Annotated in this window: 156 protein-coding genes and 4 tRNA genes (2 of these 160 cut by a window edge); 57 read left to right on the top strand and 103 right to left on the bottom strand. The window is 42.3% G+C overall.

Annotated elements, in window-relative coordinates:
* Positions 1 to 319 carry the end of a glycoside hydrolase family 71/99-like protein gene (locus tag BLU33_RS03525; protein ID WP_091369348.1) on the top strand. The gene continues 980 nt to the left of window position 1, outside the view, so only the last 319 of its 1,299 coding nucleotides appear in the window; its start codon lies beyond the left edge, outside the window; the stop codon is at positions 317 to 319.
* A 1,416-nt stretch (positions 320 to 1,735) separates the two neighbouring features.
* On the opposite strand, the gene BLU33_RS03510 is transcribed toward BLU33_RS03525, so the two are convergent.
* The 10 genes from BLU33_RS03510 to BLU33_RS03460 form a co-directional block, all read right to left on the bottom strand.
* A complete protein-coding gene (locus tag BLU33_RS03510) occupies positions 1,736 to 3,703 on the bottom strand; it encodes a sialate O-acetylesterase (RefSeq protein ID WP_091369341.1) in 1,968 nt (655 codons plus the stop codon).
* 193 nt (positions 3,704 to 3,896) lie between these two features.
* Positions 3,897 to 6,059: a glycoside hydrolase family 3 C-terminal domain-containing protein gene (locus tag BLU33_RS03505; protein ID WP_091369338.1), complete on the bottom strand. Its 2,163-nt coding sequence runs from the start codon at positions 6,057 to 6,059 to the stop codon at positions 3,897 to 3,899.
* 62 nt (positions 6,060 to 6,121) lie between these two features.
* Entirely contained in the window at positions 6,122 to 6,604 is a 483-nt protein-coding gene (locus BLU33_RS03500; protein WP_157682041.1) for a helix-turn-helix domain-containing protein, read from the bottom strand.
* A gap of 276 nt (positions 6,605 to 6,880) precedes the next feature.
* Positions 6,881 to 7,111 carry a hypothetical protein gene (locus tag BLU33_RS03490; RefSeq protein ID WP_091369327.1) on the bottom strand — a complete coding sequence of 77 codons (231 nt, stop codon included), beginning with the start codon at positions 7,109 to 7,111 and terminating at the stop codon, positions 6,881 to 6,883.
* A gap of 265 nt (positions 7,112 to 7,376) precedes the next feature.
* The gene (locus BLU33_RS03485) at positions 7,377 to 9,170 is read right to left on the bottom strand and encodes a family 43 glycosylhydrolase (protein WP_172829208.1); all 1,794 of its coding nucleotides are present in this window, start codon (positions 9,168 to 9,170) and stop codon (positions 7,377 to 7,379) included.
* Positions 9,171 to 9,302: 132 nt separating this feature from the next.
* Complete coding sequence (locus tag BLU33_RS03480; RefSeq protein ID WP_091369320.1) at positions 9,303 to 10,781, bottom strand: cellulase family glycosylhydrolase; 1,479 nt, start codon at positions 10,779 to 10,781, stop codon at positions 9,303 to 9,305.
* A gap of 220 nt (positions 10,782 to 11,001) precedes the next feature.
* Positions 11,002 to 12,495, bottom strand: a complete 1,494-nt coding sequence (locus BLU33_RS03475) for a glycan-binding surface protein (protein ID WP_091369316.1) — start codon at positions 12,493 to 12,495, stop codon at positions 11,002 to 11,004.
* 22 nt (positions 12,496 to 12,517) lie between these two features.
* Positions 12,518 to 14,131, bottom strand: coding sequence for a RagB/SusD family nutrient uptake outer membrane protein (locus BLU33_RS03470; RefSeq protein ID WP_091380139.1), 1,614 nt, complete (start codon positions 14,129 to 14,131; stop codon positions 12,518 to 12,520).
* 37 nt (positions 14,132 to 14,168) lie between these two features.
* A complete protein-coding gene (locus BLU33_RS03465; protein ID WP_091369313.1) occupies positions 14,169 to 17,366 on the bottom strand; it encodes a SusC/RagA family TonB-linked outer membrane protein in 3,198 nt (1,065 codons plus the stop codon).
* 578 nt (positions 17,367 to 17,944) lie between these two features.
* A complete protein-coding gene (locus BLU33_RS03460; protein WP_091369310.1) occupies positions 17,945 to 22,060 on the bottom strand; it encodes a two-component regulator propeller domain-containing protein in 4,116 nt (1,371 codons plus the stop codon).
* Positions 22,061 to 23,115: 1,055 nt separating this feature from the next.
* On the opposite strand from BLU33_RS03460, the gene BLU33_RS03450 reads away from it, so the two are divergent.
* The 4 genes from BLU33_RS03450 (at position 23,116) to BLU33_RS03435 (ending at position 29,823) form a co-directional block, all read left to right on the top strand.
* Complete coding sequence (locus BLU33_RS03450) at positions 23,116 to 24,381, top strand: glycoside hydrolase family 27 protein (RefSeq protein WP_157682040.1); 1,266 nt, start codon at positions 23,116 to 23,118, stop codon at positions 24,379 to 24,381.
* Positions 24,382 to 24,584: 203 nt separating this feature from the next.
* Complete coding sequence (locus BLU33_RS03445; protein WP_091369300.1) at positions 24,585 to 25,940, top strand: glycoside hydrolase family 43 protein; 1,356 nt, start codon at positions 24,585 to 24,587, stop codon at positions 25,938 to 25,940.
* A 131-nt stretch (positions 25,941 to 26,071) separates the two neighbouring features.
* Positions 26,072 to 28,189 (top strand): alpha-L-arabinofuranosidase C-terminal domain-containing protein, encoded by a 2,118-nt coding sequence (locus tag BLU33_RS03440; RefSeq protein WP_232009387.1) that lies wholly within the window; start codon positions 26,072 to 26,074, stop codon positions 28,187 to 28,189.
* Between the two features lie 44 nt (positions 28,190 to 28,233).
* Positions 28,234 to 29,823 (top strand): glycoside hydrolase family 43 protein, encoded by a 1,590-nt coding sequence (locus tag BLU33_RS03435; RefSeq protein ID WP_091369297.1) that lies wholly within the window; start codon positions 28,234 to 28,236, stop codon positions 29,821 to 29,823.
* 109 nt (positions 29,824 to 29,932) lie between these two features.
* Here BLU33_RS03435 and BLU33_RS03430 read toward each other — a convergent pair whose 3' ends face one another.
* A complete protein-coding gene (locus BLU33_RS03430; protein WP_232009386.1) occupies positions 29,933 to 30,697 on the bottom strand; it encodes a phage integrase SAM-like domain-containing protein in 765 nt (254 codons plus the stop codon).
* Positions 30,698 to 30,889: 192 nt separating this feature from the next.
* Positions 30,890 to 30,962, bottom strand: a tRNA-Phe gene (locus BLU33_RS03425).
* A gap of 173 nt (positions 30,963 to 31,135) precedes the next feature.
* Between BLU33_RS03425 and BLU33_RS03420 the strand changes: the two genes are divergently transcribed.
* Entirely contained in the window at positions 31,136 to 32,437 is a 1,302-nt protein-coding gene (locus tag BLU33_RS03420; protein WP_091369295.1) for a (Fe-S)-binding protein, read from the top strand.
* Between the two features lie 142 nt (positions 32,438 to 32,579).
* The gene (locus BLU33_RS03415; RefSeq protein ID WP_232009445.1) at positions 32,580 to 33,347 is read left to right on the top strand and encodes a (Fe-S)-binding protein; all 768 of its coding nucleotides are present in this window, start codon (positions 32,580 to 32,582) and stop codon (positions 33,345 to 33,347) included.
* A gap of 130 nt (positions 33,348 to 33,477) precedes the next feature.
* Here the strand turns inward: BLU33_RS03415 and BLU33_RS03410 are convergent, their stop codons facing one another.
* Positions 33,478 to 33,936: a hypothetical protein gene (locus BLU33_RS03410; RefSeq protein ID WP_091369291.1), complete on the bottom strand. Its 459-nt coding sequence runs from the start codon at positions 33,934 to 33,936 to the stop codon at positions 33,478 to 33,480.
* A 69-nt stretch (positions 33,937 to 34,005) separates the two neighbouring features.
* On the opposite strand from BLU33_RS03410, the gene BLU33_RS03405 reads away from it, so the two are divergent.
* Positions 34,006 to 34,491, top strand: coding sequence for an ABC transporter ATPase (locus tag BLU33_RS03405; protein ID WP_091369289.1), 486 nt, complete (start codon positions 34,006 to 34,008; stop codon positions 34,489 to 34,491).
* Between the two features lie 233 nt (positions 34,492 to 34,724).
* On the top strand, positions 34,725 to 36,029 hold the full coding sequence (locus BLU33_RS03400) for a bifunctional folylpolyglutamate synthase/dihydrofolate synthase (RefSeq protein WP_091369285.1): 1,305 nt from the start codon (positions 34,725 to 34,727) through the stop codon (positions 36,027 to 36,029).
* Positions 36,030 to 36,169: 140 nt separating this feature from the next.
* Here the strand turns inward: BLU33_RS03400 and BLU33_RS03395 are convergent, their stop codons facing one another.
* From BLU33_RS03395 to BLU33_RS03385, 3 genes are read right to left on the bottom strand one after another with little or no spacing between them, the layout of a single operon-like run.
* Positions 36,170 to 36,385 carry a hypothetical protein gene (locus BLU33_RS03395; RefSeq protein WP_157682039.1) on the bottom strand — a complete coding sequence of 72 codons (216 nt, stop codon included), beginning with the start codon at positions 36,383 to 36,385 and terminating at the stop codon, positions 36,170 to 36,172.
* 6 nt (positions 36,386 to 36,391) lie between these two features.
* Positions 36,392 to 36,976, bottom strand: coding sequence for a hypothetical protein (locus BLU33_RS03390; protein ID WP_091369277.1), 585 nt, complete (start codon positions 36,974 to 36,976; stop codon positions 36,392 to 36,394).
* Positions 36,960 to 37,442: an RNA polymerase sigma factor gene (locus BLU33_RS03385; RefSeq protein ID WP_091369274.1), complete on the bottom strand. Its 483-nt coding sequence runs from the start codon at positions 37,440 to 37,442 to the stop codon at positions 36,960 to 36,962. The genes BLU33_RS03390 and BLU33_RS03385 overlap by 17 nt, the downstream gene beginning before the upstream one ends.
* A 200-nt stretch (positions 37,443 to 37,642) precedes the next feature.
* On the opposite strand from BLU33_RS03385, the gene mgrA reads away from it, so the two are divergent.
* Positions 37,643 to 38,632, top strand: coding sequence for an L-glyceraldehyde 3-phosphate reductase (gene mgrA / locus BLU33_RS03380; protein WP_091369271.1), 990 nt, complete (start codon positions 37,643 to 37,645; stop codon positions 38,630 to 38,632).
* Positions 38,633 to 38,757: 125 nt separating this feature from the next.
* Complete coding sequence (locus tag BLU33_RS03375; protein WP_091369268.1) at positions 38,758 to 39,732, top strand: Gfo/Idh/MocA family protein; 975 nt, start codon at positions 38,758 to 38,760, stop codon at positions 39,730 to 39,732.
* A 729-nt stretch (positions 39,733 to 40,461) separates the two neighbouring features.
* Here BLU33_RS03375 and BLU33_RS25275 read toward each other — a convergent pair.
* On the bottom strand, positions 40,462 to 40,635 hold the full coding sequence (locus BLU33_RS25275; RefSeq protein WP_172829207.1) for a DUF6496 domain-containing protein: 174 nt from the start codon (positions 40,633 to 40,635) through the stop codon (positions 40,462 to 40,464).
* Positions 40,636 to 40,823: 188 nt separating this feature from the next.
* Here BLU33_RS25275 and BLU33_RS03370 point away from each other — a divergent pair, with 188 nt between their 5' ends.
* Positions 40,824 to 41,924 carry an AI-2E family transporter gene (locus BLU33_RS03370; protein ID WP_091369265.1) on the top strand — a complete coding sequence of 367 codons (1,101 nt, stop codon included), beginning with the start codon at positions 40,824 to 40,826 and terminating at the stop codon, positions 41,922 to 41,924.
* 169 nt (positions 41,925 to 42,093) lie between these two features.
* Here BLU33_RS03370 and BLU33_RS03365 read toward each other — a convergent pair whose 3' ends face one another.
* On the bottom strand, positions 42,094 to 42,399 hold the full coding sequence (locus BLU33_RS03365) for a hypothetical protein (RefSeq protein WP_091369262.1): 306 nt from the start codon (positions 42,397 to 42,399) through the stop codon (positions 42,094 to 42,096).
* Between the two features lie 38 nt (positions 42,400 to 42,437).
* Between BLU33_RS03365 and BLU33_RS03360 the strand changes: the two genes are divergently transcribed.
* The 5 genes from BLU33_RS03360 to BLU33_RS03340 all read left to right on the top strand — a co-directional run bounded on the left by BLU33_RS03360 (position 42,438) and on the right by BLU33_RS03340 (position 48,711).
* Positions 42,438 to 43,394: an MBL fold metallo-hydrolase gene (locus tag BLU33_RS03360; RefSeq protein ID WP_091369259.1), complete on the top strand. Its 957-nt coding sequence runs from the start codon at positions 42,438 to 42,440 to the stop codon at positions 43,392 to 43,394.
* Between the two features lie 99 nt (positions 43,395 to 43,493).
* Positions 43,494 to 43,796 carry a hypothetical protein gene (locus BLU33_RS03355; RefSeq protein ID WP_157682038.1) on the top strand — a complete coding sequence of 101 codons (303 nt, stop codon included), beginning with the start codon at positions 43,494 to 43,496 and terminating at the stop codon, positions 43,794 to 43,796.
* Positions 43,797 to 44,319: 523 nt separating this feature from the next.
* Positions 44,320 to 44,520, top strand: a complete 201-nt coding sequence (locus tag BLU33_RS25670; RefSeq protein ID WP_091369250.1) for a YqaE/Pmp3 family membrane protein — start codon at positions 44,320 to 44,322, stop codon at positions 44,518 to 44,520.
* Positions 44,521 to 44,840: 320 nt separating this feature from the next.
* Complete coding sequence (locus tag BLU33_RS03345) at positions 44,841 to 48,476, top strand: T9SS type A sorting domain-containing protein (RefSeq protein ID WP_091369247.1); 3,636 nt, start codon at positions 44,841 to 44,843, stop codon at positions 48,474 to 48,476.
* 13 nt (positions 48,477 to 48,489) lie between these two features.
* Positions 48,490 to 48,711, top strand: a complete 222-nt coding sequence (locus tag BLU33_RS03340) for a hypothetical protein (RefSeq protein WP_091369245.1) — start codon at positions 48,490 to 48,492, stop codon at positions 48,709 to 48,711.
* A 431-nt stretch (positions 48,712 to 49,142) separates the two neighbouring features.
* Here BLU33_RS03340 and BLU33_RS03330 read toward each other — a convergent pair whose 3' ends face one another.
* The 3 genes from BLU33_RS03330 to BLU33_RS03320 form a co-directional block, all read right to left on the bottom strand.
* Positions 49,143 to 49,505 (bottom strand): helix-turn-helix domain-containing protein, encoded by a 363-nt coding sequence (locus tag BLU33_RS03330; RefSeq protein WP_091369238.1) that lies wholly within the window; start codon positions 49,503 to 49,505, stop codon positions 49,143 to 49,145.
* An 83-nt stretch (positions 49,506 to 49,588) separates the two neighbouring features.
* The gene (locus BLU33_RS03325; RefSeq protein WP_157682037.1) at positions 49,589 to 49,984 is read right to left on the bottom strand and encodes a thioredoxin domain-containing protein; all 396 of its coding nucleotides are present in this window, start codon (positions 49,982 to 49,984) and stop codon (positions 49,589 to 49,591) included.
* 201 nt (positions 49,985 to 50,185) lie between these two features.
* Complete coding sequence (locus BLU33_RS03320) at positions 50,186 to 50,482, bottom strand: hypothetical protein (RefSeq protein ID WP_091369232.1); 297 nt, start codon at positions 50,480 to 50,482, stop codon at positions 50,186 to 50,188.
* Positions 50,483 to 50,847: 365 nt separating this feature from the next.
* On the opposite strand from BLU33_RS03320, the gene BLU33_RS03315 reads away from it, so the two are divergent.
* Positions 50,848 to 51,345 carry a hypothetical protein gene (locus BLU33_RS03315; RefSeq protein ID WP_091369229.1) on the top strand — a complete coding sequence of 166 codons (498 nt, stop codon included), beginning with the start codon at positions 50,848 to 50,850 and terminating at the stop codon, positions 51,343 to 51,345.
* Positions 51,346 to 51,357: 12 nt separating this feature from the next.
* Here BLU33_RS03315 and BLU33_RS03310 read toward each other — a convergent pair whose 3' ends face one another.
* From BLU33_RS03310 to BLU33_RS03295, 3 genes are all read right to left on the bottom strand, one after another.
* Positions 51,358 to 51,864, bottom strand: a complete 507-nt coding sequence (locus BLU33_RS03310; RefSeq protein WP_091369225.1) for a GNAT family N-acetyltransferase — start codon at positions 51,862 to 51,864, stop codon at positions 51,358 to 51,360.
* Between the two features lie 85 nt (positions 51,865 to 51,949).
* Complete coding sequence (locus BLU33_RS03305) at positions 51,950 to 52,435, bottom strand: hypothetical protein (protein WP_091369221.1); 486 nt, start codon at positions 52,433 to 52,435, stop codon at positions 51,950 to 51,952.
* Between the two features lie 915 nt (positions 52,436 to 53,350).
* Positions 53,351 to 54,043: a S24 family peptidase gene (locus BLU33_RS03295; RefSeq protein WP_091369215.1), complete on the bottom strand. Its 693-nt coding sequence runs from the start codon at positions 54,041 to 54,043 to the stop codon at positions 53,351 to 53,353.
* Between the two features lie 249 nt (positions 54,044 to 54,292).
* Between BLU33_RS03295 and BLU33_RS03290 the strand changes: the two genes are divergently transcribed.
* The 3 genes from BLU33_RS03290 (at position 54,293) to BLU33_RS03280 (ending at position 56,859) form a co-directional block, all read left to right on the top strand.
* Positions 54,293 to 54,478, top strand: coding sequence for a hypothetical protein (locus BLU33_RS03290; protein WP_091369212.1), 186 nt, complete (start codon positions 54,293 to 54,295; stop codon positions 54,476 to 54,478).
* A 146-nt stretch (positions 54,479 to 54,624) separates the two neighbouring features.
* A complete protein-coding gene (locus BLU33_RS03285; RefSeq protein WP_091369209.1) occupies positions 54,625 to 55,056 on the top strand; it encodes a hypothetical protein in 432 nt (143 codons plus the stop codon).
* A gap of 651 nt (positions 55,057 to 55,707) precedes the next feature.
* Complete coding sequence (locus BLU33_RS03280) at positions 55,708 to 56,859, top strand: MFS transporter (protein ID WP_091369206.1); 1,152 nt, start codon at positions 55,708 to 55,710, stop codon at positions 56,857 to 56,859.
* A gap of 95 nt (positions 56,860 to 56,954) precedes the next feature.
* Here the strand turns inward: BLU33_RS03280 and BLU33_RS03275 are convergent, their stop codons facing one another.
* Positions 56,955 to 57,239, bottom strand: coding sequence for an RNA recognition motif domain-containing protein (locus tag BLU33_RS03275; RefSeq protein WP_091369203.1), 285 nt, complete (start codon positions 57,237 to 57,239; stop codon positions 56,955 to 56,957).
* 199 nt (positions 57,240 to 57,438) lie between these two features.
* A complete protein-coding gene (locus BLU33_RS03270; protein WP_091369200.1) occupies positions 57,439 to 58,020 on the bottom strand; it encodes a hypothetical protein in 582 nt (193 codons plus the stop codon).
* Between the two features lie 289 nt (positions 58,021 to 58,309).
* On the opposite strand from BLU33_RS03270, the gene BLU33_RS03265 reads away from it, so the two are divergent.
* The 3 genes from BLU33_RS03265 (at position 58,310) to BLU33_RS03250 (ending at position 61,233) form a co-directional block, all read left to right on the top strand.
* Complete coding sequence (locus tag BLU33_RS03265) at positions 58,310 to 58,777, top strand: terminase small subunit (RefSeq protein WP_157682036.1); 468 nt, start codon at positions 58,310 to 58,312, stop codon at positions 58,775 to 58,777.
* Positions 58,778 to 59,314: 537 nt separating this feature from the next.
* Complete coding sequence (locus BLU33_RS03255; protein WP_091369193.1) at positions 59,315 to 60,535, top strand: PBSX family phage terminase large subunit; 1,221 nt, start codon at positions 59,315 to 59,317, stop codon at positions 60,533 to 60,535.
* Positions 60,532 to 61,233: a hypothetical protein gene (locus BLU33_RS03250; protein ID WP_091369189.1), complete on the top strand. Its 702-nt coding sequence runs from the start codon at positions 60,532 to 60,534 to the stop codon at positions 61,231 to 61,233. The genes BLU33_RS03255 and BLU33_RS03250 overlap by 4 nt, the downstream gene beginning before the upstream one ends.
* 1,399 nt (positions 61,234 to 62,632) lie before the next feature.
* Here BLU33_RS03250 and BLU33_RS03240 read toward each other — a convergent pair.
* From BLU33_RS03240 to BLU33_RS03230, 3 genes are all read right to left on the bottom strand, one after another.
* Positions 62,633 to 63,679 carry an acyltransferase family protein gene (locus BLU33_RS03240; protein ID WP_157682035.1) on the bottom strand — a complete coding sequence of 349 codons (1,047 nt, stop codon included), beginning with the start codon at positions 63,677 to 63,679 and terminating at the stop codon, positions 62,633 to 62,635.
* A gap of 184 nt (positions 63,680 to 63,863) precedes the next feature.
* Positions 63,864 to 63,947 (bottom strand) — tRNA-Leu (locus BLU33_RS03235).
* A gap of 90 nt (positions 63,948 to 64,037) precedes the next feature.
* A tRNA-Leu gene (locus tag BLU33_RS03230) sits at positions 64,038 to 64,121 on the bottom strand.
* A gap of 157 nt (positions 64,122 to 64,278) precedes the next feature.
* On the opposite strand from BLU33_RS03230, the gene BLU33_RS03225 reads away from it, so the two are divergent.
* From BLU33_RS03225 to BLU33_RS25465, 4 genes are all read left to right on the top strand, one after another.
* Positions 64,279 to 65,292: a WD40/YVTN/BNR-like repeat-containing protein gene (locus tag BLU33_RS03225; RefSeq protein ID WP_091369180.1), complete on the top strand. Its 1,014-nt coding sequence runs from the start codon at positions 64,279 to 64,281 to the stop codon at positions 65,290 to 65,292.
* Positions 65,293 to 65,402: 110 nt separating this feature from the next.
* Positions 65,403 to 65,475 (top strand) — tRNA-Lys (locus BLU33_RS03220).
* A gap of 235 nt (positions 65,476 to 65,710) precedes the next feature.
* Complete coding sequence (locus BLU33_RS03215; RefSeq protein WP_172829206.1) at positions 65,711 to 66,958, top strand: site-specific integrase; 1,248 nt, start codon at positions 65,711 to 65,713, stop codon at positions 66,956 to 66,958.
* Between the two features lie 163 nt (positions 66,959 to 67,121).
* The gene (locus BLU33_RS25465) at positions 67,122 to 67,319 is read left to right on the top strand and encodes an ORF6N domain-containing protein (protein ID WP_232009385.1); all 198 of its coding nucleotides are present in this window, start codon (positions 67,122 to 67,124) and stop codon (positions 67,317 to 67,319) included.
* Between the two features lie 469 nt (positions 67,320 to 67,788).
* On the opposite strand, the gene BLU33_RS03205 is transcribed toward BLU33_RS25465, so the two are convergent.
* Positions 67,789 to 68,679: a hypothetical protein gene (locus tag BLU33_RS03205; RefSeq protein WP_091369175.1), complete on the bottom strand. Its 891-nt coding sequence runs from the start codon at positions 68,677 to 68,679 to the stop codon at positions 67,789 to 67,791.
* A gap of 337 nt (positions 68,680 to 69,016) precedes the next feature.
* Between BLU33_RS03205 and BLU33_RS25000 the strand changes: the two genes are divergently transcribed.
* From BLU33_RS25000 to BLU33_RS03160, 10 genes are all read left to right on the top strand, one after another.
* Entirely contained in the window at positions 69,017 to 69,172 is a 156-nt protein-coding gene (locus BLU33_RS25000; RefSeq protein ID WP_157682034.1) for a hypothetical protein, read from the top strand.
* Between the two features lie 91 nt (positions 69,173 to 69,263).
* A complete protein-coding gene (locus BLU33_RS03200) occupies positions 69,264 to 70,931 on the top strand; it encodes a tetratricopeptide repeat-containing sensor histidine kinase (RefSeq protein WP_091369172.1) in 1,668 nt (555 codons plus the stop codon).
* 5 nt (positions 70,932 to 70,936) lie between these two features.
* Complete coding sequence (locus tag BLU33_RS03195) at positions 70,937 to 71,605, top strand: response regulator (protein WP_317040553.1); 669 nt, start codon at positions 70,937 to 70,939, stop codon at positions 71,603 to 71,605.
* 78 nt (positions 71,606 to 71,683) lie between these two features.
* Entirely contained in the window at positions 71,684 to 71,887 is a 204-nt protein-coding gene (locus tag BLU33_RS03190; RefSeq protein WP_232009384.1) for a hypothetical protein, read from the top strand.
* 83 nt (positions 71,888 to 71,970) lie between these two features.
* The gene (locus tag BLU33_RS03185; protein ID WP_091369169.1) at positions 71,971 to 72,192 is read left to right on the top strand and encodes a hypothetical protein; all 222 of its coding nucleotides are present in this window, start codon (positions 71,971 to 71,973) and stop codon (positions 72,190 to 72,192) included.
* A gap of 97 nt (positions 72,193 to 72,289) precedes the next feature.
* Positions 72,290 to 72,601, top strand: coding sequence for a DUF3892 domain-containing protein (locus BLU33_RS03180; RefSeq protein ID WP_091369167.1), 312 nt, complete (start codon positions 72,290 to 72,292; stop codon positions 72,599 to 72,601).
* 12 nt (positions 72,602 to 72,613) lie between these two features.
* Entirely contained in the window at positions 72,614 to 72,841 is a 228-nt protein-coding gene (locus BLU33_RS03175; RefSeq protein WP_091369164.1) for a hypothetical protein, read from the top strand.
* Between the two features lie 29 nt (positions 72,842 to 72,870).
* Entirely contained in the window at positions 72,871 to 73,149 is a 279-nt protein-coding gene (locus tag BLU33_RS03170; RefSeq protein WP_091369161.1) for a hypothetical protein, read from the top strand.
* Positions 73,150 to 73,177: 28 nt separating this feature from the next.
* Positions 73,178 to 74,380 (top strand): hypothetical protein, encoded by a 1,203-nt coding sequence (locus BLU33_RS03165; RefSeq protein WP_091369158.1) that lies wholly within the window; start codon positions 73,178 to 73,180, stop codon positions 74,378 to 74,380.
* 3 nt (positions 74,381 to 74,383) lie between these two features.
* Positions 74,384 to 74,800, top strand: a complete 417-nt coding sequence (locus tag BLU33_RS03160) for a hypothetical protein (protein ID WP_091369155.1) — start codon at positions 74,384 to 74,386, stop codon at positions 74,798 to 74,800.
* Positions 74,801 to 74,864: 64 nt separating this feature from the next.
* Here BLU33_RS03160 and istB read toward each other — a convergent pair whose 3' ends face one another.
* The 4 genes from istB to BLU33_RS03140 all read right to left on the bottom strand — a co-directional run bounded on the left by istB (position 74,865) and on the right by BLU33_RS03140 (position 79,155).
* Positions 74,865 to 75,611, bottom strand: a complete 747-nt coding sequence (istB, locus tag BLU33_RS03155; RefSeq protein WP_091369152.1) for an IS21-like element helper ATPase IstB — start codon at positions 75,609 to 75,611, stop codon at positions 74,865 to 74,867.
* 20 nt (positions 75,612 to 75,631) lie between these two features.
* A complete protein-coding gene (istA, locus tag BLU33_RS03150) occupies positions 75,632 to 77,164 on the bottom strand; it encodes an IS21 family transposase (protein ID WP_232009318.1) in 1,533 nt (510 codons plus the stop codon).
* Between the two features lie 112 nt (positions 77,165 to 77,276).
* Entirely contained in the window at positions 77,277 to 77,789 is a 513-nt protein-coding gene (locus tag BLU33_RS03145) for an RloB family protein (RefSeq protein WP_232009383.1), read from the bottom strand.
* A 61-nt stretch (positions 77,790 to 77,850) separates the two neighbouring features.
* Positions 77,851 to 79,155 carry an AAA family ATPase gene (locus BLU33_RS03140; protein WP_157682032.1) on the bottom strand — a complete coding sequence of 435 codons (1,305 nt, stop codon included), beginning with the start codon at positions 79,153 to 79,155 and terminating at the stop codon, positions 77,851 to 77,853.
* A gap of 513 nt (positions 79,156 to 79,668) precedes the next feature.
* Between BLU33_RS03140 and BLU33_RS24995 the strand changes: the two genes are divergently transcribed.
* From BLU33_RS24995 to BLU33_RS03120, 5 genes are all read left to right on the top strand, one after another.
* Complete coding sequence (locus BLU33_RS24995) at positions 79,669 to 79,809, top strand: hypothetical protein (protein WP_232009382.1); 141 nt, start codon at positions 79,669 to 79,671, stop codon at positions 79,807 to 79,809.
* A 443-nt stretch (positions 79,810 to 80,252) separates the two neighbouring features.
* On the top strand, positions 80,253 to 81,275 hold the full coding sequence (locus BLU33_RS03135; RefSeq protein WP_091369141.1) for a hypothetical protein: 1,023 nt from the start codon (positions 80,253 to 80,255) through the stop codon (positions 81,273 to 81,275).
* An 85-nt stretch (positions 81,276 to 81,360) separates the two neighbouring features.
* Positions 81,361 to 81,933 (top strand): porin family protein, encoded by a 573-nt coding sequence (locus BLU33_RS03130; protein WP_091369138.1) that lies wholly within the window; start codon positions 81,361 to 81,363, stop codon positions 81,931 to 81,933.
* A gap of 80 nt (positions 81,934 to 82,013) precedes the next feature.
* A complete protein-coding gene (locus BLU33_RS03125; RefSeq protein ID WP_091369135.1) occupies positions 82,014 to 82,589 on the top strand; it encodes an RNA polymerase sigma-70 factor in 576 nt (191 codons plus the stop codon).
* Entirely contained in the window at positions 82,586 to 83,572 is a 987-nt protein-coding gene (locus BLU33_RS03120; protein WP_091369132.1) for a FecR domain-containing protein, read from the top strand. Before BLU33_RS03125 ends, BLU33_RS03120 begins: the two co-directional genes overlap by 4 nt.
* A 20-nt stretch (positions 83,573 to 83,592) precedes the next feature.
* Here the strand turns inward: BLU33_RS03120 and BLU33_RS03115 are convergent, their stop codons facing one another.
* From BLU33_RS03115 to BLU33_RS03040, 16 genes are all read right to left on the bottom strand, one after another.
* On the bottom strand, positions 83,593 to 85,368 hold the full coding sequence (locus BLU33_RS03115; protein ID WP_172829205.1) for a peptidase associated/transthyretin-like domain-containing protein: 1,776 nt from the start codon (positions 85,366 to 85,368) through the stop codon (positions 83,593 to 83,595).
* A 233-nt stretch (positions 85,369 to 85,601) separates the two neighbouring features.
* Complete coding sequence (locus tag BLU33_RS03110) at positions 85,602 to 86,618, bottom strand: LacI family DNA-binding transcriptional regulator (RefSeq protein WP_091369127.1); 1,017 nt, start codon at positions 86,616 to 86,618, stop codon at positions 85,602 to 85,604.
* 45 nt (positions 86,619 to 86,663) lie between these two features.
* Positions 86,664 to 87,896, bottom strand: a complete 1,233-nt coding sequence (gene fucP, locus BLU33_RS03105; RefSeq protein WP_091369124.1) for an L-fucose:H+ symporter permease — start codon at positions 87,894 to 87,896, stop codon at positions 86,664 to 86,666.
* Between the two features lie 250 nt (positions 87,897 to 88,146).
* Complete coding sequence (locus BLU33_RS03100; protein ID WP_091369121.1) at positions 88,147 to 90,432, bottom strand: GH92 family glycosyl hydrolase; 2,286 nt, start codon at positions 90,430 to 90,432, stop codon at positions 88,147 to 88,149.
* Positions 90,433 to 90,450: 18 nt separating this feature from the next.
* Positions 90,451 to 91,620 carry a prolipoprotein diacylglyceryl transferase gene (locus BLU33_RS03095; protein WP_091369118.1) on the bottom strand — a complete coding sequence of 390 codons (1,170 nt, stop codon included), beginning with the start codon at positions 91,618 to 91,620 and terminating at the stop codon, positions 90,451 to 90,453.
* A 61-nt stretch (positions 91,621 to 91,681) separates the two neighbouring features.
* Positions 91,682 to 94,855, bottom strand: coding sequence for a SusC/RagA family TonB-linked outer membrane protein (locus BLU33_RS03090; protein ID WP_091369115.1), 3,174 nt, complete (start codon positions 94,853 to 94,855; stop codon positions 91,682 to 91,684).
* Positions 94,856 to 94,897: 42 nt separating this feature from the next.
* Positions 94,898 to 96,694, bottom strand: coding sequence for a RagB/SusD family nutrient uptake outer membrane protein (locus BLU33_RS03085; protein WP_232009381.1), 1,797 nt, complete (start codon positions 96,692 to 96,694; stop codon positions 94,898 to 94,900).
* Positions 96,695 to 96,698: 4 nt separating this feature from the next.
* On the bottom strand, positions 96,699 to 99,848 hold the full coding sequence (locus tag BLU33_RS03080; RefSeq protein WP_091369112.1) for a SusC/RagA family TonB-linked outer membrane protein: 3,150 nt from the start codon (positions 99,846 to 99,848) through the stop codon (positions 96,699 to 96,701).
* A 110-nt stretch (positions 99,849 to 99,958) separates the two neighbouring features.
* Positions 99,959 to 100,978: a DUF4961 domain-containing protein gene (locus BLU33_RS03075; protein ID WP_091369109.1), complete on the bottom strand. Its 1,020-nt coding sequence runs from the start codon at positions 100,976 to 100,978 to the stop codon at positions 99,959 to 99,961.
* Between the two features lie 17 nt (positions 100,979 to 100,995).
* On the bottom strand, positions 100,996 to 101,442 hold the full coding sequence (locus BLU33_RS03070; RefSeq protein ID WP_157682031.1) for a DUF5004 domain-containing protein: 447 nt from the start codon (positions 101,440 to 101,442) through the stop codon (positions 100,996 to 100,998).
* Between the two features lie 28 nt (positions 101,443 to 101,470).
* Positions 101,471 to 103,261 (bottom strand): RagB/SusD family nutrient uptake outer membrane protein, encoded by a 1,791-nt coding sequence (locus BLU33_RS03065; RefSeq protein WP_091369102.1) that lies wholly within the window; start codon positions 103,259 to 103,261, stop codon positions 101,471 to 101,473.
* Between the two features lie 355 nt (positions 103,262 to 103,616).
* Positions 103,617 to 104,450, bottom strand: coding sequence for an alpha/beta hydrolase (locus BLU33_RS03060; protein WP_091369100.1), 834 nt, complete (start codon positions 104,448 to 104,450; stop codon positions 103,617 to 103,619).
* Positions 104,451 to 104,463: 13 nt separating this feature from the next.
* Positions 104,464 to 105,870, bottom strand: coding sequence for an SGNH/GDSL hydrolase family protein (locus tag BLU33_RS03055; protein WP_091369097.1), 1,407 nt, complete (start codon positions 105,868 to 105,870; stop codon positions 104,464 to 104,466).
* Between the two features lie 9 nt (positions 105,871 to 105,879).
* Positions 105,880 to 108,204 (bottom strand): GH92 family glycosyl hydrolase, encoded by a 2,325-nt coding sequence (locus BLU33_RS03050; protein ID WP_232009380.1) that lies wholly within the window; start codon positions 108,202 to 108,204, stop codon positions 105,880 to 105,882.
* 109 nt (positions 108,205 to 108,313) lie between these two features.
* Positions 108,314 to 110,932 carry a glycoside hydrolase family 38 C-terminal domain-containing protein gene (locus tag BLU33_RS03045; RefSeq protein WP_091369091.1) on the bottom strand — a complete coding sequence of 873 codons (2,619 nt, stop codon included), beginning with the start codon at positions 110,930 to 110,932 and terminating at the stop codon, positions 108,314 to 108,316.
* 83 nt (positions 110,933 to 111,015) lie between these two features.
* Positions 111,016 to 112,644, bottom strand: coding sequence for an RICIN domain-containing protein (locus BLU33_RS03040; protein WP_091369088.1), 1,629 nt, complete (start codon positions 112,642 to 112,644; stop codon positions 111,016 to 111,018).
* Positions 112,645 to 112,859: 215 nt separating this feature from the next.
* On the opposite strand from BLU33_RS03040, the gene BLU33_RS03035 reads away from it, so the two are divergent.
* Entirely contained in the window at positions 112,860 to 115,511 is a 2,652-nt protein-coding gene (locus tag BLU33_RS03035) for a glycoside hydrolase family 2 protein (protein WP_091369085.1), read from the top strand.
* Positions 115,512 to 115,749: 238 nt separating this feature from the next.
* On the opposite strand, the gene BLU33_RS03030 is transcribed toward BLU33_RS03035, so the two are convergent.
* The 16 genes from BLU33_RS03030 to BLU33_RS02950 form a co-directional block, all read right to left on the bottom strand.
* Entirely contained in the window at positions 115,750 to 117,144 is a 1,395-nt protein-coding gene (locus BLU33_RS03030) for an SGNH/GDSL hydrolase family protein (protein ID WP_091369080.1), read from the bottom strand.
* A 16-nt stretch (positions 117,145 to 117,160) separates the two neighbouring features.
* Positions 117,161 to 119,512, bottom strand: a complete 2,352-nt coding sequence (locus BLU33_RS03025; RefSeq protein WP_091380123.1) for an alpha-L-rhamnosidase-related protein — start codon at positions 119,510 to 119,512, stop codon at positions 117,161 to 117,163.
* 439 nt (positions 119,513 to 119,951) lie between these two features.
* A complete protein-coding gene (porM, locus tag BLU33_RS03015) occupies positions 119,952 to 121,487 on the bottom strand; it encodes a type IX secretion system motor protein PorM/GldM (protein ID WP_091369074.1) in 1,536 nt (511 codons plus the stop codon).
* A gap of 56 nt (positions 121,488 to 121,543) precedes the next feature.
* Entirely contained in the window at positions 121,544 to 122,347 is an 804-nt protein-coding gene (gene porL / locus BLU33_RS03010) for a type IX secretion system motor protein PorL/GldL (RefSeq protein WP_091369071.1), read from the bottom strand.
* 32 nt (positions 122,348 to 122,379) lie between these two features.
* The gene (locus BLU33_RS03005) at positions 122,380 to 123,000 is read right to left on the bottom strand and encodes a hypothetical protein (RefSeq protein WP_157682030.1); all 621 of its coding nucleotides are present in this window, start codon (positions 122,998 to 123,000) and stop codon (positions 122,380 to 122,382) included.
* Between the two features lie 2 nt (positions 123,001 to 123,002).
* Entirely contained in the window at positions 123,003 to 123,908 is a 906-nt protein-coding gene (porN, locus tag BLU33_RS03000) for a type IX secretion system ring subunit PorN/GldN (RefSeq protein WP_091369065.1), read from the bottom strand.
* Between the two features lie 4 nt (positions 123,909 to 123,912).
* Entirely contained in the window at positions 123,913 to 125,205 is a 1,293-nt protein-coding gene (gene porK / locus BLU33_RS02995) for a T9SS ring complex lipoprotein PorK/GldK (RefSeq protein WP_091369062.1), read from the bottom strand.
* 625 nt (positions 125,206 to 125,830) lie between these two features.
* Positions 125,831 to 128,128: a GH92 family glycosyl hydrolase gene (locus tag BLU33_RS02990; protein ID WP_091369058.1), complete on the bottom strand. Its 2,298-nt coding sequence runs from the start codon at positions 128,126 to 128,128 to the stop codon at positions 125,831 to 125,833.
* A 177-nt stretch (positions 128,129 to 128,305) separates the two neighbouring features.
* Positions 128,306 to 128,644 (bottom strand): nuclear transport factor 2 family protein, encoded by a 339-nt coding sequence (locus BLU33_RS02985; RefSeq protein ID WP_091369055.1) that lies wholly within the window; start codon positions 128,642 to 128,644, stop codon positions 128,306 to 128,308.
* A gap of 249 nt (positions 128,645 to 128,893) precedes the next feature.
* Positions 128,894 to 129,766, bottom strand: a complete 873-nt coding sequence (locus BLU33_RS02980) for an inositol oxygenase family protein (protein ID WP_091369051.1) — start codon at positions 129,764 to 129,766, stop codon at positions 128,894 to 128,896.
* A gap of 47 nt (positions 129,767 to 129,813) precedes the next feature.
* Complete coding sequence (locus BLU33_RS02975; protein WP_091369048.1) at positions 129,814 to 131,442, bottom strand: sodium/sugar symporter; 1,629 nt, start codon at positions 131,440 to 131,442, stop codon at positions 129,814 to 129,816.
* A 113-nt stretch (positions 131,443 to 131,555) separates the two neighbouring features.
* The gene (locus tag BLU33_RS02970; protein ID WP_091369044.1) at positions 131,556 to 133,100 is read right to left on the bottom strand and encodes a glycoside hydrolase family 28 protein; all 1,545 of its coding nucleotides are present in this window, start codon (positions 133,098 to 133,100) and stop codon (positions 131,556 to 131,558) included.
* A gap of 18 nt (positions 133,101 to 133,118) precedes the next feature.
* On the bottom strand, positions 133,119 to 134,276 hold the full coding sequence (locus BLU33_RS02965; RefSeq protein ID WP_091369041.1) for an acyltransferase family protein: 1,158 nt from the start codon (positions 134,274 to 134,276) through the stop codon (positions 133,119 to 133,121).
* A gap of 16 nt (positions 134,277 to 134,292) precedes the next feature.
* Positions 134,293 to 136,509 (bottom strand): alpha-N-acetylglucosaminidase, encoded by a 2,217-nt coding sequence (locus BLU33_RS02960; protein WP_091380120.1) that lies wholly within the window; start codon positions 136,507 to 136,509, stop codon positions 134,293 to 134,295.
* Positions 136,510 to 136,631: 122 nt separating this feature from the next.
* Complete coding sequence (locus tag BLU33_RS02955) at positions 136,632 to 138,227, bottom strand: RagB/SusD family nutrient uptake outer membrane protein (RefSeq protein WP_091369037.1); 1,596 nt, start codon at positions 138,225 to 138,227, stop codon at positions 136,632 to 136,634.
* Positions 138,228 to 138,248: 21 nt separating this feature from the next.
* The gene (locus BLU33_RS02950; protein ID WP_157682029.1) at positions 138,249 to 141,224 is read right to left on the bottom strand and encodes a SusC/RagA family TonB-linked outer membrane protein; all 2,976 of its coding nucleotides are present in this window, start codon (positions 141,222 to 141,224) and stop codon (positions 138,249 to 138,251) included.
* Positions 141,225 to 141,576: 352 nt separating this feature from the next.
* Here BLU33_RS02950 and BLU33_RS02945 point away from each other — a divergent pair, with 352 nt between their 5' ends.
* Positions 141,577 to 142,587, top strand: a complete 1,011-nt coding sequence (locus BLU33_RS02945) for a LacI family DNA-binding transcriptional regulator (protein WP_091369030.1) — start codon at positions 141,577 to 141,579, stop codon at positions 142,585 to 142,587.
* A 100-nt stretch (positions 142,588 to 142,687) separates the two neighbouring features.
* On the opposite strand, the gene BLU33_RS02940 is transcribed toward BLU33_RS02945, so the two are convergent.
* The 5 genes from BLU33_RS02940 to BLU33_RS02920 form a co-directional block, all read right to left on the bottom strand.
* Positions 142,688 to 143,671: a hypothetical protein gene (locus BLU33_RS02940; RefSeq protein WP_091369027.1), complete on the bottom strand. Its 984-nt coding sequence runs from the start codon at positions 143,669 to 143,671 to the stop codon at positions 142,688 to 142,690.
* A 29-nt stretch (positions 143,672 to 143,700) separates the two neighbouring features.
* Positions 143,701 to 144,351, bottom strand: coding sequence for a hypothetical protein (locus BLU33_RS02935; protein ID WP_091369024.1), 651 nt, complete (start codon positions 144,349 to 144,351; stop codon positions 143,701 to 143,703).
* 23 nt (positions 144,352 to 144,374) lie between these two features.
* Complete coding sequence (locus BLU33_RS02930) at positions 144,375 to 145,883, bottom strand: RagB/SusD family nutrient uptake outer membrane protein (RefSeq protein ID WP_091369022.1); 1,509 nt, start codon at positions 145,881 to 145,883, stop codon at positions 144,375 to 144,377.
* 72 nt (positions 145,884 to 145,955) lie between these two features.
* A complete protein-coding gene (locus tag BLU33_RS02925) occupies positions 145,956 to 149,168 on the bottom strand; it encodes a SusC/RagA family TonB-linked outer membrane protein (protein WP_091369019.1) in 3,213 nt (1,070 codons plus the stop codon).
* Between the two features lie 401 nt (positions 149,169 to 149,569).
* The gene (locus BLU33_RS02920) at positions 149,570 to 152,311 is read right to left on the bottom strand and encodes a DUF5695 domain-containing protein (RefSeq protein WP_091380116.1); all 2,742 of its coding nucleotides are present in this window, start codon (positions 152,309 to 152,311) and stop codon (positions 149,570 to 149,572) included.
* Between the two features lie 236 nt (positions 152,312 to 152,547).
* Here BLU33_RS02920 and BLU33_RS02915 point away from each other — a divergent pair, with 236 nt between their 5' ends.
* Complete coding sequence (locus tag BLU33_RS02915) at positions 152,548 to 156,045, top strand: family 43 glycosylhydrolase (protein WP_091369016.1); 3,498 nt, start codon at positions 152,548 to 152,550, stop codon at positions 156,043 to 156,045.
* Between the two features lie 271 nt (positions 156,046 to 156,316).
* On the opposite strand, the gene BLU33_RS02910 is transcribed toward BLU33_RS02915, so the two are convergent.
* The 12 genes from BLU33_RS02910 to BLU33_RS02855 all read right to left on the bottom strand — a co-directional run bounded on the left by BLU33_RS02910 (position 156,317) and on the right by BLU33_RS02855 (position 176,034).
* A complete protein-coding gene (locus BLU33_RS02910) occupies positions 156,317 to 156,532 on the bottom strand; it encodes a hypothetical protein (protein WP_091369012.1) in 216 nt (71 codons plus the stop codon).
* Between the two features lie 196 nt (positions 156,533 to 156,728).
* Positions 156,729 to 159,014, bottom strand: coding sequence for a S9 family peptidase (locus BLU33_RS02905; protein ID WP_232009379.1), 2,286 nt, complete (start codon positions 159,012 to 159,014; stop codon positions 156,729 to 156,731).
* Between the two features lie 364 nt (positions 159,015 to 159,378).
* Positions 159,379 to 161,616 carry a putative Ig domain-containing protein gene (locus BLU33_RS02900; RefSeq protein WP_091369007.1) on the bottom strand — a complete coding sequence of 746 codons (2,238 nt, stop codon included), beginning with the start codon at positions 161,614 to 161,616 and terminating at the stop codon, positions 159,379 to 159,381.
* Positions 161,617 to 161,922: 306 nt separating this feature from the next.
* Complete coding sequence (locus BLU33_RS02895) at positions 161,923 to 163,365, bottom strand: APC family permease (protein ID WP_091369003.1); 1,443 nt, start codon at positions 163,363 to 163,365, stop codon at positions 161,923 to 161,925.
* A 50-nt stretch (positions 163,366 to 163,415) separates the two neighbouring features.
* The gene (locus BLU33_RS02890) at positions 163,416 to 165,242 is read right to left on the bottom strand and encodes a DUF885 family protein (protein WP_091369000.1); all 1,827 of its coding nucleotides are present in this window, start codon (positions 165,240 to 165,242) and stop codon (positions 163,416 to 163,418) included.
* Between the two features lie 203 nt (positions 165,243 to 165,445).
* Positions 165,446 to 166,348, bottom strand: a complete 903-nt coding sequence (locus BLU33_RS02885; protein WP_091368997.1) for an AraC family transcriptional regulator — start codon at positions 166,346 to 166,348, stop codon at positions 165,446 to 165,448.
* A 317-nt stretch (positions 166,349 to 166,665) separates the two neighbouring features.
* Positions 166,666 to 167,910: an NAD(P)/FAD-dependent oxidoreductase gene (locus BLU33_RS02880; protein WP_091368994.1), complete on the bottom strand. Its 1,245-nt coding sequence runs from the start codon at positions 167,908 to 167,910 to the stop codon at positions 166,666 to 166,668.
* Between the two features lie 58 nt (positions 167,911 to 167,968).
* Positions 167,969 to 168,970, bottom strand: a complete 1,002-nt coding sequence (locus BLU33_RS02875; protein WP_091368991.1) for a 4-hydroxyproline epimerase — start codon at positions 168,968 to 168,970, stop codon at positions 167,969 to 167,971.
* A gap of 1 nt (position 168,971) precedes the next feature.
* Positions 168,972 to 170,555, bottom strand: coding sequence for an aldehyde dehydrogenase (NADP(+)) (locus tag BLU33_RS02870; protein ID WP_091368988.1), 1,584 nt, complete (start codon positions 170,553 to 170,555; stop codon positions 168,972 to 168,974).
* 6 nt (positions 170,556 to 170,561) lie between these two features.
* Positions 170,562 to 171,500, bottom strand: coding sequence for a dihydrodipicolinate synthase family protein (locus tag BLU33_RS02865; RefSeq protein WP_091368986.1), 939 nt, complete (start codon positions 171,498 to 171,500; stop codon positions 170,562 to 170,564).
* 97 nt (positions 171,501 to 171,597) lie between these two features.
* Positions 171,598 to 172,983, bottom strand: a complete 1,386-nt coding sequence (locus BLU33_RS02860) for a SusD/RagB family nutrient-binding outer membrane lipoprotein (RefSeq protein WP_091368983.1) — start codon at positions 172,981 to 172,983, stop codon at positions 171,598 to 171,600.
* 27 nt (positions 172,984 to 173,010) lie between these two features.
* The gene (locus BLU33_RS02855; protein WP_091368979.1) at positions 173,011 to 176,034 is read right to left on the bottom strand and encodes a SusC/RagA family TonB-linked outer membrane protein; all 3,024 of its coding nucleotides are present in this window, start codon (positions 176,032 to 176,034) and stop codon (positions 173,011 to 173,013) included.
* Between the two features lie 321 nt (positions 176,035 to 176,355).
* Between BLU33_RS02855 and BLU33_RS02850 the strand changes: the two genes are divergently transcribed.
* Positions 176,356 to 178,722, top strand: coding sequence for a glycoside hydrolase family 127 protein (locus tag BLU33_RS02850; RefSeq protein WP_091368976.1), 2,367 nt, complete (start codon positions 176,356 to 176,358; stop codon positions 178,720 to 178,722).
* Between the two features lie 72 nt (positions 178,723 to 178,794).
* Here BLU33_RS02850 and BLU33_RS02845 read toward each other — a convergent pair whose 3' ends face one another.
* The 5 genes from BLU33_RS02845 to BLU33_RS02825 all read right to left on the bottom strand — a co-directional run bounded on the left by BLU33_RS02845 (position 178,795) and on the right by BLU33_RS02825 (position 189,430).
* A complete protein-coding gene (locus BLU33_RS02845; RefSeq protein ID WP_172829204.1) occupies positions 178,795 to 182,367 on the bottom strand; it encodes a VCBS repeat-containing protein in 3,573 nt (1,190 codons plus the stop codon).
* A 78-nt stretch (positions 182,368 to 182,445) separates the two neighbouring features.
* Positions 182,446 to 183,984, bottom strand: a complete 1,539-nt coding sequence (locus BLU33_RS02840) for a RagB/SusD family nutrient uptake outer membrane protein (protein ID WP_091368970.1) — start codon at positions 183,982 to 183,984, stop codon at positions 182,446 to 182,448.
* 28 nt (positions 183,985 to 184,012) lie between these two features.
* A complete protein-coding gene (locus BLU33_RS02835) occupies positions 184,013 to 187,471 on the bottom strand; it encodes a TonB-dependent receptor (RefSeq protein ID WP_157682028.1) in 3,459 nt (1,152 codons plus the stop codon).
* 170 nt (positions 187,472 to 187,641) lie between these two features.
* A complete protein-coding gene (locus tag BLU33_RS02830) occupies positions 187,642 to 188,733 on the bottom strand; it encodes a FecR family protein (RefSeq protein WP_091368967.1) in 1,092 nt (363 codons plus the stop codon).
* Between the two features lie 115 nt (positions 188,734 to 188,848).
* On the bottom strand, positions 188,849 to 189,430 hold the full coding sequence (locus tag BLU33_RS02825; RefSeq protein ID WP_157682027.1) for an RNA polymerase sigma factor: 582 nt from the start codon (positions 189,428 to 189,430) through the stop codon (positions 188,849 to 188,851).
* Positions 189,431 to 189,901: 471 nt separating this feature from the next.
* Here BLU33_RS02825 and BLU33_RS02820 point away from each other — a divergent pair, with 471 nt between their 5' ends.
* Positions 189,902 to 191,401 carry a glucuronyl esterase domain-containing protein gene (locus BLU33_RS02820; RefSeq protein ID WP_091368960.1) on the top strand — a complete coding sequence of 500 codons (1,500 nt, stop codon included), beginning with the start codon at positions 189,902 to 189,904 and terminating at the stop codon, positions 191,399 to 191,401.
* A 259-nt stretch (positions 191,402 to 191,660) separates the two neighbouring features.
* Here BLU33_RS02820 and BLU33_RS02815 read toward each other — a convergent pair whose 3' ends face one another.
* The 8 genes from BLU33_RS02815 to BLU33_RS02775 form a co-directional block, all read right to left on the bottom strand.
* Positions 191,661 to 193,340, bottom strand: coding sequence for an endo-1,4-beta-xylanase (locus tag BLU33_RS02815; RefSeq protein ID WP_091368956.1), 1,680 nt, complete (start codon positions 193,338 to 193,340; stop codon positions 191,661 to 191,663).
* A gap of 114 nt (positions 193,341 to 193,454) precedes the next feature.
* Positions 193,455 to 194,618: an IPT/TIG domain-containing protein gene (locus BLU33_RS02810; protein ID WP_091368953.1), complete on the bottom strand. Its 1,164-nt coding sequence runs from the start codon at positions 194,616 to 194,618 to the stop codon at positions 193,455 to 193,457.
* A 20-nt stretch (positions 194,619 to 194,638) separates the two neighbouring features.
* Positions 194,639 to 196,321 (bottom strand): RagB/SusD family nutrient uptake outer membrane protein, encoded by a 1,683-nt coding sequence (locus BLU33_RS02805; RefSeq protein WP_091368951.1) that lies wholly within the window; start codon positions 196,319 to 196,321, stop codon positions 194,639 to 194,641.
* Positions 196,322 to 196,332: 11 nt separating this feature from the next.
* Positions 196,333 to 199,491: a SusC/RagA family TonB-linked outer membrane protein gene (locus BLU33_RS02800; RefSeq protein ID WP_091368948.1), complete on the bottom strand. Its 3,159-nt coding sequence runs from the start codon at positions 199,489 to 199,491 to the stop codon at positions 196,333 to 196,335.
* A gap of 678 nt (positions 199,492 to 200,169) precedes the next feature.
* Positions 200,170 to 203,058, bottom strand: coding sequence for a glycosyl hydrolase 115 family protein (locus BLU33_RS02790; RefSeq protein ID WP_091368941.1), 2,889 nt, complete (start codon positions 203,056 to 203,058; stop codon positions 200,170 to 200,172).
* A 37-nt stretch (positions 203,059 to 203,095) separates the two neighbouring features.
* On the bottom strand, positions 203,096 to 204,178 hold the full coding sequence (locus BLU33_RS02785) for an endo-1,4-beta-xylanase (protein ID WP_091368939.1): 1,083 nt from the start codon (positions 204,176 to 204,178) through the stop codon (positions 203,096 to 203,098).
* 26 nt (positions 204,179 to 204,204) lie between these two features.
* The gene (gene uxuA, locus BLU33_RS02780) at positions 204,205 to 205,395 is read right to left on the bottom strand and encodes a mannonate dehydratase (RefSeq protein WP_091368936.1); all 1,191 of its coding nucleotides are present in this window, start codon (positions 205,393 to 205,395) and stop codon (positions 204,205 to 204,207) included.
* Positions 205,396 to 205,405: 10 nt separating this feature from the next.
* Positions 205,406 to 207,580 (bottom strand): glycoside hydrolase family 3 N-terminal domain-containing protein, encoded by a 2,175-nt coding sequence (locus BLU33_RS02775; protein WP_091368933.1) that lies wholly within the window; start codon positions 207,578 to 207,580, stop codon positions 205,406 to 205,408.
* Between the two features lie 252 nt (positions 207,581 to 207,832).
* On the opposite strand from BLU33_RS02775, the gene BLU33_RS02770 reads away from it, so the two are divergent.
* On the top strand, positions 207,833 to 208,864 hold the full coding sequence (locus BLU33_RS02770; protein ID WP_091368929.1) for a LacI family DNA-binding transcriptional regulator: 1,032 nt from the start codon (positions 207,833 to 207,835) through the stop codon (positions 208,862 to 208,864).
* 57 nt (positions 208,865 to 208,921) lie between these two features.
* Here the strand turns inward: BLU33_RS02770 and BLU33_RS02765 are convergent, their stop codons facing one another.
* From BLU33_RS02765 to xylA, 4 genes are all read right to left on the bottom strand, one after another.
* Positions 208,922 to 209,455 (bottom strand): hypothetical protein, encoded by a 534-nt coding sequence (locus BLU33_RS02765; RefSeq protein ID WP_091368926.1) that lies wholly within the window; start codon positions 209,453 to 209,455, stop codon positions 208,922 to 208,924.
* Between the two features lie 24 nt (positions 209,456 to 209,479).
* Entirely contained in the window at positions 209,480 to 210,166 is a 687-nt protein-coding gene (locus BLU33_RS02760; RefSeq protein WP_091368923.1) for a hypothetical protein, read from the bottom strand.
* 372 nt (positions 210,167 to 210,538) lie between these two features.
* Positions 210,539 to 212,212 carry a sodium/sugar symporter gene (locus tag BLU33_RS02755; RefSeq protein WP_091368920.1) on the bottom strand — a complete coding sequence of 558 codons (1,674 nt, stop codon included), beginning with the start codon at positions 212,210 to 212,212 and terminating at the stop codon, positions 210,539 to 210,541.
* A 73-nt stretch (positions 212,213 to 212,285) separates the two neighbouring features.
* Positions 212,286 to 213,617 (bottom strand): xylose isomerase, encoded by a 1,332-nt coding sequence (gene xylA / locus BLU33_RS02750; RefSeq protein ID WP_091368917.1) that lies wholly within the window; start codon positions 213,615 to 213,617, stop codon positions 212,286 to 212,288.
* Between the two features lie 343 nt (positions 213,618 to 213,960).
* Here xylA and BLU33_RS02745 point away from each other — a divergent pair, with 343 nt between their 5' ends.
* Positions 213,961 to 215,001: a LacI family DNA-binding transcriptional regulator gene (locus BLU33_RS02745; protein ID WP_091380109.1), complete on the top strand. Its 1,041-nt coding sequence runs from the start codon at positions 213,961 to 213,963 to the stop codon at positions 214,999 to 215,001.
* Between the two features lie 17 nt (positions 215,002 to 215,018).
* Here the strand turns inward: BLU33_RS02745 and BLU33_RS02740 are convergent, their stop codons facing one another.
* Both BLU33_RS02740 and BLU33_RS02735 read right to left on the bottom strand, forming a co-directional pair.
* Entirely contained in the window at positions 215,019 to 215,807 is a 789-nt protein-coding gene (locus BLU33_RS02740; protein ID WP_091368914.1) for a polysaccharide deacetylase family protein, read from the bottom strand.
* Entirely contained in the window at positions 215,804 to 217,780 is a 1,977-nt protein-coding gene (locus tag BLU33_RS02735) for a sialate O-acetylesterase (RefSeq protein WP_091368911.1), read from the bottom strand. The genes BLU33_RS02740 and BLU33_RS02735 overlap by 4 nt, the downstream gene beginning before the upstream one ends.
* Positions 217,781 to 218,009: 229 nt before the next feature.
* Here BLU33_RS02735 and nhaA point away from each other — a divergent pair, with 229 nt between their 5' ends.
* From nhaA to BLU33_RS02705, 6 genes are all read left to right on the top strand, one after another.
* Positions 218,010 to 219,308 carry a Na+/H+ antiporter NhaA gene (gene nhaA, locus BLU33_RS02730; RefSeq protein ID WP_091368908.1) on the top strand — a complete coding sequence of 433 codons (1,299 nt, stop codon included), beginning with the start codon at positions 218,010 to 218,012 and terminating at the stop codon, positions 219,306 to 219,308.
* Positions 219,309 to 220,092: 784 nt separating this feature from the next.
* Positions 220,093 to 220,689, top strand: a complete 597-nt coding sequence (locus BLU33_RS02725; RefSeq protein ID WP_091368905.1) for a TetR/AcrR family transcriptional regulator — start codon at positions 220,093 to 220,095, stop codon at positions 220,687 to 220,689.
* An 11-nt stretch (positions 220,690 to 220,700) separates the two neighbouring features.
* A complete protein-coding gene (locus tag BLU33_RS02720; protein ID WP_091368903.1) occupies positions 220,701 to 221,843 on the top strand; it encodes an FAD-dependent oxidoreductase in 1,143 nt (380 codons plus the stop codon).
* Positions 221,844 to 222,361: 518 nt separating this feature from the next.
* Complete coding sequence (locus BLU33_RS02715; RefSeq protein ID WP_091368900.1) at positions 222,362 to 223,609, top strand: ROK family transcriptional regulator; 1,248 nt, start codon at positions 222,362 to 222,364, stop codon at positions 223,607 to 223,609.
* A 41-nt stretch (positions 223,610 to 223,650) separates the two neighbouring features.
* On the top strand, positions 223,651 to 226,827 hold the full coding sequence (locus tag BLU33_RS02710) for a SusC/RagA family TonB-linked outer membrane protein (RefSeq protein WP_091368897.1): 3,177 nt from the start codon (positions 223,651 to 223,653) through the stop codon (positions 226,825 to 226,827).
* A gap of 21 nt (positions 226,828 to 226,848) precedes the next feature.
* A complete protein-coding gene (locus BLU33_RS02705) occupies positions 226,849 to 228,486 on the top strand; it encodes a SusD/RagB family nutrient-binding outer membrane lipoprotein (RefSeq protein WP_091368893.1) in 1,638 nt (545 codons plus the stop codon).
* A gap of 282 nt (positions 228,487 to 228,768) precedes the next feature.
* Here BLU33_RS02705 and BLU33_RS02700 read toward each other — a convergent pair whose 3' ends face one another.
* Positions 228,769 to 229,896 (bottom strand): glycoside hydrolase family 88/105 protein, encoded by a 1,128-nt coding sequence (locus tag BLU33_RS02700; protein WP_091368889.1) that lies wholly within the window; start codon positions 229,894 to 229,896, stop codon positions 228,769 to 228,771.
* A 140-nt stretch (positions 229,897 to 230,036) separates the two neighbouring features.
* On the opposite strand from BLU33_RS02700, the gene BLU33_RS02695 reads away from it, so the two are divergent.
* Positions 230,037 to 230,686, top strand: the 5' end (the start) of a protein-coding gene (locus BLU33_RS02695) for an ATP-binding cassette domain-containing protein (protein WP_091368886.1). The gene runs 1,000 nt beyond the window's last position; 650 of the gene's 1,650 nt are visible here — the first part of the coding sequence; it begins with the start codon at positions 230,037 to 230,039; its stop codon lies beyond the right edge, outside the window.

The raw sequence follows: 230,686 nt of genomic DNA, 5'->3' as shown, positions 1-230,686 counted from the left end.
CCAAAGGGCACATGGCGATTTTATGTGGAGGCAATTTTACAATATGACAAAGGCCGGGGCCCAGGGTCTTTATATCTCTATGTATGATGAATTCAATGAAGGCAATCAGATAGTTAAAACAGCCGAAAGTCAGGCATTTGTACCAGCAGGACCAGCAGCAATAATAAACGGAGTACCAGGCCCAAATTTCGTCTCACTTGATGAAGATGGGACCGCTTGCTCATCAGATTATTATTTAAGATTGACAGGCGATGGCGCCAAAATGTTTAAAGGCCTAATACCGTTTACGGCAACAAGGCCAACCAAACCTGAATTGTAATAAACATTTCCGCATACATGTAAAAAAGCCGCTGGGTTCAAATTGATCTCAGCGGCTTTTTTATGCAATTAATAGGAGCAGATAATATTTAGACGTTTATATCCCGCTGTCCGAAGTTTCCAACCTTCGGACTAATATGCGCGTAGTCTCCAGACTACCGCAAAAACAAAAAAGCCCTCAGAAATTAATCTGAGAGCTTTCTGTGGTATCAGCTGGAATCGAACCAGCGACACAAGGATTTTCAGTCTTTTTCTTGCGCTGTCAGTAACGGCACAAAAACCGCTCTGATTACTTCTAATAAGCGATTTTACGGATTTTTTTGCTGACATACAAATCTTTTGTGCCCTTTTTGTGCCTTTTTATAGAATTACAGGTTTAAAATATCTTAATGTTGTTTGTACCATTCCATTGCATATGAGGCTGGTTCGAACCAGTGACCCTCTGCTCGTAAGAGCGAGGAATATATCTTGCAACTAATTATCTACCAGAACGTTAATCCACAACCCTAAAAACGGGGGCTTAGTAAATTGTGAAAAATCGTTTATTAAATCACTTATGGGCTACTATTACATATACACACATATGCTATTTTGTGTTGTAATCCTTTTAACGAGCTGGGTCGGCTGGCAAATTTCTCAATCAACCGGTAACACGGAAAAGGTAAATTCTATTTTTAGTTGGCCTTATGTGGTTTTACTGATAGATATCTTCTTAGTAATATCATATTTCATTATTATACGTGGTGGTGAAATAGACGTAAACCATCACATACAACCTCCATCTGCGTATGTTGAAACATTTTGGTCAATGGTGATTTTCATTACCTATCTTTTTTGGGATGTTATAACAAAATTGAGAAAAATCGAATTTGAACCCGCCGAAGGAACGCAGTATTATAGAAAGCTTAAACTTAGCTTTAACATTCCCGATAACCTATTTTAGTGACCGTGATAGAGAATCAGGTATAATTTTTTCATTTAAATAATAGTCAAAATATATTAAACCAAGAAGGTGTTTTTGCATGGAACGCCGAACCTTATGAACCATTAGAAATGGTCGGTAATGAACAATACAGTAAGGATAAATCCGATGAAGAGTTAGGAAACTACAGGTTTTGCCAGTGTTTTAACATCAATAAGAATTTGGAAAACTACATCAATTCCGTATTATTTTCATCGGATTCTTGACTTTGCGAATGTATTAATACCGGAATAGGCCTGTTTACACAAGTGTTAGGTTTCGGTGATCTTCTGCCCCGTTTAAGCCCGGATAATAACGGAGGGGGACAGACGATAAATCAGCTTTCGCTATTTGTCGGCGGCGCGAAACTTATATTTATTTCATATATTTTTTAATGATACGCAATTAATAGGCTGTTTATTTTCATCAAACGCTATTTTGGGCTTTTAAACAAACTCACTTTTGGGTAATTCCCTTCCATTCATCTGTTCTGAAGGGCACGGCCGGCAGTCCTTCTTTATTAACAAGGTTACAAACCGGGTTGTCCGCCCAGGCATAGCGTACAGCCACCGGAACAGCTACCTTATCCGAACTCACAATTACCTTATTACCTTCGATCCGGGCAGATGCCCAATAAAATTTTCTATCATCTCCGGCAATTGCAAACCCTTTTAAAGAATCAATATCGCTAGTTACCAGCCCCGAACCGGTATCAGTAAAACTTATGATGATGTCTTTTCCCTTTATGGCGCAGTTTTTATACATTGGCCCCGAGGCAATAACATTTTTCTCATATACCTTTTTATCTGCTATCAGCGCCAGCCTGCGTCCAACTTCCTGCTTGTTTAGCGGATGAATACTGTTGGCATCCCCGATATCTATTATGCAAGTCATGCCTGTATTGGGTTGCGACAGGGTTAATGTTTGGGCTTCTCTCAGTTCGGCCCATTCGCTTTCAGAAGGAAGCGGATTTACTTTTTTGAAATTAGCCAACTGAACATATAAAAAAGGAAGGTTACCCTGGTGCCAGCGTTGTCGCCAGTCGTTAATTAGCATGGGAAATAATTCTCTATAACGGTAAGCCTCCGTATCATTTGCCTCGCCCTGGTACCAGATAACCCCTTTGATCCCAAAGGGAATTAACGGATGAATCATGCCATTAAACAGCAATGCGGAATAATTTTGATAATTGCGAATTTGAGGCAAGGCTGGTTCAACATCTTTTTTATACAACCATTTTCCTGCCAAAGAAACCTTAGCAACATTATCGGTAATATAAATATTTTCGGCCGGAGGGTTGAGTCCGCCACCGCCCCACAGCATAGCCATTCTGATGCAAATGGTATTTTGCCCGTTCTTAACCAGGCTGGCAGGTATAGTATAAAATTGTTTTGGATTGCTACTCCAAATAGTTTTGCATATTTCAGCACCATTAAAATAAAGTGAGTAACTCATTTCGGGGAGTCCAATATTGAGTACTAACTGTTTTCCCGTAAAAGACGGTGGTAGCACAACTTTCTTGCGCAACCACATCATCCCTTCATATTTTCCAATCCCAAAATCTTTAACCGTACGGGGCATCTCAACCGCCGTCCAACCAGAGTCGTCATATTCTGGTAATGGAACAATTTTATCAGAACTGCCCTGCGGATGATAAACGATGTCCCAAAAACGTACCATATTCAGGCTATCTTTTGCAAAATCATTTTGACTCAGCGTATCATTCGCAAGTATTTTTGCTCTGGTAGCAGTCGATGTAAGCAGCATTTCCCGGCTTGTCCAGGTTTGCACCGGCGTTCCGCCCCAGGTACTTTGAATGATACCAATGGGTACATTTTGTTCTCTATGTATTTTGCGGGCGAAATAATAAGCAACGGCAGAAAACTGCTTTACATTATTTGTGTCACATAGTTTCCACTTACCCGCTAAAAAATCAGATTGAGGAGTAAGTTTAATATCGTGTTCTACAATAAGAAAGCGGATCTGGGGAAAATCTGCTTTGCCAATTTCATTCGGAGCATCCCGCGCCTGCTGTACCTGAAATTCCATATTGGATTGACCCGAAGCCAGCCATACATCCCCGATAAGAATTCCCGTTAATTTGATTGCGGAGTAGGGCTTTCCTGACTCAGAAATTTTGAGATCATAAGGGCCACCTGCATTAAACTTCGAAAAATGCAACATCCATTTGCCGTCTTTATCAGTTTTTGCTTTTGTACTTACCTTACCAAGCGTTGCTACAATCAAAGAACCCGGAGTTGCGTTACCCCAAACAGGAATATTTATACCTCTTTGCAAAACCATATTATCGCCAAACACTTTTGGCAAAGTTACCTGGGCGTATCCTGATTGAGCGTTACAAAATACCGCCGGGCATAAAGAAAAAACGATCGCCAAAAAAAAAATTCTATTTATAAAACTCATATTATTACTTTTTCACTTTATAGCTTGCGTCAATTGATGTTAGTTGCGAAAAATCACTATTTCGGCATCTTTACCGGTAACAACAGTTCTGGCTTCCGCCAGATCCTGAATCAAGCAAGTACCTGTTTTTATTATCTTCTCTTTACCAATTTATTTTACTTTAAAGAAATCACCCCGACAAAACCTCCTCTTGCTACTTAATATTAAACGTTGCTGTTTGCCTGATATCTCTTGATGACGCAGCGGCCAGTATTTTGTATTGACCAGGCTCAATCACCCAATTTTTTAGTTTATCGTTAAAATAGGCGAGATCGTTTATAGCTATGTTTATTAAAACAGGAGCCGTTTGACCCGGTGCTATCATAATCTTTTTAAATGCCTTTAGTTCTTTACCAGGACGCAAAACCGAAGAGTTTAGTTTGCTGATGTAAAGCTGTACAACTTCTTTACCGGCAACACTGCCTGTATTTTTAACCTTTAAGGATACCGTTATTTTATCCCCCTTTTTATACGTTTTCTTGTTGGTGGCCAAATCAGTATAAGTAAAATTGGTATACGACAATCCATAACCAAAACAGTATAAAGGATCAATTTTCTTAGTATCATACCAGCGATATCCAACCAGTATCCCCTCTTTATATTCAGCAGTCAGGTCCTTACCCGGATAAGTATTTAAGGCAGAAGCTGGTGAGTCGTTTAACGAGACAGGGAAAGTAAAAGGCAACCTGCCGGATGGGTTCACTACACCTTTTAAAACATCGGCCAGTGCATTCCCTGCTTCCGATCCGTTAAACCATGACCAAACAATGGTATGATTTGACTTTTTAATTTTATTAAGGTCGTAAGGAGCACCTGCCATTACCACAATAATGGTATTAGGATTAGCAGCGGTAACTGCGTCAACCAATGTCTGCTCTCCAAAAGGCAATTCAAGATTTTTACGGTCATGGCCTTCGCTTTCAAACTCGCGATTGGAACCGATGCACAAAATGGCAATGTCGGTTGTTTTTGCAAGCGCCACGGCCTGGTCGATCAGGGTTTGGTCGGGTTGATCATAACCACTATTTTGCGCGTCAGTATTGTTCGCTAAATACTTAGCCTTGTAACCCTGGGCAAAAGTGACGCTGGCTGTTTTACCGAACCTTGATTTTATGCCCTCTAATGCTGTTATCTCGTGCTGGGCCTTTACCCCTGCACCATAACCGCCCAAAGCAAATGTACGTACCGCGTTGTCGCCGATGACCGCAATGCTTTTAATGTTAGCTGTATTTAAAGGCAATAAATGTGCATCGTTTTTTAATAGTACAACAGACTCTGAGGCAATTTCATAAGCGGCTTTGCCATGCTCCGGGGTGGCTATGCTTCCTTTGGGATGATTCTGGCTCATAGATGTGTGATACATCAGCCATAAAATTCTCCTCACTTTATCATCAATCGTTTTTTCAGAAACCTGGCCTGCTTTTACCGCGGCAAGCAAAGGGTCGGCAAAATACCATTTATCATACGGGCCGCTTGATCCCATTTCAATATCAAGTCCGGCATTTGCCGCCGCTACCGTATGATGTGTGCCGGCCCAGTCGGACATAACCACACCTTTAAAACCCCATTCCTTTTTTAATACTTTATTCAGTAAAAAATCATTCTCCGAACACCAATAGCCATTTAGCTTGTTATAAGCTGACATTACGGTGTAAGCATTTCCCTGTTGCACTGCCGCCTTAAAGGCCGGGAAATAAATCTCGCGTAATGCCCGTTCGTCAACTATGGCATTCATCATGTTACGGTCTGTTTCCTGATTATTTGCCGCGAAATGTTTGATACAGGCTGCCACATGCTGGCTTTGGATGCCCTTAACCGCCTGTACAGCTAATTGTGCGTTCAGATACGGATCTTCTGAATAATACTCGTAGGTACGCCCGCATAGCGGCATTCTGCAAATATTAAATGCCGGTGCAAGCATAATATCCTTTTTACGGGCATTGGCCTCCTCTCCTATAACCACCCCATATTTATTTGCCAATGCGGGGTTCCAGGTAGCTGCTATAGCTGAACCGTTTGGCAGAAAGGTAGCCGAATCGGTTGTCCAGTTTGCCGAGTTCCAGTCAAAGCGCTTTATTTCTTCGCGCACACCTAATGGGCCATCGTCGCACGTTAGTTCGGGGATACCCAAACGTTTTACTCCCCCTGAAGAAAACAAGGCATTACCATGCAGCATGTTGATTTTTTCTTCGAGTGTCATTCTCTTAAGCATGTAATCTATCTTATACTGTAATGACATCTGTTTCGCTTTCTGGGCCGAAACATTTCCGAAGAAGAATAATGTGGCAAGGGGTGCTATCAAAAATTTTATACGCATTGATTATTTAAAATTTGGTTTGTAATTTATTGTTCATATTCTTTTTTTTAACCCCTGCTATTTTAGGCGCAGGCCAGCCCATAGTATTTAATATTACCCTGGGTTTTAGCCTTACGGATAAAAAGAACGTAAGCAGAGGAGAGGATATCGTATTCCTTTTTAAAGAGCTTTGCGAAATATTGAGGTGCTTCAAACCCAACTTCGCTTGCTACCTTGTTAATTTTCATTTCTGTACTTTCGAGTAAATGGGCAGCTTTCTGCATGCGGATTGCCTGTATAAATTCTACAGGCGATTTACCGGTAAGCATTTTAAGTTTCTTATACAGCGATACCCGGCACATTTTCATCTCACGGCTGGTTGTTTCAACAGAAAGCTTGGGGTTTGATATATTCTGCTTGATATACTCAATCAATTCACTCAAGAATTTCTCATTCCCTGTTTGTGCATCTACCTGTTCAAAATGCACCTTTATCTGCCCCTCAAAAGCCCGTTTATATGTTTCCTGAAGCTTGTCAGGTATTCTAAAGGCCCTTCTCTTTTTCATTTCTTTATACAACATTTATTAATTAATGCCTTGTATTATGATTAAAAATCAAATCATCCAATTGATTTTTAAATAGTTCCCAATCATAAGTTTTTCTATCATATATAATTTTCTTGAAGCCCTCTTTCGAAAGATTGCCCGGAATTTGCAAGTACCCTTGAAAAAATATACTTATCTCATAATGCTGGAAGTTCTGCGTGTTGTTGGCCTTGAAATAATTTGCAGGCAATATTTTATTTATCACTTTGAGTATGATGAAACCTATTGTTGAAAATCTCATTTTGAAAGGTAACGCATCCCATAATGTTTTAAACATTTTTGAGTGAAGTTCTTAATAAGTACCAAGCCCTCGTTACACATTTTTTTCGATTCAGGCGTTGAGATAGGGTTACTGAAGAAAGCAGGGTGCTCCTTAAGCAAAATACCAATCGTATCAAAATTCTCTATCAAATCTTTAATTTCACTTTCATCTAATTCCGGCGCTTTTGAAATAATTTGATCTTCCATATTCCTTTTTTTAATACACTTTAGAGCTAATTGAATATATTAGTTTGAACTTGCGGAATTATGCCAGTATCACGAATAAACTCTTATTCATGATACCGGCAGTTTTAAGTGTCATTGTCTCAAATAATTCACGGGTTGCTGAATCAACATTTATTTGCCTCCGGCTCCCAAAAGAAAAGCTTAACGGTTTCACCGAATCGGCAGTACCAGCCCGTTTTGATCGAACATCTACTTATATATAGCATCAATAAACCAGCAACCGGAATTACTCGAATTGCCAATCATCAAACAAAAAACCGTCTCCATAAAATACAAAATAGATATTCCCTGCTCCATTAGGTATCTTCTGTGTTATTTGCTGTGAGAGCGTAGTCCAGTTCTTCACATCACACTTAAGGGAAACAAGAGCTGGGCCGGCAAGACTATTTACATAAACATCAATTTGACCTGTTCCTTTCACCCTGGCTTCGAATTTGGAAGGAATCTGTTTGCTAAAATCGGCTCCCCGGACCATGAGAACTTGTTTATCTATTTGTCCTTTGGCAACCATATTACCAACAATACCAGCAGTATCGAACTTGACATGCCCCGAAGTGCCTGCAGTGGTTTCTGCTTGCTGCAGAACGAACGGATTTAATAGCTGAGTTTGTGACGGACCTTTAAAGGTGGCGTTGATCATGGGGATGTTCACGCCATTAGCTGTATTCACCGATGCTTCCTCGATACCCACATTACGAAAACCACCCGTAGTGTTAAAATAATTCTGTAAATACATGGCATGGTAAGCAAAATACCATTTCCCTTGAAACGTGAACAAGTGAGAGTGATTGTTTGTCAAAGGACCCACGTTATCACCCACGTTTTCGCCAGGATTCCTAAAGTAATTATCGCCATACTGCCAACTATTCGAATCTAAGGGTGCTTTACTCGTCATATAAGATATGCAGGCGGCGCTTGGTTTAGCAATATTGCTATAAGGCCATACATTGCGTGCATCCCAATTCGTACAATAGCTATAAACCCAGGTTCCATTGATAAAGTTAAGGTCGCTGGCCTCATTAAAATAAGGAGCGGGTATCTTAGAAATACTGCCGGCCAAACTGATCATATCTGGTCCTAATTTGAAGATTCTGGCATTGTCCGGCAGATAGGGTGTTTTTTCCGCGCCGGCTCCAAAAACCAGCCAGCCTGTACCTTGGCCGTCAATCAAAACTCCGGGATCGAATGGATTATCGACATCCACACCGGGGGTTTTGGTGTCGACTATGTTCTTTCCTAATGGGTCTTTCCAGGGGCCAACGGGAGAGGTGGAAGTAAGCATGGCTGTGGCAGTACCGCTATTGGAATAATACATATAGAAATGCGTTTTACCATCTGTTTCCATTCTGGATTCAATGGAAGGCGCCCAGGACGCATAAGTATATGGCGCCAGCTTTGCTGTATTTATGACGCCATGATAAGTCCAGTTGACCATATCAGCGGAAGACATCATGACCAGTGTACGGATATACCCGTAATTATTTTTCCCACCCGGTCCTACCGTGTCATACTGTTGTTGATCATTCGTGGTGTACACATAAACTCTTCCATTGTATTCTATAGCTGTTGGGTCGGCCGTAAACATAAAATCTAATAAAGGATTCCCATTATTGGTGAAAAGTTTCGGCGAAACCATTGCGAATTTTGCTAACAGATTTTGATTATCTGGCTGTGAAACTTCAATTTGCGTGGCATCACCATTCGAAGCTTTGATAGTCACTATCGCCTCGCGGCCAGCCCCCGTGTTGTTAGCGCTCGCGGTTAATTTAAGCGTAACATTGCCCGAGCCTCCCGATGCCTGACTTATCGTGAACCATATAGTTGAGCTATTGGATGTCGCTGTCCAATTACCATTGCTGGTGATAGAAACATTAGAACTACTGCCTTCCGACTCAAAAACAACTTGCGCGGAAGAAACAGTGAATTGAGGTTGAGGCGCAACCTGTTTCTTATTACAGGAAAAAGAAAGCAATGGGACCAAAAATAGCAAGCCTAAAAATATCCCATGACCCTTTCTCATATTTATTATATAGTTCATTTTTGTTAGTTTAATTTATATTTTCACAATCAATACCAATCATATACGTCAAGAAAACGGTACTGTGTAATCTGTTCACAGTACCGCTATTCCAGAAAAAGCTTTAATCCAACATTACTGTTTATATCCAGCCACAAGGGCATTATACGTACGCTGGTCTATTACCACATTATTAGCCCTGTCTAACATATTCCCTACCTCCCAATAAAATGGCAGGAGACCATCCGTTTTAGCCGTTTTGGTCATAAAAGTGTTCCAGTAATCCACAGACCTGTTGCTCACCAACGTATCCTTAGGCATAGGCTCGTTGGGATTATTTCTCCTCGGGGCCGCATATTCACCCAGAATCACAGGGATACCTTTGTCAACAAAATTCTGTTTTATCCCTTGTAACTCAGTAGTGATCGCACTCTCGTCTCCTGATCCAGGGGTGGCGTTGCGCGATGGCTCAATAGTAGAAACATTCCCAGCCCCCCAATAGTAAATCATGTTGCCCCAGCTTGCATCTCCATCCGTTAGTATCGTAAATCCAGCAGGTGTGTAGTCATGCACCTCGACCATCAACTTGTTAGGTACCGGGTCGGTAGGAAGACTAGTCATCAAAGTAGCAGTTTTAGTAGGATCAGCGTGGGGCCCCTGCACAACCAGCACCCGGTAACTGTTCCTGCCTCCGGTAGAGCGAACTGCATTGATGAATGTTTCGTGATAACCATTGAGTATGGCCATCTGCTCGGCATTATCAGCCTGAGGTTCATTCGTGCTGGCAAATAAAAGGTGCTCATCAAAATCACGCAAGGTTGTAGCAATCTGCTCCCAAATCGCCTTTTGCATTGCATTAACGGAATCTTTCTTTGTGGCATTGACATTTTGTTCCAGCCAGCCAAGATCCGCGTGAGCATTTATTATCACATACACACCATTAGCCACACAATATCCAACCACTTGTTTCACCCGCGCAAGCCATGCAGGGTCAATTGTTGCCTTTGACCGATCGCTTAAATGAGTCCAAACCCAGTTACAGGGAATCCGTACAGCAGTGAAACCTATTTGTTTTACAAATTTCACCTGCGCGTCGGTAATTTTACCAGACACCCAATCACCTTCGTTCGGGGAGTCCATGGTATTGCCAAAATTCATTCCCATTCCCGTTGCCATTTTTGCAGCCAGTTGCACGGCATTACTGGTCACTCCGGTCATGTCTGGCGCTATGGGCGATGTATTATAACCTGGGTATATGGTGGGGGCCTGGGTAACCGTTACCCTTCTTGCCTGCCCGTTTGACGCACTTATTTCAAAAATTGCCGACTGGGTAGCGCCCGTGCCATTTGGCGATGTCGCTGTCACATGAATAACGGTACTACCGCTGTTACCGGAAGTTGCGCTTAATTGCAGCCATGACGAAGCAGGGTTGCTTACGCTCCAGGCAGCATTGCTGGTAACGGTTATGTCCTGGCTTCCTCCTTCAGGCGCAAAACTCATAGTCGACACGCTAACCGTGAGTTCCGGTGTCATATTTTTCGCCTTTTTGCAGGCGAAAAGTATAATGATCGCAGTAAGAAATACTACGGATCTAAAAAAATAGTTTTTTTTCATTTTTGTTCTATTATTTAATTAAAAAATCGCATAAATATCCACCCGCACTAAAAAATATCGGTATGATATCTTTTTGTCGCCTGCAATGATAGAGGCTCTATTGTACGTTGATCTTTTTACTGTTAATTTCGTGGCTCTAAAATCCTGCTCCGTTTAGCGAATCCAATGCTTTCGATTGGTAAAAAAAGCCCCACAGCAACTGCTGCCGTGGGGCTGTAGGCTATTTAATTTTCACACACCTAATATTGTCAATAGCGGCATAAAAGTCAGTTGCAGTTGACGAAGAATCGAAATTTTCAAGGTACATATTATAACTACTCGCACCAGTAGGCCCTAATAAATCGCTTATTTGAGTAATTGATACACCATCCCCTAATTCGTTAACTTTTGATTTGAAGGCAGATAAAGGAATAGTTACGGTTTCCCAACCTTTCGTTATAAAAGCTTTGGTAACATTTGAACCAGGAATTTTCCATGGCTCATAACGCGCAACATAACTGTCACCTGCAAAAGTAGTTTCAATATAAAGAGTACCTCCATTCCATGGGTGAGCCACACTCATTTCAAATTGAAGAGCCCAGCTTGAAGGAGGATCTGTAATATTTGCCACAGGTACCCAGTGATTACCCGTATTAGAATTACCCAATGGGAAGAACACACTTGCACCGCCGGCTAAAACAGGAATCTTCAATTCCATATACTGAGTAGTATTTGTTCCCATCGAACCATTAAAATCGGCCACGTTAGCAACTAAATTTTCATTTGAGCCCCAGCCAAAACCAAAATTATCACCCCACTCAAAATCCCCTAAAAGACCAGCAGTAACGCCATTTTGAGTATTTACTTTATAAACAGTAGAAACCGTTCCATAACTGGTAACAATGGTCACTGGTCCACTAGCGTAGCTGTACTTACCTGGAGCCAGAAACTTAACATAAATGCCACGTGGACCTTCTGTGAAATTTGTAATAGTAGCACCGCCAAAAGAAATTGACTGGATAGTCTTAAGGTAACTACCATAAACATAAACCGAATCACCAAGGTCGGGATTACAGTCGGAAATGGCCGCAATGATTGGCTTCGCATTTATGGTATCCAGGGCAATACCAGCTTTAGTGGTTACCGTAACTAGTTTGGTAGGAGTTAATGCTGGCATCAAAAAGCCAAGGGAGTCCCCACTAAGGCTCGTCTTAAACTTTGTGATTGGGGTGCCCCCATATACCAGGTGTTGAACCAATACTAAATTTGCACCAAAAAGATAAACCGAATCGCCCGGGTTGGCAAATACGTCTGAAATAGCCCAAATGGCAGGTGCTGGCGGACCCAGTTTGAAAGCAAACGAGGTGGAACCCCCTGTTGTTGTAACCTTTACGGTATAAAGCTTGCTGGTATCAATAGTTGAAAATGTTATCTGGGGAATTTGCACAACAGCGCTATTTTCCGCCAATAATACAGGACTGAAATTTGCGGGCACACCGTCAAATTCTATCCGGGTTGCACTTTTTAAATTCTGCCCGGTTATCACCACCCATTGACCGTTTGGAATGGCACTGGTCAAAACAGTGTCGTTTGGTGAAGCAACATAACTCCTAACGCCTGTAATTACCGGTGGGTTAGAAGAACCCTCATTGTTTTTTTTACAAGCTGGCAGTAAAGCCACCATCGCGAAGAATAGCGGCAACAAATACAAGCGGATGTTTAAATTATTTTTCATAATTATATATTTTAATATTAAATTAATAGTAGGGTACTGGCGGCTGTGTCAATTTGGGGTCACTCGTCAACTCGGATGAAGGAATTGGCAGCGTAAATGAACTTATGGTTGCCGGAAGCGTAATTGGCGGCGCAATTGTATCCCTTGTAGCAATTTTGGTTTTAGGATCATAAGTAAACGAAATACGGCCGTGATGAACATCCTGATCATTAAGGAACTTGACGGCGTTAGCCGGATCATAATAAGAATACCTAACCAGGTCTATCCAGTATTGCCCTTCAAAAGCAAGTTCAACTCTTCTTTCCGTACGCAGTGTTGTAGCGTTCAGCACCATTACAGGATCAACGCCGGCCCTTGTCCGCACCAGGTTAAAATACTTAATAGCATCCCCATCGCTCGTACTGGCATTATTACCCAGTATCGCCTCGGCATACACCAGGTACACGTCGGCCAATCTAAGAATTGTATTGTGTTCAATATCTGACCAGGCATCCATTGATGGCGAATTGTTATCCTTTTCGTTGCCAATAATGTGTTTCTTCAAGCCCGGCTGGGTTGCCGTATAACCACCATCGGCTTGATCTAATTCCGGATAATGATCCCCGGTGAGCATAATGGTAGCTTTGCGGCGTATTGTATCTTTAGCCGAATACATCTGGTATAAATCGTAGGTTGGCTGCAGGGGCTCCCATGCGCCTGCCCGTTGAGGGGTAAGGATTGAATTTGGCGAAAAAAAGAGTTGTATGGCGTTGCCATTTCCATAACCCGTGCCCCCAACCCATTGGAAAGAAAATAATGATTCAGGGTTATCGTTGTTAACCGGCCTGAAATAGTCATAATATCCTTGATGGTTTGGATCATTCTGCTCAAAAAGCTGTAACCCGCTATTTTTACACACGTTGCCAGCATATTTTATGGCACTATCAAGCAATTTCTGGTCGCGCTGCCCGCCACTTTGGCCTAAACCCGCCATTGTTAAATACACCTTGCCCAGCATCCCCTGAGCCGACCAGGTAGTTACCCGGCCTTTGTCATCCGTTTTTGGAAGATTATTTGCTGCATAAGTCAGGTCGTTGGCAACGAATTTATAGACATCCGAAACAATATTGCGGTTAAGCAGCGGATTTTTTATCAGTTTGCTGTTATCTTCGATAATTGGCACCGCACCCCAATAAACCGCCAGGTGATAATAAGCTACGGCACGCATAAACCTTGCCTCGGCTATAGCCGCATTTTTGTCTTTTGCCGAAATGGACGAAGACGCCTGTTGCTGTATAGCATTAATAACGCCATTACATTGCCCTATACAATTGTATAAGCCAACCCAGCCATAGGTCATAAGATTATTTGAGCCGGTAACGGTACGTGTGAAAAACTGCACCAAATCGCCATTATACGGAAAACTGGCGGTGCCGCTCAATATGTCTCCAATTTGTATCCAGGCCTCATTGCTAAATTGCCACCAGGTTTGACCGCCGTACAGGCTTGCCGTAGCCAGCCGTAAATCGGAAGTGCTTTTGTAAAAATTAGCAGAACTGATCTGCGAGTTAGACGGACGGTCCAGGAAACTCTTTTTACATCCGGCAATTGCGGCTGCAAATAACAGGATGGTTATAATTTTGTGAATTGATTTCATAAACATATATTTTAAATCGGTTATTGTTTTATTGTTATTATTGCAAGCCTATGCTTGCACCAATAGTAAATACTTTGGGCTGCGGATAATAACCGCCGTCCCATCCTGCCTGGAGCGGGTTCCACGAGCCTATCTCAGGATCCATGCCTTTATATTTTGTGATTATAAAGACGTTGGATACAGTAGCAAATACCCTAAGCGAATGCACGGATATTTTTGATAAAAGTTTGTCTGAAAACTTGTACCCTAAGGTGATATTTTTGCAACGCAGGAATGAAGCATCCTCAAACATCAAACTATTAGGACGGAAATTACCGTTGGTATTATCATTTCTCAAACCTATAATAGTTGTATTGGGGTTGGTAACATATACATTGTTAACATCGGTTGCAGAGCCGTTGGGATTTACCAAAGCCAATTTCGCATAGTTTAATACCGATGTAAAAAAAGTGCCATTATTTTGCGGATCTTCTTCCGGTATAGCCATTTGATTGAATACCTTGTTGCCATAGCTGCCGCTTAAAAAAATATTCAGATCAAAATTTTTGTAGTAAAATGTATTATTGATACCGTACTGGAATTTTGGAATTGGGGAGCCCAAAGCAGTTTCGTCCCTTGAGTCGATAATACCGTCGCCGTTCAAATCTTTAAACATGCGGTCGCCGTACCAGATACCGCCGCCTGCCGCAGAAACCGGATATGGGTTACCATTTGCGTCAGCAGGCCGGGCATGGGTTAGAAAATCACTTGGCTTTGAATAAATTCCATCAAATACATAGCCATAAAATTCACCAATGGGCTGGCCCACCACTGTTTTTTCAATTATGTCGTTAACCTGTGGAAGATAAGATTTCTCGCTCAAGTTAGCCTGGGCGCCGCCGGCACCTAAACTGGTCACTTTGTTAATGTTCCGCGATAGGGTAAGGCTGGTTTTCCAGGTAAAACTTTTGGAACTAATATTGGTCGTGTTGATCTGGAAGTCGATCCCTTTGTTGCTTAACGAGCCGACATTGGCATAAGGCGCTTGCATGGCCCCCGGACCCCAACCCGCTACAGTACCAGAGTATTCCGGAAGCGGCACCTGTAATAAGAGGCCGTGTACTTCGCGGTCATAAACATCAACTGTAAAACCTAACCGCTCATTAAAAAACGATCCGTCAATTCCTGCATTATAATAATCTGTTTTTTCCCACTGCACGTCCGGATTTGCCAAATTGTTTTGAGACTGTGCTGTACCTGATAAGCTACTTGCAACCGTGTTAAGTTGGGTTACAAAGGTATTGCCCGGTATGCCCTGGTTGTTGGTTAGCCCATAACTAAGCCTTAAATTCAATTCATTTATACTCTTCACACTTTTCAGAAAATCCTCATGATTAATTTTCCAGGCAAATCCACCAGAATAGGTAGTAACCCAACGATGGTTGGGTGGAAAATTTGAAGAACCATCGTTCCGTATATTGCCGGTTAGCGTGTATCTGTCATCCCAGGAAACATTGACACGGCCGAACCAGGATTCCTGTGCAGAGCCGCCGGTAGGGTTCGATTGTGAATTATCGCCGAAGTTTGTGGCCGTGGTATAATCACCGGCATTAATCGCCTGCACATTGTCTGAAGCAAAATTCCTTCGCGCGGCGCCAATATTTTCGAAAGTGCCGTCCTGCGCTTCGTGCCCTGCTGTAGCATCGATATGAAATTTTTTGAAATTATGATAGTAATTTAAAAAGTTGCGCACTACAACATAATTATATTGCCAGAAACCAGTGGAACCAAAGTTTTGGCTGACGTTATTTTTACCAAATTTATAAGTTGGTGAAAACTGATCTTCTGTCCTAAAATCGAAGTTACCGGATACCTCACTCCGCAGCGACAGTTCTTTAGCCAACTGTATTTCGGCATATAAATTGCCGAATACTTGATTCCTCCTATTTTGGTTTTTGATAATTTTTGCTAATGCCACCGGGTTGGGAAAAGCTGCTACCCAACCGTTGGGGTCAGTTTCACCACCATAGGAGCCGTCTTGATTGACTACCGCAACATCAGGGGTAACGCTTAGCGCGGTATTGATTACACTTTCACCGGTCGCAGCTACATTTTCATCAATATGGGCCAACTGAAGGCTCGTCCCTATTTTTAGCCATTTAGTTGTTTTATTGTCCAGATTCAACCGTACCGAGTATCTTGTAAAATCAGAGCCAAGGGCTATCCCTTCCTGGTTAAAATACGAGGCTGACAGTAAATATTGGGTTCTGTCGTCTCCACCGCTTACAGTCATCGTATGATTCATTTCCGGAGCTCTCCGGAATAATGCACTTTGCCAGTCGGTACCAGGGCCTAAATATTGAGGATTGGCAAATTGGGGCCTGAAATCAAAGCCCCAGGCAACAGCCCGGGCGTTAATGATAGTGGCAAACTGCTGCAAATTCACCGCAGGCATCCGCTTCGCTATTTCCTGGAAACCGGAATAGAAATCATAAGTTATCTTCGGCGGCCCGGCTTTACCCCTTTTTGTAGTGATCACAACCACGCCATTGGTTGCCTGCGAACCGTATATGGCAGTTGCCGAAGCATCTTTCAATACATCTATTGATTCAATTTCAGCAGGATTGATAGTATTTAATGGGTTTGAACCATTACCGGGATCGCCGACCGGTGGAATAATGATACCATCTATAACGTACAACGGCGAATTAGAGCCGGTTATTGACGATATACCACGTATTTGAATAGATACGCCACCACCTGGTTGCCCCGAGATCTGTTGAACCACTACACCTGCAACTTTACCCTGCAGGGCCTGGTCAAAAGTGGTTGGTTGTGTTTGGCGAAGATCCGTTCCTTTTATTGAACTTATAGAACCTGTAAGATCCGGTCTTGCTCTTTTACCATATCCAACAACAACCACTTCGTTTAAGTTGCTGGATGTTGAATTTAGCTTAACATCAATTACGTTTGTTTCTTTAACAGTTATTTCCTGAGATGTGTAGCCCAAATAACTAAAGACGAGTATATCGCCCTGCTTTGCTGTTATTACATAACTGCCATCAACAGCCGACTGGGCCCCGGTTGAAATTCCTTTTACATGAATACTAACCCCCATCATCGGATTAGCGTCGTCGGCACTTGTTATCTTTCCTGAGATACGAAGATTTTGCGCATAGCCTGATAGACAGAGCAACATGCCTGCTATGAATAGGGAAATACCGCGTTTCATTCTTCTTTGTAAATTTTTATCCATTTTTTAAAGGATTTTTAAGTTTTTTAATAATTAGGTTAATTGGTTTTGGTTAGTGTTAGGTTTTTAATCTTGCTTTTTCTTCATAATTTAATAGGGTGATCTTTACTGGGTTTAAAATTTATTGTTTAATATTATTTAATGTATCAATCAGGTATCTGCCAAAAAGCTAAGCGGTTCACTTATCTGCTCATATCAAAAGGCTTTATATTGAGGTTACCCTAAAGCAGGGAACTCCCAAGCAAAAACATTCCTGCAGGGTGAAAAAATAAAAAAACGATAAACGTGCAAACGGCGGTTTTTAGGCATAATTCTAAATAGTTGGTTTATAAATCTTGGCTTACATATAATAAGTTGGGACGTATTATATTGGAGTAAATATATCCTGTATGCTCAGGTCGCCGAGTGTGCTAATGTGGGTGATTGGTATAAAAAATGTCAATGTTCTTTAAAATCAAATAATTGATTATCAGATAATTAACATAATTAGCAGAGAAAAAAAAAACATCCTGACCCTTTGGAAAAGGCAGTTTTTTTCGGAACTATAAACTATTTGAATGAGTGGGACTGATGCGAGAAAATCAATCTATACTTTCCAGGTACTCGGAAGGTGTCATCGAAAATTCTTCTTTAAATACTTTAGAAAAATATTTCGCATCATTGAAACCTACCTCATAGGCAGTTTCGGCTATGGTGAATTGTTTTGTGAGTAGGAATTGTACTGCTCTTTTTAACCTTACCGACCTAATAAACTCAACCGGAGTTTTGCCAGAAAGATTAAATACTTTATTATATAATGCTGTGCGGCTCATATTCATCTGACTGCTTAGCAATTCAACTGAAAAGCTGGTATTTGGAATATTCTCTTCAATTACCGCCAATAACTTCTTCATAAATTTCGTATCGGGAGTTTCGATTTCCAAATCGCCCGGTTTCGCTTCAATTTGCCTTTGATATGTTTCTTTTACTACCTGTTGATTTTTAAGCAAATTATGAACCTTAAAGCGTAATATGTCAAAATTAAAAGGCTTGGAAAGGTAGTCATTCGCCCCAGTCTCCAAACCGGCCAGTTGCTTTTCATCGCCGGTAAAGGCGGTAATTAATATAAATGGTATATGTTCGGTGCGTTTATCGCCACGGATCTTTTTACAAAAATCAATACCATCAATTTCGGCCATGTTAATATCACTTATGATCAGATCGGGATGTAAAGCTAGTGCCTTTTGCCAGCCTTCTTTACCATTTACGGCTTCGACAATGGCATATAAATGCTTAAGATCATCTTTTAGACAGGCCCTGAAATCGGAATTATCCTCTACAATTAAAATGGTAATATTTTTATTGCGTTTTTCCTGACTTGGCTTGTCGTGCTTAGGAGCTTCCACTTCTTCGAGGGTATTTTCAATGCCGCTAAAATTATTTTGGGGAGATATCTTTAATGGCACCCGCACAATAAAACAACTCCCTTTCCCATGTTCACTTTCAACAGAAATAGCGCCACCCATCAGATCAACAAACTCTTTAGTAATTGACAAGCCAATACCACTTCCCTGGTTAATTAACGAAGCAGGCATGTCATTCTGAAAAAATCGCTCAAATATTTTATTGTGTTTTTCAGCCGGAATACCGACACCCGAATCTATTACCTTAATTTCAAGCAAGGTCATTTCCACGCTATTGGATTGCAACAACTTTGCTTCAACCGCTACACTGCCAAAGTCAGGGGTAAACTTAAATGCATTTGAAAGCAGGTTAAAGAGTATTCTTTCAATTTTATCCTGATCAAAAAAAGCAAATCCTGAATCAGTATCACAGTTAAATGAAAAACTGATATGTTTTTTATCCGCCAGATCGGTAAATAAATCGCATGCTTCCTTAATAATTTTAATGATATCAGCTTCACGCAGGTCAAGCTGAAGTTTTTTTACCGTCATTTTACTAAAATCCAATAGCTGGTTAATCATATTAAGTAGCCGCTTAGAATTTTCGTGGATCATTTGAAGCTTTCGCCGACTATAATTATCATCAGCCTGTTTTAACAACTTTTCAACTGGCGCCATAATCAGGGCAATAGGCGTTCTGAATTCGTGACTAACGTTGGTGAAAAAATCTATTTTCATTATATCCAGTTCGTGTTTATCCTGTGCTTCCTTTCGCTCACGCTCGATCTCAAACCGGGTTTCTATTTTTTTAATGCCTTGTTTGCGGATGTAATACAATATCGCTATGACGGAGAAAACATATATAAAATAGGCAATTGGCGATTTCCAGAACGGAGGCAATACCTTAATTTTTAATTTTATATAGCTGGGTTTCCATTTTCCCTCCTGGCCAATAGCCCGTACCTCAAAAGTATAATCGCCTCCGTCAAGGTTGGTATAGGTAGCTTTCCGTGTAGCATTGTTTGCAGTAATCCAGCTTTTATCAAAACCCTCCATCATATACTGATACGTTATTTTATTGGGGTTAAAGAAATTTAAGGCGGCAAATTCAATGGTAAACACATTTTCACTGTGGTTCAGCGTTATTTCCTTTGTGGCCGAAATTGCTTTAGATAACACCACATGGCCGTCAACTTCTTCATTGGCTGCTATACTTTTGTTGAATAGCTGAAAATCGGTGAAAACTAATTTAGGCTCATCGATATTCGGATGTATACTCAGTGGGTCGAAAATATTGAAGCCGTGCGAGCCGCCAAATACCAATTCCCCTTTATTGGTTTTTAAGGCTGCATTTATATTGAACTCTCTGCCCTGCAGGCCATCTGTTTCATCAAAGTTTTCAAATTGAAACTTATAGGTGCCATTGCCCGGTGTCAACGTTATCCGGCTCAGCCCGTTTGATGTACTTAGCCACATGGCCCCCCTGTTATCTTCCAATACATTCAAAACCTGGTTTTCGGGCAACCCGTCCTTTTTCGTCAGCGAGATAAAACGATTGGTTTGGGGGTTCAATATGCTTAGTCCCTCCCTTGTCGCTATCCACATCAGGCCGCGGCTGTCCTGCATGATACTGTGGATGTCATCACTGATCAAGCCGTTAGGGTCGTTTTTCTTTTTATTATAATGTATAACGCAACGCCCATTTTTTAATATTTTATCTATCCCAATGTATCCTCCTACCCAGAGATTACCTTTGGTGTCCTCAAAGAGTGCGGATATAAAAGGCGACCTGATATCCGTTTGCTTAAAGGGAGGCGAAAATATTTTTCTTTCTCTGTCAAATATTTGCAATCCCGCCGCAAAAGTGCCTATCCATAATCGGTTCGATGAATCTTCCAGAATATTCCATACCCGATCATCAGCAATGCTCGTGGGCACCTTGTCATTATGTTTGTAGTGAATAAATTTTCTTCCGTCAAAATGATCAAGCCCTCCAAAATACGTACCTATCCATAGTTGCTGATCATGGTCGATACATAGGCTTACAATAATATCATTGCTGAGACTATTGGGGTTTTCCGGATCGTGCTTATACTGTGTAAACTTACCTGTTTTGCGATCAAAATAAATTAAACCGCCTCCGTTGGTCCCAATCCATAAGTTACCGTTTTTATCTTCAACAAATTTATTAACATCTTCAAACCCAACACTCGCGGGATCTGAAGCAAAGTGCCTGTATAACGAGAACCTGATTATATTCTTATGATAATAACTTACCCCCTCTTTAAGCGTACGGGCCCACATAATGCCTGTGTTGTCTTTGTAAAGCGTTACAGTGTTTTGTCCCAATGATTTTGGGTCATCTTCCCTATTTAATAAATAAGTAATTTTCCCGCTTTTTTTATCCAATAAGTTTATGCCGCCATGATCAGTAGAGATCCACATGAGGCCATCGTCGGCCTGAATAATACTAGTGATGATGTTCGATGTAAGCGGTGTTTCTGACGATTCTTTTGTGATGTACCTAAACCGTCCCGTTCGGCGGCTGTAATAATAAACGCCGGAATCCATGTTGGGGGTAAACACCCAGAGATCGCCGTCACTGTCAATAGTTATCGAGTAATCCCTACCCTTATTATTAGCAGCTTTTTTAAAAATATCGGTATGGTATGTAATTGCATTGCGTTTTATATCAAATAGCTCTACTACGCCGTCGTCATAAGCAAGCCATATATTGCCGGTTGTATCCTGCTCAATGTCTGTAACAAAACTTGAATATAAAGATGGATTGGAATTATGGTTATGATAATAACGCGTGGCAGTTTTTTTCAGCTCATTATACCTGCAAAGGCCAGAACCAGGACATAAAAACCAAAAGTCGCCTTTGCCGTTGTGAAGTATCTTGGAAGCGAACGGATACCCGGGAAGTTTGAAAGAATCGATCGCTGACGATACATCATTATTAAACTGCTCTGTTTCCGGGTCATAAAAGGAATATCCACTCGGGGTTGTTATCCATAATTTTTTGTCGGGCCCTTCAAAAATATTATTTATAAAATCATCATTAATGGAGTTTTTGTTATTGACGTCGTGCTTGAATACTTTAAAAGTATAACCGTCATAACGGTTAAGTCCCGAAGGCGTGCCGAACCACATAAAGCCCTCAGAGTCCTTAAAAATACAGGTAACCTGGTTGTGCGACAGCCCGTTACTTATATTGAGCCGTGAAAACTGGTACTGGCTGTTTTGCGCAAAAGCATTTATATCTGCTAAAAAAGATATAACTGCAAGAAGAAAATAAAATTTTGCACGCATCAAGGTATCGTTGAGAGTCCCAAAGTTAATAGTGTAACTTGTATGGCAGTATGATAAAGTAATATATTTGTTACAGAAACTGGCAATTTAGCACAATAAAACACATAAGCTTTAATTTTATTTTTTGCATAAAATTTAAGTAAAATTATTAAATGGGTAATCAAAATAAAAATATATAATATATGTCGTATTTCGATACCTTGACGAATTGATTGAGAAAAAGGTAGAACCGCAGCAACAAGAACGTATCGACCATTCGTCGGATGACCTTTAAGCGGCGGCCCCAATTTCTCAATTTGATCCAGGTAGGAAATTTATTCAACAAAAGAACAATTTTATTATATTATCAAAAATAAATAAAAGCTACTCTTAATAATGAAAAGTGCTATTGGCTAATTCGCTTTTGAATTGCCCTAAAAAAACCATCTTCCTTGTTCATCAATTCTTTGAAGGCAACTATGGCCCCATTTACATCTGGGCATTTTGACATACTGGCTTATCAATACTGTGCATATAACATTAAAAACAATCAAAATCAGTTAGTTATATTGCTTTAGCTGCAGCTTCGGTTAACATTTCACACTCTATTTTTTGACTTTTTTCCCCCATCGCCCATTTTTCTCTTTTATAATTTTACCGCCAGATTAATAAACCCAATACTACGCAAAAATTTTACTAAAGAGATTTGCTGTCAATCCAACCGTTATGGTTGGCTGATTTTAAAGCGCCCTTGTTTTTATTAACTACCTTTTTTTGCCCAGCGAAAAATGAAATTTAACCAATTAAACAAATAATTTTTTTATGAAAAAAACTCTAAATTATTTATTAGGCATCCTGACATTAGCAAGATGCAGTAAGCAAGAAATTGCTGATTTAAGCGTAAAACCAGTTATTGCAAACACTAATAAGTTGTTCGACGCATCCAGTTGCATATTATTTACAATATAAATCTCCGATAGATGACCTCAACTTGGAAAATTTTAACTTTTTTAATAGTATTTAGTTTTTGTACATCTGTAAAGGCGCAAAACACGAATGTTGCGCTAACCCCCCCCATGGGATGGAACAGTTACAATTGTTACGGTATGGCGGTTCATGAGGATGAGGTAAAAGCAAATGCTGATTACATGGCGAAAAACCTGAAGGCGCATGGCTGGCAATATATAGTGGTGGATTTTTTATGGTCCTTAGATAGCCGAAGTAGCAACCCGGATCAAAAAAGACTTGCAAATGGCTCATATAGCCCCTGGCTGGCGATGGACCAATGGGGGCGTTTAACCCCTGATACAACTAAGTTTCCGTCGGCATTTGGAGGTAAGGGGTTTAAGCCATTGGCTGCCTATGTCCATTCGCTGGGGTTGAAATTTGGTATTCATGTAATGCGTGGCATCCCACGCCAGGCAGTATGGGCAAAATCACCCGTAATGGGCACTAATGGCATAACTGCTGATATGATAGCCGATACTAATTCAAAATGCGCCTGGATGAACCACATGTTTGGCCTGAATATGGCTAAACCCGGTGCGCAGGAATACCTGAATTCAATATTGAAGTTATATGCCGCTTGGGACGTTGATTTTATTAAGGTTGATGACTTATCGGCTCCTTATAGCATTGCGGAGATTGAGGGCTACCGGAAGGCAATTGATAATTGCGGCAGGGCCATCGTGTTTAGTACATCACCGGGGGCTACGCCTGTTGATAAAGCTGATAACGTAAAACAAAATGCCAATATGTGGCGGGTGGCCAATGACTTTTGGGACGAGTGGAACGCCGTATTGCAAATGTTTAATTATGGCAAACAATGGGAAGGCCTTGGCGGGCCCGGCCATTGGCCCGATTGTGATATGATACAGATAGGCAAGTTGTCAAAAAGGGGCCCTGTAGGTAACGAGCGTTATAGCCGTTTTACAAAAGACGAGGAGTATTCGCATATGACATTTTGGACCATCTTCCGCTCCCCGCTAATTTTGGGCGGCAACCTGCCCGAAAACAGGGAACAGGAATTGAAACTGTTTACAAACGATGAGGTGATAGCCGTTAACCAACATGGGACCGAACCGCGCCAGTTATACAAAACTAATGATGCAATGGTTTGGTATTCGCACGTGCCCAATAGTAAAGATATTTATGTCGCTTTATTCAACCTGGCGGGGCAGCCGCAAGATGTGGATGTAAACTTTGCCCAACTTGGCCTGGAAGGAAAGATAGCCGTTCGGGACCTTTGGGAAAAAGAAGATGTAGGTACCTTTAAAAAAGGATATAAAAAAACAATCAATACACACGGGGCCGCTTTGTTAAAACTATCGTTGCTTAATTAAAGTTACCTTAACGGCAATATGCGCTCAAATAAAAAGCTATAAATGAGTGTTTTAAGCAGGAGATACGCTGATGCCATTCAAATATTGTCAACTAAATTTTAAAAAAAATCTGCAATGTTTGAGCGCATTCCGAATAAGGGAAATGACGCGTTGGCCTTGTAGAATAAGTGTAAAAAACACAATAAATAAAATTAACTTTCACAATGAAAAAATTATTACACCTTTTAAGTTTGTGCATGTTCCTGTTCACTGCAACAAGCTTGAAAGCGCAAAACCCAATTATCCAAACCAAGTTTACAGCCGATCCGGCACCCATGGTGTACCACGACACCGTGTTTTTGTATACAAGCCACGACGTGACTACATCTTACGATTTCAATATGCAAGATTGGCACTTATTTTCAACCATAGATATGGTGAATTGGACCGACAGGGGCGCGCCGTTATCGTTAAAAACATTCTCATGGGCAAATGCAGATGCCTGGGCCGGGCAGTGTATTTTTCGTAATGGTAAATTTTACTGGTATGTGCCAATGAACCGGGCCGACGGCAAAGGTATGGCTATTGGGGTAGCCGTTGGCCCAACAGCCGAAGGGCCATTTATTGATGCCATTGGCCATCCCTTAGCTTATACTGGCCTTGGCGATATTGATCCTACGGTATTTATTGATACCGATGGCCAGGCTTATCTGTATTGGGGAAACCCACATTTGTTTTATGTGAAATTAAATCAGGATATGATCTCTTATTCAGGAGAGATACAAACAGTCCCGCTTACAGAGCAAGGGTTTGGGAAACGTACCGGAAATCCCAACCGTTTTACCCAATACGAGGAAGGGCCCTGGTTTTATAAACGAAACAATTTATACTATATGGTATATGCTGCCGGTGGTGTGCCGGAGCACATCGCTTATTCTACCAGTGCGGGGCCAACTGGTCCTTGGGTGAACCGGGATACACTTATGCGCTTTATTCAAAAAAACGGCGCATTTACAAACCACTGTGGGATGATAGATTACCATGGTATATCATACTTTTTTTATCATGACCAAGCTTTACCAGGCGGAGGGGGCTTTACAAGGTCTGTTTGTGTTGATCAATATACTTATCAACCTGACGGTACAATTCCTATGATCACCCCGACTACCCAAGGCGTGATCAAAGCAGTAAGAAACCTGGATCCTTTTGTTCGTCAGGAGGCAGAAACAATAGCCTGGGAATCGGGTGTTAGTACCGCAACAGGTAATAATGGAATATACGTAACAGATATAGATAGTGGTGATTATATTAAAGTACGGAACGTCGATTTTAAAAGAGACCCAAAATCATTTTATGCGAATGTGGCAGCAAATACTGATGGAGGTATAATAGAGATACACATTGACAGGCCCGACGGTTTCTTAGTGGGCACTTTATCCGTAAAAAACACAGGCGGTTTGGATATATGGGGGACCCAATCTGTTGCGGTTAACAAAGAAAGGGGTATTCACGATGTGTACTTTGTGTTTAAAGGTAGCCAGGGACATTTGTTTAATTTCAACTGGTGGAAATTCAATTAGAAATAAGGGCTTAAGAATTTACTTAATGTAGTCGTTCGCGTAAGATTTGTACCCGAGGGAAATTTTAATTGAAATGACCCGTTGGCCTTATAAAATAAGTGTTAAAAATACAATAAATAAAATTAACTTTCATGATGAAAAAATTATTACCCATTTCAAGTTTGTGCCTGTTCCTGTTCACTGCAACAAGCTTGAAAGCGCAAAACCCTAAGCTTACGCTTGATTTAACTAAACCCGGCGCAAACGTAAGTCCGCAACTGTACGGGTTGATGACCGAAGAGATCAACCATTCGTATGATGGTGGTTTGTATGCCGAACTGATCAAAAACCGGATATTTAAGGACAACCCAAATACGTCGGAAGCATGGAGTCTGATCAGGGAGGGAGGTGCGAAGGCCACGATTCAATTAGTTGCCGCAAACCCCGGCAATGTACCTACTGATCAGCAGCGCCAGGCAATTAATGGCGCGTTAACTACTTGTTTAAGACTTGTGGTTGATACCGGCGGTGGTAGGGCCGGTATTGCAAATGAAGGTTATTGGGGCATACCTGTTTTGCCTAATACAACTTATAACGCTTCTTTTTATATTAAGGGTACGGACAACAAGCCATTCCCCACCCAACCCTGGGATCCCAAGCCTACAGTTGCTGTTCCGATAATTGCGGATAACACGGCCGGGCCCATAACCGTAAGCATAGAAAGCAATGACGGTAAAACGGTATATGCCTCGGGCACTATTAATTTGGTAAAAAGCACCTTTTGGAAAAAATATGAACTTAAATTAACAACAGGCGCTGATGTTAAACCAACATCTGCCGCCCGTTTTGTTATTTCAACAAAACGCACAGGGGTTTATTATTTTAACCTCGTCTCCTTATTTCCCCCAACTTATCATAACCGTCCGAATGGGAACCGGATAGATATAATGAAGTTATTGGCCGATATGAAACCCCGTTTTTTACGTTTTCCTGGTGGTAATTTCCTTGAAGGCCCCAAGCTAACTGATGCCTTTCCATGGAAGACCACTTTAGGCCCGCTTGAGGGGAGACCCGGACATACCGGCTCGTGGGGTTACCGCCCTAGCGACGGGATGGGGTTACTTGAATTTTTAGAATGGTGCGAAGACCTTAAAATGGAACCGCTGCTTGCCGTTTATGCCGGCTATTCACTCGATGGTGACCATGTAGACGCAGGCCCGCTTTTAAAGCCATATGTAGATGATGCGTTAAATGAAATTGAATATGTTATGGGCGACATACATACGTACTGGGGCGCTAAGCGCGCAGCAGACGGGCACCCGGCACCTTTTAAACTCAGCTATGTGGAGATTGGTAACGAAGACGGGTTTGATGAGTCTGGTAGTTACGATGGACGTTTTGCCCAGTTTTATGATGGTATTAAAGCCAAATACCCTAACCTTCACTGTATTTCAACCATCGGCGGTAAGGATTGGCTTGGAGGAAGAGGTAAATTAACTATTCGCAAGCCCGAAGTTGTAGATGAACATTACTACCGCGATGCCTGGGGGATGGAAGCGGATGCGGCACATTATGATAACTACGACCGCAATGGATATAAAGTGTTTGTAGGTGAATGGGCAACAACAGAAGGCAAACCGACCACCAATTTGAATGCTGCCCTTGGTGATGCTGCCTGGATGACCGGTATGGAACGTAACTCAGACCTCGTTATCCGCTCATGCTACGCGCCTTTATTTGCAAATGTAAATAAGGCTACCTCAACCGCGCCGAAAGCATGGCAATGGGAATCAAACCTGATAGGTTATGATGCATTGACAAGTTTTGGGTCACCATCGTATTATGTGCAGAAGATGTTTAATAGCTATATTGGTAATAAGGTGGTTCCTGTGGCGGGTGTAAATATACCAACCCAAACGCGGCCTGCTAATAAAACAGACAGCGCGGCGAACAAAATGCCCGACCCTATACCAGCCATGTTTTATGTAGCTACCCAGGACACCAACACGGGAAAACTGTTTCTAAAAGTAGTAAATGCAACAGGAAAGCCGCAGCAGGTAGATATCGATTTAAATGGGGCTGGACAGTTATCTCCAGAGGGCACCCTCGTGGTAATAAAAGGCGATAAACCCGAAGATACGAACACGATCAGCGATCCCAAAAAAATAGTTCCGGTTATCAGTAAGGTAAGCGGGATCAGTAAAAAATTTACAAGAACATTCGATGCCTACTCGGTAAGCATGCTTCAAATAAATACGTTAACTAAGTAATTAAAACCAAGTAAGAATACCAGGACAAAAAAACAAATGTGAAGATGAGAAATGCGATTTACAGGTTATGGATGGCGGCCTTAATTATCACGCTTATAGCGCCGTGTTTATACGCGCAAAAAGCCACTAATCCTATTATTTATGCAGATGTACCAGACATATCAATAGTACGCGTAGGCAATAGCTATTACATGAGCAGCACAACGATGCACATGAGTCCCGGTGTACCGATCATGAAGTCGAACGACCTGGTGACCTGGAAGATGGTGGATTATGCATATGATACTTTAGGAAACGTTGATGCATTAAATCTCACAAATGGCAAAAACGCATATGGGCAGGGGTCGTGGGCAAGTTCTATTCGTTTCCATAATGGCACCTATTATGTAAGCACATTTTCTGCAAATACCAATAAAACGCACATTTACAGTACTAAAAATATCGAAAAAGGTCCGTGGAAAGCCAGGTCATTTGCCCCCGACCTGGGTGATCACTCCTTGTTTTTTGATGATGACGGAAAAGTGTATATGATTAGCGGGAGCGGAGATTTAAGGTTAGTTGAATTAAATAAGGACCTTTCCGGTATAAAGCCTGGCGGAACGGACAAAACTATCATTAAAAAGGCAAACGTGCCTTCGGGCGGCATTGGTCTCGGTCCCGAGGGCTCTCAGCTGTTTAAGATAAACAGCAAATATTATCTTTTCAATATTACATGGCCACCGGGCCACGTACGCACTGTTATAATCCACCGGGCAGATAAGATCACCGGTCCGTACGAAGGACGAATTGGCCTCCAGGATTTAGGTGTGGCGCAAGGCGGATTGGTGGAAGCGCCAAATGGGGCCTGGTATTCTTATTTGTTCCGCGATTATGGCGCAGTGGGCCGTATACCCTATTTGGTTCCTGTAAAGTGGGAGGATGGATGGCCCGTTTTGGGCACTAAGGGCAAAGTGCCCGATACTCTCGATTTGCCGGCCGGTAAAGGTTTGATCCCGGGCATTGTTGTATCAGACGAGTTTACCCGTAAAAAAGGCGAACGGGCATTACCGCTGGTTTGGCAATGGAACCACAATCCGGATAATAGCTTGTGGTCTGTTACACAGCGGAAAGGGTATTTACGACTCACCACCGGCAGGATTGACACCGATTTCGTGATGGCGCGAAATTCTTTGACACAACGCACCATCGGCCCGGTATGCTCCGGGACAATTTCGCTCGACGTTTCTAATATGAAAGATGGTGATTTCGCGGGTTTGGGCCTTTTGCAAAAAAATTACGGGTTGGCCGGTGTCAAAATAACCGGGGATAGCAAAGCTGTCATAATGATCAATGCAAGCACCGGGAAACCTGTAGAAGCACAAACAATCCCCCTGGACCAAAAGGTAGTATACTTTAAGGCGGAATGCAATTTTACGAACAGAAAAGACGTGGCAGATTTTTTTTATAGCCTGGACGGGAAAACGTGGATACCATTGGGCACACAATTAAAAATGGCCTATACCTTCCCGCATTTCATGGGCTATCGTTTTGCTTTGTTTAATTATGCTACAAAAAATATAGGGGGATCGGCTGACTTTGACTTTTTTCATATAACAGATTCCATTTCCCCGGAACAGCAAAGCAGGGTAAATTAACAAACGCAACAAATGAAAAATTGAAAAAATATATCTAACTGTTGTTGCAGAATTGGGTAAATAGGACTTTTTTTGCTGCCATGTTGCCGTCAATATACCGGATCAGTGGTTAATTCATTGACGGTATTGCTCCTATATTAGGCACTTTGCAATCACGGATTGCTTTAATCTGCTCAAGCGTTAGGTTTCGTTTCCTCGTTCCCGGGGCATCAACGATTTTGTAATTATCAAAAGGGCAATAGGGTATCCTGATCTCGCCGATTTGCGGTTTGTTATAATATTTCATTGCCGCTTTAAACAATATTCGCAAATCCCTGAAATGATTGTGTACGGAAGCGTCACCCATTCCCTTTACTGTCCGAGTAATCAGTTTGCCTTGATTTAGACGTTCCAGTTTTCTTTCAGCCCGTAAGTGTTTCTCATAGGCGCCGAGCATCCACTCGTTGATTTCTAAAGGCGATACAGTATTATCTTTAAAATAATCACGCAGGCTGAGCAAAACAGTATTCAACGTCCCTGCTGACCCTTTTCGCCCTTGTTTCTTTAGACCCTCTATGTGGTCATGACAGAACTTGAAAAAGTCCATAGATTCGTTCCTGTCCCTTAAATGGTTCTTTAAGGTTTCCGCGTTAAAGAGTTCTAATTTAGGTCCCAGGTTACTGATCGTTACCCGGTAATCATCCAGGGTCTTGTTCAAAATTTGCTTTAAGATCGCATCCTTCAAAGTGCATTTGGAGGTTAGCTGTTTGTCTACAACAAAGTGGGGCGTATCGATATATCTCTTTTCCCCTTTGTGTGACACCCTGATTTTTACATTGTAAGTTCCATCTGCTTTTTTGTGGTGTTTGTGAATTTTAATACCTACAGTAGCCATGACATAATCTGTTTGGCGAAAAAAGTCCAAATAGTTTTGTGCCCTATTTGTGCCCTTTTTTCGTGAAGTTCAACAAAAAATTATGTAAAACTATCGGAACGGGACGTCCCTGACAGTCGGCGTTAGCCTTTGAAAAGTGCCCAAATATACAAAAAAAGGCCTTTTTCAAGCGAAAAAGACCTTTTTTGTTTGTGGTATCAGCTGGAATCGAACCAGCGACACAAGGATTTTCAGTCCTTTGCTCTACCGACTGAGCTATGATACCTCCTTTTGAGGAGTGCAAATGTAGCTTGTTTTTTTATTTATTGAAACTTTTTTTGAAAAAAGGTTTTAATTAAGTGATTGCGAGGTGAATAATTTAATTTTATCTTCAACCACCAATTAGCTATTTGCCAAATCAACCAATTAACTATATTTGATAATTACTATGCACGCATAATGATTGCACAAACCATATTCATCCTCATTTTAACGGCCGCCATCTACCTGTTCAGCAAAAACGTTGGCAAAATACGGCGCAATATCCTGTTAGGTAAAGATACCGACCGCTCCGATCAACCCGCCAAACGCTGGAAGGTGATGGCAAAAGTAGCCCTCGGTCAAAGCAAAATGGTTAAACGCCCCGTAGCTGCCGTTATGCACTTTTTTATCTATGTGGGCTTTGTTATCATCAACCTCGAGGTAATGGAGATCATGATAGATGGTATCTTCGGTTCGCACCGCATATTTTCACGCCCCCTGGGTAGCTTGTACGGTTTACTCATCGGTAGCTTTGAAATACTGGCGGTATTGGTACTGGTGGCTTGCGTGGTGTTCCTTATCCGCAGAAATATCATCCACTTAAAACGCTTCAGCGGCGTTGAAATGACCGAATGGCCAAAATCCGATGCCAATTATATCCTTTGTATCGAGATCCTGCTCATGTCGGCATTCCTCACTATGAACGCTGCTGATTATAAGCTCCAGGCCCTCCATTTCGGCGAATATATTAAAGCGGGCAGTTTCCCGGTAAGCAGTTTAATAGCGCCATTGCTGTCAAACAATGCGCACACGCTGGTAATTACCGAGCGTATATGCTGGTGGTTCCACATTACGGGCATCCTGGCATTTTTAAATTACCTGCCTTATTCAAAGCATTTCCATATCCTGCTGGCTTTCCCCAATACCTATTTTTCAAACCTGAACCCGAAGGGACAGTTCACTAATATGGCATCAGTTACCAATGAGGTAAAGGCTATGCTTGACCCCTCCTTTGTTCCCGAACCGGCTCCCGAGGGCAGTCGCTTTGGCGCCAAGGATGTAACCGACCTCACCTGGAAAAACCTGATGGAAGCCTATACCTGCACCGAGTGCGGGCGTTGTACATCGGTTTGCCCGGCAAATATTACAGGCAAACTGCTATCGCCCCGCAAGATTATGATGGATACGCGCGATCGTATAACCGAAGTAGGCAAAAACATCGATCTGCATGGTAAGGATTACCACGACGATAAATCATTATTAGATAACTACATTACCCGCGAAGAACTTTGGGCCTGCACCAGCTGCAACGCCTGCACAGAAGCCTGCCCGGTAAACATAAACCCGCTGGAGATCATCATCGAGATGCGCCGCTATGCCGTAATGGAAGAAGCCCAGGCCCCGGCCAGCCTTAACAATATGTTCGGTAATATGGAAAATAACGGCGCCCCATGGAAGTATTCACCATCGGATAGGGCTAACTGGATAGAGGGAAAATAATGTGCAAATATGCAGATGTGCGTATGTGCAGATGCAAAGAAATTATACAATGGAAAATACAACTCCTGAAATAAACGGATCTTCTCAAATCGAAACTAAATCCGAAATCGAAAATCCGACATCCGAAATAACAATATTAACCATGGCCGATATGGCTGCACAAGGCAAAGAACCCGAAATACTTTTTTGGGTGGGATGCGCAGGCAGCTTTGATGAGCGTGCACAAAAAATAACACGGGATATCTGCAAGATACTCAACCATGTTGGTATCAGCTTCGCGGTATTAGGTACAGAGGAAAGCTGTACCGGCGACCCTGCCAAACGTGCCGGTAACGAGTTTTTGTTCCAGATGCAGGCCATGACCAATATACAGGTACTTAACGGTTACAACATAAAAAAGATAGTAACCGGTTGCCCGCATTGTTTCAACACCATAAAAAACGAATACCCTGGCTTAGGCGGCACTTATGAAGTGATCCACCACACCCAGCTTATACAGCAACTGATTGATGACGGCAAGCTAAAAGCCGAAGGCGGCGAAAGCTTCAAAGGCAAAAAGATCACCTATCACGATCCTTGTTATTTAGGCAGAGGCAATAATGTTTACGAAGCCCCGCGCCGTGCATTGGAAATACTGGATACCGAACTGGTGGAGATGAAGCGCTGCAAATCAAACGGATTGTGCTGCGGTGCAGGTGGCGCGCAAATGTTTAAGGAAGCGGAACCCGGTAAAAAAGAGATCAACGATGAGCGCATTGACGAGGCCATCACCACCAATGCCACCATAGTAGCCGCAGCCTGCCCCTTCTGCATGACCATGCTCACCGATGGCGTAAAACACCGCGATAAAGAAGATGAAATTAAAGTGCTTGATATTGCTGAGATAACTGTGAGGGCGAACGGATTGTAACTCTCTTAATCATCTCATACCCCTCTTGTCATTTCGAACGAGGTACGAGGAGAAATCTTCTGCGCCTGACTTTTACGCTTTGTATACTCGCTCGAAGAAGATTTCCCCCTCCGGTCGAAATGACAATGGCTTATAACTCCTTCGCCTTAAAATAATTCAGCGCGGTCATCAAACTATCCAACTGATCGGGATCAATATTCTTCACCGGCAGGTTCAATTGTGTAGCCATCGAGTCGATATCACCTTTCGGGTCGTCATAAGTTTGCACAATGATATCGTCGGCTTTGGTTTTTAATTGCAGCGTACCACCGGCAGTTGTGCCCAGGTAGTTCATATCGCTAAAGCGGTGCAATTGGAAAGAGTAATATTCCTGTTTGCCGTTCTGATAAGTTTTTTTCAGGCGGATAAAAGCATCATCCGTTAATATCAGGTCCCATTTTTTTAGTTTGGCTTCGCCGGAAGGGTCGTAGGAGGTGCTGAAGTATTTGTTGCTCCAGGTAAGCATTTGCTGCTCGTCCATGCCGGTTTTAAAGCTCAAATGCAGTAAACCCAGCAGCACGATGGTTATTAAAAGACTGCTTTTTTTCAATTTTTAAATAACTGATCTTAACATGACACCATGCCTCTTTACAAAGTTAATAAAATCATAAATTTGTGCATGATATTTTCAGAAAATTCGAGAGTGTGGATTTACCAGTCGGATAAACAATTAACCGACGCAGAAACTACAGCCTTACAACAACAACTGAACAGCTTTACAACCGGCTGGACGGCCCATAACAGCCAGCTAAAAGCCAAAGCCGAAATACGCTATAACCGTTTCATCATTTTAATAGTGGACGAAAGCCAGGCAGGTGCCAGCGGCTGTTCTATTGATAAATCAGTAAACTACATGAAACAAATTGAACAGCAGTTCGGCATTAATTTGTTTGACAGGTTTAACCTGGCCTACCGCAGCGGTAACGAAGTAGTATCCGTACCACGCCATACTTTTGAAGAACTGATCACAAACAAAACTATCGATACCAATACCATCGTATTCAACAACATGGTACAAACCGTTGCCGACCTGGAAACCAAATGGGAAGTACCATTCAAGGATAGCTGGCATATCCGGCTGTTTGGTTCATTGGTTACACAATAATGAATACGATAAAAGGCATAGGCCAAAAATGTTCTTATAAAGTCCCCCCCCCTCTTTCCGCACAGCGGAGAGAGGGTCGACGATCCGCTGGATAGCGGAGAAGTCGGGGTGAGTCAAACGGAGCGCTGCATAGCAACTCACCCGGTCTTCGTTCAGCCACTCGACCAACCCTCTCTACGGCAAGCCGCAAAGAGGATTAAAAAAGTTTTAAAAGACTTTTAAATAACCTATTAATGGATTACGCCCAAACCCTGCATTACCTATACACCCAGTTGCCTATGTTCACCCGCATAGGTTCATCGGCTTATAAAGAAGATCTAACCAACACTATTGAACTATGTGCCCGCTTAAATAACCCGCAGCATGAGTTTAAAAGCGTTCACATAGGCGGTACAAACGGCAAAGGTTCAACATCGCACATGCTGGCGGCTATACTGCAAACAGCAGGCTATAAAACCGGCTTGTACACCTCGCCGCACCTGCGCGATTTCCGCGAACGGGTACGCATCAACGGCGAAATGATCAGCGAACAGCAGGTGATTGATTTTGTTGCAGATCATCAATCAGATTTTGAAGAAATCCAACCCTCATTTTTTGAGATGACGGTGGGCCTGGCCTTTGATATTTTTGCTAAAGAAAAGGTAGATATCGCCGTGATCGAAGTTGGCTTAGGCGGCAGGCTCGATTCCACCAATATCATCACCCCGCTCCTGTCCGTTATAACCAACATCGGCTGGGACCATATGAATATCCTGGGTGATACCCTGCAACTCATCGCCGGGGAAAAAGCAGGCATCATTAAACACGGTATCCCCGTCATCATCGGTGAACATCAACCCGATATCGCCAATGTCTTCCTTCGCAAAGCAGCACAGGAAGAAGCAGATATTATTTTTGCATCGGACGATTATGAGTCTGAAGTCTTAAGTCCAAAGTCCGAAGTCGAAATAGCTGAGTACCTGGATATATCCATTAATAAAAAAGACTCCGGACTCAAAACTCTAGACTTAAGACTTGATCTCACAGGCAGCTATCAACTTAAAAACATAAAAACTGTACTATCAGCAGTGGAAGAGTTGTGTTCACAAGGTTTTGTGATCACGGATGAGCATGTACAAACCGCCTTACGCCAGGTAAAAACATTAACCGGCTTACATGGCCGCTGGGAGGTTTTAAGCCGTAACCCTTTAACCATTTGCGATACCGGTCACAATCCCGAAGGCATACAGGAAGTATTAAAGAATATCAGCTCGGTTAATTATGCCCACCTGCACTTTGTCATAGGTATGGTGAACGATAAGGATATCAGCAAAGTACTAAGCATGCTGCCAAAGGATGCTACCTACTACTTCTGTAAACCCGATATCCCCCGCGGACTGGACGCCGAAAGCCTAAAGCTTAAAGCAGAAAGCGCAGGGCTGTATGGCGATACTTATCCTTCGGTTAAAGTCGCTTTTGATGCAGCACAAAAAGCTGCACAGGCAAATGATTTGGTTTTTGTAGGCGGCAGTACGTTTGTGGTGGCAGAGGTGGTGTAAATCACCCGGTCAAAAAATTCCCTCCCCATGGGAGGGGTGCGTTGGATTGTGCAGTGGCAGGGAGGGGTTTCTACGCAATGAACAAACCCCACCCTCCCCCGCCCCGAGGCGGGAATCGCACGGGCTCATGCACTCAAACTTCATTGTTCCCTCAATCCACACTCCTTCGTCGCTTTTCTAAACCTGTTCGCCAGTATAATCCCCCTAATCTCCATTACAAAACCTACACCGATCACCACGCCCCGCAAAAAATCGGGTATATGCACCCAATCGTTAATTAAGGGTGGTGTAGTTGTCATTAACAATCCAACAGCAATCATTACACTAATACGCCGTGGCAATTTCTCAGATCTCATACTCTTCTAATTAAGTTGTTTTGATATATTTTCCAGTTTCTTCAGTGTTTCTTCCAGCTTAAGGCTTTGTTTTTTAAACGACCTGGGCCTTATCACCAGCCATAATATCAATGTCCATATTATGGCAATGGAATAAGTGATTATAAATACCACCATGCTTATGCTCGCCATCTCATACAAGTACAACAGCAAACCAATCGAACTTATTCCCATGCCTAAAACCTGTGTTTTTTTGTAATAGTATACCTGGTTGCGCCTGGTCTGCTCCAAAAACTCTATAAATTCCTTATTACTGCAATCCTTCAAATCAATAAATCTTTTAATTGACCGCGTATTTGTAAACACCAGTACACCGCAGGCAATAATGATCAGCACCTCGCCTATCCGGGTAGTAATCATAGTTGATTTATAAACGAACATAGTGGCTACCATCATCGCAGCACAAACCAGCGCCGTAAAAATTACAATCAGTTTGTTTCGCAACCGCTGGTTACGGAATTTCTTAACTATCCGCAGCATCTCATCTGAACTCGGCAGGCCATCCGTTTTCGCGGTCAACCACAATGCTTTTATATCATTCAAATTGTCCATGCGCTTTAAATTTAATGGCCAGTTTCTCCTTAACCCTGTGAATTTTCACCCGTGTATTTACTGCGCTTAATCCAACTATCGCAGCTATCTCCGCCTGCGGCAGATCTTCTAACACCAGCGATATAATAATCCGGTCCGTTTCCTCCAGTTCGGCAATGCAGTTGTATAAAAAGACAAGTTTCTCTTCCTGCGTTTCCTCATGGGGCTGATCGGGTAAATGGAATGGAAGCTCGGTTGTCATCACCCTTTTTGATCGTTCCAATGCCCGCAAGCAATTGTTGGTTGCAATGCGGAAGATCCAGGTACTGATCTTTGATTCGTTCCTGAACGTAGGCAGGTTCTTCCAAACTGAAATGAAGGTTTCCTGTACCAGGTCTTTTGCTTGCTCCCTATCATTAATATAGCCCATACACACCCTGAATATCTGGGGCGAGTACTGCGCGTATATTTCTTCAAAATCAGCCATTATCCTTACAGGATTTTTGTGTTCTTTATATTTTAATGCCGGGTTAGATACGGCACCTTTTGAAATGTTACAGCCAAAATATTTTTCGCCATCAGCCGTAAATTTTCTGCTTTAAGGTAATTTAAAAATTCTATTTTTACCCCGAATGAATTACGTACAGACGCAAAATGTTGCGTCTCTACACAATTAAAATTAAACCTATGACATACGTAGCTTCTCCCGACAGATATAAAAACATGCAATACCGCCGCTGTGGTAAAAGTGGCATCATGCTCCCGGCTGTATCGCTGGGCCTATGGCACAACTTTGGCCATGTTGATGTAACCGAAAATTACCGCAAAATTTTACACCTCGCATTCGATAGCGGCATCACCCATTTCGATCTGGCTAACAATTACGGCCCGCCTCCGGGCTCTGCCGAAGAAAATTTTGGGCGCATATTAAAAGAGGATTTTAGCAGCTATCGCGATGAGATGATCATCAGCAGCAAAGCCGGCTACACCATGTGGGATGGCCCTTATGGCGATTGGGGTTCAAAAAAATACCTGGTAGCCAGCCTTGACCAAAGTCTTAAACGCATGGGGCTGGATTATGTAGATATCTTCTACCACCACCGTCCCGATCCGGAAACACCGCTGGAAGAAACTATGGCAGCACTCGACCTCATCGTTCGCCAGGGCAAGGCATTGTACGTGGGTATATCAAACTACCCTGCCGACCGTGCTAAGGATGCTATTGAAATATTAAGGAAATTAGGTACACCATGCCTTATCCACCAGCCTAAATACTCCATGTTTGAGCGTTGGGTTGAAGGTGGCCTGATGGATGTTCTGGGTGCTGAAGGTGTAGGCTGTATCCCATTTTCGCCATTGGCACAGGGCATGCTCACCAATAAATACCTGCATGGTATCCCTGAAGATTCGCGCGCGGCAAAATCAACCGGTTTCCTGCAAACCAGCCAGATTACCGAAAAACGCCTGAACGAGATCAAAAAACTAAATGACCTGGCCGTAAAACGCGGACAAACACTGGCACAAATGGCCCTGTCGTGGATATTGAAGGACCCTCGGGTAACATCAGTACTCATAGGTGCCAGCAAACCCGAGCAATTAGCCGACTCTATGAAATGTTTGGATAACACCCATTTCTCAAGCGAGGAATTGGCACATATTGAGGATATATTAAAATAACACATAATAACCCACCTTGTCATTTCGACCGGAGGGAGAATCTTCTTCGCCAAGCGTTTACGCATGTACACTCGCTCGCAAAAGATTCTCCCTCCGGTCGAAATGACAATTTGTTTTAAATCACCATGAGTACAATCAACTGGGGTATAATAGGCTGCGGCGATGTAACCGAAGTAAAAAGCGGACCGGCATTCAATAAAGTTGTGGGCAGCAAACTATCAGCCGTTATGCGCCGCGATGCCACCAAGGCCGCCGACTACGCTCTACGACACAACGTTGGCAAATGGTACAGTGATGCCAATGAGCTGCTGAACGATCCGGAGCTAAATGCTATCTACATAGCCACCCCACCGGCATCGCACCTGCCCTATGCACTTGATGCCCTTAAAAAAGGGTTTAATGTTTATGTAGAAAAGCCTGTAACCCGCAATGCTGCCGAAGCACAACAAATGGCTGATGCCGTTAAACAAAGTGGCTTAAAACTAACCGTGGCCCATTACCGCCGTGCAGTACCTATGTTTTTGCATGTTAAAAACCTGTTGGATAGTCAGGCTATTGGAGATATCCGCACCGTGCAGATCCGCATGTGGCAGGCTCGCAAGCCAGCACTTGTTGCCAAAGTGGAAAGTAACTGGCGTGTACAACCTGAGCTCTCAGGCGGTGGTTACTTTCATGACCTTGCCCCCCATCAGCTCGACCTCATGCTCTACTATTTTGGCGAACCGGAGTTTTACAGCGGCTTCTCAATCAACCAATCAGAAAACACCCCGGCTGATGACCATGTTACCGGGCATATCCTGTTCAAAAACAAAGTAGTGGTAAACGGCTCCTGGTGCTTCAACGTAGCCGAGAGCGAAACCACCGATACCTGCGAGATTATCGGCACAAAAGGTAAGATCACCTTCCCTTTCTTCGGTAAATATGTAACCTTGGAAACTGAGTTTGGTGAAGAAACCATCGAGTTTACCCATCCCCAGCACATTCAGCAACCCATGATCGAAAAGATCGTAGCCTATTTCAAAGGCGAAGGCCCAAACCCCTGCAGCATTGAGGAGGCTATAGTTTTAATGAAGATAATGGATAGTTTTACGGGGAAGTAAAAAGAAAACAAAAGTCAATAGTTTCAAATGCGTCATTGCGAGGAACGAAGCAATCCCCGACTGTACAGAGCGGTTTGCATATCGCATGAAGCCGCTCATTGCCGCGGAGGCTACTACTTTTGTCTTGATACAAAAGGTAGCAAAACCCGACCGTAGGGAGCTCATGAATACCTATGAAGAAACAAATATAATAGATGAATAAATCAAGTCAGTAGATTAAGCTTCTTTGCCGCGCAAGGCCATCGCCCTGCAAATCAGGCAAAACCTGGGCTGCTATTTTTTTACCCAGCTACCGCTACGCACTTTGGCCTTTACCCTTCTGTAAAAATCTGCTATGCCCTGCCATTGCGCGCAAAGCCACCATCGTTTTGCCTAATTTCACCCGAAGCTGTTCTACTGACGGGAACTACACATTTTTTTGATAAAGAAATTTAATTGGACCGGAATCAAAAAAGTGCGCAGGCCCTGACAACAAGGGCGGGCCAGCGTAGTGGCGGGAATGCCGGTTTAGCTTTTTGGGTGATGTGAGAATACGAAGTATTCGAACAGCGAAAAAAGCGTGAAGAACCGGCAGGGAGCGGAGAAGCATCCTTGTTGTCTTGACTTTTTTGGTTACTTTTTGTGTCAAGACAAAAAGTGACGTCTTAGCGACAAGCGATACCATGTGATAAGTATACGACATGCAATCCAGCTCTATAAAGTCGGAATTGCTTCGCTTTTACATAACCCCTATTTTTTCTTCGGCACCCTCGCCCCTTCCTTCCTCGCTTCCGATAACCCAATAGCTACAGCTTGTTTCTTACTGGTAACTTTTTTACCATTGCCACTTTTTAGCGTGCCTTCTTTTAATTCATGCATGGTCTTTTCAACTTTTTCCGCTGCTTTCTCTGAGTACTTTGCCATAATTTTTTTATTTAAGTAGATGATGGTACTTAAAGCAAAATATTTGCCAAAAAATCACACGTTACTAAAACAAAGGCAACCAATTATCTATATTAAAAAAAGTATTAGCCCGCTAAATAATAATGCTTAACTTCAAAACATATAAATAATACGTGGTGTTTAGCCATTAAATTTATACCTATCAGCTTATGACAGTAAAAAAACTTACAACACCTTTTTATGAAAAACTTTCTTTAGTACTGGTAGGTCTTATTGCATTAGGCTACCTGGTTATTCAGGCTAAAGATGTGCTCGACCCTATGATGTTCGGGTTTCTATTCGCGATACTTTTATTGCCAGTTGCAAACTTTTTTGAACGCAAGTGCCGTATGCCCCGCAGCATATCCTCGTTCCTGTCCATATTATTGCTGGTCGGTTTTATAGGTGGTATCGTTTACCTTGTGAGTTCACAAATATCCAACCTCGCCAGCGACTGGCCCCAGCTCAAAACCCAGGTAATGCAATCTATCAATGATCTATCAGGGTGGATATCAACAGCATTTCATATCAATACCGATAAACAAATGGTGTATGTACATAGCACCACCAATAAAATACTGGCTGCAGGTACCGATGTTTTGGGCACAACTTTCGGGGCCATATCATCATTAATGCTGTTCTATTCATTCATCCTTATATTCACCTTCTTTATCCTTTTTTACCGCAAGCTTTTACTGAAGTTTATCATATGGGTTTTTAACGAAGAAAATTCAGCCACAGTGTTTGATATCGTAGAGAACGTTCAAACCATTTTAAGGCAATATATAATCGGCCTGCTGCTTGAGATGGTCATAGTAGCCACAATAGCCTGCACCCTCTTCTGGATGATCGGTGTTAAATACGCCGTTTTACTGGGACTATTCGTAGGGCTGTTCAACATTATACCCTATATCGGTATTTTTTCGGCGCTATTGCTCAGCAGTATCATCACTTTCGCTACCAGCACCATTAAACAAGCAGTTGAAGTTGCCGTTGGTGTAATTGCCATACATGCAGTGGATTCAAACCTATTATTACCCACCATAGTAGGTTCAAAAGTAAGGCTTAATGCCCTGATCACCTTTTTAGGAATAGTTTTTGGCGAAATGATCTGGGGATTATCAGGCATGTTCCTTTCCATCCCTACCATAGCCATCCTCAAGATCATATTCGATCGTATTGAAAGCCTTAAACCATGGGGGTTCTTACTTGGCGGCGACAATGAAGCAAAAAAGGCAGCCCGAAAAAAAATGAAAATAACAACTGAATAGCGAAGTTCACCCTCTTTGCGGCCTGCCGCAGAGAGGGTGGTCGAGCGAAGTAAAGACCGGGTGAGTCGGCGGAGCGCGTTCCTCTCGTCATCCATCAGTCTACCAACACCGGCTTCAGTCTGCGACTGAAGCCCACAAATAATGAAAGTTTGCAACTTTCATTTCACAATCACCCTACCGCCTGGTAAACCTTAATAAAAATAGCTAAGCCATAGGCCATCAGCACTAAAGTATTAACTACCAGCAGCCAGTTAAGGTCAATCTCCTTATACTTTTTAATGGTGCACAAAACCAGCAAACCAATAAATCCGCCCAACAAAATTGCAGGGAATACCAATGTCCATTTCTGCCGGATCACGAAATTAAAATTTTGTAACTTGGCATTGTTGCCCGCAATAAATGGCACAGTTGCTATAAGCAACAGGAAAAAGAACAAGCGTACAACTACCTTAGCAACTATCTGACTGGTTTTCATATGATCCGTCAAAATTAAAAAATAATAACTACCGAACTATGCTCCGCAACCACCGTTTTATAACTGTATTATATTTTTTACTTATACCCTTTTCGGTTTTCTCACAATCAAAACCATCTTTCAGGATAGTGCCACTTGGTGTTTTAGGTGGTATTGATGAAAGCAACCTTTCCGCCTATATGGTTGCCGCAGCAGGCACCAACAATTATGTTTGTATGGATGCGGGCACCCTGCATTACGGCATTCAGCAGGCGGTGGATAATAAAGTATTCTCCATCCCCACAGAGCAGGTGCTGAGGCAATACATCAAAGGCTATTGCATCTCACACGCACATCTGGACCATATCGCCGGACTCATCATCAATTCTCCCGACGACACCGCTAAAAATATCTACGCCTTAGCCAGCACTATCCAAACTATTAAAACACATTATTTTACATGGGACAGCTGGGCCAACTTTGGCGATGATGGCGAAGCCCCCACCCTCAAAAAATATCATTATCAGATACTTACACCCGATAGCATTATCCCGATAAAAAATACAGGGATGACCGTTCAGGTATTTCCATTAAGTCACTCCAACCTAACCAGCACCGCTTTTTTGGTGAATAGTAATGATGCCTATATTTTATATTTGGGCGATACCGGTGCCGATGACATTGAAAAAAGCCATAATCTGCACAAGCTATGGCAGGCCGTTGCGCCACTCGTAAAAAGCAAGAAACTAAAGGCCATCATGATCGAGACCTCATTCCCCGATGAGCAGCCCGATAAAACCCTGTTCGGCCACCTTACCCCGCATTGGCTCATGGCAGAGATGGATGATCTTGCTTCCCTAACCGGCACCGACGCACTCAAAGGCTTTAATGTGATCATCACCCACCTTAAACCACCGCAAACCAGTATCTATAAGATCAAACTACAGCTTTTTAACGAAAATAAATTAAACTTAAACCTCATCTACCCACAGCAGGGCGAGGTTATCGATTTGTAATAGATAACAAGCGCCATTTTTCATCACGCGTCATTGCGAAGAGGAACGACGAAGCAATCCCCGACTATTCAGAGCGAATATGCTTGTCTATTGAGTCGCATGAAGCCTCTCATGGGCGCGGAGCCCTATTTCTTTTGTCTTGATACAAAAGAAACAAAAAATCAAGACAGCAGAAATGCTTCTTTGCCGCACGGGGCCTTCCCTGCAAATCAGGCAAAATCTGGGCTGGAATCTTTTTGCGGCCATAGTGTGCTCATAGGCCCATACACTGCAAAAATTTCCTATGCCCTGCTACCACACAAGGCCACCATTATTTTGCCAGATTTCATCCGAAGCTGTTCTACTGACAGGGAAGAAGAAAGCTTAATTGAACCGCGTTCGAAAAAGAGCGTAGGGCACTGACAACAAGGGCGGGCCAGCGTTGGCGGGAATGCCGGTTTAGCTTTTTGTGTGATGTGAGGTACGAATGTACCGAACAGCGAAAAAAGCGTGAAGAACCGGCAGGGAGCGCGGAAGCATCCTTGTTGTCTTGATTTATTCACATGTTGTTTGTTTTTAAAGGTGTTCATGAGCTCCCTCCGGTCGGTTTTTTGGTTACTTTTTGTATCAAGACAAACGGCGGAGCCCTCTTGAGCGCCTTTAAAAAAACAAAAAACGTGCGAAAAAAAGTGACTTCTTAGCGAAAAGCGATACCATGCGATAAGTAACCGTCTTACAAATTCGCGCTGAACAGTCGGGGATTATTAATATTGCGTTTGTTTTTCAATGGTATTAATGAGCTCCCTCCGGTCGGTTGTCTGCGTTCCTCGCAATAACACTCGGAGAAACCATCTCACCAATACCAATTCAATCTTATAAAAATTAATACCTCCCTGTAACATTCGCGCCTAAAAATCATCAAACAAATAAAATTAAAACTTAAAACATGCGCTACTTTCTTTGCTTCATTTGCCCACCAGCTGCGGTTTTAACAACCGGCCGTATTGGGTCGTTTATACTCAGCATAATACTCACTATTTTTTTCTGGATCCCCGGCATAATTTACGCTATATTGGTAACCAGTGATTTTTACTCGGCCCGTAGAAACCGGAGAGTTGTAAGAGCCATCAGGGCAAACAGGTACTAAGTATATTGATAACCAATAAATTACATCAACCCGCTATTGCCAGATCCGTCTGCAACTTATAGAGGTTCTGCTCTTAAACCTTTAGCATTATTAATTAATATATCAACTATTGATTAATGAAAATGGGGATTATTATCCCCAAAACGGGGAAAATACAATTTTCCCTTTCAGGCGTTTTTCCCAATTTATTAACGGGAAAGAAAATCAAATTGCCGAATAATTACACAATCAAATTATTCAAGAACATTTCACCTTATTCGCTTAAAAATCATTGCGGTTGCATCATTTTTGCCCCCTGTGGGTAAGCAAACCCTAAGATTTTGAAAACACAATTACTTAAAATCACATTCATCGCCTTTGCAAGTTTACTATTCGTAAACATTAGTAAGGCGCAGCAGTATATAAACAGCAGCACTACTACCGGTAGCACTACTATTGGCTATACCTGCTACAATTATTTTGACAACAATACCGCAGCTAACATATCGCCCACACCGGTAGGCTCTACAACTAATTCTATCATTTTACCGGCGGCAACGGCTAATAACCTGTCTGTTGTTGGCACAAGTAGTAGCTGTTTGGAATCAAACAACGTAAGCACTCCTATTGATGCAACTGTTAATTACATACCTAACGCCGCTGATAAAACCACGTATGCTGCTAATTTAAATACACAGGATTGGGAATGGTCGTTATTATACAGGGCAACCACACTGCCATCTCAAACCGCGCCAGGTTCAGGTGCAGCGGGTAGTGCAGGCCTTATATATACCCCGCTTGTAGGCACTTCAAACAACTGGCGCTATTGGTTGCATGCTACAACAGCAACCGTAACCACTACAACACAAGGCTTTGTGTTAATGCAAACATCTGATGGCCTTCTGCACGTATATGTTGCCGATGGTAGCACATATGATAAACCCATTGAACTCTTAGTAAGTAAAGCAGCATTATCTGTAAATACCACCTATTGTATAAAAATACAAAGGCTTATCAACGGTACCTGGAACATGTACCTTGATCCTTATACATCAACAGTTACACAAGCACAAACTTTACAACAAACCAGGGTTAGCAGCGATGGTTATAGCATTTCACTCGCTTACAAAAACTCTATACTACAGGCATCACAATCGTCCGCTACAGCAGGTACCTATAAATTTGATGAAACGCATATGTACACCCGTTACCTGTACTTTGCCCCTATGACAACTGCTGCACAAGGTGTAACACAATCGCCTCTTTATGCCGGCGAAACACCTGTAATATTATATGGTATCCAGGTCTTTACCCGTGGCAATTATGATTTTACCCAGATCTATATTAATGAAACCGACAATAGCTATTTCAGAAGTAACTTTATAAATAACGGCAACCCGGCTTATTTGTATGAAACCCAGAATCCTGTTCTTAGTATGACGGGGGCAACATTTATTTCAAATATTCAGTTAAATAATGGTGGCGGGGCCCAGGCACAAATTACGGCATATACCAGCCCCTTCGTAAGTATGGGTAATGTTGATGGCTCTCTCTCTAACCCGGGAAATTATTTCATTGAAACCTCAATGGCTTCAACCATAAACGTGCCTGCCCCGGCAACTATGTCGTTTGGTACAGTAAGTTCAGTGGTTGATGGTACAACAGGCAGCCCAATTTCCACCGGTCAATATTCAAACGGAACTCCACCAGCCGGTACCGGTACTATAGGCACAGGTACTGTTTATGATTGGATAGGCGGCACAGCCGGTAATGCATACACAGCAGCTGCAAACTGGCACCAGGGTGTTGCACCAGGCGCAACTGACATTGTAAACTTTGGTGTAAATTATAGTTTCACTACCGCAAACAGTCCTAATTTTGGTGCAAATACAACAGTAGGGCAAATATATGTAGGTAAAAATGGCGGTAACCAGGTGTCATTCAACATGTATAGCACTGTTGGTAGCGGTACCGCCTATAGCTACACTACTACAAATGGCATTTCACTGGCCGCGGGCGCAAATTTAGCGTTAAGTGGTTATAGCTCAAGTAAATTGGCCACCTTTATTACAAAGGGCACATCTACTGCAGCCTCCACTTCAATCATAGTACCAACAAACACTACCTTTACGCAATCAGGCACATTTACATTACTATCTGATGCAAGCGGTACTGCTAATATTGGTATACTATTAAATTCAACGGTTAGTGGCACATTTACTGTACAACGCTATATGACAGGAGGAACCGCTGCTTACCGCACCTGGAGATTGATGTCATCGCCTATTAATAACGGATCATCAGCTTTTAATTTTGCAAACTTACAGCAAACCTTAATTGTAACAGGCTCCGGAGGTTCAACAAACGGTTTCGATCCGCCTGCATCCTGGAATGCAACCACATATACCGCTAATGGCCCATCCGTTTTATTTTATAACGAACCTGTGGCCCAAAGCGCTAAAAATGATTTTATATCGCTGGCAACAAATCCAACTACAACAACCAAACCTGTAGGCACAGGCTTCTACTTCTATTACCGTGGGGACCGCACACATAACTTATCAAGCAAAGTAGTAAAGGTTAGCGGAAGTTATGCCATACCCGAATCTACACCAACTTTATGGACAGGCACTTTAAACACAGGAAACGTATCTTTTGCCGCAAGTTATACCAATAACGTTGGGGCAACTGATAATGGTTATAATATAACAGGTAACCCTTATCCTTGTACCTTAGATTGGTCTAAAGTAACCTACACTTCCGGTAAATTCTCGCTGAACCCGCTTTATACCGGCGTGCCAAACATTTGGGTATACGACCCCACAAAAAATAGTATCAATCCGCAAAATAACACCACCTACACCAACTATGTAGCTGTTGGCCAGGGTTTCTTTGTACAAGCAACCGGAACCGGCGGAACTATAACATTTACAGAGAATGCTAAAGATGTGGCTTCTGCTGATCAGCCAACAGGAAGCAAACTTATGCTGAGCGTTATTCAACCTAAAACCGATCCGTATATACAACTGGAAATGATACGTGATTCAACAAATGCTGATTTTGCCTATATCCGTTTTAACAATAACGCTAATCCTAAATACAACAAAACAGATGATGTTGATGATTTGAACGGCGATGGCCAGAATGTGTTTTTTGGAAGTTTAACTGCTGATAGTGTTGAAGTTGCAATTAATTCATTACCACTAACCCTGCATACCTCAGTATTTTTAAGCGCTAATGCAACTACACAAGGGGCATTCTCCATTAAAAGAACCGACCTGGTTAATATATCAAGCGCATATGATGTATTCCTGATGGACCATTTCACAAAAGACTCTCTTGACCTGAGACAACATGATACTTATTCCTTTAACATAACAAGTAATCCGGCATCATATGGCAATAGCCGCTTTGAGTTGGTTTTACGCATAAAACCACTTCCTCCATACCAATTGCTTTCTTTCACTGGTCAGCATGTAAGCAGTGGCAACCAATTGAACTGGAAAACAGCTAACGAGAACTATTATACCACTTTCCAGCTACAAAGAAGCCAGGATAATGGTAAAACATTCAGTTCACTTACCACTATGCAATCTGATAGCTCAGGTGCATATGCCTTTACAGATAAAGCTGCTGGAAAAGACACAGCAATGTATCGCCTAATGCAGTCCGACGTTAATAATAACATCACTTACTCATCAATAGTAATATTATCAACTACAGGCAGCCTTGTTCAATTTAAGGTATATCCTAACCCTGCATCATCATACATCCAGTTCCAGGCTAACAATATAGTTAACCCACCGTTGAAATTAAATATTTATAATTCTATTGGTAGTATTGTTAAAACAACTACATTTAGTGCTAATACCGGTACACAAGACCTATCAGGACTCATAAATGGAACTTATATACTGGAATTAATTGATGTAAACACCAAGAAAAGTTTAGGTACTGCTAAATTTTCTAAATTTTAATAGATAAACAGGGATGAAAAAAATAACAAAAAGTATAGCGTTACTATTTATAATAAATATATTAATGGTAACTACAGTATTAGCTCAAGTACCATGCTCTGGTGATCCCGATGATCCGGGATATAACCCTAATGGCTGTCCCCTTGATACCTATGTTTGGATATTAGCCATTGCCGCTCTTATATTTGGCGCTACATACCTGCACCGCCAGCAAAAAGCACAAAGCAGGGCTTAATACACCCTGTATATAGGGCAATTATGTTTTACATAAACGGCCCGCATTGCCTTAGTTTGTTTTTACGATCTCGTAAATGACAAACTAAGGCAATTATCATTTTAATAATAATTAAGAATCCTTATTAAATTCAAAACCATAAAAAACTTTCGCTGTTACATTTATAACATTAAACGTTTTTTATGGAAAATTTAATAATATTTCGCATCTTTTTAGCTTTCCCTCTAATAGGTTTACTCATCCCTGATACTGGCCTGTTTCTATCAGATGCTAAAAATCACCTATCAGCCAATCACACAATTATTGAACTAACACTGCTTACAAGCATAATAACATGCTCAGTAGGCATAAGCTATTTTAAGCGGAAAATAAATAAGGATATAAATAATGATTCTCTTATCAGCGTTTAACAGGGATTCTGTTTATAAAGATTAACCTGCCTTTTGTTGCTGTATACTGAAGCTATCTTTTAATTCTTTCATCTCTATCTCATAAGCGCGCATACGTGCATGTAAAATATCAACCTCAGTGCGCAGCATTTGTATCTCAGTAATAAGCTTTGCCGATTCAGGTTTGTTAATGATCTTTTCGCCGGTACCGAGTATGAGCCACTCAGGCGAATATTTTAATTGGAAACAAAGCTTGCGGATAAGGTAATAGCTCATCTCCTGCTTCTTATTAATAACCTTGCTTATAAATCCCTGGTCAACCCCAATAGCATGTGCAAGGCCGAGCTGTCCGCCATGCTCTTTTACAATTACTTTTAATCGTTTAATTATTGCTTCGTCAGACATTGTGCTTGCAATAATAAACAAACTCAGTATAAAAGCGAAATAGATGATTTAAATGAAATATAATTTACCCGAACGGGCATATATTATTTTATCTGCTCAAAATTAAGCACCTTAACCTTTTTAATGGTAGCGAGTAATTCATTAAGGCCGGTATGGTAATCTTTAATATTGATTCTGCCATACTCATAATTATTAGTTAGCGCATTAAGCTGCGATATTATAATTTGCCTGGCTCCTTCATTGATATTTATACGGCCCTGTGCTATTGTTCTGCCGTCGTCAGTAATAGTTATATTACCATACAACAAAGTATTCAACCGCTGTAATTTTTGTTCGGCTGATTGTACCAGAAACAAAGGCTGTATACTTCTGGCTTTTATCAAAATCTTCTCTAACCTGCTGGTTTGTTGATCATCTATCAACAATAATAAACTCGCCATCACTATCCCTATCACTAAAAAACAAAAAACAAACCCCATATGCCCGTAAATTAATTCCTTAATAAATAATTCCGTCAATAATTGCTACGGCTCTTTTTGATACAACGTAAATTTCTGCATTATTGTTTACAATGCAGCATTTTTTTTAACAACTATCCTTTTTTTTACATTACTCATATATAATAATACAAAAAAAGCGACTACAAAGAGTCGCTTTTCTGTAATATTATTAAACTACAACTAATTTAACGTATTAATCAAATAATCCATCTGCTTCTGAAAGCTCTCCTGCGATATTTCAGCCTTTTCATAACTGTTTATAAGCGCTGTTAGCTCATTAGTAAGCAGCTGATGATCATCGTCATTCGTATTATCCGCATCACCATACTTATAATCAAGCGCAGTTATAGTAAGTAATTGCTTTAAATTATCGCCATGCAAATTAACAGTTATCCTGTCTTTTTGTCGTTTATAAATATCAACCACAATTACCGATATAATAATTGTGACAATAACGGAAAGTGTCACTGAGTCCATAATAAAAAATTCATTTAGGTTTATGCTCCTGGGTGAGGTGCTTTGCTGTAATTAAAAACGAAATTTATGCTTTTAAAGTTTCTCAAACCAAAGCAAACAACGTTTTTATAAATAATTTTTCGTTTTAGCATAAAAATTAAAAAATCAATACTATTTAACTTAATTCTTTGCTAAGCATGTAGTATTTCCCCTTATTAAAAGGGTAATAATCCTTCACCCGGTAAACTTTTATTCTGCATACAACCAAAAAACACATCAATTTCTTCCTGAAAAATGAAAATGTGCTGTTTAGCTTAAAAGCTTACTAAAATTCACAATTTGATGCAATAAATGATTTACTATATATTTATGAAAATAACAGGCATATGAAAAAGGTATTATTAGTTACTCCAACTCTATTACTAATATTATTTGGTTTGATATTAATTTCCTTTCAATCCAATACCCTCCCTAACCTGCATGGCACATTTGCCGTAAACTATGGAAAGAAAACAACCGCATACCAGCAATTAGCTATTCACTATACCCCAGGCGGAAAGATCTTATTTTATCTTGAAGGTAGTACAGGAAAACCCGCATATAATACAGGATCCGAATATGGCCGGTTATCATTCAATAAAAAAACAGGAAATTATGAATATATACCCAAAGACACCACTCAAGACTGCCAACTTGAATTTGTAAAGAAAGGCAATAAGATTATCATAAAAACCCTCCACGGCGATTGTGGTTTTGGGCATGGTGTATACGCCGATGGTGCCTATCAGCAAACCAGTAAAGCCAATCCTCAGTCTTTCATTACCCGAACCGGCAAAAAGGTCTACTTCGACAAAACAGCTCCCGAAAAATTAACCGATTACTAACCCACTCACGATTCACTCCCCCAGCACTTTCTCATAACAGTAAAACCTCAGGTTTGGCCTGAATTTAAAACCAGTTTCGCCGGTAAACTCATACCCTAATTTAGGAAACAGCTTCCTGGTAGCCTTATTATTACTATTGGTGTCGATTCGCAAAATATCAATCCCGCGCTCCCTGGCAACAAGCTCAGCCTGGTTGAGTAGTGACTCTGCAATATACATACCCCTGTAATCAAGGCCTACAGCAAGGCGGTGAGTAACGATAGCAGTCTGACTGGTATCCATGCCCGCATGTCTATATTCATCCGCCTGGTCAGTGGTAATCGCCGTTACACCTGCAACTTTACCATCAACATCAGCAACCCAAAGCTGCTGCTGCGCAATATCATTCTTAAAAACTTCAGCATTAGGATAAGTATTATCCCACTGAAAATTCCCCGAAGCATTCATAACAGGCACAACCTGGGCAATAAGCTGCATTATAGCGTCAATATCATTTAGTGTAGCAAGGCGGATAATCATATACTGGAATTGAGGTTCCAAAAATAGAAATTCAAACGATTGAAATTAAATTTTAGAGACTTTTCTAACCTCTAATTACCAACCTCTAATCACTAATCTCATCCTCCCGCACAATCCCCTCAATCTCGTCAAAGTAAGCCAATACGGTATTATACACCTCATTTTCATTACCCTCAACCCACCGTAATGATACAGCCACAGTTTTACCAAAGTCCGATTCAAACTTCAGCTCAAATATTAACATGGCGCTGCTCCTGCCCGGTTTCAGGCCAATGTCTTCCACATCCTTCCAGTCCAGTATAATATTGCGGATATAATCCTTAACACCATGCTCATCAAGCTCAAGCGCTACCTCACCCTTAAAGGCAGGCATCAGCCGGGTAACAATCATCAGTCCCATCACTGCAATAAATAACAGCGCAAAAACGCCAAATATCACAATACCCAACATGTCATGCGCATTATAATTTCTAATAGTTGTAGTAAGTAATAAGCAAATAAAAATAAGCAGCACTGCCATGCCCGTAAAACCTGCTTTCTTACTGTATCGAAACTGAATGATCTGTGGCATGCTTAAAATTGTTTTTATGATGTAGGTTAAAGATAGTAATTCATCTATAATAATCAGAAATACAAAATATCCCTATGCTTCCTTTTCCCCGTCAGTAGAACAGCTTCTGGCGAAATCAGGCAAAACGATGGTAGCCTTGCGTGGCAGCGCATAGCAGATTTTTACACCTCGCAATTGCGAGGAACGAAGAAAATCGACAGAAGGGAGCTCATTAATACAATAAAGAAACAAACACTGCATTTAATAATCCCCGACTATATAGAGCGAATTTGCATGCCGTTTACTTATCATGTGAAGCCGCTCATGGGCGCGGAGCCCTAGTGTCAAGTCAACAGTCTTTAGTCGTAAGTCTAAAGCCATATTTCGTTCTTTTTGAATTTTGACTCAAGACTTTAGGCTCATGACTAGCGACATTTTATGATTGACACGACACTAGTTACTTTGGCTTGATCCAAAGTAACCAAAGATCAAGACAAAAAGATCCTTCCGCCCACAGGCAAAACACCCAGGCCCGCGCTTTTTGTCGGGCCTTTGCACGCTTTTGATCATGGATCAATTAAAGCCCTCTCCCTTGTAGAGGGTTGGGTGAGGTTCGTCAGTAGAACAGCTTCGGATGAAATCAGGCAAAACGATGGTGGCCTTGTGCATTGGCAGGGCATAGCAGATTTTTACAGAAGGGCAAAGGCCCGGCGCCTAGCGATAGCAGGGTAAAAATATAGCAGCCCAGGTTTTGCCTGATTTGCAGGGTAAGGCCAGGTGCGGCAACGAAGCATTTCTACTGACTTGATCTTTTGTTTCTTTTGTATCAAGACAAAAGAAATAGGCCTTAGCGGCTATGAGCGATACCACGGAAAATTAAACGCCTGACATATTCGCTCTGTACAATCGGGGATTGCTTCGTTCCTCACAAAACCCCTAATGATTATGCTTCTTATGAATATCCTTCACCAAACACAACTTCTTTATATCCGCAATCTTTACCACAAATGGCGCATACTTTAAACGGTTCCCTATCATCTCCGTAACATTATCAGAGTGAGCTATCACCTCATCCGGATTATCCCCGGCCAGTAGTCGCTTATACATACGATAATCACCCCATTCAATATAATAAACCTCGCCCGGCAGTATCTTCATATCATGTATCACCTTTAACGCTACCCAGCAGCCATTCTCCAGGTATGGATACATGGAATGCCCCCACACCGGCAACGCAAAATCACATTCCTCAATACCCGGAAAGTTCATACGCCCCACACTCTGCGTATCATTAATATCATTATAAACCTCCACGCCCGATGCCGTAGCAATAATTTCGTACATAGGTATCCCGTCCTCCATCTTTTTAATTACAGTATTTTCTGTTTGCTTTTTATTTTCTAGATAATCCCTGTATTTTTCTTTAAATATCTGTAGTTTATCCGGATCAATATTCTGCCTGCTCTTAATAATTTCTGTAATTGAGCTGGCCGAATTAAAGCCGAGCACCTCAGCCAATTGCGCGTTCCCGTTAAAAGCCTTTCCTTTAAGCTGATTATACAATATAATAAACTCCAGTGTCTCAGGCCTGACTCTCTTTATTTTAGCAGATTTTGATTCATCTTCCATAGCATGCAAAATAAGTTTTCAACAATTCTTTAATTTAATAAAGATATTTCTGTATATTTGTATTGTCAATGGTGCTAAATTATAACAAATAAATAGAATTTCCAAATGAAAAATACAGAATATAAAGAAATTATAATACAGAAATTACAATTCTGCTATTATGTAATGCACCCTGCATAAAAACACTTATATAACACCAGCAAAAAAAGAGAGAACGAAAAGATGAAGAGATTTAAAACCTGAACCACCATGTATATTGCCTACTCCGCGCTGCAAACCATTGCGCAGCAAACCGAAACCAAAAACACAGAAAACCATTTCACCAACGAATTAATTTTACGCTACCAGGCCTACCAAACCATCTGCAATAAATACACCCGCGAAATAGCCGCCATCCAAAAATACCTGCCCAACTGGCAACCAGCATTTAGATAGCTTTTTAGTATCAAGTAGCTAGTATCAAGTATTTAGACAAAAAACCTGTCCACGTGCTTAGTACTTGATACTTGATACCTGATACTAGCTACTTGATACTAACTAACGCTACTTGATACCAAAAAAATTACTTGATACCTAAAAAAATGATAAAAATCACACAAAAACTCAAAAACCACCTTTGGTGGCTCATCATCAATGTCGACTATGATTACAGCCGCATTGCCATCGCAGACCATGAAATTAACGGCGACATTTTAACCCTTTGGCTCGAAGACAAACACGACTTCAAAAACTCCTTAGACGAATGCCTGCAGGTAGATTTACCACTTAAACAATTCGCCAAAGTAATAAAAGCCGAAAACCTGAACAGTTACGAGGGCGTTAAAATGCACCCCAAAAAGAATTTCACCTACAAGGCCCGCATCGAGATCAACGAGCCCATCAAGTGGTACCTTGAAGATGCCAGCCCCGCCGACCAGCAATGGGCCCGCGAAGCCATGCTCAAAACCCTCCTAACCCAACTCGTAGAAACCGAAGTATATGACGACTGCAATACCAACCAGTTGTTTTTATAATAAAACTATGCCAAATAGAACATTAAACATAATTAATAATTACATTTATCCAGGCCGTTCCCGCTGGTTAGCGGGCGGGCTATCCACTCATACTACACGGGCATTAGTCACGGCCTGCACTTAGGGGCCTCACCTGGCCGGTATCCGTTTCCCTAACGCAAAGCCGGCCCCAGTGCGATTCCCTCCCCACGAGAGGGGCAGGGAGGGGTTCCGCCAACAAAAGCCCCCCCGCCGGTTCAAGCGTCCACGCTTGAACCAACCACCACATAAGCGTCCACGCTTATGAAAACAAATAGCTATCCAATAACTAATAACCCAATAACATCCCCTACCGTCAGTAGAACAGCTTCGGATGAAATCAGGCAAAACGATGGTGGCCTTTTGCGTGGCAGGGCATAGGAAATTTTTGCAGTGTATCGGCCAACGTGCGCATTATGGCCGCAAAAAGATTCCAGTCCAGGTTTTGCCTGATTTGCAGGGTAATGACCTGTGCGGCAAAGAAACATTTCTAGTGACTTGATTTTTTGTTTCTTTTGTATCAAGACAAAAGAAATAGGGCTCCGCGCCCATGAGCGGCTTCGCGCAACATTCCAACTTGCAAGCAAACCATGCCCATCCAACCAAAAATAAAATCCTAATTTAGCCAGCTATATGACTCATGCACCCAAATCCCCAAAATCATCAAGAATAGCCGCAGCCATATTCTTCTTCATATCAGGCTTTGGCTACACCACCTGGGCATCCCGAATCCCCTCCATCCAGCGCGATCTCCATTTAAACGAAGCACAACTAGGTATCGCACTATTTGCCCTACCCGTAGGCCTAATGGCAACCATGCCGTTAACAGGCAAATTACTTAGTCGCTTTAGCAGCAGCGCAATAATGCTTTTCGGTGCAGTATTCTATAATCTTTGTCTAGGCTTATTGGGCTTTGCCACACAATTCTGGCAATTCCTGCTTATATTATTTTTCTTCGGCTCATCACGTAACCTGTTCAACCTATCAACCAATACCGAAGCCGTGGGTGTACAAACACTATACAACAAATCCATCATGACAACCTTCCACGGCATCTGGAGCATGGCAGGCTTTGGCGGGGCAGCCCTTGGTTATCTAATGGTGGCCAATCATATAAAACCCGCATATCACTTATTATCGGTCAGCATAATATTAACGGTAATTGCATTTTGCTGTTCACCATTTTTGCTACATCAAAAACCAGTTCCGCAACCCGATAAGCCTGTTTTTTCATTGCCCGATAAAACACTGCTCAAACTTGCCTTTATCTGCTTTGCCTCCATGGCCTGCGAAAACATTATGTATGACTGGAGCGGTATTTATATGGATAAAGCAGTGCATACCTCGCACGCAATAGCCATAACAGGCTTTATAGCCTTTATGTCAACCCTAACCTTTGCCCGCTTCGCCGGCGATAAGGTAGTTACCCGTTACGGCGTTAAAATGCTTATGCAATATAGTGGCATGCTCATCATATCAGGCTTTATGCTCTCTGTTATATTTCCCTATCTGGTAACGGCTATACTTGGTTTTGCTATGGTAGGTATAGGCACTTCATGCTTAGTTCCGCTTGTTTATCGTGAAGCCGGCAAATCAAAAACCATGAGCAACGGCCTGGGCATTGCAGCGGTATCAACGGTAGGTTATTTAGGCTTTTTAATAGTACCGCCGCTGGTTGGCTTTGTAGCACAAGCCTCAAACTTACGCTGGTCATTCGCCATCATATCCACACTTGGGTTAGTTATTGTGTGGATGGCATCAAAATTAAGATCAGAACCATCCTGATCCTGCATCTGCTATCTGTAAAAAAGATTAGCAGAAAAACAAAAAAGCCGGGATGTGCCCGGCTCAAAGTCTATTCGAATAAAAATTATCGGCTGTTAATTGTGTCTAAAACCACCTTTATTACCACCACCACTAAAGCCTTTGTCCTCTGCCACGTTCACTGTTATCCTTCTGCCATAATAGCTGGCGCCATTCATACACCTAATGGCTTCTTTAGCCTCGTCTTCGTTCACCATCTCAACAAACCCAAAACCCTTACTCTCTTTTGTTTCACGATCTTTAATGATCCTGAGTGATTTTACCGGCCCAAAATCACCAAAAACGGCTGTTAACTCGGCCTCATCCACCTCAAGTGGCAAGCCTGCAATAAATACTTTCATCAATGTCTTTAAAATTTGTTAAAGGTACTAAAAAAAGGCCACATTTGGCTACCCAAACTCCGAAAAGCCCCATCTGTAAACGCTTTTTTACTTAACGGTTACTTACGGCTAAATAATTAAAAGTTAAATAGGAATGATTATAACGATAGTCGATATACTGGCAACTAATGACTCAATGACCAATGACTTAATGACAAAACTATTTCAGCTGTAGGCTAAAAGTGCCCTTAACCTTATAAAAAGGCGCATTAGGCTTGGCATCCTTAGCTAAAAAAGTATAAAATGTACCTTTAGCCAACGTGCTGTCTGTTTTAAATGAGGTAATGTTTATTTTCCCGAAATCCTGGGTGTTTATGTATTTGGTTAATGCGTATTCAATATTAGGCATTTTATCATGGCTCAATAAAAACTGACTCCCTGCTACCGTGCTGGTTAAATTACTAAGCGCCTTCCCTGCCGAGCTGATCCCAAAGCTCATGTCATGCTCCTTATTAATAGCTGTTATCCCAAAGTACTGGTTATTGCCCGAGTTAACATTTATAAAAGCTATTGAATCTTTAGCCGCGTCAAAAGTATAGGTCGAATCCAGTATAGTTACTTTAAGCGTCCCCTTAACAGCAAGGTAATTGCCAGGTGCATTAAGCGTTAATGAACTATCGGTTTTAGCAGAATTTACCGCTGTTTCATCATTAACCACCTGATCTTTTTGGCACGATACGATCATACCCGAAAGCAGCAGTATAAAAACGATGAAAAATTTAGTAAATCTCTTGTTGCCCATTAGTAAAGATCTGCGCTGTTCTTGTAATTGGATACGTAAAAATAGTTAAAAAGGTTGTGCCAATTAGTATTCGTAACAAAAATTTAACAATTATTAACGCGTCCGGTTAAAAACCACAAAAAAACAACCAAAAATCACTGAAGTAGCCCATTTTTTTAAAATTATTTTATCCCGATCCACTTTAAAATTGAAATCCCTATCACCTCCAATTATTAAAAAAATATTTGCTAATGCTAAATAATTTAGTTATCTTTGAATATACTTTATGCCATTCGGCATTTTAATCATAATGAAACTTAAGCATCCAAAATTTACAGTTACAAGGCTAAATCAGCTTATTGATGACTATTTCATACACATTCAGGGTGAATATCATCTCGAAGAAAAATCAACGCAAACCAAAAGCACTAAAAAAGCTACCGATACAAAGATCTGGGACCGCCAACCCGAACCGGCAACCATCACTGGCCTCGCCTTTTTCCTCGGCTTCAGCAGCCGCCAATCATTTGATGATTACGAAACCTCGGGCAAACATGCCTACATCCTCAAACGCGGCCAGTTGCGTATCGAGGCTGAATACGAAAAGAAACTACACCAGCAACCCGCCAGCGGCGCCATATTCGCCCTCCGCAGCATGGGCTGGAACGAAAAACCCGAAGAACGGTCACCAACCGATCCATCCTCAAAAACCCTAAAAGTAAAAATCCTCGAAACCGGCCCCACACCCGCCTCCAACGAAAAAGAAGTATCGCTCTAACCAACAAACCAGTGACCAGTGACCAGTGACCAGTGACCAGTGACCAGTGACCAGTGACCAGTGACCAGTGACCAGTGACCAGTGACCAGTGACCAGTGACCAGTGACCCCACCCACACCGCCGGTTCAAGCGTCCACGCTTGAACCAAAACCACCGCATAAGCGTCCACGCTTATGAACCAAAACAATCAATGACCAATAACATTTTTCCATCCCGTCAGCAAAAAAGCTTCGGCCGAAATCTGGCAAAACAATGGTGGCCTTGTTCGTGGCAGGGCATAGCAGATTTTTGCAGTGCACTGGCCACAGCAGCAATAAGGCCGCAAAAATATAGCAGCCCAGGTTTTGCCAGATTTGCAGCGCAAGCCCGGTGCGGCAAAGAAGCCTCTTTGCTGACTTGATTTTTTGGTCCTTTTGTATCAAGACAAAAGGACTAGGGCTCCGCGCCCATGAGCGGCTTCATGCGATAATGACCATGCGAAAATAGCCAAGCGACAACCAAACACCAATGAACCATTGAACAAATGAACAAAACCTAATGAACCAACAAAATGCATCCATCCTATTCAAACAAAATTATAACGCCGCAGCCAGTATAATAGTAAACCAGGGCGGCACAAGCTCCGGCAAAACCTACGCTATTGAACAAGTACTCTTTTGTCTCGCCTGCGAAAGCCCAAAACAAGTAATAACCGTAGTTGGTCAGGATATACCAAACCTTAAAGCTGGTGCCCTGCGCGATGCATTAAATATCTACAACAGCTCCGATCAAATAAAAGCCATGGTAAAAAGCTATAACAAATCCGATAGGATCTTCGAGTTCCATAATGGTACCATAATCGAATTTAAAAGCTACGACAATGCCCAGGATGCCAAGTCAGGCAAGCGCGATTATTTGTTCATCAACGAAGCCAACGGCATCACCTACGACATTTACACCGAACTGGCCCTCCGCACCCGCGAACGTGTGTTTATTGATTATAATCCCAACTATAACTTTTGGGTACACGATCATGTAATAGGCAAACCCGATGTGCAGCTCATCATCTCCGATCACCGCCACAACCCCTTCATCAAGCAAACCATGCGCGATAAGGTCGAGTCGCTCAAAGCAGTAGATATCGAACTCTGGAAGGTCTATGCCCGCGGCTTAACCGGCAAAGTAAGCGGACTGGTGTTCGATAACTGGCATATCTGCAACGATATCCCTCCGGATGCAAAACGCATCGCTGCCGGCCTTGATTTTGGCTTCACCAACGACGAAACCGGTTGCCTGCAGGTATACGCTCAAAACGGCGAACTTTGGGTCGATGAAATGTTTTACGAAACCGGCCTTACCAATACCGATATCGCTGCCCGGCTCACCAGCGCAGGCATCAGCAAAAGCACTGAGATCATTGCCGACAGCGCCGAACCAAAGTCCATCGAAGAATTGAAGCGACTAGGCTGGAACATCAAAGGCGCAAAAAAGGGCCCCGACAGTATAAAAAACTCTATCGATATCCTGCGACGCCACAAAATAAACATTACCCGCCGCAGTGTAAATCTCCGTCATGAAATAGCCCGTTACAAATGGCGTATCGACCGCTCTGGCAAAACCATCAATGAGCCTGTCGATGCCTACAATCATTTAATCGATCCTTTAAGATACATTGCGCTTAACAAACTAAAAATCAATACATTTACATCAATAAAATCGCACATGCCCTATAAAAATAACACCTGGCAGGATCCTATTGTAAACCTGATAACCATATGATAGAAAAAACACTAAAAACCACCGACGGAAACCTGCTGGTAAAAATACCAACCGCCCTTAACGAAGTTACTTTGGGCCAAATGATGGAGATGCAGGAAAAGCATTATCTTAACGATATTGATGCCATCAGCATACTCTCGGGCATCCCCCTCAAAGAGCTAAATAATGTTACCAATTTTAGCGATTTTCAGGCATTTGGTAATTCCGTACACTCACTCTCAAACCAAATCAAGTATCTTTACAATAGCGATGCCATCCCCCATAAGGTAACTTTTATGCTGGGCAAAAGAAAAGTAACCGTAAACGTTATCCGTAACCTATCAGTCGAGCCCGCCGGAGCCTTTATGGCGGCCCGCGATATTATTGCCGACGAAATAAACGAAACCATCAAACTGCATGGCGAAGAACACTGGCAGGAACATTTCCACCCATCATTAAAAGCCTGCTGCCACCTGCTGGCACATTACTTTTTCTGCCGTGCAACAGGCAAAAAATACGATGAATACGAAGCCGAAGAATTTTGTAACGAAGTAAAAAAACTCAGGGTAACGGAGGCACTGCCCATAGCCAAACATTTTTTTACCTGTTATCCCAACTTATTGAAACAGAAAATAGGCTTCTTTCAGCGCCTGCATCAATATTGGAGAAGAAGGCAGGTATTCAGGCGTTTGAAAAATTTAAATACATCAACACGGTAAATTCTTTAGCCGCAGGTGATATCACAAAATGGGATACCATCCTCAACATGCCCTATGAGCGTGTCCTAACCAAACTCCTGCTCAACAAAACCGAATCCGAATACCAAAAGCGCTATTCAGAACTAATAAATGCACAACGATAAAGTTCCCCTCTTGAGAGGGGCCAGGGGTGTGTTATACGTTGTTAAGTATACATAATCAACAGCCAACTAATCACTAATCAACCAATCTCTACTCACTAAATAATGGCGTTACCTCCGGTCCGGGCTTTACACTCATACTACACAGGCCTTAGCCACGGCCTGCACTGAGGCCCTCGAAGTGCCGGTATCCGTTCCAATCCCTAACGCAAAAGCCCAGGCCCTGTGCGATTCCCTCCCCACGGGAGGGGCAGGGAGGGGTTTAGTCAATAAGGTCAAACTCACACACCCTATCGCCGGTTCAAGCGTCCACGCTTGAACCAAAACCACGCACAAGCGTCCACGCTTATGACAAAAACACAACAATAACTAATGCCCCAATGACCAACAACATTCTCCCCCAAACGTCAGTAGAACAGCTTCGGGCGAAAACAGGCAAAACAATGGTGGCCTAGAGGATGGCAGGGCATAGCAGATTTTTACAGAAGCGCAGAGGCTAAGTGCGTAGCGACAGCAGGGTAAAAATATAGCAGCCCAGGTTTTGCCTGATTTGCAGGGCGATGGCCTTGTGCGGCAAAGAAGCATTTCTAATGACTTGATTTTTTGTTACCTTTTGTATCAAGACAAAATTGCGATAGCAATCATGAACACCTATAAAAAAACAGACAACTGTGAATAACTAGTAGCCTCCGCGGCAATGAGCGGCTGCACATGACAAGTCTACAATATACAAATTAGCTCTGTACGGTCGGGGATTGCTTCGTTCCTCGCAATGACGCATCCAGACAGGTTCGAGCCCCATCCTCTAGCCCAAAACCAACCATACCAACCAACCACCAATGAACTAATAAACCATTGAACCAATAAACAAAAAATATGATCCGCAACCAAATACAATCCATAACCCAAACCCTCAGTAGCTCCCCAACATTCATCTATGGCACCCAAAACGAGCAGAGTGGTATTACCAAAACGAGTACAAAGTGACTACTTGATATTTCAATGTACCTGGAATGGGATTCGAATTTGTGCACGGCTTACACATGCCTTCTCAAGGACATGTGCTAGTTTCGCCATTTGAATCTATTACTAAAAAAGGACTTATATGTTCTATATTATCGAACTTGAGACTTAATTTAAGATAAAAACGTAACTAATCAATATTAGACACACAAGCTAAAATCATCCAATACACAAAATAGCTTTTTTAATATTTACGATAGTTATTGGGGTTGTAATCTGATTATTGACAGAATTATTTATAGCCGAGGAACATATTCATTCAATATATTTTTTAATCTTAAAAAAGGTTTCTCTATTAATATAAAACTTAAAAAAGACATCACAGATGTTATGAGTAGTATAATTACTAAATATCCCCATATATTTAAATAAGTTCTCCATAGCTTATATACCAACTGTTCAATTGGGAAAGCGTAGATATATAGACCATAAGAAATGTCATATTTAAATTTGACTTTAAATTTAGAGAACAAAGAAATACATATTATTGAAATTAATATAGGGGCCATAATATTATACCCTCCATACTTTAAAAGCAGTAATGTAATTATTGTTATCACTACAAGACCTTTAGCTTTAAATTGCAACCTTTCACGGTACATATAAAATAATGAACCCAAAACAAAGCAGGTATATAATTTTAATGCATTTGATAATATAAGAAAGGTAGGTCCATAATTAATATTAAAGACGAATTTTAGGCTATAAACCAAATATAACAAACCAGTTATTATAAAAAATGGCAATTTGTTATCATTGAATATCCCGCCTAATCCTATTAGCATAATAAATATATAGCAATAAAATTCAGGCCTAAGACTCCATAGGCTACCATTAAGCGATAATTTATAAGCACTATTATTTAAGATATCACCAATGCTCCATTGGTTCACTTCTAAAAATAAATTCCTATAAATAAACGAAAAAGAGCTATTATCACCTGTAAACGGGAAGTTAGAAATTGTATGATGATCTGAAAAATAGATAATTGGAGCAATCACGAAGCTGGTTATAATTAGGCAAAACCAAAAACCCGGGAATATTCTTACAATTCTATGCCATAAAAAGATATAGATATTTTTACTACGTTCGTAGCTACCAGCGATTAAATACCCACTTAATGAGAAGAAACCCATAACACCAAATTCAGCAATGTAAGTTTGATTCTTAACTATGCTCGCAAATGGTTCCTGCCCATACCCTCCTATTAAATATGCGTGTGAAAATAAAACCAATACAGCAAGTAGAATTCTCAATAAATCGAATGCATTATTTTTATTCATTAGCAAATTATTATTAGGATAATATATCATCAAGTATAAATGATTTAATTGATTTTATAAACAAATCCTTTTTAAAAGCCATGAATGTATGAAAGGTTTTGGGGCATAACCCTGACTATCACTTAAAGTGTTTATCACATTCTTCACCAGTGGATTGTTGATTTTTTTTTCGTGATAAAATTTGTGCCCGGAACGAGATTCGAACTCGTACATCCTTGCGAATGCCACCCCCTCAAGATGGTGCGTCTACCAATTTCGCCACCCGGGCTTGTTACTGAAAAAAGTCTTTAGTCTGCGGTTCTCGGTTATTTAACGCTGAACTTAAGACCAAAGACTTTTTTACTTTAAGAAAAGGATGTGCCCGAAGAGAGACTCGAACTCTCAAGAGACAATTCTCAACGGCTTCTGAGACCGCAACGTTTACCAATTTCGCCATCCGGGCATTAAAGTACTCCTTGTACACTTGTCAATTTATAGGCTGTAAGTATACGGGGTTGCAAATATACTTTTTTCAGCTAAAATGCACCTAAATAAATATAAAAATTGACCATGGCTTGCAATTCACCTTGGTAAAGAATAAATTCGGATAAAACTCACGAATGAAAAGCCGTCCATTTATTCTTTCTACTCTTTTATTATTCTTTCTTTTCTTTGCAAATAACACGGTCGCTCAGCATATTACTATCTTGCAACAAGGCACACCAACAAGCATCCGCGGTTTATCCGTAGTTAATGATAAAACAGCATGGATAAGCGGCAGTAATGGATATATCGCCATAACCAATGATAGCGGTAAAACATGGCAATGGCAGCAAGTAAAAGGCTTTGAAAAAGCTGACTTTAGAGACATTGAAGCATTTTCCGACAAAGAAGCCGTGATCATGAGTTCCGGCACACCTGCACTAATATTAAAAACCATTGATGGAGGTATAAACTGGCAACTAAAATATCACAATACCGATACTTCCTTTTTCCTGGATGCGATAGACTTTGATGACGCCCGGCATGGTTTCATACTCGGCGATCCCATAAAGAATAAATTTTTATTACTCGAAACCAAAGACAGCGGTAATACCTGGAATAATTACGACAACAGTCCCGTTGCGGCACCTAACGAAGCTGCGTTTGCAGCCAGTGGAACTTGTTTACGCACAATAAATCATAGTATTCTTTTTGTAACGGGTGGCTCAGTCTCTAATCTTTTTGTTCAGGCTCCAAATAAGGATTGGCGTAAGACATCTATCCCCGTTACTCATGGAAAAAGCAGTCAGGGAGCTTTTTCAATAGCAAAAGGTAAAAATCAACTGATTATTGTTGGCGGCGACTATCAGCATGATAAACATACAGACTCTACAGCCTGTTACTCTAATAATAATGAAACTACCTGGCAATTAGCGCATAACTCACTATCAGGTTATCAATCATGTGTAGAATATATTAATGCCGATACTTTCCTTTCAACCGGCACAGCCGGAACCAATATTACAACCGATGGTGGTAAAAATTGGGTGCAAATAGACACCGCCAACTTTAACGTTTGCCGGAAAGCCAAACACGGAAATCTTGTTTTATTAGCTGGCAGCAAGGGCAAAATAGCTATTTTTAGGCCATAGATAATTGACAATGAAGCGCTTATTATTTAGTTTTAAATAAATTAAAATAACACTTGCACACAAGCTCCAATACTCCTATATTTGCACCACTTTAAACGGAAACGATCTATGATTCCGTAGCTCAGCTGGTAGAGCATAACACTTTTAATGTTGGGGTCCTGGGTTCGAGTCCCAGCGGGATCACTGGAAGGTCACCAAACCTTCTCAAAGTAACTAAAGCCACTTGAAAAAGTGGCTTTTTTTCGTTTAAAGGCACTTTTCATAACTCAATACAGATCAATGTAACGCAAAGTAATCGGTAACCTATTCGGTAACCTATTCCTTTTGCCGAAATTAGGTTACCGAATTCATCCCGGTTTTAGTTATACCTCGTTGATTTTCAGCGTGAAGAACCATGGTTTAACTTAAAAAAATGGTTATGAAAGTAAATGAAGATCTTTCAATCTTATTCTGGCTATGGCGCCAAAAAGCCAGCAAGGATGGTATGGCCCCCATCTATGTACGGATCACAGTCAAGGGTGACCGCGACGGTTTTTCATCCGGCAAAAAGATCCATCCTGATTTTTGGGACGAAGAAACGGCTACAGCCATCAGGACTTGCCCGGACAGCAAATTCATTAATAGCTACATTACGAAAACGAAAGCTGAACTGGAACGGCATTACAATCAACTGGCAGCTGTCCATGACAAGATCACGGCAGGCATGGTCAAAGATGCTTACATGCCTAAGGAAGTTCCAAAGAAAACACTGATGCAGGCCTTCCAACTACACAATAATGAATTTGCTGAGCGGGTAAGCAAGAATAAGGGCAGCACCGGTACACTGGCGAGATATGAGCGATTGAAGGACAAGGTGGAAGCTTTCCTTAAGAAGAAATATAAAGTTGCCGATACTCCATTGGATGATATCGAAATGGCGCTCGCCATTAATTTTTTCCACTACCTGACAATGGAAAATATCGGAGATAATACAGCTATGAAATATGTAAAAACATTAAAGCAGATTATCGATCGTGCTATTGGCGAGGGTTGGATAAAACATAATGCGATCAGCGGCTTTAAATGCACTTACGTGGACCCGGACAGGGAAACGTTGGAACAACATGAAATATTGGCCATGTACAACAAAGAGTTGCCCGTAAAACGACTTGCGGAAGTACGCGACGTCTATATATTTTGTTGCTTTACCGGGTATGCTTATGAAACGGTGTATAATCTTGAACCGGAAAATATTTTCAAAGGATTGGATGGTAAACCATGGATCACCAGGGATAGACAAAAAACCGGCGTAGAAGAGACCGTTCCCCTATTGCCTGTAGCATTAGAAATCATTGAAAAATACAAGACCCACCCCTATTGCCTTGCCGAAAACAAGTTATTGCCTGTCAACAGCAACTTTCGGTACAATGCATACCTGAAAGAGCTAGCTACAATCTGCGGTATCAAAAAGAATTTGACAACACATACTGCCAGGCACACATTCGCCACAGCCGTAACGCTCGAAAATGATGTACCCATTGAAACGGTCCGGGAAATATTGGGACATAACGATTTACGCTCGACTCAGAAGTATGCAAAAATTACTAAACGAAAAATCAGCAACAATATGAAATCGTTGGAAGGAAAGTTATTCAACGCTGATGGACTGTTACAAGTCTCCTACTAATCCAACTTAACGTCGCGATTTGCGATATCAAACGGAACAATTAAAACAGAAAATGAAACTACAAATTGGAGGTCACAAATTGTGACCTCCAGTCAAACAACCAATAATAATACCAGATGAGATTGTAATGAGCCGGATCTATTTTATCCGAGATCAAAAAGTTATGCTAGATAAGGATCTCGCAGAATTATACCAGGTGACTACGGGTAACTTAAACAAGGCTGTTAACCGAAATATTAAGCGATTTCCCGACGACTTTATGTTCCGGCTGACTAATGAGGAATTCAAAAACTTGCTCTTCCAAAATGGAACAGCAAGTTGGGGCGGAACACGTTTAACCCCTAATGCCTTTACAGAATAGGGCGTAGCAATGTTATCTGGTATTTTATCAAGTGACAGGGCAATCAATGTAAATATTCAAATTATGAGGATTTTCACTCGTATCCGCCAAATGTTTATAAACAACATGGAGCTACGCCTCGAATTTGAAAAAATTAAAAGCAAACTGGATAACTAGGATAAAAATATGGAGATCGTTTTTCGTTACCTGGATGAATTAATAACAACAAAAAATGCAATCACCCCTCGTAAGCGAATTGGCTATAAGCCTGATGACATCCAGGATAAGTAACGATAATAATTGAGACGATTTTTCCAAAAACATGTTAAAAATTTGAAGTCGCAAATTGCGGCTTCAAATTGGTGGATGCCGAAAGCTGCCTTATCTTTTGCTGGCAGTCAGGCCGCATATACGTTAATGATAGGTTCTCCTTCTTTCACCAACGAATAAAACAACACAAGTGCAGTAAAATAATGTCATACGTTATTGCTTAACCCGGTTTACGCGGGTGTATATTCAAAATATGCGCAGTCAGCGGCAATAATCGCCTCTCAGGATGTATCGGATGTTCGCCGGGCGCGGTATAATACTCGATCGAATCGTTTATTTTAATATACCATACTTTTCCTATAGATGCCGCGGTCAGCGTATCGGCGCGGGTTATCCTTCTGAAATGGATCATCTTGTTGCTATCTAACCCAATTACAGTCACGGTGGTATCGTCCGGCCGCTCATTGCAGGCGATAAGTTCATAATGGTCACCGGTCCAATACATACATTTTTCTCCTCCGGCAGGTGTCCGGTGCTTCAGCAAAACATAACCCATTAATGCGATTACAGCGATCAATACGCCATAAACCAAGACTGGAGGTGTGCGCTTAAGCGTTCCACCTGTTGTTGTTGTTGTGTCCGGCAAACCTTTTTCCGTTTCTCCCACTTCTTCCTGATCTGCCTGCGCAGGTGGATCCTGCTCTTTTGACAATTTCTCCTCCGGCTTGACGGGAGTAGTTTCGGTTTTGCTTTTCTGATCATTCAGCCATAAAGCATAAGGTCTCGGCTTAAAATCAATCAGCCAGGCCAGCAATTCGATATTCTTTTCGTCAGTTTTAAGCGGGCCTTTATTTAAAACAAGGTTCAGCGGCCTGAACTTATCAGTTTCCCATTTTTTAATCGCTAGCCGGAACGTTTCGGTATCCGCGCTCAGCTCAAAGAACGACCGGAGCATCACCTCATCCCCTCTTTGGTAACGCCGGTCGAATACAGCGACGCTCTCTTTTTTCAGTTTCGCCGGCGTTGGGTGCATCATATTATTCAGCAGGTCGCCCTTACTCTTCTTTTCTCTGTAGTCCCGCAGTATCGCTAATTCATAATCCTCAAACATTTTCACAAAAAATAATAGTAAAGCTAAAGATTTTTCGGATACCGAACGACCCTATCGGAAACGTATCGGAATAATCGGAAATATCGGAATCGGCTGCAAATAAGCGCTTTAACCCACCATACATTTACTTTCGAAATCGGCGGACGTCTTGCCGGCTTCACCAAAGAGCACTGAGAGCGGAAGAAGAATTCCGGCCTGGGAAGCAGAATACGGCTACCGCAATCAGTACTCACACTTCCCAAAAATGTAAGAAGCGCTTCTTACGCAGTTGGCAGTCAGGCCCGGAACCAGGTTCCGGGCAACTGCCGGATTTATTCACTATTTAAATTTTAAGAAAATGTTTGAGCTGATGTTAGCGCTCTTTATGGCATTCGCATGCCCTGCGCATAAAAATAATACACAAGGAAATAGTACAACTATCGTCACTACACAGGACGATCCCACAGGCGGCGACGGCGGTCATGTGCCACCGGTGCCACCTCCACACAGTTAGTGAGACATGGTTTATCAGTAAGGCGGGCCTGGAGGCCTGCCTTACTTTTTTATAGCAAATAGTTCTATCTTTATTTCAGCAAAAAGAAAAATTGGAAAAACTATTACCGCTGCTATTCGGCTTGATCATGGCATTGGCAGCCTGCAAACCAAACCCCTCCGGGACAAAGCCGGCACCTTTACCTTACTACACCAAAGCGATCTCATTTCTGGACCGCCATAACGATTCCGCATTTTATTATTTTAACAAAAGCGCAAATCTTTCCAAGGACAGTTTGCAAATAGGTGTAGCCTATAATTATATGGCCATCATACAATCGGATGCCGGCGATTATTTTGGCGCCCAGGAAAGCCTTCTCCAGTCGTTGAAATATCTGGATACCGCAAATATAAAAGATCATAGTTGCCTTGCCTCTGATTATAACGAACTTGGTCTAACAAGTTTCAGACTCAGAAATTATGATACCGCAATACCTTATTTTGATCAGGCCATAAGATTTTCAGCAATACCGTCTTACCGGTTGATCTTTCTGAATAACAAAGCGCTTGCCTACCAGGAAAAAGGTAGTTATACACAGGCACTTCCGTTATACCAGGAAATTATCAAACAAGTGAAAGCCCCCGATACCTATGCCCGGATACTGACCAACTTAGCCACAACCAGGTGGCTTCAAACCCCCTCTTTTAACGCTGCGCCAGATTTGTTAAAGGCACTGAATATTCGTCTTAAAGAGAATGATACCTGGGGTGAAAACTCGAGTTATTCACACATCGCCAACTACTATACCAAATCGCGTCCGGATTCGGCTTACTTTTATGCCAGCAGAATGTACCAGATAGCGCTACGACTGCACAGCCCTGACGACCAGCTCATCGCATTAAAAAAATTGGTTGAAGTGGGTCCTGCTGCCAAATCAAGGACTTATTTTTCGTCCTATATAAAGCTTAACGACAGTATCCAGTCCGAACGCAACGCGGCCAAAAATCAATTTGCCCTGATCCGGTACAATTCGGAAAAGAACAAGTCGGATGCGCTCAGACTGGAAAAAGACAATGTGCTGGCCCGCTATCAAATCATTAAACAGCAGGTCGCGATTGGTTGTATTATCCTGGTTGTCGCCATCCTCGGTGTACTGCTCTTTTTTTGGATAAAAAAAAGAAAAAGGCAGCAGACGCTGGCTACTCAAAATGCAGTTCAGGAAACACAGCGTAAAGCTTCGAAGAAGGTACATGACACGCTTGCAAACGATATTTACCGCGTGATGAAAAAAATCCAGCAAGATAAGACTTTGGGTATTGACTGGCTGTTGGACGACATTGAGGATATCTATCACCGGGCGCGTGACGTTTCCTACGACTTGCAATACGGACAAGAGGAGAATTTCCATCAGAAGATAAATGAATTACTGATCACTTTCGCTACGGATGAAACGAAGATCCTGCTGGTTGGCAACAGCAATGAACTGTGGCGGAAAGTGAACACGGTTAACAGGTACGAACTGAAGTATATTCTGCAGGAGCTAATGGTCAACATGCAAAAACACAGCCAGGCACGGAACGTGGTGGTTAAATTTGAAGAGCTTGAGGGGCACTGCCGGATCACTTATATCGATGATGGCATCGGCATGCCAGACAGCGCTGTGCGCAAAAACGGACTCACCAATACGGGAAACCGTATAAAAGCCATGAAGGGAACTTTTATATTTGGCAGTGGCCCTGTTCAGGGGCTTGAAATTCAAATATCGTTTCCTATCGACTAAACACTATGATGTTCCATACCGTACTTATCGCTGAAGACCACCAGAGCGTAAAGATCTCTGTCGAACAAACCCTGAAAGACTTGGGCATTGGCGAACCACATTACGCCTATTATTGTGATGACGCGCTGTTAAGGCTAAAAAAAGCGATGCAGGATGGCAAGCCCTATGACCTGCTGATTACCGATCTGTCTTTTGATGAAGATGGCCGTGAACAAATGATCGGCAGCGGGACAGCGTTGATCGAAGCGGCGAGGAAGCTTCAGCCCGGTTTAAAAGTGCTGGTATTTTCAGCTGAGCCCAATCCGGCAGTTGTCACGCTGCTTTTCCGGCAGCACGATATCAACGGCTATGTACGAAAAGGCCGCGAGGATGCGCTGGAACTAAAAGAAGCGCTCCAAACCATCAGTAACAATAAAAAGCACATCCCTGCGGAATTTCAGCAAGCCATCAGGGCAAAAAACGCCCATGACTTTACGGGCTATGACATCGTGATCATTTCTCAGTTGGCAAAAGGCACCCTGCAGAAAGATATCCCTCTTTACCTGCAGCAACAAAATATTACCCCTTCCAGCCTGAGCAGCATCGAAAAAAGGTTAAACCAGATCAAAGAGGTCCTGGGGTTTACCAAGAATGAACAGCTTGTGGCTTACTGCAAGGACCACAGGATCATCTGATCGCGAGCCCTACGGTTTCCCGTAAGGATGGGCCGGTAAGTCCCTTTAATTTTGGATTTTAATATAAAATCCAAAATTATGAGGTATTACGTAAACAAACGGGCCCAAAGTAACGGTGACCACGAGGTCCACACCGAAAATTGCATCTACCTGCCGAACGAAACCGACAGGCAGTATCTGGGCGACTATTCATCCTGTAAGCCTGCCGTCGATAAGGCTAAGGAAACTTATCCGTCAGCTGACGGCTGTAAGACCTGTTCACGGCCCTGCCACACCAGGTAAAATCATCGGCAGCAGAAAGTTATCTTTATGAGAAATAATTTTATATTTAATGCGATTTGATCGTGCCACTTCACAGTTATAAAATGAAAACCTTTCTGCTGCTGTTCCTGCTCCTTAGCGACTGCAAAACCGCTATTACCCCTACTGATAACACGATCGTTTACGTCTGCGAGAGCTCCAACGGAAAAAAATACCATCTCAACCCTAATTGCAAGGGGCTGCGTAATTGCAGCCATCGGATCGTTAAGCTGACGCTCGGGGAAGCCAAAAGAAGAGGAAAAACCCTTTGTCACTGGGAAAAATAACTTTATTCCGATTATCCTTCACTTTACGGTTTCCCGTAAAGAAAACCCCTCCTCCTGATCTAATTTTGAGGTATTAATTACAATTAATACGCACAAGATGGCAAATTATAAAATATCCGGCATATGGAAAGATGCCAATGATAATAATGCGATCACGCATTATGCATTTCATGAAATCAGTGAAAAGTCAATTTCAAGAGGTATAAAAACTTCAAAAGCCGATGCGGTCCGGATTCTTAGTCAGCCTGGCAATAGCGCGGTCACCTGGGTCTGGGACTACTCTGCAGCCTTTTGGGAAAATGGTGAAAAGGTAACCGTTGTTAACAGCAGCTACTTACGATCCAATCCTGACAATAAACTAACGGATAACCTCGCGCATTTGATCGACTACGACTGGCTACAGCGATAATATGGAAAGGTCATGGAAAGATACGCAAACAGAAACGGTAATTCAGGTGTAGCGGCTTATCAAATGGGGGCTACATCCATTCTCGTGCAGTTTACCACCTGCGCGGTATACGAATATACTTATGCAAGCGCCGGTGCCGGAAATATCGAATCGATGAAGTCCCTTGCTATATCAGGCAGCGGCCTTTGCAGTTTTATAAAGCGCCACGTCAATAAACGTTATTCCCGGAAAATAAGATAAACCAATTATTATTTAATCAAATAAATATCATGGACGTTATTATCACCTACGACATTAAAAAAAATCACACGGAGATCAAAAAAGAGCTTGAATCCCTGGGATATAAAAACACCATTGCCGGCGTGAGCCGTGGTACAAGCAATCCGGTCACCCAACAATTGCCAAATACGACTTTATTAAAATATGCCGCCGTAAATACGGAAAGCGTATTTGATCAGGTAACTGCCGTAATTAATAAGCACGATGGCGGCATCGACCGGATTTTCTGCGCACAGCTTGCCGTCAGTTTCGACTGGAGCGGCCGGTAACACCTAAACCTTATCATAATATTTCAACATGGACCAACAACCCGAACCACTACCAGACCTCAGTACTGACAATCCGAGCAGCCAGGGCTGGAAAGTTACCTATCAGCACTACGGCAGACTTGCCGCCAAGAACATGAATGCCAACGCCGGCAACCTGGACAGCTCACTGGACAACATTTATGAGCGTTTCCTCAGCGAGCAAAGGCTGGACGGAGAAGGCCTGAAACAACGCATCAAAATGCTCCGTGAAGAATTGCTGCAGAAAAAAAACCAGAAGGAAGGACTTAGTTCCACGCTGATTACTGTCGGGCAGCAGAAGGAGGCTGTCGATAACAAGATCGAACAACTTGAAATCGAAAAGGTCAATTTGAAAGATACCGAAGCGCCGGCGATTGACTATTTGCCTTTTGTGATCGGCATATTCATCACCTTACTATTGACCTGTTATTTATTCGTTTTTTATTCTTCCTCGGGCTATTCCGCTTTTTACGGCGTTAAGCAGGGCAGCCTGGGATTTATCAACTCCAATGTTTTCGCAGATGCAAAAACCAAAGGCGGCGGTGTTATTGCGCTGATTGTGCTTTTTCCGGTCATATTTCTTGGCATGGGGTTCCTGATACACGATGCCTTGTCCAAACGAAAATACCTTTTTATCGCAGCGCTGCTTGTTTTCACCTTTATTGCCGATGGCATCATCGGTTATAAAATCGCGCAGGGCGTTCACGACAATGCTTTCAATGCCGGCCTGGCCAAAGACCAGTGGGACTTTCACATGGTCTTTTCCGATATCAACTTTTACCTGGTACTGGCCCTCGGGTTTGTCGTGTATATCATTTGGGGCGCCCTGCTCCATTATGTGCTGCACAAGAACCATGAAATGCAGCCCGACAAAGCGCTGGAGATCCGGCTGGACAATATGGACCGCAAGATCGCCGATCAGCGGCAGGTACTTTTAGAACACCAGACCAGGATCAATGAATTGAAAGGGCAGCTGGCCATCATCGAAAACGAATTATCCGAAAAGGAAAAAGATATCATCGGCTATGAAAATGGCGTAATCCCGGTTAACCCGTCGCTACTAAAAAGTTATATAGGCGAATTTATGATGGGATGGTATGCCTATACCAATTTGATGTACCCTGCCGACGCCAACAAACGTACGCTCGAAGCCAAGGACAAGCAAAAGGAATGGCTGGAAAAAAAATTGGAAAGCTTAAGTAAGGAACATTAACATATGGACAAATCCGTTAAAATCAAAAAACACAGCTACAGAGTATTGTACATGCTCGCAGGCTTTCTTACTTTCTTCTTACTATTTATCTACATCCTGGTCAAACCGTCGGTTGAAGGTCAGGCCCTGGAAGATTTACAAAATGCAGGGAGCATTGAGGACGTCCACGTATCCTGGGAAAAACATAAACCGGACCTCGCCGGTGATGAAGACTATTTGACAGCGGTACGCGGTAAATTGAGTTCATTCAATCTTTCCGCTAAAGAAACCGGAGACTGCCTTCAATGGTTACCCAAGCCGCCGGAAAGCCTGAATTTAATTGTGGTGCCGGATCTTTCGGGCCGCATTGATGATGAAGTTGTATATTATGGAGATGTTGACCACCCTGTTTCGGGCCAAATTGACCCAGGGGTTAGCTGACTTTTGGGTTGCAGCAAATGCTATAAAAGCATGTACAAAAATAGTTATTTAAAAGGTAATTTCATTAATGGCTGTTTTCTGGTTCAACATTACGTTTTCTTCTCATAGATTCTCCCTTTAACTCGATGCGGTGTGCATCATGAACGATCCGGTCAAGGATCGCATCAGCAACCGTTTTTTCACCGATCACTTCAAACCATTTGCTCACTGGCAACTGCGAAGTGATGATCAGCGAGGTCTTACCGTGCCTGTCCTCAATGATCTCCATTAGCGCAGCCCTGCTTTGTGCATCAAAAGGCTGGATACCAAAGTCGTCGAGTATGAGCAATTGCTGTCTTTCGATCTTAGCCAGCTCTTTCATGTAGGAGCCGTCCGCCTTGGCCATCTTCAGTTTAGCGAACAGTTTGGGTGTACTGGTGTACAATACCCGGTAGCCCAATACACAGGCCTGGTAGCCCACAGCAGAAGCAATATAGCTTTTACCGATACCGGTACTGCCGGTGATCAGCAGGTTCTCGAAGCGGTCAACAAACGTACAATCTGCCAGGCGCATGATCTGGTTGCGGTCGATACTTCGGTCGGCATGATAATGAACATCTTCAATTGAAGCTTTATAGCGGAACCGGGCATATAGGATCGTGCGTTCGATACGCCTGTTCTGCCGGTCGTCCCATTCTGCATCTACCAGGTGGGCCAGTAGTTCATCTGCCGTGTAATCGTTTGTTTTACCGGTTTCCATACTGCTTTTAAAGGCATGGAACATGCCGAAGAACTTCATCTTCCGCAGTTTGTCTAAGGTGCTTGTGTTCATGTTATTGTTGTTTTAAATGGTTATTTGTAATAGTCTTTTCCCCGGATATTACCATGATCAGGCATGGGTAGCTCATCGGCAAATATGCTTTCCTCATAGTTGTCCATCTTGTTTTCCAATATGGTTTGTATCGTTTTATAGCTATAAAGGCCATAACTGAGCCCTCGCTGACAGGCCATTATTAACCGGTCATTCCCTGCTTTTTTTGCAAAGCCAAGTACCCCCAGGCAGGATTTGTAAGCCTGTTCGGGGTGTTGTTTACGCTCCAGTATCTGAAGGATATATAGCCTGACATCCTCATGAATGGAGGCCGCCCAATTGAGGAACATATCTGGTGTCCAGTCACTTTTAAAGCGGTGAGCGCTGGCCATGTGTTCTTTGTCAGTAGTATAACCATAGGGGTTCTTTTCGCGCGGGTGCAAAGCGATACGCTCATAATTGGAGTAGATCTCTACAATAGTGCGGGAGTATAATAGCTTAACCCGCTTGCCGATGAAGCGATAAGGCACACTGTAATAGTGTTTATCAGGGCCGAGATTGACATGGCCATTCTTGATCACCCTGGCATAAAAGTGTTTTTTGAACTGGTAACGCAGGACAGGTAGCGGTGCCAGGGCCCCACGCTCGATCTCTTCAAACTGTAGTATCCTGCTATAATTGCGACCCTTAAGCAACTGGCTGTTATGGACTTCCAGGGCCTGCCAGATCGCTGTATTGAGTTCTGTTAAAGAATGGTAGACATGCTTGTTTAAAGGGGCGTATACCTTGGTATAAATGATCTTAACGGCACCTTCTACTAATGCCTTGTCACGCGGGCGGTACGCCCGCGCTGGTAGAATGGTAGTCCCATAATGGTCGGCGAAGTCTTCAAATGTTTCGTTAAGGGTTGGTTCATAGCGGCTGCTTTTGGTTACAGCCGCCTTCAGGTTATCCGGTACAATGGCGGCAGGAACGCCGCCGATAAAGTGCAGGGTATTCTCGCAGGCTGCGATAAAGTCTTCCTTTTGCTGGCTCATAACAGCCTCTACATAGGTGAGCTGACTGGCCCCAAGGATTGCTACAAAGACTTCTACTTCAATGACTTCACCGGTTTCCTTGTCCGTATAGCTCATCTTTTCACCCGCAAAATCAACGTATAGCTTGTCTCCGGCCTTGTGATCCATGTGCATGGTCGGGTTGACCCTGGTCTTCCATTGGTTGTAATACGTGCAAAACTGGGTGTACTTATAGCCGTCAGGAAACTCTTTGATATAGGCTTCCCACAGGAGTTGCCGGTTCATACCGGTCTTTTTGAGCTCTTTATCGACGTGCGGAAAGCAGCGCAGCATGGATTGCATACGGCTGCTTGGCTGGTTGTTTTCCCTGGTCTTGCCGAAAATATCTTCCAGTTCCTTATCATTCAGGCTATTAACTTCTTCAAAGGTAAAGCCGCTCTTCTTAAGGACGGCCAGGTACTTTCTTACGGTATTCCGGGATGAATCAATCTGGGCAGCTATAAATCGCGTGCTGCGACCCTGGCTGTTCATCCTTAAAATCTTTCTAATCTTACTCATGCTGATTGTCAAATTGGCCATCTTAGAACGGGTCTTTTGCCCTCAAAAGATGGTTGCTTCTACAGCATTTGCTACGAGTTTTGGTGGGTCAGTTTGCCCCGAAATACCATGGTCAGTTTGCCCCGAAACAGTGGGTCAGCTTGCGCCGAAATGGTGTGGTCTCATTCATCATAATCTCCACATGGAGCGCAATACCTGCTTCTTGGTTTTGATTAATAATATTTGCCCGTTCTATCGCCGTTTCCAGTCGGTCTTTTAATGCAGCAAAGGCATTTACTTTAGTTTTATGATATTGTGGCCATAACCTGTTCAAATACCGGAGAGCTTCATCTCCATTAGTAAAAGACCGCCCAGTATTCTCAAAATGTAAAATGAACCAATGTTCGATACAAATTGAAGTGTAGGCGATACGATAGCCGTGTTTATTGATGAGCACAAAAGCTTCACCTAATTGTGACCAGTTATCATTGTCGAAAAAAAGCCAGATTGTATCGTAAGCATTACGCTCTTTAAAAGCATTCCGTTCTCTTCGATGTGCCTCCTGAACCAGGCTTTTAGGATCATTTTGGGTTTGATAAAATATTTCAATAGAAACCGACCGCTGCAAATCGCGGGGCAGTTCCATTTGAAGTGATTTGGCATAAATATACTCCGTTGCTCCTTCACATAATATCAAGATCCTTTTATTAACCCTCAATCTCGCCATTCCCCTGCATTTCAATTAAAAAATCTACATCATTAATGATCGGCGTCGCGCCGAACCTTCCGCTGGCATACCATTTATCTAATGGCGTACCCAAGCGAATACCCTGAATGTCTGAGCAGCGGTATAACGAGGTTGAACCGTATTCGTTTTTTTCGGTGAACCAAACCTGATCACGTCTAAAGTGATCATTTGATAGTTGCGTAATGTCGTGTGTTGCAAAAACCAGTTGTGCATTGTTTGGGTTTACCACCGGATTATGGAACAGTTGTATTAAAAACTGTGTGATACTTGGGTGTAGGTTTTTTTCAAATTCATCTACCACTAACACCCGCCCGTTATCCAGCGCATCCAAAATAATTCCCCCAATTACAAATAAGCTTTTAGTACCCGCTGATTCTTCGCTTACATCGAAAGAAGCAAAACCTGCGGCTTTTCCACCGTCAAAAACCGGGTGCTGGGTTTTAATATCATATTTATAATCTTCCTGGACTTGTTTTTTCAGATCATCCGGAAGATTGCCTGGGAACTTGAAATCATTCCAATCTACTTCCTCAGCGGCAACGGCGCATATCCCTGTATCGAGCGCGCAAATTAAAGCATTAAAACGTTTTGAAAATTTCGATTCCTTATCCTCTGCTAATCGTTTAGCATACAACCTGGCCATGTTATTTTCATGGTAATCTTCCATCATCGGGTAAACGGTTAATCCTTGGGTGAAAAACCGGTACACATCTAATAGTGCGTCTACATTATTTTCCGCAGCCTTTGATAAAAATAGCTGATTAGGCAGGAGCATTTTTTCAACAGTTTTCTTTGCTCCTTTGTAATAGTCGCCAAATTTTATTTCCCTTCCTGCAACACGCGAATAAAGCAATGTCTTAGTGTTTGTAGGATAATAATAAAGTTCTTCTAACTCAATAGTTTTGGATTTGATAGCAACGATATACTCATATCGCAACTTTTGAGCTATAAAACTAATCTCAAAGGTTACCGGCATTCCGCTGCACGATTTCTCCAGCCGGTGGGGTTCAAAAGGAGCAATACTCTCATCGGGTCCAAAACTGGTTGACTTTTTAACCAAATATTCAAGCGCTTTTATTGCTCTTAAAAACCCACTTTTACCTGATGCATTAGGCCCATAGATCACCGCGGATCTTAATAATAGATTTTTATTATTTCCTTTAAAATAGTTCGAGGGTAGTCCTTTTAATCCTGTTTTCAACATACTTAATTCCACGCGGTCACGAACTGATCTGAAATTGGTTGTTGCAAATGATAATAACATGATTTCTTTCTTTACAAGTACAAAATTAATCATTTATCCGACAATTAATAATTTTTTGCAAAAAAGATGCAAATAAATACACTTTGTCGGATATTAAATGAGATTGTTGGTTACTATTATGCGTGGTTAGCGAAAAAGTAAATTGAGGATATACATTCTCGATTTTATACCGATAGGCATTTTTTAAAAAGATTCAAGACATTAAAAGGATTATAATGAAGAAATTCCTGTCGTATAATCGCTCGTAAACCATGAGATAGAACGACATAAAACGGTATTTGTAAATTGGTTAGATACCCTTGGCTAATCGTTACAAAAAGCACTTTTAAATTACAAAACATTCATTATATTTGTATAACAAGTTCATTGACTATTACTTATACGAATAAGCAGACCACAAAAGCAACCAAATAAAAGCATATTAAATGTGCCCTATTCGGTGCCCCATCCTGCTTGATTTTGATATAACTTACTGAATATAAATGATTTAAGCAGTTTGGCAATCATCCTGCCATGACCTGTGCCTACATGCCCGACGGAAATGTTTATAACGGGATACCCAATATTTTACCCCAAAGCTATTTAGAAACGCTGAAGATAGGTGACGAGTTAAATAATGAAGCGCAAAATCCACTCATTTATAAACGGGTTTAATAAAGTTAAAAGATACGGGTTGCTGAAAATGGTAAAGCAATATCTTTTTTCAATGCCAACAATTTCAGCATACAAGACCATAAGTGTTCGGAAGATTTATTTTATTACAAATATTGAGTGCGGGGTCACCCTGGCACTCGAAGGGTAAGCGTAAAGGCCTTTGCCCGCATGCTTCGAGTGCCTCAGCATGACACCCTTTTTTAATCTTCCCAACACTTATGCATACAAGGCCGGAAGTATAACTGGTAAAAGATTACCTTTCGTTTAACCGAAAAAGGTCTTCCATATCCCATCAAATTAACATTCCACCAAAGCACCCGGGAACCATTCATTTTCTCACAAATGATATTCCGGGTAAATCTACTGTTATAATTATTTTTTAAAGACGAGTCAGGGTAAGATATCCATTGTGTGTCATTGCTGTAAATAAACAAAAAACAGACATGGAACTCGAATCGTACAACTACAACATTACATCAGCGATTATAAAAGCAGCGGCGCTGATGCTCATGCTATTTACTGCAAATAGTATTTATGCACAAAAAAATGATAATGACCACCGCAACAACATTGGATTGATCTATCCTTTGAGCAGCAACTACACCAGCGCCCCCAGGGATACCAATAACTTTTCATTAAACCTGTTAGCCGGCGTTTCTGCCGGGGAGCGTGGTTTTTCACTTGCGGGTTTATCAAACGTTATCCACGGGGATGCAACGGGGGTGCAGATAGCTGGTTTCTCGAACCACATTGGTAAAAACGCAAATGGCGTTATGGTCGCGGGCTTTATAAATACTTATACGCAGGGAAAAGGAACAGCAGTAGCGGGTTTCGCCAATATCGCTCGTAATAATACCGGCACACAGGTAGCCGGATTCCTGAATACAGGCGGGGATGTGTCAGGGCTGCAATTGGCAGGTTTTATGAACGTTGCTAAAAAACTGAAAGGCACCCAGGTTAGCTTTATAAACATTGCCGATAGTGCAGGTACACAGATAGGCATTATCAACATCGCAAAAAATAACGATAAGAGCATCGGGGTATCCATTGACGAGAATGAAACTACGATGCTAAGTTTCCGTTCAGGCGGCAAGCTCTTTTATGGCATTATAGGAATTGGCGGCAATCTTAAAAATACAAAGGAAAAATATGCTTATGAGGCAGGCCTTGGTGTTAACATATTAAGGGAAAAAGCTTTCAGCCTAAAAACAGAACTTATTACCAGCGGACTGGAAAGTTTTAAAGGTGATGAATATTTCAAATCGTCGTCATACCTGATGCCGGCTTTTAAAATTACCCGTTCAATCGAAATATTTGGCGGACCATCCTTCAATTATGTTGAAACTGATAATGTGGAGGGGAGAAATTTAGTGAAGAAATATGTAACCAGCTGGACACGAAACAATGGCAGCGATTTGTATGGCTTATATTTTGGCTATACAGCAGGAATTCAGTTTCACTTTTAAGCAGATCATTTAAAGCATTTACAAAACGCGAAAAAACGCGCATCCTTAATAAACATCATATACAATTTAACAAAAACCAAAAAAAATGAAATCATTTAAATTACTTGCTACGGCTATCTTAATTATACTGGGCATCAGCTCGGTAAAAGCGCAATCTACTACAGAGATTGATTTTGGAATAAAAGCGGGTGCTAACTTTTCAACCTTAAAAACCGGCCTGGATGCAGTTACCGATAAATCGGGTAAAGTTGGGTTTAATGCAGGAGTATTCGCCCGGATAGGTAAGGACTTTTACTTTCAGCCGGAAATTAACTATGTTACTTTTAGCGATAAATACAGCTTTAACGCTACTTCATACGATGCTAAATTCAAACAATTAAATGTGCCCTTAATGGCGGGATATAAGATAGTGAACACTTCGGCACTGATCTTCCGGGTATCAGCGGGCCCTGATTTTTATTATAATTTAAAAGATCCGGTTGCCCCAGCTGGCTTTAAGTATAAAGACCTTACTGCCGGAGCAGTTCTAAATGCCGGTGTTGACATCGGGAACCTGACACTGGATGCACGTTACAGCCTGGGTTTAAGTAAATTTAATGAAGGGCTTGGCCAAAAAGCAAATATCTTTAGTGTGGGTGTTGGTTTTAAATTTCAATAAGCAAATAAACCGGGCGGTTACATTTTTTAACTGTTCGGTTTATTTAAATAAGGTTAATTTGCCGATCATAATAGTTACTAATGGATAGTACGGAAATAACGGCCGGTTTAACAAATAAAACCGAGGTCGCTTTTGAACATCTGTTTAAAAAACACTTCAGGGAACTGCATGCCTATGGTTTTTCATTATTGAAAGATTGGGATGCGGCAGAAGAAGTTGTGCAGGCCATATTTCTTAAACTTTGGGAAAAGAATGAGTGGGTGCATATACAGATCTCCATAAAATCATACTTATACAAATCGGTTTATCATGATTGCCTCAATTACATGAGGCGACAGAAGATTCACTTAAAATACCAAACACATACTGTACATGTAATGGAAAACCGTGTTGATAATACTGACGGAAAAATAAAATTGAGCGAAATGGAACAGCACCTGGATAAGGCCCTGGATAAACTCCCTGAAAAATGCCGTGCCATTTTTCACTTAAGCCGTTTTGAACATCTCAAATATCACGAGATAGCCAATCAGCTTGAAATCTCCATAAAAACAGTAGAAACACATATGGGTAAGGCATTGCGGATATTGAGAAAGGAAATGAAAGAATTTTTACCACTAATTGCACTAATGATATTTAATATGTTCAGATCATGAAAGAGGATATGAGTGAAGATATATTGATCAAGTATATACTTGGGGAAACCACTGAAATTGAGGCCCGGGAAGTGGAAGCCTGGACAGCCAGCAGCAGTGCAAATGCTCAAAAATTAGAAGAAATAAATATCATACTTGAAGCCAGTAGCCGCCTGGCACAGGTGAGCCCATTAGAAGAAACTGAGGCATGGGAAAATTTCAAACGAAACAGGGAATTAGCAAATAGCCAACCATCAAAAGTAATACCCATTAAAACCGGTACAAATTGGTTGCGCATTGCGGCGGCTGTATTGCTGTTGATTGGCTGCGGATGGGGGGCTATTTATTTATACAACGGGCAAAAAGGTACAACACAGGACTGGGTGAACCTACAGGCGACAGATAAGGTATTGACGGATACCCTGCCCGACGGATCAATAGTGCATGTGAATAAAAATTCAAGCATCGCTTATAATAGTAATTTTAAAACACGAAGAGTTGTGAAGCTTACAGGAGAGGCATTCTTCAACATTAAGCATAACGCAGCTGTACCTTTTACCGTGCATGTAAATGGCATTAATATAGCTGATGTAGGTACGGCATTTAATGTAAAAAGCAAACTGCATAATACCGAAATTATAGTTGAAAGCGGCATAGTAAGTGTAAGTAATAATAATAACGCGGTGCAGTTACACGCCCGGCAGATGGTTAGCATAAAGCCTGGCGACAAGGCATTTAAAATAGAAAGAAGCGACGACCTGCTATACAACTATTATGTAAGTAATACCTTTATAGCTAACAAAACCCCTCTTTGGCACTTGGTTGATGTATTGAACGAAGCTTATAACGCTGATATTAAAATTGAGAACAATACTTTACGCAATACGCCAATAACTGTTACCATCAGGCTGCAGGATTCCTTAACTAACATATTAGCTTTAATAAAGGATACAACACCCGGGATGCAGGTTGATGAGGCCGGCAAAACAATGATCATTAAATAAAGAAAGCAGGGGATATAATACTACCACATGAACTGTAAACCACTTGTTATGCCAATAGAGGTAGTATTTATGTGATTATTATTTATAGAATTTTCAATAACCCATCCATGAACTTTATCCGCATCGCCTGCTTGCAGTGAAGTTAAATTTATAGACGGGCCGGCAAACAATCCAAGATGTTTACTTATTTTATATCCTGGTAAAACCTTCAATGAATTTGTGTGATACACGTCCTTTTTAGGATTTGTATTTAACGATGAAGAGTTGACGTATTCTGCATCTAAAAAGAACCTCTTATTATTGACGATATGCGCCCCAAGACCAACATCAAGTAAATATTTATCCTTATCTGAGCCAAATCTATAACCTATTCCCAGTAAGCTATATAATACCTTGCCCCCTGAGCGAAAGTCGATATGCGCATACAGGTTTTCATCAGAACTTAGTGCAATGCTTTTACCACCATTTTTAATAAAATTAATGATGCCGATCGGGTAATCACTACTATCGGCAATATTTATAAAACCGATCTGCGGTCCTTTAACCTTTTTTGCTACATTCATAAAGCCGGCCACTTGCAGCCCTCCTACATCCCCGCCCATATTCAGGAATCCGGCTATCTGTGTACCGCTGCTATCACGGGCCATATTGGTCAGGCCGGCAACAGTAGCTCCTTTACCGGTATTATATTTATTCATAACACCGGCCACCTGCAGCCCTTTGGCTGTTTTATCAAAGTTTGCGAAACCAGCCATTTGTATACCACTGCTAAAGTTGCGCGATTGATTCACTCCTCCCCCAATTTGTATCCCCCGGGCATTGTTCAGCACATTATTATAGATACCAGCCATTTGTATACCCCTGGTACTGTCGCCCACAACATTAAATATGCCGGCCACCTGCAAAAAGCGCATGCTTTTACGATTAATATTAAATACCCCGGCTAACTCAACCCCATCTATCCCCGCGGTATATCCCCCTAACAAGTTCAGCGAAAAATGATCAATTACCTGACTGCTATACATACCGTGTGTACTTAAGCCCGGCGTAAGTGAAATTTGGTATGGACTGGCGGCAAAAAAATTACCGAGGTTTAAATCCTGTACTAATTGTTTCGAACTGATAAAAAATCTGGCAAAACGGCTGTGCTCAATCCCCTTATTCGACCCATTGTCGGGATAATAATTATAACTTTTGTTGATCTGCTTATCATTCACAACAACATCAGCCAGCACGAACAGGGAGGTATCGCGATAGTTTTCTTTACTTGCTGTAAGCTTTACTGATCCGTTATAGTTCCTTAATTTAAGCTCAAAATACCCTTTATCGTTAGTGAGTGTTGATACCAGCAGATCCTTTTCATAAACGCTGGCATGTGTTATTGCCTTACTATCGGCAATATCGCGTACATATCCTCTCACCAAAGTTGGTGTTCCCTGGTCTTTACTTATTTCAGCGGTAAGCGTTAATTTGTCTGGTGCAAATGTTAATACAATATATCCCGGGACTTCTTTAAACTCGTAATTTTCTCCCAGTAATTGTTCTAAAAGACTAAAAATTGTTCCACGGAAACCCGAAACTGACACTAAGCTGTCAGCGGGGATAATTCTATTGTTATAGGCAAAATAAAAATCTTGTTTGCTGGAGATTTTATTTAATATGCTTGCTATGGGCTGCTGTTTTATTTCCTTTATGGCTACTTCTTTCATCAAATAGCCTTGGGCCGATAGCTTAATGCTAAAAATTAATAAAAACAATAATAGGAGTTGAGATAGTCGTTTTGGATTTAAAGTCATCAAGCTTATATATTATATTTTATCCCCCGTAAAACTGATTAATATAATCGGGCGAACATAAAGACACCTATCTCCTGCTTTACCCTGACCCTGTTTTCAAAATTAATTTAGTTTAATATAAGAATGCTTCCTTACTATTGGATTGCGGCTATTTATATTCCGGCTAATCTACGGAAGAATTGAATTATAGGTCCTCGGCAGATCAATAGAGGTACTACATAAAGAACTAACGATCAACTCTTTGAAGACCCTCTGATATTTAAGCTTGTGCTAAGCGTTATAAATTGGGGCTGCTGATTTAGCAATGGTGTATTTAATTTATTCAGCAATACATTAATCACACTTTCTGCAATTTTTTCAATGGGTTGAGCAATGGCTGTTACAGGTGGCGAATGAAGTTTGAATACATCATAATCATCAAACGATATAATAGCCAGTTGTGATGGAATTTGTATACCCATTTCTTTTATCACTTTCAGGCCGCATGAACCAATATGGTCCGTTCCAAAAAGTACGGCATCCAGATCCGGATGTTTGGTTAGGAAATCGGTTATCGGTTTAATTATAAGGTCCTCGTTCTGGTTAAATACAATTTCTTTTACCAAAGGTTCAAGTCCGCTTTCTTTCATCGCGTTCTTATAGCCCTTAAGCCTGTCCTGCATTTGAGTTTGCGGCGAAGTAAATGTAATGAACGCGATATTCTTTTTGCCTTCACCTATTAAATGGCTGGTTGCATTATATGTGCTGAACCTGTTGTTAATTTCAACATAGTCGGTAATTACTTTTGGCAAATGCCTGTCGAAAAATACAACAGGCAGGTTATCTTTTAATAGCGATTCAATATCCTCTTCAATACCTTCGGGTGGTGCAATAATGTACCCGTCAACATGCCGTTCACGAAACATGGTGATCAGGTCCTTGGTTTTTTTGGTATCATTATTAGTACTGCAATAAATTATTTTGTAGCCATTTTGATAAGCCCTATCCTCAATAAGCCTGGCTATTTTTGCAAAAAACGGGTTCGAGATATCCTCAACCATTAGCCCGATGGTATTTGATTTACCCGTGCGCAGGCTTTGGGCGATAGAATTTGGCTTGAACCCAACTTCGTTTACATATTTCAGTACGCGGTCAACCAGTTCTTCTCCAATACGCATTTCCTGGGCTTTACCATTAAGGATAAAAGATATGGTAGTTTTAGATACGTTTAGGCTTTTAGCAATGTCGTTTATTGAAAGTTTCTTTTTCACTGAAAATATTTTTCTTATCAAATATAGTTAAAACTTATATAGGTATTAATTCGGTTTAGCTAAACGCGGATAGCAATAACCAAATAAAAATATAACTATATAACATATAATAGGTAAATAATAAGCCGCCGCAATATCATGGTTAGCAATAAGGCCCATTAAAGGAGGAAATAAGCCGCCGCCGATAACACCCATAACAATAAATGAAGAACCCTGCTGTGTTTTTCCTCCCAGATTTTTTAGGCCCAGACTAAATATGGTAGGAAACATTATGCTGAAAAAGAAATTAATGAACAGCAAAGCTATAAATGACAGCCATCCTGCGCCCTGGGCAACTATTAAACACATGACAATGTTTGCCGCTGCAAATATGCTAAGTAGCCTGTATGGCGCTATATATCGCATTAAAAAGGTGCCTGTAAACCGCCCGATCATAAGCATTATCATGCTCAGTGAAAAGAAGTACGCCGCCCTTTCATCACTAAGGTGCACCATTTCGTGCCCATAGTTTATAAAGTAAGCCCATGTACCACCCTGGGCGGCAACATTAAAAAATTGGGCCACAACTGCAAAAACATAATGTTTCTGATGAATAAGTTTCTTTTCAATCTTTTTGTTTCCTTCAGCATTTTCATAATCGATTACCTCATTATGCGCATGAGTTAAGTGTGGCACTTTTAAAAACAAAAAAAGGACACCGATCAACACTATCACCGAACCGATTATAACATACAGGTATTTAACTGCAATAAGATCATTGGAATGAATTTGCTGCCCCTTTAAAATAAAATAGCCGCCTAAAGTTGGCCCTATTACTCCTCCCAAACCATTAAAAGCTTGTGAAAAGTTTATACGCTGATCACTGGTGCGCTGATCGCCCAGGGCTGCTACAAAAGGGTGCGCTACGGTCTCGAGCGTTGCCAAACCGCAGGCTAAAATAAACAACGCTATCCTGAAAAAATCAAATGAAACAGCATCAGCAGCAGGAACAAACAGGAAAGCGCCGAAAGCATACAGGAACAAACCTAACAATATCCCCTTTTTATAGCCAAATCTTTTCATGAACAAACCGGCAGGTATGCCCATTACAGCGTAAGCCCCGAATATTGATAATTGCACCAGCCCCGAGTGGGATTTTGAAATATGTAATACATTTTGAAAATGCCTGTTTAAAACATCGCCCAGGGTAATGGCAATTCCCCAAAGCATAAAAAGAGCGGTAACAAAGAATAAGATCACCCTGTACTTAGGTTCCGTAAAAGCCGGTTTTTGATCCATTCCGTAGTTTAATCAATTTATAATTGGCGCTGTAAATTAATTAAATCTTATTTACATTTTCACACATTGTAAATTAATTAATGGTTTTTGTACGATAAGCGCCTGTCGACTTATCTACCACGCCGCACGTAAGTGTGTTAGGTCATGCTGAGGCACTCGAAGCATGTGCGTAAAGGCCTTTGCCCTCACACTTCGAGTGCATCAGTGTGACACCCTTCCCAAATGACAAGTGGGTTAGGAGGCCTAATAATTACTCCGCAGCCGTTAATGAAAACGGCTTATCCTCCTTACTTAACCCTCTTTGCAGATTAGGCTGGGCTCCCATTTCAAAATGTAAAGTACCGCCATTTACTATATCGCTGTATTTTATCCAGTTGTGGGTGAAAGGTGTGCCATTTAATGTGCCCGACTGGATATACATATTTTGCTTGCTATTATTATTTGCCTCGATAATGAACTTTTTGCCATCCTCCATAGTAATGGTGATCTTGTTAAACTCAGGGCTGCCAATTACATACTGATCCGTACCCGGGCAAACGCTGTAGACGCCCATAGCGCTCAATACATACCATGACGACATCTGGCCTTCATCCTCATCGCCGGGGTAACCGTTTTCGGTGGAGTTATAGAGCTTGTCCATTACCTCACGTATATGCTGCTGTGCTTTCCATGGCTGGCCCGCATAATCGTACAGATAGATCATGTGGTGGACAGGTTCGTTACCCTGCGCGTACTGGCCCATATTGCCAAGTTTCATCTCCGTCATTTCGTGGATCACCTGGCCGTATGCCCCTACCTTAATGGTATTGGGTTCGCTGAATACTGAATCGAGTTTTGCGGTAAAATTCTTATCGCCGCCGAACAAATTGATCAACCCCTGTTCATCATGAAAAACCGACCATACCCAGTGCCAGGCATTGCCTTCGGTATACGGGCCGCCCCAATCCAATGGGTCGAAATCAGGCGCGAACTTACCATCCTCGCCCCTGCCACGCATGAAACGGGTTGATGGATCCCAAAGGTTTTTATAGTTATACATCTGTTTGGCAAATATGCCTTCGTAGAATGAATTGCCGGTTAGTTTAGCGAGCTGATATCCGCAGAAATCATCATAAGCAGACTCCAGCGTTTGCCCAACCGAGCCCTGCGATTGCGGGAAGGGGATATAGCCGATCTGCCAGTACTGTTTCCAGTATGGGCGGCCATTTGCGCCTCCCCATGGTCCTTTGTTGCTGGCCTCATGAAAATATGCTTCCAAAGCCCGTTGGGGATCAAATGTGCGGATGCCTTTTACCCAGGCATCTGTTAATAAGGAGATGGCATGGTTACCGAGCATTCCTCCGGTTTCGGATGGGAATGACCATGCCGGCAGCCAGCCGCATTGCTGCTGAGCATCCAACAAAGCCTCCACATATTGTCCCTGCATTTTTGGGTGCAGTATGCAATTCAGCGGAAATTGCGCACGGAAGGTATCCCAGAAACCATTATCGGTATACATATAACCATCGTGCAGCTGCCCATCATAGGGACTGTAATAATGAGATCTGCCCGTTTTATCATACTCAAAAAACTCATGCGAAAACAGGTTGGCCCTGTACAGGCATGAGTAAAATGTAGAACGTTCCTCTTCGGTACCACCTTCAATCAATACGCGGTTAAACAGATTGTTCCATACTTTAAAGGCCGCGTTTTTGGTATCGTCGAATGACTTTTGGTTACCCAATTCGGCTTGTAAAGTAACCTCGGCTTGCTCGGGGCTGATGTATGATGATGCTACTTTAGCCTGCACAACCGCTCCGTCTTTAAATTTAATGTATGCTCCCACTCCCTGCCCTTCATCACTTGCTTTTTTGTTGAAGATACTGTCGTGTTTGTTTTCCCATGTACCATAATCCTCAAAAGGCTTATCAAATACAATCACAAAGTAATTCTTAAATCCTTTTGGCGCCCAGCGTACATTATCTACATATCCGGTTATTTTACGTTCTGAGGGGAAGATCTTCACCATACTCATTTTGGTGTAACCATCCAACACAATGTATGAACCTGCTTTCGGGAAAGTGAACCTTAGGTGTGCTCCGCGCGATGTTGGGGATATTTCGGTGGTAATATTGTTATCCAGCTTTACCTTGTAATAGTTGGGCTTGCCTATCTCATTTTTATGGTCGAATGTGGCGGCACGGGCATCTTCATTTACTACCAGTTTGCCTGTTACCGGCATTAGTGAAAATACCGCATAATCATTTACCCAGGGGCTGCATTGGTGTGTTTGCTGAAAGCCACGGATAGAATGAACAAAGTACTGGTATTTAAAACCTTCGCCGTCTTTGTTGGTCTGCGCGGTCCAGCCGTTCATAGCAAATGGCAATGAGGTTACGGGGTTTACGTTTCCCCATGATATTTCATACTTTGAATTTGTACCCTGCAAGGTATTGGCATATTGTACCAGGTCGGGCTTTTGGGCGAATAAATTGCTGCCTATAAACAATAAGCCTAAGGTAAACAGCCTGCTTTTGGATATGCTACTAAATTTCATAATCGTTGTTAAATAATCTTAGGTAAGGGTATACCGTTTGGGTTTTATCAGATATAAATACACTATGCCGCCAATCCCAACCAATACCATACCGATACTTATAATTTGCGCCTGTGATAAACTAATGCTCCCTAAATGATATCTTGGATTGATGCGGATATTCTCAATAAAGTACCTTTCAGTGCCGCTGAGTATTAAGTAGATGTAGGACATTGTCGCGGGCACTGTCAGGCGCTTGCGTATCATCCACAGAAAAATAAATAACAGCATACAAATTACTGTTTCATAAAACGAGGTTGGGTAAACACCCCTGCTTAACTGGTAACAATAGCTGCCATAACAATCGGGTATACGGGTATCCTGGTTGATGATATTATGCGGAAAATTGAATGCCCACATCCAATCAGGCAACCACCTTAGCCAGTTGGGTTTAATATGTGTATTTACAATTCCCCAATCACCATCGCCCGAGAGCTGGCAACCTATCCGCCCTATCGCGTAAGCAAGCATTATACCCGGCGCACCCATATCGGCTATAAAAGGCAACTTCATATTGTTACGCAGGCCCACATAAAAATAAGCCAGCATCCCAAATAAAAATCCACCATAATAAGTTACCCCGCTTGAAAATACCAGGTCGTGGAGGGAGGTAAAACCATGCTGATACAGGTAGTCGATCATGTCAAATAACTTGGCGCCTATAAACCCCCAAAAGCCTGCATAAAAAACGATCTTACCCATTAGCTGGTAAGGGTGTACTGTCTCAGCAGTTACGGTATTGTTTTGTGATGAGACTTTTTTCCTGTCCTTATAGATCCAGTATATATAAGCCAGTGCGCAAAGCAGGCCTGCTATAATACTGCCTTGTAGAGAGAATATATATTTGGCAGGATCAACCTTAAAAGCTTCGTAATTGAGTAATGCGCCGAGTATTTTGAAACCCAATAAAAACCCAAGAAGGCCATTCAGGCATAATTCAATTAGTAATGATGATTGGTTGACGACCACTTCCCGTTTAAAAGCATGGATATCGCCTTCGCGTTCCTTTCTTTTTAATTCCGACCTGAATGCCTGATACGCCAGTATAAATGCCATCGCCACAAAAAAACCAAACGTTTGAATTGGTATGGCTATGTGAATATGAAACAGATATTCAAAAAGATCGGATATTGTTGGAAAGCATCTCATTAAACAAAAAAAGCTTGTATATAAGCCGTATAATAAATGTACGGCTTATATACAAGTAATATTAAAATCCTAACTGAATCCCCATGTTAACTACACGTGCATTAATATATTGGTCGCCAGCTGTGTTTGAGGCAACTTCAGGATCCTGCTGATATTTATTGCTGAAATTATCCCATGTAAACAAGTTGTACGCGCTAAAGTAGATACGTGCATTGCTAACATGAAAAGGCAACAGCTTGGTAGGCAATTGGTAACCGATATCAATTGTTTTTACACGCAGATACCAGGCGTTTATGTACCAATAATCAGACGGGTAGCCCGACGGACTATCGACTGTACCTGCAAAATTGGTGCTCAGGCGCGGAAATTGCGCCGTAGCGGCAGTTGCTGGGGTCCAGGCTTTCAGGTCAATGGGTTGAAACTGGCTTTCAAACGGTTCGATACCATTGCCGGTAATAATTACGCTATAATTCCATGAACCCTGGAACAGCACACTTATGCTGAAGCCTTTATAAGCAGCCCCAAGCGTTAAGCCTGCAGATGTATTAGGAAGATTTGGATAGCCTATCGCTTTTTGGTCGTTTGCATCTATTACACCGTCGCCATTTAAATCAGCATAACGTAAATCACCTGCATGCAGGATAGTTATACCATTCGGGCTATCAGCATATGCAGGAACGCCAATCGGATCAGAAGCTATAACCTTACCATTTTGAATTACCGGCGCGTTACTACCATGTGCATTGATATAAGCCGTTGCCTGGTTAATTTGTGCCTGTGTATAATAGTTCAGGAAATGATACCCGAATGGCTGGTTAATAGGGTTACCTGTACGGGCCAGGTTTGGATAGGCCGGTTGTGTTTCGGCCTCATAAAGTATTTTATTTTTGGCATAAGAAACCACCAAACTGGCATTATATTGCACTTTGCCTATATTATCATGATAACTTATCTGCCCATCATAACCATGGTTGGATACCCTGCCCGCGTTTATATAAGGAACGCCCACGCCAAGCACCTCAGGAATAGCACCCGGAATAACAAACTCATCGTAACGGATATCATGGAATACATCAAAGGTTACGGAAAGCTTATCATGCAGCAGGTTCATATCAACACCCAGATCGGCTTTTTTGTCTCTTTCCCAAACAACGTCAGGGTTGCCCAGCGTTCCTTCATAAATACCTGTAATAGGTGTTTGCGGCGCAGTTTCGCCAAAGCCATAAAGGCCGCCCTGGTTATAGGTTTGCTGATAGATGTATTGATTACCCGGCGCGCCATCAGAACCGACCACACCATAAGAGAACCTTAATTTAAATAAACTGAAGGTCGGTAGCGCGTCTTTAAAAAACTTCTCTCTTGAGAGCACATACCCTGCACCAAATGCCGGGAAAAACCCGAACTGGTGCCCGGCAGCAAACCTGTCGGTACCATTGTAAGCGCTGTTTACTTCAATTAAATATTTCTGTTTATAATCATAACCAACCTTCAGGGATAGCCCTCTGTAATTCTGTGGCGCTGTGGCCTGGTCATTTATTTCCTGCTGATTAATCAAGAACAAACCAGTGAAATGGTTATCGCCAAATGTGCGGTCGTAATTTGAAAAGAGCTGAATATTGGTATTATTGGTATAAATATCAGTTCCCCCAAAAATATCGAATACCTGGGCTACATAAGGTGCAGCAGGATTTTTTGTATAAGTTTTTGTGGCTGAGTTATAATAATAAGTTGGAAAAGTGGTATTGGGGTTTCCTGCAAGGTAAGTTGTATTTATCCCATAATCTTCACTACTGGCAAATGCTACCCTGGCCGTTAAGGTAAGGCCGTCTGTTATTGAACTTAAATTTTGCACACCGCCAATTAACACGTTAAAATCTGTTCTGCGGTTATGCTGGTACCCACCATTTGCTAGTTGGGCATTAAGTGTAGGCTCTTTGGATATATTAAAAACGGAGTTATTGTAAGCATAGCTCCCGTTAGGATTGATAAACGGAGCTGAAAACGGACTCTCTGTTCTGAAATCATAAATGGTACTTATGGGAGAATTAAGGCCCGGAGCATTAAGGTCGCCAAAACGGGTGGTTACATCTAATCGCAGGTCCAGTGTTTTATTGGCTTTTAGATCGAGGTTTGATCTGAAATCATAACGGGTGAAATAGTAGTTGGTATTTACCTGGTCCTGCGGATCGTTAAAGTTTTTGGTATTACCATTTTGCGTAAACGCGCCGCCCGATATAAAATATTTTACGCGGTCATTACCCCCCGATATATCAAGGTTAGTATTGGCCTGGTAGGTATATTTCCTGAAGATATCATCATACCAGTCGGTATTGGGGTGACCATAGGGATCGGTATTATTTTTAAATGCCGCTAAATCCGAAGGTTGAAAGGTTAAGGCTCCTGGAGCTACGCCATCATTTGTTTCTGCCTCATCAACCAGGGTTGCCGACTGATAGGAATTTAAGAATTTAGGCACTTTGGTTGGACTTTGCAAACCACCTTCAATACGCAAATTGAATTGAGGCGCGCCTTTTTTACCACGCCGAGTAGTTACAATCAATACACCGTTGGCACCTTTTATACCATATATAGCGGTTGATGATGCATCTTTTAATATACTAATGCTTTCAATTTCGTTTACGTTTATCTGCTGTAACTGATCGTAGGTGTATTCAATATCATCAACCAAAATCAACGGCTGATTGGAGGCATTTAATGAACTTACACCCCTGATGAAAAAATCAGATGCATCTTTTCCCGGCTGACCGGAAGTTTGCTGTGAGAAGAAACCCGGCAATCTACCAGCAAGCGCATTTTGAACATTTGCTGTTGGTACTGTACGTATCTCGGCCGCCTGTATAGAGCTCACAGCTCCTGTAGATGTAACACGTTTACTTTTGGTAAAGCCAACTACAGCTACCTCGTCCAAGCCTTCGGCATTTGGCTGTAATATGATATCGAGGTCGTTCTTTTTTATGCCGACATGAAATTCCTGTGTGGAATAACCAATAAACGTTACAACAAGTGTATTTGATGTACCTTTTAAGGTTAATTTAAATTTACCTGCTGACCCTGTTATGATCAGGTTTGAGGGCATTCCTTTTTCATAAACTGTGGCACCCGGCAACACCCCCTCAATATCTTTTATGGTACCTGTAACCGTAATACTCTGCGCATACAAAGCAGCCGGAAGCATGGTAATTATAACTAGAAAGAAAAGTATTATTTTTCTCATAACCGTTTAATTAATGATTTAAATTGAAATATTTATTAATTATTACCATCCTGGGTTTTGCTGCATCTGCGGATTCTTAACAACTTCGCCATATGGTATAGGTTGTAAATATTGCTTTGGTGTAAAACTGTTTACTTTAAACACGGCAGGCAGTATTGGCACATAATTATAGGTTAACTGGTTGTTTGATATCAACTGTAATCCCATGCGCGCCTGGTTCATATATGCTGCGGCTACCTTCCATCGGCGCAGGTCAAAAAATCTTTGTTCTTCAAATGCAAATTCAAGGCGCCTTTCATTATGGATAGCGCTGCGTAATGAATCCTGTGTTATGCTTCCTAAAGCTTGAATGCCATAATTACCATCAGTACCCGCTGCAATCCCTGCCCTGCCCCGAATGGTTTTCAGCACCTGGTAATCAGCCGCATTAGGGCCAACGGCTTCGTTTTCTGCCTCCGCATAATTGAGCAGTATTTCAGCATAACGAAAGATCACCCAATCCTCGCTGTGCGCGGCAAAGCCGTTAAGCGCTTCGGAATGACCCATAAATTTATGCAGATAGTAACCGCTTACTGTTTGCTGTACGCCACTGTTAGGTATACTCTGGCCACCCTGATATAATTGTAAATTTGTATTTAACCATCGCTGACCGTTTACAAACACGGTAAATAAAAGCCGCGGATCTCTGCGTGCATACGGTGAATCAGGATTATAATGCCCGTTAGGATCATTAATATTTAAGCCGGATATCATAGGGAAAGCATTAATCAGGTCCTGAGTTGGGCTTGTTACACCTTTTGCTACCGCACTAGGGAAACCTATAGGGGCATTATTGTTTTCCACATTATTTCCGTTATCGCCCTGGCGTATAAAAATAAGTTCGGGGTTATTTTGGGTAAGGAAAATATCCTGAAACCCGTTTCCATCCAAACTAAATACACCCAGATTTATCACATCCTGGGCGGCATTTGCTGCCAGCTGCCACCTGTTAGGGTCGGCGCTTGGGTAACCTACAAGTGCTGCATTAGTTGTGTTTCGCGGACCCTGGCCTGTTCCGGCATCTTTAACCAATGTGGTACCGTTAAATAAAGGGCTGGCGGCATACAACAACGCTTTTGCCTTTAAAGCCAGCACTGCAGCATTCGTAACCCGCCCGTAATTAGATGTAGATGCGTATGGAGCCTGCAATATGCTATCCCCTTTTATGGCATTGCATTCGCTTACTATATAATTTATACAATCAGAAAAAGTATTGCGCGGCAATGCTAAGTTATCGGTTACGTTATAAACCTTATCGCCCAACAGCGGTACGCCACCATAACGCTTAACCAGTTCGAAGTAGAAATAAGCCCTTAGAAAACGCGCTTCGTTTTTCCATGCATATTTCATAGATATTTCAGGATGATTTGGGAGGGTGGCCTCAACAGGTACTACGCCAATATTGGCTATGAATATGTTTGCCTGCCTGATACCGCTATAATAATTTGCCCATACATTATCGCCGGCACCATCAGTAAATGTACCTGAGTTATAGGCATCTGTTGATAACTGGGTAACCTGGTTTGAGCTTGAAGCTGCTGATGACACAGCATCATCTGTAGCTGCATCAAGATAATCACCACCTACACGATTATGCCCATTGAGCATAGTAGCATATACGTTTTGCAGAAACGCATATGCATTTGTTCCCAGTGAATCCCGGGGATCAAATACGCGGTCGATAGTGATCTGCGCAACAGGAAATGTTCCATATTTTTTGCAGGCTGTAACCAGGGAAACTGCTCCCAATATCAGTAGTATGATTTTGTAATTCTTCATCATCTTAAATTTTATAATCATCAAATTATAGCTTCACAGTTAACCCGGCATTAATCACTCTTTGAATTGGATACGCGCCAACTCCGTTAACTTCCGGATCATACCCCGGGAAACCCTGGTAACCGGCTACGGTAAACAGGTTTTCTCCGTTTACAAATACCCTTATACCTGATAACCTTAACCTTGTAGCCCATCTTAGTGGTAATTCATAACCGATCTCCGCATTTTTCACCCTGAAATAATCGCCTGATTTAACATAGAAGGACGACATCTGTACGTTATTACCGTTCGCTTCATCCTGAACAACTGATAAGCGCGGCAATGTAGCCGTTGCTGCTGTTTCCGGCGTCCACCGGCCTACTGCATTTGCATAAGCCTGACCGCTGGCCCCGGTACCAAGTAGACCAAGGCCCTGTAATGGTGCATCGTAAGAATTATCAACGCTCACCTGGCGGTTAAATACGCCCTGTAGTATTACGCTGAAGCTAAATCCTTTGTAATTGAAACCTAAAGTACCACCATAAAACACCAATGGCTTTAGGCCGCCGATGGCTGTTTGATCGTACTGGTCAACCACGCCGTCGCCGTTAAGGTCGGCGTATTTAAGATCGCCCGGCTGTGCAGAATAGCCCGCTATGGTTGCCGCATGTTTGGCAACATCCTCTACCGAATAAAATCCGATGTTTTTATAACCAAATATTGCGGTTACCGGCAAGCCTGTATGAGCGTTCCATGGATATTTTGGGGGCTCTTCATCAAAATATAAAACCTTTGATGCTACCAGTGAACCATTACCGGTAATAAAGTAGTTGAAGTTATCAATGTTGTTTTTATAGGTTAGGGTAAGCTCACCACCTTTATAAAGGTTGATACCTATATTTTCCGGCGGATAAGCGGTGCCTAATAATTCAATTGTAGCACCTCTTGTTGTAACCAGGTTATAATATCTTTCATGGTAATAATCTGCCGCGATTTGCAAATGATTATGCAACAACGATATATCTGTTCCAAAATCCAGCTTTTCAGCATTAGCCCAGCGCAGGCTTGGATCGGCAATTGGGGTTACTTCCTGATAGCCACTTCCACTTCCGTAATTCAAGCCCTGCGGATATCCTCCGCCGCTGGTAAAGGTTTGTTCATAAGTATAGTATCCGGCATTTGAGTTATCGCCTGTTTTACCGTAAGTAAGGCGCCATTTCCAGGAGTCGATCCATTTTATGCTTTTCATAAAATCTTCCTTACCCATTTGCCAGCCAATACCCGCTGCATAAAACCAGCCTGCCTGGTGCCCTGGCGTATACCTGTTATAGCTGCTGTTATTAATTGCGCCTTCAAACAAATATTTATCATCGTAGCCGTAATTCACCTTTAAAGCTTTATCAGTGGTGACAGCCGAAAGATCATAACTTACTACTGACGATTTGGTATCATACAGCAGTTGGCCGCCGAACCTGTTTTTACCGAATTGCCTGTCGTAATTAAGAGCGGCCTGCGCAAATGAATAGCGGGCAGACAGCTCAGTGGCAAAAACATTGGTTAACGGAGTTGTTGTACCTACAGAGGTAAGTTTTACCGCACTATCAACTATCGAATAGCCATACGCATTATTTTGTTGGGTACGGGTGATATATACCTGTGATTCAATAGCCAGGTTACCTTTTGCTTTAAAGGATAAGCCTTTTGTAACGTTATCCAGTTTATAATTAAGATCGAGGTTTACCAATACATCCTTTATATTGGTTTGTGTATAGCCCGAATATTGCGCCTGCGATAATAAGTTATTGGTGAAATTTGAAATGGTTGAAGAACCACCAAATGATCCATCGGGATTATACACCGGATATCCGTTGTTAGGGGTGGTAAAAATGTTTGTTAAAATACTGGCATAACCACTCCCCGGCTCAAACATTTGCTGAACACGGCCATACATTTGCAGATCAACATTCAGGTTTTTATTTACGTCGACACTTATATTACTGTTTAAGGTGTAACGACTTATATTGGTATTGGTACTATAATCAAGGCCCGGCGCCTCATTAAAAATACCGCCCTGATCCAAATAACCCAATGATACATAATAGCGTGCGTTTTCGGTTCCACCGCTAACGTTCAATTTATCTGTTATTAGCGGGGAATATGTTTTAAGTAACAATTTCGACCAGTTAATATCCGGGTGCCCGTATGGGTCGGTGTGATTGCGGTAGGCCTCTATATCGGCATTGGTGTAAAACGTGGGTTTCCCGTCGTTTTGCAAAGCTTCGTTATACAAATAAGCCCATTGGTAGGCTGGCAGCTGGTCTGTTGGTAAACCAAGCGATTGCTGTATACCTGCCTCGGTAGTAAATGTTATACGAGGGTCGCCCAAATCAGGCTTTTTAGTAGTGATCAACAATACTGGTTTGGAACTATTTATACCCAGCAAGATGGTTGACAATGCATCCTTTAATATGGAAATTGACTCGATACTTGAAGGATCAATAGCCGTAATATTTTGCTGGATACCATCGATAATAGTAGTTACATTTTGCCCGCGTGATGTGAGGATAAACTCTGTATTATCGCTGGGTATAACGTTATGAACCGGTGCAAAATTTGCCGTGGTGCTTGAAAGGAAATGTTGTAATATGGCAACATTTTGTGCCGATGTAAAACCGCTGGTTTGCTGCGTATATAAGCCGGCTAACTGACCGGGCAGGGCATAAACATAGGTTGGCCCCGGCGTGGTAGTAATTTGATTGTTATAAATAGTAGAAATTGAACCGAGTTCATTTGCCGGATTTATTGTACCATATAATACGTCTATCTTTTCGGGCGATTTCAGGTAATGGTCGAGCAGTCTTACGCTCAGTGTATCGGCAGCATTATTAATAACCACATTATTTATATAATGATTTGGGTAGCTGAACTGTAGTTTATCACCAATTTTAGCACGCACCAAAAAACGTCCGGCTAAATCGGTTTTTGAAGAATCGCTGCGACCGTTTACCACAATTCTCACCCCCTTTAAAGCGCGATTATCTTCATCAACTACTTTACCTGTAATTAATCCCGGCGGGTTGGTTGCCGTTTTAGCCGTTGTATCCTTTTGTATGGAGGCATAACTGCTTTTTGCCAGTATAAGCATCAGTATAATGATGATTCCTGTAAAGCATTTTTTTGAGTAGCAATGAAGCATAGAATCAGATTTTAATAATTATTAATAAAAATTAAGTCTCCCATCCGTAAGTGACATGATCATAAAAAATATCATTAAGCCATACGGTTTTAAATCATGGTTTTTATATATTATTTACAGGTAAACCCATATGTAATAGGCTCAGTTGTGGCGTTGGCGCCTACAACCGTATTACCTGTTACATCAGTAATCACGTATTTCATGGTGCTAAGTGTTTGCGTTTTAGGCACTCCAAAATAGGCCCTGGGCCAAATAGTTATTTGATATTTATTTGTACTAACCTGCGCCATCAGCGATTTGGCAGGTACTACCGGGCCATTATAGGTATTACCTGATACATCCTGAGCAATAGCTTTGAGGTATACATTGGTAGCCCCCAATAAATTATTTTTTAATATGGTGGCATCAAAGTTAACGGTCACAAAGTCGTCCGTTAATGCCTTAAAGGGATCAATCGTGGTAAGCGGCGCATCACAAAAATCCTCAATACTGCCTGATGCCGATCCTGATACATCAAGACATGGTGTTGAGTATAATTCATAAAATTCGTAAGTATCAGGAGGGCTTTTCTCTATATTACCGTCATTGGCTTTTAAGCCGTCATTAGTTTCGGCTACAACATAAGCCAAGGCCACGTTTGCGTTACCACCATCGGCACCAACGGTAAGCTTCATATTAACGGTTACTGTTGTAGTAGGGTTGGTATAGGCTTTATCTGATACAAAAACAACCCACTCCATATCCTTGATGTAATTGTTAACAATGCCAAACTTGTTCATTAAAGCGGTTGGCCAATTATATAAGCCGCCGCTGGCAGGCTCGGTAGTAGTACTGGGCATCACATTAAATGTGCCATTACCAATTGGACTGGTGTAGGTCATGGTTAAGTTTTTAGCGCCATTCCAGCCTACGGGTAATAATACAGCTACCACCATGTTGGCAGTTACGTCGGTATTAGTATATAATACCTTCATGGTAATAGGGATGGTTTGCCCAACTGTTGCAGTAGATGGCTGATCAACGCTTAAAATATCTGTGGAGCAGCAGGTCATTACTACTATTATTACAATAACGGCACAAATTTTCCAGAGATAACTACCCTTTATTTTTATATGTAATTTTGATTTCATATATCAGCTCCTTTGTATTAATTAACTTTTTGTAACGTGTAAATGTATATGTTGGAGTTACAGCCTGGATTTGCAGAAAATGTGAGGTCGATATTTCTCACACCCGTAACAATAGGGTAAACAAAATCTGTTTTGATCGCGGTTTCGCCTACAGGTGCAAATGAGATCTGCATAGGGTACTGCGGGTCATTTAACGAATAAGTGCCGCTGGTATCGGTAAGAAATGGCAACCGGTTATTTAGTGTATATGTACCGGATTTAAAAACAATACTGAACTGGGAAAAATCGACACCATTATAGGCCGTTATATCGGTGCCATTCCTGGTTGCCTTAATAACTTTCCAGGTGCCTGAAATATCTTTTACCGATTCAGTTACAGGGCTCACTTTATCAACCTTACATGACGCCCACACCATTATCGTTAATAGGATACAGGGAATAAAAAATCTACGGGTGAATTTCATATTGTGCATTAGCTTATAATAAGTGTGATTAATAACCCGGATTTTGTACCAGGTCTTTTGATTTACCTATCTCTTGCTGTGGCAATGGCCACAAATACATACGCGCTGAAAATGAATGCTGAGGCAGAATAGCGAAAACATTATAAGTGACCGCCGAGCCCGAATGAAGCACCATCATCCCGTGAAATAATTTATTCTCTTCAGTACCGGCAATTTTCCAGCGGCGCACATCCCAAAACCGGAACCCTTCATAAGCAAGCTCTAAACGGCGCTCCAGTTGTATAGCTGTGCGCATTTGCGTTTGCCCCATACCAACAGCAAGGCCATACATACCATCTGCTCCGGCCTGAATACCGGCCCTGGCTCTCAAGGCTTTTAATACCACATATGCCGAGTCGGTACCTTTCGATTCATTATACGCTTCGGCATAATTCAACAGCACTTCAGCATAACGCATGAGTGGCTGGCAGCGCCTTGTACGCTGTGTTATATCGGTTGAGCAGGCGTTGGTATCAAGCATTTTGTTGATATAATACCCGGTTGTTGTGCCAAACGTAACCGCATCAGCGCCAACTGTATTGGTAACAGATCCATCCGCGTTTTTAGTGAGATAAATATTGACCGGGGTTCTATTAGGTGGATTTAGTCTTACCGGCAATACGGTTTGATCGTGTATAATGGTATAACCCAGGCGAGGGTCGCGATTAGCATAAGGGTTTTGGCTATTATATTTATAGGCCGAGGTGAGGGTATCCTTACCGTCTATCATTGGGAAGAGATCAACCACTTCCTGGTATGGCTGGGCACCATTTGCACCGCCTCTTGATGGCGGATCCCAGAAGGCTTCCAATTGATGCCCATAGTCAATATCACTATACATTACCTGCAAAATATATTCAGGGTTAGATCTTTCACAAAACAGACCTACAAAACCGAGTCCTGGCCTGCTTTTGTTTGAGCTATCAACATTTAGCGCATAAGACCCTGATCTTAACACTGCATAAGCCGCATTTTTAGCCAGCACCCATCTTTGCGGATCGGCAACAGGATAGCCAACAATTGAAGCATCAATTGAACCGCCCGCATCAGCAACCAGCGTTGTACCGTTAAACAGCGGACTGGCGGCATACAACAGCACACGGGCTTTTAAAGCCTGGCACGCCCCACCCGAAGCCCTGCCATAATTTGGCCCCGCCTGCGTGTAAGGAAGCACCATGGCCGCCGAATCACATTCAGATGTTATATAACTAACACAGGCTGCATAAGTAGCTCGCTGTACGGGTATAGGATCGGTATAATTATATATATTGTTACCCACCAGTGGTACACCGCCATAGTGTTTTATCAATATAGCATAATACCATGCCCGTAAAAACCGGGCTTCGGCCTTCATTTGCGCCCTGCTCCCGGGTTGATTGTCGGGCAGGGTTAACTTGGTTTTACTGATATTTGCCAGCAACTGGTTCACGGCCCGGATCTGCGTATAACAGGTACTGTATATGTTATCTGTAACATTAGCAGCATTTATGATACCCGAAGCCCAGTATGTTGCCTGCGATGGCAGCAAAGTACCCGGAGCACCTTCATCACCGGCTGCGTCCAAACCTCCATTACCCATACTGTTTGCGGCTTCACTAACCGCAATATTGCTGTAAATATTCGCCAGAAACGCAGCAGTATTGGTACTATCAGCAAAAACAGTGGATTGATTAAGATTGGTGATTGTGGTTGCCCCCAGAAAGTTTTTCTTACATGATAGCAAGCCCGAAGCAAAAACAAAAAGGGCAAATACAACAACACGAATGTAAATTTTCTTCATATTAATTGGTTATAGAATACGACAAAGCACTTTTTTATTTCTTGTAAACAAGTAGTACATCAAACAACATCCTTTTAGATAATTAGTGGCAAACAATCAAGCAACTACCCGTGGCTTATTATTACACTTTACTTATTTTTCAGGATGCAGCGGTTATAATATTTATTAATTGGTTTATAATAGATTTTCAGAATCTACTACTAATGTAGTATTAAAAAACGGTTTAGCAAATTTTATTTGAAAAAATATCAAATAATTTTCAGCGGCATATTTATATTAAATGGTTCATTCATTTTATAATAATATATGCCGCTTACTGCTTATAAATACGTTATTAAAAAAAAGGATTTATTACTTACTTTTTAAAAAAACGGCTAAAAAAAAGCATTTGATAATTTATTGAATTTCCCCAGTATTCCCAGGTGTGAGCACCGGGGCGTACGGTAAAATCATGCGGAATATTATGTTCCAGCAAAGCTTCATGCAGATTTTTGTTCACCTGGTAGAAAAAATCGCTGCTGCCGCAATCAAAAGTTATGGCCAGCTTATCGGGCGTTAATAAATAGATCATATTTATCACGCTATTTTCTTCCCACCTTTTTGGGTATTCGCTGTATTTTCCAAGTCGTTTCGCCAGGTCCCAATTATCCGGGAACGGCGTTAAATCAACTCCCCCACTCATGCTCCCACAAGCGCCAAATACATCCTGGTGGCGGAACGCCAGGTATAAAGCGCCATGACCACCCATGCTTAAACCCGTGATAGCTCTTTTTGAACGATCTTTTATAGTAGCATAATGACTATCGATATAAGTGACCAACTCTGATGAGATATAGGTTTCATACTTATAAGCCGGATCAACCGGGCTATCAAAATACCAGCTGGTTACGTTACCATCGGGGCAAACCACTATAATATCGTACAGATCAGCCAGTTTTTGAACTGTTTGCTTATCAGGCACATTGGTAACCCAATCTGAATATTTACCGCCCGCGCCATGCAGTAAATAAACGGTAGGGAATTTTTTACTGGTTGAATAGTCATCAGGCTTAACAACAACTGCCTTAATATTTTTATGCATGGCAGCGCTGTAGGTTAGCGCCGTATCAACTGTGGCGGCATTAGATCGCAGCCCAAAAAACAGCAGCGCTACAATTAATGTTTTAACAGGTATATGGTTTATACTCATTGTGTAAGGTTTATTATTTTACTAATTGTAAGGTTACTTTGTGCGTTTTAGGCTTGTTGGTCGCATATATTTCATCAACCAGTGCATCCTGCTCCTTTTGCCATGCATCACGTACCGGCTTATACTGCGCTCTGATGTAATTATCTTTGTTGCCATTAATAAATGGGTTCTTTTTTGATTCATGAATTACGGTATCCATGGCTGCCTTGTTATCAGCGTATAACAAGCCTTTTTGCTTTAATAAATCGAATTCTACATAAGCGTAGTTACGAAGCCTGCGTTCAATATCCCAGCGTTCCTCGTTCATGTGCATGATAGCCAATGCCTGCTGATATTCGGGCGTATAGGTTTGTTCGGCAAGATTTATGCCTTCGCTTATCTCTTTTGCACTCCATTGCCCTATCTCCTGTCCATCCATTATCAGCTTATAATCCCCATCCTTTAACCCTTTAACGGCAAGCACTTCCTGGTTAAACTCCTGTGTAAAAGGCACATACTTAGTTGCGCCGGATTGCCTGTTATGGTTTCCCCAGCCACCACCTACCGCAACAGTATCCATAGGATATGGCAATGAGTTAGCTAAATAATTAAAGGATATATTGTCATCGGTACCGGTAACATTGGTGATGCTGCAATTAACCGCTTTAGCAACCGCTTTACTTTTAGCGTTGATGCTGAAATCAGCTACCGGTTTGTTTGCCAGGCCCTGTGTTTTCAAAAATAGGTAAGCCATAACCATATGACCTTCATAATCAGGGTGAATGCGATCATTAGGGGTTAAGCTGAATAAGGAATCTTTTTGCTGCCATTTTGTGTTGATCTCCGTCATTGGATGATTAAAATCAACATAAGGCCATCCGTTCTTTTTAGCTGTTTCCTGCTGAAAATCGATCAGCTTTTGGAAAGCAACCCTTTTGCCCGGGTAGTAGCGGTTCTTATTGCTTTTAGTGCTTTCATCATAAGGCGAACCCAGTATAAATATTTTTTTGATTTCAGGATGTTGTTTTAATTTGGCATCGAGCACTGCATACCTCGCTTTGGCTGTATCTACCGATGCTATGGCCCAATTAGTAGCGGCATCCGGCTTGAACCATTCAAAATAACCGCTATCATTCATGCCCCAGGTAAGTGTCATCACGGTTGGTTTTTTACTGAGGATCTCATACTCAAACCTGTCGCTCATTTGCTTAACATTATCGCCGCCAATGCCTACGTTAAACATGGTCAGGCGCATATTAGGATAATGCGTCATGTAATATAACCAGATGTAGGCGTGATAATGGCCGCCATCGGTAATACTGTTCCCCATAAAAGCTACCCTGTCGCCAGCTTTAAAAGGCGCTACCGATTGTGCATTTGCTGCGGTTAGTGCCCCAAAAGAAAAGGCTAAGCCAAGCAATAATTTTTTCCCTTTATTCATTGTGATGTATTAATTAATTCCCCAGTTTTTGTTTGGTTGCGGCCCCATGGTTAGTTCAAGCGTACCGCCGGCTGTTATATCTTTATAGTCGATATAGCAATGCTGATATGTTTTGCCATTCAGCTTAGCACTTTGTATGTAAATGTTTTTGTCAGAATTGTTATGGGCTATGACCGTAAAGGTTTTACCCGCTGCATATTTTGGATCGAGCTTGAAAGTGATTTCACCAAACACCGGACTAGTGATCTCCTGCCTTGTATCGCCCGGGCAAACCGGGTGTATACCGCTGGCTGCCAGTACGTACCAGGCCGACATCTGACCAACATCCTCATTACCGCATAAACCCTCAACACCATTGTGATAGGCCCGGCGACAAACCGCGCGCGACCATTTTTGGGTTAGCCATGGCGCGCCCAGCCGGTTAAACAGGAATGGCACATGATGAACAGGCTCATTGGATTGATTAAAATAATCGTTCCACATCATGTTTTCGGGTGTTTTTTCGAACAGGTTTTGCAGATCAGCGATTACCTTTTCACGACCACCCATTAGTTTTACCATGCCGGGTACATCCTGTGGTACAAACCAGCCTTGTTGGTACAGGTTACTTTCAATGCAGCCATACCATGGCTTTATCCTCCCTGAATCGGCCGGCCAGGGCACCCAGTTGCCGTCTTTATCCTTTGGCCTGAACCAGCCATGCTCCGGATCAAAAATATTCTTAAAGCTTTCGCCTCTCTTGGCATATTTTGTTTCATCGGCTGTTTTGCCTAATGATTTTGCTAAACGCGATACGCACCATTCGGTATAAGCGTATTCCAGGGTATACGATACGCCCAGCGGATCGGGGGTATAGCCTTTTTCACCATTGCCGAATTTTTCAACTGAGTTTATTGATAATTGGTAGGCCTTAGGTATATCAAAATTGCGGATTCCCTTTTCATAGGCATCGGTGATAACCGAAACAGCCGGGTTGCCGATCATACAACCGCTGTAGGCATTCATCATTTCCCAGCGCTCCAGGTAATCTTTATTTTTTTCATCGGCCAGGGTAACCAATGAGTTGATCATATCATTAACCAGCGATGGGTTGATGATAGTTTGCAAGGGCATTTGACTGCGGAAAACATCCCAACCGCTAAATATGGTGCGTTTGGTGAAATTTTCAGAGCGATGTGCTTTGCCGTCGCCGCCGGGATAGTTACCATCTACATCCTCAATAATGCGGGGATCTATCATGGTGTGGTACAGGGCAGTGTAAAACACTGTTTTTTGCTCATTTGTGCCGCCACTAATCTTTACTTTAGTTAGCGCTTTATTCCACAGCGCTTTTGCTTTGGTGTGTACCGCATCAAAATCCCAGTCTTTGATCTCGGCTTGCAGGTTATTTTTGGCGCCATCCATGCTGATGAATGAAATGCCCGCTTTTAACAATACCTGCTCATTGGGCTTGGTAGCAAACTCGGTGTAGAAGCCTAAATGTTTGCCTTCTTTTTCGTTTATTCCCTTTAAGATCTGCGCGTTGGCAATGGCTTGCTGGTATTTGTTGCTTTCCACATCTTCGAGTTTGCGGCTCCAGCTATCGGGAATATCGGCGCTCCAAACGCCATAATTTTTTAATGGCTTGCTAAATTCAGCGTAAAAATAAACGGTGTAATCGGCATGGCCTGCGCCATCACCCCAGCCACCACCATCTGGTGTACATTTCATCCAGCCCTCAATAGTATGATCATTAACCACCTTAACATATTGCGAGGTTGATGTACCACCTACCCTGCGCGCCAGGTCAATTTGGATACGTGAGTGCCCGTTTTGCGGAAACGTAAAGCGCAGCATCCCGCTATGAGGGGCGGCTGTTGCTTCCGCTTTGATGTTGTAATCTGTTAGTAAGGCGGAATAATATCCTGCAGAGGCTTTTTCACTCGATTTGAGGTAATGCGAGCGGTAGCCATTTTTTTCTTTATCGGTATACCGGCCCGAGTTGGTGTACATTTTCCCGATGGTTGGCATCACCAAAAAATTACCGAGATCGCCATACCATCCCACACCGCTCATTTGGGTGAAGTCGAAACCCTCAATACTGGTAATTTCATAGCTATAACCAGAACCATTATCGCCGCCGGTCATTGTATTAGGGCTTAACTGCACCATGCCATAGGGCGTAGCCGCGCCCGGGAAGGTTTTACCCAGACCATGATAAATACCTGCATCAGCAGCGCTGGTACTGGCGCCAATAAAGGGGTTTACATAATCAGCAGGCGTTTTTTGCTGCGCGTTTGCCGATAGCATAAGCGAACAAAGTGCCGTAATACAACATAAGTATCTTTTAATCATATTTCTAATAATGCTCCGGGCCGCGGAGCGCAAAAATTCTGTTGAAAAACTATAATTGGTTATAATCATCAATAATACAAAAAATAACGGTTTAGCAAAACAATTTAAATTATTTATCCTTGTTAGTTATAGCATATAGTTTTATGGTGCGGATACCGAAACGTGGCATGCTTACCATCACAGACGTTTTGCCGGGAATATCCTTTTGTATAGCTAGCTCTTCACGCTTTTTCCCGTTCAGTTCAACTAATTCCGCTTTACTTGCAGTGCCATCAAAAGTTATTGTTTGTGGCGAATTATCTCCCTCTGCATTAAATAAGCGAATGGTAAGATCATTGCCATCTGCATTAAGCGCGGTGATATCGTAACCGGTATGTTTTATATTTAGCATGGATCGCGATAGGTCATTAGTTGCAGGGACAGCGTCCAGTACTTTGGTGATCAAAGGCTCATTCCATTTAGTACCTTCAGTCCATATGCCGCTTTTATCCCATTTGCCGGCATGCGGTATCAAAGCATAATGTACATTGGTTGGCCCTGTTATGCTATAATCCCTACCCCATAAGCCTACTCCTGAATATTCAAGCGTGAGGCCTAGAGGGAAATCTTCGCCATGGGTGTAATTGGTGGTATGATCGGTTAGCAAAGTCATGCCATAGCAATTGTTACCATCCGTAACATCTACCCAGTTTAAAATAATGTTGTTCTTGATGCTATCCCATGTAGTGAAGAAAGTATTTTTCAGCCTGCTTTGAAGTACATCAAAAGGTGCGTTTTTATATACTTTTTGATCTTTCAGGTTTAGCGGGAACATGGTCAGCAGCTTTTCCTTATCATTATAAAAAGCCTTTTTGTTATTGGTAAACTTAAAAGTTCCAGGTTCGGTGTATTCGCCTATGCCGGGGTTGCCCTTCCAGTCGATCTTTACCTGCAGATCTATCCGGCGCTGGCCCTGTGCTATGGTTAGCCATTGGGTGAACGGACTGCCATCTATTGTACCTTTTATTTGCAGTTTAACGCGTTCGGGGCCTTTTTCAATAATGCTTATTACGGCAGGATTTTCGGCACTGGAATGAAAGCCGCCATCGTTATAAAAATTACCACGCAGTTCGTTAAAGTTTCGCGGGTTTGATTGATCGACAAACTCTTTATTATTTAATATTTTGGCTATGAGGCTTTTTATAGCGCCGCCTTTTTTAGGATCGAGGATGATAGTATACAGGTCACTTTCAAGCTTGTAATCGCCGTTCTTTAATATGGAGACCGTCAGACTTTTAGCCACGGGTGCTTTTTGTAGTTTAAGCTGATATGTATTGTAACCCATCGCGGGAACATCAGCATTAAAAACAATTTGTGGAACAGCTGAAGTTGAATCGCTCACAATTTGCGAGGCTACCGGTTTACCAGCGCTAGTTAAAACGCTGATCGCTTCACCCTGCCATTCACTCGGAATAGTTACGGCAACTGGTTCATTCCTGCTAATACCTAAAGTATTATATACCCTGATGAATTTAGTATTAACTACAGTTTTGCCTTTGGCAGCTATTGAAATATCGAGGTTTACCACGCTATCGGCAATACGATTGGTGGTGCTGGTCCAGTTTACTACCTTATCGGCCCAGGTATTACCTTTGCTGCCGTTATAAGGCACTATCCAGCAATCATGGTGCTGAGAGAGCAATAAGGGCCTCCAAGCGGCGTCAAAATCGGCTTGAGGGTATGAGATGCCCGAATATACTTTGGTTATCGCAGCCAGCTTCTCCGTGCTGATGAGCTTATTTTCTGAGATACGTACCTCCTGCGCTATCTGCTGCAGGATCTGCGATCCCCAAACAAGGCTTACCAATACATCTTCCTGTGTAAATTTCCAGTTATCGGTAGTGCTTTTTATGGCGATGTTTTCAAAGTAATCGGCCCATGTGGTAGATACTACGGATTGATTATTATCCTTTATTATCGGTCCCTGTTTCCAACCCGCGTCCTGCAAAGTCAGGCCTACCGGGTGCTTGATGCCCGCAGCAAAACAAGCTTTAACATATTCGGGGGTATTGTAGGCGGCGATAGTTTGCCATGTTGAGCCCGGTTGCAAGGCCTCAACTGCATAACGGGGCGAAGTGATGATCTTTGTACCATCCGGGCCAACCCAGTTTACCAATTCGCCGCCATAGGCAGTTGTATAGCCGCCCCAGCAGGTGTTTGGATTTTTTAATGAAGCGTATTTAAAGCCATATGACGTTAATATTTGCGGTAAAGCGCTGGTAAAGCATGGTTCCTCTGATGAATAGGCCGGGAATACCGCAGTTGGAAAATGACGTTTTACCATCTTTATACCATAATAAAACTGCCTGATGATACTTTCGCCTTCTATATCAAATAAATAGCTTTGGGCGTAATCCGGGTTAACATATTCTATGCGGGGGGTAGCGGAGTTTTGATCTGCAAATAATGCCCGAAAATCATTATAGGCTGCGGAATCTTTAACTTTTGCATCGTCCCATGTTTCGGGTTCAATTTCGAGGTTTATCTTCCAGTTGGGGTGCAGTTTTAACTGGTCGGCCATGAAACGGGTATTCCAGTCGGGGTAATGCCCCCAGATACCACCATGGTAGCCGTCAATAAAATACGTTGTTTGAGCATACACGTGCTGCTTAAACCCAATTAACGCGAATATGACAATCGCCCAAAAGCGGAAGCATCCCTTAACAGCTATTATTTTATCCCGGAACATTTAATTAAAAGAGGTTTATAAGAATTACATGGCCTGTAAAGATATAAAACCGGTTTAGCAAAACAAGAATTATTTTAAAATTCTTATAAACCTATAAGAGAATATGGCACACGGATGCCTTTTATACGGTAATCATTAGGATCTTCCGAACCATCAGGGTTTGAGCATGGGGTTAGGCAAGTGGTGTTTTTAGCATCGTTCCTGTTATAAAAATTGATGCAGTAGGCGATCAACAACTCATTATGCCCATTTTTAAACTCCGCGTGGATGGTTGGGTTATAATATACCGGAGCGTGGCCCTGTTTATAGTCGGGTAAGGTGTAGATAGCCTTTTTGTTAATGAAAGGGCCAGTAGGATTTGCACTAACCGAAGAATACATGTTGCGGGTGGTGACATCGCAGGTAAAACCAAAGTCCATGTCTATCAGCAAAAACTTGCCATTAACATAGCCTACTGCAATATTATTGGTGGTTGCCTTTGCCACTACCGCTTTTGCAGCAACGCTTGGCTTAGCTGCCCAATATTTTCCATCCCAAAACGACCATTTAGTTGGCGCTGCTGGCTCGAAACGGGCAACAAATACACTGGCAGCCATATAACCGCCTATGCCATACGCATAAATAAAGCCATCGCCGGGGTTTACCATGCCTACGGTGTAAACAATGGCAGTTTGGCCGGTCATGCCGGGTACTGCAACCACTTTTACGGGCGAGATATTGTTAGTGCCCGTTTCGGTAATAACTCCCAGGTATTGGTTTACAGTATTTAGCGTACCGGTAATTACCTCAATATTATGCACATATATTTTATTCCCTACTTCAATACCTGCGCCCGGCCAGAAGAGGTTCTTTGGATCAGCAGGGTGGAAGATCTGCGGCCCGTCGCTTGAAATAAGGTTCTTTGTTTTTTCCGGATCCCAACTGTGATCTGCAGGTTGCAGCAGCGCTGAATTATGATAAGGGAAGTACAGGTTACAGCCAAATTCGCCTTTGGCATCCACCTGGTTATAAAAAGTATCGCCTGTTACCCATAATACTTTCCCTTTATTCAGACTATAATAAAGTGGAATTGATGAGCCCTCATCAAACGCGCTGGAACCTAAATTACGCTGAAAAAAGCCAACGACCGCATCATCGCGGTAGCTATCAGCCTCAATTGCGTTTAATTTCCAATGCTGACTGGCAGAATTAGTATAGGCAGATTGAGTTAAAGCACTGTCCTTTGGTAAAGAGTTATTACTGATAACCAGTCCGTTTCCTTTATTGATGACCTTATAATAATTGCCTTGTGTTTTAATGATTTGCCAGTATTGCGCGTCAGTTTGGTTTGCCCTTGCCTGGGTAATTGACTTGCCAGCAGAAGCGGTTATGTATTTACCGCTGTTGAGATTCATGATGGTAAAATAACCGTTTGCTTGTTTGCTGATGAGCCATTTTTGCCACCGGTCGGTTGATTTTAGATCATTAATTGAGGGTTTTGCTGTTTTTAATAGGGTACCATCTTTTAGCTTGTCGCCCAGCATAGTTTCCCCGGAAACTTCAATAAAGTTATTCCCTTCAGCTGTTGAAATGGTATAGGTATCGTAATTATTGGCAAGAGATACCTCGTTTGCCGCAAGTTTATGCGTATGTGCACTCATTTTAGTATTACCTGCATAAGTAGCCGTTGCAAATAACGAAATAAGCAGAGCGAAAAATAGTGAAGTTTTCATCTTACAATACCTGTGTTTAAGCTAAGCGTGGTTTGTTCAAATTTAGTTATTAAATATAATTGAACAGTCCCAACCGGGGTTGATTTTTAATGGATGATTATAATTGGCTTGGTAAAAATAAATTAATATTTGGACTAAAGAAACGATTTAGCAAAATATTTATAAATTGCAGCGCTCTACAAAACCTAGGTTATAAACCGGAATAATATTTAGATATGAAATCAACTTTCAAGCTTATTGCTCTTGTTATTGGCTTTGCGCTGTTAAAGGTATCCGCGAATGCGCAAAATATATTTACACACTTAAAGTGGAAGCTAATGCCGCAAAGTGATGCTTATACTGCAACGCAGGTATCAACAGCAGGTTTCCATACCGATAACTGGATTGATGCCGTAGTGCCCGGAACCGTATTTTACGCCTACGTTGTTGCCGGAAAGGAAAGTAACCCTGACTATGCCGATAATATTTATAAGGTTGATAAAGCAAAATACAATAAGCCTTATTGGTACCGTAGTGAATTTTCGGGCAAAGGCCTGTTTGCAGGGAAAAGAATGTGGCTCAATTTTAACGGTGTAAATAAACGTGCTGAAGTTTACTTTAATGGCCGCCATATAGGCACCATTAAGGGTTTAATGGAACGCGGCAAATATGATATTACCGACCTGATCAATAAAAATGGCAACAACGCTATTGCTGTATTGATAGTACCGCCAAATACCGACCATGGCCTGGCCAACAGGGAAAGCCCAACCTACTTAAGCAGCGGCAGCTGGGATTGGATGCCCGCTGTACCCGGTTTAAACAGCGGCATTACCGATACTGTTGCCATTACTACTACCGGCCCGGTTACCATTGAAGACCCATGGATACATACGGAGCTACCCAATAAAAGCCTGGCTAACTTAACTGTGAACGTTAAACTTAATAATGCTATATCTGAAACCGTAAAAGGTAAATTGAAGGTGACTATCAACCCTGGTAACATTATCATCAGCGCTCAAATCACCTTAGCGGGGAATAGTAGTCAATCAGTTGATTTTGATCAAACTAAATTCGCGCAGTTAAGTATAAAGAATCCAAAGTTATGGTGGCCCAACGGCTATGGCGGTAAAGCAGACGGTACGCAGAACCTGTATACCTGTAAAGTTAATTTTGAGGTTGATGGCACTACACAATCCGACGCGTTGACTAAAACCTTCGGCATAAGAAAGATAACTGCGGATACCACAACGCTAAACGGGCCGTGGCGGGTGTATGTAAATGATGTGCCTGTATTGTTAAAGGGCGGTAACTGGGGTATGTCGGACTATATGCTGAAAGCGCGGGGGAAGGATTATGATACGCGCATCAGGTTTCACCAGGATATGAACTTTAACGTGATCAGGAACTGGACCGGGGAAGTTACGGATGAGGCATTTTATAATTATTGCGACAAATACGGTATAATGGTTTGGGATGATTTTTGGCTTAATAATTTCGGACCCATCGATAGCCTGGCAATTTTTAAAAGCAACGCCATAGAAAAAGTTAAAAAGCTGCGCGATCACCCTTCTATTGTGATATGGTGCGGAGCTAATGAGGGTGTTCCCGGCGGTGATCCGAACGGTCCGCTGAGCACTGTCATTAAAAATGCAATTGCCGATAATGATAATCACGACAGGCTATATTTTCCGCGCTCAAATGCGGGGGTAACTAACCCTAATTTTTCTATTCATGGCGACAGCAGAAACTTGTCGGGCAGCGGGATCTGGGGTAATGTGGATCCTAAAACCTATTTTACTGATCCGAAGAATGGCTATTTATTTTCGAAAGACTCCTACGGGATGCGCAGCGAACTGGGTACGGCAACCTTTGTGAATATAGAAAGTTTTAAAAAGTTTATGCCGAAAGACTACTGGGTGGCTCCTACCCCTGAATCGGTGAATAGCAGTACCAATATGTGGGCGAAGCACTATTTCAGTACGGATGGTAGTTTGGGCGGCGGGTCACAGCCGGTGAGGTATATAAACGATATCAACCATAGTTATGGCAACGCTACATCGCTGGAAGACTTTTGCAAAAAGGCCCAGTTGATGAATGTAGAAACCATGAAAGCCATGTACGAAGCCTGGAACGACCATATGTGGAAGGACGCTACGGGCATGCTGATCTGGATGAGCCAGTCGGCCTACCCGAGTATGATATGGCAAACTTATGATTACTATTATGACCTTACAGGTGCTTATTTCGGGGCCAAGACCGCATGTGAGCCTATCCACATCCAATGGAATGCGGCCACAAGCTCAGTAAAAGTGATCAATAACAAACCTTATGACCTGAACGGCCTAACAGCAGAAGCCACAGTTTATAATATGGATGGTAAAATTGTACCGGGATATACCCTGAAAAAGACTTTAAATGCGGATGCAACCTCAGCTACTGAAGCTTTTGAGGTGTTTAAGAATAGCGGGAATTTACCGGCATTATCCGCAGTTCACTTTTTAAAACTGAGGCTGTATGATGCCAATGGGCATGTGTTATCTGATAACTTTTATTGGATCGGCAATACTTACCTGGATTATACAGCTCTGAATAAAATGCAATCTGTAGGTACCAGCTTATATGCAAGTAAACCCAAAGTAACCCTTGCAAAAAACGGGGTTAATAAGCTGCTTACTTATACTATCACCAATAGATCAAAAAGCACCGCGGCATTTGGCATCAGGGCGCAATTGTTGAATGGCGCTGGCAAGCAAATTCTGCCTGCAATTTATAGTGATGGCTATTTTTCATTAATGCAGGGGGAATCAAAAGTGCTTGTTGTTGAAGTTGATCCGAAAGTATTAGGGGTGAATTATAAGTTGGATATGAGGGCTTATAATAATTGATTTAATGCATGCTCTATTGCGCTCGTCTATGACGAGTGCCTAAACTGGGTTAGCGTTTGTAACGCGACTGGCGATGCAATCGCCAAAACATATTAAGCACTCGTCACAGACGAGCGCAAGAGTTTCTTCCCTCTTGTCATTTCGAGCGATAGCGAGAAATCTTCTGCAATTTGTATGGCGTTAATGCAAGGCGAAGAAGATTTCTCCTCGTTCCTCGTTCGAAATGACAATGGGTGGACTAATTCACCAACCTGATCTCAAACGCATGCGCTACCGGTTTATTAATCTGGTAGATCTGATCGGTTAGCAAAGCCATTTCTTTTTTCCATGCATCACGAACACTTTTAAACCTTGCCTTTTGATAGGTTGGAATGGTAACAGCTACAAAAAAATCCTTTTTGGCATATTTTTGTAATGAATCCATAGTGGCTTCGCTGTCATTAAACAATAAGCCTTTTGGTTTTAAAATAGAGTAATGGATCCAGTAGTACTCACGTAACCTGCGCTCTATTTCCCAGCGCTCCTCGTTCAGTTGCATAATGGCTAATGATTGCTGATATTGCGGTGTTGAAGTTAATTGCGCCAGGTTAATGCCATCGCCAAATGTCTTGCCGTCCCATGTACCGATGGCTTTGCCGTCGATGCTAAGGGCATAAGTTTTTGTTTGGTCCAGTCCTTTTATACGCAGTATTTCCTGATCGTAATCATTGATGAACGGGATCAATTTCAACGCCCGCGCCTGCGACCTCTGCGGCCTGCCAAAACCACTGGGAATGGTATCAATGGGGTAAGGCAATGAGTTGGCCAGATAACTAAATTTGGTGCTGTTATCATTTGTTATCAACCCGCTTATTTTGCAGTTGGTTTGCTGTTCAATCTTATTGTTTTTGGCGTTGATTGTTATACCAGCTACCTTCGTCCCGGCTAAGCCCTGCGCGTTCAGAAAAACATAGGCCATAACCATTTGCCCGTCGTTGGTGGGATGGATGCGGTCGGCATTCTGCATGGTAAATGTTGAATCGCTGCGTTGTTCACGTTGATTGATCATCGTCATTGGCGTATTAAAATCAACAAAACCCCAGTTATTTTCTTTGGCTGTTTTTTGTTGTTCGGCAGCTATAGTCAACATAGCCGTATTCTTTTTTAAAAGCGACCTGACCTTAATTTTCGAGGTTTCATCATAAGGCGATGACGCAATCATGATCTTTTTTATTTCGGGATGTTGTTTTAGTTCAGCTTTGATCAGTTCAAAACTCTGTAAGGATACCTTTACTTTTTGCCCGTAGAGAGAATCGGCCTTATCAGCAGGATAAAACTCATATCCGGTATCATTCATGCCGAAAGTCAAGGTCATTACGGTTGGCTTTTTTGCAAAAACATCAGTATTAAGTCGTTCCAGCATTTGCTTGGATACGTCGCCGCCTATCCCGGCATTAAAGCAATCTATCCGCATATTAGGGAAATGGGTCATGTAGTATAACCAGATGTACGAGTGGTAATGCCCGCCATCCGTTATACTGTTCCCCATAAAAACAACCCTGTCGCCCTGAACAAAAGGTTTAAGTTTTGCCTGAGTATATCCCTTTAAAAACGAGAATAATATGAGGGTAAGAACCAATAATTTCCTGTGCATATCAGTATGGATAGACTTAAATTGTAAATGAGTTATCGCCTGCTTTAAGGAGGTAGGTTTTTGTTTTCCAGATAAATATGCCAGATGTTGTAGCCGGCAGATTAATCTTTATCCGCCACTTACTTTTCTCAAGCTGATAGCTTACTACTACCTTTCCATCAGGGTGCGGAATATCTCCACTCACGTTTGTTAGCGTACCTAAATGAGGTTCTACCTTTATTTTTCTGAAACCCGGTGCATAGCTATCAACCCCTAAAACGGTCCTAAAAAATTCAATATTAGGACTGGCGCCCCAGGCATGGCAATCGGAGCGTACCGTTTGCAGGCTCGAATCCTCGGCCCAGGTAGTAAGGCCCATGGCGATATTTTCGCGCCAAATGTCGAGCCAGTTCATGTAATCGTTGCCCAAACCTGCCTTTATCAATGCCTGGTTCAGGTAATATTTAAAGTAGACGGTGCATTGGGTTAAGCTTTTATCAGTAAGCATTTTATCAGCAATTGCCGGCATATCTGCATCGCTTACCATACCTGTAAGTATAGCTAGTGAGTTTACGTGCTGCGAGTAGCCATTCTTTTCTTTGGTATCGGCATACAGTTTTTTAACCGGATCCCAGTATTTGCGCTGGATGGCGGCTTTCAACTGCGCGGCTCTTTGGTTATAAATAGTGGCATAATCCTGCAGGCCAATCTTTGCCTCCATTTCCGCGGCCCATTGGTAGGCCCAAAGTAACTGCAGATCATAGATGGCCGCGCTGCCATCTGAGCCTTTTACTTGTCCACCTAAATTACCTGCCCAATCAACAAAGGTCCAGTACGGCGTATCTTTTAACGAGCCATCAGGCTGCTGATATTTGCTGAAGAAGTCAAGCACCGCTCTCTCGCCCACCAGTTTATCTTTAATAAACTTGCTATCGTTACGGTACATCCAATAATCGTGCAGCATGCAGATGTACCAGAGCGAAAACGTGGAGATGATCTGTGTGCCCTTGGTTGGATAACAGCTACGCGTAACACCTTCCGCTATGCGCGAATGGTCCATCAGGTTGAGGGCATTGCGGGCGAGGCGGTCATCATTAGTATTGTAATAAGATATCAATGCCTGGATGCGGGTATCTCCGATATATTGTAATTGTTCGTAATAAGGACAGTCGGTATAGGTTTCCCAGGCGTTAAGCCGGGCCGTGCGCCAGCCAATATCCAGTATTTGTTTGATCTCGGCGTTATCCGAATTAAATACCGCCGTCCGTTTAAAGGGGTAAGCGGTGAAAGTGCCGTAAAGATCATTGATAGTGAGCGGATCATTTTGGGTATGCACAATAACCTTGATGTAACGGTAAGTACGAAAGTTTAAAGTGGTGAATGATTGGCCATCGGTACCATTGCCAATCAGGCTGTCTATGCGCCCTATAAAATTCTTTCCCTCCACATCATTACGGTTGCTTTTATGGTTAGTGCCTTTATCATACAATGTTTCGGCGTAGCCTAAGGAGATCCCGGCATCTTTGCCGCCGCTGAAATTCAGAGTTATATAGGCGTTTGTTTCAAAAGTTTGGTCGAGCAATAAGGTGACGGTTGTATTGGCAGGGACAGTTATTGGCTCTTTTTCAGCCGGGAACTTAGCCGGGGCATTAATACCAACCGCGCTGCGCAACTTAAGTATGCGCTGATAGGTCATCTCCCTTGCCGGTAGTGTTGATGGCACTAATGCCCAATCAATTCCCCACGACATGCCTTTCAATGTGCCATCCATTACTTTAGCAGCCATTGGCCAGGCGCTATCGTCATAATTAGTGGCTGTCCAATCGCCTTTTATGGCCAGATTCATATCAACCATTTCGCCTTTGCTGGCCGCGAAAAAGAAGCCCGGGACCGGCTGATGCCCGGCATCGCGGATGCATTTCCAGGTGTTGTTGGTATTCAGTATTTCTTCACTGGAGGAATTTCCTTGTATGATAAATGCCGTGCGTACAGAAATCTGTGCCTCGGGACGGAACTGTGCTTCGTTAAAAACCAAAGCTGCTACTGTATTTTTACCCGCGGTGAGATAAGGTGCAATATCTACTGTTTCATAGTTCCAATAATAGGTATCGCCGCGTGCCGGGCCGAGGGAAACCAACGTGCCGTTTACATATAGCTTATAACGGTTATCTGCCGATACATGGATAAGGAATGAAGCAGGCTTTGCAGCCAGATCAAGACTTTTGCGGAAGTAATATACTCCATATTCAACCCCGGGGTCGAAAGGTGCGGCTATCCAGCCGGAATTCCAGGGGCGACTGGCATCTAAAGCGGCAACAGACTGAGAAAAGGTATTGCCAGCATAAAACAAACTAAAAAAAGTAAGGGTTGCGATGTACAGGTATTTCATTATGGTTGAAGCCTTAATTGAGGCGCATTTTGGTTTATAGAGGGTAAATCTATAAATAAATTTTAAATTATAAAACCGGTTTAGCAAATTAGTTTGTATCGATATAATTGATGCTGCGGCTTGCTATGTTCTAAAGTGAAAATGGCAGGTTAAGGTTATTTTAAAAGGATGGTATCCAATACCATCCTTTTAATTGAGGCGATTATCAGGAATGTAATTGCCTGCCTTGGCTTCATCGGTGTTCTGAAGATAAAAAGCAAGCATTGGTCTTTTACGATTCCTGCCTTGGGGCGGGAAAGGGTGGGTTTAGCAGACTATTTGATGGCTAAACCCCTCCCTGCTACTTCACCACCAACCGCACCCCCCCGTGGGGAGGGAATTAAAAACGAAAATACAATCTTCCGAACACCCACCCATGGTCTTGGCTTTCGAAATAGATTTAGTTAGCAGTCAAGGCTACCGGTGCCAGTTGCCTGGAAGAACCATCAGGCCCGACGGCTATTATATTATCAAAAATAACGTGAGAACCGGGTTTTATCTCTCCTAATGAGGCATGCATCTCCGGACTAAGCTGATTGCCGGATGTAACTTGTATGGATGCTGTTTCGCGCGGGTTGGCAATGATGAGGCTAAAACGGGTTATCCTGAATTTTGCATCAAAATCAAAATTATCCAGCGATGCAAAAATGGCATCCTGTGCTTTTAGCGCCACAGTAGGTACATTTCCGCCTGATCTGCCTGAAAACTTGGCAATAGGGTCGGGTATTCTTTTCGCCCTGAACAATGTACGACTCAGCAGCTCGGTTTTGCCTTTTGTTATTTCAGCCGATACGCTTACGTTAACCGTACCGGGGCTATTTACCTTTACCATGTACTTGCCGTTAGTTCCGCTTAATGAGCCTGCTGATATACCTATCCTGATGTTTCTTGAAGGGATGCCCGGCACTGATACCGACACAGGGTTATCAACGCCGATATAAAATACATTCATCTTATCCGGCGATACTACTGCCGACGGGCGCGACACAATATATTGCTGCTCGGGTGTGATATAAGTTTTAATGGTGCCATCGGTTTGTTTTACATTGATGGTACCACGCCAGCTGTACACGCCTTCACGGGAGGTTGATGCATTATACACACCTTTGCCATCAACAACATTGATGGAGCTACCGCCCACCTGCATAACCGGGCTCGACTTTGAATCATAAGCAGTTAAAAAAAGCTGCGCTGTATAAGGCTGGCCTTGTATAACATAAGAGGTCGGAGCCACTGCAACCGCCTCAAACTTATCAAGGTTTACCACAGCCTGGTCCATTTTGCCGAGGATTTTTTTTACAACCTCTGCTTCCGCATTCATATTATCGGCCTGTATGCGCGATAAAATGGTAAATGTGGCGGTTAACGGCACACCCTCGCCAAAGTTTAACTCCTCCCAGTTGCGTGCATTTACATTACGCTTAACCGGGTCATTGGCATTAAGAGTGAATGATATGTTGCGACTGTCGTCCTTACCAAGCACAGCGAGCAACTGGCTACGCGTATCATTTATTTTTTGCTTTAAGGCCCGGGCCCTTTTTCTATTGATCATTATATCATAACCAATATCAACGTTATCGCGTTCTACCAGGTCGCCGGTTTGGGCATCATAGCCGCGCGTTTGGCTCACCAGTTCGGTTTTTATAGCTTTTATAAAGCCATCCAGTTCACGGCTTATCCTTTGCGCCTCCTTAGCCCTTGCATAAATAGGCCTGGCACGCTCCGGCGATTCCTTTAAACGGGTTTGCTCAAAAGCGGTAAATTGTTGCTGTATTGAATTATCAACGTTATCTGCCGTAGCAGTAAGACTATCGTTTATGGTTTTAAACGCATCTAAAATTGTTTCTGATATATTCAGGGCCAGCATTGCTAATAGTACCAGGTACATAAAGTTTATCATCTTTTGCCTGGTTGTTTCTTTTCCTGCGGAAGCCATCTTCTTATTTGTTAAAATTTGATATTAAACTATATCCCCTGTTTTCAACATAATAATTATAGCCGCGGCTGGTTCATGGCCGATAGCATGTTGGCATAAAATACATTCAGTGCTGAAATATTTTTGGCCAGCTTATTTACTTCGTCCTTAAAGTGTCTGCTATCATCGGCAGAATCATTTAAATTCCGGAGCGTATCGCTTAAGCCTGTATAAAATTGATTGATCTGCCTCAGGTTGGTATCTGCACCCTTTAATTCAGCCTCATAAACCAGGTTTAACTGCGATAAATTAAAGGTGAGCTTTGATACCTGCTGATTATATAATTCAGCATCATTACGATTATTTGCCATGGCAGCCAGTCCTGTCGATGCCCTTTCAAATGCCAGGCCAAGGACATCAAATTTTGAGGCCGCCTGTTTTAGCTTAACCGAAAACTCGTCCGTAGCTAATGAAACATCGGCTATGGTATTTATCTGTTCCATTTTACTGCTGAACTTTTTCAAGCCTTCGCCCAGGTTATTAATAGCCTCTGGGCTTACCTCGGCCTGTGTTAACAGTTTATCAAGCGCAGCTGTATTGCCGGTTATTGGCTGCATATACCTGCTGTTTGGTTTTGGTAGTTCGCCAGTATAATTGGCAGATAGTTCCGGATATACCTTTTCCCATTCCGGATCCTGTGGGGGTGGAAAAAATCCCAGCGTAAAAAATAGTATAGCTTCTACACAAAGGCCCAGGCCTATCATATAGGTACCTGCTATGCCACCCCAGTGATTAATTTTGAACATTGCACCAAGTATAACTATGCTGGCGCCCCATGAGATTGCTACATGAAGCCCATTGAATTTTCTTGTCTTTTTCATGATAATAAATATTAAATGGTTAATCTTTTTTTTTAGAATTTTATATAGAAAGTAGCGGCGGTATTTAAGCCGGGCATAATGCCTTTTAAACCGCTGGTAATCGTATTGGCCTTATTTTCATAGGACGATGTGGGTGCACTGGTTGGCAAAAAGCTGCCAACATCCAGCCTGAGCCTTACATTGCCGAACAAATAGATATCGCCCAGACCAGTACCTATATATGGCCTGTATTTCGACATGGATACTGAATAATCCGGCGTTCGGCCAATGCCTTGCCTGTACAATGTATTATTAAAGTAATAGCCAAAGCCTGTAGTTACAAACCACTTGGTAGCAAACCATTGCGTATTACCATACATAGGCTGCCAGTCGACAAGGGCGTAAACAGCACTGCGATCGACCCGCAGATTGCGGCTATTGTATATAAAGGTTACATCAGGTGTTACATCAAATCCAACCCTTAGGTTAAACGACCGGGCAAAGCTATAGCTGCCCTGTAAGCCTAAACCCTGTACGCCTAACTGCAGTCCAAGGGATGATGTTGGGAACGCACTGTACTCAGGTAATACCTGTGCTTCAGCCTTTCCGCAGCAAAACAATAGTGCCGACATCAAGAGCATCCAAAAAAACTCTTTGATTAATTTTATGCGCATTTTCATTGCTTGTCCTCCTTTTTGTTTGATTGTTGAATAAGATTTTTATCATTTATCCCTTTGGGGTTTTGCCAGATATGCTTCTTCAGCTCAGCAATTTTTTGCTCCAGCTTAATGGCTTCAGGGCTTCCGGGATCCAGCTGATCTGTTTGTGTGCCGCCTGGAGTGAATTCTTTTACCAGGTAAGCGCTGAATTTGTGCTGCATGAATACATCGTCCATGGTAATGTCAAACACGTTTTTATCTGGATCGCTCAGGTCAACCTTAATGAGTGCATAACGCAGCTGTGGAAAATACAGCCAGAAGGCCGGTGCCGTGCTCATATTATCAGGCAGGTTGGCCGATGTGGAGATATTCATCATTGGCGCAATAGCTATAATCCGCGTATCAACACGGCCACGCTGCCTGTCAAAAAATACATCCTCCTCAATCCTGAACTTTTTGATATTGTCGGGATTAAACTCATTCAGCATCATTCTTGATGAGACCTCGTTACCATCCTTATCAAATTTTTGCACCAGCACCGAATCGGCAAAACGCGCTTCGCCCTGCTTTACGGTTATTTTTTTCTTAAAATCGTCCCGCTCATAAGGTGTAAGCTTTCCTTCATTAAGGCCCTGCATTATAGTTTCCATCAGGGAGTGGCCCGGTATAGTTAATATGGTATTAGCTGTATCTGTGAGATCAATGATACGCCATACCCTTGCATACATCCGGACGTTTTCCGAGCGGAGCTTAGGATAAGGGAATGGCCTTGCCTGCCCTGCATTAACCGGTTGCAAGTTAACGTCATATGCCGGCAAGGTATCTGTAAGCGTGCTATCGCTCACACTTACAAATGATTGAGCATAACTAACCTTTATGCTTATGACAATTATTATAATTGCCGCTGTCATTATATTTTTCATAGTGTTATTTTTTAGTGTATTTCCTTGTTTTAACTTGCTCGCCGGTGAGTTCAAAAGCAGCCATAACGCAACGGAAGCCTATGTAGGAATGTACGGCGTCCTGATCCTCATAACTCCGGGTATCTGTGTTCAGCATTTCGCCATTGTCTTTCCACGATCCGCCTCTCACTACCTTGCGCCGCATTAAAGGAGCATCCTTACTGGTGGCATCGTATAGCAATGCCGGGTTAAGGTCGTTTACCAGTTGCGATGCCGAAGGGCTGAAGGCATCCAGCGTCCATTCTGAAACATTACCCGCCATGTTGTATATGCCAAATGCATTGGGTGTGTATGATGTCACCGGCAGGGTAAATGTTGATCCATCGCTGGCATACATACCCTCGCCTTGTTTAAAATTGAGTGAAAGCTGTTCCTTACCTGTTTTTTTATCGATAGTGGTTTTTACCGTACGGTCAATAGTATCATCAGGGTTGTTTTTGGCTTCGGCCGCAAATTCCCATTGGGCTTCGGTAGGCAAACTAAAGCTCAGTTTAAAGTTCCGCAGGTTGGGGTTGTTTTTGATCATCAGCTTAAGCTGCGTTCCGCGCCAGTCGGCATAAGCCCGGGCTTGTTTCCATGATACACCCACCACAGGGTTATACTGGTATATTTTGTTGGTAAAGTAGTTGGCGTCCATAACGGTCATCTGCGCGTTCGGAAAATCTGCCGACCATACAGCTTCATGTGGGTATACTTCAACCGAATCGGCTACATATTCGTTGTTATTTATGCCATCCATCCGTACATAATAAAAGCGGTACTTAAGCAGGGCTGGATTTGGCACCCGGGCTCCGTTGATCATGGTCATCATAGGGGCCAGCTTTTCCTTCACTTCAAGCGGGGCCTTTTTCCAGAGAGGTGATATCTTATTTATTTTGCTCCAGTCTATCAACCGTATCTCCTTGTTGTCGGCACCTACAGTAGCACCGGTTGCGGGCAGAAAGAAAGAATCATCATGCAAATAATCGGTGACGGCAACAGAATCGGCTACCCAGTTTACAAAGGCCTGGTATTGCTTGTTATTAACCTCAGTTTTATCAATAAAAAAGGCGCTAACGCTTACGGTTCTTTCTTCCGACTTATTATCATCGCTAAACATTTTGTACAAAAATGTACCCGATGGAATATATGCCATCCCTTCAGGCGGGATGAGCCGTTTTATAGATACAGCGCGGGTTTTTGGGGTATTGTAAAGATTGCGTTGGCAGGCACTGAGCACTAGCAGCAGTAAGCCTGTCATTTTCAAGAATGATCTCATATTGACTATAGTTATATTAAATTATTTAGTCAAGATGATATCATATATGAGTTTTTAATTAGCAGTGAAACAATGAGTCAAATATGATCGCAGCGGATGTTAAAAAATGTTATTTATCGCTAAACGGATTGATTCTGTCGACCAAGAGTAATTTTGGGAGTATTATTTGACTTTTTCCCGCAATGATATGGCGAAATAATAACCAAAATACCTTAAAATCGGCAAAAAATAAGCTCGAAATATTGTTTTAATACTTCATCGATACAAAAGCACCGTTCATAGATAGATAAAGCATTAAAACATATTAAAAAGCCTTGAAATACCCGATAATATATTGCTTTGTGAGGAGGAGGGCTCTTTATAAGACTACCATAAGTGTTCGGAAGGTTGTATTTTCTGTTTTTTAATTCCCTCCCCACGGGAGGGGTGTGGTTGGATGTGAAGTGGCAGGGAGGGGTTTATACACCAAATAAGCTGTTAAACCCCACCCTTCCCCGCCCCAAGGCAGGAATCGCACAAGGCCGATGCTCCCTCTTTCTTCTTCCAAACACTTGTGATAAGACTACAGGGAATAAAGAGAAGAAAGCAACCTCAAAGAGGCTTTGTACTGAATAGTTATCCTAATTTATTGAGTATTAAACGACAGCCCTTTAGGCTGGTCTTCTGTTTTTGAGGCCCAGGTTGTGCATGGTGCATCCTGTAAGTAGATATCAAGCGTACCGCCTTTTACCAAGGTTTTATAGTTAATATAGTTTTTTGAATAGGTATGCCCGTTCCACTTTACTGCATTAATATATATAGCGCTGCCCGACTGTTTATGCGCTTGGATCAGTAAGGTTTTGCCTCCCGGCAGATTAATTGATACCTGATCAAATATAGGCGAGCATAGCAAATATTCGCCGGATATGGGGTTGAGCGGGTAAAAACCCATAGTGGCAAACATATACCAGGCCGACATTTGCCCGGCATCGTCATTGCCACCAAGGCCGCCGGGGCCATCGCCATATTCGGTAGCTAAAATGGCCCTTACCTGTCTTTGTGTTTTCCAGCAGCTGGCGGTATAATTATACATGAATGGGATCTGGTGCCCCGGTTCATTGCCATGCCAATACTCATTTTTAATAAAGATACTATCGAGCGCGGTTTCGAGCTTTTCACGGCCGCCCATTAACCGGGCAAGGCCGGGGACATCCTGCGGAACGTAAAAAGTATACTGCCGGGGTGTGCCTTCGGTGATGTAAGTCTGCCTAACATCGGGATCAAAAATTTTGGTCCAATCCCCATTTTGCATGCGGCCCCGAACAAAGCCCACCGCCGGATCAAATACATTTTTGTAATTCCCCGCTCTTGTTAGCAATGATCTGTAATCAGCATCATAGCCTAGTTTTTTTGATAATTGCGACAGGGCATAATCATCATAAGCATATTCCATAGTGCGGCTTACCTGCTCCATTTTATGGAAGGCATCTTTAACGCTGTCTTCTAATGGCACATAACCGTATTTTATGTATGATGTTAATGCCCGCCTGCCTTTGCCATCTTTGTAATCCTGCTGGTTTTTGGGCAGATCAAAGGCGTTTTTCCGCATTAAACGATAAGCATCAGAAACATTGGCAGTACTAATGCCTTTTAAATAGGCTGATGTGATGATGGATGTGGTATGATCGCCGATCATTTCAGATGTATAGTTATTCCAGCACGGGAAAATTGGCAGCCATCCACCTTGTTCACCCTTTAATATAAGCGATTGCACCAGATCATTAACCAGCCGGGGGCGGAGTATTTCTAAAAGCGGCACCTGCGCCCGGTAAATATCCCATAATGAAAAATCATCATAATAATTGCCGCCTGTGATCTTTTCTAATTGATAATTACCTGCAAACCGGGGGTAAGTACCATCAACATCATTATATAACCGGGGATGCTGCATGGCATGGTAAAACGAGGTATAAAAAACACGTTTATCAGTTTCGTTCGTGGTAACAACGGTGATCTGTTTTAAAGCCTGCTCCCATATTTGCCTGCATTTTGCTACGGTGCCATCAAAATCCCAGTCGGGTAATTCGGCAGCAAGGTTTTTTCGCGCACCTTGCAGGCTGCTGAAAGAAGTACCCACTTTTACATACAGCTTTTCGCCCTTTTGCATTTTAAAACCTATAAACGCGCCTGTATCTTTTTTTGCGCTGATACTGTCCTTTATAAAAATTTTATCGCCAGCAAATATGCCTTTCGCGGTAAGCGCTTTATCCACCTTAATTACAAAATACCCGTTAAAACCAGCAGATTTCCCCCAGCCCTGGTAGATGCGATGTACAGGATTATAGCCATAGATCTCCCCTTTTTCAGCATCAATTTTAATATAGCCTTCGCCAAAATCGCTGTTGGGTGTAATTAAAAGGTAGAGGCTATCCGCCGCATCTGCGGTAAATTCCATCATGCCGCAACGTGGCGTGGCAGTAACAGCCGCATGTATTTTGTAGGATGAAAGATGGAGACGGTAAACATAAGGAGTTGATTGCTCGTCCTTATGAGTGAATTTGACGGCATAGTTTACTGTCTTCAAACTGCCTGTTATGGGCATTATGGTTACGCTGCCATAATCCTGCATGCATGAGCCGCTTATCCAATGTGAGCCCCTGAACCCGCTGAAAGAGTCATCTTTATAATAATATGGCGGTACACATTTTGATTCCGATGCCTGCGTTTGGGGCGTCCACTGCGTCATGGCAAAGGGGGTACATACCGATGGTATGGTATTGGCAAAGTTTTCCTGCGCCGAGCCTAGTTTTAAGGCTGATGGTGTAGTACTGTTTGCCGTTCCGGATAAAGGATTAACATAGTTAACGAGGGATGGCCCCTGTGCAAATGCCCCTGTAAATATTGCAGATAATACTATTAAAAAAAATACGCGTGTATTTAACATTCTTATTAATCGTAGTTAAGATTAATTATAATAGGCATTCTTATTCTATGCCGTTTATTTAAATCAGCATAGAATAAGAGTTTATGGGTCTAAAATCTCAGTTGGGACAAGCGCTAAATTAGATTCGCTAACCTTATTACCTTAATTAAGGAGGAACCAATCATATAAAAAAACCACTTACCTTATTATGCTGATTTTGCTTATTTTTTCGTTTTCTACTTCAAAAATAATTACCTGTTCCATTTTTTTATCACTACCGTTTCTTCCAAAAATAAATTCATGAACAATGACTTTGTTCTCAAAAATAATTGTGTTTATAATCTCCGCATAAAGCTTTGGGGAATTTTTAAATAAGACTGAATACATTTCCCGGCATTCTTCAAAACCATCAATCAAGATTTTATTATCTGAGAAATTAATTATTTTAATGTCATTATTAAATACAGTCATCATGCTTTCAATATCTCTATTATCGAAGGCCTGCATTTGCTTTTCTATGATTTGTTCTATGGTCATGGTATTAATTTGCTTTTTATAGCTTTTATGTTAGCCATCCATAGCTGTTCGGAATATATCTTTTCTTTCAAATATTGAGTACGGGTGTCACCCTGAGGCACTCGAAGGATTAGCGTAAAGGCCTTTGCCCGCATGCTTCGAGTGCCTCAGCATGACCCCTTTTTAATCTTCCGAACACCTATGGTTAGCCGTCAAAGGTAATACATGACCAGTTAATCCCTTGTCCCAACTGCGATTTTAGAACCAAATTTATAGTTTGACAGTTGCCGGAAGGTATTTCGCAATCAGATCCTCATAATAAGGCTTTAACTCAGATACCACAGGCGTTACCGGGCTTTTTGAATACAGATCATAAGGGTTAAACTTATCTACCCATTTAAACATTTCATGGTCGTGCGCATTAAGCAAATGATCATAAGCATGCTCACGGTGCTGCGAGTAGAACGAGTGGTAGCGGATCATATACAAGGCTGGCTCGGGCAGGTAGTTTTTTGTTAAATGATACAGGTATTCATCATGCCCCCACGACATATGTATATTGTCTAACCCGCAATGATGCGAGTAAACACCATATTGGCTATTGTAACGCTCATCATACTTATCCGGGTTATCAGCGAAAAACTCCGGATAAACGATCTTGTCGGAAAACTTACACCCTACCGGGTATGAATCGCCCACAACGTTCCATTGCGGCTCGCCAAACAGGCAAAGCACCTTACCAAGGTCATGTATAAACCCTGTAAGCACAAACCAGTCCGGGTGACCGTCGGCACGTATAGCCTCGGCAGTTTGCAGCAGGTGTTGTAGCTGGTCGAGCTGCAGGTCAGGATCCGAATCATCTATCAGTGTATTCAGATATTCCATTGCCGTCCACCAGGGCATCTCCTTCTTATCAAACTTCAAAAAATTAGCCTTTTTGGCTAAAACATTGTCATAAGTTTGATATTTATGATTAAGGCGGTAAAACTCACGTACACCGTCTATCTCGGGGCTGTCGTAGTTTCTGAACGCATCTTTTTCTTTGGCTGGCTTGCCTGCTTCAGGATATCTTTTAAGTACATCCTCGTCCCAATCTTCAAGGCTGTGTAAAGGAGACATTTCCTCTTTTGTTAGTTTTGTCATAGCTTTTTGTTGTTAAATGAATTACTCTTTTTATTATCCGTTATATCTTACCAGAAAACTGTATACAATGCCGCCAGGATGCCACAAATAATAACTGCACAGATAGTAAAAGCCGGGGTTACCCTGAACAGTTTAGTATCGATTTGCAGTATTTGTTTATTCTGCTTGCTCCTGCTATCAGCCAGGGTAATCAGCACCATCAAGGCACTAACGATAAAGAAAACCCAGGTCATGCGGTTTAAGAATGGTATAGCGGCTATGTATCCGTCAGTAAGCTGCGGCAAAAATTTAAATAGTATGGAGAGCGGAATGGTTAACACAGCCCCCGTAAGTGCTGCCCCTGAGGTTGTCCGTTTCCAGAAAAAACCAAGTAGAAATATGGCCAGTATGCCAGGCGATATAAAACCTACATACTCCTGTATGAACTGGTAAACCTGGTCGAAACTGCGCAGGGCAGGTGCTATTACTATGGCAATAAGCGATGCTACAATAACCACCCATCTCCCCACATTTACCATGCGTTGCTCCGATGCTTCCTTATTCAAAAATTTCTTATAAATATCAAGTGTGAAAATGGTAGCGATGCTATTGCACTTGCCTGCTAATGAAGCTACTATGGCAGCCGTAAGCGCCGCAAAGGCTAATCCTTTAAGACCGGTTGGCAGCAGGTTCATCAAAACCGGGTAAGCATGGTCTGGTTTCAGGGTGCCTGCGGCATCTGTCATTTCATGGTGATAAAAGCCATGATTGTATAGCACATAAACAGCAATGCCGGGTATTACCACAATAACGGGCACCAGCAATTTTAAAAAGGCGGCGAACATTAACCCGTTGCGGCCCGTTTTCAGATCGGCACCGAGGGCGCGCTGGATGATATATTGGTTACAGCCCCAATAGTTAAGGTTGTTGATCCACAGGCCGCCCGCCAAAACGGCTATCCCCGGCAAGTCATTATAATATTTATGTCCGGGCGGAAAGATCATATGAAAATGGTCACCGGCGTTCTTTTTTAGCAATGGCAGGGCATCAAATACTGTTTTTACACCCAATTTATCTGCTATTAAATGCAATGAAAGATAACAGGTAACCAGGCCGCCCATAATTAAAACAAAAACCTGAATCACATCGGTATAACCAATCACCTTCATACCGCCGAGCGTAATAATGATGGAGAATATGCCCAAAGCCACAATACAGGTGCTGAATGATATGCCGGTGATGGTTTCTATCGCGGCAGCACCTAAAAAGTAAATGGAAGTGAGATTTACAAACACGTATACCAACAGCCAAAAAACAGCCAGAACAGTACTTACCGTATCATTATACCTGTTAGCCAGGAACTGCGGCATGGTATAAATGTGATTTTTAATGTAGATGGGCAGAAAGAACACAGCCACAATAATGAGCGTAGCGGCGGCCATCCATTCATAACTGGCTATGGCCAGGCCCATTGCAAAGCCTGAGCCCGACATGCCTATAAAATGCTCGGCTGAAATATTGGACGCGATGATGGATGCCCCGATGGCCCACCAGGTGAGAGAGCCTTCAGCAAGGAAATAGTCTTTTGTTTTGCTGTGTGCCGATCTTTTATTACGGTACACCCAATACCCATAGCTGGTAACTACAATAAAGTAAATGAAGAAAACGGTATAGTCGTAGCCTGAAAGATGGTTCATTTACTGTGGGTTTTTAATCGGTAATTTAAAGTTGATAAAATTTACAGCGAAATATGATTTATCGCTGCCATTTATTTACGTAATCGTTTACGTAACAATGCTATAACTATTGGTTATTGAACTTGTATATTTTGTTTAGCGCCGCCGGGGATCGTGATATTTTCAGAAACGAAACCACTTACTTTGTTAAGCAGTATCACCGGTTTTGTTTTTACCTGCGGAATATTTAAGCCATTTAAACTAAGCCCGTTTACATCATCGGCAATAAAAGCAGGGCGATAGTCAGTGCCTTTACAGGTGAGTACCATATTTTTAATTTTTATACCATCGGCATGCCTGATGTAAAAGCCCCAGGCAGGTAATTCGCCAAACATGGAGAACTCCGGGTAATCACGTATTTTTTCGGGCACTTTTTCAAGGCTATCTATGCCAAAATTGGCCACCTCTTTTTTTGCGCCTCCGGCATAGTTAATGGTGATATTCTCGAGCGTGATATCCTGCGCCCTGCTGCCGGGAATACCCGTAATTGATGACGGGAAAACATTATGCGGCACACTAACAATTGGCCCTTCTATAGGGTAGCCCGCATCGGGTTTACCCGCCGGTACATCAACTGTTACATTGCCTATATATACCCTGCGCAGCACACCCGCAGGCCGCTTTTGGTTACGATGACCAAGCCTTATTACAATGGCATTGCCGGTATTTTTAGCTACGATGTCGCGTATGTCCACATCCTCCAATACCCCACCGTCAACAGTTTCAATAGCTATAGCCGAGCGGTAGGTATCATATACGCTGATATTCCTGATGGCGATTTTTTTAAAACCTCCTAATGATCCGGTACCCAATTTTACCGCGCTGGCACTTGAGCGCACCCTGCAATTTGCCACGTAAACATTTTCGCAGGCACCATCAGGATCTTCTGATTTAAGGCAGATGCCATCGTCGGCAGCATTAAAAAAGCTGTTGGTGAGCTTTACATTTTTGCAATCCACAATATCTATCCCGTCGTTATTCCAGTAAGTAACATTCTCTACTTTCATGCTGTCAATCACCATGTTTGTGCAGTTTTTGTAATTCTGTGTCCAGCATAAACCGTTTTTAATGGTGATGTTTTTGAGCTGGATGTCATCACAGTTTTTAAATTCGATAAGCTTGGGGCGGTTGTCTTCGGTCGGCCTCATCTGATGCCATGGGTTGGGCTTGCGCCATTCCGTATCCTGTAAAGTACCGGCATTTAAGCGGCGGTAAATATCCTTTAACAGGCTATCTCCCTGCCCATCAATAGTACCGTGCCCGGTTATGGCGATATGGTGTTGATGGTTAGCTATAATTAGTGGAGAAGCCTTGCCATCACCATAATCAGTACGGATGGTACTTCCCAATAAGAACGCGTCCTTATCCAGGTGCAATTCAATATTTGATTGGATGGTGATCACCCCGGTAACAAACTTCCCGGCAGGAACTAAAACCCGACCGCCGCCATTTGCTGATGCTTCATCAATAGCTTTTTGAATAGCCGCGGTGTTATTGGTTTTGCCATCGGCTATGGCTCCATAATTTTTAATATTATAGGTTTTTACTTGTGCCGATGCTGTTATGCCGATAAAGACGGATAACAAAACGGCAAGGGCTGTTTTGGAAATATATTTCATAGAAGTAGGTATAATTGGCTAAACTTTTAAAAACAATTTATTGCGGTACAAGATGTATAAAAACACGAGTTGTACCAGGGTAACGCTTACTGCAGTCCACACGGCTTGCCATGCTACCGGGGTTAAGTGAACGAGGCCGCCTAACAAAAATCCGGCAGTATGACCGAAATCAACCAGGCCTTCTGAACACAGGTATATCAATATAGAATTGGTCCCTATCCACACAAAGGGGATGGCCCATTTCTTAAACCCGGCTACATCAATAACCAGGTAAAATACCGATAAAAAGATGAGGCTCCAGCCGCCCACATATAACACAAATGAGCTTGACCATAAGCGTTTATTAATAGGGAAATTCAAATCCCATAATGAACCAATTGCAATTAACACCAAGCCTGCACCAAACAGCAGCAGGCCCTTTTTGTACATCGGCCAGCGTGGTGATTGCCACTTTAAAAAACTGCCTGTAAACACACCCAGCAATGCTGTACCTATAGCGGGTATGGTTGAAAGTATTCCCTCCGGGTCATGTATTTTATCGTGGAGACGACCGGGCAATAGCAACCTGTCAATATATGATTCGAGTGAACCCTGCATGGTTAACACACCTGCTCCATAGCCCGGCACGGGGATAAATAACATGGCTGCCCAATAGCCTATGAGGATACCGCCAAGCCATAGTATTTGCCCGCGCAGGTTAAAATTGAGGTAGATGAGACCGGCAAAAAACCAGGCCAGGCCTATCCTTCCTAATACGCTGGCAAAGCGCGTGTTTTCATACCCGTTGAATTTTAGCGCACCGTTTACCACCATGCCCAGCAGTATAAGTATCAGTGTGCGCCGCAACATGGATAGATAAATGCCCCGCTTGGTTTTTGATGGCAATTGATCAGCTGACTCCACTCCTGCTTTACCCATTTTATTACTCATGGAGTAAGGCATAGATACCCCGGCGATGAACAGGAACAGCGGGAAAATCATATCATAAAAAGTGATGCCGTTCCATTCCGTATGGTGCAATTGGCCCGAGAACCATAGCAGCACAGGCCATTGCGTAACTTTTGCCAGCGTATGGATGATCTGCTCGCCACTCATGATCCAGAACATATCAAACCCGCGAAGGGCATCAAGCGATACCAATCGTTTAGGGGTTTGTGTTATAGCGGGTGTTGTCATTTAATATTATTGGTTATTAGTAGGCAACGCCTATTATTTTACGGTATTTGTTATAAATAGCATTTGCCTGTACTATGCTGCTACCGGTGGTTTGTAAAGGATAACTTTTATGACTGTTTACCCACTGCCATTCCCATTGGCTTATCGATTTGCCAAAACCTTTTATGTCAGCCTCCTTGCCTTGCTGCAGCGCGTTATCCAGCAAAGCAAAGAACTTTTCCCAGCGGGCTTTATAGAAATCGTTGAGCAAGCCGCTCCATTGCCTGCATGAGTACTCGTGCAGCGGACTATTTACATCGCCCCAAAGGGTGATTAGATCACGGGCATTGCGTTCATACAGGTCCTTCTCGGCTATGGTACTGCCTTGTTTACGGGCATCAGCCAGCCACGGGCCAAGCAGGAAATCTTTACGGGTTGCTAAAAGTGCATCCATATCACTAATAAGTTGCAGGTATTGCCTGCTGTATTTTCTAAAATCGGCTATATTTTTTTGGCGATAGGCATTTACCCATTTGCTTTGCAACGGCAATGCATAATTGGCAAGTGCCTGGCGACTTACATCGACCAGATCGTACCTGAAACCATCGCTATTGCTGCAGTTTGGGATAGCTTTCATCATCGCATCCCAGGCAGGTAAAAATTCCTTTGGTTTATAGTTAAGCGTAGTGTGCGTCCAAACAGTATTTGAATCGAGCGTTGGCCTGCCGGTGATGATGGACTCGGAGCCATCCCTTATATTGCCCCCGCCATTGTAAACAGTGGCGCGCATTACTTTCCAGGCTTGTTGTGTGTATTTATTAATATGGCCATAGCGGTTAAGCTGGTATTGTTTTATCCATTCATCAAGGTTGATGGGCTCGCTCTGCCATGTATTGCTGGTCATGAGCTCGTAAAGCACCGGGTTCTGCTCAATAGCCTCCATTGTTAGGCCTATACCTTCCAGTTGTTTTGATGCCGGGTCTTTCAACGCTGCAGCCGGACCATTGGCCACCGCATCCATCCTGCCATAAAGTACAATATTGCCGCCAAAGTTGTGTAGCATATTCCAGATCCATGGTTTGCCGTAAAAAGCATCGGTGCGTTTCCATACCGGTTCAATTTCAGCGGCAAGGTCAAGGATGATCATGTGTTCATTAGGTACGGCATCCAGCAGTGCTTTAATCTGCGGAGCTTTCCAAAATTTTCTGTCGTTATAAAACAACCAACCCTGCATTACCCAGGTTGCCTTTGGATCGGCATTGCTCATGGCCTGGTATACCCGTGCGCTTAATGCCGAAAGGTAGGTAGTATCGTTGGTTGGCGGTTCGTTTTCGTTAAAGGTATCGGCAGAATATAGATGATCCGTGCCATAAAGTTTTGTTTGTGTTTCAATAAACTTGCGGCCTATTTCGGCAAAAAGCGGATCCTCGGTATCTAATATATAAGTATCGGCAAAGCCGTTGTTCCAGTTAATTTTTTTAAGTTTTGATGCCGGATAATGTTTTTGGAACGATGGCGGAACATGCCCGGTGAATGATTGCAAAATAGGTTTCATACCCAAATCACGTTCGCTGCGCAATATTTTTTGTTGCAGATCACGATGACTTTGCATCCAGCTTATGGGTAGCGGGCCGCCCCAGCCATCCAAATTACCCATCCAGAACCAGGAGAAATAAGCCGGACCGCAAAAAAAGTCTTTCAGATCAGCATCAGAAAAACCCATGCTTTTATAAACTTCGTACCAGGTATATTCCTGACCGGTTAATGCCAGCGGCATGTTTACCCCGTGCAGGGCCATCCAGTCGATCTCTTTTTGCCACCTGTCCCAGCCCCACCAGCTCATACTGTAATTAAAGGTGCAGTAATTGAGGTAATAGCGATAATTATACGGAGTTGCTTTATGGATCTTTTGTGCAACAACCGGTAATACCTTAGGTAAATTAAGGTTGGTACCATTCCAGGTTACCTGGCAATGGCAATATTGGGTAAGGTAATAGTACAGTGCCGAAGCCACCGAAACGCCATTACTGCCCCTTAATATAATTTTATTGTTTTTGCTTTCAATTTCAAACGCATCTTTAGCTTCCGGGGCAAGTGGCTCAACCACAAATGCCGATGACCGTTGCGGTAGTACCCTTTTAATAAGCGCATAAGATGCAGGAATATTAACCTGAGCCGAAACGTTGGTATTAACTGCAAAAATTGCAAACAAAACACCGGTGATGAATTTTAAACAGTGTGTATTTTTTTTCATAAACAGAAGATATAAAACAGGTAATAATTGAATTGATATTACGCTATTAAATATCAGTAAAAAAAATAGAATATGGGCCGAAGCCCACATTCTAAACCTACAACTTATCCAATTTATATTTATTAATAACCGGGGTTTTGCACCAGTTTGCTATTTAACTGCAACTCAGGCGTTGGTACGGGGAAGATACGGTGATTGGGGTCTGCATCTGTTTTTATACCCCATGCATTTTCATACATTCCGTATCTGATCAAATCATTCCTGCGCCAGCCTTCATCAGCAAATTCTCTTGCGCGTTCTTCAAGCAGGGTTGTTAATGTTACGGATGTAAAAGCAGCAGCCTTTGCACGTGAACGCACCTGATTAACTAATGACAGTGGAGAATCGCCATTGGTAGCAGTTGCACCACGCAATATTGCTTCACCTTTTTCCAATAAAACATCAGCATACCTGAAAAGCGGTACATCATTACCCTGAGCACGTGTAGGTGCAAGGCTATCCGGATAGAATTTGTTATTACGGTAACCTTCCTCATTAGCCAGCTCATCGTTACCAACATCATACAATGATGGTTGCCTGAAAACGATGTTCGGCGTAAACTCTAACTGGTGTACTACAGTGCCGCTAGGGTCAGAGCCGGTATAGCTGGCATCAAGGCCAATATTTGTAGTTGTTATAGTAATAGGGGTACCATCATTGTAATATTGTTTTCCGGTAAGATATTGGGCATTACGGATATCATTAGGGTCATTAAAATAAGCGTAATACTGCGGATAGGTATATACCGGCCCATCAGGAGCATAAGGCATATCATATTTCTTTTGCAGGGCCGGGTGTAAAGTCCAGCGGGCATAGTACATATATGGGGCATGCACGCCATCATAAGGTATGGCAAATATAAAGTCCTTTATTTGCGGGCCGTTACTAGGCTTAAACATTCCTAAATAATCGGCATCTAAACCATACTGTGCACCTTGTATAATGTTATCGCACATGGTAACACAATCCTGGTAGCGGGAGGTGCCTATGTAATACTGGGCATTCAGGTACATTTTTGCTAATATGGCATAAGCCAGGTACTTGGTAGGCCTGCCATAAGTTGAAATCCCTACCGTACTGCTCAGATTCGGGATCTGGGCCAATAATTCGCTTTCAATAAAAGCAAAAATCTTTGCCCTTGATTGAGTCCCTAAATTGGTAGTATCGCCAAATGTTGTGGATATAGGCACATTACCAAAGTTATCCATCATGAAATAGTATGAGAGGGCCCGCATTGTCTTTATCTCGGCAATTGTTTGGGTTTTACTGGCACTGGCAGGCACTGAATTAAACAGCGATAAAACCTGGTTACAGGTACTGATGGTTGTAAATCCCCAGCTCCATAGTGTTTCAAGGTTGCCGTTATCAGCAGTATAGGTATGAAGGCTGAGCTGTGAATAGATGGCCCCATCATACCAGTTACCGCCACGGGCTACCAGTGTTTCCATATCGGTACTTAAATTTTCAACCAGCCACCATTGCCTGCCAGGTGCATCGGCCGCAAATGCAGTATAAATAGGCCCTGTAGCAGCTACAAACTGCGCCGGTGTGGTAGGGAAGTTAGCCGGCGTAAGTGTAGAAACCGGGGTTACATTAAGTTTTGTACAGCCCGACAAGTAAACTGCTGCCGTACTCAGAGCAACAAGGCTCAGAAATATATATAGTTTAAAACGTTTCATCTTAATTGATTTTTAGGTTAATTATAAGTCTACTTGTAAGCCGGCAAGGAATGTGCGCGTTTTCGGATAATAATTATTGGCATCAACACCAATAAATTGCCCGCTTGCCTGATTGTTAAGACTCAGATTCAATTCCGGATCAACACCTTTGTATTTGGTAATTATAAACACATTGGTGGCCGTTGTATAAATACGGATACCATGTATATAATTGCCCGGCACTTTAAATTTGTATGATAGTGTTGCATTACTCAACCTAACAAACGTTCCGCTTTCCAAATAACGTGTAGAGTATAAGTTAGCATTTACATCGGTAACAGGTTCACTTAAAGTAATTACCGGCACGTTATGCGTAGTGGCTGAATAAGGGGTATTAAAGTCTGCCAGCGAAGCATCCATTATCTTATTCCCTCCCTGACCGCGGAAGAAGAAGTTTAAGCTGAACTTTTTATAAGTAAGTGTATTTCCCCAACCGAATATGTAAGTTGGCTGCGCGTTACCAGCATAAGTACGATCGGTACTGGTTGGCGTAGTGGTTGGTTTACCATCGGCTCCCATATAGGTAGATACACCGTTAACCAGGCCGATATATTTCAACGTGTAAAATTCGCCAAGTGGATAACCTGCCTGTATAATTGAAACTGTGGTGCCGCTTTGGCCCGGCCCTTCGGGATCACCGGCATAAATTTTTGATATATCATTACCCAGCGAGGTGATCATGTTTTTATTAAAGGATATGTTTCCATAGCTATCCCATGTAAAATCTCTCGATTTTATTGGAGTACCGTTCAAGCCAATTTCAATACCCTTATTGTCCATGCTACCAACATTAGCTGTTAAAGTACTCACTAAATAAGTAACTGTTGAAACGGGGACAGAATAGATCATGTTAGTGGTCTTTTTATCGTACACATCAACAGTACCACTTAAGCGGCCTTTCAACAATGAGAAGTCAACACCTAAGTTCAGTGTCGCGGTAGTTTCCCACTTCAAATTTGGATTCGGATTTTGGGTAGGGCCAATAGCGCCTATCCAGTTGCCATTATAATAAAATGAACCGGTAGTACCATATTGGGTTAAAGGTGTATAAGCATCAAAACCGAGTGAGTTACCTGTTTTACCATAACCTACACGCAGTTTAAGGTCATCAAACAGGTTTTGATCCTTCATGAAGGATTCATCAATAATCCGCCATGCGCCTGATACTGCCGGGAAATAACCCCATTGATTATTAGCGCCAAATGCATTTGAACCATCACGACGAATAGATGCCTGGAATATATATTTGCCCTCATAGCTATAATTTATACGAGAATAGAAGGAGATCAAACGCAATGTTTCATCCGAGAAACTCCCATAATTAGGAACATAACCCGCAGGTGCTGTACCTAAAGCAAGGTTATGATAACTGGTGGCATCAGAAACAAAGTTTTCGTTGCTTGATTGAAAGCCGTTACCTGTTTCAGTTTGATCGAAGGAGTAACCAAACAGGACTTTAAAGTCGTGCTTGCCACTCCATTTATGCGCATAGCTCAGGTAGTTTTCAAATAGTTTTTTGGTATCCTCATCCTGCGAGCGGGTAGCTACACCTCCCAGATTCTGGGCCAGCTCTGATGCTGAATTAAGGTAAACATTACCTGTTGTGTTCCTATCCTGATAAGCTAAATTTAAGTTATATAATACGCCAAAAGGTAATTGCAATTCGGCTTTGGCATTAGCCAGTAAAAGGTTAACTTTTTGATTGTAGGTATTAGTTTCCAGCAAACCTAAGGGGTTATAGCCTAATACTAAAGTAGGATCGTTATAAAAACTACCATCGGCATTGTAAACGGCACGGGTTGGAAGCGCTTGCACAGCAGCCCTGAAAACGTTAGGGTTAGCGCCATTTGCACTGTATAACGGAATATCATTAACGATAAGATCCTGATTGGTTATGGAGTTGCTTAAAGAGAAATCTAATTTCAATTTATCATTTAAGGCTTTGTGTGATACATTTAACCTTCCGATAAACCTGTTTAAACCGCTGGTTTTAACTATACCCTGATCTTCAAGATAGTTAATACTACCGCCAAATACGGTCTTATCGGTACCACCGCCAAATGACAGGTTATGATTTTGAGAAAATCCGCTGCTGCGCTCAATTTCATCTTCCCAGTTAGTAGTACCGTTATCATTAGCCGGAGTAAGGCTTTGGCCAGTTTTTGCTAAAAATGCCTTTAATTGAGAAGCAGTTGCCACCTGGAACTGGTTAGCTATTTTCTCGATACCTGCATAGGCATTATAGGTTAAATATGACTGCCCGGCTTTGCCTTTTTTTGTGGTAACGATAATAACCCCGTTAGTAGCCCTGCTACCATAAATTGCCGCTGCCGAAGCATCTTTTAAAACATCGATAGAAACAATGTCTGACGGTGCAACAAGGCTAAAATCAGCATCAGGCACACCATCAATAACATAGAACGGTGATGATGCCGCCCCGGTACGCAAAGTTGAAGGCCCTCTTAAGGTTACCGTTGCTGTTCCGTTAGGGTTACCATCATTTGTGATGTTAAGGCCCGCTACTTTACCTTCCAGCAGGTCGGCTGGTGTGGCCACTACACCCGTATTAAAGTTTTCTGCTTTAACGGTTGTAATTGCGCTTGTCAGTTCTTTTTTAGTTGTGGTGCCGTAACCTATTACCACCACATCATTAAGGGTTTTCTGACCTTCAGTAAGCGTTACATTAACCGGGCCGTCATTCCCTACAGTTGCTTCTATTGATTGATAGCCAATAAAACGAAACTGCAATACGCTCCCTTTTGCAGCGTCAATAGAAAATTTCCCGGCAACATCAGTTGATGTTGATTTGTTTGTACCCTTTACCTGTATGGTTACACCTGGCAGCGGGCTGCCTTGTGCATCTTTTACAGTGCCTTTAACAACGCCGGTTTGCGCCAGGGCATTGCTAAAGCAAAAGAGCAGTAACACGGACAAGATTCCGAAGAGATATCTTGCCATGAATAGTTTGTGTCTAATTGTTATCATATTGGTTAATTTAATTGGTGACTTTTTTGTATCCTTAATTATAAGCTAAATGCAATATATCATTTAACATTTATAACTGTTTAATAAACATTTATAAATGAGCTATTATTTATAATTGGCAGCAATTGTATTACTAAATACACGTTTCAGATAAACTAAATATCATTTAAAAACTCGCTTTTTTGTGACATTTAAATTACAAGATTATCTAAAAGTGAAAATTTTTGAAATCGCTTTTATCAATTTCACCGTATTTATTTACGTAAACGTTTACGGAATAATAGTATATTACACACTAATAAACCAATAATATAATACCTGTAAAATGGGGGAAATAAACATAAAAAAACTTGCTTGCGAGCTGAATTTATCGGCGGCAACTGTTTCAAGGGCGCTGCGCGATAGTCATGAGATCAGCAGTGAAACCAAGGCCAGGGTACTTGAAATGGCCAAAAAACTTAACTATGAACCCAATCCGTTTGCCAGCAACCTGCGGGGGCAAAAAAGTAAAACAATTGCAGTAATAGTACCCGAGATTGCCAATAACTTTTTTTCACTGGCTATTAACGGTATTGAAGAAGTGGCACGTGAGCGGGACTATCATGTATTGATTTACCAAACGCACGAGAGCAGCGCAATTGAAACATCTTTTCTTAACCGCCTTTTAAGCGGGCGCGTTGATGGCGTTTTAATATCCCTTGCCTGTGAAAATGTAGATAAAGAGCATTTTAAAAAGATAAGCAACCAGCTACCAGTAGTTTTTTTTGACCGGGTGCATGATGATATTGAAGGGGTAAAAATTACTACCGACGATTATGAAAGCGCCTATAATGCCGTACAACATCTTATTGAAAACGGCTGTAAAAAAATAGGGTATTTATTAGCCCTTAACGCTTTATCAACCGGCAAAAAGCGGCTGCAAGGTTACCTTGATGCCTTAAAAGACAATAATTTTCCGGATGACGGGAATTTAATTATGAAAAATGGTGCAAACAATGATGAAAACTACGCGCTTATCAAAAATTTTATTGTTGAACAAAAACCCGATGGCATATTATCTTCTATTGAGGAACTTGCCATGCCTTGTTATTATGCCTGTAAAGAACTGAACTTAAGTATACCTGCTGATTTAAAACTCATTAGCTTTTCAAACCTTGCTCATGCCCAACTGCTTAACCCATCGCTTACTACCATTAACCAGCCTGCTTTTGAAATAGGCGTGGAAGCAGCAGGCATTTTATTCAAAATATTTAATAAACGATGGTACGAGCCTAATCAAACCATTATTCTCAAATCTAATCTAATAAAAAGAGAATCAACAAGGGCAATCGCTTAAAAAGAGATACAAAGAAAAAAGCCCAAACAGCAAGAACGCCAATTAAATTAATTGGCGTTCTTGCTGTTTAATGGCAAAAAGTATATGCCCTAAATAATTCTTAAGGTACTCTTGTAACATCCAGCATACTAATGGTAATGATATAAGTACCTGTTGTTTCATAAAAATAAGTGGTAAAGGTAGTATTGGCATTCAAACCGTCAGCAGTATGTGTGCCGGCTATCGTATAATAGCTTAAGGCATAGCCAGCCCATGAGTAAGCACTTACTGTTTGGAACACAGGAAACTGCGGCACACCACCCGGATAGCCGTATTCAATAGAGGTATCTGTTTTCATCTCCGGATAGTACGGGTCCCAGTTCTTCCAGGTCGGGCGTGCAGGCCTGGCGTAAACCTCTCCGTTTGCAGGGTTAAAGGTTTTTCCGTTCTTATCTTTCCATACAAATATGAATTTATTGGGGCCAGTGGCTATATGGGTTATTGTTACAGGCATGTTTGAAACAGAGGCAGTAATAAAATTGATAAATTTATCATCGGAGTGGCTATAAGCAGTGTAACCTAAGCTATCGGCAGTTTCAGGAACCACATTAATCACACAGGCATTTTTAAGAGTTTTGGTACCGCGGATATTTGATGCCTGCACATCAATAATATAGCTGCCGATAGGCACATTACTGGTGCCCTGGGTAAACTGTAGTCTACCGCCAACGGGGTTTACGCTGAAAGGCGCAAGCAAGCTGTCTTTCAGTTTAAGGTTTAACAGGGTCAGTGTGGAGTCGTCAGAAGTTATGGCGCTTTTATACACTTTTACCGTATCCTTTTTCAGGAGCGTGCCGCTGGCATCTTTACCCGTAGCCAGATCACGAACAGCTAATAATTTTACGCTTATAGGCGTAGTTGAACCATCGGCAACCAAACCATTGGAAACCGTGGTTATACCCTGACTAACGGTAAACGGGTTAAGGCTGTAATACATGTTATTACTAATAAAGCCCACCGGTGTTTTTGAACACCCGGCCAGCAAAACTATTGTTGCCCCGCAACATACCAGTAATGCTATCAGGAAGTTTTTGATTGTAACCATTTGTTGAATGTTTTTATAATTAGGTTAAACTATAGTTTGTTTAATGTGGCATTATTAACCAATACATGCAGCGTAGTGCCTGAGCTGGTTTTTATACCCGTTGTTTGGCAGGGGATCACTATATCCACAGAGTCTGTTGCTGAAATGCCTGATGACCCATCTACCGCGCCGTTTACTTTTACATAATCAAGGGTATTGTAGGGAAATGCCACATTAGCACCGTCAAGGTAAACCACCTGGTTGGCTGCTGTATATTTTATAGCACTTTTTACTCCTGCATCATTGGTATAAGGCACCTCAACAAGTGTTGCCTGGCTCAGGTTTATGGTTTGCCTGAACATATACTGCCTGAACAGATTTTGAGTAACGGAATCTTCCAGCTGGCTCAAACTGTCGATCTTTAAATTGGTGATCAATAAACGCAACGACATATCGGTAAAAGCGAAAAAAGTTTTTGCATTATTTATGGAGTCCTTCAAATTAAAATGGTCTGCAAGCATCAATACGGTATCAAACTGATGGTATTTATTATTTTTTAAATAATCATAGGTTGATAATGGGGTATTCGGATTTTCCAAGCCTCCATCGGTAAGGTATTTATCTTTTTTACAGCTAATGACAGCCAGCGGGATAAGCATCAGCAGTGAAAGCTTTATAAGGAGTTTATTTATCTTTTTCATATCGTTATCTTTTAATATCCCTGTTAGTTAACTTTTCCTACCCAGAAGGAAGTTTGAGCAAGTTTCGGGTTCAGTGTAAACAATGATGGGTCAATTGGCCAGTAGTATTTTCCCGCGGCAAACTCGGCGGTGCTTATTCCGTCAAACTGCTGTTCGTGATTAAGGCGCTCCAGCCTAACCAGGTCGTAAAATCTACTACCTTCTAAAAACAATTCACGACCGCGCTCATCAGTTACTGTTTGCAGTGTGTTGGCGCCGGTAACACCGGTAAGCGGAGCGGCATTTCTGTTCGTGCGAATAGTATTAACTATGGTTAAGGCACCGGCATAATCAGGAGCCGATTTAGCACATAGCGCTTCGGCTTTTAAAAGCATAATATCAGCCAGCCTGAATATGACCATGTTATTTAAGGATACCTGGTAAGTGGCGTTATTATTTACATTTTGTATGTTGGTATACTTTGTACACATGTAAATATTTGTACTACCACTGGATACTCGTATAAAACAATTTTTATATCGCACATCATTGGTATCTGAATACAGTGTTGTTACCAATGTGTTATTTATCTCCCATATAGGTAAGCCTGTAAAACCGGTAATGTATGGAGCTGTAAGCGTTAAGCCCGACAATGAATAAGGTGCATTTGCTATAGTACTTTCTGAAACGGTGTTCTGCGCGATCTCAAATATGCTTTCTGATGATTGCCCTTTATAGATACTGGTAAATGTTGACGGGCTTGTTAAAGTATAATTACCCGAGTTTATTACCTGGTCGCAGGCTGCATTGCACTGGTCATATTTTCCCTGCCATGCGTAAACATGAGCCAGCAGCGCGTAAGCAACACCTTTGTCGGCACGGTAATTCCTGTCGGCTGATCCTTCGTTAATAGCCGGCAGGTATTTAATGGCTATGTTAATATCTGATATTACATGATTTAGAATAGTATCCTGCGGAGATTTGGCAATTTGCGCGGTAGTAGTAGCATCAGTATTACTTAAAACCAACGGAACTGAACCCCATATACGGCACATATTAAAATACATGTATGCCCTTGTAAAGTAGGCTTCGCCCAGATATTTGTTTTTCTCGGCAGTTTGGTCGGCTGTTGAGGTACCGGTAAAGTCAGTAACCGGCATTGCCGAAATAAAACTAAGGCACCTGTTGCTTTGCGCTATAGCTGTATAATAGTTGGTGAATAACCTTAACTTCAGCATTGGGTCATCAATATTCACCACGGGGTCAACAGCTACACCCCAGTTAAACGTATATACGTTTTGCCATGAAGCATTCTGAGATAAGGAAAACTCATTTGTAGGCAAATCGCCATAACCGTATACGGCTAAGGATGTGTTAAAGGCTGATCTGATCAACCCATAAATTGAGGCGACTGCAGAGTTGGCATCGCCATCGGATTGCCAGCTGGTTTCATCGGTTGAAGTGCTGACAGGCTGCTGATCCAGAAACTTTTTACAGGATGCGAATAACAGGGAAATCAGTGCCAGTGATAGTATAATATGTTTAGCTTTCATTTTTCTTTTAGTTTAATGTTCTATAAAAAAGAAACTTGCTTTTTAAAGATGTTTGGTAGTTTTTAATACTGATTAAAAATCAATGTTTACGCCAAGTGTAAATTTTGCGGCTGTTGGATACACCACATTAACCAAACCTGTTGTAGGATCAGCTAATTCAGGATCGGCCAGGTCTTTTGATTTTTTCCACATCCACAGGTTTTCACCCATCAGGTAAACATTCAGCCTTTTCATACCCAAATGCTCTATCCAGCGGGTAGGCAAGTCATAGCCTAACGATGCGTTCTTCAGCTTAATAAAGTCGCCGCTTTCAACAAAGTAATCGGTACTGATATCCCATGGGTCGGTACCTGTATAGGTTGGGTATACCAAACGGGCATATTTAGATACATCACCCGGTACCTGCCAGAAATCGCTAAGTGAACCTGTTAGGGCAGAAACGCCTGCCAGGGCTCCCCAGCTTCCTACCCCCTTAGTACTGTTAAGCGCATCTGAGAAACCTCCGTTTAATACCTTACGCCCAAACATATAAGAGAAGAAGAAACTGAAGGTAAATCTCTTATAGCTAAAGTTACTCCCCAGGCCACCTGTCAACTTTGGATTGGGGTTGCCATAATCAACCTTATCATCATTGGTGATGTTATAATCGCCATTCATGTCAATATATCTCGGGTCGCCAGCTTGCAGTGTAACACCATTAAAGGTTTCCTTTTTACCTGTAGTTGGATCGGTTGGAACCTGTGCGTTGGTGGCATATACCCCATTTGTTCGCCAAACTTTATAATTAAACAAAGGTTCGCCAAGGGTGAGTGATTGCTGCAGAAACGATGGACCAAAGAAGAAGTCCCTGTCGCCATCAGGCAGTTTAGTTACAAAGTTGTTATTGTAGGAGATATTAAAATTAAAGTTCCATTTAAAGGCTGATTTATTGCCGAGCACATTAATATTTGTGGCAAACTCAAGCCCGCGGTTGCGCACATTTACATAGTTGCCTGAGTAATACTCATAGCCGCTATACACCTGCGCAGGGATATCAGAGAAGAATATATTATCAGCATCTTTCTGGTACCAGTCAACAGTAAAGCTAACACGGTTATCAAATAGCTCTATATCGGCACCTACATCAGTCTGCGGATCTCTTTCCCACCTAACCGTACTACTTGCTTTAACACCCGTATTAAAGAAATTGTTACCATATGGAAAAGGAGAATCAACTGTAGTACCGTTGTACGTAGACGGAATACCGCCCAGTGTGGCATTTTGGTTAACCGTTCCGTTTGTACCATAAAGGTAGCTGGCATCATTATACAGAGATTGATACTTGGCATACCAGGTACCCGGGTCCTTACCATCAATACCATAACTTGCACGGATCTTGAAAAAGCTAACTACTTTTTTAATTGGCTCAAAGAAATGTTCATCGGAGGCTATCCAGCCAGCAGAGAAGGCGGGGAAGGTGCCCCAACGGTACTCTGGACTATAAATTGAACTTGCGTCACGCCGAACACTCGCCATAAAAAGATATTTATCATCAAAGTCATAGTTAACGCGGGCGTAATATGATTCTGTTGTCTTTCTGGCGTATGAGGTACTTGCATTTAAATTAATACCTGCCGGAACGGTCTGCACTGTATAAATACCTGATATACTAATACCGGCGGCAGATGAAGATGATGAATACTGCTCGTTACTGTATAGTGATGTACCGCCAACTACACTGAAATGGTGTTTTTTGATACGTTTATCATATTGAACAAAATTTTCAAATGACCAGGCCGGACTGCGGTTATCGTTTTCATAAGCGGTGTTAAGCGTACCGTTAATAGCCTGCGGAACATAATAACCATAATCGTCAGTATAATTATTAGCGCCAAATGTGCTGTGAAAAGTTAAGTTATGAGCCAATGTATCGGTCACCTGCACAGATCCGTTTATCGCGAAGACCTTATCATTATCATAATAATGTGTTTTCCCGCTATAAACACTGGTTTGGGTAGGACTTAGCTGCAACAGAGAGCTTGGCAACTGCCCTATACTGGTAAACAAGAATGCGTTTGAACCCCCAACCCCATGATTTGAGGTTTGAGAACTCATCATCAGGTCGGTTGTGATATTTAATCCCTTTATAGGGTTAATGTTCAGTGTAATATGCGGCGACAGTTTCTGTAAACTATAGCCGTTTATAATCCCCTGCTCATTATAATGGTTAAATGACAAGCGGTATGAAGTAGTACCCGAAAAACCAGCTATACTTACGTCCTGGCTATTTACTATCGCGCTGCTGCGTACCAGCAGGCCTTGCCAGTCAACATCATTATTAAATGCTGAATTTAAACTATCGGTTAGCGCTGCTGGTATCAGCCCTTGCTCAATACTATTATAAGGAAGTTGACTCTCTAATAATTTAAGCTTTAATGCCCTTTCGGCCGCACCGGTAGTTACATTTATAAAGTTTGGAGCAGTAGTGATACCTGTATAGGCAGATAATGTTACCTGAGGTTTTCCACGCTTGGCACTTTTTGTTTTTACGATAATAACACCATTACCACCCCTGGCACCATATATAGCTGCTGCTGATGCATCCTTCAGTACATCGATGGATTCAATGTCATTTGGGTTGATCAGGCTTAGTGGATCATTAGTAGCATTATTAACCCCATTGTTATTTGTATAGGATGTACCAATAGCATTTACATCGTAAACTATGCCGTCAATTACATATAATGGCCCAGAGTTACCGCCATGAAGATTGCCCCAATCGATATTAGTGCTGCCACGGATAACTATATTGGGTTTGGCACCCAACTCGCCGCTGGTTGATAATACGCTTACACCTGCAAGCCGCCCCTGTAACATATTATCAAAGCTGGATTCGGGAATATCGGCAATTACGCTGCCTTTCAGGGATGATACCGCGGCCGTGACATCGCGCCGCTTCTGACTTTGGTAACCTACCACCACCACATCATTTAATGCACGATCATCACTCTGCATAAAAATGATCTCGGGTGTAGTGCCGATCTTAATTTCCTGCCGCTTGTAACTAATACAGCTAATGATAATTGTGTTTGAATTACCTTTTAGCGTGATACGGAAATTTCCGGCCTCATCGGTAATAACGCCATTGTTAACAATGCCTTTTTCAGACACTGTTGCTCCTGCTAATGGTTTTCCGTTACTGTCTTTAACCTGCCCGCTTCGCACAGCCGTATTTTGAGCGTAAGCAGGATTTAAAGAGAATTGAAAAATGCAACAAAGCATGAGGAATAGTAAAATTTTACTCATTTGTTTTTGTTTAGTTATTATTAAATTGTTTAGTTGTTTAGTATTTAAACCTGCACGTGTTGCTTTTTGAAAAAGGCAACATTTCCCCACCAACGAACATTATTAGCGTTCATTTAAAAAGCTTATTTACAATGGGATATAAAGTATTTAGGTCAGCAAATAAGTGTTTGTTATACAAATATAATTCACCTGTGTAACCCTTATTTTACAGAAATTACCATGCTATTGCCCGATTTTAACCTGTATAAAATATTGGCAAGAAATCGCATACTAAAACTTGTGTTTTATAGTTACGGAGCAGGCTTATCAGCGCGGCAAACCGGGCATTTGGGATGCCCATAAACTAAAAAAGTACAACCGGGTGGCTGTACTTTTTAGTATTGTATAAATAACGCTTATTGCTATTTATGGTGGGTGAGATTTACTTTCACCTCACTATTTTTTAAAGCGATTACATAAGCGCCACGTATTTTAGCTGTACCTAAACTATATGTACCTGCCCCAATAACATTTGCAGTTTGTTTGATATGCAGGCGTGCGCTTGGCGTGTATTTATCGGCAGCATCAAGCAATACAGATACAGCGCCGGTAGTGGTATTGTATGATACCGTGTTAAACGTACCCGCATCTAAGGTAAGCCAAAGCCCGGCAGCTGCTATAAACACGCGCGATTTTGCACCGTTGGTTATTTTAACATCAATCCAGTTATCTTTTTGAACCAGGTTACCGCCAAATGCCAGCCAGCCCAGGTTATCATCATGCATAATATAGGTGGAGATATTCACGGCATAGCCAAAAAAGTTCGGACCGTAATCACCTGATAAGCCATCAATTTTAAGCGTTGACGGGAATGAGTGGAATGCAGCCGGGCCAAAGCCATCCTGCGTGATATTTGAAACAGAGCCCATTACACCGCCATACCCTACACGCAGTAAATAAAGATCGCTTGGTTTTTTCCTGTATTCAGCTAAAACAGGTATAGCATTTATGCCTGAACCATAATGGTGCAGTTGGCGCTCGATACGTGAAAGTTTGCCGCCATATAAAAAGTCCCAATAACGGCGAGCCGAACCATTATAGCCCCAGTTTGGAACGGTTGGCATATAGCCCAATATGGCATCGATAGTAACCTCGGCCTTATTGGTATAGCCAAAGTATGACGACCACAGGTAGACTTCCTCCTGCCCGGTTGAATCCCAGGGCATTTCGCTACCGAAAGGATATTGCAGAGTATCCCAGTGATCAGCGCGTACCTTCATGGCTTTTTCAAATATCGCGGCCTTATCGTTCCAGCCTTCCGCTTTTAAATCCATCAATATTAAATAAAATACAGTACCCTCCATTTGCCCGAACTGTACATAATAGGGCGCCTGGTTTATCATGGCCATGGTAGTTTGATACGCGTGATCAAGATACCATTGCCAGTTTTGCTCGGTTACCAAACCTGTGTGGTTACGCGATAAACGGTACATCACCCACCATGCAGCAGCAACATGCGGATAGTTATATGAACGGCCCACATCATTAGCGGCTTCGTGGTTCCAGGCAGTCCAGGTTTTGTGGTCTACACTGTCACTGTAAGTACCTGCCGGCATTTCCTTAGGTGCATAGTAATAAACGCTTTTCTTTACGCCATACTTTTGTTTACCCTCATCGTGCTGAATTACGCCCCATAAAGTATGGTTTACAAAATGCTGAAGTTTATCAATTTCGGCCTTATCCGGCTGAATCAGTTCCTTCATCATAGCGCCGAGCCAGCTGCCCGCGCCACCTTCGTCACTTAAACCCGAGATCCATACACGGCTATCCTGAGTTACCTGTTTCTTGGTTTCATAATCATAACTGATCACCGATTGATCGCGGTGGAAAGGATCATTTTTATTTACATACCATTGCTCATTGGTCAAGAAATGACCAAAATCTTTTAGCATATCGCCTTCGGCCTTTATCACTTTATAATTTATGGTTTGCGAAAGCCCATCCTCATAAGTTATGGTTAAGCGTGCCCTGCCCCATATTTTTCCTTCAATTTGATATGCCTTCCATTTATCATTTTCAGCTACTGTTTCGTTCAGCGTTAAAGCGCCTTCCGGCTCAACCTGCAACGATTTTACTTTTTCATCATAATTCAAAAACAGCTTGGCTTTAGTGCCCATTGGCAATACATAGCCGGGTACGCCAACAACTACAGGACGTTTGTTAGCTATCAGTGTGCTTTCAATACCTTTTATAGAATCGGCCAGTAAGAATTTTACGCCATACTCGGTAGTTTCACCCGGTTTTAAGGTGAATGATGTTGGGGTGTTCCATGGTTCTGCCTTTTTCCATTCGTTTTCAGCATAAGCCTTGCTGTGTACCATCCACTCGTAAAAACCTTCAAAGTCGATTCCGCGCGGGGTAGGATCATCCAATAACGGACTATAAGCTTCAAACGGAGTTTTCCCATAAGGCACAACTACCAAGGCTGGCCCATGCCCGTTCAGGCGGGTAACCTGTAAATAGCCCGCATCTTTACCTATGTAGGGATCATAAAAAACATTTTGCGCATGGGTTTCTTCGAGTGATTTACCCTGCATAATATTATTAAAGATCATCGGGATGCCTAATGAACCGATCTCTACATTTTTATCGCTTGTATTTTTCAGTTTAAAAAGCAGAACCAGATGCCCATCGATCAGCTCATAATAGCGCTGTACATTTAGCGGAATACCTGCGGGTAATGTAGCCGAAAGATCGGCCGCTGCCAAAACCTTATCATCGTTAACCGTTAAGACGCTTACCGGTGCTCTTTTTGTTGAGGTGGAATATTTTGTCCATTCTGTTTCACCCTCCACCCTTAAGCGAAGATCAATATCGCCTAGCTGATACATGCGGTCGCAGCTGCGCAGTTTAAGCCTGTCGTGTGGGGTAAAATCAAACTGAGTATCGCTAACCGGATTTAAAGCCGCTACTGTTTGTGACGATTTAACTAACTGCAATTGCAATGCACCTGTTTTAAAAGTCAGGAAGCCATTATCAAGCCCGAGGGTTGAGGGCCTGATTTCCAAAGCTTTCCATGGGTCCTGCGCCATAGCCGTCTGACCGCCGGATATCAGGCAAATGATCAATATTACTGCCGCAACAAGATTTCTTTGGATGCGCATTATGGTAGTTTTTAAAGGTTTATATATAAACATGTTAAAAATTGCGTAAATTATAATTGTAAATGTACAGGTATGACAAATAGGAGGTTTATTAAAATTTGCCTGGTAGTAGCAACTTCTTATCCATTTTATCCGGCAATAGATAATTACCTGCCATTTTAGGTTAATTAATGAAAAATATGGGCATTAAATGCTTTATATATTTGCATTCCTGGCATTTCTAATCCACCGGCAACATGCGTTTCATCTATTCATTTTTACTATTTAGCTGCTGTTTTTTAACCCCTTATTGTTTAATGGCGCAGGGTAATTACCAGTCACCGGGCAATAGCAACCCTATCATCCCCGGCTATTTTGCCGATCCTACTATAAAGAAATTTGGCGATACCTATTATATATATGCTACTACCGATGGTAATGGCGGCGGCCTGGGTCCATCTCAGGTGTGGACCTCAAAAGACTTTGTGAACTGGACCATGCAGGACATGAACTGGCCCACCACCCATAACTACTGGGCACCTGATGTGGCCTTTAGCAACGGCAAATACTATTTATACTACTGCCAGCCGACGGTTGAGGTTTACGGCGCGTCATCTGATACGCCGGTCGGCCCATGGACACCTCTTTTTCCAGATGGCAAGGCGGTTGTCCCTAATTACCTTGTACCAAAAGTTATAACACTCGACGGGCAAACTTTTAAGGATGACGACGGCAAGTATTACATGACCTGGGGTACCTGGGGAATCTATCCCGGTTTTGGCTGTGGTGTGGGCTTGTTAAACCCGGATATGCGGTCGTTCAGTAAAACGGCGCAAATCCCCAATACTTTGGCTAAGGACTTTTTTGAGGGATCGTTCCTATTTAAGCGCAAGGGTATTTATTATTTGATGTACTCATCAGGCTTTTGCGAAAATGAAACTTACCGTGTACAATATGCTATGAGCAAAACCAGCCCGATGGAGGGTTTTGCCTATGGCAAGAACAACCCTATACTGGCTACCAGTGTGGATGGTACCGTTCACGGGCCGGGGCATAATTCGGTGCTGCAGATTGGCGATGATTATTATATCATTTACCACAGGCATAATAACCCGCACTCGGGCGGTGGTTATAACAGGCAGGTTTGTGCCGACAAACTGGTTTTTGATGCTGATGGCAATATTGAAAAAGTAATCCCCACACATACAGGCGTAGGCTTTTTAGGCAAAAACACTAATCCATACCCTAACCTGGCTTATGTAAAAAAAGTCACTGCATCATCGTATTACAGTGCTGATTACAAACCAGAGTTTGCCGTTGATGATAACAACGGCACCTTGTGGAAACCCAAAGATAACAGCGCCAAAGCAGCATGGTTACAGGTTGATTTGGGTAAACTTACTCCCGTAAAACGAGTACTTACCCAATTTGAATATGCTACCTGGTATTATCAGTATTTAATAGAATATTCTGCAGATGGCAAAGTGTGGAAAATATTCTCGGATAAAAGAAATAACCACTGGCATGGTAGTCCGGCGGTGGATGAGGGTGATGTAAAAGCCCGGTATATAAAACTTACCATCACCAACACAGAATACCCCGGCTTGTACAAAGCGGCTTGGAATTTGAAAGTATTTGGCGATGGCCCAGCCCCTGTGGTGCCTGAGAATCTGCATCAGCAAGTAGCAGAAAAATATACCCAAAAGGGATTGCTAATCAATTTAGATGCGGCAGATCTGCAAGCGGGAGCACCCGTTAAGGAATGGAAAAATACTGGCGCGCTCGGTGGCCAATTTAAGACCGACGGCAAAGCTCTCGTTGCTGATTTTATTGCAGGTAAAAAGGCGCTTATATTCACCGGCAGGGAATCATTAGCATCAAGTTTTAACGTACCGCTTTCATTAGCAGGGAATAACAGCTATACAGTATCATTTTGGGCATATGCGCCTCAATTAAAGGATGATAACCCGCTGCTGGCCTGGAGCAATGATAACGACCAGCTGACTGCCGCAACATTCGGTTATGGCACCAATCGCGATTTTGGCGCGGCACAGCATTCCGGTTTTGCTGACATACCATATACACATAGCGCACAATTAGCCGGCAAATGGCACCATATAGCCATTACTTTTGACGGCACTTTTGAAAAGGTTTATGTGGATGGCACGCTCAACAACCAGGAAAACAAGATGCTGTTTGTAAAACGTGCCGCAAATTTTGTGTTGGGTAGTGATCATGACAGGCAGTCACACTTTTCTGGCGCTATTGTCTCCTTACAAGTGTATGACAGGCCATTAGCGGAACCGGCAATTAAGGCATTGTATACCAACGTTAAGCCATCGCGTATTGCGATATACCTTGATGCGGCTAAATTATCCTATGGAAAACTGCAAAACTGGGCCAATGAAGGCGATGCGGGTGAAAGCTTGAACGCTTCTAATGCCGTGCCGGTGGTTCAGGATGTTGCAGGCCGTATCAGCGTAAAGTTCCCTGAAAAAACTTCGTTAACATTAAGCGAGCCGCTTGCTTTAAAAAGTAATTACAGCATTGTAGCCAGCATGTTTGATACCAAGTCTGCCGCAGGTAGATGGCATTTAATTATCAAAACTTATAACGGTAATACCACTAAGAAATTTATTGACGGCGTGCCATCAGCCAACACCGATGCATTGAATATAAACGCGGCAGGTAATGCGATAGAAGGCCTTTCAGGCGCTATTGCAGGGCTGAGCGTGTACAGATATGCATTAAGCAATGATGAAATAAGAATGTTGAATAATGTGTGGCAGCAGAACCTGCATTTACCTATTGACAGCGCATTAGCCTTTAAACAAAATCCCAAAGCCCTTACAACCGGAATGGTGCGCATGGAGGCCGCAGATTATGCTAAGAACAGCAATAACAGCTTACAATATAATTTTACCAGGCTGGTTAATAATACCCCGGTTAAACAAAGCGGCTGGGTTGATGAGCCTTATTACATCGATTATGGCTTATCGGTAGATCAGCAGTATAGTTATGTATTTAAGGTGAGGGATAATGCGGGTAATGTTACGGGCGATAGCAAGGCGTTAAATGCTTCAACAGCATCAGCTCAGTTTACTGTTTGTACTGATGATTTTTCTAAGCAGAACGATTACCTATTATCGGGTGTAAATGGCTCGATATGGGATGGTTTTATTGGCAAAGGCGACAAGCAATCGGCACAGCATATTATAGCTAAAAACGACACATTAACGCTGGAATCAGATAATACTTATTGGGATGGCTCCGCACCTTACGGACCGTTCATCTACAAAAATGTGATCGGTGATTTTGTTGCCGAAGTGGAAGTAAGCAATGTAAGCGGATTAGCCGAAAAGAAGGTGGCAGGGAATAATGATGCGGGTTTAATGGTACGATTCGCCAACAATTTAGGCGACAGCACGCATACCGAACAATTGCTACAGAACAGCATTTTCCCGGCATGGAATGTAGGGAACATGTTTACCAATTTTGCCTACGGCGACCGCCGCCAGACCAACATCCAAACTGCCTGGAACTACAATAAATACCTGCAAATACAACGGGAAGGTAACTGGTTCTATGTGCGTACCAGCAGCGATAATGTTAACTGGGTTGATCTGCCCGGAAGTCCGGCTTTGCGAGTGGACCTTGATAAAAAACCGGTGCAGGTAGGTTTATACCAATGTACTTATGGGCCAAAAGGTGGCTTTGCAAGCTTTGCTGATTTTAGGTTGATACAGGGCAAATAATAAAATCCTCACTTTAGTTATTTGTTAGAATTTCTGTGAGCTTTGTGGTTAAACGCTACGAGTAAAAGGGAGCATTGGCATCGTGCGATTCCCGCCTCGGGGCGGGGAAGGGTGGGGTTTTCGCAGGCTTGTAAAGCGGTTAACCCCTCCCTGCCACTTCACGTTCAGCCGCACCCCTCCCCATGGGAGGGAATAAAAAATGCCCTCTTTAAAACACTATGGTAGTTAAACTTACCACAGGGAACACAAAGATTTTCACAGAGTGAAAAAATTACAGGTTGTCAATCTCACTAATTTTATCACTATCTACGCCCACCTTAATGGCTATTTGTTTCAGTAACAAATATTCCTTTTGCTTTAACGCTGCATTGCCATTAATATTAAATATCCGCTTAATGATCAAGGCAACCACTGTAATAAATAATATCCCGAAAATGAAGTAGAAGACAAACGTCGCTAGTGTTAAATAGATAATTGAGTCAGGCATGAGCGATAAGATTTAAGTGTAAGTTTAGCTATAATCAAAGCTAATACTTCTCCATCAAACAGTTAATAACATTTTAGTCAATATCAACTATAAATTACCCTTTACAAAAAAGGCCTTACCACATTCGCGGCAAGGCCTCAATTAACAATCAACCTATTATATTAACAAAACCAATTATTTGTTCATCTTTAAATTCTTAGTGCTCGCCTATGTCCCTGCCCGGAGCATCAACATGCAATAAGTGCTTTACAAAGAAATCACGTTTCTTTCTACGCCCGTATGGGCCACCATCTGTATGGTTAGCGCCGGGGACGGTTAGCAGATCAAAATCCTTGTTATTTTTTATCAGCGCGTCGGCAAAACGGTAGGTCGATTCCGGCGGAACATTTTGATCGGCCTCGCCAACAATCAGTAAAAGATTACCTTTTAGCTTGCCAGCGTTGGTTATGTTGCTTTGCTGCTCATAATGAGGCCCAACAGGGTAGCCCATCCACTGCTCGTTCCACCATTGTTTATCAATCCGGTTATCGTGGCAACCACATGCCGATACTGCTGCTTTATAAAACTCAGGATGGAACAACACTGCGGCTGCCGAATTTTGCCCGCCTGCTGAAGTACCATATATACCAACTCTTGTCGTATCAGCCTGCGGATACTGTTTAGCCATGGCCTTTATCCATAAAATACGATCGGCGAAGCCACCATCTGCCAGGTTTTTCCAACACACATCATGAAATGCTTTCGACCTGTTGGCTGTGCCCATACCATCCATCTGCACCACAATAAAGCCCAGCTCCGCAATGCTCTGCATTTCATTTATCGGCGAAAAGCTTTTCGGCACAAATGAATCCTGCGGACCGGCATAAATATCTTCGATGATTGGATAGGCCTTTGAACTATCAAAATTACTTGGGCGGTAGATCACGCCCCAAATATCTGTTTTGCCATCCCTGCCTTTTGCTACAAACACTTCGGGTAATTTTACACCTGTTGCCAGTAAGGGCTGCATATCGGTATGCTCTATCTCCGCTATTTTTTTGCGGCTGCCGGTTTCATGAAGCTCAGTAACCGGGGCAACATTTACTTCTGAATAGGTGTCTAAATAATATTTCCTGTCGGGAGAGAAAAATACGGTATGGTTACCTTTGGCCGGTGTCAGGTCAACCATATTTTTGCCATCGAAACCTATGCGGTAGTAGTGGATAAAATAAGGATCTTCACCTGCATTCATGCCGCTGGCCGTAAACCAGATCTCTCTTTTTTTGCTATCTACGCTATCAATATCACGTACTACCCAGTCGCCTTTGGTAATCAGTTTTTCGGTCCCGGTAACATCATTTACCAGGTAAATATGCCGCCAGCCGTCTTGCTCGGTTATCCAAACAATTTCGTGCGTATCGGGCAGGTAGCGGGTATAAATGCGCTGCTCGTAAATAAAGGTTTTTGTTTTTTCGTCGATGATATTACGGGTGTTACCATTGGTTACATCCACCTCAATAACTCTGAAACGCTGGTGGCCCCTGTCGACCCTTTCATAAGAATAGTAACGGCTGCTGCCTTTACGCCAGTGCGCTTCGGGCGCGCCAAAAAAGTCTATCTTATCAATATCAACCTTAATTTTGCGCTTCTCTGCAATACTGAAAATATAGGGCGTATAGCTAGTAAACTCATCGCCCGGCTGGTCGTATTCATGTGATTTTAATTGACCTCGCGTTGTACCCGGCACCGAGCTCAATACAAAATATACTTCCTTTGATTTTTTGGGATCGATAAGGTAACCGATCACATTTTTGCTATCAGGCGACCATGAAAATTCACCATAAGGATGATCCAGAGTGCCATCTTCGGTTATCTGCGATTCCTTGCCGCTGCCGATCTCCTTTACAAAAAGGTTACCGCCTTTGGCATATGCCGCCCATTTTTTATCAGGCGATATAGAATCTCTTTGTACCGATTCCCAGCGATAGGTACGGGATTGCAGGGGCTTTTCGTTATCGTAAAAATCGTGCAGGGTATCGGTTGTTTTAGTAACCTGGTAGGTGCTTAAATTGCACTGCAGCCAGGTGGTATCCTTTTTAAAGGTGATCGCGCTTTTATCAGCATTAAAAAACATTTTGCTGATGTTCAGCTTCGTCGCATCTGTTTTTTTGCCGGTTGCTGTTTTAATGCCCTCAACCAAACGCTGTTGGTCAAACACTTTTGATTTTACGCCTGTAACAGCGTTCATGTATTCGTATTCCTGCCCATTGCCTGCAAGACGCTTAACATACCAGAACGCGTCGCCCTGCCAGTTGGCATTGATGCGGCTATTTAGTGGAATTGTTTTAAGCGTTGAATCAAGCTTATTTTGCCTGATGTACGACTCCAAAATCTGCTGACTTGTTGGGTAATACGGTACAACTTTTTGCTGCTGCGCGTACATGGCCTGCGTAACCATAAGGGCAGACACGCTCAACAACAAACGTGGTGATAAAAAACGCATACTATATAATGTAGTTTTAGATATGAAGCTAAATTACGAATAAGCAAAACCCTATTCCTCAATAATTTAGCTAATGATTATTATAATTTACCCTTAATTAATTGCTTGTATAGAACTCATAAGTGTTCGGAAGATGAAAGAGGCAGCATCGGCCCTGTGCGATTCCCGCCTTAGGGCGGGGAAGGGTGGGATTTAACAGCTTATTTGGTGTATAAACCCCTCCCTGCCACTTCACATCCAATCACACCCCTCCCGTGGGGAGGGAATTAAAAAAGGAAAATGTAATTTTCCGAACACCTATGATATAGAACTAAAGAATATAATTACTAACGAAAACATCCATATTACCAATAAAACTCCCCCTTCAGGGGGTCGGGGGGCTCGTAACCTTAATGAGCCTTACCCCATGAGGCGGAATATTGAATGAAACGTCGCTTAAATGCTTGCCCAGATCCTTTTGTCGCCATATATCCCTGATGGTTGACAGCTGATTGATCCCGGCTTTGCTTAACTTAAGCCCGTAGCTTGCATAGGCGTTGTTTAAATTAAATATGCCTATTACATGACTCCCATCGGCCATGGTTTTTACCCATACCTGGAAATTATTTTCCTCGATCACCTTTTTAGCTTGTTGCCCGGCTACATCCTGGTCAACATCAATTACCTCTTTGTTTTTTAGCAGGTTAAGAGTAAAATCATCCAGCTTGCTGATATCGCAGCCAATAAGCAAGGGGGCAGATAGCATCGACCACAAGCTGATATGGGTATATTGCTCATAAGGCGTTAAACGAGTGGGGTGCAAGCTTTCGCCCCAGCCTACCATGCCTACTATCAGCATATCGGGGTCGTTCCAGCCACCGGGGTGCGCATAGGGGTATAAATTATCTTGTTTAAAACCAATATCATAAAGGCTTTCCCAGGTGTCGGTAATATCTTCGGTAGTGCGCCACAGGTTGCCGTTCATTTCCGCGCCCCATTTCCAAACATCCTTGATACCGTATTGGCACAGACTGTAAACAATGTCCCTCTGCTGCTTTTTCAATGCATCGCGCATAATGATGTAAGGCTTTTGCTGGATAGCTAACGAGGTATCTTCGCCAATAATATCGGTATAGCTGCACAGGTCGTATTTTAAATAATCGACTCCCCATTTCTGATAGGTTGATGCGTCCTGCCCCTCATGGCCCAATGAGCCTAAAAATCCGCCACAGGTTTTTGTGCCTGGAGATGAGTAGATCCCGAACTTTAAACCCTGCCCGTGAAGATATGTACCCAGGGCCGCCATATCCGGAAATTTATCATTAGCCACTATCTCGCCTGATGCTGCCCGCTGTGGTGCCTGCCAGCCATCATCAACATTAATATAGCTCCAACCATAATCAGCCAATCCTTTTTCAATCAGCGCATTGGCCGAACTTTTTACCTTTTCGGCACTTACGCTTAGTCCCCAGCAATTCCAGCTGTTCCAGCCCATTGGTGGCGTTAATGCCAGTTTATCGCCTACTTTAATAGTGAATACTTTTTGGTATTTACCTATGCTGTTGGTTGCCGTAAGCATTACGGGGTACGAACCATTTGCGCCGATAGCACCAGAGATGATCCCTGTTTTGGCATCCAGGGTTAAGCCATTTGGCAAGCCGCTCACGCTGTAATTTATAGGTCTTGCGCCGCTTACAGGGATCCTGTATAAAATAGCATGCCCTGCCATAGCGCCCAAAACAGCCGGACCATTAATAACCGGACTGTTCGATGCAATTGGCGTTAATATATAGGGAGCAACTTCGGTAAAGCTTTTGCCCTTGCCTGATGTTTTTTCTGTATAATCATACGTTAACTCTATCCCCTCACGGTGCGGAAAATCAAGTGTGAACTCCTTTGATGCAAACGGTGCTAAAACAGTAATAACATTAGCTTCTTTTAGGGTGATATGCTGCGCCGCATCAATTATTTTATAGTGAAAGGTACCGGTGATAGTCGTATTGAACTTGTTTTGCAGCAGTAGTTTACGCTGCGCCTTATCACCGGGTAAAAAGCTGATCGCTTTGGCCGTAAACTCAATGCCGTCGGTTTTTTCGAGCATATCAATAAATGGTTCGCCCATAAATATGCCGCCTGTGCCGCCGCCGTCGTAAACATTTACGGCTATCACATTATCCGCATCCCATTTTATAAGGTTACTATTAGCCGGAATGCAATAGCTGCGAACGGCGGGCCATTTGCTTACATAACCACCCTTATCATCAGGGAACGAGCCGATCTTGCCGATCTTCACCCCGTTAAAATAGGTTTCATCAACATCGTTAACATGGGCAAGGTAAATACGCAGACTATCGGCCCAAATGGCGCTCTTTTTTAATGATGAGGGGATATGAACATGGATGCGGTACCAGGCATAGCCATGATAATCCGGATAACCCTGACTTTGCCAAACCTCACCTAGTTTTTGCATTTTCCAGGCCTGGTCATTGAAAGTAATGTCCCTATAGTTATCCTGCGTACCGGTTATAAAACGTGCCGAATCCGGCTTTATGAAATGGGTATTTTGTGCCAGACAAATATTTAAACAGGCACTTATAAACAGCGTAAGTATAAATTTATACATGAGTAGGTTTTCAGCTTAATTGTAAGACCAAATTTAGGCTTAACGTACGTGTGTTTATGGCTCTATTTTAGTAAATAGACACTTTATATTAACCGAAATCCTTAGCGCTCTTTGTGAAAAGCTTTGTGTTCTTTGTGGTTAGTTTTTTACCACAGAGGACGCGAAGGTTTGCACAGAGGAACACAGAGTGAAAATTATCTTGAGTGTGGGGTCACCCTGAGGCACTCGAAGGGTGGGCGCAGAGGCCTTTGCCCGCATGCTTCGAGTGCCTCAGCATGACCTCTGCTTTTTATCTTCAGAGAGACATTAAATATCTGCTGGTTTTTGATTACGCATAATCAGGTAATAGGCAGGTATGCCTGCAAGGGTAATGATCAATCCAGGCCAGGTGTAGTTTGGCTTGAATTTGATCAGCAGGATGCAGAATGCCAGTCCCATGATGATATATAATATTGGCAAAACAGGATAGCCAAAAGCTTTATAAGGCCTCTCGGCATTCGGGTGTTTTTTACGGAGAATGAAAATGCCGATGATGGTCAGCATGTAAAATACTACTACTACAAAGGAAATCATATCCAGCAGATCGCCGTATTTGCCGCTTAAGCTCCACAAACAAGCAAATATGCACTGGATCCATAAGCCATAACCCGGTACCGAGTTTTTGTTGAGCGTTGCCGCTTTGTTAAAGAACAGTTTATCCTTAGCCATAGAGTAATATACCCTCGCGCCAGCCATAATTAAACCATTATTACAGCCAAATGTTGATACCATGATCATCAGCGCGATAATTACCGTACCTATATTACCGAATATGGATTGTGATGCTGCTACACCCACCCTGTCCTTAGCTGCATAAGCAATTTCGTGCAGGGGCAAAACAGCGGTGTAAACAATGTTTGCCGCCACATAAATAATGGTTACGATCAGTGTACCGAAGAACAAGCTCAAAGCGATATCCCGTTTAGGGTTTCTCAATTCACCGGCTATAAAGGTTACGTTGTTCCATGAGTCGCTGCTAAAAATGGAGCCTACCATTGAGGATGCGATAGCACCTAAAGCGGCAATTGTTGTATAGGTTGAAAAACTGCCGTCCTTATTCAGGCTGTGCAGGCTCCAGGCGTTGGTCCAGTTGGCATGCCATACATCGCCCTTTAGGGCAATAAAACCAAAAACAATCAGCCCGAATAAACTCAGCAACTTGGTTAAAGTAAACGTAGTTTGTATCAGCTTACCACTTTTTATACCCCGGGTATTAATGAACGTGAGCAGGAAAATTAATATGATGGATACCAGTTGTGCGGCGCTAAAAGTAAAAAAGCGCGCCTGCCCGGCGCTATCCACACCCATTTGTATTTTTAACAGGATATTATCCTCACTTACCGCCGGAACAAGATAGGCCATAAACTTAGAGAACGCTACCCCTACCGCGGCTATGGTTGCCGTTTGTATCACGGTAAAAAAGCTCCATCCGTATAAAAAACCTACCAGTGGATTGTATGCCTCTTTTAAATACACGTATTGACCGCCAGCCTTTGGGTACATTGCACTCAGCTCGCCATAGCTTAAGGCCGCTGTGAGGGTCATAAAGCCGGTTATCAGCCAAACAAATATCAGCCAGCCTGCACTGCCCACATTACGGGTTATATCGGCGCTTACTATAAATATACCGGAGCCAATCATACTGCCCGCCACCAGCATGGTAGCGTCAATCAGTCGTAACGATGGCTTAAATGAGGGATTATGATCCATTTATAAATCAGGGGGATTAAATATCAGGGGTATCAATTAAAATCTATTAATTACTTGTTGAAATCGTAAAACTTCCAGTTGGTACTATAATCCTTGTTTAAAGGCGTGCCTTCAAGGGTTGCCCTCACCAGTTCAACAGGTATAAGACCTTCCTTTACAACCGCATCATGAAATTGCTTGTAGGTCATTTTACCACCATCAACCAGCTCGTGTTTCAAACTCATTAATTGCAGGGCACCGGTTAAATAGGCAACCTGGTACAGCGGACTGTAATCACCCTTAAACGATCTTCTAACTTCGCCTATGGCATTCGCCCGCTCGTGGCCTACGCTATCCACCAAAAAGTCGATACATTGCTGAGGAGTCCAGTTGCCTAAATGGTAATTGAGCGAGAATATGATGCGCGCGCAGCGGTGCATACGCCAGAACAACATCCCTATACGCTGTTCAGGTGTTTTTGCAAAACCCTGATCGTACAGTAATAGCTCCCAGTACACGGCCCAGCCTTCACCTGCAAATGGTGTAGCAAAATCCTGGCGGTATGATTTGTAACGGCTATTGATAAAATATTGCAGGTTATGCCCCGGCAAAAGCTCATGCTGTACTGTCCCCCTTGAAAAATAGGGGTTATTACCGCGCATGCTCATCAGCTTATCCCCTTCTTCCATTGATCCGGTTGGATAGGAAACGCTGATCTCGCGGCCACCTGTAAAAAACGGGTTTACCAGTTGCCTTTGCGGTGTCATCATGATCATGCCCCAGGTTTCCTCGGCAAGCGGCGGTATGGTTATCAGGTCGCGGGCTTTAATAAAGTCCAGTGCGTCATTACTTAATTGCACAATGGTTGCAGGTTGTTGCCCGGCTGGCACATAACTATTCTTCACTTTCTCTAAGGCCTTCTTCCAATCGTTGCCATAACCCATTTCGTTTGATGCCTTCAGCATTTCCTTATTGCACCAGGCAAATTCCTTGTTCGCCAGTTTTATGAGTTCCTCGGGTGTATAAGGGATCATTTCCGCATCCATCTGACTGATCAGCGCTTCGCGACCTATCGGCACGCCTTTTATCCCGCTGCTATCAGGCTTTTGCGTAGTATGCAGCTTTCCTTTTTTAATGATCTGTTTGCTGTATAAGGTTAGCGTGCTATCTAAAATTTTATATGGCGCAGGTACCCACCAGGTAAATTGTGGATCGTAATTATTATAGAAATCGTAGAAATTCTTCAGCCTGCTTTTTAAGCCGATAACTGCTTCCCTGGCTTTTCTTGCCAGCGGCATATCCAGCGATGGCACTTTATTAAATGAAGCTGTATCAATTTTAAGCTCCTTTAAAATATCATTAAGTTTAGCAGCTACTGTCTGGCCATCCATCGTAACACCGCGTCTGCGCTGTGCTTCCAGCAGGTAAATATCATTGGCAAAGGGCATGTATTGTTTTATACTGTTGTATTGATCCTCTTCCTTGTGCAGATCGATCAACGCTAAGTTTATTTTTTTCTTTAGCAGGATGTAATCCACCTTGCCGTATACACTCATGGCATCAAAATCTACCTGAGCCAATTGTTTCAGATAATCATTATTTACCTCGATTAGCCTTTTACGCTGTTCGGGCGAGCTTAGTACCTGGTCTTTAAACTGTTCTTCGTTATTCGGATCAAGTACATAGGGCCAGTAAAAATCATTAATGGCGCTGATGTCCTGCCCGTACTGTATAATCTTGCCGCTTACCTCGCTGGCCTGCTCATACATGCTAACAGGCACGGCAGCTTTTTGTGCCTGGGACTTGCTATGGATAGTTAGCAGCAGGCATAATATTAAGCCCGGAACAGTAAATAATTTATGAGTAATACGTAATGGAGTTTTTTTACAACAGATCATATAAAATCGGGGGAAACGTGCTGAATATTTTTGTGTACTTGTATTAATGCGTAGCAAAAATAAAAGTATATGCGGCCCTATAATTACCTAACTTATCCGCTATTAACAGCTTTTTAACCAATATTATCTATAGCGTTATAAAGCATAGGTATTCCCTGCCGGGGATAACGACTTCATGCCACAAGTACAGAGGTACTATTAAATTAGCTTGCTAATTTTGAAAGGCTGTTAACGTTATTATGGTAATTCTCCAGGTATTCGCGCGGGGAAGTGCCGATAACACATTTAAATACGCGGTTAAAATTTGTGATGCTTTTAAAGCCACATTTATAAGCTACGGTTGATATACTCTCGAACTTATGCGCGGTGAGTTTTTTACAAGCCTCGTTTATTCTGATCTCACTTAAAAAGGAAATAAAGGTGTGCCCCGTATGTTTTTTGAAATAACGGCAGAATGATTCGGGGGTCATGTAGGCCGCTTTGGCAACATCCTCTAAGGTGATGGCCTCGCTGTAATTCTGCATAATAAAGTTGTAGATATTACCTATCCTGATGCCCTCATTTTCCGTAATTGCAGGCAGATCGCCGTATGATGACAAGGGATCGAGTTTTGTATCTATTGTGATGAGGCTTTTTATCAGGTTAAAGAACTGTATCAATTGTTCCGGGCCCGAAGCGCCTTTAACGGCATTCATGGCATGGGAAACCGGGCTAAAGTTATCCGCGGGAATTTTAAAGCCCTGCTGGTGTTGTTGCAGGAAGATCCTGAATGATTTTAATTCGGGCAGATTAAATAACGCTGCTAAAATACCATCAGGATTAAAGAAAAGTGTAAACGCTTTTATCGACCTGCCACTGTCGCTGTTAAAGTATTCCGGATTGCTTTTAAACACATGCGGAAGATTAGCACCAAGCAAAAAGATATCACCCGCTGCATAGTCATGCATGTTATTGCCAACAATTAATGTACCCTCGCCCTGCTGTATCCAGGTTATCTGCGTTTCGGTATGGCGGTGCAGATAAGGATAATGGTAAGGCAACTCCACCTGCTCTGTAATAACACTCTTATCATAGGCTACCGGGATGGTAAATTGTAATACTTTCATGGCGCTAAAGTTTTAATTAATCATTGTTTGAATTTACAATTAATTAACCTAAAAATACACTTATTTATTAAAAAAGGGTAAAATATAAGAAGAGTTGGCTAAAATACATACCTGTTCACCCATTCATCACCCAATAAATAAGATATATACGTGTTATTTACACGCTTATATACTTATCTATCTTATATACCCGGTAGATAATTTTGCCAATAGCCTATATTGCATTATAAAATATTAATTACGCAATAAATCTATACATAATTCCACAAAAAAGGCAGGCTATTTTATAGCCTGCCCGTTAAATTATAGTCAGTAAATTAAAACCTGTCCGGAGAAAATGCCGCTGTATTGATGCTGGTTTTTGAGCCGTTAATCAGCTCGCTTACCAACAAACCGGTTGCAGGCCCAAGGCTTAAACCCATCATACCATGACCGGTTGCCACCACCAGATTTTTATATTTATTGCTGATACCGATATAAGGCAAACCATCAGGTGATGATGGCCTGAAACCAAACCAGATATCCTTTTCGGCAGGTAATTCCGGCTTAAGACCAGGAAGATATTTTGGGATCGACTCCACAATACCTTTTACCCTTTGCATATTAATACGGCTGTTGATCTTATCCAACTCCATGGTACCACCGTAGCGCAGGCTGCCGTTCATGGGCGTAATAGCTACCCTTGCCTCGGCCAGCAAAGCCGGTATATGCATACGCTGCTTTGGTTCTTCAACCATAAATGAATAACCTTTGCCCGGCATTAACGGCGCTTTAATATTAGCCAGTTTTGCAATAGCCGGCGACCATGAGCCACCCGCGATAATATAATTATCGGCTGTCCATTCCTTATTCCCGGTAAAAACTTTGGTGATCGTATTGCCCGAAGTTTCAATTTTAGTTACCTCGTGGTTACGTACAATATCAACCCCTTTAAATGTTAAATGCTTTAGCAGGGCCGCTATTAAATGGTTAGGGTATAAATGCGCATCGCAACGATAATGTACGGCGCCTAATACGTCCAGTTCCAGTTCGGGTTGCAGGGCTTTACATTCAGCGGCATTAAGTATCGCCATATCTAAACCCAGTTCGCGGCCTTTTTCGGCCAGGTGTGCTTCTTCCTCGCCTGCTTTTTCTGTTTTGTAGAACATTAAAATACCGTTCTCTTTCAAACCAAACTCAAAACCGGGCTCTTTAGCCAATTCACGGTAAAGGTTTTTGCTTAACAGCGATAATTCTGTTAATGGCTTCGCCGAATTTTCCACATGCTTTTCATTGGCATTCTTCAGGAATTTGATCCCCCAGGAGATCAGGTCGGGATTGAGCGATGGCTTTACGTAAAAAGGGCTTTTACTGTTAAACATCCATTTCACACCCTGACTTATCATGCCCGGCGCAGCCAGCGGCACAAAATGGCTCGGGACGATCATACCCGCATTACCGAAAGAGCAATTATCCGTCAGATCACCTTTATCTAATATGGTAACCTGATGCCCTGCCTTATTTAAATAATATGCAGAGCTTAGCCCCATTATCCCGCCACCTATAATTAATACTTTAGACATTGTAAAACTTGTATAGGACTTAGCCAGGCTAAATCCGAAAAAAATAAAAAATCAGTTATTATATTACCTGGAAACCGTGTGCATACGGATCGTCGTCGTCAATTTTTATGGTATTGTAGCCATAAACCTTGGCCCAGCCTTCAATTGACGGGACAATGGCATCTATCTCGCCAATTTTAACCACATCCTCAACCCTGCCGGTAAACTTGCTGCCTATGATACTTTCATGTACAAATACATCGCCTTTTTTCAGCTTGCCTTTAGCATGCCATTGCGCCATCCTTGCCGATGTGCCGGTGCCGCATGGTGAGCGGTCGATCGCCTTATCGCCATAAAAAACAGCATTGCGTGCCGTTGCCTCGGGTGATAATGTTTCGCCGGCCCAAAGTATATGCGTGCAGGTATTGATGGTCGGGTTTTGCGGATGCACAAAAGTGTAAAGCTCATTAATACGCTCGCGCAGGGTACGGCTCCAGCCTATCAGTTGTCCGGCTGTATAATCTTCAATTCCTTTAAAATTAGGCTGAGGATCAATTATAGCATAATAGTTACCGCCGTAAGCCACATCAAAGGTTAATGTTCCCAGGTCTGGGCATACTACCTTTAGGTTTTCGGCAGCCAGGTATGATGGTACATTGGTAAGCTTTACCGAGGTAACTTTTTTACCCTCCTGTTTATATTCAATAATAACCAGGCCTGCGGGTGCTTCCATCCTGATTACGCCCGGCACTTTTGGCGTGATGAGACCCTCTTCAACAGCAATGGTGATGGTGCCGATGGTACCATGACCGCACATTGGCAGGCAGCCGCTGGTTTCAATAAACAGCACAGCTACATCATTATCAGGATTATGGGGCGGATATAAAATACTGCCCGACATCATATCATGCCCGCGGGGTTCAAACATCAGCCCGGTACGGATCCAGTCATATTCTTTTAAAAAATGCTGGCGCTTCTCGCTCATGTTATCGCCTTTAAGCGTAGGGCCGCCACCGGCTACTAACCGTACCGGGTTACCGCAGGTATGCGCATCGATACAAAAAAAAGTTTTACTGCCCATATTATTCTTTAGTCCAGTTATTATTTACTTGCCGCCAGATGTTCAGCGGGTTATTACTTTGCAATTCGGGTGGTAAAAGGCTGTCGTCCCAATCCTGCCAGGCTACAGGCCTTACAAAACGGTAAATAGCCCCGGTACCCACTGATGTAAACCTGCTATCGCTGGTTGACGGGAACGGGCCGCCGTGCTGCATTGCCGCGCAAACTTCAACACCGGTTGGCACACCATTTAATATAACGCGGCCGGATATTTCTGTTAAAGCGTTTAAAACACTTGTATATTGAGGTAACTCCTCTTTCTGAGCCATTACCGTAGTAGTAAGCTGTCCATCAAGCGAAGCTATTACCTGCTCCAATTCTGCTATATCATCAGCCACTACCAACAGCGACCACGGGCCAAATATTTCTTCGCTGAATTTTTTATTGGCGATGAAATTTTTAGCTGATACAGTGGCAACCGTAGCTACCGATTGATTTACCTTTTCGGTATTGATCAATTTTGATTTTGCGATCAGTTCGATGCCGTTTTCAGCAAGTGTTTCTTCAGCCAGCGTACCATAGTTTTTCCAGATGCCCGGAGTTAGCATGGTTGCTGATGGCACGAGCTCAATTGCCCCGCCCAATGCTGTTATAAAACGATCCAATCCTGCTGATCGTATGGCCAGGATCAAGCCCGGGTTAGTACAAAACTGACCAGCACCTAAAGTTATAGAACCTGCATATTTCGCGACCAGGACCTCAGGCTGCGCATCCAATATGCCAGGCAGTAAAACAACAGGATTAATACTGCCCATCTCCGTAAATACCGGGATGAGCGATTTACGTTCCTGTGCCAGTTTTATCAACGCCATACCACCTTTGTAGGAACCTGTAAAGGCTACGGCTTTGGTTTGCTCATGCTTTACCAGTGCCGCGCCTACGGTGTAGCCGCTATCAAATAAAAGTGAGAAAACGCCATCGGGCATACCTGTTTCTTTTGCCGCTTTGCTAATGGCTGCGCCAACCAGCGCACTTGTGCCTGGGTGCGCCGGGTGAACCTTCACAATTACCGGGCAACCCGCCGCCAGTGCAGAGGCAGTATCGCCACCGGCTACTGAAAATGCCAGCGGGAAGTTACTCGCGCCAAACACTACCACCGGACCAATAGCCGTCAGCATCCTGCGGATATCTGATCTTGGTATAGGTACTCGGTCGAGTTGCGCGGTATCAATAACGGCATCAACCCATGAGCCTTCCTCCACCATATCAGCAAACATGCGTAGCTGGCCTGTTGTGCGGCCCATTTCACCTATTATCCTGCCTACGGGCAAACCACTTTCGGCTACGGCCCTGTTTATCAGCACATCGCCTAAAGCAGCAATCTCATTTGCTATAGCTCTTAAAAATTTGGCTTTAGTTGCCGGCATGGTATTTTTATAAACCTTAAATGCTGCAGTAGCAGCATTTAAGGTTTTATCAATAATTAAAGTATCGGCTTCATAAAATTCACCGCTTAGCTTTTCCCCTGTTGAGGGATCTGCTACTGTGAATGCCTGCCCCTCAATCTCTGTATAATTACAGGCTATTATATTATTACCGTTTATCATTTAATTTTAATTAGCAACAACTTTATTTAATCTTCCCCAGCTACCTTCAGGCAATTCAGGGCGAACAGCTAATGCTGAATCAATGATTTTTAACACTTTCTCGCGCTCGGCACCTGTTAAAGGCAAACGCGGCGCTCTAACTTTTTCGGTACCAATACCTGTTGCTACCTCAGCCAGTTTAATGTACTGTACCAGTTTAGGGTGAATATCCAACTCCAGCACAGGTAAAAACCAGCGATGTATAGCAATTGCCTCTTCAAACCTGCCTGCTTTAACCAGGCGGTAAATAGCTACTGTTTCCTTTGGAAAAGCATCAACCAAACCTGCAACCCAGCCATGCGCGCCCATTATTAAACTTTCGGTAGCAATCGGGTCAACACCGGTAAATATTTTGTACCTGTCGCCAAAGCGATTGATCAGCCTGGTGGTATTTATAATATCGCGGGTTGATTCCTTAATAGCCTGAATGTTTTCATATGCTTTTAAACGCTCAAACATATCAAGTGTTATCTCAATCTTATAATCAACCGGGTTATTATAGATCATGATGGGTAGCGGCGTACTTTCAGCAATGGCAGTTAAGTAAGCGATGGTTTCGTTCTCATCTGCATTATAACGCATTGGCGGTAAAAGCATTAAGCCATCAGCACCAAATTCATACGCTTTTTTTGCAATTTCAACTGCCTTGCGGGTTGATTGCTCGGCTATGTTCAGTATTACCGGTACTTTTTGGTCAACAAGCTTTAAGGTGTGTTTCAGCAGGGTGAATTTTTCATCCTCGGTTAATACACTGGCTTCTCCTAATGAGCCGCCAAGTATCAATCCATCAACACCAGCCTCAAGCTGTGCTTTAATATTTATGTCGAAGGCCTCTAAATCAAGATCCTCATTTTCAGTAAACTTTGTTGTTACTGCAGGGAATACACCTTTCCAGTCAAATTTCATATACGTTTATAATTATTATTTTGTTCAAAGGTAGCTCTGATGAAAACATCTTAAAAGTTACAATTTATCTATTACTTATTTTAAATTATCTGATATGCTATTGCGCATCCCACCAAACACGGTCGGTAAGCTTAGCGGTCTCCTGTGGCTGAGGGTTCGAAATAATTTCAACTTCAGGGTATAACAACCTTCTCGGAATATCCGACAGCGCGTTAGGCACTTTTACCAATGTTGGGTAACCAGTCCTTCTCCAATCGTTAAAAATCTCCAGGTTCAAGAAGTTAGCCACATACTTTTCCTCTATTATCCTTTGCTCGGCATTGGCTACTGTTAATGTACCTCTTTTGCCCAAATAGGTAGTTATATCAGCATCAGCAACACTTAATTTAGACATATGAGCTTTTATTGCATTTTGGTATATAGGCTGTGCGGCTGCATATCCTGATACTATACTTGTTGCTTCTGCCTGTAAAAATAAGCTTTCGGAATAGCTAACTAAGTGATTTGTAGCACCAATACCCATATAAAAATCAGTTGGTAATGAATAACTCGTCAGATCGCCGGTAGCACCACCAATCTGGAAGCCGGTATACAAACCGGTTGATGATGCAGGGGCTACCATTTTAGATAAACGCGGGTCGCTCCTGCCAATCAGCGTATCCACAAAATGCGATGCCAGAACGGCGGTACTCACCGGGTTAAAATTATCAAACCATGGGTTTTCCTGGCTGGCAGCACCGGGGTATACAAATTGCAGGTCGTCATCATTACTGGCAAGGCCGTTAGCCAAAGCGGTTAAGGCAAGCTGTGCCTGCGCTGCTGCTGTGTAACCCGGGGCTTTGGTTAAGTGCATGTAATAACGTGCTTTAAGTGTATAGGCTAATTTTTTCCATTTGCTCATATCGCCTGAATAGAAATAATCATCGCCTGCGGGCACAATTGTACTAGCCGCGTTAATATTAACAATGGCGCTATCAAGTATGCTTTGGATATCTTTATAAATATCTTCCTGCTTATCAAAAACCGGGGTAAGGTTGCTTGTACCCTTTAAGGCCTGGCTGTAAGGGATATCGCCCCACAGATCTGTAGCATTTCCAAGTGTTAAAGCAGTTAATATTTTAGCAACAGCCGCGTAATTGCTTTTGCCATCAGCTTCGGCTTTGCCATTCATTATTTTAAGGTTAATTAACTCCGTAGTATAATAAGCGTCCCAATCACCGTTCAAATCGCTGTTTATTTCCAGATAGGTGCCTATTTGTGGAGGTGGCTGATTAATTGCAGTTGTTTGCATAAAATTTTGAACGATAAATGCAGAATTACCGCCATATATTTCGGTAGAAAGCGCTACTTCAACAGGTGCCAATAAAGCTGCTTCCTTAACATCGGTAGGATCATTAGGGTCCTGGTTTACGTCGATATATTTTTTACACCCTGTTGATGCAAGCAATATAAGACCTATGGTATATAATGATATATTTTTCATTTTTGATCTTTTTAAAGGATGAATAAATTAGAAACTGGCTTTTATATTAAAAATAAACGACCGTGATGTAGGGGTTGAGAAAGCATAGATACCCCAAACACCGTTACCCGTTCCATAAGAGCTCACTTCAGGATCGGCACCGGTAAAGTGCGGGCTGTATATCCATAAGTTATTTGCTGTAACACCTAACGATACTGTTTTGAATGGTGTTTTCTTCAGCAGGTCTTTATTCAGATCGTATGACAGGCTCACGTTCCTTAATTTGATATAAGTACCATCCTGTATTGATGATTCATAAATTGAGTTGATGTACTGGTAGTAGGTTTGCGCGCTTACGCTAACTGTATTTGGCTTACCCGTAGTGGCGTTTACACCATCCACAACTTTCGGCGCCCTGTTTTCGGTAGCGTATGAAGTACCATAGTAGTTGCCATATAAGTCAACATCATTTTCAATGTCACCGCCTTGCTTCATGTCAAACGCAAAGCTGAATGTGAAGCTTTTGTACCTTAATGAGTTGGTTAAACCTGCTGTCCAGTTTGGGTTAGGGTTACCCACAACACCTTGATTTGCATCCTCTTCAGGCAAACCATCGTCACCAATAAGCAACTGACCTTTTGAGTTACGCGCGTATCTTGTGCCATAAAACACATCATAAGGCTGACCAACAATTATGCGGCCCAATTGATCGGTACCCGGATATAATGACAGTACTTTACTCCTGTTACGTGAAAAATTGAAATTCACATCCCACTGAAATTTTTCACCTTTTACAGGTGTTCCCTGTAATAACAGCTCAATACCCTTATTGCTTAAACTTGCTGAGTTTACAGTTGTAGTGCTGTAGCCTGTTGAAGGCGCAATTCCAACTGCTGCGATTAAGCCGTCAGTTGTTTTACGATCATAGTAAGAAAAATCAAACCCCAACCTGTTATTCAGGAACTTCATTTCCAGGCCTGTTTCTGCTTCGTTCAATCTTTCATTCTGAAGATATGGGTTACCATAATTAGAACTGATCAGGAAACCCGATTGCCCCTGGAAAGGAAACTGAATAGTATTAATTTCGGCTTGTTTATAAGGCGTTGATAACACGTAAGGGCCCACATTGTCATTACCAACCGTTGCATATGATACTCTTAATTTACCATAACTGATAATTCTAGAAAGTTCTGGTGATAATAACTCAGAGAAGATAAACCCTGATGCTACCGAACCGTAAGGATAAAAATCCTTGGCTGTTGATAACACAGAACTACCATCATACCTACCGGTTAAATTTAAAGAAAGGAATTTATCGTACTCGATATTAGCCTGTGCATAAAAACCTATTTTACGCTCTATTGAATGATTTTCTGAAGCTGTAATAGTTGAAGCCGCGCCTATATTGTAATAGCCAAGTGTATTTAAACCACTGCCTAACTCATAATAAGTTTGGTTGTAGGTAGATAAGATATTGTTACCGGCCAATACATTGATATTAAATTTACCAAATTGCTTTGTGGCATTAACGATCAAATCGTTATTAAACTGCCTGAAGTTATTATTCTGGTCGATGATCTCACCTAAAGTTCCGATAGCGGCACTTGGGTTTTCCCAATATTTATCCTGTTCACCATAAATATCGGCACCGGCCCTTTCAGTAATGGTTAACCATTTGGTTGGGGTAAAGTTCAACGTCATTACCGGGGTAAAGCGGTTTACCACATAATGGTTCGACTCATTTTCGGCAGCCCATAAAGGGTTGTTTCTTGAGTTCCTGTATAAGCGTTGTGAGCCATCGGCATTTACATACGGATACGGGTTCCATGATACCGGCTCGCTGAATAACACGAACAACGGGCCATTTGATGCACCCTCAGGCAACCTGTCCTGGTTTGAGTTGGTGTAACCTAATTGAAAAGTAAGGTTCAGATCATTAGTGATCGCATTGCTGAATTTTGTAAATAATGCATTTCTTTTAAAATCACTGTTCGGCTCTGTTCCTGTTTGATCTAAGTAAGAATAGGATACAAAATAAGAGCTTTTATCGGTACCTCCTTCAACAGATAAGGCTGTGTTTGAGGTATGGCCTGTTTTAAAATAGGTAGAGTATGGGTCATAGCTTTTTGCGGCAACACCGTTTATTTTTAAGGTATCCATAGCCGGGCCCCATGAAGTACTGATCTTTTGAGCAGCATCGTCGCCATTATAGAATATACCATTTGTGCCCTGCGCATAAGCAGTCTGGCGTTTTGGCAATAAGGCGTTATCGAAAGAATAGTCCTGCGAAAGGGTAACCAGCGCCTTTTTACCTTTTGAACCGTTTTTGGTAGTTATTAATATCACCCCCCTCGCGCCAGCCGAACCATATAAGGTAGTAGCGGCTGCGCCTTTAAGTACGTTAACACTTTCAATTGTATTTGGGTCGATGTCTGAGATCCTGCTACTGCCTGCACCTGACGCACCCGAGGCAACGGTACCGGTTTCTGAATTATCTATCGGTACACCATCAAGCACAATCAAAGCCTGGTTATTGCCTGAAATGGATATTGCACCACGTATTACCACATTAACTGATGCTCCGGGAGAACCTGTTGAACTGGTAATCTGCACACCTGCTAATTTTCCTTCAAGTGCGTTTAAAACGTTGGGTTGCTTGGCCTCCATAATCTCGGCACCCTTTATCTCCTGGGTGGCGTAGGTTAAGAGCCGTTTTTCACGCTTAATGCCGAGAGCGGTTACTACCACTTCGTTAAGGCCCCTGGCTTCGCTTAGGAGTACTATATTTAAAGTTGTGCGGCCATTTAATGGGATAAGCCTTGGAGTAAAACCTATTGAGGATACCACCAGTTCGGCCTTGCCTTCATAGTTAATAGCAAACTTCCCATCAACATCGGTTACAGTACCGAGGCTGGTGCCTTTTACTTTAACAGACGCGCCGGGGATCGACATGCCTGCCGAATCAACGACCGTTCCTTTTAGCTGAATGGATTGAGAGAAGCCATTCAAACAAAGCGCCATAATGCCCAGGCACAACGGAATAATTTTTTTAAGTAGGGGTTTAATTTTCATTTTAATTTCTTTGGGTAAATCCTATCAAAAAGGAATAAATTAACAATTTGATAAAATTATAGATACACCCTATCCCGTTTTACAGTCATATTAACCACTAATAACCATATATTAACATCCTGTATTTTTCAACCAGATGGTTGAACTAATAAATAGTTAAAACCGTTATTTTATTAGCTGAATTGATGATCGTGTATTATTAAAATGGTTAAAATACGGGCAGCAACAGCCAATAATTAACAAGGTTTATCCCCCCAGCATTGGTAATTTTATATTTTTAAAATACTGGTGTACTTCATTAATAAATAACCGCTCTTTCTGATGAAAAAATATTTTGTTCTTACAACGTGTTGTGCCATTGCTGCTTCCTTTAGTATAAATAGCGCTCATGCCCAATCATATGTGCCCGAGCTGAACGATACAAGGATGGCCATAAAACCTAAAATTGATATAAAGGCCTATACGTTCGACCTCAGCGATGTGAGTTTACTGGAAAGCCCTTTTAAAGACGCGATGGAAAAAGACGCGGCATATATGCTGTTGCTTGAGCCCGATCGCCTCTTATCCGGGTTCCGCTCACATTCGGGACTGAAACCAAAAGGCGCGTTATATGGCGGCTGGGAATCATCCGGACTGGCGGGGCATACCTTGGGCCATTACTTGTCGGCCTTATCCATGCAATACGCCTCAACCCACGATCCGGAGTTTTTAAAACGGGTTAATTATATAGTTAGTCAATTGAGGGAATGCCAACTGGCACGTAAAACCGGCTATGTTGGCGCTATCCCTAAAGAAGATACGGTATGGGCCGAGGTTAAACGGGGTGATATCAAATCGGGCGGGTTTGATTTGAATGGCGGTTGGTCGCCGTGGTATACTGTACATAAGGTAATGGCTGGCCTGTTGGATGCCTATTTATATTGTAATAATAAAGAAGCCTTAACCGTATGTGAAGGTATGGCCAACTGGACCGGCGAAACCATAGGCGGCCTGAGCGATGACAAACTGCAAAAAATGCTGCTTTGCGAATACGGCGGCATGGCCGAAACACTGGCTAACTTATACGGCATAACGGGGAACAAAAAATACCTGGATCTATCTTACAAGTTTTATGACAAGCGGATCCTTGATCCGTTGTCGGAAAAGAAAGATATTTTAGCAGGAAAGCACTCCAATACCAATATCCCTAAAGTTATTGCCAGCGCACGCAGGTATGAGCTTAACGGCGATCAAAAGGATGAAACTATCTCCACCTTCTTTTGGGATGTAGTTACCAAAGATCACTCTTATGCCAACGGGGGCAATGGCAATTATGAGTATTTAGGCGAAGCCGATAAATTAAACGATAAGCTTACTGACAATACCATTGAAACCTGCGCCACCTATAACATGCTTAAGCTTACAAGGCACCTGTTTGCAGTTAACCCATCGGCAGCATTAATGGATTATTATGAGAACGCGCTATATAATGATATACTGGCATCGCAAAATCATGAGGATGGTATGATGTGTTACTTTATACCCTTACGCATGGGCGGTAAAAAAGATTACAGCGATCAGTTTGATACTTTCACCTGTTGCGTAGGCTCGGGCATGGAGAATCATGTGAAATATGGCGAGAGCATTTATTTCCAGGGTGCAGATGGCAGTTTATATGTAAACCTGTACATCCCATCAGTTTTAAACTGGAAAAAGAAAGGTGTAACTGTAACCCAGCACAGCACATTGCCTTCAAATGATGTGGTTAATTTTGATTTAAGCGTGAAAAGCCCTGTTGTCTTTGCTTTACGCCTGCGCAAGCCACGATGGGCTAATAATTGCATTGTAAAGGTAAATGGTAAAGTACAGCAGCTGAGTGCCGATGAACAGGGTTATCTTGTAGTAAACCGCAAATGGAAAAATGGCGACAAGGTAGAATTGACAACCCCTGAAGATATTTATACCGAAGCACTGCCCGATAATGCTAATCGTAGAGCGCTATTTTATGGCCCGGTGATGCTGGCTGGTGTTTTAGGGAATACAGAGCCAGATCCGCTTAAAGGCGTGCCTGTATTTGTGACCAGCGAAACAAACCCTAACAAATGGCTGAAGATGGTCGACCCCAAAACCTTAAACTTTGAAACTGCTGATGCTTCGCAACCTGCAAATGTTAAGCTGATCCCTTTTAACGAAACTAAGAGCGAGTATTACTCTGTTTACTGGGATGTTTTCACCCCTGAAACCTGGGCCGTGCAGCAAAAAGCTTATGACGAAGAGAAAAAGAAGCAACAGGATCTGGAAGCGCATACCACAGATATTATACGTTTAGGCGAGATGCAGCCGGAAAGGGACCATAACCTGACAGGAGAGAACCAAACCACAGGAGAAGATCATCAAAAGAAATGGCGCTCAACAGATAATGGAGGGTTTTTAAGCTTTGAGATGAAAACTGACCCTAACACGCAGAACTCATTGATCAATACCTATTGGGGTATGGATAACCGCGGCCGCACATTTGATATATTGGTTGATGGTGTAAAACTGACCAGCGAGGATCTGAATAAATATAAGGAAAGCAAGTTTTACAATATCACCTACCAGATCCCTATCGAGCTGACCAAAGGCAAATCAAAAGTCACCATAAAACTATTACCGAAAGCAGGTAACAGCGCCGGACCTGTTTACGGCAGCCGTATGGTGAAAGAATAAAATATGCATCAGCATAAAAAGATCACAATAAGTTCAGCCGTATCAAAAAATGCGGCTGAACTTGTTATAAGCTTACTCTATTAGATTTATTGTGCGTACCATGCCCCGGCTGTTGGTAATGGTAACACTGGCTACATTTTTATCTACATTAATAAACCTGCCCGATTGTGATAAAAAGGATGAGCCATAATAGAACTCCTGTTTGGTTTCCGAGCCATTTTTATATTTAATTACAGCGCTCATGTCTGCCGGTTGCAATGGGATAAAGCTCAGGCTTTTCTTCAGCTCGAATATTTTTAAATTATCCCTGTTCTGGCTGGCGGCTATTAATAATTTGCCGTTGTTGCCCTGTAATTTCACCAATGCTTTGCCATTGCCCGGTATATAGATGCCGCTTTGCAAAATAGATAATGGCTTGAAATTGCCATGCCCGTCCCCTTTTAAAAACAGTCCGTTTAATGCGTCATACCTGCCGATGGAAACATCTGTACCAAAATCATTGCCGCTGATAATCACATCGGGGTTTCCGTCGCCATCAAAGTCATCAACCAGCATACCGTTAAGGGTGGATGATTGCGCCTCTCTTGGCAAGGCGATCACAGTAAATTTACCATTACCATCGTTCCTGAAATAGCAGGATTGCAGTATGGTTGCCTTTAAGCGCAAGGCCCCTTTGCGTTGCGCGGGTGATAAAATATCATCCATAGTGGCATTGGCGTATGATTTGTAGTTGGTGAATTTCACCCTCAGGCTGATCATTTGCTTAATAGCATCATCACGTACATTTACCGGATACTCTCTTTTTATACCATCCTTCCCGGGCAGGAAAAGTGACGGAAATGCATCATAACGATCGCGCTTATCAAAATCCTTAGCCGTAATATAAGCCGGGTATTGATCGCTTACCTGGTATAAGGTGTTTAAGCCGGTGTTACCTACTATATAATCCATCCTGCCCGTGTGCCTGAAATCACCTGCCACGATAGAGGTCCACCATCCGGGTTCACCATCTGCCGAAGTATTGATCTTCTTAAATACACCATGATCGTTCTGTAAAAAAATTACCGGCATCCATTCTCCGGCCAGCACCAGGTCGGGCCAGCCATCATTATTAAAGTCGGTAAACAGGGCATCGCAAACCATGCCTACGTCTTTCAATGCCGGTGCTACTTCGTTAGTTACATCGGTAAATTTAACTTTGCCGTTCTTACTGTCGTTACGCAGTATTATGCTTGAAACCGGCTTCGGATAATGCCACGGATCAACCCTGCCCGATACAAAAAGATCAAGCTTGCCGTCCTTGTTATAATCAACCGCCCGCACACAGAGTTTGCTGGTATGGTTTACCGGCAAAGCACCGGGCGCTAAGGTAAAGTTGCCTTTGCCATCATTTATGTATAGCCTGTCCTGGTACACAGAATCCTGGTGTGCTGCTTCATAGCCGCTGCTGGTGATATACAGATCGGGTTTACCATCGCCATTGGCATCAAAAAGCAGTATGCCGCCATCCTTATAATTTCCTTTAGGCGTATTTTGGGGTGATAACAAGGTATGCTGTGTGAATTTTCCATTAGCTTGCTGCAGAAAAACCTGTGCCGGATACAGGGCGTTACCGCCAATAATGATATCATCCAAACCATTCCCGTCAACATCGCCAACAGTCAGTGCAGGGCTATAATCCGAAAGCTTATGAGGTAATAATTTTTGAACATTAAAATCAACAAAATCATCTTCCCGATGCTTGTAGTTGATAGCTTTTGCCTTGGTAACTTCCGTAAACAATGTTTTATCGGCAACTTTTGGTTGCTGCCACGAGTAGTTATCATGCGCGTTGGCAATGCTTACCTTCAGCACCTGGTCGGCCTTTACTTTTTGCAGTGTTTGCTTTTTACCATTGGACCATTTTATCACTACGGAATCAATAAGCGTATTAGCGCCCAGGCCAAAATGGGCTATGTTTTGTATGGTTGACAGGTAGCCCCTAAAGGGGTTATTTTCATACACCTGGTGTTTGTTCTTATCATAATAAATATCTGCCCAGGCACCAATGCCATTTACATTTTGTTTATCGCCCACAAAACTTATTTGCAGGTAATGGGTGTGATCTTTGTCTTTTTCCCTGCTGGTATTTTTGTAGATCAAGGCCTCATCATCAATATTATTGATGATCATATCCATAGCGCCGTCATTATTTAGATCGGCATAGACTGCTCCGTTTGAAAATGTGGGAAGCGATAGGCCCCATTGGCTGCTTGCATCTTCAAAGTCAGTTCCGCCTTTGTTTTTAAAAGCATAGTTGTGCAGTTTAACAACAGGTATTTGTTCGAGTATTTGTTTTTTGGTAGCCGTGAGATAGGGATTATTGCGGAAGGTTATAAAATCATGGTCGGTTACATCGCGTGGGTAGCCATTGGTTACAATTATATCGCGATAGCCATCATTATTAAAATCTGTTATCATGGGCGTCCAACTCCAGTCAGTTTGGGCAACGCCACTCATAAAACCAATCTCGCTAAAGGCCGGCGCGCCTATCGAATCATTTTGCCCAACCCTGGGGCCCTGGTTCAGTTGTAAGGTGTTCCTCACATATTGATACTGATAACCGTACTGATCAAAATTCTGGAAAGTTTGATAGCTGTTTGCCATGCTCATCATCTTTTTCCGGTAATTATCTTCGGGATTCATGTCTAGTTCAAACACATCGGCCAGCCCGTCATTGTTCAGGTCTTCAATATCCTGCCCCATTGCGTTAAAGGACGTATGCTTAAAATATTCCTTTGAACGATCAGTAAAAGTGCCGTCGTGGTTATTGATGTAGAGGACATTGCTTGATATAAAATCATTGGTAACATAAATATCCTTCCAGCCATCGCGGTTAATATCGGCAATGGTTACACCATGGCTATAACCTTCAATGGTTACCCCCGCTTGTTTTGATACATCGTGAAATACCGGGTGCCCTAATTTTGCATCCCAGTCATTACGGTATAATTTACCAGTACTGGGATAAGTGCCATCCTTAATTACAGGCCTGAAATCATTTGCGTAGGAGTTACGGTTAGGCTCGTTAACTGCTATGTAAAGATCAAGATCGCCATCGTTATCATAATCAAAAAAGGTGGCCATGGTTGAGTGCAGATGGATATCGAGCCCATACTCATGCGCCATTTCCTTAAAATGAGGAATACCGTTTTTATCAGGCCCCTGGTTTATGTACAGTAAATTTGTTCTTTTAGTGGAATCCTGCGACAGGGAATTACAGACGTAAATATCCATCAGCCCATCATTATTAATATCGATAACCGACACACCCCGGGCCCATCTGCCCATGCCTGCTACTCTGGCTTCGTCGGTAATATCCTTAAATTTAAAATTGCCCATATTTAAATACAGGCGGTTTGAAACCATATTGCCTGTAAAGTAGATATCCTGCAGGCCATCATTATTAAAATCACCTACGCCTACCCCGCCACCATTGTAGATGTACGCGTTGTCAATAGGGTTGATCGAATCATTTTCGGTGATCAGATTGTTAAAATGGATACCTGTTTCTGATGACGGCAGCTGCACAAATAAAGTGGGGGTAGATTTTTTGCAGGCAGTGATAAAAAACGCCGAAACACAAAGCAGGTATATATATCGCATACAAATAAAGGATTAGGTAACAGGGCTTGGTTAAAACCAAAAGCTGCCTTTCAGCAGCTTTTGGTTGGATTGTTTGTTTTATAGTTTAGGATTGTTATCTATTTCTGATTGCGGAATAGGCAGGTACAGTTTATCAGGCGAATACCATGACAGTGGCTCGGTGGCGAAATAGCCTTTTGCCCGCCAGCGTATGATATCAACATTTCTTACCTCTTCATCAGTCATTTCAGCTGTTTTTTCGTGCATAATCGCTTTCACAACATCCGCTTTAGTACTTACCGGGAACTGAGTTGTAGGATAAGGAGGCATGGCAACACTTGCTCTTGCCCTTACCTGGTTTAAGTAGGCAACGGCAGCAGCGGTATTTCCCAGTTCGTTTTCACACTCTGCAAGGTTTAATAAAACTTCGGCATAACGCAAAATACGCTGGTTATTGCTACCCGGGTGAAAAGCTGCAGTAGCCCTGTCTTCCTTATAAATCAACTGGAATTTCCGGAAACCAACCTTTATTGTTTTCCCGTTTACGGTAGATGAATTTCCGTTCTGGTCGGCATCAACCAATGTGGCGGTACCGTTATCAAAGGTATCCCCTGTTTGATAAAAGCTGTAGGAATAGCGAGGATCTGTTTTAGTAGCCCCCGTTGCAGTGCTCTCAAACTCATTCAGCACTTTATCTGATGGGATAAGGTTTCTCCAACCAATGGGGTTGTATTCCTGGTTGCGCACCGTAGTTTGATCGGCACTTGGGCCATCGCCTGTGGCGCTGCCCCAGTTAAAATTGTTGTCGCCTTTATCAACATAAATAATTTCGAAGATCGATTCTTTGCAAAATTCGGTTTCTTCTTCAAAATTATCCAGGTAACGGTCGGTAAGCTGGTAACCGTCGGCACCTGTTGTCGGTATTTTTAGCAACGCCGCTTTAGCGCCTGCATAGTCGCCGGTTTGCATTAATACACGCCCAAGCATAGCATTAGCGGCGGATGCAGTTGCACGCCCCAGATCAGTACCTGATTTACCTGGCAATACTGCCGCGGCGGCCTTTAAATCACTCACGGCCTGTGCAAAAACATCTGCTATCGGCGATTTAGGCTTATAATCAGACGGCGATTTTACAGTTGATGTGTAAATAGGAACACTGCCCCACTGGCTTGCCAGGTCAAAGTAGGCCCATCCGCGTAAAAATTCAGCTTCGCCAACTGTTCTGGCTACCAGTGTTGGGTTATCCTTTATATTCGGCGCATTATCCAAAACAGTGTTTGCCCTGTGGATAACGGTATACAAACTGTTCCAGTTCGCATTCATTATTGGGTTAGATGGGTCAACCACACCCAATAATATCTGATGTCTTGCTGCTTCCAACTGGCTGCCGCCTGTAGCTACATCATCGCTCCGTAAATCATGTAAAAAGAACCACTCACGCCCAACAAGGTTCGATCCGCGCCATGCTCCGTAAGCTGCATTTACAGCCTCAACTAACTGACTGGATGTAGTAAAGTAATTGCTGGTTGTTACAACATTTGGATTAACGGTATTAAGTGACTTGTTACAGGAAACCGTAATTACAACAGCTAAAATGGCTGCTGTAACCAATCCCAAATAAATTTTAAACTTTTTCATATAGTTTCTTTTTATTTATATTTTTTGCTTAAAAACCTGCTTGTATACCAAATTGAAATGTACGGGCCGATGGATATTGTCCGAAATCGACGCCATTAGTTAAGGTGCCATTCTTTGAACCGATCTCAGGATCATACCCTTTGTAACCTGTAAAAGTGATGAGGTTTTGACCGGATACATATAACCTTAAACGCTTAATAACCGCTGTTGCCGGTGTACCGAATACGCCTGCCGGCAGGGTGTAACCGAAGATCACATTCTTCAACCTCAGGTATGAACCGTCCTCAATCCAACGTGATGAAAGCCTGCCGTTACGGTTTGGATCACCATTAATTGTGCGTGGAATATCAGTGTTGGTGTTGGATGGTGTCCAGGCGTTTAACACCTGTGTATCAGAGTTGAATAACCTTGGCATACCCTCTTCAATTATGCGCAAGGCGTTTAATACCTTATTACCCTCAACTCCCTGGAAGAATATAGTACAGTCGAAACTTTTATAAGTAGCGCTATAATTTACAGAGTAGGTATACGAAGGCATAAAGCTGCCCAGGTTGGTACGGTCATTAGCATCAACTATACCATCGCCGTTGACATCCTTAAACATGATATCGCCGGGAGCAGCATTTGGCTGGTAAACTGAGCCTGCACCATGTTTAGCCACCGCCTTAGCATTTAACGCGTCAATTTGTGCCTGCGACTGGAAGATACCTTGCGCTATCCATCCATAAAAATACTGGATAGACTGGCCGGCTGTAGTGTTGGTGAAGGCATCCCCACCGCCAAAGTCGGGATCGCTGCCTGAGGGAATAGAAGCTGATGCTGTTTGCAGGTGCAATACCTTGTTACGCACCACGCTCAACAAACCGGTAACATCATATCTGAAATCGCCGTTTGTTTTGTGATACCCTAATTGAAGCTCAAGACCAACGTTTTGCATTGAAGCTATATTTTGCAATGATCCGCTGCCCTGGAAACCCTGACTTGGCGGTGTAGGCACATTCAGGATAAGGTTATCTGTTTTTCTTTTATAAAACTCGGTGACTACCGTAAATTTATTATTCAGGAAACCCAGATCGAGGCCAATGTTAAGCTGTTTGGTTTTTTCCCAGTTTAGCAAAGGGTTGGTTAACCCACTTGTATAGGATGAATTGGGGTTACCAATACTTCCATTACCAATATCATAAAACGCGTTATCGAGCTGTACAGGTGACAGATAAGGGTAATTACCTAATGAGTTAGGGTTATTACCTGTAATACCATAACCAGCCCTTAATTTAAGATCAGAAATAACCTTATTGGTTTTCATGAAGTCCTCATGGGCGATGTTCCAGCCTGCTGAAACTGCGGGAAAGCTGGCAAATTTATGCCCCGGCGACCAGATAGATAAGCCATCACGGCGGATAGAGGCACTTAACATGTATTTATCGGCATAGTCATAAGTAACACGGCCTACTAATGATTGCAATAAATTGTCCTCATTAATATTATTGGCAGCAATGTTACTGGCCCCTTGCAAGGTATTCACCGAGTTAAGCGCCTGGTTGCCCGACTCATTATCGGTAATAAAGTGCGCTCCCTGCGATTCAAAAACACCAAGGGCTGTTATGTGGTGCAGGCCATATGTTTTATCAAATGACAGCTGCTCAGTAAATAGTTTATTGAAAACCGTTTGCCTTTGGTAAGCTATTGAAGCAGCCGAAGCATTTAAAGTACCACCATCATTAAAGATTGGTGTATAATTATTTTGCAGGCCTACAATGTAATTACCGCCAAAGGTCGACCTGAATTTCAGCCATGAAGTAAAGTTAAATTCAGCATATAAGGTTCCCAATATATCTGTTGTATTTATAGTATTTGAACCTATCAGAGCATATTCAACGGGGTTGGTAGGGTCAGATCCGTCAAAACTGCTTATTGGACCCTGGTAACCGCCTTGTTTTGTCGGATCATGCAGCGGGATATAAGGCGGCATGCGTATTACGTTGGTAAGTGGAGTACGATTACCCTGGGTAGGGTCATAATGCTGTACTGAACCTGCTATGTACAAGTTTTCGCCAACGGTAAGAAACTTGTTTACAATATGATCAGAGTTGATACGGTAATTCAGCCTTTGGTAACTTAAACCCTGGGCAATACCATCCTGCTTAAACCAACCAGCCGAACTGTAAAACCTGGATACATCATTACCACCACTTAATGAAAAATTAGTTGATGTTAGCAAAGCATTGGTTTTAAAATAGGCACGCTGCCAATCGGTATTGGTTTGCGCATAGGTTTGCGCGGCTCCTGCATATACAGGCGCATTAAAGTTTGCCGGCGAAAAGCGTGGCGGCAAACTACCGGCACCATCAAGAGCTGTGGCATACTGTACATATTGGTTAGTATTCAGCAAATCCATGTATTTTGCAGGATTCTGAACGCCTATATAGGAGTTAAGGCTCATACTAATTTTTCCGTTCCTTGACCCTTTTTTAGTAGTGATCAATATAACACCGTTTGTTGCCCTTGAACCGTATATGGCAGCAGCACTGGCGTCCTTCAGTACCTGTACATTTTCTACATCCCTGGCATCGAAACTGGTTAGGCCTCCGTTTAAAGGAAAACCATCCACTACATACAATGGATCGGACCCGAATGTAATTGAGCTGATACCCCGGATAACCACCAGCGGTGCAGTGCCCGGAGAGCCATTATTGGTGACACTTAAACCGGCAACGCGGCCCTGTAAAGCTTCATCAATACCGGCTGTTGGCAATGATGTTAGCGTACTGCCACTTACTGACGAAATTGCGCCTGTTACATCAGCCCGGCGTTGCGAGCCGTAACCAACAACCACAACTTCATTTAGGCCGCGTGTATCATCCTTAAGTTTAACATTAATGGTAGTAAGCCCCTTAACGGCAATTTCCTGTGTTACAAAACCCACGTATCTGAAAATAAGTACTGCGTTATCATCGGGCACACTAATTAAAAAGTCGCCTTTGCTATTGGTGGCTACAGCGGCGCTGCTGCCTTTTATAGCTACGCTTACACCCGGTAAAATAGTACCGGCTTCGTTGGTAACATTACCCCTGATGAGTATTGCCTGAGGCGGGGAATTTTGAACAGATTGTTCATCGTCCGCCTTATCAGCAGGGCGTATAATCCTGTTTAAAACGATAGCATTGCCCGATACCTCGTACTTTATATTCTGGGCTGTTAGCAGCTTTGAAAGTACTGTTGAGAGCGCTTCGTTTTTAAAGGATGCGGTAACTTTGTTATTGGATTGTATGAGTACAGGACTATAAACAAAGGTGATATTGGCTTCCTTTTCAATGGTAGCCAAAACTTTGCACATTTCTTTATCCTTCACACTAATGGTTAGTTTACGATCTAACACCTGAGCAACCGTATTACTTGCCATAGCCGCACCAATTAAGGTTAAGCTTAGAGCAATGTTTATAACCGTTATGCGCATAATGGTGGTGAATAAATGATTTTTTTTCATAAATTTGATTGGTTAGCTGGATTTATTAAAAATTCGACAAAAGCCTTCCTGTATAGAGTTTCGAGATCTAGATCACAGGAAGAAACCGACTTATCGGCAGTGTTACAGCACTGCCGATTTCTTTTTGAGTATCTTTTTTACATATGCTTAAGGTTTAGTTAATTAATCTATTAATTACAGCCTTTACCATCTATAATAATCTGGCCGTCAATAATTTTATAATCAGCCTCAACAGCCTTACAAATAAGTTTGAGCCGTTCATCCAAAGGCTGATCAATCAATGAAGCTGTTAACTGGCAATTGGCCATTACTTTTTCATTGTAAATAATATTTACCCCGTATGCCTCGTCAAGCGTGGAGATCACTTTGGAAAATGGTGTGCCTACAAAATTGAAATGTAAGCTTGTTGATTCCTTTGAAAGTAGTAACGGCTTTTTGAGGTTGGCTTTTTCCAGACGCTCCTCATTGCGGTATAATATCCCCTGCTGATTTGGTGTTAATACAATAGCCTGTTTATTGCTGGCAGCATCGCCTTTTTTAACTGAAGTGAATACCTCCACCCTGCCGGTGCTCACTATAATTTTAAATTGCTTGTCGGCTTTATCAGCTTTAACTACAAAGCTGGTTCCAACCACGCGAACCGTTAATTCGTTTGAATACACAAAAAATGGTTTCGCCTTATTTTTACTTACCTCAAAAAAGGCTTCGCCATTTAAATAAACTTCGCGCTTATTGCCGGTAAAGGTGTTTGGATAACGCAATTGGGCATTAGGTTTTAAAATTATAGTGCTGTTATCGGGCAGCTTAACCAGCATTGGCGCCGATCCATTATTTGTAACCTGGTGATAAGTCTGCACAAATGCAACTGGGGCATTTACATGTTTCTTAGTTTTATGGGCATTATACCCAAGCCAGCATAGCGAAATAAACATGGCTATTACAGCAGCGTACCTGAAACGGATATCTCTTTTTGGTTTTCTTTGTGGCAGCGCTACAATTTTGGCACTCTGTGCGGCCTGCTGCCTGGCTATAACCCCCGCTATCAGCTCATCAACTTGCTGCTGGGATAGCTCTTTTACAGGCTTAATTTTTAAGGATAAGATAATGCTCCGGGCCTGACTAAAGTTTTCCTCGCATTCAGGTTTTGTTGACAGAAAATTATCCCAATAGCTGTTCAGTTCGGGAGTACCTCCCAAAACCCACTCTACAAAGCTATCGTCTAACAAAAAATCGTCGACTTTACAATAATTATTATCAGGCATACAATTCAGGTAAGAAAAGATTTGGTCTATTACCTGATATATTCCGAAAACATTAAAATCTACTGAAAAAATTTAATTTATTTTTTGTGGGGATGTGAAGGATAAGGAGGCTTTACTACAGGCAGTAATAAACCGGGCTTTTTAACCAGTATTTTCTTAAACATAAGATAGATTCGTGCAAAAGATTATAAACAGACTGACGATTGATATTCATCACTTCCGCTATTTTTTCCTGGGTCATGCCTTCATAAAACCGCAGGTACAATATTTCCTTCTGGCGCTTTGGGAGGCTTTCCAGTATTTTTTTGAGCTTTAAACAGATCTCCTCTGATAATTCTTGTTGTATAATGTTTACCTCAACATCAAACTCAATTATAAATTTATAGTTTTCTTCAAGAACCTCGGTCAATTTCCACTTCGACTTTTCGCGGAAGATGCGCATACGGAGTGCCTTAAACAAATATGCCTTTACGCATTCAGCCTGCCTGATCCTTTCCCTGCGGTTCCACAATTCAAAAAACACATCCTGGATACAGTCTTTTACAAAATCATCACTATCGGCAAACCTGCTCCCATACCTGAACATTGGGTTGGTAAAAATTTCCATTAAGCTGGTATAGGAGCATTCATCCCCCATCCTGAAATTATGCCATAACCGGATTACGTTTTCGTTTGATATAGGTTGAGGACTATGCACTTTATTATTTTTTTAAGAAAAATAAATAATGACAGAACTGTAAATAAGTTGTTACAATTGGTAAAACAAATATAAAAATTAAATTTACAACTGCAATCGATTGCAGTATTTTTCTTATTATTACTTAATAATTATTATAGTATATAACAAAATAGCTGCTAGTTATAATATTCAAGCCATATTCCTTATTGGAGTAAAAGTTAGGCTAAACACAGTGACATATAATGTTCACCAACAAAAGAGATGGACGGTGTTTTATGTAATTGGTAAACAGCTAAATATCAATATATAATACTATAACATACTATCAGGAGGAATAATATATTTATGCTATAAATACAAGCAATCGATTGCCTGTATTGCAAATTTCTATTTAGAGAGATGCGTGATGGTTTTAATTAATTTAAACGCAAGCCCCCCGGCATAGCTTTTTTAACCAGATAACCTATATACTTTAACTAATAGCCTCTTATGAAGAGTAGTATATTTTTCGGCCTGCTTGTAATTTCAATAGCGGCAAACGCGCAAAACACGCCGCCGGTTAATTTCACTGCCGAGCAGGACCACCAGAACATGATGCAGCAGCTGGGCATTAAAACCCTCCGCCCCGGCCCAAGCGGCGACCCAACCGCGCCGAACCACGCCAATTATGATGAAGCGCTAGCTAACCCTTATCCCAACCTCCCTGATGCACTTACATTAAAGAACGGAAAAAAGGTTACAACCCCCGAGGTATGGTGGAAACAGCGCCGGCCTGAAATTGTGGAAGATATGGAGCGCGAGGTTTACGGTCGCATCCCGGCAAATGTGCCTAAAGTAACATGGACGATTAAGGTTACCGATATCGAGCGCGTGGGCTTTTACCCGGTTATAGCCAAACAACTCATAGGCCATGTAGATAATACCGCCTGCCCGTTTATTAATGTAAATATTGATATGACCCTGGTGTTACCCGCCAATGCCAAAGGCCCGGTGCCAGTGCTCATCATGTTTGGCCGTAGTGCTTTGCCCGCCCCTGCACAGCCTTCGCCTGCCGAGCTGGAGAAAATAAATGATGCGGTTAAGGAACTTATAATAAAAGATCACCCTGAATTAAAAGACATATTTCAGAAATATCCAGCCTACCAGCCTATTGCTGAACAATCGCCATTTGGCCCGGGTGGTTTCCCGGTTATAAAAGGCGATCCACCTACGGCAATGCAGCTGATAGCAAATGGCTGGGGCTATGTACTGATCGATCCTGCATCCATACAAGCTTATAATGCCGAAGGTTTAACAAAGGGAATTATCGGGTTAGTAAATAAAGGCCAGCCCCGCAAACCCGAAGACTGGGGCGCATTGCGGGCGTGGTCGTGGGGAGCAGCGAGGGCGCTTGATTATTTGGAAACCGAACCTGCGGTAGATGCTAAGCATGTGGGTATTGAAGGCGTATCGCGTTATGGTAAGGCGGCATTGGTTACGCTGGCCTTTGAGCAGCGTTTTTATATGGGATTGATCGGCTCATCAGGCGAAGGTGGGGCCAAACTGCATCGCCGCAATTTTGGCGAAGCGGTTGAAAGTCTTACAGGAGGTGAATATTATTGGATGGCAGGAAATTTCATGAAGTACGGGGCCTCAGATGCAGTATTCGGCAGTAAAACGGCTAATGACCTGTCCGTAGATGCGCATGAACTTATCGCTTTATGCGCGCCACGATTAACTTTTATAAGTTACGGGTTACCTGCGCAAGGCGATGCCCAATGGTTGGATCAGCAAGGCAGCTACATGGCTACTGTTGCGGCAGGTGCTGTTTTTAAGCTGCTCGACGCCAAGGATATCGGTGTTTCAAACGATTATAAAACGGAGAAAATGCCCCCGGTAAATACGGGCCTGCTTGATGGCGAATTAGCCTGGCGGCAACATGACAGCGGCCATACCGACGCGCCAAATGTTAAGTACTTTATAACGTGGGCCGATAAGTTTATGAAGTAGTTTTGAGTTTTAGTCTCGAGTCTTTAGTCTAAAGTCAGACAGGTCTTTGGAACAAAAAAAATTCCGGGAAGATTTAAAAGCATAGGGAATGTGCGATTCCCTCCCATGGGAGGGTGGAGGGAGGGGTTTCTGCTATTTACTGACGCATAAACCCCTCCCTGCCATCTCACACCCAGCCGCACCCCTCCCCAAGGAGGGAATGCATACGGATATTTTTTCAAACAAAAATCGACTTACGACTCAAGACTAACACTCAAAACTACATCCCTTTCAAACCCAATAAAAAGCTATAGTAAGTGGGTTTCTTGGTGAAATTTTGGTTAAACAACAGCGGGGCATCCGGTGCGGCCGGGATGTTTATCCAGCTTTCATTATCGGTTAAACCCCAGATAGTGATACCAAAGCGTTGTGCTTTGGGAACATTTTTCAGGTACGATTGAACAACATACTTATACAATGCCGCCTGCGCGGTAAGCATTGCCGCAGTAGGTGTAAACGTGCTTGATTTGGCAGCATTAAGCGCTACATCCAGCTCCGAAATCCGGACCATCAATCCTGTTTGGGCAAGCTTGATCAATTCATTATCAATACTGGCCTGCGACGTTTGCAGGTTAATGTGCATTTGCGTACCGATGCCATCAATCTTTGCACCTTTTCCAATCAGTTCCTGCGTGTAGGCTATCAGGGAATCGAGCTTGTAATTATACTCCAGATTGTATTCATTGATAAATAGCAGCGCATTCGGATCAGCGGCTTTGGCGTATTGAAATGCTTTAAGTCCGAAATTTCTACCTAAATATTCGGACCATAAAAATTGGTTACTCACGTTGGCCGCGGGTATGGTATAATTGCTGGCATCACGCAACGCGCCCGTCCCGTCGGACATCGGTTCATTTACCACATCCCAGGCTTTTATTTTTCCTTTATAACGGGTAACAGTTGTGTTGATAAATTTATGCAGCGCGGTATCAATAACTGTTGCCACCTGAGTTGGTGTTGGTTTAATTATTGTTCCGCTGTTAGGGTCTGTTACTGTTATATTATCAATAACATAAACACCCGCTGCCGGGAAATTAAACCTTAATATCGGCGATGCTTCCGTGATCGTCAAGTTCCAGGTGTACGTTGCCCATCCGGGTGTGGTGGCTACATCATCCTGCTGGTAAACTGTGTTTTGCATAACCAGCCTGACCGTACCTGCCGCGGCAGATTTAATAGATACCGTAACCTTATAAGCCTTATTAGGCGTAACGGTAAATGTTGTGCCGATGGACTGCATATCATAGGCATTTGCGCCCGGTGTAGTGACTGTAGCCTGCATAGCTCTCGAACCGCCGTCATTATCATCCGTAACAGCGTTGAAGGAACCTACCGCAGTGCCTCCAACAATATTGTTCCACCCGGTAAAGGTTGAGCCTGTTCCGGCTTCAAAATCGCCGTATTGCATCAGGTTGGTTGGCGTTCCGGTTTGTTGATTCAGGCCGGTGATCAATCCGTTTAAATAGGTGGCATTTTGCTGTGAGTACCAGCATAAATTATGGCCAAATACACTTAATCCGTTGTTTGCACAAATAGCATAAAGCGCGTCGGCGGTGGTATAATTAAAGGTGCCGTCATTTTGTACGATAGAACCATATTTCAATTCGTTACCAAAGGTTACATAATTAGCTTCTCTTTTTACTACCGATACATAAGCCGCGTTTGTTGACATGGTGTTGTATTGTACTGCAAAGCCAATATTCGGAAAGTCGGCGGCCGCAGTAGCAGAGCCGATCAGCGTTCCGATAGTATCGGGCGAAGTACCTGTTGTTTTAGTGCCACTGGTATTTGTTGAAGTGGTATTATTGTTATCTACACTATCTTTTTTACAAGATGCAGCAAGCGTTACAGCCGTTACTAAAAACATCACAGTAACCTGCCTTAAAAAACTATTTTTCATTTTTGATAGATATTATTAGCCGGAATTTTGATCCGCTACCCACATTTGTTAATTCAATGAAAGCAAAAACGCTGCCCTCACAGCAGCGTTTTGCTTATCAAAAATTGGTTTATGTTAAATAAAACCAAGGTTATCCACGTATATGGTACATGGAGGAGCTACTCCGTAATTCTGGAGCACGATCTCGGTAATAGTTGATGGCTTACCCAACTGGCTTAGCGGAATAATAATGTCCGTATAAGCACCGGCTGTAAAGCTAACAACAACCGCGGTGCTGTAGGCCCCGTTAATAACTACCTGTAGTTTTTGTGTACCAGTATACCCGGCACCGCCATATACCGAAAACTTAATGGAGGTTAAACCAAGTGTGCTTACATTAATAGGTGTTGCACCGCCATAGCCCAATTGCAGGGCACCGTATGAGTTGGTAAAGGTAGTTGCTATATCGTAGCTGCCTGCCTCAGGGTGTGTTTGGTCATTGTATACACGGGTACTGTTGTAACCATCATAACCCCCACTTCCCTGGCCGCCCCAACCTGTTGCCAGCGACTCGGTATAAACAACATATTTAAACCCGAACGTAGTAGTTGATACAGCTGTACCGCCCGGTGTAGTTACATATATTAAATTTGAAGTAACACCCTGCGGAACCTGTACTTGTATCTGCGTAGCTGTAGGTGTGCCTATTATTTTAGCAGGTATCTTATCAAACGTAACGGATGTAGCGCCATTAAATACCTGACCGGTTATGGTAACTACATCACCCGGGTTTGCTACCTGTGGCGCAAAGCTGGTAATTACCGGTGCGGGTTGTACTATTGGGAAGGTAAAAGTTGCAGTACCATATTTAGTAGTAACTACCAGTTTATTTGTTTGATCGGGGCCAAAGGGCACCTGCGTAGCAGTAGATGTTAACGATGGGATGGTTATAATGATGCTGTGATCAGTTAACAATCCCGGGTTAAAATACACACCAACACCATTAAGAGTTACCGTTTTTGTAGTTAAAAAGTTTGTACCGATAATGGCATACTGGTTACCCAGGTGACCCGATGTTACCGTTGAATCGTACCCAACCAAAGTGGTGGTAGTTGTTGTGATACTTGAGTCAAGGGTGATCCTTTTTACTACACCGGTGGTAGTATCAGTTTTTGTGGTGGTACGCACTCTTGTAATGGTTGGTGCCCCGGTGCCGCCCATATCATTTTTCTTACAGGAAAATGTATAAACCAGCAGTAAAGAGAGCATCACATATAATAGCTTATAGTTCTTTTTCATCTCAATTTTTATTTAAGTTATTATTTAAAAACATAAGGAACCGGAGCATCACTTAACTTAGGATCAGCCGCAAGCTCAACTGCAGGTATTTGAAACTGTAGCTGGCTGGCAGTTACCGACAGGTATTGGTTGCCATATCTTACTATCGGTGTGCCACCTGCGGTTCCCCTGTCTTGCTGTGTCATTAATTTAAGTCCCATTGCATGCGCTGTGTTATTAAAGCCATCCGCACGCATCAGGTCATAAAAATAATCGTCCTCAAAAGCGAATTCTCTTCTGCGCTCGTCAATTATATCATCCTTGATAATATTTTTGGGCACACTGGCATTAGGGGTTGGCCCATATGCTGCATAATTGGGATTAGCCACGGTATAAAACCTCCTTATTTCGGTTAACGGTGCTAAACCGGCCCTTGTCCTGATCTTATTTATCGCACTTAAAGCTGCAGGATCTGAACTTGTTGTAGCTCCAGCCATAATTGCTTCAGCATCTATCAAAAACATATCAGCATAGCGCAGCATATAGGTATTATTCGCAGCCGATTGCGCTGCACCTACACCGCCATTATCCGCAGGTGTACCAACAACGTATTTTTTAACACCTGCATAGGTTCCCTGTACTTGCAAACCTGACGGAAATGTATAACCGCCCGCTGCCTGGTCAATTTCAGGATAATGGTCGCCGGCTATCATATAAGTAGGTTTGCGGCGAAGATCGGCAGGATCATATTCGTCCTGAAGATCATAAGTTGGCCCTACTTCACCATAACCATCACCTGTACCTGTTATCTGGCTGTTTACAGCCGCCGATGCCTGGAACGAGTTACCATAACCGTAGGTATTATTGTTAACAGCAGCACCGCCTGCCCATTGTAATGCAATGATTGACTCTTCGTTATTATTATTGGCAGTTAAAAACAAATCAGAAAACTGCTTGCCTGGCAGATCTACTCCGTATAGCTTAAACTCCCCGCTGTTTATAACCTTTTCAGCTTCGGCCCTTGCGTCTGTATAATCCTGCATATACAGGTAAACCTTAGCAAGCATAGCTGATGCAGAACCACTTGAAACATGTATGTTAGCGCTATAAGTAGTACCGCGTGTTTTTTTGGTACAATTGGCTTCAGCAAAAAGCAAATCATTCACTATAAACTTGTAAACATCAGCTACCGGGTTTCTTGGCACCTGGTAATCAGAAATATTGGTTGATGTATTTTCGATGATCGGCACTGGTCCGTAAATGCGCACCAGGTGAAAATAAGCCATAGCGCGCCACAAACGGGCCTCACCCAATGCATTGTTAACTACAGCTGTGCTTACTGATGCAGGAACCGCGGTAGGCAGCGTGTTAATTAATGCGTTTGCCTGGGCAACCTCGGTATATAATGAGTTCCATGCAGCATCAAGTACCCTATCGGTATTTGCAACTGTAAAATACGAGAAGTTACTGATATCGCTCGACCATGAGCGTGCGTTGCCGCCGCTAAGCTCAGATATTGACCAGCCTACGTGCGTATTCCAGCCAAACCATGGCACACTGTATAAAACATTGGTAGCCGCGTTCACCTGGTCGGCGTTTTGGTAAAAATTACCTATAGTAACGGAACTTTTTGGCGGACGATTGAAATAATCCTTCTTACAACCGGTAGCCAAAGCACTTACTGTGACTACTGTTCCGAATATGATTTTGTTAAATATTTTCATTTTTGTTTGTATTAAAAGTCTGCATTTATACCAAATGAAATTGTACGCGGGCTGGGGTATCTTCCCTGGTCCACTCCTGTAAGGAACACATTCTGATTAGCCGCTCCAACCTCAGGATCAAGTCCTTTATAAGGTGTGAACACGTAAAGGTTCTGACCGGTTGCATATACTCTTAGCCTGCTCATTTTTAAATAGTTTGCCCATCTGGCTGGCAGGTTATAGCCTAGCGTTACATTCTGTATCCTTAAGTATGAACCGCTTTCAATAAACCTGTCTGACATGTTTAGGTTAGCGTTTGCACCTGCGGCCGGCCTTGGGATATTTGAAGTTGGGTTACTTGGGCTCCAGAAATTTGCAACTGATGCCAGTTGGTTCTGATACTCACTTCCCAGGTTGGCAATCTGGTAATCTAACGCGTTCAGGAGCTTGGCACCATATGATCCGTTAAGGAAAATAGTAAGATCGAATGATTTATAGTTAAATGTGTTAGAGATACCATAAGTAAACGTCGGGTTAGGATTACCTAAAGGAACCTGGTCGCTCGCGTCAATTTTCCCATCGTGGTTTTCATCTACATACTGAATATCACCTAGCCAGGTGCCACCAGGGTTACTTGTTACAGGCTGGCCGAATTGAATTGGCGCATTTTTTAACTGCTCATCAGTTTTAAATATGCCTGCCACTTTATATCCGTAGAATTCACCGATAGGGCCGCCAACAACTGTACGTGTAACCGGTAAGGTTAGGAAGCTGGTTGTAATTTGCCCTGTTATATAAGGCGTTCCGGGAGCCAGTGCAGTAACTTTGTTGGCATAGTGGCTAAAGTTTAGCGTTGTGCTCCATGAGAAATCCTTACTAGTAATATTTTTACTATTAATGCTGAACTCAAATCCCCTGTTTTGTACACCACCACCGTTAATTTCAGGTGGATTAATTGCTGCCGCACCTGAATAATCAGCTACGCCGCCTAACAAGAATGCCGGAAGTGTTGCCTGGAAAAGGAAGTTTTTAGAGGTCTTATTAAAAACATCAACTGTACCTGTTATACGGTCATTAAACAAACCGAAATCAAGGCCGATATCTTCCTGTATAGCGGTTTCCCATTGCAGGTTTGGATTAGCAATATTGCCTACAGCAAATCCGGTCCCTGCACCTGTAGGTACCGCATTAAGTACTGCGCCATATAAATAGCTGGGCACATTCTGGTTACCGGTTTGTCCGTATGAAACCCTTAATTTAAGATTATCGGCTACTTTTTTAATATCAGTCATAAATGCCTCGTCGGATAATCTCCACGATACGGCGGCTGATGGGAAATAACCGGTCTGATGGCCCTGGGCAAACTTTGATGAACGGTCAGCCCTTATAGTGGCAGTTAAGCTGTACTTACTATTATAGGTATAAATGGCGCGTGCAAACTCTGATTGCAATATATCGTTATTACCAACATACTCGCCAACACCTGCGGTTGATGCACTTCCTAAATTCAATGATTGTAGGGAGTTACCGGCCACAAAGTTTGATATATTGGCAGCGTTAGCGTTATAAACTGAGTTTACTAACTCATAAGCTCCCAAAACAGTAAGGTCATGTTTTTGGGCAAATACATGGTGATAAGTTAAATATTCCTTCCAATCCCAATAAGTTGAGTTTGTACGGTACTCTTGTAGTGTTGCCGTAGGAACGTCATGCAAAGGGTCATAATCATATGCCGGGTTAAAGTACTTGGCAACTGATGAATTGATATCAGCATCAAATTCAGAGCGTAAGGTTAAATCCTTTGTAAATTTCAAATCTGAATATACATCGGCGTTATAATTATCCTGACCTAAGGTATTGGTAATTAATAGGGCTTGTGCCACAGGGTTTATCTGCGCGCCTACCTGCCCGGCAGACGGACCAGCAAATGAGCCATCAGCATTGTATACAGCCTGATCGGGCGCACTTAATAACGCGGTATATATAATACCTGTATTGTTACTTAACGAGGTATTCTGATTGCTGCGGCTTCCGGCAACAGTAGCGCCTATACTCATCCAGGGTTTAACCTGTGAATTAACAGTCGCGCGGAAAGTATACCTGTCAAAATTATTACCGATTACCGTTCCGTCTTGCTTTAAGTATCCACCTGAAATATAATAATCAGTACCATTGTTAGCGCCCGAGAAGGCAAGCTGATGGCTTTGAATTGGAGCTGCCTGGAAAATAGCATCCTGCCAGTTAGTACCCTGCCCAAGCAGACTAGGGTTTGCAAATTCACCACGCCTTGGGTTACCAATAATATCGGCCAGTTGGTTTTCAAGAGTAGCATATTGCTGAAGATCCATCATTTTAAGCTCTTTGCCCTGGTTTTGGGTGCCATAAAATCCATTGTAACTAATTTTACCACTCCCGCTCTTACCTCTTTTGGTAGTGATGATAATTACACCGTTTGAACCCCGGCTACCATAAATTGCGGTAGCTGCCGCGTCTTTTAATATATCAATTGATTCAATATCAGCCGGGTTAAGGAAAGTAAGGGGGCTAACACCGTTCTCACCATTGTTTGGTGAGATCTGTACCGATTTACCTGTAGTACTTATATTGTTTGCATCGCCTGATATGGCAATACCGTCAATTACATATAAAGGCTCGTTGGTACCGCTTAATGAACTTATACCACGAATATGCACCGAGGTATTGCTACCCGGGCCACCTGCATTTTGTTGAATGGTAACACCAGCGGCTTTGCCTTCCAGCATCTGGTCGACACTTACCTGCGGTATGTTCGCGATATCCTTGGCTGTAACAGACGAAATAGCGCCGTTTACATCCTGCCGTTTTTGCTGACCGTAACCGATAACAACTACATCAGACAATGCAGTAGAGGTGGGGATAAGAGAAACATTTACCAGCAATTTATTTCCAATAACCACTTCTTTTGTTTCCATCCCTATAAATGAAAACACAAGGATCTTTCCTTGTGCCGGAACCTGGATTGTATAAGCACCATTTATATCGGTAACCGTTCCATTTTGTGTTCCTTTAACAGTAACGGAAGCGCCTGGGACGGTAACCCCTTTATCATCCGTTACTACACCTTTGACTACTGTTCCCTGGTTTTGCGCCATTACCCTGGCACAAACTAAAAAGGACATGAACAGTAATACAGTTCGTAAAATTTTTCCCATAATAATTTAAATTGTTAATTAATTTCAGATTGATTTTGGTTGTTAAATTTTCTTCCTCACGTTGAATTTATGCAGGACATAAATTCTCTTCCAGCCCATCATGAGTAATAAAAATTTTGAAATATGCGTCCCGGATTAAGGCAAAAGCAGCCACCCGGCTATTTTATTGTAGTAAAATAACCTGTTGTTGTCACCATTAATTTTTATTGCTTAACCTCTCCCCCCAGACATAATCATCGTCCAGGGGTAATGCACGGAAAACACTATTTGTAATTGTTGTATCTCAAAGACGTCCTCCTTTCATTCATAATATAAGTTTTGCAAATTTCAATGCTCAATTACTCGTGCGCTAAACGGAATAAAAAGCTATTGTTAACAGATAGCCTTAAACACACATTTTGCCTCGTTTTGTATAAACTGAGGTATTAAACTTTTACTGTAAAAATTGGTATAACTGGTATTTCTTTTATAAATGTAAAAACAAATAATTAAAAAAACAATCGATTGCATTATTTTATAAAAAAAATACAGAAGTGCTTTTTTTTTATAAAATGGGCTTATGATTATTTGAGTTAAAATAGTATCGACAAATAACAAAATAGTATCGATTTAGCGAGTCCAGAAGAAATAATTGCCAGAATTGCGGTAGTTTATCGATTGCATTAAAATACATCGAATTTATTTTTTTACAGCGGAAGTACTACCGGGATTGAACCCACTTTCAGGTGGGCCGAGGTAACTGGGCTTTTCACCACCTGCATCAATAACAATTTTTTGCAATACAACTGCAGGGTCAACCATCCAGTATTTTAAAACATGTTTTCCGCTGCCGGCAACGTGCAATTTCGTTTCCAGTATCTTGATATTATCGCTCACATTTTTACCCCAGGCAGCCGTTGATTCATCAGCATTGATATTAACCAACTGAGGCTGCCCATTATCCATAGAAATAGCATAATGCAAGCCTTTTGAATTTGTAAAATCAAGCGTTGGCGATATATAGGCTTTTACATTCACCCACCCGGTATCAATCATATTTACAACATACTCCAGGTGCGGACTATTGCCTGCGGGAACTTGTGATTTTGCTGTAACCGGCGCAGGCATTATACCCGATAGCGTGCGGCCATAATTGGGGATGCTTTGCCATTTAATACCATTGGAGTTAATAGCTTTTGTATAGTGTTCAGCCTCAATACTTACATAGCCATTGTTTTCATTGAAACCAATGTTATTTAATGGCAGTAAATTATTTATAACCGCGTTAATGGTAACTGTGCGATTATCAGCACCAGTGATAGTTATAGGTACAGATTTAATACCTTTTGGCATTTTTGCCCAGTTAATATTTACCCAAATACGCTGCTGCGTGGTAACGCTGCTGCTCTTAGGTTCGATTGTTATATAGGGCGATGTTGTTGTAGCAGTAAAATTAAAAGCCTGGCTGCCGCGATTAAAAACCTCGATATAATGGCCACCACAACCGGGATAAAAGCCCGGCAAAGTCGCCTGGGATTGCTCCTGAGGCCACCATAGTTCAGAGCCCTCAACAGCTACCCCCATTTGCGCTGCTGCCGGGATTTGGATAGTACTTACGGCCGGCATTTTATTAACCCGTGGCTCCTGCCAGTAGGTGTAGCCAATATGGGTTTGATCCATCATATGGTCCCACTTGCCATTAGCCATTTCTTTGTTGTAGTGATGCGATATGGCCGAGTCCTTTTTGAACAGTTCCTTCACATCAGCAGCTATTAAGTTTGTAGCCGATCTGCCTTGTAGCGCATATAACTTATTTTTCGCAGCAGCATAATACAGTTCATTTAAATTGGCGCAGGCCTCAACCGGATGAAGCACTAACTGATAATAAGCATCTTTATATTGTTGTGGTATAATTTTATATAACTGTTGAGCTTTATCGCGCAGTTTGTTGTAATCATTCACTACGTTTTCAAACTCACGATAATTAGTTAAACTATACGTATTCTGATCAAGCTGTTCGGGTTTACGCCGACCGTTATACTTGGTGTAGGCAGTTAAAATATCCGCGATCTCTGCGGCATATTTGCTGCCAAATTGCTGCGCCGCCCACTGGCGTTTGTATTCATCAAGGCGGCTTGCAGGCCATTTATCGGGCGACCAGGCATAATCCAAAAAGAAACTGATCGGGAATTCCATAGGTTTCAAGTCGCCTACATTTACTACCCAAACCTGTTTAGCGCCGTATTCATAAGCCAGATGCATTTGTTCCCATGTTTTACTGATAGGATTTGTGTTGAGCCATTTGTAATTACGCGGATCACCCACATAATCAAAATGGTAGTAAATACCATAGCCGCCTTTACGGGCAGGCTCATTCAACTTTGGCAATTTGCGGATGTTGCCCCAATTATCATCACACAGCAACAGGGTAACATCATCGGGTACACGCATGCCTTTGTCATAATAATCCTGCACCTCCTTGTATAGGGCCCACATTTGCGGTGTTGCTGAAGCATCCTTATGGGTAACATCGGCTATGATCTTCCGCTGGTCGGCAACTATTTTTTCCAGTAGAGCTATATTACTGCCTTCGGTCATCGGCATATCGCCATCACCGCGCATACCTACGGTTACGATGGTTTCCTTAGTGCCCATGTTTTCGATGCCCCTTTTCCAGAAAGCACGTAAGGTATCGGCATTGGTTTCATAGTTCCATGCACCGGAGCCATAACGTTTCCATTCCTGCTGCGCGCGGTCCATAGGTTCGTGGTGCGAAGTGCCCATTACAATGCCATATTCATCAGCCAATACAGGGTCGAGCTTATCATCATCATTAAAAGCATTGCCCCACATAGCGGGCCACAAATAGTTGCCCTTTAAGCGCAAAATAAGCTCGAACATTTTGGTGTACAGCAGGTGGTTAACCCCGCCAAACTTTTCCTTGGCCCAACCCGAAAATGCAGGCGCTTCGTCATTAATAAAAATGCCACGGTATTTTACGGTCGGACTCCCATCGGTATATTTACCGGGCATTACATACAAATTGGGTTGCTGTTTCACAGGCACATCGGCCCACCAATACCATGGCGATACACCTATTTGCGCCGAAAGATCATATACGCCATAAATAGTTCCGCGCTTATCACTACCGGCTATCACCAGCGCTTGTTTTACGCCAGGAAAAGGATCATTAATAACCTGCGTTACATGTGCTTCCCATTTACCGGTAATGCTGCTTGCATCCAGTTTTCTTTCGCTTACCAGCTTATCTATCAGTTTATTTTTGCCCAGTGTACCGATAATTATTACCGCTTTTGTAGCTGCAATATCGTTTGTTAAAAGAATAGGTGAGCTTGAAGTAACTTTTTGAATATCCGCCTGCAGACTTTTAACGGCTATCATTATTCCTGCATAATCGCTGTCTTCGGCATATAGGGACGCTACCTTACCCTGATCGGCAAGCGGGAAATATCCTTTATTTAATTTGAATGAGATATAAGACTTGCTACCCGGCGATTGGGCATAAGTATTTACCACTATCGATAAAGAAAATACGATTACATATAAACACCTATAGATCCTGCACATCAGCTTATTATTGGCAATATAAATTTATACAATCAAACTATTTAAAATCAACCACTTTCCAGTAAGCCTTTTTAGGCTGCATGTTTTGATCGAACAGTAAAGGATAATTTTTCCTGCCTGCCACCGGATAAGTATCGAGCCAGGTCTTTCCATCGTAAATATTCCAAAAGGTTACACCTGTAATTACGTCTTCATAGTCGCGGAAGATCTTAAACACATTGGCGTATTGGGCTCCCTGTTTTTGTTCCAGTTCAGGGGTATATGCATCTGATTCACCCGGCCTCATAGCGCGCCTGTTCTTTTCCCATGGGTAGATAGACATATCGAGCTCTGTTACCTGCACCTTTAAACCCAATGAAGAAAACTTCTTAATGGTCTCGATAAGATCTGCTTGTGATGGCTCATAAATTGACCAGTGTGCTTGTATACCCACCGCGTTTATAGGCACTTTGGCATCAATTAATAGCTTTAGCAGTTTGTAAACTCTGTCCCTTTTTTCGGGGCGCTCGGTATTGTAATCGTTGTAAAATAAAACAGCATTGGGGTCGGCCTCATGCGCGTATTCAAAGGCTTTGATAATAAAATCTCCACCACAGATCTGGTACCAGAGCGAGTTACGTAAAAACTTGGTACTATCGTCATCAATAGCTTCGTTAACTACATCCCAGGCATATATTTTGCCTTTGTACCGGTTAACTACCGTAGTAATGTGATCTTTCAAGCGTTTAAGCAATACTTCTTTGGTTACTAAATTGCCTTTATCATCCTTAAAAAACCAGGCGGGCGTTTGCTCATGCCAGCAAAGATTATGCCCCCTTACCCGCAGGCCATTTGCCTGTGCAAAGGCTACGATCGCGTCAGCATCCTTCCAATTGTAACGATTTTCTTCGGGATGGATAGGTCCCATTTTCATAGCGTTCTCAGGAGTTATGCTATTAAACTGCTGAACTATAAGTTTAGCCTCATCGGGGTTTTGAAGATCCTGTGCGGAAACTGCTACGCCGATGGGGAAGTAATCTTTATAATAATCTTTTAAACCCACTGTATGCATGGTTTGCGCCCGCGTAAATACTGTGCATAATTGAAGTATAATAGAAAAAGCTAAGAATTTCTTTATCATGATGATTGTATTTTAGTTTAATAACGTTAACCAATGCTGTTTTTAATACCCATCTCCAGTCCCCGCAGTTCCGCCAGCCCTTTCAGCCTGCCAATTACCGAGTAACCCGGGTAAGTTTTATAATTAAAATCATCCAGTATTTTATGCCCATGATCCGGGCGCATGGGGATGGCTATATCATCGCGGCCGGCTACAATTCTTTTCTTTTGTTCGAGGATCACATTTTTCATAATGGCGTACATATCGTTACTGCCTCCTAAATGATCCGCTTCGTAAAAGCTGCCATCGGCCTCACGCTGTACATTGCGTAAATGCAGAAAATGTATGTGTTCGCCCAATCTGCTAACTATGCCCGGCAAATCATTAGCATCATTTGCCCCTAATGAGCCGGTACAAAATGTAATGCCATTATTGGGGGATGGACAAGCATTTATCACATCTTCCAAATCCTTCTCCATACAAACAACCCTTGGCAATCCCAGTATCGGGAACGGCGGATCATCGGGATGGATACACATTTTTATGCCCTGCTCCTCAGCAGTTGGCACAATCGCATTTAAAAAATACGACAGATTCTCTTTCAGTTTAGTAGCATCGGTATGCTCGTATCTTTTAAGGTGCTCCTTAAATTCGGCAATGGTAAATACTTCATCGGTACCCGGTAAGCCTGCCATTATGGTATTGATCAGCAGTTCTTTTTCTTCGGCGCTGATGCCATCGAGATACTCTTTCGCATTTTGCTTTTGTTGTTCGCTGAATTCCCGCCAGGCGCCTTCGCGTTCAAGGATATAAAGATCAAAAGCGGCAAGCGCAGGCGCAGAATAACGTAATGCCGAAGCATTATTTGGCAGTCTGAAATCGAGGTTAGTGCGTGTCCAATCGAGCACGGGCATAAAGTTGTAGCAAACCACATTTATGCCTGCTCCACCCAGATTTTTAAGGGTGGCGATGTATTTATCAATATACTCATCCCTTGAACTCCCGGCTGTTTTTATGCTTTCGTGGATATTTACACTCTCCACTACCGACCAGTTAAAACCAGCGGCATTAAGCACCGCGTTGCGATGTTTTATTTCATCCGTACTCCATACATCACCACAGGGGATATGGTGCAACGCGGTAACAATACCTGTTGCGCCGGTTTGCCTTATGGCGCTTAGCGTTACCGGATCAGCCGGGCCAAACCAGCGGAATGTTTGTTCTAAATTGCTAAACATAGGTGCTCATTTATTTAACTTTCAAAATAACATCAGCACATTTAGGCATGCCCAAATCTTCACTTCTTTTTGTAGGCAGCGAGCCGCCAATGTATACATGATAATTACCAGCTAACTGTATAGCCTTACCATCATCATTTATACTTTTTAAGATGTCGGGGGTAAGCGCAAATTGCACATTTTGTGATTCTCCCGGTTTTAAGTGTATACGTTTAAAGCCTTTAAGCGAAAATAAAGGATTTTCACCATCATCAGGATTAGTGATATACAGCTGCACCACTTCATCGGCCTCCGTTTTCCCATTATTGGTTACTGTTGACTCAGCTTGTACCGTTATGTTCTTTTTAACCTGTGCTGCCGATAGTTTTAGCGGTGAATAAGCAAAAGATGTATAGCTCAACCCAAAGCCAAAAGGGTACATAGGTTCAGCAGTCATGTAACGGTAAGTTCTGTCTTTCATGCTGTAATTTTCGTAAGCAGGTAACTGGTCAAGCGATTTTGGGAAAGTAACCGGTATACGCCCCGAAGGTGAAACCTTACCGAATACGATATCAGAAATAGCGTGACCGCCTTCTTCGCCCGGATACCAAACCAATAATACGGCATCAGCCAGTTCCTGTACTTCGGCCAGGTTCATAGGGCTGCCACCGGTAATTATGGCAACAATCTTATTTTTATTACCGGCTCTTAGCTTTTTCAAGAAATCTATCTGGTTTTGTGGCAAGTTATAATCCAGCCTGTCACCAAAATTTGGGGATGCGATGGCTTCACCCTCTTCGCCTTCAAGCAAACCTGTAATACCCAGGGCCACAAAGGTAACATTCGATGCCTTGGCGTCATCGGTGGTCCAGTCAATTGGGTTTGCATTTGGCCTGTCCAGTAATATCCCTTGCTTGTACTGCATTTCGCTGGCGGGTGAAATGCCTGAAGCAAGGCCTTCCATTATGGTGGTCATTTGTGGGTTGATACCATAGTAATTACCAATCAGCGCTCCTTCGTTTGCTGCATTAGGGCCTGTTACAAAATATTTTGGCAGGTCATTCCTTAATGGTAAAACACCATTGTTTTTAACCATTACAATTGATTCAAGCGCTACCTGTTTGGCAAGCTGCCTGTGTTCAGGGCTGTTAATTACATCTGTTGATATTTTATCATAAGGGCTGCTGCCTTTAGGATCGAACATACCCAGCTTAAACCTGGTTTTAAGCAATGTGCTTAATGCCGCATCAATTTCTTTTTCGGTTATCAGGCCTCTTTTTACGGCTTCAACCAAGGCAGGGTATTCGTCGCCGCAATTCAGATCAACCCCATGTTTAACCGCCAACGCAACAGCTTCAGGCTGACCGGGCACCACATGGTGCCCCATATAAAAATCAGCAATAGCGCCGCAGTCTGAAACTACATGTCCCTTAAAATGCCATTGATCGCGCAGCACACTATCCAACAATAAATTACTACCGCAGCAAGGCTCATTATTGGTACGGTTATAGGCGCACATAACAGCTTCAACATGCGCATTTACTAAAGCCTTAAAAGCAGGCAAATAAGTTTCATAAAGGTCTTTTGACGATGCCTGCGCATTAAAAACATGGCGCAAACGCTCAGGGCCGCTATGTACAGCAAAGTGCTTGGCGCAAGCAGCAACTTTTAAATGTTTGGGATCATTACCCTGCATACCTTTTACAAAGGCAACACCTATTGTAGCAGTGAGATAGGGATCCTCTCCATAGGTTTCCTGCCCCCGGCCCCATCTTGGGTCGCGGAAAATATTAATATTGGGGGTCCAGAAAGTTAAGCCATCAAATCGCAGGTGGTAGTTATCAGCCTGTGCAGCGTTGTACATGGCACGGGCTTCGTCTGATATGGCGGTTGAAACCTGGTTAATAAGCTTATCATCAAAAGTAGCACCAAAGGCAATAGCCTGCGGAAAAACGGTTGCAACGCCGCCACGGGCAACGCCATGCAAGGCCTCGTTCCACCAGTCATATTCGGGAATATTAAGCCTCGGTATAGCCGGACTTACATTCATCATCTGGTGAACTTTTTCATCCAGGGTTAGTTTTGATACCAGGTCGTTTACGCGTTCATCTAAAGTTTTTGTAGTATCCAAATAAATACTTTGCGCCTTAACAATACCTGAGATGCTCATCATAAACAGGCAAATCAAAATTCTAATTTCTCTCATATGTGGTTTTTTAAAAAAGCCGTGCCCAAATGTTATTGGTAAATGAACGTGTAACTTTTACTAAGTTTATAATTGGTTTTCCGGTTGAAAGGTAGAAATAAAATTGAATCTATGCAATCGATTGCATTATATTTTGATAAAATAATTCCTGATTGAACTCATGAATTTTCTAGACCTTGTAAATTTTTAATTCAATATGATATATTTAGGCTTTTAAATAATGCAACCGATTATTTATAACTTTAAAAAATTATGAGCGAGCCCCGCAAAGAAGTTACCATTTATGATATTGCCGAAAAACTTAATATTTCAGCGACCACTGTTAGCCGGGGCTTACAGGACCACCCGAAGATCAACGACAAGACCAAAAAGAAAATACTGGCTGTTGCCGCTGAGATGGGCTATCGCTCCAATCCTTTTGCCAGCAGTTTAAGAACCAAACGAGGTAATATAATCGGGGTGATAGTGCCAAGGCTGAATAGTTATTTCATGTCGGATGTAATAGCGGGGATCGAAAAGGTGATCAATGAATCTAATTACAACCTTTTCATCAGCCAATCGCTCGAAAGCATGAAGAAAGAGATAAGCAATGCCAGGGCTATGTTCAACAACCGTGTGGATGGCTTGCTGGTTTCGCTGGCTTATAATACGGACAACCTTGATCATTTTGAACCGTTCATTACTAAAAATATACCCGTAATTTTCTTTGACCGGGTTCAGGAGCATTTACAATTCCCCAATATTTTTATTGATAACTATAAGGCAGCCTATCAGCTTACCAGCCACTTAATTGAGCAGAGCTGTAAAAGAATACTACATATAGGCGGCAGCCAGTTAAGGAATGTATATATAGAGCGCTATAATGGCTATAAACGAGCTTTGGAAGATCATAACCTGCCCTTTGATGATGAATTATTAATTATCAGCGATTTAACCACACAGGGCGGGCAGGATGCAGGAAGCACTATATTAAATATGGAGATAAAACCCGATGCTGTATTTGCGGCTAACGATATCAGCGCGGTGGGTTGTATGCAATTTTTAATGGATGCGGGTATGCGGGTTCCTGAGGATATAGCATTTGCAGGTTTTAATAACGACCCGATGTCGAGTGTTGTTAGGCCACAACTAACTACTATTGATTACAAAGGATTTGAAATGGGCGAAGTTGCCGCGAAATTATTACTGGGGCACTTAACCGATAATGCTGATTTGAAACAAACCCACAGCCTGATACTACGGTCGGAAATGATAGTCCGCGACTCGTCAAAGAGAAAAGGATAGTCTGAAAGTAGACTTAAAAAAAGATATCAATATCGCAGTTGGGACAAGAGAGTTTAATTAAACTAAAGTTGGTATGAAATCAATTAATTTTTTAATTGCGCTCACACCATGTTCAGCTAATTCTATAATGTCATGCTCCGCTTCATTGAAATAGATATAATATTTAATTATTGCACCTGCTGACAAAAACCGTCCCTGATCATCTACCAAATAGAATCCCATATCAGTAACTAACATTAATTCTCTTTCAATAATTTCAGGTTTTACAGGCTTGAGGTGTGTATCAGTATTTCTTAATTTATTTAGAATATCCCACGCTGCAATTTCCTGATCGGATAGTTTACTTTTCTTCCAATTCTCTATAAGTTCAATACCGACCTTATTTCTTTGTTTTGAATTTAATGAAGGATTCTTTAAAGCAATTAAGTGATTATAATAGTTCCACGCATTTTGAAAAGCTGTCAAAAAACTCCAAAAATTATCTTGAATTTCAAGCTTATCGTGATTTGAGATTTGTATTTTTTTGAGGGAACGAATACCCCAATCAAGTTTATCCGTGATATTATTTACGGTTTCTAAATTATTATCCATTAAAATGTCCTTTCATAATTTAAGCTACTTGATTAACTTCTGAAATCCCTCCACAAGATGCGGTGCTTGTAATGTTAACAAGGCAATTATTTGTGGGGTCAATATTTTGAAAATTTCGTCTGCTATTTTGTCGCCAGTGAATGTTGCAATTTTCCCAAACATCAATTCATAAAATGTTTTTTTACCCAATACAGGTAAACTTTTTAATGCTTCAAATTCACTACTGATATGAGATTTAATTTCTTCAAACTCGTTAAATATTACCTCTTGCCCAGCTTCTAATTTTGTTAGGGTATATGTAATATTGTCAATTTTTGAGTTTATATCTGCTATTTCTTCAAGTGAGAAGGTGTTTTTATCAAAGGTGTAGTTGGCACTTTTCTTAGCTAATGAATAAAGTACGTACCTGATTTTATTAAATCCTGTAGCTATTTGGGATGGGTCTCTTGTGTTAAAGCTAATGTTGTTTTTGAGTATACTTTCTTCTTTTACTAGAAAATTCAATAGCTCTACAATACATATTAATCTTTCATAATCTTCATATAGCTCAGAAACTTGGATTTCCAGTCTGTCTTTTAATCCGAGATTACTGCCAGTGAAATACTGCATTAAGCTACTTTGATGCAATACATGTTGAATAATAGACTTTGCTTTTTCTTTTGCTATCTCATCAAAACTAAAATCTGGTAAAGGTATTTGAATAAACTCCATCTTATTTTAAGGTTTAAGGTATTTATAGTAAAGATACTATAATGAGTGATACTGAAAAAAGAGAATGGTTACTGGAGATGTTAAAAGAAGAAAAACAGTTTGAATTTCTTAGTTGTCCCAACTGCGATATTGATACATAAAAAAAGCGGGTGAGTATTGTACTCACCCGCTTTTTTATTGGTTTTATTTCTGTTATCTGTACATCAGAATTGTTTTCAGATAAATTCCCTCCCGTGGGAGGGGTGCGGCTGGATTTGAAATGGCAGGGAGGGGTTTATTCGTCATAAAAGTAACAGAAACCCCTCCCTCCACCCTCCAAGGGAGGGAATCGCACATTGTCCACGCTTTTTTATCTTATGAACAAGTATTCTGTTACCAGAAGAATGAATATAGTGCAACCAATATGCCGCAAACTATAAGTGCACCCACTGCAAACGAGTTGGATGTTTTAAACATTTTTGCGTCGATCTCCAGGCCGTTGGTCTTTTTACCCTTCGCATAATCGGCTAAGCTGATGATGATCATACCGATGATACAGATCACAAAAACAAAGCCCATCCTGTCGAGGAACGGAATTTCATAAAGGCCGCTATCCGCGTTCTTAAATGAGAAACCAGTTGGCGCCAGGAATGAAAGATCGGCAATTTTTGGTAAAAACTTAAAGAATACCGAGAAGGCGAAACCGCCAATGGTCGCAAATAAGGCCGCATTTGAAGATGCCTTTTTCCAGAAGAAGCCCAATATGAACATGGCAAAAATACCCGGTGACACAAAGCCGGTATACTCCTGTATAAACTGAAAGCCGCCCTTTTTATCAATACCTAAAAAAGGAGAAATAACCACACCCAATATCATGGCTACAACTACAGTGATCTTTCCAACCGTTACCAGTTTTTTGTCGGTAGCTTCAGGATTGATCTTCTTTTTATAGATATCTAATGTAAAAATGGTTGCAATACTATTGGCTTTACCGGCCAGTGAAGCAACAACCGCGGCTGTTAAAGCTGCAAAAGATAAACCTTTAATACCAGTAGGCAACAGGTTCAACAATACAGGGTAAGCATTATCGTGGTTACTGGTAATGCTGGCGGTATTAAGCGCATCAAACACGTTTTGTTTGTACAATACATACGCCGCTATACCCGGCAATACCACTATTAAGGGCATTAAAAGCTTAAGAAATGCAGCGAATAAAATACCGCCACGAGCTGTTTTTAAGTTAGCACCTAAAGCCCTTTGGGTAATGTACTGGTTACATCCCCAGTAATTTAAATTCACTATCCACATACCACCAATTAAAACGGTCAGGCCCGGCAGATCGCCGTAGCTTGGGTTATCTTTTTTAAGGATCATGTGGAAGTGGTCGTTGGCCTGATGGTATAATAATGATAAACCCTCTGTTATACCGGTTTTTCCGTAATGAGCCGCTACGGCGGTAACCGCTATATAGGTAGTTACTAAACCACCCAATATTAAAAAGAACACCTGGATAACATCGGTATAGCCGATTACCTTCATACCACCCAGTGTGATAATAACGGCAAATAAGGCCAGTAAACCAATACATACGCTAAAATCAACACCTGATATACCATGTATAGCAATAGCGCCAAGGTAAAGGATAGATGTTAAATTCACGATCACATACAACAACAACCAAAATACCGCCATAATCATGGCTACCGTACTGTTATACCGCTGATGCAGGAACTGCGGCATGGTGAAGATCTTATTTTTAAGATAAACAGGGATGAAAAATACGGCTACGATGATCAGCGTAAGTGCAGCCATCCACTCATAGGTTGATATGGCCAGGCCCATGGTAAAACCGTTACCGCTCATGGCCACAAACTGCTCTGCCGATATATTGGAGGCAATTAATGACGCGCCGATAGCCCACCAGGTCAACGACCCTTCAGCTAAAAAATAATCTTTTGTTGATGTGGTTGCTTGTTTTTTCCTGCGGTATACCCATAAGCCGTAGGAGGCCACGATTACAAAATATATTAAAAATACTATGTAATCGCGCGTACTGAGTGAATTCATGTTTTGGTTCTTTCTTGGTTTAAATTGGTTAAAGGGCGACTGATTGGTTATATCAGCCGCCTAAAATAGGTTTTTATATAAAACTATTAATGATATTCTCATAATATTCCTGTTTGCCACTGATAGCTTTAGGTTCGCCATTGTCAATAGCATACTGGCGCAGGTCTTCAAGGGTAAGTTTACCGTTCTCAAAGTCTTTACCGCTGCCGCTGTCGTAGGAAGCATAACGGTCCTTACGCAGTTTTTTGTAGTCTGATTTTTGCAGGATATTATCCGCAGTGATTAGCGCCCTTGCAAAAACATCCATACCACCAATGTGGGCATAAAACAGATCCTCAGGATCGGTTGAGTTTCTTCGGATCTTGGCATCAAAGTTTATACCGCCGCCACCAAAGCCACCGGCTTCCAGGATGATCAGCATGCCCTCGGTCACTTCATTGATATCATTCGGGAACTGGTCGGTATCCCAGCCGTTCTGGTTATCACCACGGTTGGCATCAATTGAACCCAGGATTCCTGCATCAACAGCTACCTGCAACTCATGCTGAAAGGTATGGCCCGCCAGGGTAGCGTGGTTTACTTCCAGGTTCAGTTTAAAATCATTCAGCAGGTCGTATTTCTGCAAAAAGCCTAATACGGTGGCTGCATCATAATCATACTGGTGTTTGGTGGGTTCGCATGGTTTTGGCTCGATAAAGAAATTGCCTTTAAAGCCTTGCTTGCGGGCATAGTCTTTTGCCGTATGCAGGAATTTGGCGAAATGTTCCTGCTCGCGTTTCATGTCGGTATTTAGTAAGGACATATAGCCTTCTCTGCCACCCCAAAATACATAGTTCTCACCACCTAAGGCAATGGTAGCATCCAGTGCTGCTTTTACCTGTGCTGCAGCATGGCTCAAAACATGGAAATCCGGGTTGGTGGAGGCACCGTTCATATACCTACGGTTGCTGAACAGGTTGGCTGTTCCCCAAAGCAGCTTTACACCGCTGGCGGCTTGCTTTTGTTTAGCATAGTCTACCAAAGCTTGTAAACGGCGGTCGTTTTCTTTTACATCATTGGTGTAATCCACTACATCCACATCGTGGAAACAGTAGTATCCCAGATTCATTTTGGTGATGAATTCAAAGGCGGCATCCATTTTATCTTTGGCACGTTCTACGGCATCTGTTTTTGCATCCCAGGCAAAGATGTGGGTGGGTTCACCAAAAGGATCGGCACCGTTACCTACAAAGGAGTGCCAGTAGGCGCAGGCAAAGCGTAAATGGTCCTTCATGGTTTTTCCGGCCACTACTTTGTTCTCATCATACCATTTAAAGGCTAAGGGATTAGTCGATTGCGCACCCTCGTATTTTACCTGACCTATACCCTTGAAAAATTCTTTGTCTCCTGTTATTATGCTTCCCATTGCTGTAATTATTGTTTTTTTATTATAGATTTTTTTTTCTTAATTGATAGCTAAATAAGCTTTGCCCTCAATAATCGACAATCGATTGTTTTTAAACTCAAAAAAAATGCGTTTCCATAAAATCTTATGGTAATAAAACTACCCGATAAAGGCATCAAACATGAAAAATGATGATCTTTTCCAGTCGAAACACTCCTATCAATTTCTTTTACTAGCATTTTATAGCTGATAGCTGTACTGTCTTCCTTAATTATAATTGGCAAAGGATTTAACGAAAGTAATTTAAATTTTTTAATATATGCAATCGATTGCTGATATTTTTTTATTTTTACTCGAAACCTACATGAGAAAGAAAAGAACAACCATTTATGATATAGCTGAAAAGCTTAATCTAACCGCTTCGTGCGTATCAAGAGCCTTAAACAATAGTAATTACGTAAGCGAAAAAACAAGGGCGCTGGTACTAAAAACAGCTGCCGAGCTCAACTATAAACGGAATATATTAGCCACCAACCTGCGTAACGGTCATTCCAAAACAATTGGAATAGTAGTTCCGCGGATCAACCAGAATTTTTTCTCCAACATAATTGCCGGTATTGAAGAGGCAACTTATGAAAAGGACTATAACCTGGTGATCTGCCAATCAAACGAGGAACATGAAAAGGAAGTTAAATGTATAAATACACTTATAAACCAGCAGGTTGATTGTATTGTGATCTCCATCTCGGCCGATGGCCACGATTACCAGCATTTAAAAAATGTGATAGATCATGGGATCCAGCTTATACAATTCGACCGTGTGGTGGATGAACTGGAAACATTAAAGGTTATTAATGATAATGAGCAGGCATCGCTTGAAGCAGTATCGCACATGATTGAGCAGGGATATGGCAGGATAGCGCTGTTGGAAGGCCCGCAGCATTTAAGCATATTCAAGCAGCGCAAAGCAGGGTACCTGGCCGCTCTAAAAAAGTATAATTTGCCGGTTATTCATGAGTTGATCGTTAAAAATGCATGGACAAAAGAGCTTGGTGCAAAAGCCACACGCAAATTGCTCAGTCTTTCCAATCCGCCTGACGCGGTTTTTGCTTCTACTTCGGATTTTTCGGCATTGGGCGTTTTAGAGGTAGCTACAGATATCGGCTTTAAGGTTCCTGAACAATTGGGCATCTGCGGTTACTCCAACGAGGCTTTTACAGAGATCACCAGCCCATCTATTACCACCATAGATCAATACAGTTTTTTTATGGGGAAAACGATAGCGAATTTATATTTTGAAGAGATGAATATCAAGGAGATAGCCATTCAGCCAAAAACCATCAGCATTAAGCCAAACCTCATTATCCGTTCATCAACCAGTAAAAAATCAACAGAAACGAAATAGGCAAAAAACCATAGTTGTTACTGGTTTTTCTTGATGTACTCTGCAACATCAACCATTGGGGCTACCCAGATTTTGCCTTCATTTTGTTTAAGAAAATGCAGCAGTTCACTATGCGCTTTCAAGTCGACATTAATACTATGACCGCCGCCAACTCCGTGGAAAAGAAATACTAAAAGCGTATGCGTTTGCATAGCTTTTTTAACCAGGTCGATCATATAATCTGCCGATTGCCCATTGATGCCATAGCAATCAATATTGGTTAGATCAACCTGCTTTGCAGTTTGCAGGCCCGGACTAACGCCTCGCGCTCCGGCGAAATCATTTTTGAGCTGATTATAAAAATACACATCACCAATTTTCAGATCTCCGCAGGGGTAGGCAAATGTTCTGATATCCTTACCATCAATTGCTTTGAGCAGGGTGTTATTGGTTCTTATTTCGCTTACGGCCCGGTAAACGGTGTACTTGCTCAGGTCGTTATCGGGCGTAACAAAACTACGGCCGGGCAGGCTGCCATCGCAGGGGTGATAAAGCGAGTGGTTGCCTAATTCATTTCCTTCTTTCGCTGCTTTGCGCCACTCATTAATTCTTTTATTCACTACCGGCGATGAACCGATGAGATAAAATGTAGCCCTGAGTTTAAGGGAATCCAAGACCGGCAGTACATTATCCAGGTCAACATCTATCGCGTCATCATAAGTAAGCACCACGGCGCATTGTTTATGGTTCCATAAAGTTGAATCCTGCGCCTTAACTATTTGGGCCGATAGTAATAACAGGAAAAATACGATGATGTTGATCTTCATTTTATGACTATTTTATTGGGTTCAGTAGTAAATGGCGATGCAGGCAGGCCCTCTTTGTTGTATAGATTTGCTCCCTCAGGATTATCCTGCCATGCGTAACGAACATACAAAGGATCAGTGACATCGCTGCTCCAAACTACAACTTTATTATTTTCGATAGCGGCATGGGCCCAATAAAACTTATGGTCGGCACCGGCTATTGCAAATTGCGAAAGCGTGGTATCATCTTTGGCGATGAGCCCGCCGCCAATATCACTGAATGTTAGAACAATCCGGTTCCCATCAATGCTTGCCAATTGATAAATCGGCCCGGATGCTATTACTGACAGATCGTGATAAGCTATCTTTTCGGCACCCAAGGCCAGCCTTTCACCTACAACTTTTTTGTTGAGCGGGTGAATATCATTCCATTCACCGGCACCAATAGTAACAGCCATAGCCGTGTTTGATATTGATATCGCTTCCAACTGCTGTTGCCTGAGCTCGGCCCACTGGCTTTCTGTGGGCGAATATTTTACTTCCATAAAATTGGGCAATTGCGCATAGATAAAAGGCAGATTTGGCTGCTGCCATTTGCTGCGCCAGTCGGCAATCAGCGTTGTTAATAACAAATTGTACTCTTGGGATTTATTAGCATTTGTTTCGCCCTGATACCATACGATACCTTTTATGGCATAGTTTATAGCCGGGGCAACCATGGTATTGTATAAACCTGTTGGTTCATTTTGCGCTGAAAAAGCATAATCCGAAGAACCATTACTTCCGGGAGTATACACCTGCCCAACCTTATACTGCCAGTCGCCGCGAAGATCGATCGTATCTTTTCCTACGGCTAAATAATAGGCTTTGTCCGGCACAAAACCACCTTTGCCAGCGGTATTTATTACCTGTATGGTGATTATATTTTTGCCTGGTTTTAATATAGTTTCACTCAGCTTATACCTGCGCGGTGGGTATTGGTAAGTGGTATTACCGCAAAGTACGCCGTTCACATATAAATTATCAGCATCAATAATGCGGCCCATGTAAATTTTAGCGGGTTTTCCTGTCATCGCCGTAGGCACATTAATTTCTTTTCTGAACCATACTACCCCGTTAAGCCCGCTCACACCTTGGTCGGCCCAATAGCCGGGTAGCCAGAAATGGTTCCAGCCTTTGGGTTTATAAGTGGTATCGTACCATGTTTTAGGGCCGGTTAAACCCAGGTCGGTAACCTTAATATACTTGCTTTTATTGCGTTTAGCCAGCAATGCCTGCTGATTAACCTTATTTACAAACGCGGTATCTTTTATTGTTGCCAGGCGATGGTTGTAATCAGGGATTGTTTTTATGCCATCTTCACTTATCCAGGCTTGTATGGGTGTACCGCCAACGCTGGAATTGATGATGCCAATAGGCACATGGTATTTATTATATAACTGCTTTGCAAAAAAATAAGAAGCCGCGCCAAACTGCAGCACATTTTCAGGGTTACAGGCAAGCCATTTGCCGGGTGGAAGATCAGCATGAACTTTGCTTACATCCGATATAGTCGAAATAAAGAAGTTCCTGATCTGCGGATAATTGGCAGCGGCAATTTCATCCGGATATCTCTCTGTTAACCTATCCATTGGCAAAACCATGTTCGATTGCCCTGAACAAAACCATACATCGCCGATCAGTATGTCATTTATAGTGATATGGTTGCTCGCGCTTATATCCATAGTGTAAGGGCCGCCGCTTTTCATTGCTGAGCTTTCAACCTGCCATTCACCATTTGGCTTTGTGGTGGTGGTATATTTTCTATGATTAAAGTTGATGGTAATCTTTTCGCCCGGCTGTGCCCATCCCCATATTTTAATTTTGGCATCGCGCTGCAAAACCATCCCATCGTTTATTAATTGAGGCAGGCGTACCTGGGCATAAGCCGTTGTAAGTGCCGAAAAGAATATAGTTAACAAAAGAGCGATAACAATGATGGGCCTTGCTTTCATTAAAGTTCTATAATTGGTGATTTACCTGATCTTGCCGGAAATAAGCCTGGCATTTTGTAAATATCAGAAAAAGCTTGAAAATTGCAATCGATTGCAAAAACTTTTTTAATATTATTTATGTGACCACATAGTATGGGAAGCATTTTTTCAATAAATACATGATGCTGCAAATAGGACAATTATTTTATCTTTATATCACATCAAATACCCGATCATAAATTCTACCATAATGAGCCAAAAAACTCCGATTGAAAAAATCACTGCCCCTATAAGCAAGTTCATCCACCAGGAACATACCAGCGGGATTGTACTTTTTTTAAGTGTTATAGCTGCCATTGTATGGGTTAACTCGCCTTTTCAGCATTCGTACCATGCACTATGGGACATTCATTTTTCGATGGGCTTTGACAATTATGTGCTCGACCACCCTCTTCACCACTGGATAAACGATGGCCTGATGGCCATATTCTTTTTTGTGATCGGACTTGAATTGAAAAGGGAATTTATGGCGGGCGAGCTGTCAACCATGAAAAAAGCCGCATTACCCATGGTTGCCGCTTTGGGCGGGATGCTGCTCCCTGCCCTTATTTACTTTTTTATAAATAAAGGCACGGCATCTGAACATGGCTGGGGCATACCGATGGCTACCGATATTGCCTTTGCGCTGGCGCTGCTTTCACTTGGCGGTAAACATGTACCGCCGTCTGTAAAAGTATTTTTATCAGCCTTAGCTGTTGCCGATGACCTGGGCGCGGTATTGGTAATAGCCATATTTTATAGCGCACATATATCGCTTCCATTAATAACCATAGGGATTTGCCTGTTAACTATACTACTCATTGGCAATAAGTTAGGGGTACGAAGTATCCTTTTTTACTTAATAATTGGGTTTGGGGTTTGGGTGGCATTTTTACTATCGGGTGTACACGCTACTATAGCCGGTGTATTGGTGGCATTTACTATCCCTGCACGCACCAGGATCGATGAAAAAAAATATGCTAAAGACCTAACGAAGCTGGTGTCTGATTTTGAAGAAGCCGCGCCAAACGATAGTACCCTATCGACCCCGGAGCAACACTATATCATCGAGAAAATAAAAAATCTAAGCACTGAGGCTGAAACCCCGCTACAAAAGGTTGAGTATGCACTCCACCCATGGGTAGCATTTGTGGTAATGCCACTTTTTGCTTTGGCAAATGCCGGTATTGAAATTAACAGCAACTTTTTCTCATCGCTGGTTAACCCGGTGAGCATTGGTATAGTAGCGGGCCTAATATTAGGCAAGTTTGTTGGTGTATTGCTGGCTACCTGGCTGGTAGTAAAATTTGGCGCACAACTGCCTGAAAACTCCAACTGGAAACAAATTGCCGGGGTCGCCCTGCTGGCCGGTGTAGGTTTCACTATGTCGTTATTTATATCCGGACTGGCCTTTGACCATCCTGAAATGGTTGAGCAGGCAAAATACGGGATCCTCTGCGCATCACTTTTAGCCGGCGTGCTTGGCGTTGCTATTTTGAGGAATTCATGAGCTATATTTTATCCATCTCACAGCAAAATCAACCATCTTATTCATAGCAAATTTTTCTTCACAAACTACTTGCAAATGAGCCTGTTTTATACTTATCTTTATATACCAATTGCTCTAAACCCTTAAAATTCAGGAGAAGTCGCCATGAAGAAGAAAATTACTTTAGTTTCTCAGCCTGATAAGACTGAAACTAGTAGCTCAGAATCGCAGTCCTTCCAAAACCCAAACCAAAAAATGTACCGGGATCATAAAATATGTGATCACCATACACACGGGAGGACTAATAAGTTTCCTTTTGGCAGCAGCCACGGGCCGTTATTTTTTTAAGACGGAGTTCATAAGCTTTTTATGCTGTCGCATATGCGCTGGTGTTCCTTTCTTGTCCCCTGCTTTAGGCATTAAAAGGGTATAGCCCGGGAAAGAGAAGCATCTGTATCCCGTACCTATGCACTTTGGGACTCCAAACTTCATCTATTCAATTGTCATCAGTATATCAACAAATATTTTATTTTTATAAGTAAATAAACATTTACTTATATTTGTTTTATTATTTGATATTACACCATAGGTATCGGAGAGGTAATAAAGAGGGTCATATTGAGGCACTCGAAGTATGCGGGCAAAGGCCTTTACGTTAATGCATAACCGTTAATGCATAGTTGGTGATGCCAACGCACATGCTTCGAGAGCCTCAGCATGACACCCTACGCGATATTATTGAAAGAAAATACATATTTCGAACACCTATGGTTCTTACAGGAACAAAAAAGATCATACAGTAACCATGAGGCCAAAAAATTTAGAAAAAGAGCAAGCCATCCGTACCATAGCTTTACAAATTATTGCTGAAGAAGGATTAGAAAATCTGACCATGCAAAAACTTGCCAAAGCTGCCAATATATCCCCGCGTACTATCTACATAAAATACGAAAACAAAGAAGACCTTTTAATAAAGCTGTTTATTGAAGAAGTATTAAGTGCTTATGAAAAGGCGGTGCTGGAAAACTTTAACCCTGATGCGGACTTTGCCGAAGGTGTAAAAAAACTATGGATGAACGGCTTCGGGTATCTTAAAAACAACCGGCATGCTTTCGCTTTGATTCAATATGGAAAATCTTCCCCACTATTAAATAAAGCGTATCAGGAAAAAAACATTAAAGAAGGTGATTTCTTTGGCCCGATACATCAGTTTCTGGAGCTCAATATTGCAGCCGGCATAATTAAGGATTTTCCTCATGAGGTACTCAGGGCATTATTGTTCTCTCCCATAATTGAGCTGGTAAATGAATATTTTGATTACATGAACAGACCAAAACAAATCATAACAGAAGAAACACTTTTAGCCTACTGCGAGGCAGTGGTAAAAGGGATATTAAAATAAAATTTAAACAAATGAACGCTATTAAAAATAAAAAAATAGCCATTGTTGGCGCAGGGCCGGGCGGTTTAACGCTTGCCAGGCTTTTACAAATGAATGGCGCAGATGTAAGGGTTTATGAACGGGATGCTGATAAAGACGCCCGTCCAAAAGGCGCTACGCTGGATCTGCATGAGGAATCGGGTTTGGCAGCATTGCGTGAGGCCGGATTAATGGATGCCTTTATGGCAAATTACCGCCCCGAAGCAGATAAAATGCGTATTGCAGATATGAATGCAAATGTGGTATATGATGACCATGCCAACGAACAGACCGACCGATCGCGCCCGGAGATTGACCGGGGGCCATTGCAAAAGATCCTGCTGGAATCATTGCAACCCGGTACGCTTGTATGGGACAGTCAGTTTTTAACCATGTCGCCGCATAACGATGGCTGGAAACTGGAGTTTAAAAACGACACGTCTGTAACTGCTGATCTGGTGATCGCAGCAGATGGGGCAAACTCAAAGCTGCGCCCTTACATCACGCCTATTAAGCCATTTTATGTGGGTGTTACGGCAATTGAAGGAGCGGTATATAATTCTGAAACTGAAAGCCCCAAAATACATAAGCTATTAAATGGCGGAAAGATATTTGCCATGGGCAATGAGCAATCATTAATTGTGAGCTCAAAGGGCGATGGCAGCCTGGTGTTTTATCCCGGCTTTAAAAAGGAAGAGAACTGGAGCCGCGAATGCGGGATAGACTTTACTGACAAAGCGCAGGTACTTGCCTGGTTTAAACAAGAATATGCAGGTTGGGATAGCTCATGGCTTGAACTTTTTGAAAACTCAAGCTCGGCTTTTGTGGCCCGCCCGCAATATTGTATGCCTCCCGACCAAACCTGGGAGGCTTTGCCTAATCTTACTATGCTGGGTGATGCAGCCCACCTGATGCCCCCATATGCAGGTGAAGGTGTAAATATGGCCATGCTAGATGCATTGGAATTAAGCAGATGCCTTGTCAGCGAAAATTTCGCTGACACACAAGCAGCCATTGCAGCTTATGAAAAACAGATGCGCGCAAGAGCTTCTGAAACTGCAAGGGACACGCTGGAATCAACGGCTGCATTGCACTCGCCGGATGCAATTACTTTCCTTATTAATGTTTTCGGTTAAAAAAGATTGATTTTGACTAAAATATAATAGTCAGCCACATATTTTAATGCAAAAAGCCTCAAAATTGAGGCTTTTTGCATTAATCACGTTTTAGCATCATTTATAATCACATTTTGCAGATACATAAGCAAATTTCTCACCATCTAAATGATCAACCTAATCTTTTGTTATCCATTTCTTAATTTTTAAAAAGAAATAGATCACAAAATTTGATTATCAGCATAATTATTTAATAAAATACGACGGTAAACTGCTCACTGCAAAAAATATAGTCGCAAATACATCCATTTTTTATTTCCTAATTATACCTGTCAACCAAACATTATTAGGTGCAAAAAGCACTTTATATGATATTTAATTATCTTCTAGTAAAAAAATTTCATCTAACGTTAAGTTCAATAAAAAATAAGGATACTTTCATAACTATTTATACTTATTAAATTATTTTAATAAGTATTTTGATTTGTGATTTTATTTTAATTAAGTTTGTTAAACCAAAATCTTAATCTGCGTATTCAATGGAACTTAAACCAAAATTTGTTAAAAGTACTGAACTAAAGAACATGATCGTTAAGCGCCTTTATTTCGACAAGGCCTTATCATGTGCTGACCTTAGTGAACTTTTCGACAAAAGTGTTCCATCCATATCTAAAGCGGTTAATGAACTGATTGATGAAGGTTTTGTAATTGAAAACGGTTATGCACCATCAAGCGGGGGCCGCAGGCCATTGGTTTATTCTATAAGGCCCGAGGCCATGTATATCCTTACCGTGGCAATGGATCAGTTATCAACCCGTATCCAAATGGTTGATCTGGTAAACCGGCCTGTTGCCGATATAGCCGTGTGCGATCTTAAGTTATTAAATAATCCGCATGCCCTGGCTACACTAATCGGGCATATCAACAGCTATATCAACACCACAGGTATACCAAAAGATAAAATTGCAGGGACAGGTATTGGCATGCCCGGCTTTATCAATTCAATCGAGGGTGTAAACTTCACTTATATGGAATCGGGCGATCAAAGCTTAACCCAAGTGATCACCATTAAAACCGGGATACCTACTTATATTGATAACGACTCCAGTTTGATAGCTCTCGCCGAACAAAAATTCGGGATTGCCAAAGCACGCAAGGATGTAATGGTTATAAACCTGGGTTGGGGTATTGGTTTGGGTATGATCATAAACGGCGAGATCTACCGGGGCCATAATGGCTTTGCGGGTGAGTTCAGCCATATCCCACTATCAGAAGATGGCGCACTTTGCACTTGCGGCAAACGTGGTTGCCTCGAGGCTGAGGCATCAATGCTCGTGGTTGCCGAAAAAGCCATAAGAGGCATAAAAAAAGGAAACATATCCAGCTTAAAGAACATCAACATCGCCCAATCAAAAATGGTGGGGGATGCCATCATGGAAGCTGCCAACAGCGGTGACCAGTTTGCTATAGAACTGCTTTCAGATGCCGGCTATAAAATTGGTAAGGCGCTGGCTATCCTCATCCACATCATGAACCCGGCCAGCATAGTACTAAGCGGCAGGGGCGCCGTGGTTGGGAAAATCTTACTGGCACCAATACAACAGGCTTTAAATAAATATTGCATACCACGCCTGGCAAACAGCACCGAGCTGCTCATATCAGACCTGGGTTTTAATGCCGAACTAATTGGCGCTGCCGTATTAGTAATGGAAAATTTTGACAAAGAAATAAAGAACCATTTAATCACCACAAATCAATCAAGTATGGAAAAAACAATGAAAAACTAACAACTCAAACAACTATTAATACAAACTAATTCAATTTAAAAATGAAAAAAATATTACCAATAATTTTATTATTACCATGTGTTGCACTGGGGGCTAATGGCCTTACCAAAGTAAACAGCATGGCTAATAACCGTATCACCACCGTACAAGTACGGCATTTGGGTGATAACAAAGCCTTTACTATAAAAGGTTTTGTACGTGATGCATCAGGACAACCGCTGGCCGGTGTTACTGTAACCATCAAAGGTACCTCAACAGGCACCCAAACTGATATAAAAGGTGCATTCAGCCTTTCGGCAGATCCCGGACAGGTGCTGGTATTCAGCTATATCGGTTATATTAGAAAAGAAGTAACTGTAACAACAAACTCTTTAACTGTCGAACTTGATGAAGATTCAAAACAACTAAGCGAAGTTGTAGTTACCGCTTTAGGTATTAAAAAAGAACGTAAAGCTTTAGGTTATTCAGTTAGTGAAGTAAAGGGAAGCGAACTAACTACAGCACGTGAGGTAAACTTTGCCAATTCATTAGAAGGTAAAGTTGCTGGTGTTAACGTTAGTACCATATCAGGTGGCCCGGCTTCATCTGTAAACATCAACATTCGTGGTGCAGCAAGTGTAACTGGTTTTAACCAGCCTTTGTATGTAATCAATGGTATTCCAATGAACAATATTGACAATACCCAAATTGTAGGTTTATCAATGAATGGCGGCGGTGAATATTCAAACTCACCAGACCAGGGCGACGGTATCGGTAACATCAACCCCGATGATATTGAAACCATATCGATCCTTAAAGGTGCGGCAGCATCTGCGCTGTATGGCGCAAGAGCAAAATTTGGCGTTGTATTGATCACCACAAAAACAGGCAGCAGCAAAGGTACTGTTGAATTTAACTCAAATTACCAGGCAGACAACGTAATTAACCCTACTGATTACCAATATGAATATGGTAATGGTGCACAAGGTGTAAAACCGACTACGCCTACAGCTGCATTTAATGCAGGTAACAGTAGCTGGGGTGCTAAATTAGACGGATCAAATGTTATGCAATTTGACGGCGTAGCCCGTCCTTATGTGGCACAAAAAAATAATTTTGACGAGTTCTATCGCACAGGAAGCACATTTACAAACACCGTTGCTTTTGGTAAAGCATATGACCTTGGCGCATTTCGTTTTTCGGCAAGTGATCTTCATAATGAAGCCCCGACACCTAACTCGGGTTATGACAGAAGGACTTTCAACTTTGGAGGGAACTTTAGTCCGATTAAAAGATTAATGGTTGACGCGCATGTTAACTTTACCAATGACGCTGCAACCAACAGGCCAATATTGGGCGACGGTGCGGGTAACTCTGCTTACCAGCTATTGTTTTTACCAACCAGCGTAAACGTAAACAACCTGAACCCTGGCAGCAAAGGTACTGTAACCAGCCAGGACATTCAGAACGGATACACCGGAGCCGCGCTTGGCAACGAGCTTTTATTTGCAAATAACAACTACGCTACTAACCCATGGTTTGCAGCACAACAATTTGTTAATAACAGCAGCCGTAACCGTATAATAGGTTCAGCAAGCGTGCGTTACACTTTCGATAATGGCTTATTTGCGCAGGTACGTATTGGTGAAGATTATTACACTGAGCGCTATACTAATATTGTACCTAATGGTACAGGCTATTATGCGCAGGCAAATCAAAATTTGGGCGAAACATTTGATAATGTAGGTGAATTTAATACAGATTTCCTTATTGGTAAAGATTTTAAAATACATGATTTCACTATCACCCCTAACGTTGGCGGAAATATTGAAAAACAAAGGATCGAATCAACAACAGAATCTGGTGTAGGTTTTGTAATACCTTATGTATATACCATAAGCAATACCAAATCAAAATCAATCGCTTATGCTGATGACAAATCAGATATCAATTCTCTTTACGGAACGTTGGCTCTATCATATAAATCACTTATTTATATAGAAGGTTCTGCCCGTTCAGATTGGTTTTCAACAATAGCGTCATCTGAATCACCAAATAATAAATTAAGCATCCTATACCCTTCAGTTAGCGGTTCATTCGTATTTACTGAATTGTGGAAACCTACCTGGCTTGACTTTGGTAAGATCAGAGCTGGTTGGGCAAATGTAGGTGGTACAACACAAACGCCATATCAAACTTTACTAAATTATGGCCTTTCGCCTGTACAATTAAACGGCATGCCATTAGGTATAATTACCAACACTGCAACGCCTAACAGCGATCTTAAACCATCAGATGCAAGTGAACTTGAAATTGGTACAGAGTTACATACGCTTAACAGCCGTTTAAACTTTGATGTAACCTGGTACAACAAATTATCTAAAGATGAGATCATAACAGCTCCTGCATCTATAACATCAGGCTACCAGGGCGCCGTATTAAATATTGGTAAAATCAGAAATAAAGGATGGGAAGTTTTAGTAACTGGTGTTCCTGTAAAAATGAAGGACTTTACCTGGACATCATCAGTAAATTTTGCTTATAATGCTAATACTGTTGTAGCATTAGCAGCAGGTCAATCTTCTTTACCGGTGGCCTATTCACGTACCGCAGTTGGTTTTACTACCGACGTAGTTGGCATGGCTGCTGACCAGGTTCAGGCATTCGATTACAAACGCGATGCTTCAGGCAACATTGTAGTTGATCCGACCACAGGCATTCCTGTACAAGGTGCCTTAAAAAATTACGGATCGGCTTATGGCCCATGGAGCGGTGGTTTCAGCAACGACTTCAAGTACAAAAATTTCGATCTTTCATTCCTGATCGATACTAAATTAGGTGGTAAAATATTTGCCGGTGATGAATATTATGCTTACTACAACGGTTTAAGTAAAGCTACTTTACCTGGCCGTGAAACAGGATTTGGCCCGGGCGACAAAACAACTGCTGAAACTTATTATACTACACTTGCTAATAATGTTTCAGGTCAGTTTGTTCAAAACGACAGTTATATCAAATTCCGTCAGATCACTTTAGGTTACAACTTCCCGGCATCCATGTTTAACAACAAGATACAGGGCATAAACCTTAGCCTGGTTGGCCGTAACTTGTTTTACATCATGAAGAAAACCACTGATATTGATCCGGAGTCGAGCTATGGAACCCTATCTCAAGGTTTGCAGTTAGGTGATCAATTACCTACCAGAACATTTGGATTAAGCCTGAATGTTAAATTTTAGTAACGATTAATCTTAATTAAAATGAAAAAGAAATTAATTACATATAGCAGCCTGCTAACAATGGGACTATTCCTTGCGACAGGTTGCACCAAGAATTTTGATAAATTAAATACGGATCCTACTGCATTTAGTGCATCAAATTTTGATCCTAATTATTTGTTAACCACGGCTCAACTGAATTATACAGGTAGCCAGGATTTTAGCTATGATACATGGCGTGCTGATCTTATATACTGTTCAGACATGATACAAGGTACAGCAACTTCAATCGGTTATTGGGCAGGTGATAAATACTTATCAAACCCTGATTACCTTGCTGCATACTGGCAAAGTGATGGTGGTGGTGATGGCGCTTACGCTGAACAGGTAAAACCAATTGTTGATATGGTTACTACCACAACCGGCGTAGCTAAATACAATAACTTGCATCAGATAGGCCGTATAATGAAGGCTTTAATATTTGAACGTATTACCGATCTGTACGGTGATGTGCCTTACTCACAAGCTGGTGACGGCTACTACGGTAAAATATTATTCCCGGTTTATGATAAACAACAAGCTATTTACACTAGCCTGATTTCTGAACTACAGGATGCAACTTCAAAATTAGATCCAAATGGCGATATACCTACTGGTGATGCTATTTATGGTGGCAACATTGGTAAATGGCAACGTTTTGGCAACTCATTATTACTGCGTGTTGCTATGCGTTTAAGCAAGGTTGACCCTGCTACTGCTAAAACTGTTGTACAATCAGTTGTTGGTAAAACAATGACTGGTAATAGCGATGATGCCTTCCTTATACATGACCCAACTGGTGGCCGCCCTACAGTTAACCGTGTTAGCCAGGTATTACAAGGCGGCCCGGAAAACCAATATGTGAAATGGTCAGAAAGATTTATTGACATTTTACAGGGTAAAGTAAAACGCACCGATCCAATCGATCCGGTTCCAGATCCGCGTTTAGCTGTTATATCAGTTACCAATTATACAATTGGTACTACTACCCCTGCCGGTGATGCTACCCCGGCCGACCAAAAAGGACAACCAAATGGCTATGACCTTAGCGGTACACCAGGCTTAACCTTAGGTTCAGCTCCAGGGTTTACTACACTTGGCGATTACTCATGCCCAAGCACCTATTTAACTCAATTAGGCTCGCCAACAATTATATTAACTTATGGCGAAACTGAGCTTTTATTAGCTGATGCTGCAGAACGCTTTGGTATTGGTGGCAGCGCTGCTTCCCATTATACAAATGGTGTTACAGCTGCCATGACCTACCTTACCGAGTACGATCCAAAAGCACTTGTTACCCCTGCACAGGCTGCCACTTACTTAGCGGCTCACCCTTACGTTGCCGGTGAAACAGGCTTAAATATGATTAATACGCAATATTGGGAGCTCACCAACACGATGATGGATTTTTACGAATCATGGTGTAACTGGAGAAGGACATCATCAAAGGCTAATCCTTTGGGATACCCTAATTTAACTCCGGTTGTTTACCCTGGTAATGCTACAAACGGTACTATTCCACGCCGTTTCCCATACCCAACAGTTGAGGCTGCCAACAACCCAACTAACTACACTGCCGCGCATAATGCTGTACCCGGAGGGGACACTATGACAGGCCTTGTTTGGTGGGATGTACAATAAGATAATAGGTTGATTAGGTTGCTTGAATCCCCGCCTCGGCGGGGGTTCTTTTTTAACATTTAACTAATCATTTAAACAAAAAGAGCCGCTTAATAAGAGGCTCTTTTTGTTTATGAATTACAGGTGTTCGGAAGATTAAGAAAGGATGTCATGCTGAGGCACTCGAAGCATGCGGGCAATGGCCTTTACGCTTACCCTTCGAGTGCCAGGGTGACCCTACGCTCCATATTTGCAAGAAATCAAATCTTCCGAACACCTATGGTTTATAAATAACCAATTATTTCATTTCATATGCCCAACATACTTATACAACTGCGTACCTGTTAACAGGAAAGCGCCTACACCATAAATTTCGGTGCTGTTCTCATCCACCTTATCAGGTGCCGCGCCTACGTGTTGAATATAGCCCAGCATACCATCGGGGTGTACTGCTGCTGATAATGCGGTCCATGCTTTTTGTACTACAGGCCAATAGGTTTGCTTATCAAGGATACCATTATTTAAGCCCCAAAGCAGTGAATAGGTAAAAAATCCAGTGCCGCTGGTTTCCTTAATAGGATAACTTGCCGGATCGAGCAATGAAGCGTGCCAGCTGCCATCCGGTTGTTGTAAGCCTGCAACACGCGCTGCCATATCCTTATATAGCTGGATGAATTTTGGCCTGTCGGGATAATTGGCGGGCATATTATCAATAACCCTTACCAAACCAGCCATTACCCAGCCATTACCGCGCGACCAGAATACTTTTTGTCCGTTCTTTTCCTTTTTATTGAGATAGCTACCATCCCTGAAATAAAGGTGTTCGGCAGGATCATATAAATAATCATAGGTTTTCCACCACATTTTTACAGCAAAATCAAGGTATTTTTGATCGTGTGTAGCTGTATACAGATAGCTGAAACTGGTTGGCCCCATAAACATGGCATCACACCAGGCCCATTCCCGCTGCGAAATATTGTTTTTCCATTCCAGTGATTCGGTATGCGGTTGTGCTATAATGCTATCAGCCTGCTCCCTGAATTTGGTTATCATCTCTTTATCGCCATACATTTTATATAAGATGGCATAAGTTTGGGCTATGCAATAATCATCGGCCATAAAACGGCGCGGACCGGTTTGCCAGTTTAATGAATTGCCCAGGTGCAGCAGGCAGCTCAGGCTGGTGTCTGTCTTGCTTAGCTTACCCAGTTCCAGCATTCCGGTATAGCCTGCGGCATTGGTCCAATCGTACTTGGGCCATTGTGAGCCCTTTGTTTGCCAGGTATTGAATTGCCATGCAGAAACGCGTTCCATGGTTTTTAAAATATTGGCGCGCTTAAAAAGTGTGTCGGTTTTTTGTGCCGATGCAGTAAAGCTGCAGGCTATTGCCGCGCCGAGCAGTAATATTTTTTTGGCGGATAAATTATTCATACGGTTTAATAATTGGATGTATTCAAAATGTGAAACTACTATTTAATTCACTTTTATACTACGGTTAAATGAAAATCAGCAGGCAACCATCGCCTACTGGCAGCCGTAATGTTTAATACTTACCAAGTCCGGACATTATTTTGAAGCTCATCATCATCCAGGTATTAAAACTGCTCAATGCGGAGGAACGGTCGCGCATCTTCCGGCTTATTCTGTTTGATGTGATCATCAGTTTGCTTGATATTGCCTTTCTGGCTTTACTGTTATGGGTCATCAGCTTTTATACAGGCAAAAGCAGTTCACTCAATTCCGGCCTATCGCATTTGCCATTAGCTAATCCTATCCTCACTATCGGCATCTTTTTCATACTTTTCAGTATAAAAAACTGGTTCGGTTACCGGATATTGAAATTCCAGCATCATTTTTTTTATGATGTGGCCACGCGCCTGTCTAAAAAAAACATGTTGTACTACCTGCGTAACGATTATCTGCAATTTGTTAATGTTGATTCATCGGTGCGCATCAGGCAGATCAGCCAGCAGCCTATCGAATTTAGTCATTATATACTTACCAACCTGCAACAGATAGCCACGCAAAGCTTGCTGATATTGTTTACGGCTTGCGCCATTATATTTTACCACCCGGCTTTGTTTTTATTGCTGCTGCTATTTTTAGTCCCCCCGGTTATTTTTTTAGGGCAGAGGATCCGCAAGCGATCAAAACAATTGCGGGGTGAAACACAGGCAGTAAGTCAAAAATCGATACAGTATTTACAGGAATCATTATCAGG

Source organism: Mucilaginibacter mallensis (assembly GCF_900105165.1).
In the GTDB taxonomy this organism is placed as follows: domain Bacteria; phylum Bacteroidota; class Bacteroidia; order Sphingobacteriales; family Sphingobacteriaceae; genus Mucilaginibacter; species Mucilaginibacter mallensis.
This window is presented reverse-complemented; position numbering and strand designations above follow the sequence as displayed.

Excerpts from the sequence above, each read along its gene's own strand:
- BLU33_RS03510 (WP_091369341.1), bottom strand. The coding sequence starts at position 3,703 with ATGAGTTTTATAAATAGAATTTTTTTTTTGGCGATCGTTTTTTCTTTA.
- BLU33_RS03505 (WP_091369338.1), bottom strand. The coding sequence starts at position 6,059 with ATGCGTATAAAATTTTTGATAGCACCCCTTGCCACATTATTCTTCTTC.
- BLU33_RS03500 (WP_157682041.1), bottom strand. The coding sequence starts at position 6,604 with ATGAAAAAGAGAAGGGCCTTTAGAATACCTGACAAGCTTCAGGAAACA.
- BLU33_RS03490 (WP_091369327.1), bottom strand. The coding sequence starts at position 7,111 with ATGGAAGATCAAATTATTTCAAAAGCGCCGGAATTAGATGAAAGTGAA.
- BLU33_RS03485 (WP_172829208.1), bottom strand. The coding sequence starts at position 9,170 with ATGAGAAAGGGTCATGGGATATTTTTAGGCTTGCTATTTTTGGTCCCA.
- BLU33_RS03480 (WP_091369320.1), bottom strand. The coding sequence starts at position 10,781 with ATGAAAAAAAACTATTTTTTTAGATCCGTAGTATTTCTTACTGCGATC.
- BLU33_RS03475 (WP_091369316.1), bottom strand. The coding sequence starts at position 12,495 with ATGAAAAATAATTTAAACATCCGCTTGTATTTGTTGCCGCTATTCTTC.
- BLU33_RS03470 (WP_091380139.1), bottom strand. The coding sequence starts at position 14,131 with ATGAAATCAATTCACAAAATTATAACCATCCTGTTATTTGCAGCCGCA.
- BLU33_RS03465 (WP_091369313.1), bottom strand. The coding sequence starts at position 17,366 with ATGGATAAAAATTTACAAAGAAGAATGAAACGCGGTATTTCCCTATTC.
- BLU33_RS03460 (WP_091369310.1), bottom strand. The coding sequence starts at position 22,060 with ATGCGTGCAAAATTTTATTTTCTTCTTGCAGTTATATCTTTTTTAGCA.
- BLU33_RS03450 (WP_157682040.1), top strand. The coding sequence starts at position 23,116 with ATGGGATGGAACAGTTACAATTGTTACGGTATGGCGGTTCATGAGGAT.
- BLU33_RS03445 (WP_091369300.1), top strand. The coding sequence starts at position 24,585 with ATGAAAAAATTATTACACCTTTTAAGTTTGTGCATGTTCCTGTTCACT.
- BLU33_RS03440 (WP_232009387.1), top strand. The coding sequence starts at position 26,072 with ATGATGAAAAAATTATTACCCATTTCAAGTTTGTGCCTGTTCCTGTTC.
- BLU33_RS03435 (WP_091369297.1), top strand. The coding sequence starts at position 28,234 with ATGAGAAATGCGATTTACAGGTTATGGATGGCGGCCTTAATTATCACG.
- BLU33_RS03430 (WP_232009386.1), bottom strand. The coding sequence starts at position 30,697 with ATGGCTACTGTAGGTATTAAAATTCACAAACACCACAAAAAAGCAGAT.
- BLU33_RS03420 (WP_091369295.1), top strand. The coding sequence starts at position 31,136 with ATGATTGCACAAACCATATTCATCCTCATTTTAACGGCCGCCATCTAC.
- BLU33_RS03415 (WP_232009445.1), top strand. The coding sequence starts at position 32,580 with ATGGCCGATATGGCTGCACAAGGCAAAGAACCCGAAATACTTTTTTGG.
- BLU33_RS03405 (WP_091369289.1), top strand. The coding sequence starts at position 34,006 with ATGATATTTTCAGAAAATTCGAGAGTGTGGATTTACCAGTCGGATAAA.
- BLU33_RS03400 (WP_091369285.1), top strand. The coding sequence starts at position 34,725 with ATGGATTACGCCCAAACCCTGCATTACCTATACACCCAGTTGCCTATG.
- BLU33_RS03395 (WP_157682039.1), bottom strand. The coding sequence starts at position 36,385 with ATGAGATCTGAGAAATTGCCACGGCGTATTAGTGTAATGATTGCTGTT.
- BLU33_RS03390 (WP_091369277.1), bottom strand. The coding sequence starts at position 36,976 with ATGGACAATTTGAATGATATAAAAGCATTGTGGTTGACCGCGAAAACG.
- BLU33_RS03385 (WP_091369274.1), bottom strand. The coding sequence starts at position 37,442 with ATGGCTGATTTTGAAGAAATATACGCGCAGTACTCGCCCCAGATATTC.
- mgrA (WP_091369271.1), top strand. The coding sequence starts at position 37,643 with ATGACATACGTAGCTTCTCCCGACAGATATAAAAACATGCAATACCGC.
- BLU33_RS03375 (WP_091369268.1), top strand. The coding sequence starts at position 38,758 with ATGAGTACAATCAACTGGGGTATAATAGGCTGCGGCGATGTAACCGAA.
- BLU33_RS25275 (WP_172829207.1), bottom strand. The coding sequence starts at position 40,635 with ATGGCAAAGTACTCAGAGAAAGCAGCGGAAAAAGTTGAAAAGACCATG.
- BLU33_RS03370 (WP_091369265.1), top strand. The coding sequence starts at position 40,824 with ATGACAGTAAAAAAACTTACAACACCTTTTTATGAAAAACTTTCTTTA.
- BLU33_RS03365 (WP_091369262.1), bottom strand. The coding sequence starts at position 42,399 with ATGAAAACCAGTCAGATAGTTGCTAAGGTAGTTGTACGCTTGTTCTTT.
- BLU33_RS03360 (WP_091369259.1), top strand. The coding sequence starts at position 42,438 with ATGCTCCGCAACCACCGTTTTATAACTGTATTATATTTTTTACTTATA.
- BLU33_RS03355 (WP_157682038.1), top strand. The coding sequence starts at position 43,494 with ATGAAGCCTCTCATGGGCGCGGAGCCCTATTTCTTTTGTCTTGATACA.
- BLU33_RS25670 (WP_091369250.1), top strand. The coding sequence starts at position 44,320 with ATGCGCTACTTTCTTTGCTTCATTTGCCCACCAGCTGCGGTTTTAACA.
- BLU33_RS03340 (WP_091369245.1), top strand. The coding sequence starts at position 48,490 with ATGAAAAAAATAACAAAAAGTATAGCGTTACTATTTATAATAAATATA.
- BLU33_RS03330 (WP_091369238.1), bottom strand. The coding sequence starts at position 49,505 with ATGTCTGACGAAGCAATAATTAAACGATTAAAAGTAATTGTAAAAGAG.
- BLU33_RS03325 (WP_157682037.1), bottom strand. The coding sequence starts at position 49,984 with ATGGGGTTTGTTTTTTGTTTTTTAGTGATAGGGATAGTGATGGCGAGT.
- BLU33_RS03320 (WP_091369232.1), bottom strand. The coding sequence starts at position 50,482 with ATGGACTCAGTGACACTTTCCGTTATTGTCACAATTATTATATCGGTA.
- BLU33_RS03315 (WP_091369229.1), top strand. The coding sequence starts at position 50,848 with ATGAAAAAGGTATTATTAGTTACTCCAACTCTATTACTAATATTATTT.
- BLU33_RS03310 (WP_091369225.1), bottom strand. The coding sequence starts at position 51,864 with ATGATTATCCGCCTTGCTACACTAAATGATATTGACGCTATAATGCAG.
- BLU33_RS03305 (WP_091369221.1), bottom strand. The coding sequence starts at position 52,435 with ATGCCACAGATCATTCAGTTTCGATACAGTAAGAAAGCAGGTTTTACG.
- BLU33_RS03295 (WP_091369215.1), bottom strand. The coding sequence starts at position 54,043 with ATGGAAGATGAATCAAAATCTGCTAAAATAAAGAGAGTCAGGCCTGAG.
- BLU33_RS03290 (WP_091369212.1), top strand. The coding sequence starts at position 54,293 with ATGTATATTGCCTACTCCGCGCTGCAAACCATTGCGCAGCAAACCGAA.
- BLU33_RS03285 (WP_091369209.1), top strand. The coding sequence starts at position 54,625 with ATGATAAAAATCACACAAAAACTCAAAAACCACCTTTGGTGGCTCATC.
- BLU33_RS03280 (WP_091369206.1), top strand. The coding sequence starts at position 55,708 with ATGACTCATGCACCCAAATCCCCAAAATCATCAAGAATAGCCGCAGCC.
- BLU33_RS03275 (WP_091369203.1), bottom strand. The coding sequence starts at position 57,239 with ATGAAAGTATTTATTGCAGGCTTGCCACTTGAGGTGGATGAGGCCGAG.
- BLU33_RS03270 (WP_091369200.1), bottom strand. The coding sequence starts at position 58,020 with ATGGGCAACAAGAGATTTACTAAATTTTTCATCGTTTTTATACTGCTG.
- BLU33_RS03265 (WP_157682036.1), top strand. The coding sequence starts at position 58,310 with ATGAAACTTAAGCATCCAAAATTTACAGTTACAAGGCTAAATCAGCTT.
- BLU33_RS03255 (WP_091369193.1), top strand. The coding sequence starts at position 59,315 with ATGAACCAACAAAATGCATCCATCCTATTCAAACAAAATTATAACGCC.
- BLU33_RS03250 (WP_091369189.1), top strand. The coding sequence starts at position 60,532 with ATGATAGAAAAAACACTAAAAACCACCGACGGAAACCTGCTGGTAAAA.
- BLU33_RS03240 (WP_157682035.1), bottom strand. The coding sequence starts at position 63,679 with ATGAATAAAAATAATGCATTCGATTTATTGAGAATTCTACTTGCTGTA.
- BLU33_RS03225 (WP_091369180.1), top strand. The coding sequence starts at position 64,279 with ATGAAAAGCCGTCCATTTATTCTTTCTACTCTTTTATTATTCTTTCTT.
- BLU33_RS03215 (WP_172829206.1), top strand. The coding sequence starts at position 65,711 with ATGAAAGTAAATGAAGATCTTTCAATCTTATTCTGGCTATGGCGCCAA.
- BLU33_RS25465 (WP_232009385.1), top strand. The coding sequence starts at position 67,122 with ATGCTAGATAAGGATCTCGCAGAATTATACCAGGTGACTACGGGTAAC.
- BLU33_RS03205 (WP_091369175.1), bottom strand. The coding sequence starts at position 68,679 with ATGTTTGAGGATTATGAATTAGCGATACTGCGGGACTACAGAGAAAAG.
- BLU33_RS25000 (WP_157682034.1), top strand. The coding sequence starts at position 69,017 with ATGTTTGAGCTGATGTTAGCGCTCTTTATGGCATTCGCATGCCCTGCG.
- BLU33_RS03195 (WP_317040553.1), top strand. The coding sequence starts at position 70,937 with ATGATGTTCCATACCGTACTTATCGCTGAAGACCACCAGAGCGTAAAG.
- BLU33_RS03190 (WP_232009384.1), top strand. The coding sequence starts at position 71,684 with ATGAGGTATTACGTAAACAAACGGGCCCAAAGTAACGGTGACCACGAG.
- BLU33_RS03185 (WP_091369169.1), top strand. The coding sequence starts at position 71,971 with ATGAAAACCTTTCTGCTGCTGTTCCTGCTCCTTAGCGACTGCAAAACC.
- BLU33_RS03180 (WP_091369167.1), top strand. The coding sequence starts at position 72,290 with ATGGCAAATTATAAAATATCCGGCATATGGAAAGATGCCAATGATAAT.
- BLU33_RS03175 (WP_091369164.1), top strand. The coding sequence starts at position 72,614 with ATGGAAAGATACGCAAACAGAAACGGTAATTCAGGTGTAGCGGCTTAT.
- BLU33_RS03170 (WP_091369161.1), top strand. The coding sequence starts at position 72,871 with ATGGACGTTATTATCACCTACGACATTAAAAAAAATCACACGGAGATC.
- BLU33_RS03165 (WP_091369158.1), top strand. The coding sequence starts at position 73,178 with ATGGACCAACAACCCGAACCACTACCAGACCTCAGTACTGACAATCCG.
- BLU33_RS03160 (WP_091369155.1), top strand. The coding sequence starts at position 74,384 with ATGGACAAATCCGTTAAAATCAAAAAACACAGCTACAGAGTATTGTAC.
- istB (WP_091369152.1), bottom strand. The coding sequence starts at position 75,611 with ATGAACACAAGCACCTTAGACAAACTGCGGAAGATGAAGTTCTTCGGC.
- istA (WP_232009318.1), bottom strand. The coding sequence starts at position 77,164 with ATGAGTAAGATTAGAAAGATTTTAAGGATGAACAGCCAGGGTCGCAGC.
- BLU33_RS03145 (WP_232009383.1), bottom strand. The coding sequence starts at position 77,789 with ATGGAACTGCCCCGCGATTTGCAGCGGTCGGTTTCTATTGAAATATTT.
- BLU33_RS03140 (WP_157682032.1), bottom strand. The coding sequence starts at position 79,155 with ATGTTATTATCATTTGCAACAACCAATTTCAGATCAGTTCGTGACCGC.
- BLU33_RS24995 (WP_232009382.1), top strand. The coding sequence starts at position 79,669 with ATGACCTGTGCCTACATGCCCGACGGAAATGTTTATAACGGGATACCC.
- BLU33_RS03135 (WP_091369141.1), top strand. The coding sequence starts at position 80,253 with ATGGAACTCGAATCGTACAACTACAACATTACATCAGCGATTATAAAA.
- BLU33_RS03130 (WP_091369138.1), top strand. The coding sequence starts at position 81,361 with ATGAAATCATTTAAATTACTTGCTACGGCTATCTTAATTATACTGGGC.
- BLU33_RS03125 (WP_091369135.1), top strand. The coding sequence starts at position 82,014 with ATGGATAGTACGGAAATAACGGCCGGTTTAACAAATAAAACCGAGGTC.
- BLU33_RS03120 (WP_091369132.1), top strand. The coding sequence starts at position 82,586 with ATGAAAGAGGATATGAGTGAAGATATATTGATCAAGTATATACTTGGG.
- BLU33_RS03115 (WP_172829205.1), bottom strand. The coding sequence starts at position 85,368 with ATGACTTTAAATCCAAAACGACTATCTCAACTCCTATTATTGTTTTTA.
- fucP (WP_091369124.1), bottom strand. The coding sequence starts at position 87,896 with ATGGATCAAAAACCGGCTTTTACGGAACCTAAGTACAGGGTGATCTTA.
- BLU33_RS03100 (WP_091369121.1), bottom strand. The coding sequence starts at position 90,432 with ATGAAATTTAGTAGCATATCCAAAAGCAGGCTGTTTACCTTAGGCTTA.
- BLU33_RS03095 (WP_091369118.1), bottom strand. The coding sequence starts at position 91,620 with ATGAGATGCTTTCCAACAATATCCGATCTTTTTGAATATCTGTTTCAT.
- BLU33_RS03090 (WP_091369115.1), bottom strand. The coding sequence starts at position 94,855 with ATGAGAAAAATAATACTTTTCTTTCTAGTTATAATTACCATGCTTCCG.
- BLU33_RS03085 (WP_232009381.1), bottom strand. The coding sequence starts at position 96,694 with ATGATTATAAAATTTAAGATGATGAAGAATTACAAAATCATACTACTG.
- BLU33_RS03080 (WP_091369112.1), bottom strand. The coding sequence starts at position 99,848 with ATGCTTCATTGCTACTCAAAAAAATGCTTTACAGGAATCATCATTATA.
- BLU33_RS03075 (WP_091369109.1), bottom strand. The coding sequence starts at position 100,978 with ATGAAATCAAAATTACATATAAAAATAAAGGGTAGTTATCTCTGGAAA.
- BLU33_RS03070 (WP_157682031.1), bottom strand. The coding sequence starts at position 101,442 with ATGAAATTCACCCGTAGATTTTTTATTCCCTGTATCCTATTAACGATA.
- BLU33_RS03065 (WP_091369102.1), bottom strand. The coding sequence starts at position 103,261 with ATGAAGAAAATTTACATTCGTGTTGTTGTATTTGCCCTTTTTGTTTTT.
- BLU33_RS03060 (WP_091369100.1), bottom strand. The coding sequence starts at position 104,450 with ATGAGTATAAACCATATACCTGTTAAAACATTAATTGTAGCGCTGCTG.
- BLU33_RS03055 (WP_091369097.1), bottom strand. The coding sequence starts at position 105,870 with ATGAATAAAGGGAAAAAATTATTGCTTGGCTTAGCCTTTTCTTTTGGG.
- BLU33_RS03050 (WP_232009380.1), bottom strand. The coding sequence starts at position 108,204 with ATGATTAAAAGATACTTATGTTGTATTACGGCACTTTGTTCGCTTATG.
- BLU33_RS03045 (WP_091369091.1), bottom strand. The coding sequence starts at position 110,932 with ATGTTCCGGGATAAAATAATAGCTGTTAAGGGATGCTTCCGCTTTTGG.
- BLU33_RS03040 (WP_091369088.1), bottom strand. The coding sequence starts at position 112,644 with ATGAAAACTTCACTATTTTTCGCTCTGCTTATTTCGTTATTTGCAACG.
- BLU33_RS03035 (WP_091369085.1), top strand. The coding sequence starts at position 112,860 with ATGAAATCAACTTTCAAGCTTATTGCTCTTGTTATTGGCTTTGCGCTG.
- BLU33_RS03030 (WP_091369080.1), bottom strand. The coding sequence starts at position 117,144 with ATGCACAGGAAATTATTGGTTCTTACCCTCATATTATTCTCGTTTTTA.
- BLU33_RS03025 (WP_091380123.1), bottom strand. The coding sequence starts at position 119,512 with ATGAAATACCTGTACATCGCAACCCTTACTTTTTTTAGTTTGTTTTAT.
- porM (WP_091369074.1), bottom strand. The coding sequence starts at position 121,487 with ATGGCTTCCGCAGGAAAAGAAACAACCAGGCAAAAGATGATAAACTTT.
- porL (WP_091369071.1), bottom strand. The coding sequence starts at position 122,347 with ATGAAAAAGACAAGAAAATTCAATGGGCTTCATGTAGCAATCTCATGG.
- BLU33_RS03005 (WP_157682030.1), bottom strand. The coding sequence starts at position 123,000 with ATGCGCATAAAATTAATCAAAGAGTTTTTTTGGATGCTCTTGATGTCG.
- porN (WP_091369065.1), bottom strand. The coding sequence starts at position 123,908 with ATGAAAAATATAATGACAGCGGCAATTATAATAATTGTCATAAGCATA.
- porK (WP_091369062.1), bottom strand. The coding sequence starts at position 125,205 with ATGAGATCATTCTTGAAAATGACAGGCTTACTGCTGCTAGTGCTCAGT.
- BLU33_RS02990 (WP_091369058.1), bottom strand. The coding sequence starts at position 128,128 with ATGTTAAATACACGCGTATTTTTTTTAATAGTATTATCTGCAATATTT.
- BLU33_RS02985 (WP_091369055.1), bottom strand. The coding sequence starts at position 128,644 with ATGACCATAGAACAAATCATAGAAAAGCAAATGCAGGCCTTCGATAAT.
- BLU33_RS02980 (WP_091369051.1), bottom strand. The coding sequence starts at position 129,766 with ATGACAAAACTAACAAAAGAGGAAATGTCTCCTTTACACAGCCTTGAA.
- BLU33_RS02975 (WP_091369048.1), bottom strand. The coding sequence starts at position 131,442 with ATGAACCATCTTTCAGGCTACGACTATACCGTTTTCTTCATTTACTTT.
- BLU33_RS02970 (WP_091369044.1), bottom strand. The coding sequence starts at position 133,100 with ATGAAATATATTTCCAAAACAGCCCTTGCCGTTTTGTTATCCGTCTTT.
- BLU33_RS02965 (WP_091369041.1), bottom strand. The coding sequence starts at position 134,276 with ATGACAACACCCGCTATAACACAAACCCCTAAACGATTGGTATCGCTT.
- BLU33_RS02960 (WP_091380120.1), bottom strand. The coding sequence starts at position 136,509 with ATGAAAAAAAATACACACTGTTTAAAATTCATCACCGGTGTTTTGTTT.
- BLU33_RS02955 (WP_091369037.1), bottom strand. The coding sequence starts at position 138,227 with ATGAAACGTTTTAAACTATATATATTTCTGAGCCTTGTTGCTCTGAGT.
- BLU33_RS02950 (WP_157682029.1), bottom strand. The coding sequence starts at position 141,224 with ATGGCAAGATATCTCTTCGGAATCTTGTCCGTGTTACTGCTCTTTTGC.
- BLU33_RS02945 (WP_091369030.1), top strand. The coding sequence starts at position 141,577 with ATGGGGGAAATAAACATAAAAAAACTTGCTTGCGAGCTGAATTTATCG.
- BLU33_RS02940 (WP_091369027.1), bottom strand. The coding sequence starts at position 143,671 with ATGGTTACAATCAAAAACTTCCTGATAGCATTACTGGTATGTTGCGGG.
- BLU33_RS02935 (WP_091369024.1), bottom strand. The coding sequence starts at position 144,351 with ATGAAAAAGATAAATAAACTCCTTATAAAGCTTTCACTGCTGATGCTT.
- BLU33_RS02930 (WP_091369022.1), bottom strand. The coding sequence starts at position 145,883 with ATGAAAGCTAAACATATTATACTATCACTGGCACTGATTTCCCTGTTA.
- BLU33_RS02925 (WP_091369019.1), bottom strand. The coding sequence starts at position 149,168 with ATGAGTAAAATTTTACTATTCCTCATGCTTTGTTGCATTTTTCAATTC.
- BLU33_RS02920 (WP_091380116.1), bottom strand. The coding sequence starts at position 152,311 with ATGCGCATCCAAAGAAATCTTGTTGCGGCAGTAATATTGATCATTTGC.
- BLU33_RS02915 (WP_091369016.1), top strand. The coding sequence starts at position 152,548 with ATGCGTTTCATCTATTCATTTTTACTATTTAGCTGCTGTTTTTTAACC.
- BLU33_RS02910 (WP_091369012.1), bottom strand. The coding sequence starts at position 156,532 with ATGCCTGACTCAATTATCTATTTAACACTAGCGACGTTTGTCTTCTAC.
- BLU33_RS02905 (WP_232009379.1), bottom strand. The coding sequence starts at position 159,014 with ATGCGTTTTTTATCACCACGTTTGTTGTTGAGCGTGTCTGCCCTTATG.
- BLU33_RS02900 (WP_091369007.1), bottom strand. The coding sequence starts at position 161,616 with ATGTATAAATTTATACTTACGCTGTTTATAAGTGCCTGTTTAAATATT.
- BLU33_RS02895 (WP_091369003.1), bottom strand. The coding sequence starts at position 163,365 with ATGGATCATAATCCCTCATTTAAGCCATCGTTACGACTGATTGACGCT.
- BLU33_RS02890 (WP_091369000.1), bottom strand. The coding sequence starts at position 165,242 with ATGATCTGTTGTAAAAAAACTCCATTACGTATTACTCATAAATTATTT.
- BLU33_RS02885 (WP_091368997.1), bottom strand. The coding sequence starts at position 166,348 with ATGAAAGTATTACAATTTACCATCCCGGTAGCCTATGATAAGAGTGTT.
- BLU33_RS02880 (WP_091368994.1), bottom strand. The coding sequence starts at position 167,910 with ATGTCTAAAGTATTAATTATAGGTGGCGGGATAATGGGGCTAAGCTCT.
- BLU33_RS02875 (WP_091368991.1), bottom strand. The coding sequence starts at position 168,970 with ATGGGCAGTAAAACTTTTTTTTGTATCGATGCGCATACCTGCGGTAAC.
- BLU33_RS02870 (WP_091368988.1), bottom strand. The coding sequence starts at position 170,555 with ATGATAAACGGTAATAATATAATAGCCTGTAATTATACAGAGATTGAG.
- BLU33_RS02865 (WP_091368986.1), bottom strand. The coding sequence starts at position 171,500 with ATGAAATTTGACTGGAAAGGTGTATTCCCTGCAGTAACAACAAAGTTT.
- BLU33_RS02860 (WP_091368983.1), bottom strand. The coding sequence starts at position 172,983 with ATGAAAAATATATCATTATATACCATAGGTCTTATATTGCTTGCATCA.
- BLU33_RS02855 (WP_091368979.1), bottom strand. The coding sequence starts at position 176,034 with ATGAAAATTAAACCCCTACTTAAAAAAATTATTCCGTTGTGCCTGGGC.
- BLU33_RS02850 (WP_091368976.1), top strand. The coding sequence starts at position 176,356 with ATGAAAAAATATTTTGTTCTTACAACGTGTTGTGCCATTGCTGCTTCC.
- BLU33_RS02845 (WP_172829204.1), bottom strand. The coding sequence starts at position 182,367 with ATGCGATATATATACCTGCTTTGTGTTTCGGCGTTTTTTATCACTGCC.
- BLU33_RS02840 (WP_091368970.1), bottom strand. The coding sequence starts at position 183,984 with ATGAAAAAGTTTAAAATTTATTTGGGATTGGTTACAGCAGCCATTTTA.
- BLU33_RS02835 (WP_157682028.1), bottom strand. The coding sequence starts at position 187,471 with ATGAAAAAAAATCATTTATTCACCACCATTATGCGCATAACGGTTATA.
- BLU33_RS02830 (WP_091368967.1), bottom strand. The coding sequence starts at position 188,733 with ATGCCTGATAATAATTATTGTAAAGTCGACGATTTTTTGTTAGACGAT.
- BLU33_RS02820 (WP_091368960.1), top strand. The coding sequence starts at position 189,902 with ATGAAGAGTAGTATATTTTTCGGCCTGCTTGTAATTTCAATAGCGGCA.
- BLU33_RS02815 (WP_091368956.1), bottom strand. The coding sequence starts at position 193,340 with ATGAAAAATAGTTTTTTAAGGCAGGTTACTGTGATGTTTTTAGTAACG.
- BLU33_RS02810 (WP_091368953.1), bottom strand. The coding sequence starts at position 194,618 with ATGAAAAAGAACTATAAGCTATTATATGTGATGCTCTCTTTACTGCTG.
- BLU33_RS02805 (WP_091368951.1), bottom strand. The coding sequence starts at position 196,321 with ATGAAAATATTTAACAAAATCATATTCGGAACAGTAGTCACAGTAAGT.
- BLU33_RS02800 (WP_091368948.1), bottom strand. The coding sequence starts at position 199,491 with ATGGGAAAAATTTTACGAACTGTATTACTGTTCATGTCCTTTTTAGTT.
- BLU33_RS02790 (WP_091368941.1), bottom strand. The coding sequence starts at position 203,058 with ATGTGCAGGATCTATAGGTGTTTATATGTAATCGTATTTTCTTTATCG.
- BLU33_RS02785 (WP_091368939.1), bottom strand. The coding sequence starts at position 204,178 with ATGATAAAGAAATTCTTAGCTTTTTCTATTATACTTCAATTATGCACA.
- uxuA (WP_091368936.1), bottom strand. The coding sequence starts at position 205,395 with ATGTTTAGCAATTTAGAACAAACATTCCGCTGGTTTGGCCCGGCTGAT.
- BLU33_RS02775 (WP_091368933.1), bottom strand. The coding sequence starts at position 207,580 with ATGAGAGAAATTAGAATTTTGATTTGCCTGTTTATGATGAGCATCTCA.
- BLU33_RS02770 (WP_091368929.1), top strand. The coding sequence starts at position 207,833 with ATGAGCGAGCCCCGCAAAGAAGTTACCATTTATGATATTGCCGAAAAA.
- BLU33_RS02765 (WP_091368926.1), bottom strand. The coding sequence starts at position 209,455 with ATGGATAATAATTTAGAAACCGTAAATAATATCACGGATAAACTTGAT.
- BLU33_RS02760 (WP_091368923.1), bottom strand. The coding sequence starts at position 210,166 with ATGGAGTTTATTCAAATACCTTTACCAGATTTTAGTTTTGATGAGATA.
- BLU33_RS02755 (WP_091368920.1), bottom strand. The coding sequence starts at position 212,212 with ATGAATTCACTCAGTACGCGCGATTACATAGTATTTTTAATATATTTT.
- xylA (WP_091368917.1), bottom strand. The coding sequence starts at position 213,617 with ATGGGAAGCATAATAACAGGAGACAAAGAATTTTTCAAGGGTATAGGT.
- BLU33_RS02745 (WP_091380109.1), top strand. The coding sequence starts at position 213,961 with ATGAGAAAGAAAAGAACAACCATTTATGATATAGCTGAAAAGCTTAAT.
- BLU33_RS02740 (WP_091368914.1), bottom strand. The coding sequence starts at position 215,807 with ATGAAGATCAACATCATCGTATTTTTCCTGTTATTACTATCGGCCCAA.
- BLU33_RS02735 (WP_091368911.1), bottom strand. The coding sequence starts at position 217,780 with ATGAAAGCAAGGCCCATCATTGTTATCGCTCTTTTGTTAACTATATTC.
- nhaA (WP_091368908.1), top strand. The coding sequence starts at position 218,010 with ATGAGCCAAAAAACTCCGATTGAAAAAATCACTGCCCCTATAAGCAAG.
- BLU33_RS02725 (WP_091368905.1), top strand. The coding sequence starts at position 220,093 with ATGAGGCCAAAAAATTTAGAAAAAGAGCAAGCCATCCGTACCATAGCT.
- BLU33_RS02720 (WP_091368903.1), top strand. The coding sequence starts at position 220,701 with ATGAACGCTATTAAAAATAAAAAAATAGCCATTGTTGGCGCAGGGCCG.
- BLU33_RS02715 (WP_091368900.1), top strand. The coding sequence starts at position 222,362 with ATGGAACTTAAACCAAAATTTGTTAAAAGTACTGAACTAAAGAACATG.
- BLU33_RS02710 (WP_091368897.1), top strand. The coding sequence starts at position 223,651 with ATGAAAAAAATATTACCAATAATTTTATTATTACCATGTGTTGCACTG.
- BLU33_RS02705 (WP_091368893.1), top strand. The coding sequence starts at position 226,849 with ATGAAAAAGAAATTAATTACATATAGCAGCCTGCTAACAATGGGACTA.
- BLU33_RS02700 (WP_091368889.1), bottom strand. The coding sequence starts at position 229,896 with ATGAATAATTTATCCGCCAAAAAAATATTACTGCTCGGCGCGGCAATA.